The organism is Streptomyces sp. NPDC051018 (genome assembly GCF_044456085.1).
Lineage (GTDB): Bacteria > Actinomycetota > Actinomycetes > Streptomycetales > Streptomycetaceae > Streptomyces.
Genome location: NZ_JBITFN010000009.1, coordinates 57,140 through 287,825 on the forward strand (window position 1 = coordinate 57,140; position 230,686 = coordinate 287,825).

General features: G+C 71.0%; 181 protein-coding genes, 6 tRNA genes, 1 other RNA gene, 4 pseudogenes and 1 riboswitch (1 of these 193 only partly in view). Of the genes and pseudogenes, 69 read left to right on the forward strand and 123 right to left on the reverse strand.

All coding sequences use genetic code 11. From position 1 onward, the window contains the following. Positions 1-65 precede the first annotated feature (65 nt). Together ACIBCM_RS17320 and ACIBCM_RS17325 are read left to right on the forward strand one after the other, a co-directional pair. Entirely contained in the window at positions 66-1,910 is a 1,845-nt protein-coding gene (locus tag ACIBCM_RS17320) for a glycoside hydrolase family 3 protein (protein WP_399243979.1), read from the forward strand. Positions 1,911-2,320: 410 nt separating this feature from the next. Then, positions 2,321-3,001: a hypothetical protein gene (locus ACIBCM_RS17325; protein ID WP_399243981.1), complete on the forward strand. Its 681-nt coding sequence runs from the start codon at positions 2,321-2,323 to the stop codon at positions 2,999-3,001. A gap of 396 nt (positions 3,002-3,397) precedes the next feature. Here the strand turns inward: ACIBCM_RS17325 and ACIBCM_RS17330 are convergent, their stop codons facing one another. The 5 genes from ACIBCM_RS17330 to ACIBCM_RS17350 all read right to left on the reverse strand — a co-directional run bounded on the left by ACIBCM_RS17330 (position 3,398) and on the right by ACIBCM_RS17350 (position 12,175). After that, complete coding sequence (locus ACIBCM_RS17330) at positions 3,398-4,855, reverse strand: S28 family serine protease (RefSeq protein ID WP_399243982.1); 1,458 nt, start codon at positions 4,853-4,855, stop codon at positions 3,398-3,400. 326 nt (positions 4,856-5,181) lie between these two features. After that, a complete protein-coding gene (locus ACIBCM_RS17335) occupies positions 5,182-5,571 on the reverse strand; it encodes a hypothetical protein (protein WP_399243984.1) in 390 nt (129 codons plus the stop codon). A gap of 299 nt (positions 5,572-5,870) precedes the next feature. Further along, entirely contained in the window at positions 5,871-9,776 is a 3,906-nt protein-coding gene (locus tag ACIBCM_RS17340) for an ABC transporter ATP-binding protein (RefSeq protein WP_399243986.1), read from the reverse strand. Between the two features lie 139 nt (positions 9,777-9,915). Beyond that, a complete protein-coding gene (locus tag ACIBCM_RS17345; protein ID WP_399243988.1) occupies positions 9,916-10,902 on the reverse strand; it encodes a serine hydrolase in 987 nt (328 codons plus the stop codon). A 433-nt stretch (positions 10,903-11,335) separates the two neighbouring features. Then, complete coding sequence (locus ACIBCM_RS17350; RefSeq protein WP_399243990.1) at positions 11,336-12,175, reverse strand: serine hydrolase; 840 nt, start codon at positions 12,173-12,175, stop codon at positions 11,336-11,338. Positions 12,176-12,723: 548 nt separating this feature from the next. Here ACIBCM_RS17350 and ACIBCM_RS17355 point away from each other — a divergent pair. After that, the gene (locus ACIBCM_RS17355; protein ID WP_399244401.1) at positions 12,724-14,799 is read left to right on the forward strand and encodes a TerD family protein; all 2,076 of its coding nucleotides are present in this window, start codon (positions 12,724-12,726) and stop codon (positions 14,797-14,799) included. 203 nt (positions 14,800-15,002) lie between these two features. On the opposite strand, the gene ACIBCM_RS17360 is transcribed toward ACIBCM_RS17355, so the two are convergent. Further along, positions 15,003-15,755, reverse strand: coding sequence for an ABC transporter permease (locus ACIBCM_RS17360; protein WP_399243992.1), 753 nt, complete (start codon positions 15,753-15,755; stop codon positions 15,003-15,005). A gap of 2 nt (positions 15,756-15,757) precedes the next feature. Then, the gene (locus ACIBCM_RS17365; RefSeq protein WP_399243994.1) at positions 15,758-16,690 is read right to left on the reverse strand and encodes an ABC transporter ATP-binding protein; all 933 of its coding nucleotides are present in this window, start codon (positions 16,688-16,690) and stop codon (positions 15,758-15,760) included. Positions 16,691-16,918: 228 nt separating this feature from the next. Here ACIBCM_RS17365 and ACIBCM_RS17370 point away from each other — a divergent pair, with 228 nt between their 5' ends. Next, positions 16,919-18,070 (forward strand): sensor histidine kinase, encoded by a 1,152-nt coding sequence (locus ACIBCM_RS17370; protein WP_399244403.1) that lies wholly within the window; start codon positions 16,919-16,921, stop codon positions 18,068-18,070. 204 nt (positions 18,071-18,274) lie between these two features. Further along, on the forward strand, positions 18,275-18,925 hold the full coding sequence (locus ACIBCM_RS17375) for a response regulator (RefSeq protein WP_399243996.1): 651 nt from the start codon (positions 18,275-18,277) through the stop codon (positions 18,923-18,925). Between the two features lie 240 nt (positions 18,926-19,165). Here ACIBCM_RS17375 and ACIBCM_RS17380 read toward each other — a convergent pair whose 3' ends face one another. From ACIBCM_RS17380 to ACIBCM_RS17390, 3 genes are all read right to left on the reverse strand, one after another. Further along, positions 19,166-20,899 (reverse strand): thiamine pyrophosphate-binding protein, encoded by a 1,734-nt coding sequence (locus ACIBCM_RS17380; protein WP_399243998.1) that lies wholly within the window; start codon positions 20,897-20,899, stop codon positions 19,166-19,168. Further along, positions 20,896-21,864 carry an agmatinase gene (gene speB, locus ACIBCM_RS17385; protein WP_399244000.1) on the reverse strand — a complete coding sequence of 323 codons (969 nt, stop codon included), beginning with the start codon at positions 21,862-21,864 and terminating at the stop codon, positions 20,896-20,898. The genes ACIBCM_RS17380 and speB overlap by 4 nt, the downstream gene beginning before the upstream one ends. A 302-nt stretch (positions 21,865-22,166) precedes the next feature. Beyond that, the gene (locus ACIBCM_RS17390; RefSeq protein WP_399244002.1) at positions 22,167-23,636 is read right to left on the reverse strand and encodes a sodium:solute symporter; all 1,470 of its coding nucleotides are present in this window, start codon (positions 23,634-23,636) and stop codon (positions 22,167-22,169) included. Positions 23,637-23,763: 127 nt separating this feature from the next. Between ACIBCM_RS17390 and ACIBCM_RS17395 the strand changes: the two genes are divergently transcribed. The 3 genes from ACIBCM_RS17395 to ACIBCM_RS17405 all read left to right on the forward strand — a co-directional run bounded on the left by ACIBCM_RS17395 (position 23,764) and on the right by ACIBCM_RS17405 (position 27,671). Further along, positions 23,764-25,521 (forward strand): PucR family transcriptional regulator, encoded by a 1,758-nt coding sequence (locus ACIBCM_RS17395; protein ID WP_399244004.1) that lies wholly within the window; start codon positions 23,764-23,766, stop codon positions 25,519-25,521. 90 nt (positions 25,522-25,611) lie between these two features. Further along, positions 25,612-26,769 carry an acyl-CoA dehydrogenase family protein gene (locus ACIBCM_RS17400; protein WP_399244005.1) on the forward strand — a complete coding sequence of 386 codons (1,158 nt, stop codon included), beginning with the start codon at positions 25,612-25,614 and terminating at the stop codon, positions 26,767-26,769. Between the two features lie 29 nt (positions 26,770-26,798). Further along, entirely contained in the window at positions 26,799-27,671 is an 873-nt protein-coding gene (locus tag ACIBCM_RS17405; protein WP_399244007.1) for an acyl-CoA thioesterase, read from the forward strand. Between the two features lie 305 nt (positions 27,672-27,976). Here ACIBCM_RS17405 and ACIBCM_RS17410 read toward each other — a convergent pair whose 3' ends face one another. Both ACIBCM_RS17410 and ACIBCM_RS17415 read right to left on the reverse strand, forming a co-directional pair. After that, complete coding sequence (locus ACIBCM_RS17410; RefSeq protein WP_399244009.1) at positions 27,977-28,756, reverse strand: phosphatase; 780 nt, start codon at positions 28,754-28,756, stop codon at positions 27,977-27,979. Between the two features lie 203 nt (positions 28,757-28,959). Then, complete coding sequence (locus ACIBCM_RS17415; protein ID WP_399244011.1) at positions 28,960-29,553, reverse strand: TetR/AcrR family transcriptional regulator; 594 nt, start codon at positions 29,551-29,553, stop codon at positions 28,960-28,962. A gap of 97 nt (positions 29,554-29,650) precedes the next feature. Between ACIBCM_RS17415 and ACIBCM_RS17420 the strand changes: the two genes are divergently transcribed. The 4 genes from ACIBCM_RS17420 to ACIBCM_RS17435 are packed head-to-tail and all read left to right on the forward strand — an operon-like array spanning position 29,651 to position 35,394. Then, positions 29,651-31,267, forward strand: coding sequence for a carboxyl transferase domain-containing protein (locus ACIBCM_RS17420; protein WP_399244013.1), 1,617 nt, complete (start codon positions 29,651-29,653; stop codon positions 31,265-31,267). 13 nt (positions 31,268-31,280) lie between these two features. Next, the gene (locus ACIBCM_RS17425) at positions 31,281-33,248 is read left to right on the forward strand and encodes a biotin carboxylase N-terminal domain-containing protein (RefSeq protein ID WP_399244015.1); all 1,968 of its coding nucleotides are present in this window, start codon (positions 31,281-31,283) and stop codon (positions 33,246-33,248) included. Then, complete coding sequence (locus ACIBCM_RS17430; RefSeq protein WP_399244017.1) at positions 33,241-34,224, forward strand: hydroxymethylglutaryl-CoA lyase; 984 nt, start codon at positions 33,241-33,243, stop codon at positions 34,222-34,224. Before ACIBCM_RS17425 ends, ACIBCM_RS17430 begins: the two co-directional genes overlap by 8 nt. A gap of 3 nt (positions 34,225-34,227) precedes the next feature. Next, entirely contained in the window at positions 34,228-35,394 is a 1,167-nt protein-coding gene (locus ACIBCM_RS17435) for an acyl-CoA dehydrogenase family protein (protein ID WP_399244019.1), read from the forward strand. Between the two features lie 426 nt (positions 35,395-35,820). On the opposite strand, the gene ACIBCM_RS17440 is transcribed toward ACIBCM_RS17435, so the two are convergent. Then, positions 35,821-37,440, reverse strand: coding sequence for a beta-N-acetylhexosaminidase (locus ACIBCM_RS17440; RefSeq protein ID WP_399244022.1), 1,620 nt, complete (start codon positions 37,438-37,440; stop codon positions 35,821-35,823). A gap of 201 nt (positions 37,441-37,641) precedes the next feature. Here ACIBCM_RS17440 and ACIBCM_RS17445 point away from each other — a divergent pair, with 201 nt between their 5' ends. The 3 genes from ACIBCM_RS17445 (at position 37,642) to glmS (ending at position 40,791) form a co-directional block, all read left to right on the forward strand. Further along, positions 37,642-38,550 (forward strand): DUF4429 domain-containing protein, encoded by a 909-nt coding sequence (locus tag ACIBCM_RS17445; RefSeq protein ID WP_399244024.1) that lies wholly within the window; start codon positions 37,642-37,644, stop codon positions 38,548-38,550. 66 nt (positions 38,551-38,616) lie between these two features. After that, complete coding sequence (locus ACIBCM_RS17450) at positions 38,617-38,919, forward strand: hypothetical protein (protein WP_399244025.1); 303 nt, start codon at positions 38,617-38,619, stop codon at positions 38,917-38,919. A 54-nt stretch (positions 38,920-38,973) separates the two neighbouring features. Continuing rightward, entirely contained in the window at positions 38,974-40,791 is a 1,818-nt protein-coding gene (gene glmS / locus ACIBCM_RS17455; protein WP_399244028.1) for a glutamine--fructose-6-phosphate transaminase (isomerizing), read from the forward strand. Between the two features lie 184 nt (positions 40,792-40,975). On the opposite strand, the gene ACIBCM_RS17460 is transcribed toward glmS, so the two are convergent. Together ACIBCM_RS17460 and ACIBCM_RS17465 are read right to left on the reverse strand one after the other, a co-directional pair. Continuing rightward, positions 40,976-41,545, reverse strand: a complete 570-nt coding sequence (locus ACIBCM_RS17460) for a GPR1/FUN34/YaaH family transporter (protein WP_399244030.1) — start codon at positions 41,543-41,545, stop codon at positions 40,976-40,978. Positions 41,546-42,072: 527 nt separating this feature from the next. Beyond that, positions 42,073-42,597 carry a universal stress protein gene (locus ACIBCM_RS17465; RefSeq protein ID WP_399244032.1) on the reverse strand — a complete coding sequence of 175 codons (525 nt, stop codon included), beginning with the start codon at positions 42,595-42,597 and terminating at the stop codon, positions 42,073-42,075. 1,370 nt (positions 42,598-43,967) lie between these two features. Here ACIBCM_RS17465 and ACIBCM_RS17470 point away from each other — a divergent pair. The 3 genes from ACIBCM_RS17470 (at position 43,968) to ACIBCM_RS17480 (ending at position 46,173) form a co-directional block, all read left to right on the forward strand. Then, on the forward strand, positions 43,968-45,173 hold the full coding sequence (locus tag ACIBCM_RS17470; protein ID WP_399244035.1) for a helix-turn-helix domain-containing protein: 1,206 nt from the start codon (positions 43,968-43,970) through the stop codon (positions 45,171-45,173). A gap of 9 nt (positions 45,174-45,182) precedes the next feature. Further along, positions 45,183-45,785 (forward strand): oligoribonuclease, encoded by a 603-nt coding sequence (gene orn, locus ACIBCM_RS17475; protein ID WP_399244037.1) that lies wholly within the window; start codon positions 45,183-45,185, stop codon positions 45,783-45,785. 315 nt (positions 45,786-46,100) lie between these two features. Next, positions 46,101-46,173: transfer RNA gene (locus ACIBCM_RS17480), tRNA-His, on the forward strand. 482 nt (positions 46,174-46,655) lie between these two features. Here ACIBCM_RS17480 and ACIBCM_RS17485 read toward each other — a convergent pair. The 3 genes from ACIBCM_RS17485 to ACIBCM_RS17495 form a co-directional block, all read right to left on the reverse strand. Then, positions 46,656-48,158, reverse strand: coding sequence for a cellulose binding domain-containing protein (locus ACIBCM_RS17485; RefSeq protein ID WP_399244039.1), 1,503 nt, complete (start codon positions 48,156-48,158; stop codon positions 46,656-46,658). Positions 48,159-48,439: 281 nt separating this feature from the next. Beyond that, on the reverse strand, positions 48,440-49,867 hold the full coding sequence (locus ACIBCM_RS17490; RefSeq protein WP_399244041.1) for a sensor histidine kinase: 1,428 nt from the start codon (positions 49,865-49,867) through the stop codon (positions 48,440-48,442). Beyond that, entirely contained in the window at positions 49,864-50,586 is a 723-nt protein-coding gene (locus ACIBCM_RS17495; RefSeq protein ID WP_399244043.1) for a response regulator transcription factor, read from the reverse strand. The genes ACIBCM_RS17490 and ACIBCM_RS17495 overlap by 4 nt, the downstream gene beginning before the upstream one ends. A gap of 205 nt (positions 50,587-50,791) precedes the next feature. On the opposite strand from ACIBCM_RS17495, the gene ACIBCM_RS17500 reads away from it, so the two are divergent. After that, entirely contained in the window at positions 50,792-51,328 is a 537-nt protein-coding gene (locus ACIBCM_RS17500; protein ID WP_399244046.1) for a hypothetical protein, read from the forward strand. Between the two features lie 221 nt (positions 51,329-51,549). Here ACIBCM_RS17500 and ACIBCM_RS17505 read toward each other — a convergent pair whose 3' ends face one another. Together ACIBCM_RS17505 and ACIBCM_RS17510 are read right to left on the reverse strand one after the other, a co-directional pair. Further along, positions 51,550-52,422, reverse strand: a complete 873-nt coding sequence (locus tag ACIBCM_RS17505) for a spermidine synthase (RefSeq protein ID WP_399244048.1) — start codon at positions 52,420-52,422, stop codon at positions 51,550-51,552. A gap of 215 nt (positions 52,423-52,637) precedes the next feature. After that, on the reverse strand, positions 52,638-52,970 hold the full coding sequence (locus ACIBCM_RS17510) for a hypothetical protein (RefSeq protein WP_399244405.1): 333 nt from the start codon (positions 52,968-52,970) through the stop codon (positions 52,638-52,640). Positions 52,971-53,505: 535 nt separating this feature from the next. Here ACIBCM_RS17510 and ACIBCM_RS17515 point away from each other — a divergent pair. Continuing rightward, on the forward strand, positions 53,506-54,885 hold the full coding sequence (locus tag ACIBCM_RS17515) for a tetratricopeptide repeat protein (protein ID WP_399244050.1): 1,380 nt from the start codon (positions 53,506-53,508) through the stop codon (positions 54,883-54,885). Positions 54,886-55,015: 130 nt separating this feature from the next. Here ACIBCM_RS17515 and ACIBCM_RS17520 read toward each other — a convergent pair whose 3' ends face one another. From ACIBCM_RS17520 to ACIBCM_RS17535, 4 genes and pseudogenes are all read right to left on the reverse strand, one after another. Beyond that, a complete protein-coding gene (locus ACIBCM_RS17520; protein WP_399244051.1) occupies positions 55,016-56,347 on the reverse strand; it encodes an AAA family ATPase in 1,332 nt (443 codons plus the stop codon). Then, positions 56,344-57,930 (reverse strand): hypothetical protein, encoded by a 1,587-nt coding sequence (locus ACIBCM_RS17525; protein ID WP_399244053.1) that lies wholly within the window; start codon positions 57,928-57,930, stop codon positions 56,344-56,346. Before ACIBCM_RS17525 ends, ACIBCM_RS17520 begins: the two co-directional genes overlap by 4 nt. A gap of 320 nt (positions 57,931-58,250) precedes the next feature. Further along, positions 58,251-59,372, reverse strand: a pseudogene (locus tag ACIBCM_RS17530) (hypothetical protein); the annotation flags it as partial. Beyond that, complete coding sequence (locus ACIBCM_RS17535) at positions 59,284-60,309, reverse strand: phosphatase PAP2 family protein (protein WP_399244054.1); 1,026 nt, start codon at positions 60,307-60,309, stop codon at positions 59,284-59,286. The pseudogene ACIBCM_RS17530 and the gene ACIBCM_RS17535, both read right to left, overlap by 89 nt. A gap of 285 nt (positions 60,310-60,594) precedes the next feature. Between ACIBCM_RS17535 and ACIBCM_RS17540 the strand changes: the two genes are divergently transcribed. The 4 genes from ACIBCM_RS17540 (at position 60,595) to ACIBCM_RS17555 (ending at position 63,519) form a co-directional block, all read left to right on the forward strand. Beyond that, positions 60,595-61,200 (forward strand): histidine phosphatase family protein, encoded by a 606-nt coding sequence (locus ACIBCM_RS17540; RefSeq protein ID WP_399244056.1) that lies wholly within the window; start codon positions 60,595-60,597, stop codon positions 61,198-61,200. Between the two features lie 915 nt (positions 61,201-62,115). Beyond that, complete coding sequence (locus ACIBCM_RS17545; protein ID WP_399244058.1) at positions 62,116-62,454, forward strand: hypothetical protein; 339 nt, start codon at positions 62,116-62,118, stop codon at positions 62,452-62,454. Between the two features lie 341 nt (positions 62,455-62,795). After that, the gene (locus ACIBCM_RS17550) at positions 62,796-63,455 is read left to right on the forward strand and encodes a bifunctional DNA primase/polymerase (RefSeq protein WP_399244060.1); all 660 of its coding nucleotides are present in this window, start codon (positions 62,796-62,798) and stop codon (positions 63,453-63,455) included. Continuing rightward, positions 63,446-63,519 (forward strand) — tRNA-Lys (locus ACIBCM_RS17555). Before ACIBCM_RS17550 ends, ACIBCM_RS17555 begins: the two co-directional genes overlap by 10 nt. A gap of 173 nt (positions 63,520-63,692) precedes the next feature. Here the strand turns inward: ACIBCM_RS17555 and ACIBCM_RS17560 are convergent. Further along, positions 63,693-64,895, reverse strand: a complete 1,203-nt coding sequence (locus ACIBCM_RS17560; RefSeq protein WP_399244062.1) for a M6 family metalloprotease domain-containing protein — start codon at positions 64,893-64,895, stop codon at positions 63,693-63,695. A gap of 722 nt (positions 64,896-65,617) precedes the next feature. Between ACIBCM_RS17560 and ACIBCM_RS17565 the strand changes: the two genes are divergently transcribed. After that, the gene (locus tag ACIBCM_RS17565) at positions 65,618-67,429 is read left to right on the forward strand and encodes a putative bifunctional diguanylate cyclase/phosphodiesterase (protein ID WP_399244064.1); all 1,812 of its coding nucleotides are present in this window, start codon (positions 65,618-65,620) and stop codon (positions 67,427-67,429) included. A 262-nt stretch (positions 67,430-67,691) separates the two neighbouring features. Here ACIBCM_RS17565 and ACIBCM_RS17570 read toward each other — a convergent pair whose 3' ends face one another. Together ACIBCM_RS17570 and ACIBCM_RS17575 are read right to left on the reverse strand one after the other, a co-directional pair. Further along, positions 67,692-69,374: a glycosyl hydrolase family 18 protein gene (locus ACIBCM_RS17570; protein WP_399244066.1), complete on the reverse strand. Its 1,683-nt coding sequence runs from the start codon at positions 69,372-69,374 to the stop codon at positions 67,692-67,694. 504 nt (positions 69,375-69,878) lie between these two features. Further along, positions 69,879-70,967, reverse strand: a complete 1,089-nt coding sequence (locus tag ACIBCM_RS17575) for an LLM class flavin-dependent oxidoreductase (RefSeq protein ID WP_399244068.1) — start codon at positions 70,965-70,967, stop codon at positions 69,879-69,881. A gap of 217 nt (positions 70,968-71,184) precedes the next feature. Between ACIBCM_RS17575 and ehuB the strand changes: the two genes are divergently transcribed. The 7 genes from ehuB to ACIBCM_RS17610 all read left to right on the forward strand — a co-directional run bounded on the left by ehuB (position 71,185) and on the right by ACIBCM_RS17610 (position 76,149). Continuing rightward, positions 71,185-72,156: an ectoine/hydroxyectoine ABC transporter substrate-binding protein EhuB gene (gene ehuB, locus ACIBCM_RS17580; protein WP_399244070.1), complete on the forward strand. Its 972-nt coding sequence runs from the start codon at positions 71,185-71,187 to the stop codon at positions 72,154-72,156. Then, positions 72,153-72,908: an ectoine/hydroxyectoine ABC transporter permease subunit EhuC gene (ehuC, locus tag ACIBCM_RS17585; RefSeq protein ID WP_399244072.1), complete on the forward strand. Its 756-nt coding sequence runs from the start codon at positions 72,153-72,155 to the stop codon at positions 72,906-72,908. Before ehuB ends, ehuC begins: the two co-directional genes overlap by 4 nt. Then, on the forward strand, positions 72,908-73,558 hold the full coding sequence (gene ehuD, locus ACIBCM_RS17590; RefSeq protein WP_399244074.1) for an ectoine/hydroxyectoine ABC transporter permease subunit EhuD: 651 nt from the start codon (positions 72,908-72,910) through the stop codon (positions 73,556-73,558). Before ehuC ends, ehuD begins: the two co-directional genes overlap by 1 nt. Beyond that, positions 73,548-74,408, forward strand: coding sequence for an ectoine/hydroxyectoine ABC transporter ATP-binding protein EhuA (gene ehuA, locus ACIBCM_RS17595; protein WP_399244076.1), 861 nt, complete (start codon positions 73,548-73,550; stop codon positions 74,406-74,408). The genes ehuD and ehuA overlap by 11 nt, the downstream gene beginning before the upstream one ends. Positions 74,409-74,624: 216 nt before the next feature. Continuing rightward, positions 74,625-75,383, forward strand: coding sequence for an IclR family transcriptional regulator (locus ACIBCM_RS17600; RefSeq protein WP_399244078.1), 759 nt, complete (start codon positions 74,625-74,627; stop codon positions 75,381-75,383). Positions 75,384-75,517: 134 nt separating this feature from the next. Further along, a tRNA-Lys gene (locus ACIBCM_RS17605) sits at positions 75,518-75,591 on the forward strand. A gap of 123 nt (positions 75,592-75,714) precedes the next feature. Next, entirely contained in the window at positions 75,715-76,149 is a 435-nt protein-coding gene (locus ACIBCM_RS17610) for an ester cyclase (protein WP_399244081.1), read from the forward strand. 99 nt (positions 76,150-76,248) lie between these two features. On the opposite strand, the gene ACIBCM_RS17615 is transcribed toward ACIBCM_RS17610, so the two are convergent. From ACIBCM_RS17615 to ACIBCM_RS17630, 4 genes are all read right to left on the reverse strand, one after another. Continuing rightward, positions 76,249-77,967 (reverse strand): AMP-binding protein, encoded by a 1,719-nt coding sequence (locus ACIBCM_RS17615; protein ID WP_399244083.1) that lies wholly within the window; start codon positions 77,965-77,967, stop codon positions 76,249-76,251. A 26-nt stretch (positions 77,968-77,993) separates the two neighbouring features. Then, the gene (locus ACIBCM_RS17620; RefSeq protein ID WP_399244086.1) at positions 77,994-78,581 is read right to left on the reverse strand and encodes a lytic polysaccharide monooxygenase; all 588 of its coding nucleotides are present in this window, start codon (positions 78,579-78,581) and stop codon (positions 77,994-77,996) included. 384 nt (positions 78,582-78,965) lie between these two features. Beyond that, positions 78,966-80,207 (reverse strand): SPFH domain-containing protein, encoded by a 1,242-nt coding sequence (locus ACIBCM_RS17625; protein ID WP_399244088.1) that lies wholly within the window; start codon positions 80,205-80,207, stop codon positions 78,966-78,968. A gap of 520 nt (positions 80,208-80,727) precedes the next feature. Then, positions 80,728-82,296, reverse strand: coding sequence for a peptidoglycan-binding protein (locus tag ACIBCM_RS17630; protein WP_399244091.1), 1,569 nt, complete (start codon positions 82,294-82,296; stop codon positions 80,728-80,730). A gap of 190 nt (positions 82,297-82,486) precedes the next feature. On the opposite strand from ACIBCM_RS17630, the gene ACIBCM_RS17635 reads away from it, so the two are divergent. Next, positions 82,487-82,560: transfer RNA gene (locus ACIBCM_RS17635), tRNA-Lys, on the forward strand. 167 nt (positions 82,561-82,727) lie between these two features. Here ACIBCM_RS17635 and ACIBCM_RS17640 read toward each other — a convergent pair. From ACIBCM_RS17640 to ACIBCM_RS17660, 5 genes are all read right to left on the reverse strand, one after another. Next, complete coding sequence (locus tag ACIBCM_RS17640) at positions 82,728-83,732, reverse strand: glycoside hydrolase family 6 protein (protein WP_399244093.1); 1,005 nt, start codon at positions 83,730-83,732, stop codon at positions 82,728-82,730. Positions 83,733-84,210: 478 nt separating this feature from the next. Beyond that, the gene (locus ACIBCM_RS17645) at positions 84,211-85,014 is read right to left on the reverse strand and encodes a class F sortase (RefSeq protein ID WP_399244096.1); all 804 of its coding nucleotides are present in this window, start codon (positions 85,012-85,014) and stop codon (positions 84,211-84,213) included. After that, positions 85,001-85,582 carry a hypothetical protein gene (locus ACIBCM_RS17650; RefSeq protein WP_399244098.1) on the reverse strand — a complete coding sequence of 194 codons (582 nt, stop codon included), beginning with the start codon at positions 85,580-85,582 and terminating at the stop codon, positions 85,001-85,003. Before ACIBCM_RS17650 ends, ACIBCM_RS17645 begins: the two co-directional genes overlap by 14 nt. A 278-nt stretch (positions 85,583-85,860) precedes the next feature. Further along, the gene (locus ACIBCM_RS17655; protein ID WP_399244100.1) at positions 85,861-86,640 is read right to left on the reverse strand and encodes an HAD-IIA family hydrolase; all 780 of its coding nucleotides are present in this window, start codon (positions 86,638-86,640) and stop codon (positions 85,861-85,863) included. Between the two features lie 203 nt (positions 86,641-86,843). Then, a complete protein-coding gene (locus tag ACIBCM_RS17660) occupies positions 86,844-87,803 on the reverse strand; it encodes a hypothetical protein (RefSeq protein WP_399244102.1) in 960 nt (319 codons plus the stop codon). 452 nt (positions 87,804-88,255) lie between these two features. Here ACIBCM_RS17660 and ACIBCM_RS17665 point away from each other — a divergent pair, with 452 nt between their 5' ends. Beyond that, positions 88,256-89,341, forward strand: a complete 1,086-nt coding sequence (locus tag ACIBCM_RS17665) for a Gfo/Idh/MocA family oxidoreductase (protein ID WP_399244103.1) — start codon at positions 88,256-88,258, stop codon at positions 89,339-89,341. Positions 89,342-89,452: 111 nt separating this feature from the next. Further along, positions 89,453-89,941, forward strand: coding sequence for a heme-degrading domain-containing protein (locus ACIBCM_RS17670; protein ID WP_399244105.1), 489 nt, complete (start codon positions 89,453-89,455; stop codon positions 89,939-89,941). A gap of 124 nt (positions 89,942-90,065) precedes the next feature. On the opposite strand, the gene ACIBCM_RS17675 is transcribed toward ACIBCM_RS17670, so the two are convergent. The 4 genes from ACIBCM_RS17675 to ACIBCM_RS17690 form a co-directional block, all read right to left on the reverse strand. Then, positions 90,066-90,947, reverse strand: a complete 882-nt coding sequence (locus tag ACIBCM_RS17675; RefSeq protein WP_399244107.1) for a fumarylacetoacetate hydrolase family protein — start codon at positions 90,945-90,947, stop codon at positions 90,066-90,068. A 199-nt stretch (positions 90,948-91,146) separates the two neighbouring features. Beyond that, positions 91,147-91,893 carry a YidC/Oxa1 family membrane protein insertase gene (locus ACIBCM_RS17680; protein WP_399244109.1) on the reverse strand — a complete coding sequence of 249 codons (747 nt, stop codon included), beginning with the start codon at positions 91,891-91,893 and terminating at the stop codon, positions 91,147-91,149. Positions 91,894-91,980: 87 nt separating this feature from the next. Next, a complete protein-coding gene (locus ACIBCM_RS17685) occupies positions 91,981-92,277 on the reverse strand; it encodes a DUF6412 domain-containing protein (RefSeq protein WP_399244407.1) in 297 nt (98 codons plus the stop codon). Positions 92,278-92,493: 216 nt separating this feature from the next. After that, positions 92,494-93,333 (reverse strand): class E sortase, encoded by an 840-nt coding sequence (locus tag ACIBCM_RS17690; protein ID WP_399244111.1) that lies wholly within the window; start codon positions 93,331-93,333, stop codon positions 92,494-92,496. A gap of 105 nt (positions 93,334-93,438) precedes the next feature. On the opposite strand from ACIBCM_RS17690, the gene ACIBCM_RS17695 reads away from it, so the two are divergent. Both ACIBCM_RS17695 and ACIBCM_RS17700 read left to right on the forward strand, forming a co-directional pair. Next, entirely contained in the window at positions 93,439-94,452 is a 1,014-nt protein-coding gene (locus ACIBCM_RS17695; protein ID WP_399244113.1) for an SEC-C metal-binding domain-containing protein, read from the forward strand. 58 nt (positions 94,453-94,510) lie between these two features. Continuing rightward, on the forward strand, positions 94,511-97,660 hold the full coding sequence (locus ACIBCM_RS17700) for a DUF3427 domain-containing protein (protein WP_399244115.1): 3,150 nt from the start codon (positions 94,511-94,513) through the stop codon (positions 97,658-97,660). Between the two features lie 11 nt (positions 97,661-97,671). Here the strand turns inward: ACIBCM_RS17700 and ACIBCM_RS17705 are convergent, their stop codons facing one another. Together ACIBCM_RS17705 and ACIBCM_RS17710 are read right to left on the reverse strand one after the other, a co-directional pair. Beyond that, positions 97,672-98,781 carry an MrcB family domain-containing protein gene (locus tag ACIBCM_RS17705; protein WP_399244117.1) on the reverse strand — a complete coding sequence of 370 codons (1,110 nt, stop codon included), beginning with the start codon at positions 98,779-98,781 and terminating at the stop codon, positions 97,672-97,674. A gap of 93 nt (positions 98,782-98,874) precedes the next feature. After that, positions 98,875-99,498 carry an ATP-binding protein gene (locus tag ACIBCM_RS17710; RefSeq protein ID WP_399244119.1) on the reverse strand — a complete coding sequence of 208 codons (624 nt, stop codon included), beginning with the start codon at positions 99,496-99,498 and terminating at the stop codon, positions 98,875-98,877. A gap of 227 nt (positions 99,499-99,725) precedes the next feature. On the opposite strand from ACIBCM_RS17710, the gene ACIBCM_RS17715 reads away from it, so the two are divergent. Further along, on the forward strand, positions 99,726-100,571 hold the full coding sequence (locus tag ACIBCM_RS17715) for a helix-turn-helix domain-containing protein (RefSeq protein WP_399244121.1): 846 nt from the start codon (positions 99,726-99,728) through the stop codon (positions 100,569-100,571). Next, positions 100,571-100,765: a DUF397 domain-containing protein gene (locus ACIBCM_RS17720; protein WP_399244123.1), complete on the forward strand. Its 195-nt coding sequence runs from the start codon at positions 100,571-100,573 to the stop codon at positions 100,763-100,765. Before ACIBCM_RS17715 ends, ACIBCM_RS17720 begins: the two co-directional genes overlap by 1 nt. A 312-nt stretch (positions 100,766-101,077) precedes the next feature. Here ACIBCM_RS17720 and ACIBCM_RS17725 read toward each other — a convergent pair whose 3' ends face one another. Then, positions 101,078-101,932 (reverse strand): DUF6551 family protein, encoded by an 855-nt coding sequence (locus ACIBCM_RS17725; RefSeq protein ID WP_399244126.1) that lies wholly within the window; start codon positions 101,930-101,932, stop codon positions 101,078-101,080. 141 nt (positions 101,933-102,073) lie between these two features. Here ACIBCM_RS17725 and ACIBCM_RS17730 point away from each other — a divergent pair. From ACIBCM_RS17730 to ACIBCM_RS17755, 6 genes and pseudogenes are all read left to right on the forward strand, one after another. Continuing rightward, positions 102,074-102,214: pseudogene (locus tag ACIBCM_RS17730) on the forward strand (Scr1 family TA system antitoxin-like transcriptional regulator); the annotation flags it as partial. After that, on the forward strand, positions 102,214-102,423 hold the full coding sequence (locus ACIBCM_RS17735) for a DUF397 domain-containing protein (protein ID WP_399244128.1): 210 nt from the start codon (positions 102,214-102,216) through the stop codon (positions 102,421-102,423). The pseudogene ACIBCM_RS17730 and the gene ACIBCM_RS17735, both read left to right, overlap by 1 nt. 73 nt (positions 102,424-102,496) lie before the next feature. Next, positions 102,497-104,035 (forward strand): hypothetical protein, encoded by a 1,539-nt coding sequence (locus ACIBCM_RS17740; RefSeq protein ID WP_399244131.1) that lies wholly within the window; start codon positions 102,497-102,499, stop codon positions 104,033-104,035. Further along, on the forward strand, positions 103,989-104,216 hold the full coding sequence (locus ACIBCM_RS17745) for a hypothetical protein (protein ID WP_399244134.1): 228 nt from the start codon (positions 103,989-103,991) through the stop codon (positions 104,214-104,216). Before ACIBCM_RS17740 ends, ACIBCM_RS17745 begins: the two co-directional genes overlap by 47 nt. After that, on the forward strand, positions 104,213-104,734 hold the full coding sequence (locus tag ACIBCM_RS17750; RefSeq protein WP_399244136.1) for a hypothetical protein: 522 nt from the start codon (positions 104,213-104,215) through the stop codon (positions 104,732-104,734). The genes ACIBCM_RS17745 and ACIBCM_RS17750 overlap by 4 nt, the downstream gene beginning before the upstream one ends. A gap of 15 nt (positions 104,735-104,749) precedes the next feature. Further along, on the forward strand, positions 104,750-105,262 hold the full coding sequence (locus ACIBCM_RS17755) for a nucleoside deaminase (protein WP_399244138.1): 513 nt from the start codon (positions 104,750-104,752) through the stop codon (positions 105,260-105,262). Between the two features lie 269 nt (positions 105,263-105,531). Here ACIBCM_RS17755 and ACIBCM_RS17760 read toward each other — a convergent pair whose 3' ends face one another. After that, positions 105,532-106,047: a hypothetical protein gene (locus tag ACIBCM_RS17760; protein ID WP_399244140.1), complete on the reverse strand. Its 516-nt coding sequence runs from the start codon at positions 106,045-106,047 to the stop codon at positions 105,532-105,534. A gap of 209 nt (positions 106,048-106,256) precedes the next feature. Here ACIBCM_RS17760 and ACIBCM_RS17765 point away from each other — a divergent pair, with 209 nt between their 5' ends. After that, complete coding sequence (locus ACIBCM_RS17765) at positions 106,257-107,243, forward strand: CHRD domain-containing protein (RefSeq protein WP_399244142.1); 987 nt, start codon at positions 106,257-106,259, stop codon at positions 107,241-107,243. Between the two features lie 365 nt (positions 107,244-107,608). Here ACIBCM_RS17765 and ACIBCM_RS17770 read toward each other — a convergent pair whose 3' ends face one another. From ACIBCM_RS17770 to ACIBCM_RS17790, 5 genes are all read right to left on the reverse strand, one after another. Then, a complete protein-coding gene (locus ACIBCM_RS17770) occupies positions 107,609-108,946 on the reverse strand; it encodes a DUF445 domain-containing protein (protein ID WP_399244145.1) in 1,338 nt (445 codons plus the stop codon). Between the two features lie 209 nt (positions 108,947-109,155). After that, entirely contained in the window at positions 109,156-109,845 is a 690-nt protein-coding gene (locus ACIBCM_RS17775; protein ID WP_399244147.1) for a DUF1707 domain-containing protein, read from the reverse strand. A gap of 48 nt (positions 109,846-109,893) precedes the next feature. Then, positions 109,894-110,853 carry an ATP-binding cassette domain-containing protein gene (locus tag ACIBCM_RS17780; RefSeq protein WP_399244149.1) on the reverse strand — a complete coding sequence of 320 codons (960 nt, stop codon included), beginning with the start codon at positions 110,851-110,853 and terminating at the stop codon, positions 109,894-109,896. Between the two features lie 3 nt (positions 110,854-110,856). Beyond that, positions 110,857-111,621, reverse strand: coding sequence for an ABC transporter permease (locus tag ACIBCM_RS17785; RefSeq protein ID WP_399244409.1), 765 nt, complete (start codon positions 111,619-111,621; stop codon positions 110,857-110,859). A gap of 43 nt (positions 111,622-111,664) precedes the next feature. Next, positions 111,665-112,465, reverse strand: coding sequence for an ABC transporter permease (locus ACIBCM_RS17790; protein ID WP_399244151.1), 801 nt, complete (start codon positions 112,463-112,465; stop codon positions 111,665-111,667). 190 nt (positions 112,466-112,655) lie between these two features. Here ACIBCM_RS17790 and ACIBCM_RS17795 point away from each other — a divergent pair, with 190 nt between their 5' ends. Next, entirely contained in the window at positions 112,656-115,061 is a 2,406-nt protein-coding gene (locus ACIBCM_RS17795; protein WP_399244153.1) for a transglycosylase domain-containing protein, read from the forward strand. A gap of 429 nt (positions 115,062-115,490) precedes the next feature. Here the strand turns inward: ACIBCM_RS17795 and ACIBCM_RS17800 are convergent, their stop codons facing one another. After that, positions 115,491-115,847, reverse strand: coding sequence for a GroES family chaperonin (locus ACIBCM_RS17800; protein ID WP_399244155.1), 357 nt, complete (start codon positions 115,845-115,847; stop codon positions 115,491-115,493). A gap of 64 nt (positions 115,848-115,911) precedes the next feature. After that, positions 115,912-116,232 (reverse strand): DUF3618 domain-containing protein, encoded by a 321-nt coding sequence (locus ACIBCM_RS17805; RefSeq protein ID WP_399244157.1) that lies wholly within the window; start codon positions 116,230-116,232, stop codon positions 115,912-115,914. Between the two features lie 127 nt (positions 116,233-116,359). On the opposite strand from ACIBCM_RS17805, the gene bcp reads away from it, so the two are divergent. The 4 genes from bcp (at position 116,360) to ACIBCM_RS17825 (ending at position 118,547) form a co-directional block, all read left to right on the forward strand. Continuing rightward, on the forward strand, positions 116,360-116,827 hold the full coding sequence (gene bcp / locus ACIBCM_RS17810; RefSeq protein ID WP_399244159.1) for a thioredoxin-dependent thiol peroxidase: 468 nt from the start codon (positions 116,360-116,362) through the stop codon (positions 116,825-116,827). Between the two features lie 162 nt (positions 116,828-116,989). Continuing rightward, entirely contained in the window at positions 116,990-117,610 is a 621-nt protein-coding gene (locus tag ACIBCM_RS17815) for an HNH endonuclease (RefSeq protein ID WP_399244161.1), read from the forward strand. Between the two features lie 44 nt (positions 117,611-117,654). Beyond that, positions 117,655-118,464, forward strand: a complete 810-nt coding sequence (locus ACIBCM_RS17820; protein WP_399244163.1) for an HNH endonuclease signature motif containing protein — start codon at positions 117,655-117,657, stop codon at positions 118,462-118,464. Between the two features lie 7 nt (positions 118,465-118,471). Further along, positions 118,472-118,547, forward strand: a tRNA-Leu gene (locus ACIBCM_RS17825). Between the two features lie 66 nt (positions 118,548-118,613). Here the strand turns inward: ACIBCM_RS17825 and rdgB are convergent. The 4 genes from rdgB to ACIBCM_RS17845 form a co-directional block, all read right to left on the reverse strand. Continuing rightward, positions 118,614-119,216, reverse strand: a complete 603-nt coding sequence (gene rdgB / locus ACIBCM_RS17830) for an RdgB/HAM1 family non-canonical purine NTP pyrophosphatase (RefSeq protein ID WP_399244165.1) — start codon at positions 119,214-119,216, stop codon at positions 118,614-118,616. A 254-nt stretch (positions 119,217-119,470) separates the two neighbouring features. After that, positions 119,471-119,854 (reverse strand): hypothetical protein, encoded by a 384-nt coding sequence (locus ACIBCM_RS17835; protein WP_399244167.1) that lies wholly within the window; start codon positions 119,852-119,854, stop codon positions 119,471-119,473. Positions 119,855-120,028: 174 nt separating this feature from the next. Then, on the reverse strand, positions 120,029-120,769 hold the full coding sequence (gene rph, locus ACIBCM_RS17840; RefSeq protein WP_399244169.1) for a ribonuclease PH: 741 nt from the start codon (positions 120,767-120,769) through the stop codon (positions 120,029-120,031). Positions 120,770-120,883: 114 nt separating this feature from the next. After that, positions 120,884-121,117, reverse strand: a complete 234-nt coding sequence (locus ACIBCM_RS17845; RefSeq protein ID WP_399244171.1) for a glucose PTS transporter subunit EIIB — start codon at positions 121,115-121,117, stop codon at positions 120,884-120,886. 250 nt (positions 121,118-121,367) lie between these two features. On the opposite strand from ACIBCM_RS17845, the gene ACIBCM_RS17850 reads away from it, so the two are divergent. Continuing rightward, on the forward strand, positions 121,368-122,663 hold the full coding sequence (locus ACIBCM_RS17850; RefSeq protein WP_399244173.1) for a PTS transporter subunit EIIC: 1,296 nt from the start codon (positions 121,368-121,370) through the stop codon (positions 122,661-122,663). Between the two features lie 655 nt (positions 122,664-123,318). Continuing rightward, positions 123,319-124,584 carry a PTS transporter subunit EIIC gene (locus ACIBCM_RS17855; RefSeq protein WP_399244175.1) on the forward strand — a complete coding sequence of 422 codons (1,266 nt, stop codon included), beginning with the start codon at positions 123,319-123,321 and terminating at the stop codon, positions 124,582-124,584. A gap of 236 nt (positions 124,585-124,820) precedes the next feature. Here ACIBCM_RS17855 and ACIBCM_RS17860 read toward each other — a convergent pair whose 3' ends face one another. From ACIBCM_RS17860 to clpS, 11 genes are all read right to left on the reverse strand, one after another. Then, a complete protein-coding gene (locus tag ACIBCM_RS17860) occupies positions 124,821-125,573 on the reverse strand; it encodes an MBL fold metallo-hydrolase (RefSeq protein ID WP_399244177.1) in 753 nt (250 codons plus the stop codon). Positions 125,574-126,164: 591 nt separating this feature from the next. Then, positions 126,165-127,115 (reverse strand): PLP-dependent cysteine synthase family protein, encoded by a 951-nt coding sequence (locus ACIBCM_RS17865; protein WP_399244179.1) that lies wholly within the window; start codon positions 127,113-127,115, stop codon positions 126,165-126,167. Then, the gene (locus ACIBCM_RS17870) at positions 127,115-127,402 is read right to left on the reverse strand and encodes a MoaD/ThiS family protein (protein ID WP_399244181.1); all 288 of its coding nucleotides are present in this window, start codon (positions 127,400-127,402) and stop codon (positions 127,115-127,117) included. Before ACIBCM_RS17870 ends, ACIBCM_RS17865 begins: the two co-directional genes overlap by 1 nt. An 80-nt stretch (positions 127,403-127,482) precedes the next feature. Beyond that, a complete protein-coding gene (locus ACIBCM_RS17875; RefSeq protein ID WP_399244183.1) occupies positions 127,483-127,587 on the reverse strand; it encodes a putative leader peptide in 105 nt (34 codons plus the stop codon). A 66-nt stretch (positions 127,588-127,653) separates the two neighbouring features. After that, complete coding sequence (locus tag ACIBCM_RS17880) at positions 127,654-128,418, reverse strand: ABC transporter ATP-binding protein (RefSeq protein ID WP_399244411.1); 765 nt, start codon at positions 128,416-128,418, stop codon at positions 127,654-127,656. Positions 128,419-128,588: 170 nt separating this feature from the next. Next, entirely contained in the window at positions 128,589-129,593 is a 1,005-nt protein-coding gene (locus tag ACIBCM_RS17885; protein WP_399244414.1) for a FecCD family ABC transporter permease, read from the reverse strand. A gap of 359 nt (positions 129,594-129,952) precedes the next feature. Next, the gene (locus ACIBCM_RS17890) at positions 129,953-130,939 is read right to left on the reverse strand and encodes an ABC transporter substrate-binding protein (RefSeq protein WP_399244185.1); all 987 of its coding nucleotides are present in this window, start codon (positions 130,937-130,939) and stop codon (positions 129,953-129,955) included. Positions 130,940-130,999: 60 nt separating this feature from the next. Beyond that, a riboswitch (cobalamin riboswitch) is annotated at positions 131,000-131,085 on the reverse strand. A 68-nt stretch (positions 131,086-131,153) separates the two neighbouring features. Continuing rightward, positions 131,154-131,576: a Mov34/MPN/PAD-1 family protein gene (locus tag ACIBCM_RS17895; protein ID WP_399244187.1), complete on the reverse strand. Its 423-nt coding sequence runs from the start codon at positions 131,574-131,576 to the stop codon at positions 131,154-131,156. A gap of 229 nt (positions 131,577-131,805) precedes the next feature. Then, the gene (locus ACIBCM_RS17900) at positions 131,806-133,176 is read right to left on the reverse strand and encodes an amino acid permease (protein ID WP_399244417.1); all 1,371 of its coding nucleotides are present in this window, start codon (positions 133,174-133,176) and stop codon (positions 131,806-131,808) included. 564 nt (positions 133,177-133,740) lie between these two features. Further along, on the reverse strand, positions 133,741-134,340 hold the full coding sequence (locus tag ACIBCM_RS17905) for a DUF2017 domain-containing protein (RefSeq protein ID WP_399244189.1): 600 nt from the start codon (positions 134,338-134,340) through the stop codon (positions 133,741-133,743). Next, on the reverse strand, positions 134,340-134,654 hold the full coding sequence (gene clpS / locus ACIBCM_RS17910; RefSeq protein WP_399244191.1) for an ATP-dependent Clp protease adapter ClpS: 315 nt from the start codon (positions 134,652-134,654) through the stop codon (positions 134,340-134,342). Before clpS ends, ACIBCM_RS17905 begins: the two co-directional genes overlap by 1 nt. A gap of 135 nt (positions 134,655-134,789) precedes the next feature. Between clpS and ACIBCM_RS17915 the strand changes: the two genes are divergently transcribed. Together ACIBCM_RS17915 and ACIBCM_RS17920 are read left to right on the forward strand one after the other, a co-directional pair. Further along, positions 134,790-136,136, forward strand: a complete 1,347-nt coding sequence (locus ACIBCM_RS17915) for a nicotinate phosphoribosyltransferase (protein WP_399244193.1) — start codon at positions 134,790-134,792, stop codon at positions 136,134-136,136. Between the two features lie 826 nt (positions 136,137-136,962). After that, positions 136,963-137,550 carry an isochorismatase family protein gene (locus tag ACIBCM_RS17920; RefSeq protein WP_399244195.1) on the forward strand — a complete coding sequence of 196 codons (588 nt, stop codon included), beginning with the start codon at positions 136,963-136,965 and terminating at the stop codon, positions 137,548-137,550. Positions 137,551-137,666: 116 nt separating this feature from the next. Here ACIBCM_RS17920 and ACIBCM_RS17925 read toward each other — a convergent pair whose 3' ends face one another. Together ACIBCM_RS17925 and ACIBCM_RS17930 are read right to left on the reverse strand one after the other, a co-directional pair. Then, on the reverse strand, positions 137,667-137,975 hold the full coding sequence (locus tag ACIBCM_RS17925; protein ID WP_399244197.1) for a hypothetical protein: 309 nt from the start codon (positions 137,973-137,975) through the stop codon (positions 137,667-137,669). Between the two features lie 146 nt (positions 137,976-138,121). After that, entirely contained in the window at positions 138,122-140,539 is a 2,418-nt protein-coding gene (locus tag ACIBCM_RS17930) for an immune inhibitor A domain-containing protein (RefSeq protein WP_399244200.1), read from the reverse strand. Positions 140,540-140,922: 383 nt separating this feature from the next. Between ACIBCM_RS17930 and ACIBCM_RS17935 the strand changes: the two genes are divergently transcribed. After that, the gene (locus ACIBCM_RS17935) at positions 140,923-141,291 is read left to right on the forward strand and encodes a hypothetical protein (RefSeq protein WP_399244202.1); all 369 of its coding nucleotides are present in this window, start codon (positions 140,923-140,925) and stop codon (positions 141,289-141,291) included. A gap of 34 nt (positions 141,292-141,325) precedes the next feature. Here ACIBCM_RS17935 and ACIBCM_RS17940 read toward each other — a convergent pair whose 3' ends face one another. Continuing rightward, positions 141,326-142,135 carry an RDD family protein gene (locus ACIBCM_RS17940; protein WP_399244204.1) on the reverse strand — a complete coding sequence of 270 codons (810 nt, stop codon included), beginning with the start codon at positions 142,133-142,135 and terminating at the stop codon, positions 141,326-141,328. Between the two features lie 492 nt (positions 142,136-142,627). After that, positions 142,628-144,277 (reverse strand): RDD family protein, encoded by a 1,650-nt coding sequence (locus ACIBCM_RS17945; RefSeq protein ID WP_399244206.1) that lies wholly within the window; start codon positions 144,275-144,277, stop codon positions 142,628-142,630. A 500-nt stretch (positions 144,278-144,777) separates the two neighbouring features. On the opposite strand from ACIBCM_RS17945, the gene ACIBCM_RS17950 reads away from it, so the two are divergent. After that, positions 144,778-145,254, forward strand: coding sequence for an SsgA family sporulation/cell division regulator (locus tag ACIBCM_RS17950; RefSeq protein WP_399244209.1), 477 nt, complete (start codon positions 144,778-144,780; stop codon positions 145,252-145,254). Between the two features lie 214 nt (positions 145,255-145,468). On the opposite strand, the gene ACIBCM_RS17955 is transcribed toward ACIBCM_RS17950, so the two are convergent. Then, on the reverse strand, positions 145,469-146,845 hold the full coding sequence (locus tag ACIBCM_RS17955) for an FAD-binding oxidoreductase (RefSeq protein WP_399244211.1): 1,377 nt from the start codon (positions 146,843-146,845) through the stop codon (positions 145,469-145,471). A 108-nt stretch (positions 146,846-146,953) separates the two neighbouring features. Here ACIBCM_RS17955 and ACIBCM_RS17960 point away from each other — a divergent pair, with 108 nt between their 5' ends. Next, entirely contained in the window at positions 146,954-148,414 is a 1,461-nt protein-coding gene (locus ACIBCM_RS17960) for a tetratricopeptide repeat protein (protein WP_399244213.1), read from the forward strand. A 593-nt stretch (positions 148,415-149,007) separates the two neighbouring features. On the opposite strand, the gene ACIBCM_RS17965 is transcribed toward ACIBCM_RS17960, so the two are convergent. The 4 genes from ACIBCM_RS17965 to ACIBCM_RS17980 form a co-directional block, all read right to left on the reverse strand. Continuing rightward, entirely contained in the window at positions 149,008-149,616 is a 609-nt protein-coding gene (locus ACIBCM_RS17965; protein ID WP_399244215.1) for a class F sortase, read from the reverse strand. 86 nt (positions 149,617-149,702) lie between these two features. After that, entirely contained in the window at positions 149,703-150,146 is a 444-nt protein-coding gene (locus ACIBCM_RS17970; RefSeq protein ID WP_399244217.1) for a sortase-dependent protein, read from the reverse strand. 127 nt (positions 150,147-150,273) lie between these two features. Continuing rightward, positions 150,274-152,355, reverse strand: coding sequence for a sensor histidine kinase (locus tag ACIBCM_RS17975; protein ID WP_399244219.1), 2,082 nt, complete (start codon positions 152,353-152,355; stop codon positions 150,274-150,276). Next, entirely contained in the window at positions 152,342-153,046 is a 705-nt protein-coding gene (locus tag ACIBCM_RS17980) for a response regulator transcription factor (protein ID WP_399244419.1), read from the reverse strand. The genes ACIBCM_RS17975 and ACIBCM_RS17980 overlap by 14 nt, the downstream gene beginning before the upstream one ends. 149 nt (positions 153,047-153,195) lie before the next feature. Here ACIBCM_RS17980 and ACIBCM_RS17985 point away from each other — a divergent pair. After that, positions 153,196-153,298, forward strand: a pseudogene (locus ACIBCM_RS17985) (homoserine kinase); the annotation flags it as partial. 441 nt (positions 153,299-153,739) lie between these two features. Here the strand turns inward: ACIBCM_RS17985 and hppD are convergent. Then, a complete protein-coding gene (gene hppD, locus ACIBCM_RS17990) occupies positions 153,740-154,906 on the reverse strand; it encodes a 4-hydroxyphenylpyruvate dioxygenase (RefSeq protein ID WP_399244220.1) in 1,167 nt (388 codons plus the stop codon). 147 nt (positions 154,907-155,053) lie between these two features. Between hppD and ACIBCM_RS17995 the strand changes: the two genes are divergently transcribed. The 3 genes from ACIBCM_RS17995 to ACIBCM_RS18005 all read left to right on the forward strand — a co-directional run bounded on the left by ACIBCM_RS17995 (position 155,054) and on the right by ACIBCM_RS18005 (position 156,790). Next, a complete protein-coding gene (locus tag ACIBCM_RS17995; RefSeq protein ID WP_399244222.1) occupies positions 155,054-155,551 on the forward strand; it encodes an Lrp/AsnC family transcriptional regulator in 498 nt (165 codons plus the stop codon). 313 nt (positions 155,552-155,864) lie between these two features. Then, entirely contained in the window at positions 155,865-156,575 is a 711-nt protein-coding gene (locus ACIBCM_RS18000; protein ID WP_399244224.1) for a helix-turn-helix domain-containing protein, read from the forward strand. Continuing rightward, positions 156,575-156,790, forward strand: a complete 216-nt coding sequence (locus ACIBCM_RS18005) for a hypothetical protein (RefSeq protein WP_399244226.1) — start codon at positions 156,575-156,577, stop codon at positions 156,788-156,790. The genes ACIBCM_RS18000 and ACIBCM_RS18005 overlap by 1 nt, the downstream gene beginning before the upstream one ends. Positions 156,791-156,935: 145 nt before the next feature. On the opposite strand, the gene ACIBCM_RS18010 is transcribed toward ACIBCM_RS18005, so the two are convergent. The 7 genes from ACIBCM_RS18010 to ACIBCM_RS18040 form a co-directional block, all read right to left on the reverse strand. Continuing rightward, positions 156,936-157,724: a S16 family serine protease gene (locus tag ACIBCM_RS18010; protein WP_399244228.1), complete on the reverse strand. Its 789-nt coding sequence runs from the start codon at positions 157,722-157,724 to the stop codon at positions 156,936-156,938. Positions 157,725-158,422: 698 nt separating this feature from the next. Beyond that, positions 158,423-159,820 carry an aldehyde dehydrogenase family protein gene (locus ACIBCM_RS18015; protein ID WP_399244230.1) on the reverse strand — a complete coding sequence of 466 codons (1,398 nt, stop codon included), beginning with the start codon at positions 159,818-159,820 and terminating at the stop codon, positions 158,423-158,425. Next, positions 159,817-160,560, reverse strand: coding sequence for a gamma-glutamyl-gamma-aminobutyrate hydrolase family protein (locus ACIBCM_RS18020; protein WP_399244232.1), 744 nt, complete (start codon positions 160,558-160,560; stop codon positions 159,817-159,819). Before ACIBCM_RS18020 ends, ACIBCM_RS18015 begins: the two co-directional genes overlap by 4 nt. Next, on the reverse strand, positions 160,557-162,245 hold the full coding sequence (locus ACIBCM_RS18025; protein ID WP_399244234.1) for an APC family permease: 1,689 nt from the start codon (positions 162,243-162,245) through the stop codon (positions 160,557-160,559). The genes ACIBCM_RS18020 and ACIBCM_RS18025 overlap by 4 nt, the downstream gene beginning before the upstream one ends. Positions 162,246-162,345: 100 nt before the next feature. Next, positions 162,346-163,872, reverse strand: a complete 1,527-nt coding sequence (locus ACIBCM_RS18030) for a glutamine synthetase family protein (protein WP_399244236.1) — start codon at positions 163,870-163,872, stop codon at positions 162,346-162,348. After that, entirely contained in the window at positions 163,869-165,236 is a 1,368-nt protein-coding gene (locus ACIBCM_RS18035; protein WP_399244238.1) for an aspartate aminotransferase family protein, read from the reverse strand. The genes ACIBCM_RS18030 and ACIBCM_RS18035 overlap by 4 nt, the downstream gene beginning before the upstream one ends. A 115-nt stretch (positions 165,237-165,351) precedes the next feature. Next, positions 165,352-166,134 (reverse strand): FadR/GntR family transcriptional regulator, encoded by a 783-nt coding sequence (locus ACIBCM_RS18040; protein ID WP_399244240.1) that lies wholly within the window; start codon positions 166,132-166,134, stop codon positions 165,352-165,354. Between the two features lie 96 nt (positions 166,135-166,230). On the opposite strand from ACIBCM_RS18040, the gene ACIBCM_RS18045 reads away from it, so the two are divergent. Beyond that, complete coding sequence (locus tag ACIBCM_RS18045) at positions 166,231-168,285, forward strand: N,N-dimethylformamidase beta subunit family domain-containing protein (protein ID WP_399244242.1); 2,055 nt, start codon at positions 166,231-166,233, stop codon at positions 168,283-168,285. A gap of 638 nt (positions 168,286-168,923) precedes the next feature. On the opposite strand, the gene ACIBCM_RS18050 is transcribed toward ACIBCM_RS18045, so the two are convergent. The 5 genes from ACIBCM_RS18050 to ACIBCM_RS18070 form a co-directional block, all read right to left on the reverse strand. After that, positions 168,924-169,565 carry an IclR family transcriptional regulator gene (locus ACIBCM_RS18050; RefSeq protein ID WP_399244244.1) on the reverse strand — a complete coding sequence of 214 codons (642 nt, stop codon included), beginning with the start codon at positions 169,563-169,565 and terminating at the stop codon, positions 168,924-168,926. A 390-nt stretch (positions 169,566-169,955) separates the two neighbouring features. Further along, a complete protein-coding gene (locus ACIBCM_RS18055; protein WP_399244246.1) occupies positions 169,956-171,749 on the reverse strand; it encodes a DEAD/DEAH box helicase in 1,794 nt (597 codons plus the stop codon). A 170-nt stretch (positions 171,750-171,919) separates the two neighbouring features. Then, entirely contained in the window at positions 171,920-172,288 is a 369-nt protein-coding gene (locus tag ACIBCM_RS18060; protein ID WP_399244249.1) for a type II toxin-antitoxin system death-on-curing family toxin, read from the reverse strand. Beyond that, positions 172,288-172,485 carry an Arc family DNA-binding protein gene (locus ACIBCM_RS18065; protein WP_399244251.1) on the reverse strand — a complete coding sequence of 66 codons (198 nt, stop codon included), beginning with the start codon at positions 172,483-172,485 and terminating at the stop codon, positions 172,288-172,290. The genes ACIBCM_RS18060 and ACIBCM_RS18065 overlap by 1 nt, the downstream gene beginning before the upstream one ends. 32 nt (positions 172,486-172,517) lie before the next feature. Next, a complete protein-coding gene (locus ACIBCM_RS18070; protein ID WP_399244253.1) occupies positions 172,518-174,023 on the reverse strand; it encodes an MFS transporter in 1,506 nt (501 codons plus the stop codon). Positions 174,024-174,205: 182 nt separating this feature from the next. Between ACIBCM_RS18070 and ACIBCM_RS18075 the strand changes: the two genes are divergently transcribed. Next, a tRNA-Cys gene (locus ACIBCM_RS18075) sits at positions 174,206-174,280 on the forward strand. Between the two features lie 190 nt (positions 174,281-174,470). On the opposite strand, the gene ACIBCM_RS18080 is transcribed toward ACIBCM_RS18075, so the two are convergent. The 15 genes and pseudogenes from ACIBCM_RS18080 to ACIBCM_RS18150 form a co-directional block, all read right to left on the reverse strand. After that, a complete protein-coding gene (locus ACIBCM_RS18080; protein WP_399244255.1) occupies positions 174,471-174,701 on the reverse strand; it encodes a hypothetical protein in 231 nt (76 codons plus the stop codon). A gap of 29 nt (positions 174,702-174,730) precedes the next feature. After that, positions 174,731-175,090, reverse strand: coding sequence for a hypothetical protein (locus ACIBCM_RS18085; protein WP_399244257.1), 360 nt, complete (start codon positions 175,088-175,090; stop codon positions 174,731-174,733). Positions 175,091-175,264: 174 nt separating this feature from the next. Continuing rightward, positions 175,265-175,450, reverse strand: a pseudogene (locus ACIBCM_RS18090) (hypothetical protein); the annotation flags it as partial. Between the two features lie 107 nt (positions 175,451-175,557). Beyond that, positions 175,558-176,013 carry a protein kilB gene (locus ACIBCM_RS18095; protein WP_399244260.1) on the reverse strand — a complete coding sequence of 152 codons (456 nt, stop codon included), beginning with the start codon at positions 176,011-176,013 and terminating at the stop codon, positions 175,558-175,560. Positions 176,014-176,125: 112 nt separating this feature from the next. Further along, the gene (locus tag ACIBCM_RS18100; protein ID WP_399244262.1) at positions 176,126-176,704 is read right to left on the reverse strand and encodes an AAA family ATPase; all 579 of its coding nucleotides are present in this window, start codon (positions 176,702-176,704) and stop codon (positions 176,126-176,128) included. 172 nt (positions 176,705-176,876) lie between these two features. Next, complete coding sequence (locus ACIBCM_RS18105) at positions 176,877-179,192, reverse strand: xanthine dehydrogenase family protein molybdopterin-binding subunit (RefSeq protein ID WP_399244264.1); 2,316 nt, start codon at positions 179,190-179,192, stop codon at positions 176,877-176,879. Continuing rightward, positions 179,189-181,477 carry a 2Fe-2S iron-sulfur cluster-binding protein gene (locus tag ACIBCM_RS18110; RefSeq protein WP_399244267.1) on the reverse strand — a complete coding sequence of 763 codons (2,289 nt, stop codon included), beginning with the start codon at positions 181,475-181,477 and terminating at the stop codon, positions 179,189-179,191. The genes ACIBCM_RS18105 and ACIBCM_RS18110 overlap by 4 nt, the downstream gene beginning before the upstream one ends. Beyond that, positions 181,474-182,370 (reverse strand): FAD binding domain-containing protein, encoded by an 897-nt coding sequence (locus ACIBCM_RS18115; RefSeq protein ID WP_399244269.1) that lies wholly within the window; start codon positions 182,368-182,370, stop codon positions 181,474-181,476. The genes ACIBCM_RS18110 and ACIBCM_RS18115 overlap by 4 nt, the downstream gene beginning before the upstream one ends. 290 nt (positions 182,371-182,660) lie before the next feature. Continuing rightward, entirely contained in the window at positions 182,661-184,340 is a 1,680-nt protein-coding gene (locus tag ACIBCM_RS18120; protein ID WP_399244271.1) for a beta-N-acetylhexosaminidase, read from the reverse strand. A 148-nt stretch (positions 184,341-184,488) separates the two neighbouring features. Further along, positions 184,489-185,340 carry a carbohydrate ABC transporter permease gene (locus tag ACIBCM_RS18125; RefSeq protein ID WP_399244274.1) on the reverse strand — a complete coding sequence of 284 codons (852 nt, stop codon included), beginning with the start codon at positions 185,338-185,340 and terminating at the stop codon, positions 184,489-184,491. After that, on the reverse strand, positions 185,337-186,314 hold the full coding sequence (locus ACIBCM_RS18130; RefSeq protein ID WP_399244276.1) for a carbohydrate ABC transporter permease: 978 nt from the start codon (positions 186,312-186,314) through the stop codon (positions 185,337-185,339). Before ACIBCM_RS18130 ends, ACIBCM_RS18125 begins: the two co-directional genes overlap by 4 nt. A 15-nt stretch (positions 186,315-186,329) precedes the next feature. Then, positions 186,330-187,634, reverse strand: coding sequence for an extracellular solute-binding protein (locus ACIBCM_RS18135; protein ID WP_399244278.1), 1,305 nt, complete (start codon positions 187,632-187,634; stop codon positions 186,330-186,332). A 263-nt stretch (positions 187,635-187,897) separates the two neighbouring features. Next, the gene (locus tag ACIBCM_RS18140; protein ID WP_389269474.1) at positions 187,898-188,179 is read right to left on the reverse strand and encodes a DUF3039 domain-containing protein; all 282 of its coding nucleotides are present in this window, start codon (positions 188,177-188,179) and stop codon (positions 187,898-187,900) included. A 63-nt stretch (positions 188,180-188,242) separates the two neighbouring features. Next, the gene (locus ACIBCM_RS18145) at positions 188,243-189,067 is read right to left on the reverse strand and encodes an ABC transporter permease (protein WP_399244281.1); all 825 of its coding nucleotides are present in this window, start codon (positions 189,065-189,067) and stop codon (positions 188,243-188,245) included. Next, positions 189,064-189,948, reverse strand: coding sequence for an ABC transporter ATP-binding protein (locus tag ACIBCM_RS18150; RefSeq protein ID WP_399244283.1), 885 nt, complete (start codon positions 189,946-189,948; stop codon positions 189,064-189,066). Before ACIBCM_RS18150 ends, ACIBCM_RS18145 begins: the two co-directional genes overlap by 4 nt. Before the next feature lie 113 nt (positions 189,949-190,061). On the opposite strand from ACIBCM_RS18150, the gene ACIBCM_RS18155 reads away from it, so the two are divergent. Together ACIBCM_RS18155 and ACIBCM_RS18160 are read left to right on the forward strand one after the other, a co-directional pair. Further along, positions 190,062-191,231: a sensor histidine kinase gene (locus ACIBCM_RS18155; RefSeq protein ID WP_399244285.1), complete on the forward strand. Its 1,170-nt coding sequence runs from the start codon at positions 190,062-190,064 to the stop codon at positions 191,229-191,231. Then, complete coding sequence (locus tag ACIBCM_RS18160; protein WP_399244287.1) at positions 191,228-191,932, forward strand: response regulator; 705 nt, start codon at positions 191,228-191,230, stop codon at positions 191,930-191,932. Before ACIBCM_RS18155 ends, ACIBCM_RS18160 begins: the two co-directional genes overlap by 4 nt. On the opposite strand, the gene ACIBCM_RS18165 is transcribed toward ACIBCM_RS18160, so the two are convergent. Further along, entirely contained in the window at positions 191,905-192,465 is a 561-nt protein-coding gene (locus tag ACIBCM_RS18165) for a YqgE/AlgH family protein (protein ID WP_399244290.1), read from the reverse strand. The two genes, ACIBCM_RS18160 and ACIBCM_RS18165, sit on opposite strands and share 28 nt — an antisense overlap. Before the next feature lie 243 nt (positions 192,466-192,708). Between ACIBCM_RS18165 and murA the strand changes: the two genes are divergently transcribed. Further along, positions 192,709-194,049, forward strand: coding sequence for a UDP-N-acetylglucosamine 1-carboxyvinyltransferase (murA, locus tag ACIBCM_RS18170; RefSeq protein WP_399244292.1), 1,341 nt, complete (start codon positions 192,709-192,711; stop codon positions 194,047-194,049). Between the two features lie 241 nt (positions 194,050-194,290). Here the strand turns inward: murA and ACIBCM_RS18175 are convergent, their stop codons facing one another. The 12 genes from ACIBCM_RS18175 to ftsE form a co-directional block, all read right to left on the reverse strand. Next, positions 194,291-194,572, reverse strand: a complete 282-nt coding sequence (locus tag ACIBCM_RS18175; protein ID WP_004571953.1) for an HU family DNA-binding protein — start codon at positions 194,570-194,572, stop codon at positions 194,291-194,293. Between the two features lie 332 nt (positions 194,573-194,904). Further along, positions 194,905-196,341: an NAD-dependent malic enzyme gene (locus ACIBCM_RS18180; protein WP_399244296.1), complete on the reverse strand. Its 1,437-nt coding sequence runs from the start codon at positions 196,339-196,341 to the stop codon at positions 194,905-194,907. Positions 196,342-196,790: 449 nt separating this feature from the next. Beyond that, positions 196,791-199,343: a HelD family protein gene (locus ACIBCM_RS18185; protein WP_399244422.1), complete on the reverse strand. Its 2,553-nt coding sequence runs from the start codon at positions 199,341-199,343 to the stop codon at positions 196,791-196,793. Positions 199,344-199,492: 149 nt separating this feature from the next. Further along, entirely contained in the window at positions 199,493-200,326 is an 834-nt protein-coding gene (locus ACIBCM_RS18190) for a zf-HC2 domain-containing protein (protein ID WP_399244299.1), read from the reverse strand. Continuing rightward, on the reverse strand, positions 200,323-200,970 hold the full coding sequence (locus tag ACIBCM_RS18195; protein WP_399244301.1) for a sigma-70 family RNA polymerase sigma factor: 648 nt from the start codon (positions 200,968-200,970) through the stop codon (positions 200,323-200,325). Before ACIBCM_RS18195 ends, ACIBCM_RS18190 begins: the two co-directional genes overlap by 4 nt. A gap of 123 nt (positions 200,971-201,093) precedes the next feature. Further along, positions 201,094-201,714 (reverse strand): CGNR zinc finger domain-containing protein, encoded by a 621-nt coding sequence (locus ACIBCM_RS18200; protein ID WP_399244303.1) that lies wholly within the window; start codon positions 201,712-201,714, stop codon positions 201,094-201,096. Between the two features lie 147 nt (positions 201,715-201,861). Further along, entirely contained in the window at positions 201,862-203,100 is a 1,239-nt protein-coding gene (locus tag ACIBCM_RS18205) for a serine hydrolase domain-containing protein (protein ID WP_399244306.1), read from the reverse strand. 387 nt (positions 203,101-203,487) lie between these two features. Next, positions 203,488-203,882: a transfer-messenger RNA gene (gene ssrA / locus ACIBCM_RS18210) on the reverse strand. A gap of 260 nt (positions 203,883-204,142) precedes the next feature. After that, positions 204,143-204,622 (reverse strand): SsrA-binding protein SmpB, encoded by a 480-nt coding sequence (gene smpB / locus ACIBCM_RS18215; protein ID WP_399244309.1) that lies wholly within the window; start codon positions 204,620-204,622, stop codon positions 204,143-204,145. An 18-nt stretch (positions 204,623-204,640) separates the two neighbouring features. After that, entirely contained in the window at positions 204,641-205,801 is a 1,161-nt protein-coding gene (locus tag ACIBCM_RS18220; protein ID WP_399244311.1) for a S41 family peptidase, read from the reverse strand. Positions 205,802-205,868: 67 nt separating this feature from the next. Further along, entirely contained in the window at positions 205,869-206,786 is a 918-nt protein-coding gene (gene ftsX / locus ACIBCM_RS18225) for a permease-like cell division protein FtsX (RefSeq protein WP_399244313.1), read from the reverse strand. A 38-nt stretch (positions 206,787-206,824) separates the two neighbouring features. Beyond that, positions 206,825-207,514 carry a cell division ATP-binding protein FtsE gene (gene ftsE / locus ACIBCM_RS18230; RefSeq protein ID WP_389269500.1) on the reverse strand — a complete coding sequence of 230 codons (690 nt, stop codon included), beginning with the start codon at positions 207,512-207,514 and terminating at the stop codon, positions 206,825-206,827. Between the two features lie 264 nt (positions 207,515-207,778). Here ftsE and ACIBCM_RS18235 point away from each other — a divergent pair, with 264 nt between their 5' ends. Next, positions 207,779-207,973, forward strand: a complete 195-nt coding sequence (locus tag ACIBCM_RS18235; RefSeq protein WP_399244315.1) for a hypothetical protein — start codon at positions 207,779-207,781, stop codon at positions 207,971-207,973. A gap of 74 nt (positions 207,974-208,047) precedes the next feature. Further along, on the forward strand, positions 208,048-209,163 hold the full coding sequence (locus ACIBCM_RS18240) for a hypothetical protein (protein ID WP_399244317.1): 1,116 nt from the start codon (positions 208,048-208,050) through the stop codon (positions 209,161-209,163). 314 nt (positions 209,164-209,477) lie between these two features. On the opposite strand, the gene ACIBCM_RS18245 is transcribed toward ACIBCM_RS18240, so the two are convergent. The 7 genes from ACIBCM_RS18245 to ACIBCM_RS18275 form a co-directional block, all read right to left on the reverse strand. Continuing rightward, entirely contained in the window at positions 209,478-209,984 is a 507-nt protein-coding gene (locus ACIBCM_RS18245) for a hypothetical protein (protein ID WP_399244319.1), read from the reverse strand. Positions 209,985-210,012: 28 nt separating this feature from the next. Continuing rightward, complete coding sequence (locus tag ACIBCM_RS18250; protein ID WP_399244321.1) at positions 210,013-216,294, reverse strand: RHS repeat-associated core domain-containing protein; 6,282 nt, start codon at positions 216,292-216,294, stop codon at positions 210,013-210,015. A gap of 547 nt (positions 216,295-216,841) precedes the next feature. Next, entirely contained in the window at positions 216,842-217,318 is a 477-nt protein-coding gene (locus ACIBCM_RS18255) for a hypothetical protein (RefSeq protein WP_399244323.1), read from the reverse strand. Continuing rightward, positions 217,315-224,298, reverse strand: coding sequence for a polymorphic toxin-type HINT domain-containing protein (locus ACIBCM_RS18260; protein WP_399244325.1), 6,984 nt, complete (start codon positions 224,296-224,298; stop codon positions 217,315-217,317). Before ACIBCM_RS18260 ends, ACIBCM_RS18255 begins: the two co-directional genes overlap by 4 nt. 169 nt (positions 224,299-224,467) lie before the next feature. Further along, positions 224,468-228,151: a LamG domain-containing protein gene (locus ACIBCM_RS18265; RefSeq protein WP_399244424.1), complete on the reverse strand. Its 3,684-nt coding sequence runs from the start codon at positions 228,149-228,151 to the stop codon at positions 224,468-224,470. 347 nt (positions 228,152-228,498) lie between these two features. Further along, on the reverse strand, positions 228,499-229,605 hold the full coding sequence (gene prfB, locus ACIBCM_RS18270; protein ID WP_399244326.1) for a peptide chain release factor 2: 1,107 nt from the start codon (positions 229,603-229,605) through the stop codon (positions 228,499-228,501). Between the two features lie 101 nt (positions 229,606-229,706). After that, on the reverse strand, positions 229,707-230,686 hold the 3' portion of the coding sequence (locus tag ACIBCM_RS18275) for a serine/threonine-protein kinase (protein WP_399244328.1). The gene runs 274 nt beyond the window's last position; the window shows 980 of its 1,254 coding nt (coding positions 275-1,254); its start codon lies beyond the right edge, outside the window — the gene reads right to left on this strand; the stop codon is at positions 229,707-229,709.

Here is a 230,686-nt window from a genome sequence, read left to right on the forward strand (position 1 = left end):
TGTCCACGGGTCATCGGACTTTCCTTCAACTCCCTTGTCAGCAAGGCCGGAAGGAGCACTCCCCCATGAACGACCAGCACCTTTCCAGACGCACTCTTCTGACAGCGACCGCGACCGCGGCGGCTACGGCCGCCGTCACCGCGAGCGCCGCCCCCGCATTCGCGCGCACCCCCCAGCAACGCGCGATCAGCGATCGTCCGCTGCGGCGGATCATCGACCGCATGACCCTTGAGGAGAAGGTCGGCCAGCTCTTCTCCACGTATGTCTTCGGATCCTCCGCCACCGACCCGGCCGAGCGGGATGTCAACGACAATCTGAGCCTCCTGGGCGTCCGCAACGCGGCGGAGCTGGTCACCAAGTACCACCTGGGCGGCATCATCTACTTCGGCTGGTCGCGGAACATCGTCAACCCGCGCCAGCTCGGCGAGATGTCCAACGCCATCCAGACCGTCGCCACCGCCCAGCACTCACCCGTGCCGGTGCTGCTCTCCATCGACCAGGAGCAGGGCAGCATCGTCCAGCGGCTGGGCCCGCCCGCGACACAGTTCCCCGGCGCGATGGCCATGGGGGCGAGCGGCTCCCGCCGTGACGCCAGGACGGCCGGCCGTATCTCCGGCCTCGAACTGGCCGCCACAGGCGTATACCAGAACTACGCGCCGGTGGCGGATGTCAATATCAACCCGGCCAACCCGGTCATCGGCATCCGTTCCTTCGGCTCCGACCCGAACACCGCCGCCGGGCTGGTCGCGGCCCAGCTCACGGGCTATCAGAGCGCCGGTGTCTCCTCCTGCGTCAAACACTTCCCCGGCCACGGTGACACCGGCACCGACAGCCACACCGACCTCCCGCTCATCACGCACACACGTGAGGAGTGGAACCGGCTCGACGCACCGCCGTTCCGGGCGGCCATCGCCGCCGGAGTCGACTCGATCATGACCGCGCACATCCAGATCCCCGCACTGGACCCGAGCAACGACCCGGCCACGCTCTCCCGGCCGATCATCACCGGCATCCTGCGGGAGGAACTGGGCTTCGACGGACTGATCGTGACCGACGCCCTCAATATGCGGGGCGTCCGGGTCAAGTACGGCGACGAGCGCATCCCCGTGCTCGCGCTGAAGGCGGGTGTGGACCAGCTTCTGTTCCCGCAGAACCTGGCCGTCGCCTGGAACGCCGTCAGAGACGCCGTCCGCAACGGCGAGCTGACCGAGTCCCGCCTCGACGAATCGATCCTGCGCCTTCTGCGGATCAAGCAGAAGGTGGGGCTGCTGAAGGACCCGCTGATCGATGTCGACAGGATCGACCGGGTGATCGGCAACCGCAGGCACCTCGCCATCGCAGAGGAGATCACCGAGAAGACCACGACGCTCCTCGTCAACAAGGGCGACACCCTGCCGCTGCACCGGCGCAGGCAGAAGAACGTCCTGGTCGTCGGCGCCAACCCGTCACGCCCCAACGACACCGAGTCCTGGACCACCCAGGTCATCGCCTCGACCCTCGACGGGCTGGGCTTCACCGCGACCGAACTGCCCACGCCCCCGGGCGCGGCTCCGACCCCGGCGCTGATCGACCGGGCCGTGGCTGCGGCGAGCGGCAAGGACGCCATCGTGGTGGCCACCCACAACGTCTCGGCCACCAGCACCCAGCGCACGCTGGTCTCCCGGCTGGTCGCCACCGGTGTCCCGGTCATCGCGCTGCACGTCGGCAACCCGTACGACATCGCCCAGCTCGACGGTGTCGCCGCCGCGCTCGCGTCGTACGGCTGGACGGGCAACGAGGTCCGGACCGCCGCCCGGGTGATCGCGGGCCGCGTCGAGCCCGAGGGACGGCTGCCCGTGCCCGTCCAGCGCGCGGACGACCCGTCGAGGGTGCTGTTCCCGGTCGGCCACGGCCTGGAGTTCGACGACTGACGCACGGGACGGTCTCGTACGAACGGGAGGTTCTCGCCAGCACGGGACTGTCCCGTACACACGGGAGTTCTTGTCCCTACCATGGGAGTTCTCGTATGTACGGGACGGGCCCGTACGCGCGGAAGTCCTCGCGCATACGGGACTGTTCCGTGTATACGGGATATACGGGGGATCTCGTACGCCCGGCCTCGCAGAGGGCCTTCCATCCGCCCGCGCGGACGAGGTGTCGTACGGCTGGCGTAGGCAAACCGGTCAATCGTCACCCTGGCACTCCGTCATCCGGCCCCCGGCCACCGGTGCGGCTGGCGTGGTCCGCTCCGGCGGGCCACCCTGGTCCCACCGGCCGGGCGGCCGGGTGCACGACGGGGGTCCGTATGGCACGGCGGCGGTCCGCAGGAGTCACTGGCGCGATGGGAGCATCACGGGCAACAGGGGTACTGGTACTGGGCCCCCTGCTGATCCTGGTGCTGGTCGCCGCCGGCTGCCGGAGCATCGATGAACCGGCCTTCCCGAAGACCTCCGGTCCCGTCTCCCCGAGCACCGGACACGGGCCGGTCTTCCTCGGCACCGGCGACTGCGGCTCACGCGGCAAGGACTTCCGCGAGGTGCCGTGCACCAGCGAGAAGGCTCTCGCCCGGGTCCTCGCCCGGCACGGCGGACGGCCCGCGGACGGGCCCGCCTGCCCGGTGAACACGGACTTCGTGCTCCATATCTCCGAGAGCCGGGTGACCACCGACGAGGACGGCGACGGCATCGTCGGTCAGGGATACGCCTGTATGCGAAATCTGGAGCCGCCGCATCCGGGCGATCCGGGCGGGGGCGGGGGGCCGCACACCGTCATCGGTGACTGCGTCTACGAAGCGGGCGCCGGACGGGTGAAGGAGACGGCCTGCGACGGCTCGGGCAAACGGCCCCCGGAGTTCCGGATCCGGTCGGCGGTGGCGAAGAAGGCGCAGTGCCCGCCGTCGACGGATCTGTATGTGCGGCTGCGCGCCGAGAAGCCGGTGGGCTGCGCCCACCGTGTCCCGCCCGTGCACTCGGAACCGGATCCGGCCGGAGTCATCCGTAACCGGTCGGAGCGGGCCGGGTAACCCGCCGGGCCGGATGAGGGCCCCGAGCCGGCGGCCCGCGGCGCCGGATCGGACGGGCGCACCCACGACGTCACCGGGGCCGGCCCCCTCCCCCGGACCTCCGGGAAGCGGTACGGCCCCGGGCCGGGTGGGACGCCCGTGCGGCTCCGGAGCCGACCGGACGAACCCGACAGCCGCGCCCCGGCCCGCCGACCGCCTTCCCGCCCGCACCCCCCTCCGCCCACCCGGCGAGCGAGCGGACAGACGGACGCGCGGACGGCGGGAAGGACGAACAGCCGGACAGACATGCCGACGGACAGCTGGCAGGCCGTACTACGGATCCACGGGTGTACCGGCTTTTCGGATCCACGGGTCTGCGGTCCGGGACGACGGGCGTCACTCCGGACCGGACCGTACCTACGGTCGCAGTGTCGGACCCCTTTCGGTGTCCTTCTGGTCGAGGCTCGCGTCGAACCCCGTCAGCGGCCTGGCCTGTGCCTCGTCCTGCTGGACGGCGGCCGGGGCGACACCCGCCCAGGTCAGGATCGCCGCCGTCGCCGCGTCCCGCTCATCGGGGACCAGGTCCGCCACATCGGCTCCGTGGTTGGCACCGGGCGCGGTGTAGACATGGCTGTCCCGGCTGCCTCTGCCGAGCCGGAACGGCTCCGCCCCCCAGGGGTCGTTCTCGCCGTAGACGAACAGCATCCGGGTGGCGTTGTGCCGCACCCACCGGTCGATGTCCCTCATCGCCTGCTTCCTGAAGCGCATCGGGATCTCGCGCGGCACATAGGTCCGCGGCGGCTGGTACCCGTACCGGCTCAGGCCCTTGAGGTGGGGCTGCTCGATATCCGGGGAGCCCAGTTCCGTACCGGCCTGGTAGTAGTACGGCGTATACGGTTCGAGGCCCTGGTCCGTGTAGTACGAGAAGCCGGAGATCGTCTCGACGGTGTCCCACAGTTCCTGGTCGGTGGCGGTGGCCGCGGCCGGGATCGTGGCGCAGTCGGCGGCCGGGCTGTACTGCCAGAACGCCCAGGTGTAGTCCAGGACGACGGACTCGAACGCCCGGTCCATGGAACCGACCGTGTTGAAGGTGTAGTTCTTCTCCGCCGCGTACCGCGCGTACAGCTTCTTCATCGGCTCACGGCGGATCAGGGCCTCACGCTGTACGGCGTTCAGCCGGTCGCGGCACTCCTTCGTACCGACCCGGGACAGGAAGCGGTCGTACGCCGAGTCCTCGCCGTCGTTCACGTCGTTGGGGGCCACGTAGGCGATGACCCCGTCCATGTCACGCGGGTAGAAGCGCTCGTAGTAGGTGGCGGTCATACCGCCTTTGGAGCCGCCGGTGGCGAGCCACTTCCTGTCGTAGATCCCTTTGAGCGCGGTGTGGACGCGGTGCTGGTCGGCGGCGGCCTGTCGGATGTCGAGGGCGGACCAGTCGGCCGGGTCGGGCCGGGAGGGGGTGAAGAACCGGTACTCCAGGGAGACCTGGTTGCCGTCGACGATGGCCGTCGGCTCACTGCGGCGCGGTTTGACGTTCAGTCCGTAGCCGGAGGTGAAGAAGACGGTCGGGCGGCTGGTGTCCTTGTGCAGCAGGGTGAGCCGCTGCTGGAAGGTCCCCTTCCGGGGGTTCCGGTGATCGACCGGCTGGGTGTATTCGAGGATGAAGAACCGGTATCCCGGAGTCTGCTGTTCCTCCACCAGGCTCATGCCCTCGATGGCGAGGAGCCGGTCCTTGATGTCCACCGCCGCCCCTGCGACGGTGGTACCGCCGGGCGCCGGCCCCGCGGCGGTAGCCGCTCCGGCCGTGGCTCCGGTCGCGCTCGCGGTGCCGATGAGCAACGCGAGCGACAGCACTCCTCTGAGCGCCTTGCGCATGAACCCTCCCCTGAGTTCCTTCTTCGGGTCGCCGCGAACCTAGCGTCGCGGAACCGCGCCAGCCAGACCCGTTCGGGCCGCCCGTACACAGAAGCGAACACCCGCCGCGGACAAGAACGGCCTATCCGGAGGAACCCTCTCCGCCCGCGCGGGCCCCGGGGATCCCGGACCCGCCCGGACGACCTCTCAGCCGATCGCGCCCGCCGGGACCCCCACCGCCCGGAAACGCCACCGCCCGGAAACGCCACCGCCGGGAAACGTCTCGGCCCCGAAGCGCCACCGCCCGGACACCGGCAGCCCGGGACCACGCGCTCCCGGACGACCCGTCAGCAGGAGATCCAGCCGGTCGAGCGGCCGACCCCGGCGACCGAACCGGAGGCGCGGACACAGCGGTTGAGGGCGAAGACGGAGACCGGGCCCGCCTGGCGGCGGAAGGGTCCCTTCTCCACGACCGGCCGGCCGCCGCGCGCCTGGATGGAGACCGCCATCGCCCGCCGGGCCCCGGGCCTCTTGGCGATCGTGACGGCACAGGCGGACTGCCGGTTCCGGTAGACCCGTACCTCACCGGTGGCGAATCGGACGGTCTTCAGATGCCGTCCCGAGCAGAGCGCGAAGGCACCGACGGAGCCCGGCCCGGCCTCGGGCGGGACACGGGCGACGAGAGCCGCGTGGGCGACGGGCCCCGTGCCGGGCCCCGCCAGAAGGAACCCGGCCACGGCCAGAACGAGGGCCGAAAGCCGGACCGGTGTCCCCCGGACCCGCCCCGCCCACGACCGAACGCCGTCCTCCGCCCGCCCCGTCCCCCGCCGGGCGCCGTCCTCCGCCCGCCCCGTCCCCCGCCGGGCGCCGTCCTCCGCCCGCCCGGCGCTCCCGCCGCCCCGCGCGCGCCGCTTCCCCAGGGCACCCGTATCGCTCAACACGCTTGCTCCCCCTCGCGTTCGGCCTGTACCGGGCTACGACGCGAGGGGGGCGCGAAGGGTTCACACACGACGGAGGAAACGGCCGGAACGACCGGTCACAACACCACGGGCTGGGCCTCCGGCTCCCCCTCACCCTCGCCTTCGCCCTCACCGGTGAAGGTGCGCCACAGGGTCGCGTAACGGCCGTCCCGGGCGAGGAGTTCATGATGGGTGCCGTCCTCCGCGACCCGGCCGTCTGCCATCACGATCACGCGGTCGGCGCGGGCGGCCGTGGTCAGCCGGTGGGCGACGACCAGCGTGGTGCGGCGCCCGGTCAGCCGGTCCGTCGCCTGGTTGACCTGGGCCTCGGTGGCCAGATCCAGGGCCGCGGTCGCCTCGTCGAGCAGCAGGATGTCCGGATTGACCAGTTCGGCGCGGGCGAGCGCGATCAGCTGCCGCTGGCCCGCGGAGAGATTGCGCCCCCGCTCCGAGACCTCGTGGAGATAGCCCCCGTCCAGCGTCGCGATCATCTCGTGGGCGCCCACCGCGCGGGCGGCGGCCTCCACCTCGGCGTCGCTCGCGCCCGGACGGCCGTACGCGATCGCGTCCCGTACGGTCCCCTCGAAGAGATACGCCTCCTGCGGTACGACTCCGAGCCGGTGCCGGTAGGCGGTCAGGTCCAGCTCCCGCAGGTCGACGCCGTCCGCCGTCACCCGGCCGCGGGTCGGGTCGTAGAACCGCGCGACCAGCTTGACCAGCGTCGACTTGCCCGCGCCGGTCTCCCCGACGAACGCGACGGTCTGACCGGCGGGTATCCGCAGATCGACGCCCGACAGAGCCGCTTCCCCACATCCGCTGCCGGAGGCTTCCTCGCCGTACGACGGGTCGTTCGAGGCACCTTCCGGGGAGCCGTGCAGGGAACCCGGCGCGGAGCCCTGCGAGGAACCGTACGAGAAGTCGACGTCCTCGAAGGCGATCTCGCCGCTCAGCGAGCGCACCTCGACGGGCCGCGCGGGCGGAGTCGTCGAGGGCTTCTCCTCCAGGAGTTCCTGGATCCGCTTCAGCGACACGGCGGCCTGCTGATATCCGTCGAAGACCTGCGAGAGCTGCTGGACGGGGGCGAAGAACAGGTCGATGTAGAGGAGATAGGCGACCAGCGCACCCGTGGTCAGGGTGCCCGCCTCGATCCGGCTCGCGCCGACGATCAGCACGGCGGCCGCGGCCACCGACGCCAGCAGCTGGACGAAGGGGAAGTAGACCGAGATCAGCCACTGGCCCCGGACCCGGGCCTGCCGGTAGCTGTCGCTGCCCGTCACATAGCGGTGGTTGCCCTGCTCCTCTCGGCGGAACGCCTGCACGATCCGCAGCCCGGAGACGGACTCCTGGAGGTCGGCGTTGACGACGCTGATGCGCTCACGGGCCAGTTCGTACGCCTTCACGCTCTGCTTGCGGAAGAAGTACGTACCGATGATCAGAACCGGCAGGGTCGCGAAGACGACCAGCGCGAGCTGGACGTCGATGACGACCAGGACGACCATGATCCCGAAGAAGGTGACGACGGAGACAAAGGCCGTGACCAGACCCGTCTGGAGGAACGTCGACAGCGCGTCGACGTCGGTCGTCATCCGGGTCATGATCCGGCCGGTCAGCTCGCGCTCGTAGTAGTCGAGCCCGAGCCGCTGGAGCTGGGCGAAGATCCGCAGGCGTACGGAGTACAGGACCCGCTCGCCGGTACGGCCGGTCATCCTCGTCTCGCCGATCTGCGCCGCCCACTGGGCGAGCACGGCGATCAGCGCCAGACCGGAGGCCGCCCACACCGCGCCGAGCGCGGCCTGCTCCACACCCTGGTCGATTCCGTGCCGGATCAGCACCGGAAGCAGCAGGCCCATCCCCGCGTCGATCGCCACCAGCAGCAGGCTGACCAGCAGGGGCGCCCCGAAGCCGCGGAGCAGCAGACGCAGGCCCTGCCCCTCGCCGTGGGTCCGCTCGGCGCGGGTCGCGCGCTCCTCGTCGATGTCCGGGGTGTCGTCGGCCGGGGGCAGGGCCTCGACCTGGGCGAGCAGTTCGGGGGTGGCGTCCGGGGTCTTGGGCTCCGCGGCGCTCTCGTCGCGGACCCAGAGCCGGGGGGTGATCCCGCGTTCGGCGTCGAACGCGGCCTCCATCTCCTCCCGTACGGCCAGCTCCTCCCGTACGGTCCGGTCGTCGCACGGCTCCGCCTCCAGCGGCGGGGCGTGGCCCGGGGAGACACCGCCCAGTTCGTCCGGGTCGGTCAGCAGCCGGCGGTAGAGGGCCGAGCGTGCGGTGAGTTCCTCGTGGGTGCCGATGTCGGCGAGCCGGCCGCCGTCCAGCACGGCGATACGGTCGGCGAGATTGAGGGTCGAGCGGCGGTGGGCGATCAGCAGGGTGGTCCGGCCGGTCATCACCGAGCGGAGCGCCTCGTGGATCTCGTGCTCGACCCGGGCGTCCACGGCCGACGTGGCGTCGTCGAGGAGGAGCAGCCGGGGGTCGGTGAGGATCGCGCGGGCGAGGGCGATCCGCTGGCGCTGGCCGCCGGAGAGGGTGAGTCCCTGCTCGCCGACCCTGGTGTCGTAGCCCTCGGGCAGTTCTGCGATGAAACGGTCCGCCTGGGCCGCGCGCACGGCGGCCTCGATCTCCTCCTGACTCGCTCCGGGCTTTCCGTACGCGATGTTCGCGCGCACGGTGTCCGAGAAGAGGAAGCTGTCCTCCGGTACGAGCCCGATGGCGGCGCGCAGGGAGTCGAGGGTCAGTTCGCGCACATCGTGGCCGCCGACGAGGACCGCGCCGCCCGTCACGTCGTAGAAGCGGGGCAGCAGCAGCGACACGGTGGACTTGCCGCTGCCGGAGGAGCCGACGACGGCGACGGTCTCGCCCTCGCCGATCTCCAGGGAGAAGCCGTCGAGGACCGGCCGCTCGGGGTCGTATCCGAAGGTGACCGCGTCGAACTCGACGGTCGCCGGGGCGTCCGCGGGCAGTTCCTTGGTGCCGCTGTCCAGCGTGGGTTCGGTGTCGATCAGCTCCAGTACGCGGTCGACGCCCGCGCGGGCCTGCTGACCCACGGTGAGGACGACGGCGAGCATCCGGACGGGTCCGACGAGCTGGGCGAGATAGGTGGAGAAGGCGACGAAGGTACCGAGGGTGATCTGGCCGCGGGTGGCGAGCCAGCCGCCGACGGCGAGCATCGCGACCTGGCCGAGGGCGGGGATGGACTGGAGCGCCGGGGTGTAGCGGGAGTTCAGCTTGACGGTACGCAGCCGTCCGGCGAAGAGCCTGCGGCCGGCCTCGCGCAGTTTGCCGGTCTCCTGCTCCTCCTGGCCGAAGCCCTTGACCACCCGTACGCCCGAGATGGCGCCGTCCACGACGCCCGCGACATGGGCGGCCTGGCTCTGGGCGTACCAGGTGGCGGGGTGGAGGCGGACCCGGCTGCGCTTGGCGATCCACCACAGGGCGGGGCCGACGGCGAGGGCGATCAGGGTGAGCGGCAGCGACAGCCAGGCCATGATCGCGAGGGAGATGAAGAAGAGCAGAACGTTCCCGATGGTCATCGGGAGCATGAAGAGCAGACCCTGGATGAGCTGGAGGTCACTGGTCGCGCGGCCGACGACCTGTCCGGTGGACAGCTCGTCCTGGCGGCGCCCGTCGAGGCGGGTGATCGTCGCATACATCTCGGTCCGCAGATCGTGCTGGACGTCGAGCGCGAGCCGGCCGCCGTAGTAGCGGCGTACATAGGTGAGGACGTAGACGACGAGGGCGGCGGCTATGAGGAGGCCGGTCCATACGGCGAGCGACCGGCTGCCGTCCCCGATGACGTCGTCGATGACGACCTTCGTGATGAGGGGGACGAGGGCCATGACGGCCATGCCGGCGAGGGAGGAGCCGAGGGCGAGGAGGACATTGCGCCGGTAGCGCCAGGCGTATCCGGACAGTCGCCGTGCCCAGCCCTTGGGCCCTTCAGCCGCCGTCGCCGCCGCCACGTGGTGCCTCCCGTTGGTTGTCTGCTCCACCGGAAGGCACCAACACGGCGCGGTGCGGATTTCATCCCGCCGCAACAATCGGCTACGGAGTGTCAGGGTTGGGGCGCCGATGCCGACTCCCTACCCGGACCGCTCCGGGGTCGCCGGTTCCTCACCCGGAACCGGATTCCTACCCGGACTGCTCCGGGGTGGCGGGTACCGGTTCCTTCCCCGACTGCTCCGGGGTGGCCGGTACCGCCTCGTGCGGAACCGCGGTCGGGGCGAAGCCACCGCGCGCGGTGGCAGCCGGGCCGAGGGCCTTGTGGATCGCGCGGGCCACGGCCTGGATGGTGTTCACACCGTCGTTCATGGTGCGGTTACCCTGAGTGAGGACCGTCATCGTGTAGTCGTGTTTGGCCCCCGTGAACGCACCGATGCTGTGGACCCGCCAGCCGTAGGTGGCCCGGGGCACCCAGCCGTTCTTGACCTGGATGGTCGCGGTGGCGGGGGCGCCGGCCGGGGTGCCCCAGCGCTGGGAGGGAACGACCTCGCGCATCAGCTTGAGGACGTACGCCCGCGAGGCGTCGGTGAGGACCGTGCCCTTGGTGGTGAGCAGATGGAGCAGCCGCTGCTGGTCGCGGGCGGTGATCTGAGTCAGCCCCCAGTAGCCGCCCGAGCCCGGGACGGTCTGCGTCATCGTGGCCGCCGTCAGGAAGCGCTTGATCTTGGTGACCCCCAGCTGTTTCCACAGGGTGCTGGTGGCCGCGTTGTCCGACTTGGTGATCATGGCCTTGGCGAGGCTCTGTTCCCGGGAGGTGAGGCTCCGGTTCTGCTTCTGCGCGTCCAACAGCAGGGCGCCGAGGACGGTCACCTTCACGACGCTGGCCGAGTCGAACCGCTGCGCGGCCCGCAGATGGCAGCTGGTGCCGGTGGCCCGGTCGGTGAAGTAGATCGCGGTGGTCGACTTACGGCCCTTGAGCGCCGCGTTGATGCCCTTGGTCAGCGCGCTCGCGAGACCCGCCTTCTTGGAGGTGCAGACGACCGTCGGTGTCGCGGCGGCGGCGGGCGCCGAGGACACGGTCATGGTCACGGCGACCGGTGCGAGCACTAAAACGGCGAGCGCGGCGGCGACGGAACGAACGCGGCGCGTCGGACCGGATGTGCGGTGGTGAGTCATCGAGATGTTCCTGTCCCCCTGTTTCGGGCCTGTGGGGTGCGACCGTCCGTACGGCCCCCGGCCTGCGGTGCACCCGTCTGGGTGACCGCCGATAGAGTGAAAGGTTGCATGACTTTCGTACAACTCTTCGAAAAGTTATGGAGAGGTGACAGAAACCGTGTCTCACGGTGACAAACGGCCTCCAGGGGTCTTCGGCCCGGCCGTGTACTCCATGGATCGGTGAATCCGACGGATCCGTGGATCGGACGGATCGGTGAATCCACCGGATCGATCAGCCCAACGGATCGGCGGATCCGGCGCTCGGTGGATCCGGCGCATCCAGCGGATGGGTGAGCCGGCGAGCCGGTGGAGATCGGATGGACCCGGGGTCGGCCGGCCCCTGGATCGTCGGACCCCGGATCAGATCGTCGGACCGCGGATCAGTCGGACCGCGTCACAGATTCCGGTGCAGGGCCCGGGAGATCGCTTCGACGGTGTCCACGCCGGAGGCCATGGTCGCGTTGTCCTCCGTGAGCACCGCGATCGTACGGTCGTGGCCGGCCTCGGTGAACACACCGACGCTGTGGACGCGCCAGCCCCGGGCGGCCCGGGGCAGCCACCCGTTCTTGACCTGAGCGGTCGCGGTGGCGGGGGCGCCGGCCGGGGTGCCCCAGCGCTGGGAGGGAACGACCTCGCGCATCAGCTTGAGGACGTACGCCCGCGAGGCGTCGGTGAGCACGGCGTTCGGCGTGGTCAGCAGCCGCAGCAGACGGGACTGGTCGCGCGCGGTGATCTGGGTGAGCCCCCAGTGGCCGCCCCGGCCGGGGTCGGTGTCCTTCATTCCGGCCGCGTTCAGGAACTCGTCGATCCGGTCGGTGCCGAGCTGCTGCCACAGGGCGTCGGTCGAGGCGTTGTCGGACCGGGTGATCATGGCCCGGGCGAGCCCGCTCTCGCGTGCCGTCAACGTCCGCCCCCGCTCTTTCGCCTCCATGAGCAGCGCGCCCAGCACGGTCACCTTGACCACACTCGCCGAGTCGAACCTCCGGTCCGCCCGGACCTCGCAACTGGTGTCCCTGAGCCGGTCGTCGAAGTGGAGCGCGACGGCCGGACGGCGGCCGTCGAGTGCCCCCGCTATACCCACCAGCAGTCTGAAGGCGAGTCGGATATCGCGCGAAGTGCAGGAGATGGCCGGCGTCGTGGCCGCCTCGGCGGGCGTCACGGCCACGACGGCGGGGGCGAGGACGACGGCCGCGACGAAGGCGGCGCGGATACGGCGTATTCCGCGAAGGGCCATGACGGAATTGACTCACGCCTTCCTGTGACCATTCCTGTGAGTCCCCCGTGACCACGGATCCCGGCGGGGCGCCTGTGCCCCTCTGCGACGCCCCGCGGCGGGGGCGGTGGTCTGCGGCGGGCATCCTCTTCGGGAGACGCCCGCCGCCGGGGAACACGCCCGGGGCGGACGCCCACACCCCCGGCCACCCCCATCGCCGGACCGCCCCGCACCTCGGACCGCTCGAACCCGCGGGCCCCGCTCCGGTTCCGTTCCGGGTCGGCATGTGCACGAGGCGGGGCCGGTCAGCGGCGGACGGCGCGGGTTCACGGTGAGTCGGTGGAATCGGCTGATCCGGGCGACGTTCCGGCGGTGCCGGGGAAGGCCGGCTCGGCATGTGAGTACGTACAAGGCCCGGCAGGGCTCATATCTTCACACCATGTCCTCATATGCCGCTGTTGGCGCTACGGTTCTCCGTAGCAGTGAGTGCGGCCTACGTCACAGTCGACCCGTCGCGGCCGCGTGAGCCTGCCCGAAGAAGCGCGCGTCTGGGGGACGGTATGCGGGAAATGGCCAAGGGCTCCAATGTCGGGCTGGAGGAACTCAGTGACGACACCGGTTCGGTGATCGTGAGTCTGAGCTGGACGAGCACCAGCGGCGAGGGCGACGCGGACGTCTCCGTCCTGCTGCTCAACGAGAGTGGGAAGGTGGGCGGGGACGCCGACTTCTTCTTCTACAACAACCCCACGGCCGCCGACGGCAGTGTGCAACTGCTGGGCAAGGCGCCCACCGCCAGCGGCAGCGAGGACCGTATCGGTCTCGATCTGACCGCCGTGCGCCCGGATGTCGTACGTATCGTCGTGGCGGCGAGCCAGTACGGCGACTCCCGCTTCGGTGAGCTCGACGATCTGCGGGTGACGCTCGCCGATCGCAGTGGCGAGACCCTTCTCGGATTCACCATCACGGACGCAGGGCCCGAGAGCGCCTTTCTCTTCGGTGAGCTGTACCGGCGCGGTTCCGCGTGGAAGTTCCGCGCGATCGGGCAAGGATACGAGTCGGGACTGGCGGGACTCGCCACCGACTTCGGTATCGAGGTCGACGAGGGCGACGCCGACGACGCAAGCGATTCCGAGGGCCTGACCAGCGCAGACTCCATGAAGGAGGCCCCGGCGGATCCCGTACCGCCGACGGCGGTGCTTCCGGCACCGACAGCCGACCCCCTGCCCGCCCGGCCTGCCCCTTCCCCCTCACCGGGAACGGCGCCCGAGGCCTCACCGGCCACCGCCGTACCGGCGCCCAGGCGCAGCCGTGGCCCCCGTACGGCCAAGAAGAAGATCACCCTGCCCAAGGTGGCCAGGAAGTCCCTCGCGGAGAACGACTCCTGGCAACCCGCGCGGCTCTTCCCCGTGCCCTCTCTCCGGAGTGACAGGGAGCGTGAGCTGCGGGCCACTTCCGTCCTGCTCTCGGTGATGGGCCAGGTACCGGAGTTCGGCCGCCGGCTCACCGCGGGCTTCGGTGCGCCGGCCGGGCGCATGCAGTCGTTCACCGAGGTCACACTGCCGTTCGGGGACACCCCGAGGCGCCCGGACGGGGTGATCAGGGTGGAGCGGGCGGGCAAGCTCTGGACCGCGCTGGTCGAGACGAAGACCAATGGGAACCCGCTCAGACCGGAGCAGGTACAGGACTACATGGACATCGCCGCCCGTCGCGGTTACGAGGCGGTGATCACGCTCTCCAACGAGGTCGCTCTGGAGGGCAGGCCGCCGGTCAACGCCAGGACCGACGGACGGCGCAAGCACAAGGTCGCCCTGTGGCACCTCTCCTGGGCCGAAGTCGCCCACCAGGCACAGATGCTGATCCGGCACGAGGGCGTCGGCGATGCCGCCCACGCATGGCTCCTCGAAGAGCTTCTGCTGTATCTCCAGCACGACAACTCCGGCTGCCACGGCTTTCAGAACATGGGCCCCGCTTGGGTACCGGTACGCAACGGCGTCGAGACGGAGACGCTCTGCCAGGGGGACCGGCGTGCCGTCGAGGTCGTCGAGAGCTGGGAACAGCTGATCCGCCAGGTCTGTCTGCGCCTGGGCGGTGAGATCGGCGAGAAGGTCCTGCCGGTGCAGCGCGCCAAGCGCGGCACCGACGCGGCGTCCCGGCGGACCGCCCTCGCCGACCGGCTGTGCGAGGACGGACGGCTGACGGCCGAACTGCGGATGGACGGCACGCCCGGCATCCTCGCGATCGTCGCCGACCTGCGGACCGGGAAGCTGCGGACCTCCATCGAGGTGCAGGTCCCCGAGGGTGCCTATCCCCTCACCTCGGCCAAGCGGCTCATCCGCATGCTGGTCGACGCTCCGGCGGACCTGCATGTCGAAACCCTCGTCGAAGGCGGCCCCGGCCCACGCGGCACCCTGGAGCGGCTGCGTCCCGAGCCGGGCGACCTGCTGCCTCGCGACAACGCCCGTATGACCGGATTCCGGCTGTCCTTGTTCAAGGGCATGGGCGCGACGCGCGGCAGCACGGAGACGGGGTTCATCCGCAGTGTCGACAACGCGATCGACCGGTTCAACGCGCAGGTCGTCGCTCAGCTGGGTCCGTTCGAACGGCGTCCGGCGAGCCGCGCGGGGGCCTCGGCGGCCGTCGGCTGAACCAGCGGTGAGGGGCCGGAGGAGACATCGTGCACGGTCCGCGGGACGCCACTGTCCGTGTAGGCACCGCGGCGGGGGCGGACGTCCGGTCACCGGAACGGGCCACGCCCCCGGCCACCCCCTTCGCAGGACCGGGCCACGCCCCCGGCCACTCGCCCCCTCAGCGGTCCCGGCCGCCCGTGTCCTCGCCGGGCGCGTTGCGTTCAGGCGTCCCGGCGGTGCAGGGCCGACCAGCCCGCCCAGACGGCGGCTCCGGTCCACAGGGCCAGCACTCCGACTCCGGTCCAGGGGCCCAGGGTGCCCTCGGAGTTCTGGAGGAGGATCTGCTGGCCGGCCCGGTCGGGGAAGAAGTCGGTGAAGACGTTGCCCTCGTCGGTGATGTCACCGGCCACGAAGGAGAGCATCACCATGAAGGGGATGAGCAGGCCGATCACCATGGGGGCGCTGCGGCTCGCCGTCGTCAGACCCGTCGCCATGACGGCGATCAGCGTCAGATACAGCGCGCAGCCCACGACGGCCCGCACGGTGCCGGGGTCGCCGAGGCCGAGGGAGACGCCCTGGCCGGACAGGAGGGCCTGGCCCGCGAGGAAGCAGATCAGGCTGGTGACGAGGCCCACGGCGAAGGTCAGGACGGCGACGACCGCGAGCTTCGCCGCGTAGAAGACGCCCCGGCGGGGCACCGCCGCCAGGGAGGACCGGATGCCGCCGGTCTTGTACTCGCCCGCCACCGCGAGTGCGCCGAAGCAGAGCGCTCCGATCGCGCCGAAGTTGAGGCCGTAGAAGGCCGCGCGCAGCGGGTCGAAGCCGGGCTCCGCGACCTGCTCGGCATTGAAGGAGCCGCTCATCAGCAGGGAGAAGCCGGCCGTCGCCAGAAAGGCGGCGAGCAGGGAGAGGGGCAGGGAGCGGACGGTACGGATCTTCAGCCACTCGGAGTGGACGACAGGAACGAACGACATGGTCATGCCTCCGGGGCGGTGGTCGCGGTGGTGGCGCTGTACTCGGTCTCGCCCGCGGTCAGAGCGAGGTAGGCCTTCTCCAGGGAGGCTTTCTCCCCGGAGAGTTCGAGGACCGGGATGCCCTCGCGTGCGGCGAGCCGCCCGATGTCGTCCACCCGGGCTCCCTCGACGCTCCAGCGGCCGTCGTCGTCCCGCACGGGCGTGTATCCCTTGGCCTTCAGGGCGGCCCGCAGCCGTTCCCCCTCCGTCGTCCGCAGCCGTACGCGGGAGGTGGTCCAGGCGCCGATGAAGTCCCGGGTCCCGGTGTCGGCGAGCAGCCTGCCCCGGCCGAGCACCACGAGGTGATCGGCGAAGGACTCGGTCTCGCCCATCAGATGGCTGGAGACCAGGACGGTCCGGCCCTCGGCGGCGAGCCCCTTCATCAGCTCACGGATCCAGATGATGCCTTCCGGGTCGAGCCCGTTGGACGGCTCGTCCAGCATCAGCACCGGAGGGTCGCCGAGGAGGGCGGCGGCGATCCCGAGGCGCTGGCGCATCCCGAGGGAGAAGGTCCGGACCCGGCGTCGGGCGACCTCCGCGATCCCCGTCCGTTCCAGGACCTCGTCCACCCGGCGCACCGGGATCCGCCCGGCCGCCGCCAGGACCCGCAGATGGTCCCGGGCGGTACGGGAGCCCAGCGCCGCCCCGGCGTCGAGGAGGGCGCCGACCTCGCTCAGCGGCGCGGCGATCTCCCCGTAAACCCGGCCGCCGATCATGGCGGTGCCGGACGTGGGCCGGTCCAGGCCGAGGACCAGACGCATGGTGGTGGACTTGCCCGCGCCGTTGGGGCCGAGGAAGCCGGTGACCCGGCCGGGCAGCACGCTGAACGTCAGCTCGTCCACGGCACGGGTCGAACCGTACTCCTTGGTCAGGTTCACTACATCGATGCTGGTCATGGTCTTAGCCTCCTGCCGCGAACGGGGTCCGTGCCTCCCCGGTGCGGGGGCGGCGCCTCCCCCGTGCGGGGGAGCCGCGGGGATCCGGCCGACTGGCACGATGGCCGGATGCAGCCTCTGTCCGCAGTGCGCCGTCCATCGGTCCGAAGGGTCAGGGCGGCCAGGGCGGCCAGGGTGCTTCGCCCGCTGGCCCGCTCGGTCACCTACACCCGCTGGCTGCACCTGTCCATGAGCGTGATCGTCATCGGCATGTGGATGCTCGTGGAGGAAGGGAAGATCTACATCCCCGTCCTGCTGCTGGGGCTCAGCGGTCTGGTGCCCGCCATGCGGCTCTCCGAGGGCCTCCAGGCACGGCTGCTGCTGACCGGGCAGGGGTACAAGGACTCCTCGTCCGGCATCTCCGCGCGGCCCTCGGCCGACTGGGGCGATCGCTGGCGTACGGTCCTGTGGCTGGAGATCAGGCTCGCCCTGGGCACGCTCACCGGGTATCTCACCCTCCATCTGCCGGGCCTTGCCGTCAATCTGGCGCTCGCCGCGACCGGCGGCAGCGAACAGGTCGCCTTCGTCACCGTGCCCGGCGGCCACTGGTGGTACTGGCTCCTCGTCCCCCTGCCGGTCATCGCGCTGCTGGCGTTCGTCGTCGGGGCCGGCGAGCTGATCACCGTCATCGCCCGCGCGCTGCTCGGCCCCTCCTCCCAGGAACGGCTCGCCGCGCTGGAGGAACGCACCGAACAGCTCCTGGAGCGCAACCGGATCGCCCGTGAGCTGCACGACTCCATCGGGCACGCGCTGACGATCGCGGTGGTGCAGGCGGGTGCCGCGAAGGCGGCGGGGAGCCCGGAGTTCACCGACCGGGCCCTCATGGCCATCGAGGAGACCGGGCGGGCCGCGCTGGAGGACCTGGAGCGGGTACTCCTCGTGCTGAGGGAGTCGGAGCAGCCCGTGAGCGGCAGACCGACGCTCGTCGACACGGACCGGCTGCTGGAGTCCGCGCGGGCGTCCGGCGCCCGGGTCGACGCGGAGGTGACGGGTCCGGTGCGGCTCGTTCCGGGGCCGGTGTCCCGCGAGGGGTACCGGATTCTCCAGGAGGCGCTGACCAATGTGCTGCGGCACATGGGTCCGGTGCCGACCCGGGTCCGTATCGCCGTCGACGATGACCGGCTTGAACTGGAGGTGTTCAATCCCCTGGACCGCCCCGTCCCGCCGAACGGCCGGGGCAGCGGACTGCGCGGTATCCGGGAGCGGGCGGCGCTGCTCGGCGGCGAGGCCGCGACCGGCCCGTACGAGGGTGAATGGCGGGTCCGCGTCGGACTGCCCCTGAAGGGGCCCGCGCTCCCGGGCAACGGAGCCCGCCCGGCCCCCGGCAGAGGTTCGGTGTGAACCGGGGCGGGCAAGCCCGTACGTTCCCGGGCGAGGGAGCCCGTACGTTCCCGGGCCGGCGGGCCCGCGCGATCCCCGGCAGAGGTTTCACGTGAACCCTGGGCCCGCGCGAGCCCGGCGAAAGGGTTCCGCGCGGTGCCCGGCCACCGCGGCATGCTCCGGACCGGCGGCGCCCCATCCGCGCCCACCGCCTAATCTGGCCTGGTGGCGATCACCGTTCTCCTCGTCGACGACGAACCCCTCGTACGTGCCGGTCTGCGCGCCGTCCTGGAGGCGCAGCCCGACATCGAGGTCGTCGGTGAGGCCGCCGACGGGGCCGCCGTGATCCCGCTGGTGCGGCGGCTGCGGCCCGATGTGGTGGCGATGGACGTACGGATGCCGCTCCTCGACGGCATCGAGGCGACCCGCGCGGTCCTCAGAACCGTCGACGATCCGCCGAAGATCCTCGTCATCACGACCTTCGAGAACGACGAGTACGTGTACGAGGCGCTGCGCGCGGGCGCCGACGGCTTTCTGCTCAAGCGGGCCCGGCCCGCGGAGATCGTGCATGCCGTACGGCTGGTCGCGGAGGGCGAGTCGCTGCTCTTCCCCGCCGCGGTGCGGTCGCTGGCCACCGAGTACGGAAGCAGCGCCGCGCGGGCCGCGATGGAGCGCGCCGCGCTGACCGAGCGGGAGGCGGCGGTGCTGCGGCTGATGGCGCGCGGGCTGTCCAACGCGGAGATCGCCGGGCAGCTCCACGTCGGCACGGAGACCGTGAAGACCCATGTGAGCGCGGTACTCGCCAAGCTGGGCGCGCGGGACCGTACGCAGGCGGTGATCGCCGCGTACGAGTCGGGGTTCGTCGCGCCCGCCTGAGCCCTGGTGCGAGCGGGGCGGATTCCGGGGACCTGCGCAAACCGGGCCCGGGGGCCGGGACGGGACGGGACGGGGGCCGGGACGGGCCCGTGACCGCCGACCGCACAGACCCGGGCCCGGCCCCCGGGCCCGGGCTGCACCCGGGGCGACCCCGTTTCGCGAACCCCGTCCAGAGGCGCACTCAGAGACGCGGCCAGAGAGCCCCAGAGAGCCGGAGACGTGGCCGGAGAGTCCGAGAGATCAGAGATGCGTCGGCGCGAACATCCTCAGCAGCGCGGGCAGCACGACCACCGAGGGCCCCGGTTCCGCGAGAGCCTTCGCCAGGTCGTCCGCGAGAGCCTCAGGGCTCGTACGGACCGCCGGCACGCCGAAGGACTCCGCGAGTGCGGCGAAGTCCGGGCGGGACAGCTCCGTCCCCGCGGTCTCGCCGAAGGTGTCGGTCATGTACTCGCGCAGGATGCCGTAGCCCCCGTCGTCGACGATGAGCCAGGTGACGGGGAGCCCGTACTGCCGGGCGGTGGCGAGTTCTGCGATCGAGTACATCGCGCCGCCGTCGCCGGAGACGGCGAGGACCGGACGTGTGGGGTCCGCCGCGGCGGCGCCCAGCGCGGCGGGGAAGCCGTAGCCGAGGCCGCCCGCGCCCTGCGCGGAGTGCATGGTGTTGGGCAGGCGGGCGTCGAACGCGGACCAGGCCCAGTAGGCGAGGATCGTCATGTCCCAGAAGGACGGCGAGGTGTCCGGCAGGGCCTCGCGGACCGCGGCCAGGATCCGCCGCTCCAGCGTCCGGTCCTGGGAGTCGATCCGTTCCCGTACACGGGCCAGCACGGAGCGGACCCGTTCGGCTGCCCCGGCGTCCGGGCGTTCCGTCACGGTCTCCAGCAGCGCGCAGAGCGCGAGCCGGGCGTCCGCGTGGATACCGAGGGCGGGGTGGTTGGACTCCAGCTTCCCGGCGTCCGCCTCGATCTGGATCACCCGGCCGCGCGGGGCGAAGGTGTGGTAGTTCGAGGAGAGTTCGCCGAGGCCGGAGCCGACGACCAGCAGGACGTCGGCGTCCTCGAGGAAGTCGGTGGTGTGGCGGTCCTCCAGCCAGGACTGGAGCGAGAGCGGATGCTCCCACGGGAACGCCCCCTTGCCGCCGAAGGTCGTGACGACCGGCGCGCTGATCCGCTCGGCGAGCGCGCGCAGTTTGCCGGACGCGTCGGAGCGTACGACTCCGCCTCCCGCGACGATCACCGGGCGTTCGGCGGTGGACAGCAGACGGGCGGCCACGGCGGTCAGTTCGGGGCGCGGAACGACCTCGCGGGGGGTCGCGTCGATCGCCGTGACGACCGGCAGGGAGGTCTCCGCGAGGAGGACGTCCTGCGGTATCTCCACCCAGACCGGGCCGTGGGGAGCACTCAGCGCGGACTGCCAGGCCGCCGCGACCGCCGAGGGGATCTGGGAGGCGGTGCGCGCGATATGCACGGACTTCACGATGTCGCGGAACGACGCCTGCTGGTCGCGGAGTTCGTGCAGATAGCCGTGGCGGCCCCCGCCGAGCCCGGCGGACGGCACCTGGCTGCCGATGGCGAGTACGGGCGCGGAGGCGGCGGCCGACTCCTGGAGCGCGGCCAGGGACATCAGCGCGCCGGGCCCGGTGGAGAGCAGCAGCGGGGCGGCCTCGCCGGTGATCCGGCCGTACCCGTCGGCCGCGAAGCCCGCGTTGTTCTCGACGCGCAGCCCCACGTACGACAGGGAGGAGCGGCGCAGGGCGTCGAACATGCCCAGCGCGTGCTGGCCGGGCAGACCGAAGACGGTGGTGGCGCCGAGGCCCTGGAGGGTCTCGATGACGAGATCGCCGCCGGTGCGGCCCGTGGGCACGCGGCCCGAGGGGCACACTTGAGGGGCGGTGGCCGGGCGACGGGCGGGAGGGTTGAGCGCGGCCTCGGTCTGCGCGGGGGTGGGCCGTGGCACCCCGTCGTGGTCGTGCGTCACTTGGCCCTGCCCTCCGCGATCTGGCGGGTCATGATCGTGGTCAGCTCGTACGCGGTGTGGGAGGCCGCCACCGAGGTGATCTCGGCGTGGTCGTACGCGGGCGCGACCTCGACGACGTCCGCGGAGACGAGGTGGCAGGACGCGAGCCCCCGCAGGATCTCCAGCAGTTCGCGGGAGGTCATGCCGCCGGCCTCGGGCGTACCGGTGCCGGGCGCGTGTGCCGGGTCCAGGCAGTCGATGTCGATGGAGATGTACAGCGGGCGGTCCCCGACGCGCCGGCGCAGCTGGTCGGCGATCTCGTCGGCGCCCCGCCGGTAGACATCGGCGGAGGTGACGATGCCGAAGCCCAGCTTCTCGTCGTCGGTGAGGTCCTGCCTGCCGTACAGCGGGCCGCGCGTGCCCACGTGCGAGAGGGCGGAGGTGTCGAGGATGCCCTCCTCGACGGCCCGGCGGAACGGGGTTCCGTGGGTGTACTCCGCGCCGAAGTACGTGTCCCAGGTGTCGAGGTGGGCGTCGAAGTGGAGCAGTGCGACCGGGCCGTGCTTCCTCGCCACCGCCCGCAGCAGCGGCAGGGCGATGGTGTGGTCGCCGCCGAGCGTCATCAGACGCGCGCCCGTGCCCAGCAGATCATCCGCCGCGGCCTCGATGGTCTCGACGGCCTCATGGATGTTGAACGGGTTCGCCGCGATGTCCCCCGCGTCCGCGACCTGCGCGAGCGCGAAGGGCGAGGCGTCCTGGGCCGGGTTGTAGGGGCGCAGGAGGCGGGATGCCTCACGGATGGCGTTGCCGCCGAAGCGGGCGCCGGGCCGGTAGGAGACCCCGGCGTCGAACGGCACTCCCACGACGGCGACATCGGCGGCGCCGACCTCGTCGAGCCGGGGCAGCCGGGCGAACGTGGCGGGACCGGCGTACCGGGGGACGCGGGACGAGTCGATCGGGCCGCGCGGCTGCTCGTTGCTGCTCATGTGAAATGCCTTCTTTCCTACCGCTTCATTGTGGTTTCGACCGTATCCAGGGGTCCGGATGACGGGCTGTCCGGGGTCGCGGGCTCCGGGCGGGACGGGACGGGCAGTGGAGGTGGGGCGGGCTCGGGGCGGAGGGGTCCTTACGACCGGGCCCGCGCCCCGGGCTGGTGCGGCGGGCTCCTCACCGGCGCGCTCCTCACCGGTGTGCTCCTCACCGGCGGGCCCGGACCCCCGGGCTCAAGCCCCGGGGTCCGGCCCCCGGGCCCGGTCCCCGGAACCAGCCCCGGGGTTCAGCCCCGGAATCAGACCGCCGCGGGTTCGTTCCGTCCCGCCGGCTCGTCCTCGCCGCCGCCCCGGCCCGCGAGCCGCTCCCGCCAGTTCGCCAGTACGGCCGCGTCGGTGGGCCTGGTGAACAGGCTGACGGCCACATAGACCGCGAGCGAGGAGAGCAGACCGTAGAAGACGGGCTCGTCGGCGAGGATCCCGTACCCGGCCATCAGCGCGATGACGGCCACTCCGCCGACGACCATCGAGGCCAGCGCGCCCTGTACCGTGCCGCGCTTCCACAGCAGCCCGCCGAGGATCGGCACCAGCAGACCGCCGACCAGCAGGTTGTACGCGACGGTCAGCGCCTCGACGACATCGTTGAGCGCGATGGCGATCGCGATCACACAGACGCCCATGGCCAGGATGAAGGCGCGGTTTCCCCTGACCTCGTCGTGCGCCTCTCCGGCGCGGGAGCCGAGCCCCCGCAGCCGCGACCAGATGTCGTTGTTGGCGACGGTCGCGCAGGCGATCAGCGCGCCGGAGGAGGTCGACATCACGGCGGCGAGGGCGGCGGCCAGCACCAGGCCCCGTACGCCCATGGGGAGTTCGTCCTTGACGATCGTCGCGAACGCGTCGTCGGCGCTGGGCAGGTTCGGGTAGAGGACCTTGGCCGCCGTGCCGATGACCGCTCCGGCGACGGCGTACACCAGACAGTACGTACCGGCCGCGGTGCCGCCCCAGCGCGCGACCTTGTCACCGCGCGCCGTGAACACCCGCTGCCAGATGTCCTGCCCGATGAGCATGCCGAAGGTGTAGATCAGCACATAGGTGAAGATCGTCTCACCGCCGATGCCGAGCGGCGCGAAGTACTCGCCCGGCAGTTCCGCCCGCATCTCGCTCCAGCCGCCCGCCTTGACGACGGCTATGGGCAGGAGCAGCAGCAGGACGCCGACCGTCTTGACCACGAACTGCACCATGTCGGTGAGGGTGATCGACCACATGCCGCCGAGGGTGGAGTACGCGACGACGATCGCGCCGCCGAGGATGATCGAGACGGTCCGGTCGATGTCGAAGAGGACGTCGAAGATGGTGGCGTACGCGATGGTCGAGGTGACCGCGAGCATCAGGGTGTACGCCCACATCACCACGCCGGAGATGACGCCCGCCCGGCCGCCGTACCGCAGATCGAGCATCTCGGAGACGGTGTAGACCTTCAGCCGGGCGATCCGGGCGGAGAAGAAGACGGAGAGCGCGAGGAGTCCGAGGCCGATGGTGACGACCATCCAGGCGCCGGAGAGTCCGTACTTGTAGCCGAGGCCGACACCGCCGATGGTCGACGCGCCGCCCAGGACGATGGCGGCCATCGTGCCGGAGTACATCCAGGGGCCCAGGCGCCGCCCCGCGACCAGGAACTCGCTCTTGGACTTGGCGCGGCGCATGCCCCACCACCCCATGGCGAGCATGCCCGCCAGATAGACGACGATCACCGCGTAGTCGACTGCCATCGGCTGTCCTTCCGTCCCGTCCCCCGGGTCCTCAGGTCTTCACTGCCCCATGACGGTAGGTGGCCGGAATCCAGCGCTGAAGTGTACGTTTCATCCATTGTTCATTTCTTCTATGGATGGATCATCCATGCCGGAGTCCACCGGTTCCCCCTCCGCACCAGCGACCCCTCCCACCCCGCCGGTACCGCTGTCCGAGTTGCTCGCCCGGGACGACCTGGGCCTGCGTCTGCTCGCCGGTCCCGCCCCGGAGCGTGTGCTGGTCCACTGGGTGCACACCTCGGAGATGGCCGACCCCTATCCGTATCTGCTCGGGGGCGAACTGCTGCTGAGCGCGGGCGTGCTGCTGAAGGACCCGGACACCTACGCGTCCCGGATCGTGGAGGCCGGGGCGGCGGCGCTGGGCTTCGGGGTGGCGCCGGTGCACGACACGGTCCCGTCCGCCCTGGTCGAGGCGTGTGTACGGCACGGGCTGCCGCTGGTCGAGGTCCCCCCGCCGACGACGTTCACGGCGGTGGCGCGGGCCGTCTGGCGGCTGATGGCCGAGGCCCGCCACCGCGAACTGGGCCGGGTGACCCGGGCGCAGCAGGGCCTGGCGACGGCGGCGGCCCGCCCCGACCCGGTTCCGGCGGTCCTCGGCCAGCTGGCGGCGCGCCTGGGCGGACGGGCGGTGCTGCTGGGAAGGGACGGCACCGAACTCTCGGCGGCCGGGCGCGAGCCCTCCCCCGGGGCGCGGGGGGCCCTGGCCCGGCTGGCCCGGGTGGTGACCCCGGGCGGCCCGGGGCACCCCGGTGACGGTACGGGTTCCGGTACGACCTCCGGGACCTCGGGCCGTTCCGGGGCAGGTTCCGGGGCCGCGGGCCGTTCCGGTGCCGGTCATGGCGCTACGCGTACCGGCTCTCCCGGCACCACGGTCCCGGCCCGGCGGGCCGGAACCGACCGGCCGTCCGGCGCCACACATGCGGGCGCCACACGTGTGCCCGAAAGCGCCGCCAGGCAGGCCGCCTCCGCCAGTGACACCGCCGACGGTTTCCATCTGTCCGCGTACGCGCTCGGCGGCGGCCAGGGTCTGGTTCTGGGGCTGGCGACCGGGTCGCGGGAGCCCGGCGACCACACCGTGGCGGGAGTCGCCGTCGTCCTGCTGTCCCTCCTCACGGCGGACCATCACGGCCTCGACGGCGCGGGCCGCGACGCCGCCCTGGTCCGGCTGCTCCTCGGCGCGGCCCCGGCGGATGCGGCGGAGCTGCTCGGCGGCGGCCGGTGGACCGTGGTCCACGCGCGCGGCGAACGCGGCACCACACGCTTCACCGCCAGCGCGCTGGGCGCGGCCCTCGGCAGCGCGCTGGTCGATCCGGGGTCCGACGGGACCGTGCGCGTACTGCTGCCCGCGGCGAGGGCCCCGAGGCCCCAGCCGGGCTGGACCCTCGGGGTCAGCCCTCCCGTACGCCCCGAGGATCTGCCCGCCGCCGACACCCGGGCGGCCCGCGCCCTGGAACGTGCCGTCGCCGCCCGCCGCGCTCTCGTCGAGGACCGGTCCGGTTCGCTGGACGCGTTGCTTCCGCCCGCCGACGCGGCGGCGCACGCCCGGCTGCGGCTGGCCCCGCTCGACGGCTCCCCCGCCCTGGTGCGGACGCTGCGGAACTGGCTCTCCCTGCACGGCAGCTGGGACCGTACGGCCGCCGCGATGGAGATCCACCGCAATACGGTCCGCCAGCGGATCGCCCGGTGCGCGGCGCTGCTGGACGAGGACCTGGACGACGCGGATGTACGGATGGAGCTGTGGTTCGCGCTGCGTCACCTTCCCGGGACCGAAACCGGTCCCGGTGCCGGTCGCGGTCCCGGTGCCGGTGCCGGTATTGGCGGGGTGAACCCTGGACAGCCCCTGTGACCAGCGGGTAACTTGATGCTGAGCAAGCGCTTGGCCATCCCTGATGGCCCGGCACCGGACCCGGCCCCACGGCATACAGAGGAGGCGTTCGTGCGCCGCAGCGTTTACCACGAGGACCACGAGGCGTTCCGGGAGACCATCCGCGCCTTCATCGAGGCCGAGGTCGTCCCCGTCTACGACGAGTGGTACGCGGCCGGCCAGGCGCCCCGCGACTTCTACTACAAGCTCGGTGAGCTGGGCGTCTTCGGCATAGAGGTGCCGGAGGAGTACGGCGGCGCCGGGGAGTCCTCCTTCAAGTTCCAGGCGGTCATCACCGAGGAGAGCGCCCGCGCGGGTGTCTCCTTCGGCGGTTCCGGGGTGCATGTCGCGCTCTGTCTGCCGTACCTCCTGGAGTACGGCACCGAGGAGCAGAAGAAGCGCTGGCTCCCCGACTTCGTCTCGGGCGCGGCCATGTACGCGATCGCGATGACCGAGCCCGGGACCGGCTCCGACCTCGCGGGCATGAAGACGACCGCCAGGCTCTCCGACGACGGCACGCACTACGTCCTCAACGGCGCCAAGACCTTCATCACCGGCGGTGTCCACGCCGACCGTGTCATCGTCTGCGCCCGCACGGACGCCCCGCGCGCGGATGACCGCCGCCACGGCATCTCGCTCTTCGTCGTGGACACCAAGCTGGAGGGGTACGCGGTCGGGCGCAAGCTCGACAAGCTGGGCCTGAAGACCTCCGACACCGCCGAGCTGTCGTTCACGGATGTGCGGGTCCCCGCCGAGGACCTGCTCGGCGAGGAGCACAAGGGCTTCTCCTACCTGGGCCGGAACCTCCCCCAGGAGCGTCTGGCCATCGCCGTCGGCGCCTACGCCCAGGCCGCCGCCGCGATCCGCTTCACCCAGCGGTACGTCGAGGAGCGCACGGTCTTCGGCAAGACCGTGGCGTCCTTCCAGAACACCAAGTTCGAACTCGCCGCCTGCAAGGCCGAGACGGACGCCGCCGAGGCGGTGGTGGACCGCGCGCTGGAGGCGCACGACGCGGGCGAGCTGACGGCGGCCGAGGCGGCGTCGGCCAAACTGTTCTGCACCGAGGTGGCGCACCGCGTCATCGACAAGTGCCTCCAGCTGCACGGCGGTTACGGCTATATGAACGAGTACCCGATCGCGCGCCTGTACGCGGACAACCGGGTCAACCGCATCTACGGCGGGACCAGCGAGGTCATGAAGTCGATCATCGCCAAGTCCATGGGTCTGTAGCGCCCCGGCGTCCGGTTACCGTCAATCACATGAGTTCCGCACTTCACGACCTCCTCGATCTGCTCGACCTGGAGCAGATCGAGGAGGACATCTTCCGGGGACGGTCCCGCTCCGCCGTCATCCCCCGGGTCTTCGGCGGCCAGGTGGCCGCCCAGGCCCTGGTGGCGGCGGGCCGCACGGTCCCAGGCGACCGCTCGGCACACTCCCTGCACGCGTACTTCCTGCGCATCGGCGACCCCGGCGCGCCGATCGTCTACACGGTCGACCGCATCCGCGACGGCCGCTCCTTCACCACACGTCGGGTGGTCGCCGTCCAGCACGGCCAGCCGATCTTCCATCTCTCGGCGTCGTTCCAGATCCACGAGGAGGGCCTGGAGCACCAGGCCCCGATGCCGTACGCCCCCGACCCGGAAACCCTGCCGACCGCAGCCGAGAGCCTGCCCGCGTACGCGGAGCACTTCATCGACTCCGGTATCGCCGACCGCCTCCTGGAGGCGCGTGCCGCCGTCGATCTGCGCTATGTGGGCGCACCGCCGTACGGGGCCGTCGGCGAACCGCGTGAACCGCGCTCCCAGGTCTGGTTCCGCGCCAACGGCAAACTCGCGGACGATCCCCTGCTCCACGTCTGCCTCGCCACCTACGTCTCCGACATGACCCTCCTGGACTCGGTCCTCCTGGCCCACGGCCGGGGCGGCTGGGCCGTCGGTGACGTGGTCGGGGCGTCCCTGGACCACGCGATGTGGTTCCACCGGCCGTTCCGCGCGGACGAATGGCTCCTGTACGACCAGGAGTCGCCCTCCTCCTCGGGCGGACGCGGGCTCGGCCAGGCGCGGATCTACACCCAGGACGGCCGATTGGCGATCACGGTGATCCAGGAAGGCGTCATACGCGTGCCGCGGTAAATTTTTGTGGCTCGGTTCTCCCCCAGACTCCGTCCGGGGGGACCCCCACCCGGGGGCCTCAAGTGTGCGTCGACGGTCGATCGTGCTCGACCGGTAGGCCGGGCAGGGGGTCTCCGGACGGTGACCGACGCGCGGTATTTCTTTTGTGGCTCGGTTCTCCCCCAGACTCCGTCCGGGGGGACCCCCACCCGGGGGCCTCAAGTGTGCGTCGACGGTCGATCGTGCTCGACCACTCGTTCCTCGCGGCCTCCGCGCGTTCTCCCTTTCGACACCCACGATCCCCGGAGGTGAACCGAGCCACACAATCAGGTGAGGCCGGCCGCGTCGAGCAGGTAGGCCGTCATCGGGTCGTAGAAGCGCGGGTCGGTGACGTGGTCGTCGAGGGGGACCGTCACCTCGATGGTGCCTTCCGCCTCGCCGATGAACAGGGCCGGGTCGTTGCAGTCGGCGTAGCCCACCGCGTCCAGGCCGCGCTGGCCCGCGCAGCCGGCCCAGCCGTGGTCGGCGACCACCAGATCGGGCCGGGGTCTGCCCTCGCGCTCCAGGCCGTCGAGGACGGCGGCCATCGGTGCCGGGGAGTGGGTGTGCCAGAGGGTCGCGCCGCGCTCCAGCATCGCGACGTCGGCGAACTGGAAGACCATGCCCTCGTCGGCCATCAGCCCGCCCGGGATCCGGACGATCTCACAGCCGGCGGCGCGCAGGGCCTCGGCGGTACGGCGGTGCACGTCGAGGAGGCCGCCCGGGTGACCGGTCGCGAAGAGGACCCGTTCCTTGCCGGCGGCGGCCTTCCGCAGGCGGGCGGCGAGGCGGTCCAGGCCGGCGACGGTCAGTTCGGGGTCGATGGTGTCCTGGCCGGTGCGGTGCGCGGGGTCGTCGCTGACACCGCAGCGCTCGGCCATCACGGCCAGGACGTCCTGCTCGTCCGTCCAGCGGTCGCCCAGCTCCAGGCCCAGCCAGAAGTGCCGGTCGCCGTTGGCCAGTTTGCGGTAGTGGGAGAGGTTGTTGTCGCGCGGGGTGGCGACGGCTCCAGCGATACGGGTGCGGACGAGGTGTTCGACGAGGGCGGCACGGCTGGGTATCGGCATGCCCACCATTGTGCCGCCCTGTCCCCGTGATGAAACGGTACGTCCCGAACGGTGGACGCCTCCGGATGGCGGAACGGCGGCACGGGCGGCCCCCGGAACGCCCTGCCGAGGGGCCCACGCGCCCGTCCGCCGCACCCGGCACGCCCCGTCGGCGTGCCCGGTCGCAGGAGGCCGGGGCGGCCCGGACCGTACCCGTCCCCCGCCTACGGCGTGAGCGACGCGAACGCCCCGTGCGCCAGCCGGCGCAGCAACGTTTCCGTCGCGGCGCGCGCGGGGAGCCCGCCGCCGTGCGAGCCCAGGTGGGGTGTCGAGTTCAGCAGCCCGAAGACGGCGTGGACGGCCGCGCGCGCCTCCGACTCGGGCACCTCGGGGTGGATGTCGCGGACCGCGGTGACCCAGAGTTCGACGTACTGCCGCTGGAGCTGGCGCACGAGCTTGCGGTCGCGCTCGCGCAGCCGGTCCAGCTCGCGGTCGTGGAGGGTGATCAGGGGACGGTCGTCAAGGGCGAAGTCGATATGGCCGTCGATGAGGGAGGCGAGCAGCGCCTCGGGATCGGAGGCGGCCTCCGCCACCCGTAGCCGGCCGCCGCTGAGCAGCCGCTCGCTGATGCCGACCAGCAGCTCGGCGAGCATCGCGTCCTTGCCCGCGAAATGGCGGTACAGACCCGGGCCGCTGATCCCCACGGCGGCCCCTATCTCGTCGACCCCCACGCCGTGGAATCCGCGCTCAGCGAAGAGCCGGGCCGCCTCTTTGAGGATCTGCTCGCGGCGGGTCGGCGCGTCCGTCCTGGTGCTCATGGGACCCGATTCTAGACAACACTGTTAGCGGTCGTTAACCTATGGAGGGAGTTAACGTTCATTAACTGACGTTGTACGGGCAAGGGGGTTCGACTCGATGCAGCAGGCACCCGTGCTGACCAGTGCGGCAGACCCGGCGTCGGCGGCCTGGCAGGCCAATGAGGCCGCCCACCGGGAGCTGGCCGACGTGCTGCGCGCCAAGCTCGCCGCGGCCCGTCTCGGCGGGGGCGAGCGGGCCCGCGACCGGCACACCGCGCGGGGGAAGCTGCTGCCGCGCGAGAGGGTGGACACCCTGCTCGACCCCGGCTCGCCGTTCCTGGAGCTGGCTCCCCTCGCGGCCCACGGGATGTACGGCGACCAGGCCCCGGCGGCGGGTGTCATCGCGGGCATCGGCCGGGTCAGCGGGCGCGAGACCCTGATCGTCGCCAATGACGCGACTGTCAAGGGCGGCACGTACTACCCGATGACGGTCAAGAAGCATCTGCGCGCCCAGGAGATCGCCCTGGAGAACCGGCTGCCGTGCGTCTATCTGGTGGACTCGGGCGGCGCGTTCCTGCCGATGCAGGACGAGGTGTTCCCCGACCGCGAGCACTTCGGCCGGATCTTCTACAACCAGGCCCGGATGTCGGGCGCGGGCATCCCCCAGATCGCGGCCGTCCTCGGCTCCTGCACGGCGGGCGGCGCCTATGTGCCCGCGATGAGCGACGAGGCCGTGATCGTACGGAACCAGGGGACGATCTTCCTGGGCGGCCCGCCCCTGGTGAAGGCGGCGACCGGCGAGGTGGTCACCGCGGAGGAGCTGGGCGGCGGCGAGGTCCACTCCCGGATCTCGGGTGTCACCGACCATCTCGCCGAGGACGACGCCCACGCCCTGCGGATCGTGCGGAACATCGTGGCGACCCTGCCCCCGCGCGGACCGCTGCCCTGGTCGGTGGAGCCCTCCGAGGAGCCCAAGGCCGATCCCGCCGGGCTGTACGGGGTGGTGCCGGTCGACTCCCGTACGCCGTACGACGTGCGGGAGGTCATCGCCCGGATCGCGGACGCCTCGCGGTTCGCCGAGTTCAAGGCCGAGTTCGGGCAGACGCTGGTCACCGGCTTCGCCCGGATCCACGGCCACCCCGTCGGGATCGTCGCCAACAACGGCATCCTGTTCGCGGAGTCGGCCCAGAAGGGCGCCCACTTCATCGAGCTGTGCGACCAGCGCGGCATCCCGCTGCTGTTCCTCCAGAACATCTCCGGCTTCATGGTCGGCAAGGACTACGAGGCGGGCGGCATCGCCAAGCACGGGGCGAAGATGGTCACCGCGGTGGCCTGCACCCGTGTGCCCAAGCTGACGGTCGTCATCGGCGGTTCCTACGGCGCCGGGAACTACTCGATGTGCGGCCGCGCCTACTCCCCCCGCTTCCTGTGGATGTGGCCGAACGCCAAGATCTCGGTGATGGGCGGCGAGCAGGCCGCTTCCGTCCTGGCCACGGTCAAGCGCGACCAGCTGGAGGCCCGGGGAGAGAGCTGGTCCGCCGAGGACGAGGAGGCGTTCAAGGCCCCGATCCGCGGCCAGTACGAGCAGCAGGGCAGTGCGTACTACGCCACCGCCCGCCTCTGGGACGACGGAGTGATCGATCCGCTGGAGACCCGCCAGGTGCTGGGTCTGGCCCTGACCGCCTGTGCGGGCGCCCCCCTGGGCGACCCCGGCTTCGGCGTCTTCCGGATGTAAGGGACTTCACACCATGCCGATGTTCGACACAGTCCTGGTGGCCAACCGGGGTGAGATCGCGGTCCGGGTCATCCGTACGCTGCGGACGATGGGCATCCGCTCGGTCGCGGTCTTCAGCGACGCGGACGCCGACGCCCGGCATGTGCGGGAGGCGGACACCGCGGTCCGGATCGGTCCCCCGCCCGCCGCCGAGAGCTATCTGTCCGTGAAGAGCCTGCTGGACGCGGCCGTACGCACGGGCGCGCAGGCGATCCACCCCGGCTACGGCTTCCTCGCGGAGAACGCGGCGTTCGCGCTGGCGTGCGCCGACGCGGGCCTGACCTTCATCGGGCCGCCGGCCGGGGCGATCTCGCTGATGGGCGACAAGATCCGTGCCAAGGAGACGGTGAAGACGGCCGGCGTCCCGGTGGTGCCGGGCTCCTCCGGCTCCGGTCTGACGGACGGCCAGCTGGCGGACGCGGCCCGGGAGATCGGGATGCCGGTCCTGCTGAAGCCGTCGGCGGGCGGCGGCGGCAAGGGCATGCGCCTGACCCGGGTGGAGTCGGCCCTGCTGGAGGAGATCGCGGCGGCCCGCCGGGAGGCCCGTGCCTCCTTCGGCGACGACACCCTGCTGGTGGAGCGGTGGATCGACCGGCCCCGGCACATCGAGATCCAGGTGCTGGCCGACGCCCATGGCCGGGTGGTCCACCTCGGCGAGCGCGAGTGCTCGCTCCAGCGCCGCCACCAGAAGATCATCGAGGAGGCCCCGTCCGTCCTCCTCGACGATCAGACCCGCGCGGCGATGGGCGAGGCTGCCGTGCAGGCGGCCCGCTCCTGCGGCTATGTGGGCGCGGGGACGGTCGAGTTCATCGTCCCCGGCACCGACCCGTCCTCTTACTACTTCATGGAGATGAACACCCGCCTCCAGGTGGAGCACCCCGTCACCGAGCTGATCACGGGACTCGATCTGGTGGAGTGGCAGCTGCGGGTCGCCGCGGGCGAGCCCCTGCCGTACGAGCAGCGGGACATCACCCTCACCGGCCACGCGATAGAGGCACGGATCTGCGCCGAGGACCCCTCGCGCGGCTTTCTGCCCTCCGGCGGCACGGTCCTGTCCCTGTCCGAGCCCCAGGGCGACGGCGTGCGCACCGACTCGGGCCTGAGCGAGGGCACCGAGGTCTCCAGCCTCTACGACCCGATGCTGTCGAAGGTCATCGCGTACGGCCCCGACCGCCCCACCGCGCTGCGCAGACTGCGCGCGGCCCTCGCGGAGACGGTCACGCTGGGAGTCCCGACCAACGCGGGCTTCCTGCGCCGGCTGCTGGCCCATCCCGCGGTGGTCGAGGGCGCCCTGGACACCGGTCTGGTGGAGCGGGAGGCCGGCGGCCTGGTGCCGGACGGCGTCCCGGACGAGGTGTACGCGGCGGCGGCGGCCGTACGGAAGGCGCGGCTCGCGCCCCGGCCGGACGCGAACGGCTGGACGGACCCGTTCTCGGCGCCCAGCGGCTGGCGGCTCGGCGGCGATCCCCCGCCGCTGGTCTTCCCCCTGCGCGTCCCCGGCTTCGAGCCCGCGACGGCCCGGGTGCCGGAGTCCTCCCGGGTCACCGGGGACACGGTCACCGTCACGGCGGAGGGGATCACCCACACCTTCCGCCGCGCGGCCGACTGGCTGGCCCGTGACGGCGACTCCTGGCACGTACGGGACCACGACCCGGTCGCCGCTTCCCTCAGCGGCGCCGCCCACGCGGGCGCGGACACCCTCGCCGCGCCGATGCCCGGGACGGTCACGGTCGTCAAGGTGGCCGTCGGGGACGAGGTGGACGCGGGCCAGAGCCTGCTCGTCGTCGAGGCGATGAAGATGGAGCATGTGATCTCCGCGCCGCACGCCGGGACGGTCACCGAGCTGGATGTCGTCCCGGGCACCACGGTCGCCATGGACCAGCTGCTGGCCGTGGTCGCCCCGCACGGCACGGCGGAGGAAGCGGAGGCGGGCGATGAGTGACGCGGTGCGGGCCGGCGCGGCTGCGGGCGGCGGACCGGTCCCCGGCGGGCTGCCCATGGAGGTCCCGGCGCAGGATCTGCCGCCCCGGGTGCGCATCCACGAAGTGGGCCCGCGCGACGGTCTCCAGAACGAGAAGACGGTCGTCCCGACGGAGGTGAAGGCGGAGTTCGTGCGCCGTCTCGCCGGGGCGGGGCTGAGGACCGTCGAGGCGACGAGCTTCGTCCACCCCTCCTGGGTGCCGCAGCTCGCCGACGCCGGGGAACTGTTCCCGCAGCTCGTCGGCTTGGAGGGTGTGTCCCTCCCCGTCCTCGTACCGAACGAGCGGGGGCTGGACCGCGCGATGGCGCTCGGTGCCCGGTCGATCGCGGTGTTCGGCTCGGCCACCGAGACCTTCGCGCGCAAGAACCTCAACCGCACGGTCGAGGAGTCGCTCGCCATGTTCGAGCCGGTCGTCGCCCGTGCCAAGGACGACAAGATCCATGTGCGCGGCTATCTGTCGATGTGCTTCGGCGACCCCTGGGAGGGCCCGGTCCCGGTCCACCAGGTGGTCCGGGTCGCCCGCCGGCTGCGGGAGATGGGCTGTGACGAGCTGTCCCTCGGCGACACCATCGGCGTCGCCACCCCGGGCCATGTCCTCTCCCTGCTCGCCGAGCTGAACGAGGAGGGGGTGCCGACCTCGGCGCTGGCCGTGCACTTCCACGACACCTACGGCCAGGCCCTCGCCAACACCTTCGCCGCGCTGGAGCACGGCGTCACCACCGTGGACGCCTCCGCGGGCGGGCTCGGCGGCTGTCCGTACGCCAGGAGCGCCACCGGAAACCTCGCCACCGAAGACCTCGTGTGGATGCTTCACGGCCTCGGGATCGACACCGGGGTCGACCTCGGCCGGCTCACCGCCACCAGTGTGTGGATGGCCGGGCAGCTGGGCCGCCCCAGCCCCTCCCGCACCGTTCGCGCCCTCTCCCACAAGGAGTGACCCATGTCCCTGGACCACCGGCTCACACCCGAGCACGAGGAACTCCGCCGTACGGTCGAGCAGTTCGCGCACGAGGTGATCGCCCCGAAGATCGGTGATCTCTACGAGCGCCATGAGTTCCCGTACGAGATCGTCCGCGAGATGGGCCGTATGGGCCTGTTCGGGCTGCCGTTCCCCGAGGAGTACGGGGGCATGGGCGGCGACTATCTCGCCCTCGGCATCGCCCTGGAGGAGCTGGCGCGCGTCGACTCCTCCGTGGCGATCACCCTGGAGGCCGGGGTGTCGCTGGGCGCGATGCCCCTCTACCGCTTCGGGACCGAGGAGCAGAAGCGGGAGTGGCTGCCGAGGCTCTGCTCGGGCGAGCTGCTGGGCGCGTTCGGGCTGACCGAGCCGGACGGCGGCTCCGACGCGGGCGGCACGAAGACCACCGCGGTCCGGGACGAGGCCGCGGGCGAGTGGGTGATCAACGGCTCCAAGTGCTTCATCACCAACGCCGGCACGGACATCACGGGACTGGTGACGGTCACCGCCGTCACCGGCCGTACGGACGCGGGCAAGCCGCTGATCTCCTCGATCATCGTCCCCTCCGGCACCCCCGGGTTCACCGTCGCCCCCGCCTACTCCAAGGTCGGGTGGAACGCGTCGGACACCCGTGAGCTGGCCTTCGATGAGGTGCGTGTGCCGCTGGCGAACCTCCTGGGCGAGGAGGGCCGGGGGTACGCGCAGTTCCTCCGCATCCTCGACGAGGGCAGGATCGCCATCTCCGCGCTCGCCACGGGACTCGCGCAGGGCTGTGTGGACGAGTCGGTGAAGTACGCCAGGGAGCGGCATGCGTTCGGCCGCCCGATCGGTGACAACCAGGCGATCCAGTTCAAGATCGCGGACATGGAGATGCGGGCGCACATGGCCCGGGTCGGCTGGCGGGACGCGGCCTCCCGGCTGGTCCAGGGGGAGCCGTTCAAGAAGGAGGCGGCGCTGGCGAAGCTGTACTCGTCGACGGTCGCGGTGGACAACGCCCGCGAGGCCACCCAGATCCACGGCGGCTACGGCTTTATGAACGAGTACCCGGTGGCCCGGATGTGGCGCGATTCGAAGATCCTGGAGATCGGCGAGGGCACGAGCGAGGTGCAGCGCATGCTGATCGCCCGTGAGCTGGGGCTCACCGGCTGATCTCACCCTCCCCTTTCGGGGCCGCCGCCCGGTGCGGGGGGCGGCCCCGAGCGCTGTACGGGGTGCGCTCCGCCGCCTTGGGCGGCAGGGGCACTCGGGCAGGGCCGCCGCGCGGTGAGTACGGCGCCCGGGGCCGGGCCACGCGGCTCTTGGGGGCGTACGGGCCGGGCCGCCCGGGCGCCGGGCGCCTGACGCCCGTGCCCTGTAGCTCCGGCTCCGGCAAACGGCGGACCCCTTCCGGAATCACCGCCGTTGCCAGGCGTTCTCGGCACCGGGCGCCCCTCGGGCCACCCGTCTCCCGGCCCGGCCCGGCACGGCACGGCACGGCGCCGGGCCGGGCGGCGGCACTGGGCCGGGCAGCGAGGCCGGGCCGGGCGCCGGGCACACGAGCAGGGGCCGCCGGCGCACCCGCCCCGGGCCACCGCGCTACTCGGGCCAGTCGACCTTCGGGGAACGGTGGTAAACCACCCCCCGTGCCTCCAGCCTCGGCCCCTGCTCCGCGAGCCTCACCCGGTACTCCTCCCAGGAGCGGGCCCCCGACCACCCCTTCTCCGCCACTCCCAGCAGCCGCGGAAACGCCATCCACTCCAGCTGCGCGCTCGTCGTCAGGGTCTCCGACCACAGCGGAGCCTCGACGCCGAGGACCGCGTCCGCAGGGACACCCGCGTCCGCGAGGTACTCCGAGGGATCCCAGTCGTAGGACCGGTCGACCCCGACGAGGCCCGCCCACTTGAGCCCCAGCTGTGTCCCGGAGTCGTACTTCATATCGAGATAGGCGCGGTCCGCCGGGGAGAGGATCAGCCGCGCGCCCTTCTTCACCGCCGCCGCCACCTCCTCCCGCTCCCCCGGCTCCGTTCCGTCCGTACCCCAGTACTGGGCCACCGAGCCCTCGGCCATCTCCGAGCCCGCGATCTGGTGCCAGCCGACGACGGTCTTGCCGTGCCGGGCGACGGCGGCCTGCGCCTTCGCCATGAAGGCCGCGTAGTCCTCGGGGCTGGTGCTGTCCGCCTCGTCACCGCCGATATGCAGATACCGGCCGGGGGTGATCGCGGCGATCTCGCGGATCACATCGTCCACGAAGTCGTACGTCACGGGCTTGTCCACGCACAGGGAGCTGAAGCCGACGTCGACGCCGGTGTAGAGCGGCCGCGCCTCGCCGTCGCAGTTCAGCTCGGCGTAGGAGGCGAGCACGGCGGCCGTGTGGCCGGGCAGGTCGATCTCGGGGACCACCTCCATGTACCGGGAGGCCGCGTGGTCGACGATCTCCCGGTACTGGGCCTTGGTGTAGTGCCCGCCGGGACCGCCGCCGACCGAGGTGGAGCCGCCGACGGTCACGAGCGCGGGCCAGGAGTCCACGGCGATGCGCCAGCCCTGGTCGTCGGTGAGATGCAGATGGAACGTGTTGATCTTGTACACCGCGAGCTGGTCGATATAGCGCTTGACCTGGTCGACGGTGAAGAAGTGGCGGGCCACGTCGAGCATCGCGCCCCGGTAGGCGTACCGCGGGGTGTCGGTGATCGTACCGCCGGGGACGGTCCACGGCCCGGTCTGCAACGTGCGCCGCTCCACGGCGGCGGGCAGCAGCTGGCGCAGTGTCTGCACACCGTGGAAGAGACCGGCGGGTTCGCGCGCGGTGACCGCGAGGGTGCCCGCGGAGGACTCCAGCCGGTAGCCCTCCTCGCCGAGCGCTCTCTCGGAGGGCCGCAGCCGCAGCTGGACGCCGTCGGTGCCGGGCCCCGGTGTCACGGGCAGGGCGTAGCCGGTGGAGGGCCGCAGGATCCCCGCGAGGTACTCGCCGATCCGGCGCACCTCGGGCGAGTCGTCGACGCGGATCGCCGCCTTCGCACCGAGGGTGTACAGGGTGCCGCCGGGCTTCACGGACGCGGGCGCGGGCACGACGCGCCCCAGCGCGGGCACGGCGCCCGGTGCGGGGCCTCCGGAGCCCTGGCGGGAGCCGCCGCCGTCACCGGCGAAACAGCCCGCGCCAGCCCCGGCGACGAGGAGCAGGGCACCGAACAGTCGGGGGAACGTTCCCGGTGGTCTCACAGGCTGAGTCCCTTCGCAGCGCTTCACGGCCGCGGTACGCGGCGGTGGTGCCCACCCTGGGTATCGTGCCCGGCCCCCGCGTCAAGGTCTAGACCTTTGCGCGCTCCGGCCCGCCACGCGCCCGGAGCCCGCGTCCCCACCCCGGCGGCCTCCGGCCCCGGTTCTGCGGTTCCGCACACCCCTGAGTGAAACAATCGCCGCATGGCGGAAATCATCCAGAAGGACGGCACCTGGACCTTCGACGGCGACACCGTGCGGGTCGTCCCGGGCTCCGACAAGCATGTGAGCCTGCTGCGCAAGTCCCTCGGTGAACTGGCCGTCCCCCTGGAAGCCGTCGCCGGTGTCTCCTTCGAGCCGGGCAGAAAGTCCGGACGCCTCCGGCTGCGGCTGCGCAACGGCGCCGACCCCCTGCTCCAGATCACCGGCGGCAGGCTGCGGGACAGCTCCGACCCGTATCAGCTGACCGTGGAGAACGACCGCACCGGAGTCGCCGAGTACTTCGTCGACGAGGTCCGCAACGCCCTGCTGATCGAGCAGATCGCCGCCGACCCGGTCGGCCGCTATCTGCTGCCCGGCCCCACCCTGCCGATCAGCGCCACCGCGGGCGACGGGACCGTCGACTTCGACGGGGAGCAGATCCGGCTGTCGTGGAACTGGAAGACGGAGGAGTCCAAGTCGTCCGGCGGCACCCGCACGATCGACCTGGGGGACGTGGAGGCGGTCGAGTGGCAGCCGTCGGCCTCGCTGGAGAACGGGTATCTGCGGTTCATCGTCGCCAAGGGCCGGACCTCCGCCCCGCCCAAGTACGATCCGCACGCCATCGATCTCTGGGGCTTCCGCAAGGACCCCCTGATGGCCCTGGTCGCGGCGGCCGTCGTGGCCCGTATGCCGCACCCGTACGCCCCCGAGGACGAGCGGCCCGCCCTGTCGGCACCGGCGGCGCCCGCCGGGGAGACCCCGGAGCCCGCACCTCCGGCCGCCCCCGCCGACGGCAGCGATCATGACGCGATGCTGCGGCGGCTGCGCGAACTGGGCGAGCTGCACCGGGCGGGAATACTGACGGACGAGGAGTTCACCACCGCCAAGCAGGCGATTCTCAAGCGCTTGTGATGCGGACCTGCCCGGAATCGGGCAGGATTCTTGCATTCGGGGCGATCGGACCCCCAGTATCTACGGGTGCTCGAACATCGCCGGCCCGGTCGTCCGCCATCCTCAGCAGCACCGCACGACGACCTCGTCGACCACCTGGTCCGCAGTACCGCGCTCGCGCGCGGTGAGGCGGCCCGGGTCGTCCTCGACGTGCTGGCGTACTTCGACGAGAAGACGGAGGACTACGTCCGCCGCCGCCACCGCGAGCTGCGGTCCGGCGGTCTGGCGAACACCGAGATCTTCGAGCGGATCGCGGCCGAGCTGCCGCGCCGGGCGGTCGCACCGCCGGAGCTGTCGCTCCGCCAGCTGCGCCGCATCGTCTACGGCTGACAGGGCCGGCCGTGGCGCGGGCACCGTTCTCACCTATGGAGGGGTAACAACCTTATGTGCGGAATTGTCGGATACATCGGCAAGCGTGATGTGGCACCACTGCTGCTGGAGGGACTCCAGCGGCTGGAGTACCGGGGGTACGACTCCGCGGGCATCGTGATCACCAGCCCCAAGGCCGCGGGGCTGAAGATGGTCAAGGCCAAGGGCCGCGTCCGCGACCTGGAGGCCCGGGTCCCCAAGCGCTTCGCCGGCACCACCGGCATCGCCCACACCCGCTGGGCCACCCATGGCGCGCCCAGCGACGAGAACGCCCATCCCCACCTCTCCCCGGACAACCTGGTCGCGGTCGTCCACAACGGCATCATCGACAACGCCTCCGAGCTGCGTGCCCGGCTGGAGTCCGAGGGCGTCGTCTTCGCCTCCGAGACCGACACCGAGGTCCTCACCCATCTCATCGCCCGCTCCGCCGCCGAGTCGCTGGAGGAGAAGGTCCGCCACGCGCTGAAGGTCGTCGAGGGCACCTACGGCATCGCCGTGATGCACGCCGACTTCAGCGACCGCATCGTCGTCGCCCGCAACGGCTCGCCCGTCGTCCTCGGCATCGGCGAGAAGGAGATGTTCGTCGCCTCCGACGTCGCCGCGCTGGTCGCGCACACCCGCCAGATCGTCACCCTCGACGACGGCGAGATGGCCACCCTCAAGGCCGACGACTTCCGTACGTACACCACCGAGGGGTCCACGACGACCGCCACGCCCACCACCGTGGAGTGGGAGGCCGAGTCGTACGACATGGGCGGCCACGACACATATATGCACAAGGAGATCTCCGAGCAGGCCGAGGCGGTCGACCGGGTGCTGCGCGGCCGGATCGACGACCGCTTCTCCACGGTGCACCTCGGCGGGCTCAATCTGGACGCCCGCGAGGCCCGGGGCATCCGCCGGGTCAAGATCCTCGGCTGCGGCACCTCGTACCACGCCGGGCTCATCGGCGCGGGCCTGATCGAGTCGCTGGCCCGTATCCCCGCGGACGCCGAGCCCGCCTCCGAGTTCCGCTACCGCAACCCGGTCGTCGACCCCGACACCCTCTACGTCGCCGTGTCCCAGTCGGGTGAGACCTACGACGTCCTCGCCGCCGTCCAGGAGCTCAAGCGCAAGGGCGCCCGCGTCCTCGGCGTGGTCAACGTGGTCGGCTCCGCGATCGCCCGCGAGGCCGACGGCGGTACGTATGTCCACGCGGGCCCCGAGGTCTGCGTCGTCTCCACCAAGTGCTTCACCAACACGGTCGTCGCCTTCGCCCTGCTCGCGCTGCACCTGGGCCGGATCCGCGATCTGTCCGTCTCCGAGGGCAGGCGGATCATCGACGGTCTGCGCAGGCTGCCGGAGCAGATCACCGAGATCCTGGAGTCCGAGGACGAGATCAAGAAGCTGGCCGAGGAGTACGCGGGCGCGCAGTCGATGATGTTCATCGGCCGGGTCCGGGGCTACCCGGTGGCGCTGGAGGCCTCCCTCAAGCTCAAGGAGATCTCCTACATCCACGCCGAGGCGTACCCGGCGTCCGAGCTGAAGCACGGCCCGCTCGCCCTGATCGAGCCCGCCCTGCCGACGGTCGCGATCGTCCCCGACGACGACCTCCTGGAGAAGAACCGCGCCGCCCTGGAGGAGATCAAGGCCCGCAGCGGGCGCATCCTGGCGGTGGCCCACCGCGAACAGGAGAAGGCCGACCACACGATCGTCGTCCCGAAGAACGAGAACGAGCTGGACCCGATCCTGATGGGCATCCCGCTCCAGCTCTTCGCCTACCACACGGCCCTGGCCATGGGCCGGGACATCGACAAGCCCCGCAACCTCGCCAAGTCCGTCACGGTGGAGTAGCCGCACCTCGTACGCGGGCGCCCACAGGCCGGCGCCCGCGAGCGCACGGTCCCCGGGGGCGGAGTCACCCGGGCGGATTCACCGGAGACGGCGTCAAGCGTTCCCTCGCGCATCGCCAACCCGCGCGAGGGAACGCCCCTTTCGCCGACGCCTGCCTCAACCGTCCGCGCCGGCCTCGCACCGCTCAGCCCGTGGCCGTCACTCCCCGGCCGGCAGCGCGTCCCGAGAAGGTCGGCCACTTGGCGAGCGCGGCCGTCGCGCCGTACCACGCGGCCAGCCCCGCCACCGCCGCGACCCAGCCGCCCGCCTTCGCCAGCCCGCTGTTCTCCGCGAGCGAGGCGATGCCGACCAGGACGAGCGCGACCGTGAGCAGCCCGTACACCCCCTGGGTGAACAGACCGGCTCCCGAGGACGCGGCCGTGAGGGTCAGGGCGAGCAGCGCCCACACCAGCATGAAGAGCCCCGCGGCCTCCGCGGAGGCCCCGTCGCCGACACCGGTCCCCCAGGTGAACCAGAAGGCGCCGAGTCCGGCGAACGCCGTGCCCGAACCGGCGTCGCCCGCGCGGTACTCGAGCAGTCCGACGATGAACAGTGCGACACCGCCCACCCAGGTGGCGAGCGCTGCCGCGTCCGCCGCCGTGACGTTGTCGACGACACCGGTGGTACCGACGCCGAACGCCAGCAGCGTCAGACCGAGGGCGAGGTGACCGAGAGTTGAAGTAGTAGCGCTTCCCGCAGAGACGTCCTTGTCCACGGCGGGCTCCCTTCGTGTCCTGTGCAGTTGTCCGTGCAGTTGTGTACGCGCCTGTAATCGCGCCGCTGTGTACGCGCGGGCGCGCTGTGACCCAGCGAGCTTTATGTACCCTTCACAAGCACACAATTCACCTCTACGCCACGGTAGCTTTCCGTGCACACGACAGAAATTGACCCCGCGTCACCTGGGACGACCCGAGAGGGCGGCAGGGCGGTGCGCCCCGGGCGGGACCGTACACAGCCCCGGCGGTCCGCGCCTCCGAAGAGCGCCGTGGTGCACGCGCGATGAGCGGCGCCGACGCCGGGAGACGGAGCCCGCACGAGTCGCAGCAGGCGGAAGAGTCAGAGAAGGCGGTGAAGGCGGGGGAGGCACCCGCACCGGCCGGAGAGCCGGCGGGCGCCGGGGAGAGCCGGTACCGGAGGGCCCGCGCCGGAAGGATGGAGAGCCGGTCGGTGCCGACGGTGGCCGCTGCCGGGGAGAGAACCGATGGGGCCGGGAGAGATCCGGCACCGGGGAGAGAACCGGTGCTAGGGGATGACCACGACGGGCCGCTGTGCCCGGCGCGCCAGCCGACCCGCGACCGAGCCGAAGATACGGCCGACGATCCCGTGCGTGGAGCCGACGACGATCGCGTCGGCGGAGTACTCCCGCCCGACCTCCTCCAGCTCATGGCAGATGTCGCCGCCGCGCTCCACCAGGATCCAGGGCACCTCGGTCAGATAGTCCGCGCAGGCCAGCTCCAGCCCGAGGACCTCGGTGCGGTGGTCGGGCACATCGACGAAGACCGGCGGCTCGCACCCCGCCCAGACGGTGGTGGGCAGCCGGTTGGCGACATGGACGATGATCAGACCGGATCGGGAGCGCCGGGCCATGCCGATGGCATAGGCGAGCGCCCGTTCGCTGGAGGTCGATCCGTCGAAACCGACGACGACTCCGTGGCGGAACGCAGGGTCGCAGGAGTGGCGTGCTTCTTCCGCCGCTTGCAGATCCGACGACGTGGGGTCGGCTACCTGCTTGCGGTCCGCGGGTTCGGGGATTTCGTGACCGGCCATCGGTGTCTCGGCGAAGGAAGTCCTCAGTGGAGGGGAGAACAGGTGGACAGAACACATCGGAGCTATGTCCGGGAATCATCTTCCCTGGCCCATACCCGTAAGGGTACGGCGACACTCCTCCTCCTGCCCAGGGCCTGCCGCCCCATTCGGGCGTTCAAGGGAGCATGCCTGAGCCCGTCCCGTATGGCAATGCCACGTGGCGGCTACAGCCGCCCCAAGGGGGCCGTACGGCCGCTCACGGGCCGGGGACCTGCGCCGGGGCCGGGGACCGGTGGACGGTCCGGGGCCGTGAGGCGCGCGGAGAAGCCCGCGCGGTCCCCCGGGCCCGAGTCCTCCCGCCCGTCCGGCGGGAGCCGATGACGGGGGCCATGGCGTACGGAGCGGGCCCGGCGGCGACCGTATCGGCCACGCCCATGACCGTGGCACCGAGTGCCGCAGTGACCGGAAGACTGCGCTCCTCGCCGGCACCGCGATCATCCCGATCCGGCCCCGCCGCCCCCGGGGAAACCTCCGTCCCCCGCACCCGTCCACCCCGCCCGGTACCGCCGGCACCACCCCTCCCGGGCTTCCCGGGCCACCGGTCACGGAGCCGCCGCCCGTCCCCTCCTCCCCGCCCTCTCGTCCGGGCGGCGACCCCGGCCCACTCCACGGAGCGCCGTCGCCCGCCGGGCCGGGTTCGGCTGCCCGCGCCGCCCGGCCGGCCGCCGTCAGGGCCGAGCGCCCGGAACGCGTACGGCCGGCCCGCGCGACCGGGGCGGCATACGGACACGGCCCCGGCGAGCGCCCCTCCGGCAACGGACGTGGCGGACGGGACCCGAGGGCCGGACGGGGTGGGTGGTGCCGCCGCCGGGAAGGGACGGGGAAGTCGGCGTACGCGGGACTGCCGGAGAGGGCGGCCCCGCCCGGCGCGAACGCCGCGCACGGGCGGCTCAGGGGGCGCATGGAGGCGGTCGTCACAGCGAGGTTCGTGCTTCCGGAGACTGACCCGTTCGAGCGCTCGCACCCGTATAATTTCAGCCAACTTCGCGCTACCGCCCCTCCCTTGGGGAAATGGCGCGGCAACACCCTTGTCACCAGGCAGGAAAGGGTCTCCCCGCTCTGACGCACCCTACGGGGACGGGCCATGCGCGCATTGCGCACTTCCCTGCGGGGCTTGCAGATGGAACGCTTCGTGATCGAATGCTTCGCGCCAAGTTCCCATGCAGACATAGCGGGGCATGCCGAACTTGTCACGTCGGCGCCACGGGACACAGTAGATTCGATCTTGAGTATCGACGGCTCGGGACTCGTGCAACACCGAGGGGAAAAGTGCAGGAGCGAAAGGCCCGAAACGAACGGGGAGACGCGAACACCGAGGGGGGCTTAGCGTCATGAGTCAGGACTCCGCCGCACCGGAGGTAGCACGAAAGCTCTCCGGGCGCCGGCGCCGGGAAGTCGTCGCGGTACTGCTGTTCAGCGGCGGCCCCATCTTTGAGAGTTCCATACCGCTTTCGGTGTTCGGAATCGACCGCCAGGACGCCGGAGTCCCCCGCTACCGATTGCTCGTCTGCGCAGGCGAGGACGGACCGCTGAGGACCACCGGCGGGCTCGAACTCACCGCGCCGTACGGACTGGAGGCCATCGGCCGGGCGGGCACGGTCGTCGTGCCGGCATGGCGGTCGATCACCTCACCGCCGCCGCCCGAGGCCCTTGAGGCCCTGCGCCGCGCGCATGAGGAAGGCGCCCGGATAGTGGGACTGTGCACGGGAGCGTTCGTACTCGCCGCGGCCGGTCTGCTGGACGGCCGCCCCGCGACGACGCACTGGATGTACGCGCCGACGCTGGCCAAGCGGTACCCGTCCGTCCATGTCGATCCGCGCGAGCTGTTCGTCGACGACGGCGATGTGCTCACGTCCGCGGGTACGGCGGCCGGAATCGACCTCTGTTTGCATATCGTGCGCACCGACCACGGCACCGAGGCCGCCGGAGCGCTCGCCCGCAGACTGGTCGTACCGCCCCGGCGCAGTGGCGGCCAGGAGCGCTATCTGGACAGGTCTTTACCTGAGGAAATCGGGTCGGACCCGCTGGCCGAGGTCGTCTCGTGGGCGCTGGAGCATCTCCATGAGCAGTTCGATGTGGAGACCCTGGCGGCACGGGCGTACATGAGCCGGCGCACGTTCGACCGGCGATTCCGTTCTCTGACCGGCAGCGCGCCGCTCCAGTGGCTGATCACCCAGCGGGTGCTCCAGGCACAGCGGCTGCTCGAAACCTCCGACTACTCGGTCGACGAGGTCGCGGGCCGCTGCGGATTCCGCTCCCCGGTGGCCCTGCGCGGTCACTTCCGGCGGCAGCTGGGTTCGTCCCCGGCGGCCTACCGGGCCGCCTACCGGGTACGGCGTCCGCAGGGCGACACCTCGCCGCCGTCGGTGGTGGAGTCGGTCGTACCGGCTCAGGCCAGACGCACGGCCGCCACGGCCGGGGCACACGGTCACCACAGCGGTCCGGGTGCTCCCCCGGAGCTGGGAAAGCCCCCGCCGGGGGCCTACGCGGCAGGTCACGGGCGTCCCAGCCTGCCCGGGCAGCGGAGTGCACCATAAAGTAGTCGCATGAACGATCGTATGGTGTGGATCGACTGCGAGATGACCGGGCTCTCGCTGACGGAGGACGCACTCATCGAGGTGGCCGCCCTGGTCACCGACTCGGAACTGAATGTGCTCGGCGACGGGGTGGACATCGTGATCCGTCCCCCCGCCGCCGCGCTGGAAACGATGCCCGAGGTGGTGCGGGAGATGCACACCGCCTCGGGCCTTCTCGACGAGCTGGCGGGCGGCGCCACGCTGGCCGAGGCCGAGGAGCAGGTCCTCGCCTATGTCCGCGAGCATGTGAAAGAGCCCCGCAAGGCCCCGCTGTGCGGGAACTCCGTCGGCACCGACCGCGGCTTCCTGGCGCGTGACATGGCCGCCCTGGAGCAGTACCTCCACTACCGGATCGTCGATGTGTCCTCGGTCAAGGAACTGGCCCGCCGCTGGTACCCGAGGGCGTACTTCAACAGTCCGGAGAAGAGCGGGAACCACCGGGCGCTGGCGGACATCAGGGAGTCCATCGCGGAGCTGCGCTACTACCGCGAGGCGGTCTTCGTACCGCAGCCCGGCCCCGACTCGGACACGGCGAAGGCGATCGCGGCGAAGCACGTCGTGCCCGCGAGCTGAGCCCGGGCGCCGACCGGATCCGCGCCCACCCGTGTTGGCCCCCGCCCGCGCCCACGTGTTCCGCCCCGCCCGTGCCTGCCGGGCCCGCGCCGTGCGTACGGGCTCCGGTCCGGCCGTCTCCCCCGGTGGCCCGGGAAGGCGCTCCCGGCCGCGGAGAGAGTCCCCCGGCGGCCTACGGAGGCGGTCCGGTCCCCCGGGGCAACGGACCGCGCGGGCGCCCGGAACGGGGTGCCTCACCGGGGCGATAACCCTGGCGCGAGCACCCGCCCGAACCCTGTACACTTTTTCTCGGCCGGTCGGAAGCGACCGGTCATGGTGGGTGTAGCTCAGCTGGTAGAGCACCTGGTTGTGGTCCAGGATGCCGCGGGTTCGAGTCCCGTCACTCACCCTGATGGACCAAGGGCCCCGGTCGGAAGACCGGGGTCCTTGGCGCTTCCCCGGCGAGGGCCGGCCGCGCCGGACAGACCCGTGTCCGCCACCACCCCGTCCACGTCTCCGCACACTCCCCGCCCTCAGGGGAAGCCGGGGGACCGGGAACACGAACCGTAACCGCGTACTGACCGGCGGACCGGATGGCGGCCGGGCGGTGCGGTGACGCCGGCCGTGGCAGGGCATGGGAGGGCGTGCCGGCCGGGCGACGGGCAGCGGAGGCAGAGAGGACAGCCACAACGGCCGACGGACGGCACAGGAGCACGGGCACCCGGCGGCGGCTGGGGGCGGCGGCACGGATGTCCGCCGGGCACAGGGGCGCGCGCCCCGGCCGGTCGTGGGGGGGGTGTACCGGCCGGAGCGCGCGGGTGGGGGGTGGGAGAGATGGTTTCGGGGAATCCGTCCGCGAGTGCGGGCCGGGCGGATCCAGGGGCGGTGCGGCTAGTGGTAGGCGGCGAGCGCCCTGGTGAAGGCCAGTGGCTCCTGGAAGATCGAACTGCAGGTCGCGTCGGCGGACCGCCGCTCCCCGCCGGGGCACTGCCGGTCCCGCGCCAGGGACCACATGGACAGCCAGGCGAGGTTCTTCGCCCGTGCGAAGGCCGCCAGTTCCTTGGCGTCCTCGACGGTGAAGATCTCGGTCACGACGTCGTTGATGCCGATCATGGGGGTGACGGCGATCTTGCTCCACGTCTTCTCGTCGGAGAGCCCGAGCAGTTCCTTCAGCTGTGCGTGGGTCGTGGTCGCCGCCTTGATCGCGTACTGGCCCATGTCACCGCCGTGGTGGGAGCCGTAGTCCATCGCCATGATGTTGATCGCGGAGATGTCGACCCCCGTCTTCCGAGCGTCGGCCACCAGGTCCATGGCGGGCCGGTTCAGGCCCTCCGGGTTGACGGGCACGGTGAAGGAGATCTCCAGGCCGGGGTGGGACTTCTGGAGCCGGGCCAGCGCCCGCGAGCGGCGGTTGTTGGCGGCGTCCTTCGACAGGGACTTGCCCTCGACGTCGAAGTCGATCCTGGTGAGCTTGTAGGCGTCGATGACCTTGCCGTAGGCCCGCACCAGCTCGTCGACCGAGAAGCAGGTCACGGCCAGCTCCTTGCCCGCCGCGCCGCCGAAGGAGACGCGGACGTCCCCGCCCCTGGCGCGCAGGGCGCCGATCTGGCGGGCGACCCGGTTGTCGGCGAGTCCGACCCGGCCGCCCCACAGGGGGTTGCAGCCGCCGTCGGACCTGATGAAGGCGAGGTTGAAGTCCTTGACGCCCGTCCTGTCCGCCGTGTCGAGCAGGTCCTGCGAGGGGAGGAGGGAGGCGTCGACGAACGGCGAGAAGCGGCCGGTGCCGGACTCGGGGGCGGCGCCGGGGTTCCGGGCCGGCGGGGTGGTACCGCTCCCGGTGGGGGTGGAGGTCCGGGGGGCCGCCGGTGTGGAGGGGGCGGCCGGGGCCGGGTCCTTGGCCGCCGGCTGCTCGGCGGGGCCGGCGGGGGGCTGCGCGGTGGGTGTCCGGTCCATCGTGCAGCGCGTCTCGTTGATCACACAGGAGGTGGGGTCGGCGGGCGTGGCGGTACCGCCCGCCGTGGCAACGAAGCCGACGGTGACCGACGCCCCGGGGGCGAGCGGCCGGTCGGTGTCCGCGGGCTTCACGGTGACGCGCCGGCCCTCGACGGTGTGCTCGCCGTTCCAGAGCGTGCCGATGGTGGTGCCCTCGGGAAGGTCGAACTCCAGCGTCCAGTCCGTCCGGGTGGCGACGGTGGCGTTGGTGACGACGTACTGGCCGGTGTAGCCGTCGGCCCAGGCGCTGGTCCTGGTGTAGGTGGCGGCGAGGGACGAGGCCTGCGCGGTGTCCGTGAGGGCGAGGGCGGCACCGGCGACGACCGCGGCCGCGGCCGCGGCGATCGAACTGATCACCATGGCCCTGCCGCTCGCCCTGCGCTGGTGCGCGGTGCTGCCCATCGCCTGCCTGCCTCTGTCGTACGGGGGTGTGGGTCGTACGGGTCGTGACTCGGGTCGTACGGGTCGTGCGTGGGGTCGTACGGGACGTGCGGGTCGTGCGTGGGGGGTGCGGGTCGTGCGTAGGTCGTACGGATCCTGCGTGGGGGTGCGGACAGCACGCTAGCGAGCCCGGCGCGGACAAATGCCGTCTCCGGGAAAGTGGTTGAGCCTTTTAGGACGCTCTTAAGGACCGCATCGGGGCCGATTAATCCAGCGGGGGAACGGACCGGGCGGATTCCGCGTCAGGAGACGGGGTCGTCCAGCCGGCCGCGGCGCCCGGCGGGGATCAGCGTACGGCGCCGGTCCGAGCCCCGGTGGCCCCGGCGCCGTTCATCGCGTCCGCCGCCGCGCGGATCGAGCCCGAGCCAGATCCGTACCTCGGTGCCGCCCAGTACCGAGCTTCCGATGCGTACGTCACCACCGGTCGACTCGGCGACCCGGCGCACGATGTCCAGGCCGAGCCCGGTGGAGCCGTCACGGCCGCCGCTGTTGCCGCGGGCCATCGCGGCGGCCGGGTCGGCGATGCCGGGACCCGCGTCGGAGACGAGCACGATGACCGCGTCGTCGCCGTTGTGGACGTCGACCGAGAAGGCCGTGCCCTCGGGGGTGTGGCGGAAGACATTGCCCAGCAGCGCGTCGAGGGCGGCCGCCAGATCGGGCCGGGCGACCGGGATGCGTACGGGACGGTCCACTCCCGCGATCCGGACCGTGCGGCCCTCGTCCTCCGCGAGCGCCGACCAGAACCCCATGCGCTCGCGGATCACCTCGGAGGCGTCGCAGCCCGAGCCGGAGCCGACCGCCGTGGTCTGCGGCTTGGCCTCGCGCGCGGTGCGGATGATGGTGTCGACCTCGCGTTCCAGCTGCTCGACGGCGGCCCGGGTCTGGTCGGCGGCGAGCCCCTCCCCGAGGGAGGCCGCGTTGAGCCGGAGCACGGTGAGCGGGGTGCGCAGCCGGTGGGAGAGGTCGGCGGCGAGTTCCCGCTCATTGGCGAGGAGCTGGACGACCTGGTCGGCCATGGCGTTGAAGGCGATGGCCGCGGACCGCAGTTCGGTGGGCCCCTCCTCGGGGACGCGTACCCCGAGCCTGCCCTCGCCCAGTTCCTGGGCCGCGCCCGCGAGCCGCTGGGCGGGCCTGACCATACGGACACCGAGCCGGTCGGCGACGGCGACGGAGCCCACGATCAGGGCGATACCGACGCCGGCGAGCATCAGCCAGGCGGTGGTGACACCCCTGCTGAGGTCCTCGTCGGGGACGAACACCTCGACCACCGCGATGTCGTCCGCGTTGATCGCGATGGGCTGGAGCAGCGCGGACCCGCCGGCGACCTTGGTGGTGGAGGCGCGCGGGACCTGCTCGACGAGGTCGAGGTCGGCGCGTGAGACCCTGCGGGTCCCGATCTCCACGGGCCGGCCGCCCTGCTCCTTGGAGGCGGGGATGTGCACGGCCATCCGGTTGGCCGCTCCGGCCAGGGTGGACTGCATGGCGTGCTCCAGCGACGCCCGTTCGACGCTGATGGAGAGGGTGGGGCCGATCGCGGCGGCCTGGCGCTCGGCGTTGGAGAGGGCTCTGTCGCGGGCCATCTCCTTGATGACGAGCCCCAGTGGTACGGCGAAGGCCAGTACGACCATCACCGTGACCGCCAGCGAGACCTTGACCAGCGCCCATCTCATGGTTGATGTCCTCGTAGGTGTTCAGGTTGACCTGTGGGGGGTTCGAGCTTCACTCCGACGCCTCGGAGGGTGTGCAGATAGCGCGGCCGGGCCGCCGTCTCCCCGAGCTTGCGCCGGAGCCAGCTCAGATGGACGTCGATGGTCTGGTCGTCACCGTAACTCTGCTGCCACACCTCGGCGAGCAGCTCCTTGCGGGGTACGACGACGCCGGGCCGGCCGGCGAGGAAGGCGAGCAGATCGAACTCACGGCGTGTCAGATCGAGTGGGGAGCCGTCGAGTTCGGCCTGTCGGCGCAGCGGGTCGATGGAGAGCCCGCCCACCTGGATCACACGTGACGGCGGGGCCTCCCCGGCCGAGGCGCGCGACCGGCGCAGTACGGCCGCCATCCTCGCGGACAGATGCTCCACGGAGAAGGGTTTGGTCAGATAGTCGTCCGCGCCGTCGTTGAGGAGGCGGACGATCTCCGTCTCGTCGTCCCGCGCGGTCGCGATGATCACCGGTACATCGGTGATGCCCCGCAGCATCTTCAGCGCCTCGGCCCCGTCCAGATCGGGCAGCCCGAGATCGAGAATGACCACGTCGAACCTGAAATGAGCCACTTCGCGCAGCGCTTCCAGCGCCGTGCCGACACTCCGTACCGTGTGGGACGCCTCGGTCAGGTGCCGGATGAGCGCGGAACGCACGAACTGGTCGTCCTCGACCACGAGCACACTTGCCATGGGCGGCACCGTACGCCATACGGAGTACAAAGGGCGCCACTCGCAGTGCTTCATCGGTCACCGTCTCACCATGCCTCTCATGGTCCGGATCGGCCCTGGCCGCACGGAAGTCGCGGACGATCCGGAGCAGGTCGGTCCCCCTTGGGACAGGCGCGGGTCGGGTGGTGCAGTATGGCCACTGATGCGTAGAGGACTTGTACATGCCATGGCGTGGTCGCTGTCCACCGGAGCGGCTGTCACGCTGTCATGGTGGGGCGTGCACACCGTGATGTCCGGCACCGCCTATGACCGGCCGCGTGCGGTCCCGATCAATCCGAACACCCCGACCAAGCAGGCCAAACCGCAGGTCTCCGAGACCCATCGGCCGCCCGCCAAGTCGGCGCAATCCAGCCCCTCGAACACCTCCGGCGCCACCAGGACCGACCGGCCGCGGGCGTCCGCGTCGAGTGAGCCGCCCAGCAGGAAGCCCAAGCCGCCCGCCGCCCCGCCCGCCACCCCCGCGCCCGCGAAGCCCGTGGGGACGATGAAGGGATACACGGTGGACGGCGGCCGGGCCGTGTTCAACGTGGGGCGGACGTCGGCGACCCTGGCCTCGGCGACGCCCAACGCGGGCTGGGAGGTGGCGGTGTGGGAGGAGCCCCAGTGGATCCGGGTGACGTTCACCAAGGACGGCCGTGAGGACTCGGTGTTCTACACCTGGAACGGGACCCCGCCGAGGGTGCAGTTCCACAAGTCCCCCTGACGGCCCCGGACCCGGTCGGTGACCTGATCTAGTGCTGTGACCGGAGAGGTTCACCGGCCCGAGACGCCCTGCACGGCTCCCCCTGGGCCCGGCGGCCCGGAGGTACCCCCAGCCGCGTTGCCGGACCGCGCGAGTACGGCGAGTACGAGCTGCGGACCTCCGCCCTGCGCTGCACCGCACCGGACGCCGCGGGCCCACGGCAAACCCTTCCGGCCACAGCACTAGCGGAAGGCCGCCGGAGGGGGTGCCGGGGAGGGACGGGCGCTCGCGTCGGTGACGGGCGCCGCGCCGCCGGTGAAGTCGATGAGGGCCCTGCCGTGCTCGACCCGGCCGGGGTGGGGGTCGCCCGCGACCCTGCGGGTCAGCTCGGCGACCGGCAGCGGGACATCCGAGGCGAGCAGTACGGCGTTCCCGAAGCGCCGCCCGCGCAGGACTGCCGGGTCGGCCGCCAGCGCCAGTTCCGGGAAGACGGTGGCGGCGGTGGCGACCTGGGCGCGCAGATGCGCCAGCGGCGGGCCGTCGGCGACGTTCGCGGCGTAGTACCCGCCCGGCCGCAGCACCCTGCGGACCTCGGCGAGGAATTCCGTACTGGTCAGATGCGCGGGGGTACGGGCTCCGCCGAACACATCCGCGATCACCAGATCCGCCCAGACGTCCGGCACCTTGGCGAGCGCCGCCCGCGCATCGATGGACCGTACGCGGATCCGCGCGTTCGGGTCCAGGGGGAGGTGTGTCCGCACCAGTTGGACGAGGGCGGCGTCGATCTCGGCGATCTGCTGGGTGGAGCGGGGGCGGGTCGCGGCGATGTAGCGGGCGAGCGTGAACGCGCCGCCGCCGAGGTGCAGGGCGTGCAGCGGGCGGCCGGGCGGCGCGGCGAGATCGGCGGCATGGCCGAGGCGGCGCTGGTACTCGAAGGACAGATACGCCGGGTCGTCGAGGTCCACATGGGACTGCGGGGCGCCGTCGAGGAGCAGCGTCCAGGCACGGGGGCGCTCGGGGTCCGGATTCAGCTCGGCGGTCCCGCCGTCGACCTGTGCGACGACGGGTCCGGGGCTCTGGGCGCCGCCACCGCGCCGCCGCCTGCTCTTCGCCACCAGGCCATTATCGGCGTACGCGGAACGTTTCGCCCCGCGGGGGCTTCCGTGACTCCGTGGCTTGCGTGACCTCCGCGCGGTTGCTTCCTTGCGATCGCCTCCGTACGGCCGGGCCTCGGCGGCTCCCCCGGGGGCGGGGAGGTGCCCGCACGGGGCCGGGGGCGGCGGGGTGCGGTTGGCCGGGGCCGGTCGGGGTCCTGCGCCGGTGGCGGCGGTCAGCTGCAGCCGTCCGCGGCCTCGATCAGCCGGGCCGCCTCGTCGAGAGCCTCGCGCAGGACCTCCGGGTCGGTGACGCGGTCCCCGTCGTCCGGCGGCAGCAGCCAGCCGCTGCCGCGCACGGGGGGCTCGGCCGGGATGCGCAGCCCCCGGCCCGAGGTCTGCGTACAGGCGCTGCCCGGCATGTCCCAGCCGTCGGCCGTGCCGGGCGGGACGAGGAAGCCGAGGGTGTCGCAGGAGCCGTCGTGGAGGACCGGCCCGACGGCCGGGGCTGCGGTACGGCGCAGGATGTCGACCGCTTCGAGGCCCTGGCGGGTGGGCACGGTCACCAGATCGCAGGGGCCGGGCGCGGGGGCCGTTCCCCGGTCCGGGGCCGGTACGGATGTGGTGGCGGGTGCGGATGTGGTGGCGGGTGCGGCGGGGTTACGGTCCGCGCCGGGTGCGGGTGCGGGGCCACGGTCCGGGGCGGGCGCCGGGACCGCGGGGGCCGCCGGGAGGGCGGAGGGCCCGGTGGCCACCGCCGGGGCCGCGAACGCGGAGGCGGCGGCCGCGGTGGGCGCCGTCGGCGTCAAGGCGGTCTCAGATGTCGCAGGCGTCCGGGCGCCGCCGTTGGCGCTGGTCTCCATGCCGACCTCCAACAAGGGGATCCCCTCCTTGCTCAGGATGAGACGACGGATCGCGCCTCCAAGGAGTTCAACGCCCGCCCCCGTCAAGGGCAACGGCGCCACACCGCCGCAAAGGATGGCAGTTCATGGCAGATCAGGGGCGAGATGCCCCTTTCATCGCCAAAGGTCGGGTGAACGGCCCCTCGCAGCCGGTACGTTCGTGCCTCGCCGAGAACACGGCAGCACCAGAGAGGGCTCGGCCATGGCGTCGTCGTCACAGGCATCACGGGCAGTTCCCAACCTCGCCTTCCGGCGGCTGCGCGGTCAGCGCTCCCCCGGAGAGTTCGCCGCGGCCGTACGCAAGGCGGCCCGGGAGATCGGCGAGCAGGTCTCGTGCGACGCCCGCTATGTGGGGCGGGTGGAGGCCGGTGAGATCCGCTGCCCCAACTACGCCTACGAGCGGGTCTTCCTGCATATGTTCCCCGGTCTGACTCTGGCGGACCTCGGGTTCGCCGCGCGGGAGCAGGTACGGAGCCGGGGGCGGGCCCGGCGGGCCGTACCGCGTCCCGTCCCGGAGGCGCTCGGCATCCCTGACAGCGACGGCGACGAGGAGAACGACGTGCTGCGTCGCGCATTCATGACGGGCGGTTCCGCCACGGTGGCGACCGCGTCCCTGGGGTTCGGGTTCGGGTCCGTACTGGACACCCCGTCCGGTTCCGTGCCCTCCCGGCGCCGTGTCGGCGAGACGGAGGTGGCGGCCGTCGAGGAGGCGGTACGGCGGATCCGGCTGCTGGACGACCGGCACGGGGCCGACGGGCTCTACCACCGGGCCGCGCAGCCGCTGCGGGCCGCGTACGCGCTGCTCGACTCCGGAGTCACGGCCCGTGCCTCGACCGGGGACCGGTTGCAGTCGGGCGCGGGCGAACTCGCCATCTCCGTCGGCTGGCTGGCGCACGACTCCGGCCGGCTGGACGACGCGAGGTCGCACTACGCGGAGGCGCTGGCGACGGCGCGGGTGTCCGGCGACCCCGCGCTGGAGGCCCACGCCTTCTCCAATACGTCCTTTCTGGCCCGGGACTCCGGGCGGCACCGCGAGGCCGTCCGCGCGGCGCAGGCGGGCCGGCGCGCGGCACGGGATCTCGGGTCCCCCCGGCTGCTGGCGCTGCTGACGCTCCGGGAGGCCGGGGGGTGGGCGGGGCTCGGGGACCGTACGGGGTGCGAGCAGTCGCTGGGGCAGGCGCACGGGTACTTCGGGCGGGGGTCGGCGGGGGCGGATCCGGAGTGGATGTCGTTCTTCGGCGAGCCCGAGCTGGAGTTCCTCCAGGCCCAGTGCTGGGCGAAGCTCGGCGAGTGGCCCCGTGCGGCCCGCCACGCCCGGCGCGCGGCCACGCTCCAGGACCGCCGCTTCACCCGCAACCTCGCCCTCTACCGGGCGGAACTCACCACAGCCCTCGCCCACGGCGGCGCTCCGGACGAGGCCGCGTCCGCCGGCCACGAGGTCCTGGACCTCCTCGGCGGGGTCCAGTCCTCCCGTATCCACGCGATGCTGACCTCCGCGGCGGATGTGCTGGAGAGCCACCGGGGCGTTTCGGGCGTCACGGGCTTCCTCACCAGGTGGGAGGACGTGTCGGCCGAGGCGTAGGGAGCGTCCGCCGCGACTCGCCAAGAGGGCATACGGGTCGGGGCCCGCGAGGGGAGCCTGCGATTGGGCCACGGCGTCGTGGCCCACGCCACTGCGCGGTCTTGTTCTCGCAGGCGTCCGATCCCGTGGTTCACGGGCGCCAGTTCACGCGGTGCTCCGCCAGCCGGGCCAGCACGGCATGATTCGCCTCCCAGCCGTCCGGGAACTTGACCGTGACCCCGAGGCTCACCGGCTCCGTCGAAGGGTGCTCGTCGAGGAGTTCCGTGACGCCCGCCCGGCAGATGACGATGCACGCGTGGCGATGACGGGACGCCAGCACACACAGCCGCCCGGTCTCCAGATGGAATGCCGTGGCGTCGGGCCGCCCCGAGAGGGGGTGGAGTACGACGGTGAGATCGAACTCGCGGCCCTGGAGGCGGTTCGCCGTGTCCACGGTGACGTCGGTGACTCCCAGCTCCGCGAGCGCCGCCCGGACCGCCGCCGCCTGGTCGCGGTGTGCCGTGCCCACGGCGACGCGGTCCGCGGTGACGGGTGCCTGCTCCCCGTCGGCGGTGCTCGTGGCGGCGCCGCCGCGGTCGAGGACACGCCGGACGACCCGTGCCACCGCCCGTACGGCCTCGGGATCGGTCCGGGGCGTACGGCGCGCGGGGAGTTCCAGCAGGCCCCAGCCCGAGTCCGCCGCCTCGTCGATGACCCGGTCGTGCGCCGAACCGTCGGACGCCACACCGAAGGTGAGCCGCCGGTCACCGGGTCCCGTACCGCTGCGGAAGGGCGTGTACGGGTAGAACGCGTCCGAGACGAGCGGCGCGGCCGACGCCGGCAGCCGCCATGACACCGGCAGCCGGTGCTGCGGCAGATCCGGGTTGTGCGCGAGCAGTGTCGAGACCGCGCTCGCGGACGGGTCGTACGACAGCCCGGCCCACTGGTCCGCGCCGACGATCGAGAACGGGTCCAACTGCCCCGGATCACCCACGAACAGGGCTCGTTCGAAGAGGCCCGCGACCGCGAGGAGCGCGTCGGAGCGCATCTGGTACGCCTCGTCGACAATGGCGTGGCCCCAGGGCTCGACGCCTTTCACATGCGCCCATTTCGCGGCCGTGGAGATCACGATGTCGAGCCCGGCGAGATCCCCGGCCCTGGCGGACGTCCGTACGCCCGGCAGTTCGTCGAGCGCCTTGTCGTAGGGGTCGGGGTCATTGCTGTGCAGCCGGCCGACGGGCAGCTCGGGGTCCTTCTCGGCGAGACGCGTCACCAGATCGTCGACCTGGGCGTTCGTCTGGGCGATGACCATCAGGGGGCGTCCGGCCGCGGCCAGTTCACGTGCCGCCCGGACGACGAGCGTGGACTTCCCGGCTCCCGGCGGGGAGTCCACGACGACTCCCCTGGACGTCCCGTGCAGGGTGTCGGCCAGGATCGCGCCGGTGGCGCGGGCGGCCTCCGCCGCGGGGTCGAAACCGGTCACAGAACGTCCTCCGGGGTCACGGGGTCCGGGTCCTCCGCGGCCGTGCCGGGCGGCCCGCCGTGGGTCCACGGCGTGTCCTCCGGGTCGGGCAGCTTCGGCCCGCCGCGCTGGTCGTGCTCGAACAGGGTCCAGGCGATCCGGTCGCCCTCGGCCGGTACGGAGCCCTCCGCCGGGTCCTTGCCGCGGCCCATGCGGTCGGTGAGCCGCAGGACCAGGACTCCGTCGGCCTCGTACCGTACGAACGCGGCGGACTGCGGTTTGCCATCCAGCGAGCGGTAGACCTTCGCCCCCTCCTCCAGGTGCGGGCGATCGTCGGTGCGGACGGTGAGCAGCGGCCGGGGCGAGGGCCGCTTGGACTCGGACCAGGCCATGACGACCTCGGTCACCTCGCTCCGGAACGCCTCGCCCGCGAGCCTGCGCCCCGCCAGCACCAGGGGGTCGTCCAGCGCCTCCTGTGCCTCCAGCTGGGCCTGGGCGGTCTCACGCGCGGCGAGCTTCCGCGCGGCCGTCACGGCGTCGTCGCGGCGCGGCTGCGGGGGTTCACCGGCCCGGACGCGGTCGCGGTGCGCGGTGAAGGACCAGCGGTCGCGGGTCCAGCGGTCGGCGACCCGGGAGCCCGCGGGCAGTTGTCCCAGCAGCTCGACCGCCCGCCACACGGCGTGCCAGGTCGGCTCCAGCTGGGTCAGCAGCAGGCGCCGTATCCCGCGCTCGGCGACGGTCAGTGCACCGAGGGCCGCGTCCGCGTCGGCACCGTCCTCGGCCGCGCCCAGCCGTGCGCGGGCCCGGTCGTACTCCTCCACCGCGGGGGCCAGCAGGCGGTTGTCGAACGCGGGATCCGTGGCCGGTCCGGCCGGGGGACAGAGCAACTGCCCCTGCGCGTCACGGCCCAGCTCCGCCCGGAGCGCCGCCGCCGCGCCGGACTCGCCGGGCCGGGCCTCGACCCAGGCCAGCAGCGCGCCCAGATGCTGGTCCTCCAGCGAGGACTGGCCGGTCGCCCAGTGCCGGTTGAGCAGATCGGTCGCCGCGAGCAGCAGGGACGAGCCGGGGACCCGCGCCCGCTCTCCGTAGTGGGTGAGCCAGCGGCCGAGGAGCGGGACTCGCGGCGGCGCGGGATAGGCGGCGTCGGGGTCCTGCTCGGCGGTACGGCGGAAGCGCATCGACCGGCCGAGAAGACGTACGAACTCGATGCCGGCCCGGCCCGGGACGATCAACTGCGGGGCGTCCGCGCACAGTTCGGCCTCGACCTTGACGCGCTTGCCCGTCTCGGGGTCGTCCTCGTTCCGCTCGATGAGCTCGATGTCGTCGGCGTAGGTGTCGAGATACGGCAGTACGGCGTCGGCGAGCTGCGCGAGGAAGGCGAACCGCAGCTCGCGGTCGCGCGGCTGCGCCACGGTCAGCAGCCGGGGTGCGTCACGGTCGGTCCCGACGAGCGCGCCGAGCGGTGCGCCGGCCTCACCGGCGGTCGTCAGCGGTACGAGTACGAGGGGGCGTTCGGCGAGATGGCGGTGGCGGACGGTCGCCAGGGGCTGGGCGCGGCCGGACTCGACGGCTTCCAGCCGGGCGAGGGTGGAGATCAGCGACATGGCGCCGCCGTGTCGGTGGGGAGTGCGGTGAGCGGGTGCGCGGGGTTCGCGGCCTGCGGGGCGTGGGCCGGACGGGGTCCCGGGCCCTGCTCCTCCGGAGGCGGCGGGGCCTCCGTGTCGCCGGGGGCTTTCCTCCCGGGCGGCGGAGGGGCTCCGCTGCCCGGGGTCCGGTCGCCCTGGTTGAGGGGGTGGGTGCCGGCCGTCCCGGAGGACGGGGAGCCCGCCGTCCCGGGTTCCCTCTGGCCGATCAGGGAAAGGCCCTCACCGGACGAGGAGGAAGAGGAGCAGGGCGAGGATCCGGGCTCCCGGTGGGGGTGGGCGGCCAGGGCCTCGGTGCGCAGAGCGGCGGCCCTGCGGAGGGCCGTGACCGTGGGGTCGGTGGGGTCACCGGAGGCACCTCGCGCGGCGGCGAGCACATCGGCGACGGTCGTCAGCCCGCCCAGCTCACCGCGTACCGAGCGGCCGAGGGCTTCGACGGCGCCCTCGGCCCGGGCGCGGGCACGGCAGTGGAAGGCCAGCTCGCAGGCGGAGAGGCACTCGGGGGCGTAGGCCGCCGAGACCGATTCCACCGCCGCCGTCAGGTCCTCGGGTGAACGGTCCAGCTCGAAGGTGGCACCCGCCGGCAGCCCGGCGGCGATGTCCTCGATACGGGTCAGCCGGGCCAGCTGGCGCCGGGTGACCGACAACTGCTTGCGTACGTCGACGACGGACGCGGTCGGAAGGTTGGAGAAGTCCTTGGGGCAGACCAGCAGCACGCTGTGGTCGACCCGCGCGTCCTTGGTGCGCGCGGCCGTGTGCTCCAGCGCCAGGACGTAGACCGCGGCCTGGCGCGCGGCGGCGCCCACTTTCGCCGCGTCGGCGGAGGTGTCGATCATCGGGAAGGACTTGATCTCCACGACCGTCCAGCGGCCGTCGGGGTGGACGACCACCGCGTCCGGCTCCAGATACGCGGGGGAACCCGCGACCTCCAGCGCGAGCAGCGGATGGTCGAGCAGGGTCCAGTCCCCCGCCGCCGTCGCCTCCCGCAGCGCCAGCGCCGTACGCGCCGCGCGGCCCTCGGGACCGGCCGCGGCGAGATCGGGGACGCGGAAGCCCGCGCCGCCGTCCACACCGAGGAGCCGCATCAGCTCCGCGCCGCCGTCGGACTTCACCCGCGCCTCGAAGGCATGGCCCCGCATAAAGGCGAACTGCGACTGGCCGAAGGCCCCGGGCGAGCCCAGGGCCGCCGCGAGCGCCGCCTTGTCCACCCCGGCGCCGTCCAGCAGCGCGCGCCTTTTGCACCCCGGGTTGGCCGCGAGTGCGGCCAGCGCCCGCGCGTCCAGCGGCCGGGGGCGCACGGCGGGGCCGCGCAACTCAGCGAGCCGCTGCCGCAGTGCTGTCGTCTGCGCCTGCGGACGGAGTGGGGTCTGCGGAGGTGGTCCGCTGTCCAGGGATTCGCTCACCCGTCGAAGTCTGGCATCCGGCACCGACAATCGGGGACTTGGTGCCGGAGACGGCCTCTCCGGTCTCCCTCGTTCCGCCGGGGAGGCCCCGGTTGACACCCCCGCCGACGGTCCCGGCGGCGGTTGCGGTGGCCGGTCCGGCGGCGGTCCCGGCGGCCGGTTCGGCGGTGCGGCCGGAGAACCGGGCTCCGGCCCTGGCGCGTACCCGGTCGGCGAGCCGCAGCGCGGGACGCGTCAGCAGCGCGCCCGCGCCCATCACGGCGACCCCGGCCACCGCGTCGAGGAAGTAGTGGTTCGCGGTCCCCATCACCACCAGGGTGGTGATGAGCGGATAGGCCACGGCGAGCGTACGCAGCAGCGGAGTGCGCCCGTGCCGCCACAGCATCACTCCGCACCACAGCGCCCAGCCCACATGCAGGCTCGGCATGGCCGCGTACTGGTTGGTCAGCCCGCCCATGCCCCGGGGCGCGCTCGCCTCACCGCCCCACCAGCCGTACGAGCTGTACTGGGCCATCGTGTCGACGAAGCCGTGCGTGGCGTCCAGGAGCCGCGGCGGGCAGGTCGGGACCAGGGTGAAGCCGACGAGTCCGAGGAGGGTGGACAGCATCAGCCAGGTGCGGGCGGCGCGGTAGCGCAGGGGGCGGCGGCGGAAGAGCCAGATGAGGATGGCCGGGGTGACCAGATAGTGCAGTGACGCGTAGACGAAGTCGGCGGGGACACCGAGGGCCGGGATCTCGGTGAAGAGCCGGTTCAGGGGTGTTTCGGCGTCCAGGAAGAGTGCCTTCTCGGCCCGGAGGATCGCGAGGCCGTTGTCCACCGCGGTCGACACATCGCCGCGGGCGAGGAGCCTGCCGGCCGAGTACGCGAGGTAGACCACCGCGATCAGCAGCAGCTCGGCCCACCAGCGTGGGCGACGGACTGTGGTGGAGTACGGCATCCGAACGGTCCCCCTCGTGCTCCGGCGGTCGGCGGCCACCGGTCAACCGTACGGTGTAAGGGGCGGCGCTCGGGCAGCGGGTACCCGACCTAGGGATGGACGCGGCGATCGCCGGGAAGGTTGCCTGGGGCGCGGGTGGCCGACGGGGCGGGTGGGGTGGCCGGAAAGCTCCGTGGAGCGGTGAACGATGATGAAGAGGCACCGACCCGGTGATTGCGTGACTCAAGCGACCCCGGTGACCGATGGATACCGATCGGCCCGGCGAACCCCAGGGAGATCCCGTACATGGCACCGCGCATCGTCCTCGTCCGGCACGGCCAGACCGAATGGTCCCTGCTCGGGAAGCACACCGGGCGGACGGACATCCCGCTCCTGGAGGAGGGCCGGCGCGGCGCGAAGCTCCTGGGCGAACGGCTGCAGAGGGGCCCCTGGTCGGGGCTGCCGGACATGGAAGTGCGGACCAGCCCGCTGAGCCGGGCGTCCGAGACCTGCGAGCTGGCGGGATTCGGGGCGCGGGCGACACCGTGGGACGCGCTGATGGAGTGGGACTACGGGACGTACGAGGGCCTGACGACGCCGGAGATCCGGGCGGCCAGCCGGCCCGACTGGGTGATCTGGCGGGACGGGGTACGGGACGGTGAGGCGCTGTCCCAGGTCGGGGCGCGGGCGGACGAGGTCATCCAGTGGGCGCGGTCGGCGGACCGGGACGTCCTGGTCTTCGCGCACGGGCATGTGCTGAGGGTGCTGGCGGCGAGGTGGCTGTCCTTCGAGCCCTCGTTCGCGGCGAGGATCCAGCTGGATCCGGCGTCGCTGTCGGTCCTGGGCTGGGCGTACGGGGAGCCCGCGGTGGAGCGGTGGAACGATACGGCGCACCTGGAGGCGGGGGCCTGACGGTCCGCCGCCGCGGTCGTCCCGGGGGCCGCGCCTCAATCGCCGGCGGGGCTGATGGTGAGGCCCCGCCCTCCGCGGGTTCCCCGGGGCGGGGCGACCGGGGCCCGCGCAACCTGACCAGCCCGGCCGCGCCCGGCCCCCTCGGCCGCAGCAACACGACTCAGGCCCTTGCGGGGCTCCGCCCCGAACCCCGCGCCTCAAACGCCGGCGAGGCTGAAAATCACGCCCCCGCCCACCACGGGGCCCCGGGGCAGGGCACCCCAGACCCCGCACACCCTGACCAACCCGGCCAAGCACAGCCCCCTCGGCTCCAGCAACACAACCCGGGCCCCTGCGGGGCTCCGCCCCGAACCCCGCGCCTCAAACGCCGGCGAGGCTGAAAATCAGGCCCCCGCCCACCACGGGACCCTGTGCTTTCCAGCCCACCCGGCGATCGAATTCAAACCCGCCCCGGGGAGAGCCACCCCCACCAGCAACGGGCACACCCAGGCCGTCCGGCGATTGAGGACGAACCTCCACCCCGGGCCAGGGCAACCCAGCAAAACCCTCACCCCCACAACCGCACCCCCACCAGCAACAGGCACACCCAGCCCGTCCGGCGATTGAGGACGGACCTCCACCCCGGGCCAGGGCAACCCGGCAGAACCCTCGCGGCGGTGGCCGCTCCCCCACGCGCGGAGGGCACACTCAAGCCCGTCCGGCGATTGAGGACGGACCCCCGCCCCGGGCAAGGGGCACACCGGCAGAACCGTGCAGGCGATGACCGGGAATTCCCAGCCCGTCCGGCGTTTGAGGACAGCCCCGTACCCCCACCGCCCACCACACCAGACGCCCTCTTGCGCGCAGCGCGACAATGGACGCGCAGTCCGGTGATGTGGGCCGGGGCGTGTGGAGAGAGTGCGGGAGGAAAGACAGATGGCGGAACCCGAGCCGCGCGTGCGGAAGCCGCGGCCCGCGGCGTTGCTGTTCGAGCCGTCGGAGGCCGCCGCGGATCCCGAGCATTTCTTCGGGCTGGACGGAATCGAGGACCCGAGGGAACTGCTCCACCGCGCGACCGAGCTGACGCTCGCGTTCCGCGCGGCCACGGACCGGTCCGTGGAGTTCCAGGCGCTCGCCGCGGCACAGCTCGCCGATCCCCGGCGGTTCGACCGGCTGACGCCGGCGGACATCGCCGAGCGCGCGGGATGGACCGCGGACTACGCGAAGAAGATGATCGAGTTCGGCCGGGGGCTGCTCCGCGACGCCACCCCGTAGGCACACCGGGGTACCCGCCGCCGTTTCCGGGGTACCGGGGAACCCCCGCACCGCCCCGGAACCTCCCGCCACGCCGCAGGCACCCGAGGGGCACTCACCGAAACCCGTAACGCCAACCCCGCCCCGCGACACTCCTCCGCACCGCTCGCCACCCGCGGAGCCGACCCCGCGGTGCGACCCGGGCCGGAACCCCCTCACCCGGGGAACGTATGCACGAATCTGCCAGGCAACATCACATCTGGCATATGCCGGTGCGCAAGATACCCCCTCCCACCCCACCCTGTCCCGATTTTGCCGAACACTCTGGAACGATCACGTTACGCCCGGTAGATGTAGATCCCATGAGTGCATGGCTGAGGAACGACCACCTGCTGACCGCCGGCGACGAAGACCGCCGTACCGACCTCTTCACCCTCCTGAAGGAGGAGAGTGAGCACCGCGTCTCGCAGGTCACCGCCCCCGGCGCCGACTGGCTCGCCTCGGCAGGAACGTATCCGCGCTCGACGCTGTCGCTCTGGGAGACCCGCCCGACCGCCCCGGCCGTACTCCCCTGCGGCACGGTCTTCGACATCGTGAACGTGCCCTCGGTCTTCGGCCGCCAGATGCTCGACCGGCTCTGGGAGGAGGGTCCGGGGTCCGGGCCCGTCGCCATGCACCGCGGGCGGATGCTGATCTTCGCCGTACCGGGAACGGCCTCCCGGCTGCCCGCCCTGCTGGAGTGGGAGGAGTGGAGCGACTCCGTACCCCCGCTGCTCTGCCACGGCAACGGGGACGCCGTGACGATTCCGCCGCTGACCGAGGACACCACCGGGGAACAGTCCGCCGGCCCCCGCTGGCTGGTCGCCCCGGACACCCGGCACCCCTGGCTCCCGGGGCCCGAGGTACTGCTCTGGGCGTGTGTGCGCGCGGCCCGATCGGCCTCCACCGCGAGTGTCCGGGTATCGATTTTTCCTCCCGCCGAGCAGGATGCTAAGGTCTACGACGTCAGCAGGCGCCGCTAGCTCAGTTGGTTAGAGCAGCTGACTCTTAATCAGCGGGTCCGGGGTTCGAGTCCCTGGCGGCGCACAGACGAAAGAAGCCCCTCGCGTGAGCGAGGGGCTTTCTTGCCTGTCCGGACCGCCCGGACAATCCGGGCCGGAACCATCTGACCGCCTCCGGCCCGGCGCGAGCGGAGGCCGTACGCCACGACCGCCGGCGAAGCCCCCGGCACCGGGCGTATCAGGTGGACCGGGTGGAGACTAGGCCGTCGTGATCTTGACCGTCCAGGCGCCCGTCCTGGTCCGGTCCGCCACCTCGATCCGCGTACGCTCCCCGGACGCCCCCGCCAGCGTGAAGGTCTCGCCGACACCCAGCGGCGCGTCCGCCAGCTGCGGATACACCGACCGGTCCCAGCACGCCCCCGTCCTCGGGTGGGTGTCCACGACCTCGACGGGACCGCCGCCGGAGGCCGCGTCCGCCCGGACCCGGTAGAGGAGTACCCCCTCGGTGCAGGTCGTGCCGTCGTTGCCGGTCGCGGAGCGGGCCTCGATCGCGAGCGCGGTGTCCGCCCCGGTGCGTACGACCGCGAGGCGGGTGCCGAGGCTCCCGCCGGGCATCGGGGCCGCGCCCACGGGCTCCAGGGTGAGCAGTTCGGGGCGGGTGACACAGCGCACGGCCCGGCTGTCCAGCCAGCCCAGCTTCCACTTGTGCCAGGCGAAGAGGTCCGGGGCCATGCCGAACTGGCTGCCCATGACGTCCCAGTCCCCGACATAGGTGTCCCAGTCGCCCTTGCCGTCCGTCGGGCGGTGGTAGAGGTCCGGCAGGTCGAAGACGTGCCCGGTCTCGTGGGCCAGCACATTGCGGTCCGGCGGGTGCTGTTCGAAGACCGTGACGACCCGGCGGACCTCGGTGTCGTCGTAGGTCATCGGACGTTCGAAGTTGACGACCTTCGTGGCGTCGGAGTCCACGCCGGGCGCGTCCGGATCGGCGACCAGATAGACGATGTCGTACCGCGAGAAGTCGACCTTCCGGTCGGCGGCCGAGAGCGCGTCGCGCAGATAGGCGCTCCGGTGGGAGGGCTTCCAGTCCCGGCTTATCCCGTACGCGGTCGACGGCTTCGGCATCCTCACCCAGTCGCGCCGGGGATGCGGCCGGAGGGTGAACTTCCCGTACGAGGCGCGCTCGAAGAACTCGCTGGTGGCGGGGAAGTGGTCGGCGGCGAGCCGGGCCGGGGAGCTGCGCGGGACGGCGTCGGGGAACGACAGGAAGACCATGACCGCGTCGAGGCCGTCGTCGGGTTTCGGATACGAGGTGTTCCAGGTGTCGAGGCCCAGGGAGTGGTGTGCGGGCGAGCGCGGGAGCGCGCAGGAGGACGACGAGGTCCTGGCCTCCGCGGGGCCGGCGACGAGGGACGTGGTGGCGAGCGCCATCAGGGAGGTCAGGGCCGCTGCGGTGCTCCGCACCCGGCCGCGCTCCCCGCCCGTGGCACGCGGGCGCCCCCGGCCGTCTCCCCGCCCCCCGGCGCCCCGGGCACCCCCGTGACCGCCGGAACCGGAACCGGAACCGTACAGACGCCCGTGTGCCACTCCCCCGGGTGTTCCCGCGGGTGACTGCTGACGCTCCACGTAGACCTCCGGCTGCGGAATGGGAGACACCTCCACCACCTTGTGATGATTTAGAGGCGTACGTCCTGTTCCGCTGCACCAGTCGGGTGACCGGGCCGACATCGGCCCGACACCGAGCCGAGATCCATGGGCGGCCGGCGGGCGTTCCGGGGACTCACAGAACGCCACAATCGATCAGGACGGAACGAGACCGGCCCAGACCCGCGAAGCCCCTCGCACAGACCCGCGCAGAAACGATCGCTCAAAGTGCGCCGGTGAGATGCGCCAAGGTGGCGAAGGTGGAACGGCCGAGGGGGCAGCCTCTATGATCGGCACACTTTCCCCGGTCCGTTTCCTCGACTTTCCCCAGATTTACTCAGCTTCTCTCAGTCTTCTTCGACAGTTTCTTGCTTTCCTGGACTTTCTCGGGCTTCTCAGGCTTCCTGGACCCTCTCCGGCTTTCCGGGCCTTCTCGGTTTTGCACCTCGACATCCGGAATGGTCACGGTGCCCGATCTTTTCCGACCACATCTGTACGGCTGTACGCCCCTGTACGACACAACTGCACTGCGGGAGTGAGCGGTGAGCGGAACCCCCGACGGAACTGGGCCCGCGCGAGCGGCGGTCCCCGGCAGGACCCGGCCGAGGATCACGGAGCGTCAGGGCTGTTCGCCCGCCGAACTGCGCGACCACCGGGCCGCGTTCAACGCGGCACACCTCCCGATGGCGGTGGTCGACCACAACGGCCTGGTCGTCAGCGCCAATACGGCCTTCACCACCCTGTGCGGCACCGACCCGTCCGGGCTGCCCGCCGCCGAACTCACCGGGCTGGCGTCCGACCGCCGCACCTGGCAGGCGTACCGCGACGCGCTGTCCGGACGGCGCTCCCGCTTCCGCTGCACCCGGCGGCTGAAGCACTCCGACGGACGTACGCTCTGGGCCGAGATCACGATCACTCCACTGCCCGACGACCGGGCCTCGGGCCGCCGGGTGCTGCTCTCCGTGGTGGACGTCAGCGACCGCCGTGAGCTGCGCGCCCGGCTGCGCCATCTGGAGATGCACGACGCGGTGACCCGGCTGCCGAACCGCGCCCTCTTCTTCGAACGGCTCACCGCGGCCCTGGACTCCTCCGCGTACGGGCAGGGCTCCACCGGCCGGATCGGGCTGTGCTACCTCGACCTCGACGGCTTCAAGGCGGTCAACGACACCCTCGGGCACCGGATCGGCGACCGGCTGCTCGCCGCGGTCGCCGGACGGCTCACCGAGTGCGCGGACAGCGGCGGTCTCAGCCATGGCGGGGGACATCTGGTGGCGCGGCTCGGGGGCGACGAGTTCGCCGTCCTCGTCGAGGACTCCACCGGTACGGAACAACTGGCCGATCTCGCCCGCACCCTGCTGGCGGCGCTCCAGCAGCCGTTCGACCTGGACGGACAGCGGCTGTCGGTGTCGGCGTCCATCGGGGTGGTGGAGCGCACGGTCGCCGGGACGACCGCGACCCGGCTGATGCAGGCCGCCGACACCACGCTGTACTGGGCGAAGGAGGACGGCAAGGCGCGCTGGACGCTGTTCGACCCCGAGCGCAACGCCCACCGGATGACCCGCCAGGCGCTCTCCTCCACGCTGCGGCCGGCCGTGGAGCGGGGGGAGTTCGCCGTCGAGTACCAGCCGCTCGTGGGGCTCGCGGACGGGGTCACCCGGGGGGTGGAGGCGCTGGTGCGCTGGCACCACCCGCAATTCGGGACGCTTACGCCGAATCGGTTCATCTCGATTGCCGAGGAGGACGGCTCCATCGTCCAGCTGGGCCGCTGGGTGCTGCGGACCGCGTGCCGTCAGGCCGCGCAGTGGCTGCGGGACCACCCCGGCAGCAGGCCGGTGTTCGTGAGCGTCAATGTCGCCGTACGCCAGGTCTGGGACTCGGACCTGGTGACGGATGTGGCCGAGATCCTGGCGGAGACGGGCCTTCCGCCGCGGCTGCTGCAACTGGAACTGACCGAGTCCGCGGTGATGGGCTCGGCGGGCCGCCCCCTCCAGGCGCTCCAGGCTCTGAGCGACATGGGCGTGCGGATCGCGATCGACGACTTCGGCACCGGATACTCGAACCTGGCGTATCTGAGCCGGCTGCCGGTGTCCGCGCTGAAGCTGGACGGGGCGTTCGTACGGGGTTTCCAGGACGAGGCGCATGCGAACCCGGCCGACGAGACCATCGTCGAGGCCCTGGTGCAGCTCGCGCACCGGCTGGGGCTCACGGTCACGGCGGAGTGCGTGGAGACCTCGGGGCAGGCGGCCCGGCTGCGGCGGATCGGCTGTGACACCGGGCAGGGCTGGCTGTACTCCCGGGCGGTGCCGCCCGACCGTATCGCGGAGCTGATCGGCCTCACCGCGCTGCCCGCCTGAGCCGGGAGCCGCCGGGGCCGCCTCGGGGGCCGGGCACAAGGCCGGGCACAAGGCCGGGCACGAGGTCAGGCACGAGGTCAGGCACGGCCCCCCGGAGCCCGTACGCCCCCGGGACCTGCCCGGCTGGACCCGTCCGACCGGGCACGCTGGATCCAATGGAACCGCCCCCGCCTGGAGAAACTCCGGGCGGAGGCGGTGTTGTGGGGGGATCGCAGTGGTTCTCGGGTGGTGCGGGACTCAGCCGTCCCTCATCCGGGCCGGTTCAGCAGGCGCCCTGGTCGCGCCAGACTCCCCATTCGCCCGTGGTTCCGGGCTCCTCGCCCTGCGTCCACCACTGGGCCTTCCAGAGGCGGCCCTTGTGGGAGACGACCGAGCCGGAGTTGTAGGTGTCGGAGGCCTTCCACGGACCCGTGGTGCAGCCGGGCTGCGGGTCGGTCGGGGACGGCTTCGGGTCGGTCGGCGACGGAGTGGGGTCCGTCGGGTTGGGGCTGGGCTTGGGGGTGGCCCCGACCGCGGCGACGATCTCGTTCAGCAGCGTGGTCTTCTCGTCCAGACCGAGCAGGGAGTACATCATCGCTCCGCCGAGGCCGCGGCTCTTGGCGTAGTCGGCGCGGGCGGTGATGGCACGCTTGTCGAGGCCGGTGAAGAACTCGCCGTCCTTGTAGAAGTACGCGGACTTGGCCTCGTCGTCCCAGAAGGTCGTCGCCGGGTTGTCGACGATACCGCCCAGTTCCTTGTAGTTGGCGATACCGGCCGCCTGGCTCAGCGGACGCGGGGCGCTGCCGCCGGTCGCGGTGCCGCCGAGGCCGTTCTTCGTCCCGGCCGGGACGCCCTTCCAGCCGCGGTAGTAGAACTCGTACCCGAGGGTGAGCTTGCCCGCCGGGAAGCCGCCCGCGATGCCGTAGACGGGGTCACCGTCGATCCAGGCGTCGACCGCGTTGTCGATCGAGTACTTCTCGGTGCCCGGCGCGATCGGGTCGGTCGGGTCGGACGGGGGCGAGTTGAGCGGCGACTGGTGGTACGTCGGGCCGTCGCCGTCCCAGGCACCGTGCATGTCGTACGTCATGATGTTCGCGTAGTCGAGGTACGCGCCCACCTTGTCCGTCTCGATGTACTTGATCTTGTCCTGGCCCGCCGGCATGGCCGCGGTCAGCAGGTACTTCTTGCCGCCGTTGGCCGCGCCCTTCGCGTCGAGCTGCTTGCGGAACTCGGCGAGCAGCAGGGTGAAGTTGGCCTTGTCCTCGGGGCCGTAGTGGTTGCCGAGGTGGCCGCCGTTCGAGCCGGGGTACTCCCAGTCGATGTCGATGCCGTCGATGATCCCGGCCGCCGTGCCGGGCCCGCCGAAGCCGTCGGCCTTGGGCAGGTCGCCGTCGATCCACTGCTTGATGCAGGACGAGACCAGCTTCTGACGGCTGGCGTCGGTCTTGGCCGCGTCGTGGAAGTACTTGGAGTAGGTCCAGCCGCCCAGCGAGATGTTGATCTTCAGATGGGGGTGCTTCGCCTTCAGCTTCTTGAACTGGTTGAGGACGCCCACGATCGGCTGGTCCCACTTGTCCGCGACGCCGTCGACGCTGTCGGCCGCCGAGAACGACTTCTGGTAGTCGGCGTAGGAGTCGCCCGCGCCGTCACCGGCGTTGGGGTTGTTGTCGTCGCCCGCCGCCTTGTTCGCCTGGAAACAGGTGAGGTCGGTGGGGTGGATGTTGCCGAACGAGTAGTTGATGATGTCCAGCTTCTCCGCGATGCCGCGGGTGTCCAGATGCTTGGGGTAGAAGGCGTTGCCGTACACGCTCCACTGGTCGTAGTACGCGATCTTCACCCCCGAGGCAGCCGGCGCGGCGGCCTTGCCCGGTGTGCCGGCGTTTCCGGTGGCGGCGAATCCGGCGATGACGCCCGCGGCGAGTGCCACGGTCGACACTGCCGCGATCAAGGGTTTACGGGAGCGCACGAACTGCCTCCGGGAGTGGGGGGACTGGGTCCGGCCCATGAGAAACGTGGGCCGGAGGAAAGGAATAGCGATCCGGCCACCACCGCGTCAATGGTCTCGACCAAACGTGGACTAGACCAATTCAAGGAGGAAACAGCTCGTCAGAGAGTTTCGATGAGAAAGATGAAACGCCCCTCACCGTAAATGACGAGGGCTTTAAGCAGCGTTTAAGGGGGCTTTAAGGCCGGAACGAACCAGCCATGCGCAGGTGCCGGTGGTGAACCACCTGCGAGAACTCCGTCGGGGCTCCGGGCCGGGCCACCCACCGCCCGGGGCCGGGGCGCCCGCCGCCCGGAACCGGGGAGCCCGTCCCGGAGCGGCGGACGGGACTCATCCGCACGCCGGTCCGGGCCTGCCCACGAGTCCGTTCGGGCTCACCCGCGCATCGGTTCCGGACTTGCTCACGGGTCGGGTCGGGTCAGGTCAGGTCAGGTCGGGTCGGACTCACCGCGCGCCGACTCGGAACTACTCGCGAGTCAGCTCGTAGGCGTCGGCGATGAGTTCATAGCTCCGCAGCCGTACCTCACCGCTGTGCGCCTGAGCCGTAATCATCAACTCGTCTGCCCCGGTGCGCTTCTGGAGCCCGTCGAGCCCCTCCCGTACGGCATCCGGCAACCCGTGGACGATATTGACCAGCCAGCCCTCCACGAACTCCCGCTCCAGCTCGCTGAATCGGTACGCCTCCGCCTCCTCGGGGGAGGGGATCAGCCCCGGGCGCCCGGTCCGCAGCCGCAGCATCGAGAGAGCGCCCGTCATCACCTGGCGCCGCGCCTCGCGCTCGTCGTCCGCCGCTAGCGCCGCCACCCCGATCAGTGCGTAGGGAGCGTCCAGCAGGGCCGAGGGGCGGAACGAGTTCCGGTACAGCTCCAGCGCGGGCTCGGTGTTCTGCGCCGAGAAGTGGTGGGCGAAGGCGAACGGCAGCCCGAGCGCCCCCGCGAGCCGCGCGCTGAACCCGGAGGAGCCGAGCAGCCAGACCGGCGGACGGCCGGCCGGTCCCTGCACCGGCCCCGGCACGGCATGGATCCGGGCGTAGGGGTGCCCGTCGGGGAAGTCGTCGTCCAGGAACCGGGTCAGCTCGGCGACCTGCTGCGGAAAGTCCTCCGCGCCCTCCCCCGCCCGCTGGGTCCGCCGCAGCGCGGCGGCCGTGGCCCCGTCCGTCCCCGGCGCGCGCCCGAGCCCGAGGTCGATACGCCCCGGGGCGAGCGCCTCCAGGGTGCCGAACTGCTCGGCGATCACCAAAGGCGCGTGATTGGGCAGCATCACCCCGCCCGAGCCGAGCCGGATATCGGTGGTGTGCGCGGCGAGATGGGCGAGGATCACGGCGGGCGACGACGAGGCGACCCCGGGCATGGAGTGGTGCTCGGCGACCCAGTGGCGGTGGTAGCCCCGGCTCTCGGCGAGGCGCGAGATCGCCACACTGGTCCTCAGCGCACCGGCGGCGGTGTTTCCCTCACCGACGGTGACCAGGTCCAGCACGGAGAGAGGCACGGGGGCGGAGCCCCGTACCGTGCCTCGGACGGGGTCGCTGGGGGCGCCCTTACTCGTGTCGTCCACCGGTTCAGCCCTTCGTGCGCAGGGAAGCAAACTACAGCAGAGAATAAACGGGAGGTAACCTCCGCTTATTCCCCGTTCTTTGCCCCCTCGTTCCCGGGCCATTGCCCCCGCCTGCCACGCCCTTTGCCCGGGGAGCCCGGGCTCCGGGTCCGGGGTTCCCCGAGGCCGTCTCGTTTCCGTCCGCATACACGCATACGTTCCGGGTAGCCGCGCGACCATGGCCCGACCACAGGAGAGCAGACAGGACAGCACCGACCGAGACCGTACGGAGAGGGACGACACGGACCGGGGCGGCGCGACCGCGCGGCCCCGGCGGCTCAGACGCCGCTCGCTGCTCGCCGGAGCAGCGGCCCTCGGTGCCATGGGCGCCGTGGGCACGACCAGCGCGTGCAGCAGGGTCGCCACCGCGGACGCCGGCGACGGCGGACAGCTGCTGGAGCAGCTGCGCGCGAAGGGGACCGTACGGCTGGGCCTCGCGGGTGAGCAGCCGTTCGGCTATATCGGCAAGGACGGCGAGATGACCGGGTCCGCCCCCGTGATCGCCCGCAGGATCTTCAGGGAACTGGGCGTCGACGACGTACAGCCCTTCCCCACCGAGTTCGGCTCACTGATCACCGGCCTGAACTCGCTCCAGTTCGATGTCGTCGGCGCCGGGATGTACATCAACCCGGCCCGCTGCGAGCAGGTGATCTTCTCGGATCCCGAGTTCCAGATGCTCAGCGCGTTCATCGTGCGCAAGGGCAATCCGAAGAAGGTGCGGACGTACAAGGACGTGGCGGAGTCCGGGGCCAGGATGGCGACCGGGGTCGGGTACGCGGAGATCGAGTACGCGAAGGAGGCCGGGGTCGGAAGTGTGACGACCCTGCCCGACCAGCTCGCGGGGCTGCTCGCGGTGGAACAGGGCCGGGTCGATGTGTTCGCGGGCACGGCCGTGTCCGTGCGCAATGTCGTCGAGGGCAGCGACCGGGCCGAGGCGACGCCCGAGGTCACCCCCTTCCTGAAGGGCGAACCGGTCGTCGACGTCGGCGGCTTCGCCTTCCGCTCCCCCGAGACGACCCTGCGCGACGCCTTCAACCGCGAACTGCACAAGCTGAAGCGCAGCGGTGAGCTGCTGGAGCTGATGCGGCCCTTCGGCTTCGGTGAGGCGCAGATGACGACCATCACCGCCGAGGAGAAGTGCGCGCCATGAGCGAGATCACCCCGGGGCTGTGGGAGCTCCTTCTCAAGGGCGTGTGGATCACCGTCCAGCTGACCGTCCTCAGTGCCGCGTTCGCCGCCGCCGCCTCCCTGGTCATCGGGCTGGCACGGGCGCACCGGCTGTGGATCGTACGGTTCCTCGCGGGAGCCTACTTCGAGATCTTCCGGGGCACCTCCGCGCTGATCCTGATGTTCTGGATCTTCTTCGTGCTGCCGCTGGCCTTCGGCTGGCAGCTCGTACCGCTGTGGGCCGCCGTCCTCACCCTGGGCCTGACCTACGGCGCGTTCGGCTCCGAGGTCGTGCGGGGCGCGGTCGCCGCGGTGTCGCAGGGGCAGCGCGAGGCGGGCATCGCGCTGAACTTCACCCCCTGGCAGCAGCTGCGCAGGGTCGTGCTGCCACAGGCGTGGCCGGAGATGATCCCGCCGTTCAACAATCTGCTGATCGAGCTGCTGAAGGCGACGGCCCTGGTCTCCGTCATGGGCGTGTCGGACCTCGCGTTCGGGGCGTCGCTGGTGCGCAACGCGACCGGTGAAAGCGCTCCCGTGTACACGGTGATCCTCGTCATGTACTTCGTGCTCGCCTTCGTACTCACCCGGGGGATGCGCGCGCTGGAGCGGCAGGCGAAGGCCGGGCTCGGCCAGGAGCGGCCGGCCGGGCCGCTGTCCGGCCGGCTGCCGGGGCGTCCGTCCGGCCGCCGCGGGGCCCCTGCCGGAGCCGTGGAATCCGTGGGAGGTGAGCGCTGATGCAGTGGAACTGGTCCGCGGTCGAGGACTTCATGCCGCGCTTCTGGGACGGGCTGGCGGTCACCCTCCAGGCCCTGGTGCTGGGGGCGCTGCTCGCCTTCGCGCTCGGGCTCGTGTGGGCGCTGGCACAGCGCTCGCGGTTCGCCGTGGTGCGCTGGCCGGTGACGGCCGTCACCGAGTTCGTACGCAACACCCCGCTGCTGGTGCAGCTGTTCTTCCTGTACTACGTGCTGCCGGAGTGGGGTCTCACGCTCTCGGCGATGGTGACCGGGGTCGTCGGCCTCGGGCTGCACTACTCGACGTACACCGCCGAGGTCTATCGCGCGGGTATCGACGGGGTGCCGCGCGGACAGTGGGAGGCGGCGACCGCGCTGAGTCTGCCGCGCACCCGGGTGTGGGGCGCGGTGATCCTGCCGCAGGCGGTCCGCCGGGTGGCGCCCGCGCTCGGCAACTACGTCATCGCGATGCTGAAGGACACTCCGATGATCTTCGTCATCGGAGTGATGGACATGCTGGGCGAGGCCCGGCAGTTCGCGTCCCAGACCTTCCTGACGATCGAGGCGTTCACGGTCGTCGGCATCGCCTTCATCGCCCTGTCCTATCCGGCATCCCTTCTGATGCGAGCCCTGGAGCGTCGTCTTGTCCGCTGACAGCACCCTTCCCGAAGATCTCCAAGCCACCCCGGGCCCCGGGCCCCGGGCGGACTCCGCCGCCGGGCCGGCTGCCGCGGCCGGCCCGGTCGACCTGGTCCGTTTCGACGGCGTCACCAAGCGCTTCGGATCCCATACGGTCCTCGACTCACTGGACCTGTCCGTCCACCCCGGCAAGCACGTCACCCTCATCGGGCCGTCGGGGTCGGGCAAGACCACGATCCTGCGGCTGCTGATGACCCTGCTGAAGCCCGACGAGGGCACGATCAGGGTCGACGGCCGGTATCTGAACCTCGAGGAGAAGAACGGCACCCTCGTACCGGCGGGCGAACGGCATGTCCGGGAGGTGCGCAAGAACATCGGGATGGTGTTCCAGCAGTTCAACCTCTTCCCCCATATGAAGGTGCTGCGCAATGTCACCGAGGCGCCCGTGCAGGTGCTCGGGCTCTCCCGGGACGAGGCCGAGGAGCGGGGCCGGGAGCTGCTGGAGCTGGTCGGGCTCGGCGATCAGTGCGACGCGTATCCGACCAGGCTCTCGGGCGGCCAGCAGCAGCGCGTGGCCATCGCACGGGCGCTGGCGATGCGGCCGAAGGTCCTGCTCCTGGACGAGGTGACCTCGTCGCTGGACCCCGAACTGGTGGCCGGAGTGCTCGATCTGCTCCGGGACATCGCGCGCTCCACGGACATCACGATGCTCTGTGTGACCCATGAGATGAGCTTCGCCCGGGACATCTCCGACTGCGTGATGATGTTCGACCAGGGCAAGGTGATCGAATCCGGCCACCCCGACAGGATCTTCACCGAGCCCGAGCAGGAGCGGACCCGGGAGTTCCTGAGCGCGGTGTTGTAGGAGAGGCGGGGCACATCGGACCGGAGCCGGGATCACGTGCAATGACGCGTGAAATTGCAGCGCGGCCGATCTTGCCTCTGGCATATGCCAGAGAAATGATCCCAGCGTGCGGGCCTGATCTGCCCCGCCTTTCTCGCCAACCGCCGTACTTCCGACGGCTCTTGACCGCTATCGTGGTAAGGGAAGCTTGCGGTGACGACCTGCTAGGGGGAGACCGTGGCGCTGAGGCCCGAGCCGACCGTGCCGTTCCAGTCGGTGCAGTACGTTCTGCGCGTTCTGGAAACGATCTCCAGGCACTCCGGCGGCGTCACCGACGCCCAGATCGCCCGCGAGACCGGTCTGCCGGCCGGTCATCTGGCACCGCTGCTGACGATGCTGCGCCGCGAGGGCTACGCCGAGCAGCTCGCCGACGGCGCGTATGTGGTCGGTGACTCGCTGGTCCTCCTGGGCTCCGGGACCACCCGTCAGCGGACCATGGAGGACAAGATCCAGGAGGCCCTGGCGGAGCTGCGGGACTCGGTGGGCGCGGCGGTCTACGTCAGCCGGTACATCGACGGCGAGATCCGGGTCACGCAGTACGCGGACAGCCCGCGCACCCCCAAGGTCTACGAGTACGTGGACTTCCGCACCGCGGCCCACGCCAGCGCGATCGGCAAGTGTCTGCTGACCCAGCTCGACCGCAACGGCCGCCGCGACCATCTCTCCCGTCACAAGATCACCCGCTTCACCTCGCGGACGATCACCAGCGAGAAGCTGCTCTTCTCCAAGCTGGACAGCCAGCCGCCGACGGTCCCCGTCCTCGATCTCCAGGAGTACGCGGTCGGCACGGTCTGCGCGGCGGTCCCGCTGACCGCGGGCTCCTCGGTGGGCTGCCTCGCGCTCTCGATGCCCGTCGAGCACGCCCACCGGCTGCGCTCGGCCGCCGACGTCCTGAACCGCAAGGCCGCGCCCATGGTGCTGTCGCTGACCCTCTAGAGCACTAGCGCGGGTGAACGTTTCCGGTCCACCGCCCCGCCGACGCGCGGGTCGCCCAGCACCGGCCACTCGCGCGGAGACCGGGTGTCCGGCCCGGAGCACCCGCCGGGACCAGGTACTCTTTAGGTCACCAGGCGCCGCTAGCTCAGTTGGTTAGAGCAGCTGACTCTTAATCAGCGGGTCCGGGGTTCGAGTCCCTGGCGGCGCACAGCTGATCATCCGAGGCGTTCCGGTCATCCGGGACGCCTCGGATGCGTTTGCGGGGCGGTCGGCCCGGGGGTTTTCTGGAGGGGTGACCCGAGTGTCCGGCCGGACTCTCTCAGGAGGCGGGATGAGCGCCGAAGAGAACATGCAGCTGATGCAGACCCTCGACGATGCCTGGAACGCACAGGACTGGGACACCTTCGACGCCCGCCACACCCCGGACACCGTCGTGTACTGGCCGGGCCAGGCCGAGCCGACCCGCGGACGGCACGACCACCGGGCCGAGGCGGTGGAGTTCTTCCGGACCTTCCCGGACAACCGGGTGGCGAACAGGCCGTACAAGGTGCTCCTGGCCCAGGGCGAGTGGACCTGCTCCATAGCGCGCTTCACCGGGACCATGACCGGACCGATGCGGGGCCCCGGCGGTGAGATCCCGCCGACGGGCCGGGCCTTCGCGGTGGACTTCTGCACGGTGGCGCACTGGGTGGACGGGCGGATCGCCGAGGAGAACCTCTTCTACGACCTCATCGGGCTGATGCAGCAGATCGGCCTGAACGACTGAGGGTCCCCGCGCGCTGTACGAGGGCTTCCGGACCGGGGGCGCGGGCCGGTCTCCGGGCCAGGGGCTGAGGACCGCACACATACAGGACCGGCCCGGACCTCAGCGGTTCAGCAGGTCCTCGCGGCCGTGGTCCGCGTACTCCGCCTCCAGCGCGCTCACGTCCCCGGCGGTCAGCGGCCGGTAGGCGCTCTCCCCCGCCGGACGCCACCAGACCGGGTCCTCGCAGCGGAAGCCCTCCCGCCGCAGCCCGACGCGGTGGATCTTGTTGGTGGCGGTGACCGGGAGTTCCCGTACGACCCTGATGAAGCGCGGGGCCATCTTCGTCCCCAGGTCCGGCTGGGACGCCAGGAACGCGGCGAACGCGGCGGGGTCGAAGCCGTCCGGCCCGGCGGCGCCGCCGGGACCGCCGGACCGGAGGGCGAGCGCGGCCATCACCTGGTCCCCGGCGACCGGGTCGGGAACCGCGTAGACGGCCACGGCCGCCGCCTCGCCCCAGCGGGAGAGGATGCTCTCGACGACGGCGGCGGCGAGGTTCTCACTGTCCACGCGCAGCCGGTCGTCGGTACGGCCCGCGAAGTAGAGGAAGCCCTGGGTGTCCCGGAAGAAGAGGTCGCCGGTCCAGTACCAGCCACCGCGTCTGCGGGCCTCCTCGGCCTCGGGATGGCGCCAGTACCCCTCGAAGGGGTTCGGCCCCCGGTTGACCAGCTCCCCTATCGCCTCGGCTCCGTTCAGCAGCCGTCCGCCCCCGGAGAGCACCGCCGTCGCGCGCTCCTCGCCCGTGTCGGGGTCGACGACCGCGAGGTCGTCGCCCGGGGCCGCCCTGCCGATCGCCCCGGCCGGGGTGTCGGCCGTGTGCTGGATCGCCGCGCCGCCCTCCGAGGAGCCGTAGCCCTCGACCAGCCGGGCGCCGAAGCGGGCCTCGAAGCGGGCGGCGTCCACGGCCCCCGCCTCCGTGCCGAAGCCGAGCCGCAGCGGATGGTCCCGGTCGTCCGGCCGCTCGGGCGTGGCCAGCAGATACTGCACCGCCCGGCCCACATAGGTGAAGTACGTCGCCCCGAACTCCCGTACGTCGTCGAGGAACCCGGACGCGGAGAAGCGGGCGCGCAGGGCCACCCCCGCACCGGCCGCGACCGCCGGGGCCCAGTCCGCGATGACGGCGTTGCCGTGGAACATCGGCATACAGATGTAGTGGACGTCGTCCCGGCGCACCCCGAAGTGCCCCGCCAGGGACGCGCCCGCCGCGGCGAGCCGCCCCTGGGTGCAGATCGCCGCCTTGGGCGCGCCGGTCGACCCGGAGGTGAAGTAGAGCAGCATCCGGTTGCCCGGCCCGACCGGCCCGAGCACGGCCTCGCCGGGCACGGCGTCCGCGTAGGGGGCGAGGAGTTCGCCGTACGCCTCGGTGTCGGTCACCAGCACCCGTACGCCCGGCAGGTCGAGCCCGTCGAGCAGGGGAAGGCGGGCGCGTTCGGTGACCAGCACCCGGCATTCGGTGTGCAGGATGTCGCGTGCGAGTTCCGCCCCGCGCCGGGTGGGGTTGATGCCGGCGACGGCGGCCCCGGCCAGGGCCGCCGCGCTGAGCCACAGGGGGAACTCCGGGGTGTTGTCGAGCAGCACCCCGAGATGCGGCTCCGCCCCGCGTGGCACCAGGTCCACGAGGAGCGCGGCCCGTGCGGCCGCGCCGGAGGCGACCTGGTGGTGGCTGAGGACCCGGCTCCGGTCCCTCAGCCCCACCCGGTGGTCACCCCACTGGCGCTGTACGAGCTCCGCGACCGTTGCCGTACCGGTGGTCCGTGTACCTGCCGTACCCAGGTGTCCCATGGAGCCGCACGGTAACTGACATTACGTCAGAACTGAACGTCCGAGCAGGCGTAGAACGCGTTCGGGGTGTCGTGAACGGTCCACACCGCCAGGATGACGTGCTTGCCCGAGCGGGCGGGGAGTTTGCCGGAGTGCGAGAGCGTCTCCGGCGGCTGGACACCGCCGTAGGGGACGGTCAGGAACGGCTGGGACTCCAGCGCGGCCCTGGTGAGCTTCTGGCTGGGGTTCCAGCCGGGCTTGGTGATGAAGTACTTGAAGTCCGTGGCGCGATGCCGTGCCGTGAAGCGCCAGGTGAACGTGTAGTTCTGGCCGGAGTTGACCTGGGTCGCGGGCCAGTTTCCGCCGCGCGGGTCGTCGAGCTGCGAGAAGCGGCCGTTGCCGCCCGCGCAGATCGCTCCGTCGGCGGGACCCGCGGCCGGGAAGCCCTTCAGACCCTCGACGCTCTGGGCCTCCCACTGGATGTCGCCGCAGTTCGGCACCGTCCGGTTGGCACAGAGCTTCTGGCGGCTGATCGGTGAATCGGTGTATCCGTGGCTGCTCGCGCTGCCCGTGGCGATGACGGTGGTGCCGGCCACGACGAGGCCGACAGCGGCAGCGGTGATCTTTTTGCGCATGCTTCGCTCCAGGGAACGTGGGGGAGTTCAATGAGCCTTACTGCACGCGTGCGTGTCGTTCGGTGCATCTGCGCGTGATGCCGTGGGGGTGGTCCCGGGCGCTCCTTCTGCGCCATTTTCAGGTCTAGACCAACTCCCAATGTATTGACCAAAGTTCACCATGTCCAGACCAAAGGCCGAAGCTTCCCTTGACAGGGCGGCCGAACTCCCCAGCCCTCCGGAATTACCCATTCCGTTCCATGGTGGCGACACCCCGGACAGCCCTCGGCACGCTGCTCCCCGCCGGTCCCGCCGACGCCGGTCCACCGCCGGTCCCCCGCCGGTCGCGGGACCGGCCGGAGGATCGGTCAGGGATGGGTCAGGGGATCCGTCCCGGGACGGCCCTCAGCCGTCCGTCCCGCCCGAACGGCCCGTGTAGAAGGCCACCGTGAGGTCCTTCACCAGGGCCTTGCGCTCGTAGTCGTCGAGTTCGACCAGCCCGCGCGAGGTCAGCCGGGTGACCGTGTCGTCCACCGCGTCCACCACCGAGGTCAGAACGCTGTCCCGGTGCTTGGCGTCGATCGCCGCCACCCGGCGGCGCAGCATCGCGGCGGCGACCTCCGGCGCGTACTCGATCGCCGTCGGCTGCGCCGAGAAGATCTCGATCCCCACCGGCGCGCACTCGGCCGACAGCATCCGGGTGAGCGCGTCCCCCACCGCCTCGGCGTCCCGCAGCGTCGGAGCGTCCTCGGGAGCGGAGGTGAGGCCGGACGGGGACGGGGCCTCGGCGGGCAGCTGCGAGAGGACCCTCGCCATCGCCGACTCCACCTGCTCGGTCAGATACACCTCGTGGTCCTTGACCCCGAGCACCGCCTTCGCGGTGTCCTTCACCCGCCACACCACCAGGACGACCACGCGCAGCGCCGTACCGTCCGCGTCCACGGCGGGCATCGGCCGGCTGCGCCAGTGCCGCAGCCGCACATCCACCCGGCGGCGGAGCAGCAGCGGGCTGATCCACATCAGTCCCGTACGCCGTACCGTCCCCCGGTACTCCCCGAAGAGCGTGACCACCCAGGCGTGTCCGACCTGCCCGCGCCCGATACCGCCGAGGGTGAAGACCGCGAGGACCACACAGAAGGCGATCAGGGACCACAGCCCGATACCGAGACCGTCGTACGGGGACGGGGTGAACCCCAGCGTCCGGGTGACCACGGCGGGCAGCACCCCCGCGCCCCACAGCACGGCGCCGATCCCGGTGATCGCGCACGCCCCGGCGATGACCCCGGTCCAGCCGGGCAGCGCCGGGCCGGGCCGCTCCGCGATCCCGGGGTCGGCGGGCGGCGCGGACCTGGGCGGGGCGGGGGGCAGTGGTCGTGCCTTCGCCGCCGGACGCGGGCCGGCGGCGGACGCCTTGGACCCGGCGGCCGGCGGGCGCGGCCCGACGCGCGGCTGCTCGCCCGTGCCCAGCCGCCGCGACACCACCGCCGGGCGCAGCGGGATCGGCTGGGACGGGCCGCCCGGGAAGTCGTCGCGGAAGAGGAGGTGCACCGGGATTTCGGTGGTGGCCTCCGGAGCGATGACCGGGGTGTGCCGGGGTACGTCGGAGGGCGAGCTGCCGCCCTCCGGCTCCGAGGTGGTGGTGTTCATGGCTTCTCCCGCCTCCGCTGTTGGTTCGAAGCTGCCCGTGAGGGGCGAAGCTGCCGTGGATCACTGCGCATGGGCCGCCGTCCGTTGAACCGCCGTCCGTTGGGCCGCGGCCCTGGAGCCGCGGTCCGGGATTCGCCGCCGGGAGCATCCGTCCGGGAGCGGCCGGCCCGAAAGCCGCCGCCCCGGATCTGCTGCCCGGGAGCCGCCGTTCCGGACCGGCCCCGCGCCCGTGCGCCGCTGACCGTGAGCCGCTACCGGGCGGTCACGGCCCATGGGTCGAAGCTGCCGTGGTGCTGGGCCGTACGCCGGAGGGCGCGCCCGGTCGTACGGCCGGGCCCGGGACCTGTCACCCGACCGGTCGGCAGCCGGTCACGGGCCCTCACCCCGCCGGTGAGCGGCCGGGGCGTCCGGCGGGTGACCGGCCGGGTCGTCCGGCCGAGGCTGTACCGGGCCTCCCGGCCGGTGCCGTATCCCTCGTCCGGCCGGTGGCCCGGCCCGGCTTCCGGCCGGTGAGAACCGGTCACTTGGCGAAGAGCCGCTTCCAGGTCTCCGGCCCCGGATAGCCGTCGGCCTCCGCTCCCCGCCAGCCCTGGGCCCGCTGGAACGCCTCGACATTGCGCCGGTCCGCCTCGCCCCAGCGCGGGCTGGGACCGGTGCTGTAGTACTTGCCGAAGCCCCGCTTCACCAACTGCTGCCCGAGCTGGGTGACATACGCGCTGGACCGCCCGGGCCGGAAGTGGGAGGCCCCCGGGAACGGCGGCGCGACCACACCCGACTCGGCGCCGGGCTTGGCGACGGGCTTCGGCTTCGGCTTGGGCTTCGGGGCGGGCTTGGCCGGCTGCGCGGCGGGGATGTTCTTGCCCTTCCCGGTGACCAGCAGTTTCCAGGTGTGCGGCCCCGGATAGCCGTCGGCCTCGGCGCCCTTCCAGCCCTGGGCCTTCTGGAACGCCTGGGTGGCCTTGCGGTCGGCCTCGCCCCAGCGCGGCCCCGGCCCCTGGGAGTAGAAGCGCTTGCCACCGCGCTTCACCAGCATCTGGCCGAGCCTGGTCACATGTTTGTTGTTCGCGCCCGGCCGGAAGGAGGACGCGCCCGGATAGGAGTCGGGGTTGGTCGGCCCCGGAGTGGTCGCGGTGGTGACGCCCTTGTAGCGGTACGCCACGTACTTGCTGGAGTTGACCCAGTACGCGATGGGCGTGGCCTGCTTGCGGGTGGCGGGCTTGGTCTGCTCGTACGCCACGTAGTAGGTGCGGGTGTAGTCGGTCCAGCCGCCGAAGATCGTGGCGTGGGAGCCCTTGGTGGGGCTGGCCGGGTTGTGGAAGAGCAGGATGTCACCGGGCTGGAGCTGGTCACGGCTGATCCGGGTGGCGAACCGCGCCAGGCTGCCCGTCCACTCGTTGGTCTTCAGGCCCCACGCCATCGAGATATAGCCCGAGCAGTCCTGGCGGTACCCGTCCGACCAGTACTTCGACATGCTGTACGGGACCTTGGCGTTGACCCACTTCTTGGCGCGGTTGATGATCTCCGCCCGGGTCGTCTTCGGCGTGCTGACGGCCGCCGGGGCGGCGGAGGGACCGGCCAGCGGGCGGCCGTGGAGCGCGCCTCTGCCGCCCTGTTCGTTGTCGGGGTCGGTGGTACCGGCCGGGGTGGCCCGGATCCCGGGGCCCGTACCGTAGGCGCCTGCCCCACTGCCGCCGGTGCCGGCAGCGCCGCTGCGGGCATCCCCGCCGGACGCGGAACCCGGCCCCGGATCCCGGCCCGAGCCCGCGCCCTGGTCCGAGCCCGCGCCCGAACTCCGATTGGGGCCCGTGCCGGTGCCCGTGCCCCGGTCGGAGCCCGGAATCGCGCCCGGCCCCGGACCGGGCCGGTCCACCAGGCCCACCGGACCGGTGCCGTGTTCCACCGCCCCCGCCACTCCGGTCGCCCCGCCCCCGCCGAGTACCACGCCCGCCGCCGTGAACAGCACGAGCGCGCGCCGGCAGCCGTGGGCCGCCGGGTGCCCCCCGGCCGCGAGCGCCCGTCGCCGCTGGACACACCCCGTGCAGTCACAGTCCCCGGCGGGCTCGTACTCCTCGAATACCGGCACCGTCATTCCAGGCCCCTCCGCCCATCTGAAGATCGTCCGGGGTTCCAGCACGGACACCCGCACCCACCCCATTTGCCCTAACTCGATGCAGTTTGACCTATAAAAGGTACAAAACGACCATCCGACAGGCCGGGAGCGGTCACATAAATGGTCGGGAGCACGCTCGCCGGTCCGGTAGAGTTCTCCAGGTCAGCACGCGCCGCTAGCTCAGTTGGTTAGAGCAGCTGACTCTTAATCAGCGGGTCCGGGGTTCGAGTCCCTGGCGGCGCACGTGCGATCGAGGCCCCTCGTCACCGGTTCACCGGCGAGGGGCCTCGATCTGTCGAGACCCTGCGAGACCCCGCCGGGGCTCCGTCGGAGAGAGCGGCCCGGGTGGGCGCGGGGACCCTGCCCGGCCCGGGACGCAGGGCTTCTGCCCGGCCCGGGACGCGGGGCTCCTACCCGGCCTCGCGGGCAAGACCGAGGGCGTACTCGGGCCACCACTCCCCCGCCCCGGGCCCGCCCCGGCACTCGCCGTCCGACTCCCCCGGGGGCTTGATCCACAGATAGGCGTCGACCAGCGGATCGCCCGTCTTCACGGTCGGCGGCTCACCGAGCGCACGGCCGGGCGGATTGCACCAGCTCTCACGGGGGTCGCCCGCGGTCGGCGCGCCGTTGCCGTTGCGCCCGGTGTCGACGACGAAGTGCTTGCCCCCGACCAGGGCGGAAAGCCGATGGCCGAAATCCACCACGGCTCCGGTCGGATGGAAGTTGGACACATTCGCGGAGAAGCCATCGGCCCTGCCGATACCGGCCCGCAGAAGCGGTTCGCGGAGCCGGTCGGGCGTGATCCAGCCCGGGTGGCCCGCGTCCAGATACACCGTGGTCCCCGGCTGCCGCTTCAGCCGCTCGACCGCTCCCCTGAGCAGCTCGTACCGCTCTTGGCGCAGTTCCCGGGGGAGACAGCCGTCCACCAGATGCGGTACGGCGTCGGGCTCCAGGATCACCGTGACCCGTCTGCCGCCGATGGCCCGGGCCACGCCGTCGACCCAGGCCCGGTACGCGGCTGCGTCGGGTGCCCCGCCCGCCGAGTACTGCCCGCAGTCCCGGTGGGGGATGTAGTACAGGACCAGCAGCCCGTCCCGGCCCGCCCGCGCGGCCTGATCCGTATACGCCCTGACGTCCGCCGCCGAATCGTCCGAGCCCGCCCACCGTGCCACCGGCCGGCTCGCGATCCGCCGGATCAGCCGGGCCTTCGCGTCGTCCCCCTCGGCGATATGGTCACGGACCTGCTGCCAGGCCCTGGCACCCGGGTCGGACCAGTAGGGGACGGTCTCCACGGGCGGCCGCCCGGGGCCCGCCGTGGTGCCGCCGCCCTCGCCCGGGGCGCACGCGGAGAGCGCCAGCAGGGCGCCGAGCACCCCGGCCCGCGCCCCCGTCCGCCGGGACCGACTCCCGTACATCCAGCTCCCCCTCGGCCGCCCGGACCGCCGCTCATCCTGGCACAGCGGGCGGGGAGCGTGGCCGGGGCGAAGGCGGATGGCCACTTCTCGCCGTACCGCGAAAACACCGCTGGGCGGGGCCCGTTCACCGTTCTAGAGTGGCGGGGTCGGCCACCGGCCCCGGCTCGGACACGACACCGGTCCCCGGCGTGGAGGCACCTCCGGTTCCCGGCGTGGACCCGATACGACCACCACCGGACCTCCCGTACCGGCGCGGGCTTCTCCCGCGGCCCGCGCCTCTGGCGGTTGAGGACCGGCCCGGCCGGCGGCTCCCGGGGGAGCGGGTCGTCGGCCGGGCCCGGTCGCGGAAGGACCCGTCTCTCCGGCCGGTGGGATCCTCCGATCCGGCCCTGCGCGTGGCCCTCCGTACGGCGACCGCGCCCCTGGCCGTGCGGCTGCGGTTCGGCTCCGTACGGCCCGGCTGCGTACTGCGCGGCTCCTACACCTTCGAGGCCCGGGCCGGTTCCGTCACCTTTCCGGACCCGGCCGGCTCCGTCACCTTCCGGGCCCCGGCCTCGCCCTTGGCCCTGTGGGACTCCCCGTCCCCCTCCGCCCTCCGGGACCCGGCCTCGGCTGGCCCGCTCACCCCCGTCAGATAGGCGGAGACGACCACATTGGCCGTGTACGCGCCGATCCGCCGGTCGAAGGTCCCCCCGCAGGTGATCAGCCGCAGCTCGGCCCGCCCGTGCCGGTGCGGCCCGTATACCTTGCGGGCGTCGAAGCGCTTCCGGTCGAAGACCTGGACATCGTCGATCGTGAACTCGGCGACCGAGCCGTCGCGCCTGGTCACGCGCACCTTCTCACCGGTACGGGCGGAGCTGAGCCCATAGAAGACGGCAGGCCCGGTCCTGGTGTCCACATGGCCCACGAGCAGGGACGCCCCGGGTGCGCCCGGATGCGTACCCCCGCCGAACCAGCCGACCTTCCGGGGAGTCGCGTACGCCGGCGGATCGACCGCGCCCGTGCCGTCCAGGCCCCGCCGGACCACGGCAGCGGCGATCCCCAGCGACGGTACGTCCACACGCCGGGGCTCGGCGGGCCCCACCGGTGTGTGCGCGGGCGGCAGCGGCACCCCGGGCGGGCGGCCGACCGCCGCGACATCCCCGATGGTGGGCGCGGAGTCGCTCCCCGGTCCGCCGGCGATGTCCGGACCCCAGTGCGAGAGGCCGAGCAGGAGTATCGCCGACGCGACCCCGGTGGCCAGCCTGCCGACGTTCGGGGAGCCGCCGTCAGTGGTGGACATGCCCGTCGGCGTCCGGACGCCGTCGGCGGCGCGTGCTGCGCACGGCGACGGTGACCGCTGCGGCACCCGCGAGCACCAGCCCGACCACGGCGTGCCGGGTGCCGGGACCCGTACCCTCGCCGACCTCGTGCCCGGTGGCGAGCGCGGCCGTGCCACCGCCTCCCGCGCGGACCGGGGCGTAGGGCGTCGGCCCGCCGTCACGGGCCGAACGGCCTCCCACGACCCTGATCGATGTCTTGGTGATGTGGCCGTGCCCGTCGCAGATCACCTTGACGATCTGGGGTCCTGACACGGCGTCGTCACTGACCCGGCCGCGCGCGACCAGGGATCCCCCGCCGCCGCTCCGGTTCGCACCGTCGTCCGGGAAGAGTTCGGCGCCCGCCGCGAACGCCTTGGTCTTGGCGGCACCGGTGGTGTCCTTGCACCCCCGCACCCGGATCACCACCTCCTCGCCGGCGGAGGCTTCGGCGGGTTCGACGGTGGCGGAGACGGAATCATGGGCGTATGCGGCGGTGACGGCCGGTGCCACGACCAGGGCCGCGGGTCCGAGGGCAAGACCGACAGCCACCCCGACTGCACGGAAAGTAAGGAATGGTGAACGCATAGTGAACCTCCTGATACCGAAAGATTCACGCGCGCGTACCGGTTCCGCATCCGCAGTGCGGCCAAACGCCTCGTATCGTGCGCCGGTTGCGCGCGATACGAGGCGTAGGGGTGAGGCGGGGGGCGCGATCCGGTGACCGGATCCCTTCGACCCGTCAGATCCCTTCGACTGATCGGATCCACCCCACCGGTCGGATCCGCCCGGCCGGTGAGAGGTGCCGGCCGGTGAGCGGTGCCGACCGGTCAGATCCGCTCGACGAGATCGGCGATGGAGTCGACGATCGTGGACGGGCGGAACGGATAGCGGTCGATGTCCGCCTGTCCGGTCACCCCGGTCAGAACGAGGAAGGTCTCCATGCCCGCCTCCAGCCCGGCGAGCACGTCCGTGTCCATCCGGTCGCCGATCATCGCGCTCGTCTCGGAGTGCGCGCCGATGGCGTTCAGCCCGGTCCGCATCATCAGCGGATTGGGCTTGCCCGCGAAGTACGGGTCCTTGCCGGTCGCCTTGGTGATCAGCGCGGCGACCGACCCGGCGGCGGGCAGCGGCCCCTCCGTCGAGGGGCCGGTCTCGTCCGGGTTGGTGCAGATGAACCGGGCGCCGGAGTCGATCAGGCGGATCGCCTTGGTGAGGGCCTCGAAGCTGTACGTACGGGTCTCGCCGAGCACCACGTAGTCGGGGTCGTGATCGGTGAGGACATAGCCGATGTCGTGCATCGCGGTCGTCAGACCGGCCTCGCCGATGACATACGCCGTACCGCCGGGACGCTGGTCGTCCAGGAACTGCGCGGTGGCCAGCGCGGAGGTCCAGATGTTCTGCACGGGCACGTCCAGACCCATGCGGGCGAGCCGTGCGTGCAGATCGCGGGCGGTGTAGATGGAGTTGTTGGTCAGGACGAGGAAGGGCTTGCCGGTGTCCCGGAGCTTCCTGATGAAGGCGTCGGCGCCCGGGATCGGCACACCCTCGTGGATCAGGACACCGTCCATGTCGGTGAGCCAGGATTCGATCGGTTTGCGCTCTGCCATCAGTCGGGACTCCTGCCGTGCGCGGCGTACGGAACGGATGCGTACGCGGTGTGCTGGGACGCCGGAGGCACGGCCCTGTGGCCCCGACACCAACAGCCTAGTCAGGAAGGTGAGCGCGGGGACCGGGCGGGGCGGGACGGGCTGCTGGCGGCAGTGGGTCAGGGCGTTGCCCCCGCCTGGCGGGAGGTCCGCGCCGGGGTCCCTCAGCCGCGGGCCGCGCGGAGCCGCCGGGAGAGCACGACGAGCCCGGCACCCCCCGCCAGGACCATGCCGAGGGCGGCTCCGAGGCGGAGAAGGGAGCCGGGGCCGGTGGTGGCGAGTTCGTCGTGGGTGACGGTCGCGCCGGCGCCGTAGTCCTTGAGGACGGCGAAGCGGTAGTCGCGGGACTCCCCCACCCAGTCGCCGTCGTCGCCGTGGCGCTGGACGACGGCCGCGTTCACGGTGACCTGGTTGGGCGGGGTGTCGGCGGTGAGCGCGAGGCGGACCCTGACGCTGACGGTGGAGCGGCCCTCGACGGTGAACCCGCTGCCTCCCGTACGGTCCCGGGCCTGCCCGTCGGACCGGTCGTCGCGCTGGGGTCCGCCCTGCCGCCCGGGCCGGGTCCCGGCCGCCGGGGTGCCTCCGGCCGCCGGTCCGCTCCGGGTGCCCAGGATGGCGACGACCTCGTCCTCGGAGGTGCTCTCCAGTTCGGCGGGCCGCCAGCGGGCCACACCCTCGTCGTAGTACTCCAGCATGATCCTGGCCACCGTGAGCCCCCGGTCCCGGCCCGCGAACACGATGACCGGATGGATCTCCCCGCAGGTCCGGTCGGTGGTGTTGGTCAGATCCACGGACCAGTGCTCGAAGCCGCCGCCGGGATAGTGCACGGACGGGCCCCCGTGGATCCGGGTGTCGATCGGGAAGTCCCGGCCGGCCGCGCTGCCGCAACCGGCCTCCTCGGGGGCGGCCGTGCGAGTGGCCGTACCGGTGACGGTACCGGCGGGGGCGGCCCCGCCGGCCGAGGGCGCGCTCACCGGAGAACCGTGGGCGGTGCCCGGGCCGGGGAAGCCCGACCCGGTCGTGGTGGGCCTGTGGGCGCCCGGCACGGCGGACGCGGCGGCGGACGCCCCGGCCAGAACGGTGGCCGCGGTGACGCCGACGACGAGGGCATGACGCAGTCGCATGGTTGATCGATGACCTTTGCTGCTCGGCTGCTGCGGGAGGCGGGGGGCGTCGGGCGAGACGCTGCCACGCGCGGACGCGGACGGGCGGGCGCCACGTCCGTCGGGCGGCAGAACAACCGGGCAAGTGCGCTCCTTCAGCGTATTGTCCGATGAGCATTCCGGTTCTGGGGCCCTGGCGCGGCCCGCCGCGGAGCACTGGGCCGGGCCGCGGATGCGGACGCGGTCACCACCGCGAGGGCTGTCCTCAAACACCGGACGGGCTGGAATTGCCCGCCCACCACCGCAAGGCGAACGGTCACCACCGCGAGGGCAGTCCTCAAACAGCGGACAGGGTGGAAAGACCAACCCCGCGCCGCCGTCCTCAGAAGTCGGGCTGCTGGAGCTGCCCGCGCCGGCGTGCGCCTCCGCGCGTCAGCCTGCGCCTGGGACAACACCGTTGCTTTAGTGGGGTCATGACTGGCACCGGCACCCCCTTGCGCGTCGGACTCATCGGCTACGGCCTCGCGGGCTCCGTCTTCCACGCCCCGCTGATCGCCGCCACCGAGGGACTGGTCCTCGACACGGTCGTCACCTCGAATCCCGAGCGGCGGGAGCGGGCCCTCACCGAGCACCCGGGCGTACGTCTGGCCGACGGGCCCGGGGAGCTGTGGGCCCGGGCGGAGAAGCTGGACCTCGTGGTCGTCGCCTCCCCCAACAAGACGCATGTCCCGCTCGCCGACGCCGCACTGGACGCGGGCCTCGCGGTCGTCGTGGACAAGCCGCTCGCCGCCACCGCCGCCGAGGCGCGCGCCCTCGCCGCACGGGCCGCCGAGCGGGGCCTGCTGCTCTCCGTCTTCCAGAACCGCCGCTGGGACAACGACTTCCTCACCCTCGCCCGTGTCCTTGAGGACGGCGAGCTGGGTGACGTACACCGTTTTGAATCCCGCTTCGAACGCTGGCGGCCCCGGCCCAAGGGCGGCTGGCGTGAATCCGGCGATCCCGGGGAGATCGGCGGTCTGCTGTACGACCTCGGGAGCCATCTCGTCGACCAGGCCCTGACCCTGTTCGGCCCGGCGGCACGGGTGTACGCGGAGTCGGACATACGCCGTCCGGGCGCCGGGGCCGACGACGACACGTTCATCGCGCTCACCCACGCGAACGGCGTCCGCTCCCATCTCTACATGAGCGCCGTCGCGGCCCAGCTCGGCCCGCGGTTGCGGGTACTGGGCTCGCTCGCCGGCTTTGTGAAGTACGGGCTCGATCCCCAGGAGGCCGCCCTCCGCGAAGGGAAACGTCCGTCGCCCGGTACGGCGTGGGGCGTGGAGGACGAGTCACTGCGGGGCAGGATCGGTGCCGGAGAGTCCCCGGCGACCGGCGGTGGCCTCGCGGTCGCGACCGTGCCGGGCGACTATCCGGCGTACTACCGGGCCGTCGTCCGTGCGCTGCGCGACGGGACGCCCCCTCCGGTCACCGCCGGCGAGGCCGCCGCCGCGCTGGACGTCCTGGAGGCGGCACGGCGCTCGGCCCGGGAAGGCGTCACGGTGGAGGTGTCCGTATGACGGGGCAGGAGATGACCGGGCAGGAGATGACCGGCCGAGAGATGACCAGGCACGCGCTGACCGAGCAAGGATGACCGGGCAACAAGAGATGACCAGGCAAGAGGTGTCGCCATGACCACGCAACCGTCCGTCGGGGAACTCGTCGACCAGGAGAGCCGCCTCACCCTCCGCCGCTTCACCCACGCGGACGCATGGGCGCTCGGCAGCATGCTGGTCGAGATGGCGAATCTGCGCGAGGCGCCCGTCGCCATCGACATCCGCCGGAACGGGCAGCAGCTCTTCCATGCCGCGCTGCCGGGTTCGAGCCCGGACAACGACGCGTGGATCGACCGCAAGCGCCGGGTCGTCGAGCGGTACGGCGAGAGTTCCCTGCTCGTCGCGGCCCGCCATCACGCGAAGGGCACCACCTTCGAGGAGACGGCCCGCCTCTCCCCCATGGCCTACGCGGCCCACGGCGGTTCCTTCCCCCTCGCGGTGGAGGGCGCCGGTGTGATCGGCTCGGTCACCGTCGCCGGTCTCCCCTCGCTGGAGGACCACGCGATGGTGGTCGAAGCCCTCACCCGCTTCCAGACCTCGGCCGCCGCCCCCTCGGGCGTCTAGGGCAAGACCCCCACCACGGCCCGGCGCCGGGTCCGTCCGCGTCCGAGGACGGGCCCGGGGCCCACGGCGGCTCCCGGCACACGCGAGGGCGCCCGGCGACGGGGGCCGGGCCCGCCCCGCCCGGCTACCCCACGAAGGAAGGCGCCTTCGCGTCCGCGAGGACCTGGCGCTGTCTCCCCAGGCCCTCCACCTCCAGCTCCACCACGTCCCCCGCCCGCAGAAACTCCCGCGGCTCCGGCCGCCCCAGGGCCACCCCCGCCGGTGTCCCCGTATTGATGACGTCGCCCGGGTACAGGGTCATGAACCGGCTGACGTACCTCACCAGCTCCCGTACGGGGAAGATCTGCCCGGCGGTCGTGCCGTCCTGCTTCAATTCTCCGTTGACCCACAGCCTCAGGCTCAGCGCCTGGGGGTCCGGCACCTCGTCCGCGGTCACCAGCCAGGGCCCCAGGGGGTTGAAGGTCTCGCAGTTCTTGCCCTTGTCCCAGGTGCCGCCGCGCTCCAGCTGGAACTCCCGCTCGGAGACGTCGTGCCCGATCGTGTACCCGGCGACATACGACAGCGGGTCCTCGGCGTCGGACAGAAAGCGGGCGGTGCGCCCGATGACGACGGCCAGCTCGACCTCCCAGTCGGTCTTGGTGCTGCCGTGCGGCACGAGCACGGTGTCGTACGGCCCGACGACGGTGTCCGCCGCCTTGAGGAACACGATGGGCTCGGGCGGCGGCTCGGCGCCCACCTCGGCCGCGTGGTCGTGGTAGTTCAGCCCGATGCACACGACCTTGCCGATACGGGCGACCGGCGGCCCCACCCGTATCCCCTCCGCGTCCAGCACGGGCAGCACCCCGGCGCCCGCGGCGGCCCGTATCCGGTCGAGCGTGAAGGCGTCGGCGAGGAGGTCCCCGTCGATGTCCGTGACCAGGCCCGTCAGGTCACGCAGGGTCGTACCGTCCTGGTCGAGCAGGGCCGGACGTTCCGCGCCCGCCACCCCGACACGCAGCAGCTTCATCTCCCTCTCCCCTTCCGTCTCCCCTGCTTCAGCCTGATGCAGTACGCGCCCGCGCGGTGGCCGGTGGCGATCACCGGCCAGAATTCGGTTGATCCTCCAAGAGGGCGGATCGACCTCACAAGGTGCTGTCCACCACATGGACCGGCTGGGAAGCACCCTCGGCATACCGGTATGCCGTGGGCCTCACCGGCGGGAACCGCTAGAGCGGATTCGCCAGGGCACCGGCCGCCGGCATGTCCCGGTAGAGCCAGGCGCGCTCGAATGCCGCCCAGGTCGTACTGGTGACGATGTAGAGCGCGGCCGCGAGCGGCACCACGGCGACCGTGATCAGGGTGGCGAACGACATCAGCGGCAGCACCTTGGTCATCGCGGCCATCGCGCCCATGCCCGGAACACCGGGTTCCGGCGCCGGAGCGGCGGCCATCTGCCGCTTCGTACGCCGGTAATTGAAGGCCGCGACCGCGGAGACCAGCGCGAACATCCCGAGGTAGACGAGACCCGCGCCGCCGAGGACCCCGCCGTTCGAGAGCGCGTCCCCCCAGTGGTCGCCGAGCGGGGCGGCGAAGAGCGTATGGGTGAGCAGCCCATTGGGCTCACCACCGATGCTGCTGTTGGAGAACAGGTGGTACAGCAGGAAGAACGCGGGCAGCTGGAGCAGGCTCGGCAGACACCCGGACAGCGGCGACGCCTTCTCCTTCGCGTACAGCTCGACCAGCGCCTGCTTCATCCGCTCCGGGTTCTTCCCGTGCCTCTTGCGCAGCTCGGCCACGCGGGGCGCCAGCCGTGCGTTGGCCTTCTGCCCGCGGGCGGCGGCGCGGGACAGGGGATGGACCGCGAGGCGTACGAGCGCGGTGAAAACGATGATCGCGGCGGCCGTGGCCGACGCCTGGAACAGGGGCTGGAGCAGGTCGGCGAGCTGCTCGACCAATTGCGCGAATACGGACATGGGGGAGCCCTCCACGGGTCTCGTCGTGCCGGGAAACGGAGGCATGACGGCCCGCGGAGGGGACACGGGTGTGGAAGAGGTGAGCCCCTACGCGGCCGTCGGGAGGGCGCGGCCGGGTGCTCGGGGCCGGGTGCGGCCCCGGGCGTCGGGATCGCACTGGGGCAGGAAGGCGGTCCGTTTCTCACGGTCGCGGAGGGCCGTGCGGACGCGCGTACGCGGCACGACGGGCGCACAGCGTGCGCTGATGACCGCGCAGAGGACCAGCGCGGAGCCCGCGGCGGCCGTGGCGGTCGCCGCGAGAGCGAGGGCGGCCAGCGGGCCGCCGCCGTCGAGGATCAGAAAGGCGGAGAGGAGGGCGAAGGCCAGGGCGAGTGCTTGCGGCATCCGTGCCGAGCTGCGGCGCTCCATGTGCTCCTCTCTGTCCTCTCTGCCGTTCCCGGCGGTCTTCCTGATGTCCGGCGGGTTCCTCCCGGCGGACCACTGCTTCTCCCCTTGCCGTACGGCCGGGGCGTCCGGAACCGGGCCGACTGCTCTGCGCGGGTCGCTGCCGGCGCTGCCGCTCTGTGCCGGACGTCCTTCGGAGAATCCCGAGGCACCAGCCTACCGGGCTTCCATGGACTTCAGCTTTCCCCAGACGATCAGACGGTACCTGGAGCTGTACTCGGGCGTACAGGTGGTGAGGGTGAGGTAGTAGCCCGGCTCACCGTAACCGGCGGAGGGAGTGACGAGGCTGCGCGGTACGGGCTTGATCACTCCCGTATCACGTGGGGAAGTCCGGCCCAGTGCCTTGTCCACTTCATACAGATAGATCGCGTCCCGGGTCTCGACATGTATGTCGTCACCGGCCCTCAGGCGGTTGATGTAGCGGAAGGGCTCACCGTGGGTGTTGCGGTGTCCGGCGAGGGCGACGTTCCCGGCCCGGCCCGGCTGGGCGGTCCCCGGGTAGTGGCCGACGTACCCCTTGTCGAGCACCCCCTTCTTGCCGACCCCCTCGGCGACGGGTGCGACGACACCGAGCCGGGGGATGCGGAGGATGGCGTACGCCTGGTCCCAGCGCGGCGGGCGGGGGGCGCGGCGCGCGGTGTTCCCGCCGCCCGGGGCGTCCCCGGCCCGCTGTCCCGCCCCGGCCTCCCCTCGGCCGCCGTCTCCCCGGGCGCTCTCCTCCCCGGTGCCGCCGTCCTCCGGTGCGGCCGGGATCTCCCGAAGAGGCGTCTCGCCCTCGGGGGCCTGCTCACCCCACTCCCGTTCCAGGGCCCGTACCTGTTCCCCGGCGCCCTCGCGGGCCTCGCGGTTGGTCCACCAGAGCTGGTGCACCACCAGGAGGAGGACCACGATCCCGAGTGTGACGGTGATCTCCGCGGCGGCCCACAGCCCGCGGGCCAGCCGCTCCCGCCGCCGGGGTCCCCGCCCCTGAACCACCACCGGTATCCGCTCCCGCACGGGCGCACGATAGGTCCTCGCCCCTCAACCCACCAGAGCCGTGCGGCCACCGGCGGCACCGGACGCCATCCCTGCCGGCCCCCGTACGGCAGTACGGTGTCACCCATGCGCCCCGACACGCCTGCTGACCACATCGCCGAAGCCGAGCGCCTGCTGCGTACCGCGACGCAGTACCCCGAGGACAACGAACCCCTGCTCCTCCAAGCCGCGGCCCACCTCGAACTGGCCGGCGACCGCGAACGCGCCTCCTCCCTCTACGACCGCCTCCTCGCCTCCGGTGCCGACAACCCCCTCCTGGTGAAGGCCCTCCAGGCGGCGAACCTGTGGGAGTACGGCCATGAGGCCGAGGCCCGCGCGCTGATCACGGGCATCCGCACGGCGGCCCCCACGGATCCCGGGCCCTGGGAGATCATCGCCGAGACGCTGGAGTCCCACGACGAACTAGAGGCGTCCCACGACTCCTTCACCACCGCGATCACCCTGCTCCTCACCCCCGGTGACGACGACGTCCCCTATGACACCCAGTCCCTCCTCACGGGCCGCCACCGCGTCCGCCGCATGCTGGGCCGCCCGCACGACGAGTGGGACGCCCTCGCCGACAAGGTCCACACGGCGCACGCCTCCATCTCCCTGGACGAGCTCCACGACCCGAACCGGCTATGGGCCCTCGGCTCCGACAACCCCGCCGAACTCCGCGCGGAGATCGCCCGCCTCCGCTCCGAACTGGGCTCCTACCGGTCCGCCCTCTCGCGCCCCTTCCCGGTGGCGGTCCTCCACTGGCCGGAGCCCGAACTCACCGAACTCCTCGCCGCGTACCCCGGGCTGACCTCCGAGTACCCGACCCACGCGGCCCACCTCGCGGACATCGAGACCTCCCTGCGCGAGCTCGCCTCCACCGGCACCGCGAACCTCGGCATCGTGACCTCGACGGTCCCCTCCTACGAGGCCTTCGCCGCCTCCGAACAGTCCTCCCCCGCGAACGCCGACCTCCTCCCCCAATACGCCACCACCCTCGCGGCCCGCGGCCGCGCCCTGCCCTGGCCCCCCGCCAAGACCGCCCCCTGCTGGTGCGGGTCGGGGACGGCGTACCGGGACTGTCACGGAGTGAGCCGTATCTGATCCCTCTGTCAGCGGTGCCTGGTATCACTGGCGGTAGCCAACGGGGGACGGTGCCGCGATGACAGGTCATATCGATGGTCGACAGCCGGTCGCCGGACTGTACGAACAACTGATCACCTTGCGCTTGGAGAATCAGCTGAGGGAACTCAGCGCACGTGGTGACTGGCGTGCCATCGATGGCGAAGTGGGACCGGAGTCGTCCCCTCATGTCATCGCGAGACATGTGGCTCAGACGATGAAGCGCGTGTTGGAAGGGCTGCCCGCGGCAGAGCGGGTGCATGCGGCGAACCACATCCTTGAGTCGATGAACACCATCGAGGGCGCGCGGGAGTGGGTGGATCTCGTTGCCGAAGGCCCTCGCCAGCTTCTGGCCATCGCAGAGCGGGAGGCCAAGGGCGTCTACGCCATCCGGCCCGTGACGCCTCTGTCCGAGACCGCTCTGATCACCAATGCTCCCGACGACCCCAGCCTCGGTTTTGAGCTGCGTGCCGAGCTCGTCACCGCGGACCGTGTGGACCTGTTGTGCGCCTTCGTCAAATGGCATGGACTGCGGGTCATCGAGCAGTCGTTGGAGGCCGCTCGTGACCGAGACGTTCCGATCCGCGTCATCACGACCACCTATATCGGCGCCACCGAGCGACGGGCGCTGGACAAGCTCGTCGAGAAGTTCAACGCGAAGGTGAAAGTCAACTACGAGCTCCGCTCAACGCGCCTCCACGCCAAGGCATGGCTCTTCCGCCGCGACAGCGGCTATGACACCGCGTATGTCGGGAGTTCCAATCTCTCGAAGGCGGCGCTGCTCGACGGGCTCGAATGGAATGTCCGCCTGTCGTCGATCGCCACCCCTGATGTACTGCGCAAGTTCGAGGCGACCTTCGATTCCTACTGGAACGACTCCGCCTTTGAGTTGTACGACCCCGATCGGGACGCCACCCGCCTCGTTGAGGCACTCCACCTGGCAGGTCGCGGCACCGGCGGCGCACCCGGGTCCGATGGCTTCCCTATCTCACTCTCCGGCCTTGAGGTACGCCCCTACCCTCACCAGCGGGACATGCTGGAGAGGCTTGAGGTTGAACGCACGGTCCACGAACGGCATCGCAACCTCCTGGTCGCGGCAACGGGCACGGGCAAGACCGTGATGGCTGCGCTGGACTACAAACGGCTACGGCAGCGGCACGGTCGGGATCTACGGCTGCTGTTCGTCGCTCACCGCCAAGAGATCCTGCGCCAGTCCCTGCGGACTTATCAGGATGTGCTCGTCGAGGCCAACTTCGGAGAGGAACTGCACAGCGGCATCCTCCCCACGGAATGGACTCATGTCTTTTCCAGCGTTCAGTCCTTGAATCCTCGGACCTTGGAGTCACTGCCACCCGACCACTTCGACGTCATCGTCATCGACGAGTTCCACCATGGAGTCTCACCCACCTATCGAAGAATCATTGAACATTTCACCCCCGTTGAGCTACTCGGCCTGACGGCCACACCGGAGCGGATGGACGGGCGCAACGTTCACGATGAGTTCTTCGATGGCCGCATCGCAGCCGAGTTGCGTCTATGGGAGGCATTGGAGAATGATCTCCTCAGCCCCTTTCATTACTTCGGGGTGACCGACAACACCGATATGGGCACTATCGCTTGGAAGCGTGGAGCCTACGACCTCTCAGAGCTCAGCAACCTCTTCACCGGAAATGATGCCCGAGCCCGTCTTATCGTGCAGGCCATCATGGACAAGGTGGCCGACCCTCAGTCCATGCGCGCGCTGGGGTTCTGCGTCTCAGTCCCGCATGCGCACTTCATGGCAGATTTCTTCTGCCGGGCCGGTTTCAAGGCTGTAGTGCTATCGGGTGGGACACCGCGAGATCAGCGAAGAGATGCTCTCGCCAAGCTTAAATCCGGCGAACTCCAAGTTATCTTCTCGGTCGACCTCTTCAACGAAGGGCTAGATATCCCGGACGTTGACACGCTGCTGCTCCTGCGGCCAACATCCAGCGCCACAGTGTTCCTTCAGCAACTGGGGCGGGGACTCCGCAGAAGCGAAGGCAAGGCTGTGCTCACGGTCCTCGACTTCATCGGCCAGCACCGCAGAGAGTTTCGCTTTGAGGAGCAGTTCCGGGCACTGACCAATCTCACTCGAAACCGCCTTCTCCATAGTGTGGAAAACGACTTTCCGCTGCTACCTTCGGGCTGCCAGATCATCCTTGAGTCCAAGGCCAAGGAACTGATCATCGAGAACATCCGAAGCCAACTGAGTGTCAATGTGACTCAGCTTGCCCGTGAGGTCAGTCGATACGGTGAGCCCCGACTTTCGGCCTACCTCCGGGAGAGTGGGCGCGAGCTCAAGGAAATCTACCGAGGCAGCGGAAACTCCTGGACAGGGCTACTGAGACGGGCCGGCTTGCTGGCCGCGCCTGCGCCGGAGGGTGAGGCAGCGCTCTTGAAGCGAGTTCCCGCATTCCTCCATGTTGATGATCCTGCGCGTGTAGCGGCGTACACCAAGTTCCTGGAGGACGACAGCCCCGCATACGACGAACTCGACGGGCGCGAGCAAGCGTATGCTCGCATGTTCCTGTTCTCGCTCTGGCCACTCGGGGGTTTCAGCACCTATCAGTACGCCTTTGACTCACTCCGACCGCACCAAGCCTTCCGCACGGAACTCCGCCAGGTCCTGGCCCACGTCCTCGATCGCACGGAGCATATGCCCATCCCCCTCTTGGGCGACCTCTCCGGTCTCCCTCTCACGGTGCACGCCTCTTACAGCCGCGAGGAGATCCTCGCCGCTCTCGGACAATCGTTCATCGGCGGCTTGATGCCAGGTCATTTCCGTGAGGGGGTGAAGTGGTGCGAGAGCATCCAGACGGATGCGCTGATGATCACCCTGGAAAAAGATGAGAAGGACTTCTCCCCTCAGACCCGCTATCGGGATTACGCCCTGAGCGAGTCACTGTTCCACTGGGAGTCCCAGCTCCAAACCTCGGAAACATCACCCACAGGGGTCCGCTATCAGCGCCACCAGAAGGAGGGCACCCATGTCCTTCTGTTCGTTCGCCGCTACAAGAGGACGGACATCGGAGGACCGCAACCGTGGATGCTCCTCGGCCCCGCCGAATACATGGAGCATAAGGGCAGCAAGCCCATGGGAATCATCTGGAAGCTGCGGCACGACATCCCAGCGGACGTCTGGACCTACTCGGCGATCGCCGCAGGTTAGCGAAGACGTAATCAGCCAACCATGTTCCACTCAATGGCTCGTGTTGATCCTTGCCATTCGTCGCCGCTCTGCCAAATGGACGCAATCCCTGCATCTTCAAGGTAGCGGGAGTAGACACCGACATCCTCGGTGAACAGAGCCAAGAGGTGCGGCAATGCCAGCCCGCGCTCCCGATAGAGGAAGAAGCTGTACTCCTTGAGCTGCCCTACAGCCTCACGTACAGCGGTGGTTGAGTTGCCAGCCCTTACGACCTTTGCTTCAACCAACCACTGGGGACCTTCGTCAGGGGAATTTCCGGCTAGACGCAATACAAGATCCTTTGGGTGAGCCCGCTCCGTGGTAGGGATATAGCCACGCGAGAGGATGTACGGGCCGAATCCCTTGATCAGGCGCTCGTGATCCCGGCTCTTGATCTGCTGCTTCGCTGCAATCTTGGCAATGTACGAGCGGCTGTCCTTCGGATGGAACCCACTCAATGGGTCACTCATCCCATGACTACCGCCCTCATATCCAGCACTGAGCAAACTCTTCCCTTCTTCCACCAACAACAACTTCTCGGCGGCTGCCGCCTGCTGAAGCAGTTCCATCGCCTGACTTAGATCATCCTGCAGCTCATCCTCGGGAGGTAGATCCGGGATGTCATAGCGACGTGCACAGACGCTGCTCGCTTCATAGGCCCGCGGCTTGACACCGGAGTCTCCAAAGCTCGGCGAGTGAAGCCACCTCTGCATCTTTTTCTGAGGAAGCCGCCTACGCAACTCCGACGACCTGCGGGTGAGATGCTCACGGAGCGCGTCTCCCTTACCCAGCCTGTCTTCAAGCCGGGTGACTCCCTGCTGTAGAGTGAGAGTAACGCTCGCCAGGTCAGCGCCGAAGATGTACGCCAGGTACAGGCCTCTCTTCGGGTCGTTCGTGACCAATGGGTCGAGCACACCGATCCACGGAGTTGCGGCCGGCGTCCCTTGGCCGCCTCTCCCTATGGCGCGGTAACCCTGCGGAAGGATCAGGTCTTTGCGCCGCCCCACACTCCGCAACAGCTTCTGGCCGGGGACATGTTGTTTCGTCCCCGCGGTTCGGTCGTACTGCGCGGCCACCTGCAAGAGAAGATCTCTCATGTCCATAGCGAGACGCTAGGACAGACTCTTGAGTCGTTCAAGAACGAACAAGTAGATTCATCGATGGGTGTTAGTGGCGCGGGCGGTAGCCGGACGTTCTCAGCCCAGTTCCGCCTCGCACCGCATCCACGCCCGGTCCATGGCCGCTTCCGCGTCGCACCCATGAGCGCGCAGCCATTGCAGAAAGTCCGCGATCACCGTGACGGCTGACTCCTCCGCAACGGTGAGGTCCAAGCGGTCCACATCGGCCCCCGACCAGCGAACTGTTCCGTAGAGGTTCAAGAGAGCCTCGGCCCGGGCGATCCCCGGTTTGCTGACGTGCCCGTTGGATGCGGTCAGGCCGGTCTCAAGCTCGCACCAAGTGATCTTGGAGTCGCCCCGCAGGATGACACCCCAACACACAGCCGTGGCATTCACCAGAACCATCCCACGCCCCGATTCGTCATCAGCCTGAGCCAAGACCAACGTGGGCAAGACCCCGATGTCCGGGTCCTGCACTTCGATGCGCAGTCGCGTCTCGTTCATCGAGACCCTCAGCGTGGTGGGCGTCTCGTGGCCGACGTGCCGGATCACGTTTCCCACCAACTCGCTGACGCAGAGTTGGGCCGCGTCGATCAGCCCCGGAAGCCGCCACTGTTTCAAGTGAAGACGCATCACACGTCGTAGCGCCGCCAGTTCCCGCGCCTCCGCCAGGAACGGCAGCTCAAATCCCTTCCTCGACACCTCACATCGACATAGGTCCATGCCCGCGCCCCCTCAGTGGACGATGCGATCATCGCCTTGCGCTCCGACCGTGCACCACAGCGTGACATTGGAACTCTCAGAATGGAACTCTCATCTCATGCTTCCGGGAGCAGAGGCAAGCATGCGCGCCCCCGGCGCACGCTGCCTTGTCCCCACGAGGGGTTGCCGGGCACGCTCAGGAACATCACACCCGAAGGGCCTTGACTATGGCAGTTGGACCGACCACCCGCAGGCGTCAGCTGGGCGCCGACCTGCGACGGCTCCGAGAGGACAAGGGGCTCACCCTCGAAGAAGCAGGAGCACACGTCGGCGTCTCAAAGGCGACTCTCAGTCGGTACGAGACCAAGGAGGGTGCCGTTAAGTGGCCCGTAGTAGACGCGCTGTGCCAGGAGTACGGCGCGACGGACCACGAGCGGCAGACCCTCGTAGAGCTCGCCAAGGGGGCAAAGATCCAAGGGTGGTGGCGCTCCCTGGCCGATCCGATCCCCGAATCGATGAACCTCATGCTGACGCTGGAGGACGAGGTGGTACGCGAGGATCACTACGCCTGCATGTACGTCCCCGGCCTTATGCAGACCCGCGCCTACGCCGAAGCCGTACACCGTGCCTCTGAGATGCGGTGTAGCGAAACAGAGATCGCGCACATGGTCGACATCCGCATGAAGCGCCAGGAACTGCTGGCGCGTGAGGACCCGCCCCATATCTGGGCCGTGGTCGACGAGGCCGTCATCCGACGCGTCGTAGGAGGCCGCCGCGTCATGCGTGAGCAACTGACCCACTTGATCACGCTGACCAGCCTGCCCCATATCACCGTTCAGGTGCTGCCCTTCGCAGGTGGCGCGCACGCCGCCGCCGTCGGCAGCTTCGTCACCCTCGGTGGGCCCACCCCGGAGCTGGACGTGGTGTATGTGGACATCATCGGCGGGGGTCTCTTCATGGAGAAACCCGAGGAGCTTGAACGCTATAAGTTGGCGTTCGAATACTTGCGCGCCCAGGCGTTGGATATCTCTTCGTCAGTCGCGCTCCTCGATCGAGCCAGCCGGGAGCTGTGATGGATCACGATGACGATCTGTGGATCAAGTCCTCCTACAGCGGAGGAAGCGGCACCGAGTGTGTCGAAGCCGCCCGCCTGCCAAGCGGAACGGCCGTGCGGGACAGCAAGGCTCCGCTCGGCCCTCGGCTTCTGTTCCCCGGGGCGGTGTGGGCTGGCTTCGTCAGCGCGATCAGTGCGAGGGAACTGCACTAGCGATACCGGCTGGTGCCGGGCTCGGAGCCGGACCGTTGGGTGGGTCCGCTGCGGTCGGGCCGACGGCCGGCCGTCGCGGGAGCGGCGGGCTGGGCAATGGAATGCCCGGGACCAAACGGTGGAGCAACGGCAACCGCGACGGCCGGCCACATCAATCCGGCCACCTCGGTCTCTTTTTGGACAGTGAGTTGACCAGGCAAAGCGAAAGAGCGGCGCCCCGGTGGAATACCGCCCTCTCAGTCGACGGATACGAGGGAGGAACACATGGCGCCCCTCACCGCAGATGTAGGCGGGGTACCACGTCGCCTGGAGTTACTCAAAGATGTTAGGGAGGGGGATGCGGTTGACACTGCGGTGAGCGTTCCAAGCGGAGGCAACGGCCAAGTGGGCTGCCTTGAGGCGGCCCTTGGTGCCATCAGCGCGAGTATTGTTGTTGGTGGCGATGGTCTGAATCTTGGCCTTGAAGGCAGTGGGGTCACCCTGACGCTTGAGCTTGTCAGCCAACTCCGTGGTCTTCAACTCAGGGTGCTTAGACATTACCGTGGCGATGCCTCCGATGGTGACGGCGTGCCAGGTGTCGGTGGTGCGGCCCCAGGCGTCCTCGGCGATGGTGAGCGACAGATCCAACATCTCTGGGCCATGCTCCATGACGATGCTGAGGATCCCCTTGATGCCACGCACGCCGTTGGCGCTGCTGCTACCGACCTTGAGCTGATGCTTCTCCAGGACGGTATTGGTGTCCTGGAAGAGCGGGTGCCCGGCCAGAACGCCGATCCTGAACTCGTCAGTCGGTCCGACCTTCGAGGACTCCTTGTTCTTGATGATGAACAGCGACGCCTCGTTGGCCATCGAGAGGTCAAAATGAATCTCGCAAGCGATGTTCTGGACAGCCTCGCGCACCTTCTCCGAAACAGAGACCTTGCCGGTCAGAATGAGCTGGCAGGCATAGACGCGGTGCATGCCGTCCACCGCATACTGGCCATCCGCACGCTGCGAGAGGATCGGCGTCCCGAGAGCGGTGGGGACCAACTTCTCAGCGATGGCCTGCGCACGGGCCTTGTTGAGGTTGCGCTGTGCGCGAGGATCGAACTTGATATTCCTCGGGTCCACCTTGATGTACTCAATCCGGTGGTCCGGGATGTCATAGCTGTAGTCCTTGCCGGACAAGACTTCCCCCTATTGTGTCAGCCCCCCAGCGGAGGTGACGGCGACACAAGTCAGCTCCCGAATGCGGGAGACAACGACTGATCAATAGTCAGGATATCGCAAAATTAGCATTTGAGAGGGCGGGTTCAGCCATGTCAAGGGGACATCCACGCCGGCTCCCTCTTCATGGAGAAGACTGAGGAGCTTGACCGATACCGGCTTGCGTTCGACTACCTCCGCGCACAAGCGTTGGACATGGCAGCCTCGTCAGCCTTGATCGAGCGCATCCGTGAGGAGCTGTGATGCCGAACCGCACCCCTGCCATACCCGAAGACGCCTGGTTCACCTCTTCGTTCAGCGGAGCAGGCGCCACCGAGTGCGTCGAAGCCGCCCGCCTGACTGAAGGTGCCGCCGTGCGGGACAGTAAGGATCCGTGTGGGGCGCGGATCGGCTTCTCCCGTTCCGCGTGGAGCGACTTCATCGGTGCGCTCCGGGGTGACCGCCTGTCCTGACCCCGCCTTGGCAACACCCCGGCCTCCTGGCACAGTTGATCGACAAGAGGCGAGACGCACGGAGTGGCGGGGCATGGGGCACGGGCGGCGGCGGGTTGTGCTGGTCGTCTGTGCGCTGGCGCTGGCCGGCTTCGCCTGGAGGTTCCCCGCCGGCAAGGACGAGGTCGTCGGCGCGACCCAGTTCACCGTTGCCTTCTTCGCGACCCTCCTCACCGGCGAGGCCGTGATCTTCGCCATCACGTTCTCCGCGGCCAGTTCCTGGCCGTCGCTCCGTGCCATCGACAGCCATATCGCCTTCCGCGAGTGGGTTTTCGTCGGCTGGGTCGCCGCGATGTTCACCGCGTGCGGTCTGCTCGTGCACAGCGAGGTGAGCGCGACCTATGGGGCGCTGCTGTTCCTGCTCGCCAATGTCTTCGGCGTCTTCTCCTTCATACGGCTCTTCGGCCTGGCGAGCGTCGGCGGACGCAACCGGCTGCTCCGGGGCACCCTCGCCCGTGGTCTGGCCGACCTGCGTGACCAGGAGCTGCGGTTCGATCAGGAGCTCAGTGACGATCCGGTCGTGGCCGCGTATCTGGGCACGCTCGACCAGGCCATCAGCGGCAATGACCCCACCGGGATCAGAAATCTGGTGGGGCAGCTGATCGACGTCCGCGTGCCCCCGTCGGCCCAGGAGAACCTCGCGGGGCTGCACTTGGAGGTGCTGCACCGTCTCGCACGCGCGGCGCTGGTCCGCGGGGCGGATCCCGTCGTCGTCACCGATTGCGCCGACTCGCTGATCGACTCGGCCATCGGTCACTCGCGCAGCCACCCCGACCCGGCCGCACTGCTGGGCGCCGCAAGCCGCTACCTCGCCTGGCTCGGGAGTACCTCGATGCTCATGTCCGTACGGGGCATCGCGTCCAGCCGCGCCGCCCGGGAGCTGGTGGCCATGTCCGTCGACTGCCGGCAGCGCATCCTGCTCCGCGTCGATCCCGACCCCAAGACCGTCACCGCGCCGGAGGAGGCGGCCTCACTCATCGAGGACCCGGTCGGTCTCCTGCTGTGGGTCCGGGACTACACCGAGTTCCACGGCGCTCACCAGGCCAGCGCCTTCTACGGAGTCCACCAGTTCCTGACCGGCCGCAAGTTCATGGGCAACTACTGGGACGGCGCTTCGGTGCTCCAGCAGATGAGAGAGGCGCTGTACGGCGAGACCGACCCGGCCACGGGTGCGGCACCGGACGCCGCCAGGCGGGCGTTCGGTTCCGTCGGCGGATACGACCGGTTCTGGTGCCTGGTCTCCGTCGGGGCGATCGCCACGCTGCGCGACCGCCGTCTGGAGCATCCGCCCGAACTCATCCGGCCCGAGTTCACCCCCGATCCCCAGCTCCTCGGCGCGTATCTGCGGACCTTCGCCAGCCACCGCTGGGTTCGCAACCGCTCAGGAGGCCCGGGAGGTGCTGCTGGCGCTGATGGGCAGTACCGATCCGCCGGGGTCACCGTGGAACGAACTGCGGGTCCGGACGAGCACAAGCATGCTGCCCAGCCCGGCGCCCCGGGCGGAGCCGGAGAAGCGCCCGGCCGCGATGATCCTCAGCGTGGCCTGCCGGCTGGCGCCGCTCGCACCGGATGAGCCGGACAGCGAGCTGAGAGCCCTTCTGGGCGGCCTGCCCGCCGCGGCCCTCGACGCCACGGCGGCACTCGCGGCGCGGATACTGCCCCAGGACGCCGGGACGACCGATCCCCGCGAGATCATCGTCACCGGCCTGCGCGTCCTCCAGTTGGTCGGCGCCCACACCCAGGCGGGCCCATGACCCCCCATCCCTGGCTCGAACGCCTCGGACGCCTGCACCACCCCGGTGTCCAGGCCGCCCTGATCGTCCAGTGCAGTCCCGACTGGCTGCGCCCCGAACGCCTGAAGCTCCGCAACGACATCGACGAGACACTGATGTCCGCCCAGCTCATGCGCGGCGGCTCACTGACGATCACCAGAGTCGTCCTGCACAATCTTCCGGTCTCCGTCGCGTCCGCCTGGGACGCACACGCCGTACAGCAGACCTTCGACGAATGGAATCACCGGCTGGCGGGAGCATGCGCCCTGCTGGCGGGTCCCGCTCCGCGTATCCACCGCGTGATCATTCACGGAGACCAAGCCGGACCACCCGTACCGGATATGGTCGAACTCCAGGAGAACGGACACTGGTCCGGCCGGGAGAACGCCGACCTGGTGTTGCAGATGCTCGCCACTGTGGGTGCCACGACGCCCATGACCGGCTACGACGTGGACCTGGACGGCCCGTTCAGCGACGGTGACCCCTCGGTCCACATGTGAGAGAGGGAGATCCGGTTGCCGTACGCCAAGGAAGACCCCCAGGACCGTGAGTTTCTGGAGGAGGCGATTTCCATCTCGCGACAGGCACTGGAGGACGGCGGCAAGACGCCGTTCGGTGCCCTGGTCGTCGTCGGAGGGGAAGTCGTCGGCACCGGTACCAGCTCCGTCGTGGAGCTTCGGGATCCGACCGCGCACGCGGAGGTGATGGCGCTCCGGTCGGCGGGGCAGGCGCTCGGCAGGCACCTGATGGAGGACGGTGTCATGTACTCCAGCAGCGAGCCCTGCCCGATGTGTCTGGTCGCCTGCTACTGGGCGCGCGTTCCCCGGCTCGTCTACGCGGCCACCAGCCATGACGCGGGCGTAAACGGCTTCGAGGATCTTCAGTTCTACCGGGAGCTGGCCCTTCCCAACAAGGAGCGCACGCTCCTCGCCGAGGTCTCCGTGACAGGTGATCTCCGGGACCGGGCCGCGGGTGCGCTCGCGGAGTGGGCGGGGCAGCTGCCGTTCCCCGTGGTGCCCAAGCTCTGAACCACAGGCACCCATGCCGTAGGACCGTACGGCCGGTCCGCGCCGGGGGTACCGGCGCGGAATGGGAGGCGCGGCCGTCGCATTCCCCGCTGCCTTCCGGCCCGTCGTCGCCGTCGGATTCCGGCCGTCCGGAAAAGACCGACCGCGACGACTGGGAACAGTTCCGGCAGCCGCGGTGCGGGAAAATGAGACGCGGATGAGAAAAATGAAAGAACCGGGAATTCGGTGAATTCATCCGGGATTTGTCACGGGGCCGTGACAGCCGTGTATCAGGCCGGCTTCCGGATGAGTTTGCCGTCCGCGGCGATCACGAACCACTCGCCGTCCAGGCCCTGGCCGTTGACGTCCCCGGGGGTCACGTCGCCGACGTAGTAGTAGAGCGGCCAGTCCCCGTACGTGGTCTGCTCCGCGCCCTCGCCGAGCTTGGTCTCCTTGACGAGGGCGGCGTCGGTGCCGGGGCCGGCGGAGATGTTCCGGGCGGAGGTGAGGGCCGGCCAGACGGCGATGCAGTCGGCGTCGCAGGCGGTGGCGCCGGGCTTGTCCTTGGTGAATCCGTAGAGCGTACGGCCGGTTTCGTCGACGAGGATCCGGCCGAGCGGCGAGTCGGCGATCTTGATGGAGGAGACAGCCGCGGGCGCCGGGGACGCGGTGGCGCCCTTGCCGGATTCCTGGGTTCCGGTGGAGTTCCCGGAATCGTCGGAGCCGCTGCCGCAGGCGGTCAGGGTCAGGAGTGCGAGCGTGGCCGCGGTGACGGCGGAGAGCATGACTGATCGGTTGGCGCGCATGGTGGTCCCCCGGTGTGAGGTGGTCGATGGGTCTGCCAGGTTGTACGGGGGCAACTGACCCGCGGTTCAATCGAATAAAAGAAATTTCCCGTTGAACACGCTGAGCACGGGCCGCGTACTCCACGGCGACCGACCAAGACCGGTCGGCCTTCCAGGGGAGGATCAGAACAATGCGGAAGCGATTCATTTCTGTGGCGGCAAGTGCAATTGTGCTCGGTGTTACCGGTGTTGCTCCGGCCGCCGCACACGGGGACGGGCACAGCGGACACAGCGGCAGCGGACACTCCGCCGATGGGCAGAACACCACCGGCCGGAGCAGCGGCGAGCACGGCGGGGGCGCCCACACGGGGCAGAGCTCCGGTGTCGCCGAGGCGGCCGCGTTCGGCAAGGCGTCCGGCGGGCGGGCGGTCAGCTTCATCGCCCGGCTCTCGGGCGAGAACGAGGTGCCCGTCGCGGGCGGACCGGCCGTCAACGACCCCGACGGCGAGGCCGTCGCCCTGGTGAAGGTGAAGGGCGACCGGGTCACCTTCGCCCTCCAGTGGCAGGGCTTCGTGCCCAGCCTCGGACACATCCACCAGGGGCGCGCCGGGCAGAACGGCGCCGTGAAGGTGGGGCTGTTCGGGACCGCGATGCCCGACTCCGCACACTCCGCCGCCGGTCAGGTGGCGCTCACCGACGCCGAGCTGGCCCAGGAGATCCGCAGTAACCCGGCCGGGTTCTATGTGAACCTGCACAGCGCCGAGTTCCCGGGCGGTGCCGTACGCGGGCAGCTCAAGCCGCTGAAGAAGAACATCAACCCGCTGAGCATCATCAAGGGCGGCAAGCTGCGGGCGCTCTCCAACGGCGAGCAGGAGGTCCCGAAGAACGAGACCTCCCGGGTCGGCGACCCCGACGGGCGCGCCGTGACCTTCCTCAGCCCCAGGGGCACCCGCGTCGACTACTCGCTGGCGTGGATCAACATCAAGAGCCCCAGCCTGGGGCACATCCACAAGGGCAGGTTCGGGCAGAACGGCGAGGTCGTCTTCAACTTCTTCAACCGGCCCGTGCCGGACGGTGTCTTCGCCGTCGCCGGCCGGCTGAACGGGCAGGACGCCCAGGCCGTCCAGCGGGTGCGCGCCAACCCGCTCAACTACTACTCCAACATCCACACCTCGGAGTTCCCCGACGGAGCCGTCCGCGGACAGCTCTTCGGCTGAGCGCGGGAGTAAGGGCCCGAGAGCCACGGGGCTATGGGAGGTACGGGGGTACGGGGGTACGGGGTACGGGGGTACGGAGGTACGGGGGTACGGGGGTACGAATCGCCGTACGGGAGCCTCGGAAGGGGAGCCGTGGGCCGAGGTGCCGGACCCAGGGGGCGGGGGTGGTGCGGAGCCGTACCGCGCACGTCGCGGCGGTGCGCCGAGGGGCGGTGAACGCGGCCGACCCGGCGTACGTACCACTCCACGCCTCCCCCAGGTGACTGGGCGCGTGACCGCATCACCCGATGCCGTCACGCGCCCGGCGCGCGTGCACCCGGGTCGCCGGGCCGCACCGGCAGCCGCCCGGCGCGTGCCCGGCTCGGTCAGCCGCCCAGCGCGTGCGCCACCGTGTAGATGAGGAGTCCGGCCAGCGCGCCGACCACCGTGCCGTTGATCCGGATGAACTGGAGATCCCGGCCGATATGGGCCTCGATCTTCCGCGAGGTGTGCTCCGCGTCCCAGCTCGCCACCGTCTCCGAGATCAGCGAGGTGATCTCGGCACGGTAGGTGGTGACCACATACACCGCCGCGTCCTCGACCCAGCCGTCCAGCTTGGACTGGAGCCGCTCATCGGTGGCCAGACGCGCGCCGAGCGAGAGCAGGGAAGCGCGGGCGCGCAGCCTCAGCTCGCTGCGGTCGTCCTCCGCCGCGGAGATGATCATCGCGCGTACGGAGGCCCAGGCCGACGCGATCACGTCCTGCACCTCCGTACGGGAGAGCAGATCCGACTTCAGCCGCTCCACCCGGGCGCGGGTCTCCGTGTCCGACTGGAGATCGGAGGCGAAGTCCGACAGGAAGCGGTCGATCGCCCCGCGTGCCGGATGGCCCGGCATGTCCCGCATCTCGGTCACAAAGCGCAGCAGCTCGCGGTAGACCCGCTCACCGACCTTGCGGTCCACGAACCTCGGGGTCCAGCCGGGCGCCCCGCCCTCCACCGCGTCCATGACCGAGTCGGAGTGCAGCACCAGCCAGTCGTGGGCCCGGGCGCAGATCAGGTCGACGGCACGGTGGTGGGCGCCGTCGGCGACGACCTTCTCCAGGGTCTTGCCGATGCCCGGCGCGATCTCCGCGGCGTTCGCGCGCCGGGTGATGGCCTCGCCGACGACCGCCTGGACGTCCGAGTCCCGCAGGACGGTGAGCGCGCCGCGCAGCGCCGTGGACAGCTCGGAGGTCACCCGGTCCGCATGGGCGGGCTCGGCGAGCCAGGAGCCGAGCCGGCCACCGATCCCGAGGGCGCGCAGCCGGCCGCGTACAACGTCCTCCGAGAGGAAGTTCTCACCGACGAAGGAGCCGAGCGAGGCTCCGAGCTGGTCCTTCTTGTTCGGGATGATCGCCGTGTGGGGGATGGGGATGCCGAGGGGGTGGCGGAAGAGCGCGGTGACGGCGAACCAGTCGGCGAGCGCGCCGACCATGCCCGCCTCGGCGGCGGCGGCGACATAGCCCGCCCAGGGCCCCGCGCCGGAGTTCTTCGCCCAGGTGGCGAGGACGAAGACGAGGGCGACGAAGAGGAGCAGTCCGGTGGCGGTCAGTTTCATACGCCGTACGCCACGCTGCTTCTCGGCGTCGGCCTCGGTGTAGGTGAAGGAGGGCAGCCCGGACCGTGGAGCACGGCCCTCGACGGGCACGGCCCCCTCCAGTTCTTCCCTATCTGTACGATTCATCCCGCTCCACCCGTCGACGCACACCGCGTACGCATTGTCCCTACCTCAGGGACTCCCGGCGAACACCATGAGTTCCCGTGGAGCGCAGGGGAGCGGTCGGCAGAGCGCCCGGGAGTGAGCGGAGGGACCCCATCGGGCACGGGAAACCCCATCACCACTGAATGGAACGCTCACTACAAACGCACACACCCACCTCCCGCCCGGCCGCCTCAGTCCAGCTCCCCCCGGCCCTTCCGGTCGTCGCCCCGCTCCAGCCGCTCCCGCTCCCGCTCCGCCTTCAGCCGCGCCTTCTCCGCCTTCGTACGCTTGCGCCTGACCCCCACACCGCCCATCAGCGCAAAACCGGTGACCCGTACCACCGGTGCGGTCGGATCGGGCTCGACCTCCGCGTCGGAGCCCTCCTCACCGAAGCCGCCCATCAGGCCGAAGCCGTTGACCTGCAGATTCACCTCGGGAGGCACGACCACATCGATCCCTCCCATGATGGTGAAGCAGCGGATCACGACCTCTCGGTCCTCGAACCGGGCCTCGCGCAGATCCACGGCCCCGCCCGCCATCATCGCGAAGGCGGTGAACTGCCGGGGCGCGGTCCACCGGCCCTTGCGCTCGAAGCCGCCCCAGAAGGCGAACGCCATCGTGGAGGTCGCGGGCCCGCCGATCCGCTCGGCCCAGCGGATGCGGCCGGTGGCCGGCACCGGGGCCGTGGGCGCGGCGCCCGGCGCCGGGAGATCGCTGATCAGGGGGGTGAGCTCGCCATGGGTGCGGGCCTTGTAGGCGGCGTCCAGGCGCTCGTCGAACTCCTCCATGGTGAGCCGCCCCTCCGCCACGGCCTCCCGCAGCGCCTCGGCGATCCGCTCCCGCTCGGTGTCCGACGCCCGCATCTCTGGAAGTTCGCTCATAGCAGCAGAATAGTCAGCGCCCCGGTGCTTCTCAGCGGCCGCGTCGGCTCACATCCCCGGCCGCTGCGCGTACATCTTCGCGATCACGGCCTCGATGTCCGGCTCCCGTACCGACAGATCCACCACCGGGTACTTGTCCGCGAGCGCCGCCACCAGCGGGGCCGCCGACTGGTCCGCCGGAAACGCCAGCCACTGCCGGGGGCCCTCCACCCTCACCGTACGGGCCAGATCCAGCACCACCGGCGGCAGCTCGCGCTCCAGATCCACCACCAGGGTGCGTTCGCTCTCCCCGACCTGGTGCAGACCCGTCAGCGGGCCGTCGTACATCAGACGCCCGTGGTCGATCACCATCACCCGGCGGCAGAGCTGCTCGATATCGGTCAGATCGTGGGTGGTGAGCAGCACCGTCGTGCCCTGCTCGGCGTTGAGATCGCGCAGAAAGTCCCGGACCTTCGCCTTGGAGACCACGTCGAGCCCGATCGTCGGCTCGTCGAGATACAGCACCTCGGGGTCGTGCAGCAGCGCGGCCGCGATGTCGCCGCGCATCCGCTGGCCGAGGGAGAGCTGGCGTACGGGCACCTCCAGCAGTTCCCCGAGGTCGAGAAGTTCCACACAGCGGTCCAGGTTCTCCCGGAAGCGCCGGTCCGGGATGCGGTACATCCGGTGGACCAGCCGGTACGAGTCCCTCAGCGGCAGATCCCACCACAGGGTCGTACGCTGGCCGAACACGACCCCGATCCGGCGGGCCAGACGGGTGCGCTCACGGGACGGGTCGATGCCCGCGACCCGCAGCCGGCCACCGCTCGGGGTGAGGATCCCGGTGAGCATCTTGATGGTGGTGGACTTGCCGGCGCCGTTCGGGCCGATATAGCCGACCATCTCGCCCTGCGGCACACGGAAGCTGATCCCGTCCACCGCGCGCACCCGGTGCTTCTCACGGCGCAGCAGCCCCGCCCTGCGCCGTACGTCGAAGACCTTCTCCACGTTCTCCAGCTCGATGTGATCCATCGGTCAGCTCCCTGTACTCCGGTACGAACGAAGGCCGGCCCGCCAGACCAGCGCCGCCGCCCAGCAGCACCCGGCGGCGACCACGGGCGGCAGGAACGCCAGCCACTGCGGCACATCGAGCGGATAGGGCCGGTCCAGCACATACAGCGCGGGCAGCCAGTTGACGAAGGCCAGCGGCACGATGAAGGTCACCCCGCGCACCAGATCCCGGGAGAAGACCGTCGGCGGATACTGGAGCAGCGTGCTCCCGCCGTAGGTGAACGAACTCTGTACCTCCGCGGCGTCCTGCGCCCAGAACTGGAACGCGGCCCCGGCGACGAACACCGCCCCGAAGATCGCCGCGCCGCTCAGCAGCATCATCGGCACCATCAGGACCTTCAGAGGGGTCCAGTCGGCGTCCACCGCCGTCAGTCCGTAGCCGAGGACGATCAGGCCCTGGGTGATCCGGCCCAGCCGGCGCAGCGCGAAGCGGTCGGCGGCGACCTGGGCGAGCACGGGGGCCGGGCGCAGGAGAAGGGTGTCGAGGGTGCCGTCGCGCACCCGGCGCCCGATCCGCTCCATCGAACCCAGCAGCAGGTCGGAGAGGCCGAAGGCGGTTCCGGCCGCCCCGTACAGAAACGCGATCTCGCCGAGCGAGTAGCCGCCGAGGGCGTCGACGTGCGAGAACATCAGCAGGATGGCGATGAAGTCGAAGGCGGTCGCCGCGAAGTTCCCGAAGGCCGTCATCGCGAAGGACGCGCGGTAGGTCATGGTGGAGCGCATCCACATCACGGCGATCAGTCCGTAGGCGCGCAGGCCGGCCGTCAGCGTCTCAGCCACCCTGGACCACCACCCTGCGGGTGGCGAGTGACTGCAGCGCGCGCCCGGCGGTGAGCAGCACGGCGGCCCAGCCCGCCTGGAAGGCGTACGCCTCGGCGAGGCCCCGGCCCGTGTGCCTGCCGAGCAGGACATCGGCGGGGACCTGGAGGAGGGCCGACCAGGGCAGCGCGCGTGCCACCTCGCCGAGAGCCCCGGGGAAGACGGTGAGCGGCAGCAGCATCCCGGAGAAGAACAGACCCGCCAGCATGGCGATCTGGGCCACCCCGGCGCCGTCGAGCAGCCAGAACGCGGAGACCGCCACCAGGAAGCGGAGGGCGAAGCTCACCACCACGCCGAGGAACACCGCGCCCAGGAAGGCGAGCCAGGTCACCGGGGAGGCGGGCAGGGCGAGATCGAAGGCGAGTGCGCCGAGCCCGAGCGGCACGATGCCGCGGCCGAGGAGATGGAAGGCGGCCCGGCCCAGATCGCCCGCGAGCCACCAGAGCTGGAGGTCCGCGGGACGGTAGAGGTCGACGGCGACGTCTCCGGTACGGATACGCTCGACCAGTTCGTCCTCGAAGCCGCCGCCCATCATGGCGCAGGCCATCAGCAGCGCCTGCCCGAGCCAGACATAGGTGAGCGCCTGCGAGACGTCGTAGCCGCCGAGCCGGGGGCGCTCGTCCCACAGGGCGATATAGGTGTACGCCAGGATGAAACCGAAAACCGTGTTGGTGAAGACCCCCGCCGCCGTCGCCATCCGGTAGGTCGCGTAACGCCGGAACGAGCCGACGGCGACGACACCGTACAACCGCACGTTCCCCTCCCCCTTCCCCTCCAGGACCGGAAACCGGAAACCCGACCCATCGGAGCCCGGAATCCGGACACCGGAGCCTGAAACCCGAAGGCGCCAAAGCGCGCGAGCCTAGTACGGGCGGGCAGACCTCCGCGAGGCATTTTCAGGGGAGATCCAGGGCATATCTCGCCGAAAAGTGCACTATGTGCATATGAGCCAGGAGCCACCGCACGGCTGGAACCCCCGGGACGAGACCGCCGCCGGTCCCGCGCCCGCGCCCGGCGGACCGTCCGGCCGGGCCGGGCGCCCGCCCCGGAAGCCGCGCCGCCGGCGCACCGGCCCACGCCGGCTCCTGCCCACCTGGCGCATGGTCCTCGGCACGGTCCTGGGCGCCGCGCTCCTGCTGATCGGCGGATTCGCGGCCGGCTACACCCTCGTCCACATCCCGCCCGCGAACGCCACGGCCACCGCCCAGTCCAATGTCTATCTGTACGAGGACGGCACCCAGCTCGCCCGCGACGGCGAGGTCAACCGCGAGAACGTGCCGCTCGCGCAGATCCCGCTGGCGGTGCAGCACGCCGTACTGGCCGCGGAGGACCGGGACTTCTACGCGGAACGGGCGGTCGACCCCAAGGCGATGGTCCGCGCGGCCTGGAACACGCTCACCGGCAAGGGCAGGCAGTCCGGCTCCACGATCACCCAGCAGTACGTCAAGAACTACTACCTCGGCCAGGAGCAGACGCTCTCCCGGAAGTGGAAGGAGTTCTTCATCGCGATCAAGCTGAGCCGTGAACAGAGCAAGAGCGAGATCCTCCAGGGCTATCTCAACACCAGCTACTTCGGGCGCAACGCCTACGGCGTCCAGGCGGCGGCCCAGGCGTACTACGGCAAGGACATCAGCCGGATCAACACCGCCGAGGGCGCGTATCTCGCCTCGCTGCTGAACGCGCCGAGCGCGTACGACGTCGTCACCCACCCCGAGAACACGCCCGCCGCGCTCGGACGCTGGAACTACACCCTCGACGGCATGGTCCAGCAGGGCTGGCTGAGCCCGGCCGAACGGGCGGCGATGGCCTTCCCCCGGCCCGAGCGCGCCAAGCCCGCGAACGGGCTCTCGGGACAGCGCGGCTATGTCGTCCAGGCCGTCGAGGAGTATCTGACCGCCAACGACATCATCGACGAGAAAACCCTGGCCACCGGGGGCTACCGCATCACCACCACGCTGCAGCGCGCCAAGCAGGAGGCGCTCGCCCAGGCCGTGGACGACGAGGTGATGTCCCGGCTGGACCCGGACCGCACGGCCGACCGCGTCGTACGCGTCGGCGGGGCGTCGATCGACCCGGCCACCGGGCATGTGGTGGCGATGTACGGCGGGGTCGACTACACCAGGCAGTACGTCAACAACGCCACCCGCCGCGACTACCAGGTCGGCTCCACGTTCAAGCCGTTCGTGTTCACCGCGGCCGTCGAGAACGGCTCCCGCACCCAGGACGGGCGCCGGATCACCCCCGGTACCGTCTACGACGGCACGGACCGGCGCCCGGTCCAGGGCTGGAGCGGCAACGCGTACGCCCCCGAGAACGAGGACGGGTACTCCTACGGCCCCACCACCGTGCGCGCCGCCACCGACAAGTCCGTTAACTCGGTGTACGCGCAGATGGCCGTGGACGTGGGCCCGGCCCGGGTCGAGCAGACCGCGATGAACCTCGGCATCCCGGCGGACACTCCCGATCTCACCCCCTCCCCCTCCATCGCGCTCGGGCCGGCGACCGCGAGCGTCCTGGACATGACGGAGGCGTACGCGACGCTGGCGAACCACGGGAGGCACGGCACGTACACCCTCGTCTCCAAGGTCACCAAGGACGGTGTGGAGGTGAGGCTGCCGCGGAAGGCGCCCGAGCAGGTCGTCAGCCGGGAAGCCGCCGACACGACGACCTCGGTGCTCCAGGGCGTCGTCGAGGGCGGCACCGGTACGGCCGCCCGGTCCGCGGGCCGGCCCGCCGCAGGCAAGACCGGCACGGCGGAGGAGGACAAGGCGGCCTGGTTCGCGGGGTACACACCGGAGCTGGCGACGGTCGTCGCGGTGATGGGCCAGGACCCGGACACGGGGGTGCAGAAACCGCTGTACGGGGCCCTGGGGCTGCCGAGGATCAACGGCGGCGGGGCGCCCGCGAGGATCTGGGGGCAGTACACGGGCGAGGCGCTGGCGGGCGTGGAGATCGTGGAGTTCGATCTGCGGCTGGGGGCGGGCGCGGCCGAGGAGCAGTCCACGCCGCCGTCCACCGCCAGCCCGGGACAGGAGACCCCGGGCGGGGCTTCGTCCTCGCCCGGCCTCTCCGGCACACCGGGCGCGAGCGGCTCCGCGCGCCCTGAGCAGCCCGGGGCGACCCGGGTGCCACCGCCCCCGCCGGGTCTCACACCCGGTGGGGCGCCGCCGGAGGGGGGCCCGGCCGACGACGCGGCGGCCCCGGGGTTCGCCGGCCGGGAAAGACCGGGCGCCCCGGGCTCGGGTGGCGCGGACGACGGGGCCGGCAGCGGCAGCGTCCCGGCGGCGGTGGGCGGGAGCACGAGCAGGGGCCCGGCGGGGCTTCCGACGGGCCCGACCGGGGGCCGGTGACCTGCCGTCGGGCCCGTTGGCCCCCGGGGCCGGTGATCCGTGCTGGCGTGGGCAACCACTCCAAGCCCGTCCGGCGTGGGCGGTTTCTTCCAGCCTGTCCGGCGTTTGAGGACGGACGGTGGGCCGGGGGCCGTCCACGGTCCGGGTGGCGGTAACTACCAGGCGGGTCCGGTGTGGGCGGTCATTTCCAGCCTGTCCGGCGTTTGAGGACGGACGGTGGGCGGGGCCGTGGAGCCGCGATCGCTCAGGCAGTGGCCACGGGAGGGGAGACCGGCGGCTCCGCCCCCGGTACGGACCGGGGAGCTGCGATCGCCCCGACGGCCTTCCACGGGAATCGTCACGAGGGAGCCGCGATCGCCCCGGCCGGGCCCGCAGTCGTCCGGCCGCCTCGCGGGCCCGCGCGTCGAGCCGATGGCCCCCGCCGGCGGCCTACAGATACAGACCCGTGGAGCCCTCGGAGCCCTGGAAGCGGTCGGCGGCCACCGCGTGGAGATCCCGCTCCCGCATCAGTACGTACGCCACCCCGCGCACCTCGACCTCGGCACGGTCCTCGGGGTCGTACAGGACCCGGTCGCCGGGCTCGACGGTCCGTACGTTCTGGCCCACGGCCACCACCTCGGCCCAGGCGAGACGGCGGCCCACCGCCGCCGTGGCCGGGATCACGATGCCGCCGGTGGAACGCCGCTCACCCTCCGGGATGTCGGTCCTGACCAGGACACGGTCGTGCAGCATCCGGATGGGGAGCTTGTCGTGCTGGGTGCTCTGTTCATGGCTGTTGGCGCTCACGCGTCGAACCTACCTGCCCCGGAGGGTTCCGCACGCCTCCGGGTCCTGCGGCTTCGGCGGCTCGTCAGCCCTTGCGACGGCGCGCGGAGACGGCGAGCAGCCCGGCGAGGCCCACGACGACCGCGGCCACCGGAAGCAGCCGCTCCAGCCGGGGCGCGCCGTCCTCCTTGACGAACTTCGCCCGGACGTCCAGGACCGTACGGTGTACGGCGTCCATCGCGCGGCCCGTCGTCTGATCCACGGTCGCGACGACCTTGGCCCTGGCATCACCGATGATCGTCTTGGGGTGCACCCGCACCCCGATCTCGTCCAGCGTCTCGGCAAGCTGGTCGCGCCTGCGGACGATGTCCGCCTCGATCTGCGCAGGGGTCCTCGCGTCCGACACCGCGCCGCCTCCGTGGTCGTATGGAATGGTTCCTCCCCGACAGTCTGTCAGCTCGGACGCCGCCGCACCCGGCGGCACCCCTATTACGCTCGACGGCGTACAGCACGCACGCCTTCCGAGGAGACCCATGAGCGAGCGACTCCAGCCCGGCGACACCGCCCCCGACTTCACCCTGCCCGACGCCGACGGCAACGAGGTCTCCCTCGCGTCGCACAAGGGCCGGAAGGTCATCGTGTACTTCTACCCCGCGGCTCTGACCCCCGGCTGCACCAAGCAGGCCTGCGACTTCACGGACAACCTGGAGCTGCTGGCGGACGCGGGTTACGACGTGATCGGCGTCTCTCCCGACAAGCCCGAGAAGCTCGCGAAGTTCCGTGAGAAGGAGAACCTCAAGGTCACCCTGGTCGGTGACCCGGACAAGTCGGTCCTGACGGCGTACGGCGCCTTCGGTGAGAAGAAGCTGTACGGAAAGGTCGTGACCGGTGTCATCCGCTCCACGGTGGTCGTGGACGAGGAGGGCAAGGTCGAGCGTGCGCTGTACAACGTGAAGGCGACAGGGCACGTGGCGAAGATCATCAAGGACCTGGGGATCTGATCTCCCCCGCCGCCTCCCGGCAGCACCGGATGGCCTGCGTCCCCTTTCCCGGAACCCCCAGGAAAGTGACGCAGGCCATTCCGCATTCCGGACGTGACTACCCGGGGACCGGTTCGTTAACCAGTTCGGGCCGCGTACGGGCGGCCGGGACGGGGAAACAGCATGAGGTTGAGGTACACAGCCGAGCGATTGAGGGAAGCGGCACACCAGACGGACACGCTCGACGAAGCGGTGCGGTGGTGCGGCGGCACTCCGACTCCGGGCAGCCGCCGCTATCTGCGCGAGAAGATGATCGAGGCGGGGATCGACATCTCGCACTTCGCCACCTCCGGTGTGCGTCACACCGACGGAAGACTGCGCGATGTGGTGGCGTCGTCCTGCAGTGTGGCCGAAGTCGTCCGGCACCTCGGGATCAGCCCTGTCGGCGGCAACCACTCACACATCGCGCGCCGTATTGCCAGGCTCGGCGTCGATACCTCCCACTTCACTGCGGCGAGCGGGCCCAAGAGGAAGCGGGGCCCTCTTCTCGTGCTCAGGACCCCGGAGAGCGGCCGGGTCCCAGGGAAACGTCTGCGGCGCGAGCTTGTGCGCACCGGGGTTCCTGAGCGGTGCGCCATGTGCCACATCGGGACGGAGTGGAACGGCCTACCCCTCCGGCTCGAAGTCGACCACATCAACGGCGACTGGTGGGACAACCGGCGGGACAACCTCAGGCTCCTCTGCCCCAACTGCCATGCCGTGACGGACACATACCGGGGACGCAAGCGGAGGCAGTCGACATGAGCACGGCGAAGTACCCACGGCATCTGCTCGAGCGTACGGCCCCCATGGCCACCAGCCTGGTCGATCTGATGCGCAGGGTCGGCGCACCGCTCGGCAGTGGGCCTCGCAGATATCTGCGGGACAGGTTGGCTCACTACGGCATCGACACATCGCACTTCGCCAACGAGCCTCTACCCGAACGGCCGCCACGAGCGTACCCCCGAGAGCTTCTGGAGGAAGCCGCCGCAGCCTCTTCCAGCATCCGGGACATGCTGATCTACATGGGCGTCTCTCCGGACGATGGACCCTACAGCCACATCAGGAAGAGGCTCGACCAGTTCGGCATCGACACATCCCACTTCACCAGCGGGCGACGGTACGCCCCAGGCATCCCGCCCCGCGACGAGCTGGTCTCGGCTGTCACGGCGTCCGTGAGCCTGGCCGGTGTTCTCCGGACCCTCGGCATCGTCGACACCGGATCCGGCCGTGCACTGGTCCAGCGGGGTCTGGAGGCTCATGGAATATCCACGGACCACTTCAGAGGTCAAAGCCATCTCCGGGGAACCCGCTCTCCGTACCGCAGACCCTCGGCCGACATCCTGCGGAAGCTCCCTCCCGGCTCCTCCCGAACGAAGACGTTCCTCCTGAGGCGCGCGCTCGACGATCTCGACGCGCCTCACCACTGCTCGGCGTGCGGAATCGGAGACATCTGGCAGGGCAAGCGACTCGTCCTGGAGATCGACCACATCAACGGGGACCGACGGGACAACCGCATCGAGAACCTACGGTACTTGTGTCCGTCGTGCCACAGTCAGACAAGGTCGTTCTCGAAACCGTCCCATCGCACGGTGACCTCCCGCCGAGCAGTAAAGTAGGCGCCACGGGTCCGTACCCCAGCTGGCCAAGAGGGCGCCGGTTTAGGTCCGGTGTGTCGTGGGTTCGAGTCCCACCGGGCCCACGAGAAGGGCGCGGTTCCTGTGGAATCGCGCCCCTCTTGCCTTGACCTCCCTGCGGGCCTGTGCGCTCAGCCCACCAGCTCCCGGACCACCGGGACCAGGGCGCGGAAGGCCTTGCCGCGGTGGCTGATGGCGTTCTTCTCCTGCGGGGACAGTTCGGCGCAGGTGCGGGTCTCGCCGTCGGGCTGGAGGATCGGGTCGTAGCCGAAGCCGTTGGTGCCGGCGGGGGTGTGGCGGAGGGTGCCGGTGAGGCGGCCTTCGACCACGCGTTCCGTACCGTCGGGGAGGGCGAGGGCCGCCGCACAGGCGAAGTACGCGCCCCGGTGGGGGGCTTCGATGTCGGAGAGCTGGGCGAGGAGCAGATTGAGGTTGGCGGTGTCGTCGCCATGGGTGCCGGCCCAGCGTGCGGAGAAGATACCGGGGGCGCCGCCGAGGACGTCGACGCAGAGGCCGGAGTCGTCGGCGACGGCAGGCAGGCCGGTGGCACTGGCCAGGGCGTGGGCCTTGAGCAGGGCGTTCTCCGCGAAGGTGACGCCGGTTTCCTTGACGTCGGGGAGATGGGGGTAGGCATCCGCGCCGACGAGGTCGTGCGGCAGACCCGCGTCGGCGAGGATGGCCCTGAGTTCGGTGATCTTCCCGGCGTTGCGGGTGGCGAGGACGATACGGGTCATGCCCCGATTATCCGGCGCCCGGGGGCCGGCCTTCGCCGGGGCTCCCTCCCGCCGCCGGATCCGGGCCGGGCGGGGGTCCGCGTACGGGTTCCGGCGGATTCGGCTCGCGCTCGTCGGCCGTGCGCCGGCACGACCGTCCGCCGGCACGACTTGTCTGTCGGCACGACCGTTCGCCGCCAGGGCTCCACGACGGCACGGCTCTCCGCCGGCAGGGCCCTGAAGGGGCACGTGGGCTGCCCCCTCGCTCCGCACCCTCAGGGGCTGCAGACCTTGCCGATCTCCGTGGCCGCGTCCGTCACCGGCTTGAGGTCGGGGGTCGCGTCGCCGCTCTCGATCGACTTGCGCACATTGTCGACGCCGGTGTTGAGGTCGTCGACGGCCTTGCTCAGGTCCGCGTTGTCCGTCTTGTCGCTGAGGTTGTCCAGCTCCTTGTCGATGGAGTCGAGGGCCTCACGTGCCTTGGTCGGGTCGTCGGCCGCGCTGGAGACGGCCTCCTGGAGTTTGTCGACACTGGTGGCGATGGCGTCGGCGGTCTCGACGCAGTCGAGGACCTTGTCGACGGCGCTGCAGCCGACGGTGACCGGCACGAAGAGTGCGACGGTGGCGAGCGTGAGTGCGATGCGGCGGCGCGCAGGCATGGAAACGGTCCCTCCCCGGATGTGGACGGGCGCACGGTTCGGCCCGTGCGCCCGTGACGAGTACGACGCCCACGAGGGCGCTCTTGGTTGCTTCTTTACCCGGGAGCCCGGCAGCGCGAAGCCCTTGGAGCGGGTCGGCGGGCGCCTGCGGCCCGGGCGGACCGTGGGGCGCGGTCAGCCCGGGGAATCGGTGCGTTCGAGCGCCGCGCGCTGGAGCGCCGCGAGGTCCGTGCAGCCCGCGGTCGCGAGGTCCAGTAGCGCGTTGAGCTCCTTGCGGTCGAAGGGCTCCGCCTCCGCGGTGCCCTGGACCTCGACGAACCGGCCGTCGCCGGTGCAGACGACGTTCATATCGGTGTCGGCGCGCACATCCTCCTCGTAGCGGAGGTCGAGCAGCGGCGTACCGCCCACGATGCCCACGGAGACCGCGCTGACGGTGCCGGTGAGGGGCTGGCGGCCGGCCCGTACGAGCTTCTTGTTCTGGGCCCAGGCGACGGCGTCGGCGAGGGCGACATAGGCGCCGGTGATCGCGGCGGTGCGGGTGCCGCCGTCGGCCTGGAGGACATCGCAGTCGAGGACGATGGTGTTCTCGCCGAGGGCCTTGTAGTCGATGACCGCGCGCAGGGAGCGCCCGATGAGCCGGCTGATCTCGTGCGTACGGCCGCCGATCTTGCCGCGTACGGACTCACGGTCGCCGCGGGTGTTGGTGGAGCGCGGCAGCATCGAGTACTCGGCGGTGACCCAGCCCTCGCCGCTGCCCTTGCGCCAGCGCGGCACGCCCTCGGTGACGGAGGCGGTGCAGAAGACCTTGGTGTCGCCGAAGGAGATGAGGACGGAGCCCTCGGCGTGCTTGCTCCATCCGCGTTCGATGGTGACCGGGCGGAGCTGTTCGGGGGTGCGGCCGTCGATTCGAGACATGGTCATGAGCCTATCCGCCCCTCACCGGGCTCCCGCCCGTGCCCGGATCCCTCCCCCGAGGGGCCGGAACCGGGCCGGGAAGCCGGGCCAGGTGCCCGGCCGGGAAGCGGACGGCTACATCATGTCCTCGATGTCCGCCGCGATCGGGTCCGCGTCCGTGCCGATCACGACCTGGATCGCCGTCCCCATCTTGACGACACCATGCGCCCCCGCGGCCTTCAGCGCGGCTTCGTCGACGAGCTCCGGGTTGGCGACTTCGGTACGGAGGCGGGTGATGCAGCCCTCGATCTCCTCGATGTTGTCGATTCCACCGAGCCCGGCGACGATCTTCTCAGCCTTGCTGGCCATGTCTTCTCCCTGATCTTCAAGGGCGCCCGGAAGGCGCTCAGCACTGCCTCGGCCCACCATCGGTCCGCTTTGTCACGGTAACGCACGGTTGGCCCATCTTCACGGGCGAGTAACCACCCTGTCCCGAATGATGACGTTCACCGGTGCCCCGGCCACGGCCCCGCGAGGCCGGACCCCGGGGCCGTACCGCAACTGGTCTACACCAGTGTGCAACACCCGCCGAACCAGGCACAGTCCCGGGAGGATGCCGATGGCCTCTGAGAGCACCGCCGCACAGCAGCCGTCAGCGTGGAGCAAGCTGTTCCAAGGGCTTCAGAAGATGGGCCGCAGCCTTCAGCTGCCCATCGCCGTACTGCCGGCGGCCGGCATTCTCAACCGGCTCGGCCAGCCCGATGTCTTCGGCCAGGACGGCCTCGGCTGGAACGACGTCGCCAAGGTGATGGCCGGCGCCGGCGGTGCGCTGCTCGACGCCAACATCGGTCTGCCGATGCTGTTCTGCGTAGGTGTGGCGATCGGGATGGCGAAGAGGTCGGACGGCTCGACGGCGCTCGCCGCGGTCGTGGGCTTCCTCGTCTACTACAACGTGCTGCGGCAGTTCCCCAAGTCCTGTGAGGTCGGCAGCCAGGTCGTGGTCACCGGGTGCCAGGGGGTCGACAAAACGGTCACCCCGTTCACATATCAGAACCCCGGGGTCTTCGGCGGTATCGTCATCGGCCTGCTGGCCGCCTACTTCTGGCAGCGCTACCACCGCACCAAGCTGGTCGACTGGCTGGGCTTCTTCAACGGCCGCCGGCTCGTCCCGATCATCATGTCGTTCGTCGCGATCGCCTTCGCCGCGCTCTGCCTGTGGATCTGGCCGCCGATCGGCGACGCGCTGGAGAGCTTCAGCGACTGGCTGGTGAGCCTCGGGGCGTGGGGCTCGGGCATCTTCGGTGTGACCAACCGGGCGCTGCTGGTCATCGGTCTGCACCAGTTCCTGAACGTCCCCATCTGGTTCCAGCTGGGCAGCTACACCAAGCCGGACGGCACGGTCGTGCACGGTGACATCACGATGTTCCTGGCGGGTGACCCGAACGCGGGCCAGTTCACCACGGGCTTCTTCCCGATCATGATGTTCGCCCTGCCCGCCGCGGCGCTGGCCATCACCCACTCCGCGAGACCGCACCGCCGCAAGGAGATCGGCGGGCTGATGCTGTCGGTCGGTCTGACGTCCCTCGTGACCGGGATCACCGAGCCGATCGAGTACTCGTTCCTCTTCGTCGCCCCGGTGCTGTACGCGATCCACGCGGTGCTCACGGGTGTGTCGATGGCGCTGACCTGGGCGCTGGGCGTGAAGGACGGATTCAGTTTCTCGGCCGGTCTGATCGACTACGTCATCAACTGGAGCCTGGCGACGAAACCCTGGCTGATCATTCCGATCGGGCTCGGTTTCGCGGTGGTCTACTACGCGATCTTCCGGTTCGCGATCACCAGGTTCAATCTGCCGACGCCGGGGCGCGAGCCGGAAGAGGTGGGCGAGGAGATGGAGCGCGACAACATCAAATAGGCGCCGAAAGGCGGTCGCGGCCGTCGCAGGGCACCGGCAATCGGTCCGGGGCCGGGATCCGAGGTCGGGGTCCGTAGTCCGAGGTCGGGGCCCGGGGTCCGTGGCCCGGGCATCGGGGTCCGGGTTTCCGGGTCCGGGCCGATGTACGGATCACTTCGGCCGGCTTTCATCGGCCTGCGCCGCCTTCCGCCGGCCCCAGCACCTTCCGTATGCTCCCGGCGCCTTTCCGTCACCTTCGATCACCTTGCGCCGACTTCGATGACCTTCCGTCGGCTTCCGTTACCTTCCGTCGCCTTCCGTCGCCTTCCGTCGCCTTTTATGGAATTCCCCCGTGTTCCGCCCCTTCGGCACGGATGCCGGTAGCACGGATCGGGCCGACCCATTTTCCGGGCCATGCGAGGCGGCAAGGGCGGAGACCGCCCCGGGATTGCCCTCGCAGCTCACGGGGCCGCCCCCGGGGTTTGTGTCACGAAAAGCACTCGATACCGGATGGCATGAATTCGAAGGTTCCTTATCTATCCCTCACGTGCTACAACAGGTCTACACCACTCAATGGTTTAGACCACGCGGTGTCCAGCGCCGCGTTCCCCCACCTGAGACGTCGCCTCCCCCTGTTCCGTCCCTGGGCGACGCCTTGTTCTCCAGGAGGATGTTGATGTCCACGGCTGGCGCAGCCCCCACGGCTGACAAGAAGAAGGGCGCGGGCGCGATGGCTGTCATGCAGCGCATCGGCCGCAGCCTCATGCTGCCGGTCGCGGTGCTGCCCGCGGCCGCGCTTCTGGTCCGGCTCGGCAATGCCGACATGCTCGGCCGGGAGTCGTTCCCGACCTTCATCACCGAGATCGCCGGATATATGGCGGCCGGCGGCAATGCGATCCTCGACAACATGGCGCTGCTGTTCGCCGTCGGTATCGCGATCGGTTACGCCAAGAAGTCGGACGGTTCCACAGCACTCGCTGCGGTCGTCGGCTATCTGGTGTTCAAGAACGTGCTGGCCACTTTCACGGACAGTAATCTGCCGAAGGTCGCCAAGGTCATCGACGGCAAGATAGTCATGACCGACGCGCCCGTGGACGCCAAGGTCCTCGGCGGTGTGGTGATGGGCCTGGTCGTCGCCCTGATCTATCAGCGGTTCTACCGCACCCGGCTGCCCGACTGGGCGGGCTTCTTCGGCGGCCGTCGGCTGGTCCCGATTCTGTCCGCATTCGCCGGACTGATCATCGGCATCGTCTTCGGATTCATCTGGCCGGTCCTCGGCACGGGTCTGCACGACTTCGGCGAGTGGCTGGTCGGCTCCGGAGCGGCGGGCGCGGGCATCTTCGGTGTGGTCAACCGTGCGCTGATCCCCGTCGGCATGCACCATCTGCTGAACTCGTTCCCCTGGTTCCAGGCCGGTGAGTACGAGGGCAAGAGCGGTGACATCGCCCGCTTCCTGGCGGGTGACCCGAGCGCCGGGCAGTTCATGACGGGCTTCTTCCCGATCATGATGTTCGCCCTGCCCGCCGCGTGTCTCGCGATCGTGCACTGTGCGCGGCCGGAGCGGCGCAAGGTCGTCGGCGGCATGATGTTCTCGCTGGCGCTCACCTCGTTCGTCACCGGTGTGACGGAGCCCATCGAGTTCACGTTTATGTTCATCGCGCCGGTGCTGTACGCGATCCACGCGCTGCTGACCGGTGTCTCCATGGCGCTGACCTGGGCACTCGGCATGAAGGACGGCTTCGGCTTCTCGGCGGGCGCGGTGGACTTCCTGCTCAATCTGGGGATCGCGTCCAACCCGTGGGGGCTGGCTCTGGTGGGCCTCGGCTTCGCGGCGGTCTACTACGTCGTGTTCCGGTTCGCGATCACCAGGTTCAATCTGCCGACACCGGGACGCGAGTCGGACGAGGAACTGGCGGAACTCCAGAAGGCCGAAGCGAAATAGACCACTGCCGGCCGCTCGGGCCGGGCCCCGGTTCCGTCGTCTGTACGGGTCCGGGGCCCCGGTCGTCGATGTGCCCCCGCTGCCGGAACGGGACGGCGGATGGTGCGGTTGGGGCGGTATCTCACCGTCTGCACGTCTGTACCGTCTGTGCCGGGGTTCCGTCACCTCGTGCGTCCGGTGTCGTACGGGCGGCTGTGCGTGGGTCCCGGCGTCCGTGGGGGTGCCGGTCGGCGAAATCAGACCTCGTACACCGCGCCGGCCGCCGCGATCTCGGCCGGGCCGGGGTAGACCGCGCGGGCGTCCGCGAGGTTCCGGGCGCCGTCCGTCCACGGCGGGATATGGGTCAGGACCAGCCGCCCCACCCGTGAGCGCCGTGCCTCGGCACCGGCCTCGCGGCCGTTGAGGTGGAGATCCGGGATGTCCTCCTTGCCATGGGTGAAGGACGCCTCGCACAGGAACAGATCGGCTCCGTCCGCGAGTTCGTGCAGGGCGTCGCAGACACCCGTGTCACCGGAGTACGTCAGTGTCCGGCCGCCGTGCTCCAGCCGGATTCCATACGCCTCGACGGGGTGGGAGACCCGTTCCGTACGGACGGTGAAGGGGCCGATGTCGAAGCTGCCGGGCTTCAGTGTGTGGAAGTCGAAGACCTCGCTCATGGAGGCGGTGGACGGGGTGTCGCCGTACGCGGTGGTCAGGCGCTGTTCGGTGCCTTCGGGGCCGTAGACGGGGATGGCGTCGCACCGGCCGCCCTCGTGGCGGTAGTAGCGGGCGACGAAGTACCCGCACATGTCGATGCAGTGATCCGCGTGCAGATGGCTGAGGAAAATGGCATCGAGGTCATAGAGACCGACATGGCGCTGCAGCTCGCCGAGGGCACCGTTGCCCATGTCGAGGAGCAGCCGGAAGCCGTCGGCCTCTACGAGGTAGCTCGAACAGGCCGATTCCGCGGACGGGAACGACCCCGAGCAGCCGACGACGGTGAGCTTCATGGAGCTTTAACCTCCGTTGACGGGGAGGGCTGGGGGTGGATCGTGCGGTTCGTCGAGCGTAAAGCGCAAAAGGAGTGGCCGCTCCTCCGGAGCGGGGGGGTGTGGGGGAACTCACCTGCGCTGTCACTGAATCGGAGGGCGCGCGGGTGGGTGTGTGCGGGGCGCGCAGGTCGTGCGGGGTGCGGTGGGGCGGAGGCACGGTGGACCCGGTGCGGGGTTCGTCCGCAAACGCCGGACGGGCTCGATCTCCGGCGCGCCCCCGCCCGGACCCGCACCGGGGACCCGGTGCGGGTCCGTCCACAAACGCCGGACGGGCTGGAAAAGCAGCAACCCCGCCGGACAGGCCGGAACAGGGCACACCCACCCCCAAACCGGCACCGCGGACCCGATACGAGTCCGTCCACAAACGCCGGACGGGCTGGAAAAGCAGCAACCCCGCCGGACAGGCCGGAACAGCACGCACCGCACCGGACAGGCTGAAAAATCGGCCCCCCGGATGGGCTGAAAATGCTCGCGCCCCGCCGGGCAGGCGCGGAAATGCCCGTACCCCGGCGGGCGGGGTACGGGCAGGGGCGCGGCGCGCCTGGGGGGTCAGGCCCAGAGTTGGCCGTGGAGGGTTTCGATGGCCGCTTCCGTCGTCGGGGCGGTGTAGACGCCCGTCGAGAGGTACTTCCAGCCGCCGTCGGCCACGACGAAGACGATGTCGGCCGGCTCGCCCGCCTTGAGGGCCTTGCGGCCGACGCCGATCGCGGCATGGAGCGCCGCGCCGGTGGAGACGCCCGCGAAGATGCCCTCCTGCTGGAGGAGTTCACGGGTGCGGGTGACGGCGTCCGCGGAGCCGACGGAGAAGCGGGTGGTGAGCACGGAGGCGTCGTACAACTCGGGGACGAACCCCTCGTCGAGGTTGCGGAGCCCGTAGACGAGGTCGTCGTAGCGGGGCTCGGCCGCGACGATATGGACGCCGGGGACGTGCTCGCGGAGGTAGCGGCCCACGCCCATGAGCGTGCCGGTGGTGCCGAGGCCCGCCACGAAGTGGGTGACGGAGGGGAGGTCCGCGAGGATCTCGGGGCCGGTGGTGGCGTAGTGGGCACCCGCGTTCGCGGCGTTGCCGTACTGGTAGAGCATCACCCAGGACGGGTTCTCCGCGGCCAGCTCCTTCGCGACCCGGACGGCGGTGTTGGAGCCCCCCGCCGCCGGGGACGAGATGATCTCCGCGCCCCACATCGCGAGGAGCTGGCGGCGCTCCTCGCTGGTGTTCTCCGGCATGACGCACACGATGCGGTAGCCCTTGAGCTTCGCGGCCATGGCGAGCGAGATGCCGGTGTTGCCGGAGGTCGGCTCCAGGATCGTGCAGCCGGGGGTGAGGCGGCCGTCCTTCTCCGCCTGCTCGATCATATGGAGCGCGGGGCGGTCCTTGATCGAGCCGGTCGGATTGCGGTCCTCCAGCTTGGCCCAGATACGGACGTCGTCCGAGGGCGACAGCCGCGGGAGGCGAACCAGCGGGGTGTTGCCGACCGCGGCGAGCGGGGAGTCGTAGCGCATCAGCGCATTCCGCCGGCGACCGCGGGAAGGATCGTGACGTTGTCGCCGTCGGAGAGCTTGGTGGAGATGCCGTCGAGGAAGCGGACGTCCTCGTCGTTCAGATACACATTGACGAAGCGGCGGAGCTGGTCGCCGTTGGCGTTGTCCACGATGCGCTCCCGGATGCCCGCGTGCCGGGTCTCCAGGTCGGCGAACAGCTCGGCAAGGGTGTCGCCGCTGCCCTCGACGGCCTTGGCGCCGTCGGTGTAGGTGCGGAGGATGGTCGGGATGCGGACCTCGATGGCCATGGCGTGGACTCCAGTCGAAGGGCGGTGGGCGCGCGGCTCGGCCCCCGCGCGAGGGGGTGGGGATCGGATGAGCTGACTGCTCAGGTACACATCGCGCTGGCGAGGCGGCACAGATCGACATGCAGCCGCGCCACGAGCAGCGGTGACCCGCCCGGCGTCTTGTCTCGCATGTCTGGATGAACCATGCGGTCATCGTATCGATTCCCGGTCCGGGATCCGGAATGTGATCTCGAATGACGGACGCGGCGCGCTCACCATTCGGAAGGCAGATAGGTGATGGAGGGTGCTCCGGTGGCCGGGTGCACGGTGACGTCGGCCCTGACCCGGTAGACCTCGGCGAGAAGTTCGGAGGTGAGGACGTCCCCGGGGGCGCCGGAGGCGACGACCGTTCCGGCGTTGAGGACATGGACGCGGTCGCAGAAGTACGCGGCGAGATTGAGGTCGTGCAGGGCGAGGAGGCTGGTGGTGCCCAGGGCCCGTATCAGTCCGAGGATCTCCAGCTGGTACCGGATGTCGAGATGGTTGGTGGGCTCGTCGAGTACGAGGAGGGCGGGCCGCTGGACGAGGGCACGGGCGACGAGGGCGCGCTGGCGCTCACCGCCGGACAGGGACGGGAAGGCCCGGTCGCCGAGGCCGGCGATGCCGAGCCGGGCGAGGGCCTCGTCGGTGAGCGCGGTGTCCTCGGCGGTGTCCGCCTCCCAGAACCGTTTGTACGGGGCGCGGCCCATCCGGACGGTCTCGCGCACGGTCAGCTCGAACTCCGCGGGGCTCTCCTGCGGCACGGTCGCCACCCGCCGGGCGCGCGCCTTGGGGCCGAGGGTGACGAGGTCGTCGCCGTCGAGGAGGATCCGTCCGGCCGTGGGGCGCAGAGTGCCGTAGACGCAGCGCAGCAGGGTCGTCTTGCCGCTGCCGTTGGGGCCGACGAGGCCGACGGTCTCACCGGGGTGCGCGTCGAGGTCGATGCCGGTGAGCAGGGCGTGGCCGTCGGTCTCGTACCGCACCCCGGTCACCGCCAGGGCGCCGGTACGCGCCGGAGCGCCGGCCCCGGTCCCGGCCCCGGCGCCGGTGTCGATCTCGGTACCGGACCCGGCCCCGATCCCGGCCTCGATATCGGTACTGCTCCCGCCCGGGGAATCGCCGGAGGACCGGCTTCCGGAATCGCTGACAGCCCGCCTTCGGGATTCGCTCACCGCACCGCTCCTTCCACGGACCGGGAGCGCATCAGCCATAGGAACAGCGGGCCTCCGATGAGCGCGGTGAGCACGCCGACGGGGATGTCCTGCGGGGAGGCGACCGTACGGGCCGCGAGATCGGCGACGACGAGGGCGAGGGCGCCGCCGAGCGCGGCGACGGGCAGCAGGACCCGGTGGGTCGCGCCGACGAGCAGCCGGGCGGCGTGCGGGACCATCAGCCCGATGAAGCCGACCGCGCCGCTCACGGACACCAGCACGGCGGTGACGAGCGAGGCGAGCACGAAGACGGCCGCGCGGAAGCGGGACACGTCGAGGCCGAGCACGGTCGCGCCCTCCTCCCCCGCCAGGAGCAGATCGAGGGGCCGGGCGAGCGTGAGCAGCAGCGGCAGCCCGAGGCCGAGGACCGCGCCGGGCAGCCACAGGGTGTCCCAGCGGGCGCTGCCGAGGCCGCCGAGGGTCCAGTGCAGGGCCTCCCGGAAGTGCTCGGGCCGGGCGGACGCGACGAGGACGAGGGTGGTGATGGCGGTGAAGATGTACGACACGGTCACGCCCGCCAGGACCAGCCGGGTGCCGGTCATCGAGCCGCCGCGCCGGGCCAGCCAGTAGACGAGCGTCATCGCGGCGAGCGCGCCGGCGAACGCCCCCGCGGGCATGGCGACGGCGGTGGTGACGCCGACTCCAAGGGTAAGCACGAGGACCGCGCCGGTGGAGGCGCCGGAGGAGATGCCGAGCAGGAAGGGGTCGGCCAGCCGGTTGCGTACGAGGGCCTGGAGCACCACACCGACGACACCGAGCCCGGCGCCGACGACCGCGCCGAGGAGGACCCGGGGCAGCCGGACGTCCATGATGATCGTCCGCTGGGGGCTGGGGGCCGCGCCCGGCAGCAGGGCCCGGAGGACCTCGCCGGGCGGGATGTGGACGGACCCGAGGGCGAGTCCGGCGACGACCGCCGCCGCGAGGGCGAGCAGCAGACCGGTGGCGACGGCCCCGTACCGCAGCCGGGACGCACGGGCGGACGGGTGGGAGGAGGCGGAGACGGAGACGGAGACGGCAGAGGCTGCGGGGACCGCGGAGACCGCGCACCTCGGCGAGGCGGAGGAAGGCGAAGGGGAACGGGAAAGGGCAGCGGCGGAGGCCACCCCGGACGGCCCGGCCCCCGGGGTGGCCGCCGGGGACCCGGGGGACGGGACGCCCGCCCGCGACGGCTTCGCGGACGGGGACGTCTCCGTCAGGGCCGCCTCTGTCGGGGACGTCTCCGTCGGGGACGTCTCCGTCGGGACCTCCTCGGACGGGATCTCCTCGGACGGGATCTCCTCGGACGGGGCCCTCTCGGTCGGGGCCCTCTCGGTCGGGGAGGTCACCGCGCGAGCTGCGAGGCCAGCTTGGCGATCGCGTCGGGCGCGCGCACTCCGAGAACCGCGTCCGAGAGCGGGAGCACGGCGAACTTCTTGTTCCGGATCGCCGGTACGTCCTTCAGCGCGGGATCGTCGAGCAGCCGCCGCTTCTTCTGCTCCAGAGGGGTGGAGCCGTAGTCGTAGATGACGATGACCTCCGGCTTGCGGGCCACGACCTCCTCCCAGGAGGCGTCGCCGAAGCTCTTGTCGAGGTCGGCGAAGACATTGCGGCCGCCCGCGCGGGTGATCAGCTCATTGCCCATGCCCCTGCCGCCCGCCGTGAACGCGGTCTTGTCGCCGCTGTCGTACACGAAGACGGGTATGGGCGGCCGCCCCTGCCCGGTGGCCGTGGTCCGTGCGACGGAGGCGCGGGCCGCGGCGATCCACTTCCGGGCGCGGTCCTGGACCCCGAAGGTGCGGCCGATCTCGTCGACTTCGCGGTAGACGTCGTCGAGGGTCGTCCGGCCCTTGGCGCAGTTCTCCAGGTTGAGCCGGGTGTTGATGCCGGACTTCGCCAGTTCGGCGCGGGTGCGGCCGTCCTTGGCCTCGAAGGCGCTGCCGTAACCGCCGTAGACGAAGTCGGGGGAGACGGAGAGGAGCTTCTCCTTGGAGGGGTACTCCTTGGCGATGACCGGGATGGAACGGTACGCCTTCTCATGGCGCGGAAGGATCTTGTCGTCCAGGTAGGCGGTGCCGACGAGGGACTTCTCCAGCCCGAGTGCCAGCATGATCTCGGTGACGTGCTGGTTCATGGTGACCGCGCGCTCCGGGGGCGCCTGGTAGGTGGTGCGGGTGCCGCAGTTGTCCACGGTGTACGGGAATCCGGGGGCGGGCGCCCCGGCCCGGGGCTTGCCGGAATCGGTCGCTCCCGTACCGCAGGCGGTGAGCGGGAGCAGAAGGGCCGAGGCGATGAGAGCGGCTCGGCGGGCGGCGGAACGGCGCCTGGACATGCGGATGTGCCTCCTCCGGGGATCTCCACGTCCCCTGGGTGCGGGAGAAGGGCGGCCGGTCAGTTCCTGGCTGGCGGGCATGGCCGCGTGGTCGCGGACGCCCGGTCACAGTGGCGGGACCGCGCCGGATTCGCACCGGCTTCCTGGGTCCTGCCGCCCGGATATGGAGTTGGGTGGCCGGAGGGGCGGAACGCCGTGCTCCGGGCCGTAGCGGTCAGTATGCCTCGACGACCTCGACGTCCTCCTCGGTGACCTCGCCGTCGACGATCCGGAAGGAGCGGAACTGGAACGGGCCGGAGTCGTCGGTGTCGGCCGTGGAGACCAGGACGTAGTGCGCGCCGGGCTCGTTGGCGTAGGTGATGTCCGTACGGGAGGGGTAGGCCTCGGTCGCCGTGTGCGAGTGGTAGATGATCACCGGCTCCTCGTCCTTGTCGTCCATCTCGCGGTAGAGCTTCAGCAGGTCCGCGGAGTCGAACTCGTAGAACGTGGGCGAGCGGGCCGCGTTGAGCATGGGGATGAAGCGTTCGGGACGACCGCTGCCCTCGGGGCCGGCGACGACTCCGCATGCCTCGTCGGGGTGGTCGGCGCGGGCGTGCGCGACGATCTGGTCGAACAGGGCCTGGGTGAGCGTCAGCATGCCGATCAGCATAAGCAGAGGGCGGGCGGGCCATAAGCGGAGGGCGGGCCTGCCCTCCGCGGAGGGCGGGCGGGCACCTGCGGCCCGGTACCCGCCCGCCCCTGGACGGGGGCAGCCGTCCCTTCCCGCTCGGGGACGGGCGGCGAGCCGTCCGCACCCGCCTTCCGGAGCAGTGGCAGCCGTCCACACCCGCCCCCGGACGTCGGTCAGCCGTCCACACGGACGTCGGTCAGCCGTCCACACCCGCCTTCCGCGCGGACGGCTCGTCCGTCCGGCCGCCGCGGGCGAAGGCCGCGCCCCGGGGGTTCCTCGCCCTGAGCACCAGATAGGTCACGCCCATGACGAGCGCCCACAGCGGGGCCACGTACAGGGAGATCCGGGCGTCCTCGTCGATGCCCATCAGCACGATCACCATCAGGATGAACAGCAGCGCGAACCAACTGGTCCAGGGGGCGCCGGGGGCCCTGAAGGAGGACCGCGGCAGCAGGCCGCGGTCCGCCTTCGCCCGGTAGCGGATCTGGCAGACGAGGATCATGATCCAGGCCCACATGCCGGAGATGGTGGCGAAGGACACGATCTTGTGGAACGCCTCGCCGGGCCACTGGTAGTTGATCCAGACGCCGATCAGCATCAGTGCGGCGGAGAAGGTCGTGCCGATGAGCGGGGTGCCGCTCCGGGTCAGCCGGGTGAAGATCCGCGGTCCCTGGCTGTTGAGCGCGAGGTCGCGCAGCATACGGCCGGTGGAGTACATGCCCGAGTTGCAGGAGGAGAGGGCGGCGGTGAGGACGACGAAGTTGACGATGCCCGCGCCCGCCTGGAGGCCCATCGTGTCGAAGGCCGCGACGAAGGGCGAGACGCCTGGCCGGAAGGTGGTCCAGGAGACCACCGACAGGATCATGACCAGCGCGCCGACGTAGAAGACGGCGATCCGCCACGGCACGGTGTTGATGGCCTTGGGGAGGGTCTTCTCGGGGTCCTTGGACTCGCCCGCGGTGACGCCGACGAGTTCGACGGCGAGGAAGGCGAACATCACGATCTGGAGGGTCATCAGCGTGCCGCCGATGCCCTGGGGGAAGAAGCCGCCGTCGTCCCACAGGAGCGAAACGGAGGCGGTGTCCCCGGCGTCGGAGAAGCCGAGGGTGAGGATTCCGGCGCAGATGAGGATCATGCCGACGATGGCGGTGACCTTCACCATGGAGAACCAGAACTCCAGCTCGCCGAAGAGCTTCACGGAGATCAGGTTGGCGCCGTAGAGGACGACCGTGAAGGCGAGTGCGGAGATCCACTGCGGGATGTCGAACCAGTACGTCATATAGCCGGCGGCGGCCGTCACCTCGGTCATCCCGGTGACGACCCAGAACAGCCAGTACGTCCAGCCGGTGACGAAGCCCGCGAAGGGGCCGACGAATTCGCGGGCGTAGTCGGAGAACGAGCCCGAGACCGGGCGGTACATCAGCAGTTCACCCAGCGCCCGCATGATGAAGAAGATGACCACGCCCGCGACGGCGTAGGCCAGGATGAGGCTGGGGCCCGCCTTGGAGATGCCCTTGCCCGCGCCGAGGAAGAGGCCGGTGCCGATGGCGCCGCCGATGGCGATCATCTGGATCTGGCGGGCGCCGAGCCCGCGGTGGTAGCCCTGGTCGTCGCCGGAGGGTCCCGGCGGGCCGCCGCCGGTGTCGCGGTGGGGTCCGCGCTCACGGTCGCTGTGGCCCCCGCGGCCGGTGTCGCCGGGGCCCTCGCGTCCGTCGCGCCGGTCGGGTCCGTCGTGTCCGTCGTGCTCGCCGACGTGCACCGAGGTCATGGTGATGCGCCCTTTCTCCATGCCGATCCGTCTCCGCACGGCTGAGGGCGCGCGGGCACGGATCAGGTCCTGATCCCCCCGGATATGGATGGAGTGCCACCGGCGATCCGCCGGCCCAAGCGCCGCCGGGGGCAGTGGTGGCGCTCCCGGCGGTCGTGCAGATTTATCACGGTTGCGCGGGAAAACGACGGCGGTGGCTGTGGCGCGCGCCATGGGAAGAACCGGACAAAAGGACACCCCGGCGAGCAGAGCCCACCGGGGTGGTGACGGGATCGTTATCCGGATTTGAGTGTCCGTTGAGCGAACAGAGGTACGGGTCGGGGCACCCGCCCCCGCGATCCCAGGGGCGCCCGGGACGGCCCGTCAGGGCATCAGCGTCTCGATGAGCGTCTCCTGGAGCACACCGAGCCAGAGGTACGCCATCACCATCGGCTTGCGCGGATCCGAGTCCGGCAGCCGGTAGAGCCCGGAGCCCTCGTCGTCCTCGTCGTCGCTGACCTCCAGCCGGGTGCCGATGGTCAGACGCAGATCGTTGAGCGCGCCGAGCCAGCGCCGGCAGTCGTCGGCGGTGAGCTTGAGTACGGCCTCGCCCTCGCCGTTCACGGTGAGGGCGTCCAGATCGCGGATGACCGAGAGCGCGTCCTCCCGCTTGCGGGTGCGCAGATCATTCTCGGTGAAGCGGCGGAACTCGGCGGAGGCGGCCTTCAGCTCCTCGTCCGCCGCGTCGGACTCGGGGCCCGTATAGCCGTCGGGGAAGAGCCGGGCGAGCGCCGGGTCGGCGGGCGGTTTGCTCGGGCCCTCGGCGAACAGCGCCGCCAGCGGGTCCTCGCCCTCGACGGGCTCGTCACCCGGTCCGATCAGTTCCACCATCTGGACGGCCAGCGAGCGCAGAATGGCGATCTCGACCTCGTCCAGGGCGACGGCCGCGCCACCGCCGGGGACCGCCTCGAAGTGTCCCGGCATCAGTTGCGGTCCTGGGTGAGGGTCGCCCACAGTCCGTATCCGTGCATCGCCTGCACATCCCGTTCCATCTCCTCGCGGCTGCCGCTGGAGACGACGGCGCGTCCCTTGTGATGGACGTCGAGCATCAGTTTGCGCGCCTTGTCCTTGGAATATCCGAAGTACGCCTGGAAGACATAGGTGACGTAACTCATCAGATTGACGGGATCGTTGTGGACGAGTGTCACCCACGGCACGTCGGGCTCGGGGACGGCGGCAGTCTTCTCCGCCGACTCGGGGCGTTCGATCTCAGTCGGAGCAACACTCACCCGGTCCATGCTGCCACTCCGGGAGGGGTATCGCACAAACGGCACCACATTTCGTCAGACTGACGAGATGTGCGGTAACATCAGGCCATGGCCGGATCGCCCGGGTTCCCGGGCGGCTGAGACGAAAGCGTGAGGCGAAGTGGCGTGAACACTGCGGAACTGGGGCTGCCGGTGGATGTTCCCTCGACAGCGCTCTTCACCGACCAGTACGAGTTCACGATGGTCCAGGCGGCGCTACGGGCCGGTACGGCCCACCGGCGATCCGTCTTCGAGGTCTTCACCCGCCGGCTGCCCGAGGGGCGCCGCTACGGCGTCGTGGGCGGCACGGGGCGGCTGCTGGACGCGGTGGCGAACTTCCGTTTCGACCCGGACGTCATCGACTTTCTGCGCGAGAGGGCGGTCGCGGACGAGCCGACGCTGGAATGGCTCGCGTCCTACCGGTTCAGCGGCGACATCTGGGGCTATCCGGAGGGCGAGGTGTACTTCCCGGGCTCGCCGATCCTGCGGGTCGAGGGCACCTTCGCGGAGTGCGTACTGCTGGAGACCGTGGTCCTGTCGATCCTGAACCACGATTCCGCCATCGCGGCGGCGGCCTCCCGGATGTCCGTCGCGGCGCGCGGGCGCCGGCTGATCGAGATGGGCGCACGGCGCACCCATGAGCTGGCGGCGGTGGCCGCGTCCCGCGCCGCGTACGTCGGCGGTTTCGACTCGACCTCGGACCTGGCGGCCGGGTTCCGCTACGGGATCCCGACCGGCGGCACCAGCGCCCACGCCTTCACCCTTCTGCACGACAGCGAGCGCGACGCCTTCCGGGCCCAGGTGGATTCACTGGGGCCGGGCACCACGCTGCTCGTCGACACCTACGACGTGGCGGAGGCGGTCCGCACCGCCGTCGAACTGGCGGGTCCGGGCCTCGGCGCGGTACGGATCGACTCCGGGGACCTGCTGCTGGTGGCGCACCGGGTCCGGCAGCAGCTGGACGAGCTGGGAGCGCGCGACACGAAGATCACGGTCACCTCCGACCTGGACGAGTACGCGATCGCCTCACTGGCCGCGGCTCCGGTCGACGCGTACGGGGTGGGGACCCAGCTGGTGACCGGCAGCGGCCACCCCACGTGCTCCATGGTGTACAAACTCGTCGCCCGCGCCCGGTCGGCCGACCCCGCCGCCCCGCTGGAGCCGGTGGCCAAGAAGTCCATGGGCTCGAAGACCTCCGTCGGCGGCCGCAAGTGGGCGGCACGCCGGGTGGACGCCGACGGTGTCGCGGAGGCGGAGGTACTGGGCACCGGTCCCGTACCGCGGCCCCTGGCCGACCACCAGCTGCTGGTGGACCTGGTCAAGGGCGGCGAGGTCGTCGCCCGGGAGCCCCTGGACGCGGCCCGTGAGCGCCATGTGGCCGCGCGCGGACGGCTGCCGATGTCGGCGACCCAGCTGTCGAGGGGGGAGCCGGTGCTGCCGACGGAATACACCCCAAGCCTGACCAGGGCCTGAGCCCGGTGAGCCGAGCCCGATCCCCTCACCGGCCGGGCGAGCGAACCGGGCACACGAAGCCCCTCGCCGGTCGGGCGAGTGAGCCGAACGGCCCGCGCGAGGCCCCGCACAACCGAAGACCCTGCACCCGCTGGGCGAGTGAACCGAAGGGCCGCGCGGGTGTCGAAAGGGAGAGCGCGCGGAGGTCCCGAGGAACGAGGGATCGAGCACGGTCGACCGTCGACAGACGCTCAAGCGGCCCGGAGGTGAACCGAGCCACAAAAATAAAAGCCGCGCGTCGGCCACCATACGGAGACCCTCCGCCCGGCCCCCCAACCAAGCACGGCCGACCGTCGACACACGCCAAAGCAGCCCGGCGGGGGCCTCGGACGGAGTCCGAGAGAGTGAACCGAGCCACAGAAAAGAAGACCGCGCGTCGGCCACCGCCCGGAGACCCTCCACCCAACCCCCCGACCGAACACGGTCAACCGTCGACACACGCCAAAGCAGCCCGGCGGGGGCCTCGGACGGAGTCCGAGGGGGGAGAACCGAGCCACAAAAGGCGCGGCGGACGCGTGAATCCCGGCGCGGTACGTGTGGGACCCGGATCCGGGGGGACGCTCCCGAACAGAGGGGCGCTCGCGGTGCGCGCCGGTGTCCAGCCCGTACGCCTCTCCCCTGCGGTCATCCGAGGCCCTAGGCTCCGGCGGTAACCGCGCACCACCCGTTCCCCTCGGGTACCACGCGTTACACGGCATCACCGATAGCACCCATAGATCCAATATCACCGGAATCGCCGGAATCACCGATATTCCTTGCATCCCGACAGCCGCGAAGGACAGCCGCCATGCACCGCGCCTTGATCGTCGTCGACGTTCAGAACGACTTCTGCGAGGGCGGAAGCCTCGCGGTGGCGGGGGGCGCCGAGGTCGCCGCCGCCATCACCGAACTGATCGGTCAGACAGCGCCCGCGGGCTACCGCCATGTCGTCGCCACCCGTGACCACCACATCGACCCGGGTGACCACTTCTCCGAGACGCCGGACTATGTGAACTCCTGGCCGCGTCACTGTGTGGCCGGTACGGAGGGGGTCGGCTTCCACCCGAACTTCGCGCCCGCGGTGGCGTCCGGGGCGATCCACGCGGTGTTCGACAAGGGCGCTTACGCGGCGGCGTACAGCGGCTTCGAGGGCGCGGACGAGAACGGGACGACGCTGGCCGAGTGGCTGCGGGAGCACGGGGTCACCGAGGTCGACGTGGTCGGCATCGCCACGGACCACTGCGTCCGGGCGACGGCCGTGGACGCGGCCCGCGAGGGCTTCACCACCCAGGTCCTGCTGGACCTCACAGCGGGGGTCGCCGAGGACTCCACCGCGCGGGCCCTCGAAACCCTCCGCACGGCCGGCGTCACGCTCACGGGCACGCCCGTGGTCTGACCCCTCACGGGCCGGGCGCACCCGCCGGTGCTGCGGCCGGAAGGGTCCGGGACCGGGCGGCGGACCCCATGGGCCGGCACGGCCCCGCACGCCCCCGTACGCCCCCGGCGTCCGCGCTACACCCGGCGGCCCCACCCCAGCGGGTGCCACAGCTCCGCCACCGCTCCCGGGACCGGCTGGGTGCGCCAGAGCAGCCCGTCCGGGTGGTGCAGTACCGCCGTGATCTCGTCCGGCGTCGGCGGCTCGGTGTTCCCGCGCAGATAGACCGCCCGCAGCCCCAGATTCCGTAGCCGCGTCAGCGCCCGCGCGCGATTCGCCGCATGGACGAGAAACCGGGCCGTCCCGCCGTCACCCGTCGGACTGGGCAGACTGAGCGCGACGACGACACTGCCGTTCGGCAGCTTGCTGAAACCTCCACCGGGCATACGTAGAACCACTCCCCCGTGAGCTGGCCGGTCGGTGCCTGTTCGTTGTGTGTCAATAAGGGACTCGCACCACGCACCTAAACACGATCGGCCGCCGCCCGCCAGAGGGCAACGGCCGATCATGGCCTGACCTGCACAAACAGTGACTATCTAGTCGAAGGACCAACCTTCACGGTGATCGTTTCACCATTCAGCCGCTCACCCACGATGGAGATCTTCGTGTTGGTGTCAGTTACCTTGACACCGGCCGTCGGGTTCTCGGCGTACCAGTAGACACCCTTGCGGTCGTCGAAGACCGGGTTGCCCCGCTGTGGTGCGATCCGGGTCGGGACACCGGCCCGGTGCAGGGTGAAGCCGTCGGTCGGCCGCCTGCTGAAGGTGGAGTCGAACGACTGGATCCGGTTCCGCATCAGCGTGCCGTCCGCCCACCTCATGGGCTCGGCGTGCGCGTCGACCGGCAGCACGAGCCCCTGGCCCGGGTGGACGCTGGTGTTGTTGTCCTTCTGGGAGGTGTCCCAGAGCCAGATCAGCAGACCGTTCTGGTACGGGTAGTGCTCGACCCAGCTGTCCCTGGGCGCCGGGAAGCCGAAGTTGTACGGGCCGGCCCTGAGCGTCCGGTCGTACGACACGTACTGGCGGTTCTCGGCGATGTAGTACTGCTCGTAGTCCTTGGTGAAGGACTCGCCGATCCGCGAGAAGCCCTTGGCCGTCCAGCCGGCGTCGTCACCCTCGGCGTTGTCGGTGAACAGCGCGGTGCCGTCCGCCGTGACCGAGATCGCGTCGGCCGCGAAGCCCTTGCCGCCCGCGCCCCCGTCGGTCTGGTAGCGGAAGCGGACGTCGATCTTCTGGCCCGCGTAGGCGTCCAGCGGGTAGAGGAGGCTGCGGTACGCGCCCGAGGTGCCGGTCAGCGCCGGCTTGTCGGCGGCGTCACGCCCGATCGCCCTGCCGTCGGCCGTGCCGTCGAGGGGCGTCCAGTTCGAGCCGCCGTCCGTGGAGACCTCGGTGTAGAGGTAGTCGTAACCGGTCTCGATGTCCCACCAGCCGGACAGCGCCAGCGACGCCGTTGTCCTGCCGGTGAGGTCGACCGGGCGGGACAGCGTGTTGCGGAGGTCGTCGCCCATGTCGCTCCACCACTGCCCCGAGCCCTCGGCGGGCTTGACGACGGTCGTGGTGACGGGCTTCTCCGGCAGTTCCACGACCAGTGCCTGGGAGCGCCTGGTGTTGTACTCGGCCACCCCCAGCTTGTGCACGGACGGCGTCGCCGCCCTGGCCTTGGTGTAGTCGAGCCAGCCGAGCTGGAGCTTGTCCCAGGCGGTCATGTCACCGGGCAGATCGCCGATGGAGTCCCTGCCGGTGCCGAGCCAGGAGCCCGACGACATCAGGGTCCAGAAACCGGTGGAGTTCTCGCCGCGGCCCGAGGTGTCGTAGTGGTCGGGCAGCCCCAGGTCATGACCGTACTCATGGGCGAAGACACCGAGGCCGCCGTTCTCGGGCTGCATCGTGTAGTCGCCGACCCAGATGCCGGTGCCGCCGATCTGGGTGCCGCCGGCCTTGTTGTACGCCGGGCCGGTGCTGCCGGCGTCCGTGCCGTACGCGTACCAGCGGTGCGCCCACAGGGCGTCGCCGCCCTGGGCTCCGCCGCCCGCCGACTCGTCCTCGCCGGCGTGGACGATCTGGAAGTGGTCGATATAGCCGTCGGCCTCGTTGAAGTTGCCGTCGTTGTCGAAGTCGTAGCGGTCCCACTGGTCGTATCCGGCCAGATCCGCCGCGATCTGCGCATCGTCACGGCCCTGCGCCTTCTGGTCGGCGACCCATGCGGTGACGCCGTCCCGGACGGTGTCCCAGACATTGGCGCAATTGGAGTCGCCGCAGTAGTTGGAACCGTAACGGGCCTCGTTGTACTCGACCTTCACCCAGTCGGAGACCGCACCCTCGACCGAGTACCGGCCGGACGACGTCTTCTCGTAGTAGGTCTTCAGGGACTCCTTGGGCTTTCCGGATGCGTCCCTGCCGGTGCCGAAGTAGAGGTCCTGGAAGTGCCGGCGGTTGTAGTCCGCCTGCCAGGCCGTGGAATTGTCGTTCTTCCGGTCCGGCCGGGCGATCGTGTTGTGGAGCGGGCCCGGGGTTCCGCCGTACTTCTTGACGGGCGGCTCGGGGCCTTCGGGGCCGTCCGGGTCGTAGAGAGTGGTGTCGTCGACCTTGTCGCCGAACTCGACCAGGATGGTGAAGATCCTGTCGGTCTTCTCCCGGCCCAGTTCGACGTACTTCCTGTCGCCGAGCTTCACGACCTTGGACGCGCCGCGCTGCTGCACGGTCGCGTCCCCGGATATGACCTGTTCCAGCGCGGCCTCGCGCTGCTGCTCCTGCTGCTTGCTGAAGGGGCCGTCGAGATCGTGCCCGGCCTGCTCCTTCTGCGGCGCCGGGTCCCTGCGTTCGACGGCCGCCGAGGCCGGGGACCCCTGTGCCCCCGCCTGGGCGGTGCCGAACGCCGAGACCGCCACGGTGGTCGCGGCCAGCGCGACGAGCACCGCGGACGCTCTGATCGTCCGTCTCTTATTGGTCACTTGATGAAAATCCTCCTCCGCGCTCCTGCGCCACGGACCAGAATGTGGGGTTGTCCGGGCGGGATATCGCGTCTCAAGTGACGGCATTCGACCGCAGTCCCGGGAGAAAAGACAGCCCTTGACTTGAACACACCAACTGCATTATGCGGAAGTCGAGTTCCGATATCCGGACAGTGGATGGCCGGTGGCAGGCGCATCGAATGGGTCATCTTCTGGGACGTATGAATCCGTGCGCCCCCAATGCACCGGCGGCGTGCAGAAGGTCACGCTTACCTCCGGTTCCGGCCGGGCATCCAGCACCGTAGAGTCACTTGACAGTGCGACCGCGTTGAGCGACATCCCCGCCCGAAGCCCCCCAGCCTGTCTTGAGGACGGATACCGTCATGCCGCGTCCGACTGCCGCACAGCTCGCCTCCGGTTCGGCCACCGTCGTTTTCTCGGCGCTGGCTCTGCTGCTGTTCACCGGCACCACCCACGCTCTCGGGGTCGCGGCCATCGGGGTCGCCTCGATGGCCCTCGGCCTGCTGGTCGCCACGGTGCTGCCGATGAGCCGGGCGGTCCGGGCCTCGCGTCCGCTCCCGCCGAACCGGGTCCCCGCCCCGCCCGCGGCGTCGGCCGACGGACTCGCCACCCGGGTCCCCGCCCCGCCCGCGGCGTCGGCCGACGGACTCGCCACCCGGGTGCCCGGCCCCCGCGCGCACGCGGCGGCGGGAGCCGAGGCCAGGTTCGGCGAGCACTCGCTGGGCCGTTAGAGCGAGTACGCGGCCTGAGCCGGTACACGGGGGCTCAGGTCCTCTCCGGCTCGCCGGGCACGGTCACCACCACCGTCTTGGCCGCCTTGTCGTGCAGCCCCTGTTTGTACGGCTTGTCGGTCAGGATCGTGATGATGAGGACGATCCACCACAGACAGAAGCAGCAGACCAGCGCCGGCACCCAGAGCACGGCCGCGCGCACCAGGGACGCTCCCGTGTCCGGGGTGCTGCCGTCGTTCAGCATCGCGACCCGGATCCGCAGCAGGCGTTTGCCGACGGTCTGTCCGTTCCTCTTCACCATGAGCGTGTCGTAACCGACGTAAGCGACCAGAGCGATCAGCGACCACAGCCACTGGCGGCCGGAGTTCACCTGATCGGCGAAGTCGTTCCACTCGTCACCGCTGTTCGCACCGCTGTTCCAGCCTCCCGCGATCAGGGAGATCACGAACAGCGGGACGAAGATGATCAGGGCGTCGATGACCCGGGCCGTGAACCGCTTGCCGAAGTCCGCGAGCGGGGGCATTCCGGCGAGGGGGTCGGGGGTGCCCCCGTACGGTCCGCCGCCATAGGGGTCGTACGGGGGAGGCGTACCGCCCGCCCCGCTGCCGTACGGGCCGCCCTGCCCGCCGTACGGGCCGCCCTGCCCGCCGTACGGTCCGCCCTGGCCACCGCCGTAAGGAGAGCCCGGCGGCGGACCCTGGGGTGGCTGGTCCGCTCCCCCGCCCTGCCCACCGCCTTCTCCGCCCTGTCCTCCGGGCGGCGGCTTCTTGAAGGGGTCGTTCCCGGGGGGCCCGCCGGATTCCGGGTTCCCCCATCCGGGGGGCGGTGGCTGGTCGTTGCTCATGAGGGCAGTGCACCCCGTGCCCGGACCCCCCGCAAAAGCTCGCACGCCGTTCGGGGGAACACCCCCTGATACCGGGGTCAGCGATACCCACCGACAGAGGCCCGCCCCCGGAACGTCCTCGCCCTGTCAGCCCAGCCGTGCAACCCGCACGGATTCAGCCCCGCCGGCGACTGAGGCGCAAGGCCCCGGGGCCCTGGAACGGCCCGCCCTATCAGCCCCACCGGCCAACCCGCACAAAACCAGCCCCGCCGACCACTGAGGCGCAAGCCCTCGGGGCCAACACCCCGACAAGCAACCCGCACAAAATCAGCCCCGCCGGCGATTGAGGCGCAGGGGCTCGGGGCCAACACCCCGACAAGCAACCCGCACCGCGGACCAACAGAGCGCACAGGCCCCCGCCGGAGCAACCTCACCCCCGCCAGCCCCGGAGGGCAACCCGCACAAGCCCGCCGACGCCCCGGGGGCACCGCCCCCGCCGGAGCAACCTCACCCCTACCCGCCCCGCGGCAACCCGTCGGCGGGCCGCCGGGTGACAAACGTATGCGCGGCCTTGTCGTGCCAGCACTGGCGCCACGGCCTGTCGACCAGCGCCCACAGAACATTGACCACACCGACGACGATCAGCCCGAGCACCGAGTAGACCAGCCAGCGCCGCAGGGCCGTCCCGAACGACGGTGGCTCGTGCGACTCGATGTCCACCACCGTGAGCCCGCACAGCTTCTTGCCGAGCGTACGGCCCCACTTCGCGGTCGGCAGCGCCTCGTACAGCGCCCCCAGCACCAGCAGCGCGCCGAGGACGATCGCGAGATGCACCCCGGTGGTGCCGTCCACGAGCCAGACGGTGACCGTCTCGCCGGACTGCTTGGCCGCCTCGATCTTCTCGTCGATGTGCGTGACCGTCCGGGAGAGCACGGGCACGGCGACGGCCCCCACGAGGGCGCCGAGCACCACGCTGTCGATCAGCCGGGCGGCCAGCCGTCTGCCGAGCGGCGCGGGCCGGGCGGCGGCCTGCGCCTGGGCGGCCCGCAGGAAGGGGTCGTCGGCCGGGGGCTTCCACGGCGCGACGGGCTGCTCGCCCTCCGGCCGGGCGAGCTGGTGCACCTGCTGGGCCCAGGAGGCCGAACCTCCGCCGGACCCGGGGGTGACGGGGTCGGGCTGCGCCGTCCCCGGCCGCTCGGGTGCCTGGGGCCGGGCGGGTGCCGGGGCAGGCGCGGGAGCCGTGGGGAGGGGTGCCGCCGGTGCGGCGCCGGGGGTCATGGACCGTACGCTCAGCGCCTGTTCGGGCTGCTGTCCCGCGGCGGACCGGGATCCCTGGGCGCGGATGGTGACGGTGTGCTCGGGTGCCGCACTGTCACCGGCCGTCCGGGGCGGCTGTGCGAGGGCGGCGGCCTCCCGCTGTGCCCCGGGCGCCGTCGACCGTACGCCGGGGAGCGCGCCCCCGGACGGATCACCGGCCGGTGCCCCGGCGGACGGGGACGCGCCCTGGGCCGGTACGCGCGGATCGGCGGAAGGCGCGGAGGGCGTGGCGGGCTCGGGGCCGCCCCACGCGACCCGGTTGTCCCGCTCGCCGCCGAAGCCGGTCTGGCGCGAGGTGGTGGCCTGCCAGGCGGTGGCGGGCTCCGGACGGGACGGCTGGTCGGAGGGCTCCTCGTCGAGGAAGACCGGACCGGTCTCCTCCAGCTGCGCGGGAGCGGACGCCGCGGCGGCACCGGGTCCGGGAGCGGGCGGGGACGCGGGCGCCGACGGCGCGGCGGACACGGGCGCGGGCGTCCGGGCGGACGCGGAGAGCTCCAGGGTGCCCGCGCCGGGCGGGGGCGGGTTAGTTCCCCGCCCCGGGGTCCGGCCGGTGTCCCGGGCCGGCGCGGTGTCCCGTACGGAAGCGCTGTCCCGGGCCGCGCTGTCCCGGGCGGGCGCGACGGCAGGGGCCGGGGACTGGACCGGGGACTGCGCCGGGGTCCGGTCGGCGGCAGGCCGGGCGGGGTCCGGGGACGCCGCGGCGTCGTCGTCCTTGGGCGCGGGACGGCTGGTGCCAGGCACCCACGCGGCGCCGTTCCAGTACCGGACATATCCCGGGATGGATGGATCCGGATAGTAGCCGGGCGTCGGACTGCCGTCGCCGCCGTGCGGGGTTGGGGCGCTCATCACCGGTCCCGTATCTCCTCGCGAGCCTTGTTCAAGGCTCCACATCTATCAGACCCTCACACAACCCCGGGCCGGTCCCGGAGTAACGGCCACTTTCCGGTATGTTCCCTCACCCCCTTCCGGTGGCTTCGCCACACCTCTCCCTTCTGTCTCCCCTCCGCCTCCCTGTGTCTCGTACGGTTCCGGCCACCCCGTCCGCCGTCTCCCGGTGGCCGACGTCCCACGCGGACCGCACCCCGCCCGTCCGGCTCCGTTCGCACCCCGCACGCCTCCACGCCGTCCCTCCGGGCACGGGCGGCGGGCCGCGGTTCCGTCACCTCGCCTCCCGGGGCGGAACGTTGGCCGGATCATTGGCCCGAGCGTTACGGAAAGTAGTCCGAAAAAAGTCTCCCGAAGTCGCGTAATGACCCGGCGGGGACCCGCTCTCTCCTGGCAGGACCCGAGCCGGGTCCGCAGGGACGCCTCCGTATGGGCACATGGACAAGGGGAGAGAAGCTGTCATGCACTCCGTGGTGGAACGCGAACTGGAACTGAAGCTGGTGCTGTCGCCGGAGCGGAGCATCCCGGTGCCCGCGCGGCTGGCCTACCGTACGGACGACCCGTACGCCGTGCACATCATCTTCCACATCGGCTCCGACAACCCCGTCAAGTGGACCTTCGCGCGTGAACTGCTGGTGGAAGGGGTGTTCCGGCCTTGCGGTCACGGCGATGTGCGGATCTGGCCGACCAAGGCGGAGGGCCGGAGCGTGATCCTGATGGCGCTCAGCTCGCCGGACGGCGACGCGCTCCTCGAAGCGCCGTCCGCCGTGGTGTCGGCGTGGCTGGAGCGGACCCTGCGGGTGATCCCGCCGGGTTCGGAGACCGCCGCGCTCGACATCGACGACGGGATCGCGGGGCTGCTCGCGCACCACCCCGCCGACGGACACGGGGTATGGGGGCCGATGACCTGGGACGAGTTCCCGGACGGCGATGTCTGAGCGCCCGGCCGGGCCCTCCCCCCGCCCCTCCCGGCGCGGACCCGGCCGTCGCGCCCGCCGCGCCGCCCGGCCCGTAACGGCACGGCTTCCGGGCCGATGGCGTCCCGTACCGGAGGCGTATGTACCGGGGCGTCCCGTACCGGAAGCGTACGTACCGGACTCGGGTCGTACCGGCACTGCCGTCCGGCCCCGGACGGCGGGCCCGGACGGCCGGTCAGAACAGCTTGCCCGGGTTGAGGATGCCCAGCGGGTCGAACGTGTGCTTGATGCCCCGCTGCAACTCCACGCCCACCGGGCCGAGTTCGCGCGCCAGCCACTCCTTCTTGAGTACGCCGACACCGTGCTCGCCCGTGATCGTGCCGCCGAGTTCCAGACCGAGGGCCATGATCTCGTCGAAGGACTCCCGGGCGCGCCGGGACTCGTCCGGATCGGCGGGGTCGAAGCAGACGACGGGGTGGGTGTTGCCGTCGCCCGCGTGCGCGCAGACCCCGATGGTGAGGCCGTATGCGTCCGCGATGGCGGCCGTACCGTCGATCATCGCGCCGAGCCGGGAGCGCGGTACGCACACATCGTCGATCATCGTCGCCCGCTTCACCGTCTCCAGGGCGGTGAGCGAGAGCCTGCGCGCCTGGAGGAGGAGTTCGGACTCCGCGGCATTCTCGGCGGGCACGACCTCGGTGGCGCCCGCGGCCGCGCAGAGCTTCCCGACGGCTGCCAGGTCGGCCGCCGGGTCGGGGGTGTCGAACGCGGCCAGCAGCAGGGCCTCGGTGGAGCCGGGCAGCCCCATGTTCGCCAGGGCGTTGACCGCGTGGATCGTCGTACGGTCCATCAGCTCCAGCAGCGCCGGGGTGTGGCCGCGCTCCATGATCGCGCAGACGGCGTCACAGGCCGCGGCGGCGCTCGGGAACTCGGCCGCCAGGACGAGCTGCTGCGGCGGCCGGGGCCGGAGCGCCAGCACCGCCTTGACGACGATGCCGAGGCTGCCCTCGGAGCCGACGAACAGCCGGGTGAGGTCGTATCCGGCGACGCCCTTCGCGGTGCGGCGGCCGGTGGACAGCAGCCGGCCGTCGGCGAGGACGACGTCGAGACCGAGCACGTACTCGGCCGTCACCCCGTACTTCACACAGCACAGACCGCCCGACGCGGTGCCGATGTTCCCGCCGATCGTGCAGGTCTCCCAGCTGGAGGGGTCGGGCGGGTAGTACAGGCCGTGCTCGTGAACCGCGCGGGAGAGCACGGCGTTGACCACGCCCGGTTCCACGACGGCGATCCGGTCGACCGGGCTGATCTCCAGGATCCGGTCCATCTTCGTGAGCGAGAGGACGATGCAGCCGTCCGAGGCGTTGGCAGCGCCCGACAGGCCCGTACGGGCGCCCTGCGGGACGACCGGGACGCGCAGCTCCGTCGCCGTGCGCATCACCTGCTGGACCTGCTCGACCGTGCGCGGCAGGACGACGACGGCCGGGGTGCCCGCGTCGCAGAAGCTCGCCATGTCCCGTCCGTAGGAGGTCATGACGTCCGGGTCGGTGATCAGGGTCTCGGCGGGGAGCCCGGCGCGCAGCCGTACGAGGAGTTCCGGGTGATCGTCCATGAGCCCAGCGTCGCACCCGGGGCCATCGGTGTGAACCCGCCCCCCTTCGGCCGCACGGGGCGGGGAGCATTCTTCGTACCGACGTCAACCTGACGCACAGTGATCGTCATGAAAGGCGAAGTGTGGAAGAACGCGGCCGTCGGCACGCTCGTCGCCGCGGCCCTGGCCACGGGGATCGTCGCGCTCGTCCCCGGGGACGAGCCGGCCCCGCCGCCCGTGCCGGGACCGGCCGCGCGGGCCAGGGCGGCGGCGGGCGCGGGCGCTCCCGCGTCGCTCGCGGATCTCGGCGCGCTGATCGCCGACCGGGAGCGGTGGCTGGTGAAGCACCCCCGGGACGAGGAGTCCTGGGCGGTGCTGGGTGCCGCGTACACCGAGCGGGGGGTGCGGCTCGCGGAGTGGTCGGCGTATCCGAAGGCGGAGAAGGCGCTGCGGCGCTCGCTGGAGGTCCTGCCCGGCGAGCAGGGCAATACCGAGGCGCTGCTGGGGCTCGCGGCACTCGCCAACGCCCGCCAGGACTTCCTCGCGGCCCGCGACTTCGCCCGGCTGGCGCAGAAGCAGCGGCCCCGGCGGTGGACGGTGTACCCCGTGCTGATCGAGGCGTACGGCGGACTCGGCGACTACAAGTCCGTGGGCCGGTCGCTGGACAGCCTCCAGAAGCTGTACGCCGGTTCACGGGTACGGGCCGTGTCCGCGCAGGTCTACCGCGACCGGGGCTGGCGCGAGGACGCGGCGGCGCACGCGTACGACGCGGTGGGCGCCGCGCAGGGCCCCGCCGAGAAGGCGTCCGCGCTGTGGCGGCTCGGGGAGCTGGCGTGGGAGCGGGGCGAGCCGGCGGAGGCGGTGGAGAGCTACGGTCAGGCGCTGCGGCTGGCGCCGGACCACCATGCGGTGCTGGCGTCCCGGGGCCGGGCGCTGGGGGCGCTCGGCCGCTCCGACGAGGCGTTCCGCGACTACCAGGCGGCCATGGAGAAGATGCCGCTGCCGGAGTACGCGCTGGAGGCGGGTGACCTGTACGCGTCGCTGGGTCTCGAAGGGGATGCCGTCAGCCGGTACGAGACGGTACGCACGGCCGCCCGGGACGCGGCGGCGCACGGGGTGAACGTGGAGCTGGTGCTCGGCCGGTACGAGACGGACCACGGGGATCCGGACGAGGCGGTGGACCGGCTGCGGGCGGAGTGGGACCGGGGGCGGCACAGTGTGCAGATGGCGGACGCGCTGGGGTGGGCGCTGTTCAGGGCGGGGCGGGCGAAGGAGGCGCTGCCGTTCGCGAAGCGGGCGACGAAGGAGGGGCCGCGGCGCCCCGTCTTCGCGTACCACCTCGGGGAGATCGAACGGGCCCTCGGGCTGTACGGCCCCGCCCGGCGCCATGTCGCGGAGGCGCTCCGCACCAACCCCGTCTTCTCCCCGCTGCTGGCCCCCGCGGCCCGGACGGCGCTGGCGGCGCTGGGTGAGCCGCCGGACGGGGGCCCGCGGAAGCTGACGGGGAGGGAAGGGGAGGAAGAGGGGGGCGGGGGGATGCGAGGGGGTCCGGGCGCGGGTGCGGGTGCTCCGGGTGCGGGGGTCGGCTGACGCCCTTGTCGGGGCTCCGCCCCGAACCCTGCGCCTCAAACGCCGGCGAGGCTGAAATGGGCAACCCGGCCCCTACCGCCGGGCCGGATGGGTCACCCCGGCCCCGACGGCCAGACCGGGTCGGACCCCGGCACGGTGACCCGGCAGCCGGACGGACCGGTGCAACCCCCTGTCGGGGCTCCGCCCCGAACCCCGCGCCTCAAACGCCGGCGAGGCTGGAAATGCCACCCCGGCCCCCGAAGCCGGAGGCCCGACAGCTGGAACGGGTCGGCCCCCTCTCAGCCCGGTCGGCGACGTGAGGACCACACGCCCAAGAACGGCCACGAACCAAGGAATCTGCGACCACATGAAGCCCGGCTGGCGATTGAGGCCCCCGAACGCGCCCAAGAACAGCAACGGAACAAGGACCGGTCACCACATAGAGCCCGGCCGGCGATTGAGGCCCCCGGACGCGGCCAGGTGCGGCCGCGGACCGAGGAAACGGTCACCCACGCCCGGGAACCCCCAACCGCGGCAACGGGCCAGAGAAACGGTCACCCCCGAACGCGCCCAAGAAACGGCGACGGAACAGGAAACGCCCACCCACCCGGAAATCACTTGGCCGTGGCGTAGACGATGAGGTTGTCCACCGGGTGGCCCTGCGGGTCGAAGGGGCCGTCGCAGGTGACCAGGCGCAGGACGCGGTCGTCGACCCGGCCGTAGACCCGCTGGGTGGGGAACGCGGTCTTCTGGACGACCTCCTTGCCGGTCACGGTGAAGCGCGCCGTGACACCGGCGGCGTTGATGACGGAGATCTCCGCGCCCTTGGTGAGTTTACGGAGGTCGTGGAAGACCGCCCGGCCGTACTTCGTGTCGTTGTGGCCGATGATGACCGCCGCTCCGGGCTCGCCGGGGACGGCCGCGCCGGTGTACCAGCCCGCGCTCATGCCCTGCTCGGCGGGCGGGACCTCGACGGTGCCGTCCCCGTTGAGTCCGAGGCGCATCAGGGAGCTGTCGACGCCGATGGCGGGGATGGTGACCCGTACGGGAGCGGCGGTGGCGGGCCCGGACGGGCGACCGGGGGCGGCGTCGGGCGCGGTGGGGACGGAGGCGGCGGAGGCCCCGTCCCGGGACGGCCGCTCCGGCGCGGTGGACGAGGAGCAGCCCGCGGCGGTGAGGGCTAGGAGGAGGGCGAGGGCGGTACGCAGGGGTGCGCGGATCATCGTGGGGCTCCAGGGCGGGGGCGGCAGCGGCGGCACACGGCGGACACCGCCGCGGTGGTCGGTCCCACCACGGCGGTGAGCCGGCGTCAGCCCTCGCGGCGCGCGGCCCTGCGGCGGCCGGTCACGGCGTATCCGCCGGCCGCGAGCAGCAGCACGACGGCGGATCCGGTCACGGCGGCGGTGTACCCGCCGCCCGTCTGCGCGGACGTGCCCGCGGGCCGCTCACCCGCCGCCACTCCGCCGCGCGGCAACACGGTCTTGCCACACGCTGCCCGGCCGAGTCCGATGGCCTCGGGGTCGAGCTTGGGGTCGGGCTTGGCATCAGGCTTGGCGTCGGTCTTGGACTCTCGCAGGAAGATCCGGCATTCCTCGGCCGCCGTCCCCTTGTCTTCCGAGGGCTTGGGTGCGGGCACGGAGGTGGAAGTGGGGGTGGGCGACGCCGCCGCGAAGGCGATGGTGCCGGGAGCGATCACCGCGCCGACGGCGACCGCCGCGACGGCGAGGGAACGCAGGGTGAGACGGGGGGACATGGGGATGGCTCCATTCCAGGTCGGTCCGGGTGACACCCGGACGGCCCGAGGTGAGGGGCCGTCCGGGCATGCCGGCCAGGCTGGACCGAAGGTGTGAAGAACCTGTCAGATCGTTGTGAGGCGGCGATCAGGGCGAGGAGGGCGGCGGGCGGTCCGCCGGACCTACCCGTCCCTCGGGTGCGCCGCCCGCCGGACCCACCGGTCCCTCGGGCGGGCGGTCCCCCGGACCCACCGGCCCCTCGACGGGCAGCCGCAGGGTGAAGACCGACCCCTCCCCCACCGTGCTCCGCGCCTGGGCCGAACCGCCGTGCGCCTCCGCCAGCTTCCGTACGATCGCGAGACCGAGCCCGCTGCCGCCCGTGCGCCGGCTGCGGGACTTCTCGGCCCGCCAGAAGCGGTCGAAGACATGCGGAAGGTCGCCGGGCGGAATTCCGGCGCCGGTGTCGGCGACCTCCAGGACGACGTGCCGCCCGGTGTCCTCGCCGTCGCCGGAGCCGTACGCCCGCAGGGTGACGGTGCCGCCGGGCGGCGTGTGGCGTACGGCGTTGGAGACCAGGTTGCCGACGGCCTGCCGCAGCCGTACCGGATCGGCCGTCAGCGAGGGTGCCCCGGCCGGGACCGACACCGTCAGCGTGACGCCGGACGAGTCCGCGCTGACCTGGTGCGCCGCCGCGACCTGGCCGAGCAGCTCACCCGGGCGCACCGGCTCCGGCCGCAGCCGCAGCGCGTCCGCGTCTGCCTGGGCCAGGTCCTGGAGGTCGTCGATGATGTGCTGGAGCTGGACCGCCTCCTCCAGCAGCGAGGAGACGAAGGCCGGGTCCGGCTCGGCGACACCGTCCTGGGCGCCTTCGAGCCAGCCCCGGATATTGCTCAGGGGCGTACGCAGCTCATGGGCGACGTCGCCGACCATCTCCCGGCGCTGGGCCTCCAGCCGGGCGCGGTGGGCGGCCATGTCGTTGAACGCGGCGGCCAGCCGCCCGATCTCGTTGTCCGGGCCGACCGGTACGGGCTCCGCGCTCCCTCCGTCCTTCAGCCGCTGGGCCGCGCCGGTCAGCGCGCGCAGCGGCCGTACGAGCCGGGTGGCGGCGAGCACGGACGCGCCGACGGTCAGGGCGAGGACGAGGGCGGCGGCTCCGGCGATACGCGCGGTGTTGCGCGGTGAGAGTTCGAAGCCGGGGACGGTGGGAGTACTGGAGTCGCCGATGAACAGCAGCGCGGCCGGGGAGACATAGGGGGCGAGCTGCTCCCTGCGGGCACTGTCCACACAGGTCGCGACGGCCCGGTCCGCACCCGCCTTCTCCCGGGCCGGAGCCGGAGTCGGCACCGTCTCCACCAGAAACGGCCCGGGGGCGGACCCGACCGCTGTGGGCCCGACGTACAGCCCGCCGATGGTGATGGGCGAGCCGTCGGCCCGGACGATCCTGATCTCCCGCTCCGAGACGAGGTCCAGTGCCAGCCGTACGGCTTGGCCGTCCTGGCGTTTCAGACAGTCGTCGGTGAGCCGGTTGAGCGCGCCGAGGGCCGTGCGTTCGGTCCTGGTGGGCCCGCTGAGCCCGTCGGACCGGCACGGGGAGCGCTGAACGCTGTCGGACTCGCCGCCGACGACACGCACATAGGGGCGTCCGCTCGGGGTGGGGACGACGTCCGCGTCGATGTTCCAGCGACGCAGACAGGTCTGGACCCTGTCCGCGGTACCTCGCAGTTCGTCGCGTTCGGCCGGGGTCAGCCGGAAGGGGCCGACGGCGCGGGGGTCGATACGGTCGGCGGTGTCACCGCCGTACCCCGCGGACGTGGGGTCGAGGAGGGTTTCCGTGGCGAGCGGGTCGACGACGGCCGAGCGCTTCGCGGGGAGCGCGGGCGGCTTCGGCCCGGTGGCCGAGTCGGCGATCGGCACCCGGTCCGGGGTGGTGAGGGCGATCCGGCGGTCGTACTTACGGGCGAGGTCCCGCACGGTCTTCTGGACACCGCCCCACTGGGGGCGGGTGGCGGCGTGGCCGAGAAGGGTGTCGTAGATCCGGGCGTCGTCGGTGAAGTTCTGTCCCTGCTGCTGTTTGATCGCGCCGGATGTCGTCTGTACGGCGATCCAGGCCGTGGCCGCGACCGAGCAGGCCGCGACGAGGGCGGAGACGGCGAGCAGCCGTCCCAGCAGGCTCTTGCGCAGCGGCATCCGCCGGGGCACGGGCCCGGGGCCCTTCCTACGGCCGCGCATGGCCGGACCGTTTCGCCGGACCGGCCAGTTTGTAGCCGACGCCGAAGACCGTGAGGAGAAGGACGGGCCGGCGGGGCGAGGGCTCGATCTTCTTGCGCAGATTCATGATGTGGACGTCGACGGTCCGGTCGCCGATATAGCGGGCGTAGCCGTGGAGTTCCCGCAGGAGCCGCTCGCGGGTGAAGACCCGGCCGGGTTCGGCGGCCATGGCGGCGAGGATGCGGAACTCGCCGGGGGTGCACTCGATCCACTCGCCGTCGACGGTGACCTCGTGCCGGTCGGGGTCGATGACGAGCGGGCCCGCGGTCAGCGGCTGCCGCCCTCCGGCCGCCGGAGGTCTGCGGGTGCGGCGCAGCAGCGTACGGACGCGGGCCATCAGCTCGCGCGGGCTGTAGGGCTTGGTCATGTAGTCGTCGGCGCCGAGATCGAGGCCGAGCAGCAGATCGTCCTCGGTGGAGCGGGCGGTGAGCATCAGCACCGGGAGGTCGTACTTCTCGGCCCGCAGGATGCGCAGCACGTCCAGGCCGTCGGTTCTCGGCATCATCACATCGAGGACGAGCAGATCGGGGGCGCGGTGGCGGACGGACTCGACGGCGGCGCGGCCGTCGTGCACGAGAACCGCGGTGTGGCCGTCCCGTTCGAGGTAGCGGCGGAGGAGTTCGGCCTGCTTTTCGTCGTCCTCGGCGATCATCACATGTGCGCACACAGGCTCGATCGTAAGCAGCCCCGGCGCGACGGCGCCCCGGTGGCCCTGCCCCAAGTGCCCGCAGCAGCAGGGCACTCGGCGAACCGCACGACCGGCCACCACGGGGAACGGCCCCGGAGCGAGCCAGGGCACCCGACGACACCGCCCTGCTGGCGCTGGCCACCGAGATCGAGGGCCACCCCGACAACGTCGCCGCCTGTCTGCTCGGCGGCTTCACCCTCGCCTGGACCGACGGTACGGCTCACGACGGCAACGGCCCCGGGCCCGGCGGGCCGACCGTGGACCGGGCCGGGCCGGGCCGCCCCGAGCCCGGTCCACGTGGTCGGGGCCGAGGACGCGGAGAAGGCCGTCGCGGCCTTCCTCGCGGCCGGGACCGTCGACGTACGGACCGGGCCGGGCCGCCCGAGCCCGCTGACCGGCCGGTACGGGCGGGTCCGGCCCACGTACCCGCAGTCCTCAGGGGCTCGGCCAACCGCGTAACCGCCCACCGGGCCCCGGGGACACCAGGGTCATCGAGCGGAGTGGCCGCCCCGGGCAACCCGGCCCGCCCACCGGCCGGAAGCGCCCGGGCCCACCTCACGTACCCGCGTCCTCGGGGCACTTGGGCGGCCCGTACGCCAACGGTCCGCAGCGCGCCGGACCGCCGTGCACCGCCCCCGCACGTCACGGGGCGGGCACTCAGAGGTTGCCGCGCCTCTCCTGCTCGCGCTCGATCGCCTCGAACAGGGCCTTGAAGTTGCCCTTGCCGAAGCCCATCGAGCCGTGGCGCTCGATCATCTCGAAGAAGACCGTGGGACGGTCCTGCACCGGCTTGGTGAAGATCTGGAGCAGATAGCCGTCCTCGTCGCGGTCGACGAGGATCTTCAGCTCCCGCAGGGTCTCGACGGGCACCCGGGTCTCCCCGGCCCACTCGCCCAGGGTGTCGTAGTACGAGTCGGGGGTGTCCAGGAACTGGACCCCGGCCGCACGCATCGTCCGTACGGTCGCGACGATGTCGTTGGTCGCGAGCGCGATGTGCTGGACGCCGGCACCGCCGTAGAACTCCAGATACTCGTCGATCTGCGACTTCTTCTTCGCGATGGCGGGCTCGTTGATGGGGAACTTCACCTTCAGCGTGCCGTCGGCGACGACCTTCGACATCAGGGCGGAGTACTCGGTGGCGATGTCGTCGCCGACGAACTCCTTCATATTGGTGAAGCCCATGACCTTGTTGTAGAAGGCGACCCACTCGTTCATCCGGCCGAGTTCGACATTGCCCACGCAGTGGTCGATGGCCTGGAAGGTCCGCCACCCGGGCTTCTTGCCGGAGAGCCGCGGGGGCTCGACGATCGGGTCGGCGGCGGTGAATCCGGGCAGATAGGGGCCGTCGTAGCGGGAGCGCTGGACCAGGGTGTGCCGGGTCTGGCCGTAGGTGGCGATCACGGCGAGGACGACGGTGCCGTGCTCGTCCTTCAGTTCGTACGGCTCGGTGAGGCCGCGGGCGCCGTGCTCGGTGGCGTAGGCGTACGCGGCACGGGCGTCCGGGACCTCGATGGCGAGGTCGACGACACCGTCGCCGTGCGCGGCGACATGGTCGGCGAGGAAGCGCCCCCAGTCCGTGGACTGCTTGACGACGGAGGTGAGGACGAACCGGGCGGCACCGTTCTCCAGGACGTAACTGGCCGTCTCACGGCTGCCGTTCTCCGGTCCGGAGTAGGCGACGAGCTTCATGCCGAACGCGGTGGAGTAGTAGTGCGCGGCCTGCTTGGCGTTACCGACGGCGAAGACGACCGCGTCCATGCCCTTGACCGGGAAGGGATCGGCCTCGCGCGCGGTGTCCGGGTGGTGATCGATGGTCTCAGTCATAGGGGCAGGCTCCTCCCGTTCCACAAGGTGCGCAATAGTTCGTCATTCCTCTGGGCATTCTGCCTAGCCCGGATGCACGATGAGAGGGCTTTCTGTACAGGATGACCATCAGGACCACCGTACGGCCCACTCCCGGGGAGATGACCTGTGGCGATCGATCAACTGGACGGCCGGCTCATCGTGCTGCTGGCCCGTGAGCCCCGTATCGGCGTACTGGAGGCGTCACGCCGGCTGGGGGTGGCGCGCGGGACCGTACAGGCGCGGATGGACCGGCTCCAGTCGAACGGAGTCATCCGCGGATTCGGCCCGGACGTCGACCCGGCGGCCCTCGGCTACCCGGTCACGGCCTTCGCGACGCTGGAGATCAAGCAGGGCCAGGGCGCGGACGTACGGGCCCACTTGGGCGGGGTGCCGGAGGTGCTGGAACTGCATACGACCACCGGGCACGGGGACATGCTCTGCCGTCTGGTGGCGCGTTCGAACGCCGATCTCCAACGGGTGATCGACCGGGTCGTCGGCTTCGACGGTATCGTCCGGGCCTCCACGGCGATCGTCATGGAGAACCCGGTGCCGATGCGGATCATCCCGCTGGTCGAGCAGGCGGCGCGCGCCGAGGAGGACGACCGGCCTGACGGGACCGCCTGACGGGACCGCCTGCCGGGGCCGCCCGCCGGGGCCGGGGAACGCGGACCCGCCGGGCGTACGACCAGGACCGGGACGGAACGCGGAGGGCGGGCGGACACCCGCCGGGAGCGGCACAGGAACCGGACGCCGGGAGTCGACACGGAGGACGGGACCCGCGCCCGACAGCCGAGGACCGGCTGATCGCGAGACGATCCCCACCCCGCACGCAGGCGCACGGCCCGAGCCGCCAAAGGCCCGCCCCATCCGGTCATCACCAGGACCTGGTTGCAAAGAAACTGTTGCAGCGACTTCGATGCAAAGATACCTTTGCGACATGGCGGAGCATGAGACGGAACCCCGGACCGGACCCGCGTCCACGACCGGGTCCCGCCCGGAGCGCGAGGACCATGACGGGTCCGAGCCCGGGCGGTCGTCCGGTACCGGTGGGCCCGGGGGTCCGTCGGAGGGTGGGACGTACCGCTCCCTCGATCCGCGATCCCTCCGGGGCCTCGCCCACCCCCTGCGCATCCGGTTGCTGAGGAGTCTGCGCCACGACGGCCCGGCCACCGCGTCGCAGCTCGCCGAGAAGCTGGGTGAGTCCAGCGGGGCCACCAGCTATCACCTGCGCCAGCTCGCCGCGCACAGCTTCGTCGAGGACGACTCCTCCCGGGGCAAGGGCCGGGAGCGCTGGTGGAAGGCGTCGCAGGAGGGCACCAGCGTCGACCACAGTCTCTGGCTCGACCCCGATCCCGCCGTACGCGGCGCGGCGGACCTCTTCGTCCACGAGGTGGCGACGATGCACACGGAGGAGGTCGGCACCTGGCTCGGCACGGCACACGAATGGCCCGACGCCTGGCGGCTCAGCTCCGACCTCAGTGACTTCACGCTGCGGCTGACCCCCGCCCAGGCCCTGGAACTGAACAACCGGGTCCATGAACTGATCGGCAGCTACCGCGCGGGCGAGCCCCCGTCGCCGGACGCCGCCATGGTCCGGATCCATCTGCACTCCTTCCCGCGCAGGACCTCCCGAGAGGACGACGAGTGATGACGGACGACAACCCCGCGATCCGTCTGCGCCTGTACGCCGAGCGGGCCGCCCGTCTGCGGGCGGCGGCCGAGGCGTACCGTCTCGCGCGCCTGGCCCGCACCGCCCGTCCGCCCCGGCCCCTGCTGCGGATACGCGTGGGCTGGACACTGATCGAGATCGGCCTGCGGCTCGTCCAGCGCACGCCGTCCCCGCTGCGGTCCAGCCCGGCCTGAGCGAACGGCCGCGGCCGGCCGGGGTCCGCCGGGTCCCGCCGGGTCCCGGTGCGGTCGCTCCACGGGGAGCCGTACCTCACCGCGTCGACCCCGGAGGTACGGCGCGTCAGCGCGCCTCACCCCGCCTCACCAGGACGGAACGCCCTCAGCAGGACGGAACGCCGCTGCCCCGCTCCAGCGCGCGCAGGGACTCCACCGCGCCCTTCAGGGTGGTGACGGGGATCAGCCGCAGGCCCTCGGGCAGCTCGGCGCGGGCGTCCGAGCACTCGCCCTTCGGGACGAGGAAGACGCTCGCCCCGTCCCGCCTGGCGGCCTGCGTCTTCAGGGACACCCCGCCGACCTCGCCGACCTCGCCGCCGGGGGTGATCGTCCCCGTACCGGCGATGTTCCGGCCGCCGGTCAGATCGCCCCCGGCTCCGTCGCCGTCGAGCTTGTCGATGATCCCGAGGGAGAAGAGCAGTCCGGCGCTGGGCCCGCCGACGTCGGCGAGGCTGAGGTCGACCTTGACCTTGGCCGGGTCCTCCCCCAGATACGCGAGCGCCGCGCGGGTGGCGTCGTGCTGCGACTCCTCCATCGCCCGCAGGTTGACCTTCTCGACCTCCTGGTCGGACTTGCCCGACGGGTAGACGGATTCCCGTGGCAGGACCGCTCGGTCCTCCCGGAACCAGCCGTCCACCACGTCCCCCGCGTCCACGTCGGTGGACGGCCCGGTCGCGAGGATGGTCGTCATCCGCAGGGCGCCCGCCGTCTTGCGTACCGGTGCGCCCGTGATCGAGATCACCGGGGTCCCGTCGCTCTCCCCGAGCACGTTCGCGGTGGTGCCGGGCTGCGCGATGACGAAAGGCAGCGGCGCGAACGCGGCGACGGCGAGCAGCGCGACGACGGGCACGGAGCTCAGGAGGACGGCATAGGTACGTGTGAGGCTGGAAAGCACGGGTGCCAATCTATCCGGGCCCGCCCGGCGGCCGGGACGCCCGGGCCCCGCCCGGGAGCCGGGCCACGCGGCGGGCGGGGCAGGCCCGACCCGAAGCGGCGGCCAGGAGCCCCGTGGTCGCGCCCGGAGCCCGGACCCGCGGTGGCCGTCGGGGGCCGGGCCCGGTCGTACCGGGAGCCGAGACGCGCGGGGCCACCCCGAAGCCGGGACCTGGCAGGGGCCGCCGGGAGCCCGGACCCCGGTGGACGCGGCCCCGTGGGTCTCGCCCGGCCCACGGTGGCGGCCGGGGCGAGGCCCACGGGGCCACCGAGGCCGGGACCCCGGACCGGACTCGGAAGCCCGGGCCCACGGTGGCGGCCGGGGGCACCCCCGGGACCGGAACCCACGGTCGCCCGGAGTCCAAGCCCGTAGCGACCGCCCGGAGAGCCGGAAGCCGCGGCGGACGGCCGCGCCTGACCCACGGTCGCGCCCGGGCCCCCGGTGGCCGCCGGGAGCGCCCCCCCTTCGCGCCCGGGGGCCGAACCGCCCCTCGGGACCCGCCCGGGCCCCCGGACCCCGGGACCGCCCGCGCCCCGCCCCCGTGCAGCCGCCGCCCGTACTGCCGCCGCCCCTCGCGCCGGGACCGCGCCCGGTGCCACGGGGCTCCCGCCGTGGATCCCGCCATCGCCGGGCCGGGGGCGCCACCTCCCCCGTACCCCCTACAGATCGCTGATGAAGACGTTCTTCACCTCGGTGAACGCGGACAGCGCGTCCGGGCCGAGCTCTCGGCCGAGCCCCGACTGCTTGAAGCCTCCGAAGGGGGTCGAGTAGCGCACGGAGGAGTGCGAGTTCACGGACAGGTTCCCGGACTCGACCCCGCGCGCGACCCGCAGGGCCCTGCCGATGTCACGGGTCCAGATCGAGCCGGAGAGGCCGTACTCGGTGTCGTTGGCGAGCCGTACGGCGTCCGCCTCGTCGTCGAAGGGCAGCACGGCGGCGACCGGCCCGAAGACCTCGTCCGTGACGGCGCGGTGCCGGGGCGAGACCGGGGCGAGCACGGTCGGCGGGAACCAGAATCCCGGGCCCCCGGGGGCGTCCCCGGCGAAGGCGACCGGCGCGCCGTCCACGTAGGACGCCACCCGGTCGCGGTGCGCGGCCGAGATCAGCGGACCCATCTCCGTGTCCTCCTCGCCCGGCGGCCCCACCCGCACGCCCTTCACGGCGGGCTCCAGCAGCTCCAGGAACCGGTCGTACACCGAGCGCTGCACCAGGATGCGGGAGCGGGCGCAGCAGTCCTGGCCCGCGTTGTCGAACACCGCGTACGGTGCCGTCGCCGCCGCCCGCTCCAGATCGGCGTCGGCGAAGACGACGTTGGCGTTGTTGCCGCCGAGTTCGAGGGTGAGGCGTTTGACCTGGGCGGCGCAGCCGGCCATGATCCGCCGGCCCACCGCGGCCGAGCCGGTGAACACCACCTTGCGCACCGCCGGATGACTCACGAACCGCTCCCCCACGACCGGCCCCGCACCGGGCAGCACCTGGAGGACATCCCTCGGAATGCCCGCCTCGTACGCCAGCTCGGCAAGCCGCAGCGCCGTCAGCGGGGTCAGCTCGGCGGGCTTGAGGACGACGGTGTTGCCGGCCGCCAGGGCCGGGGCGAAACCCCAGGCCGCGATCGGCATGGGGAAGTTCCACGGCACGATCACCCCGACCACGCCGAGCGGTTCGGCGAAGGTGACGTTCACCCCGCCCCGCACCGGGATCTGGCGTCCGGACAGCCGTTCGGGGGCCGCCGCGTAGTACATCAGCACATCGCGGACGTTGCCCGCCTCCCAGCGGGCGTTGGAGACGGTGTGCCCGGCGTTGGCGACCTCCAGCGCGGCGAGGTGCTCGATGTCGGCGTCGACGGCGTCGGCGAACCGGCGCAGCAGCCGGGCCCGGTCGTCGGGGGCGACCGCGCGCCAGGCGGGCAGGGCGGCGTCCGCGCGGGCGATCGCGGCGTCGGTGTCCTCGACCGAGGCCATCGCCACCGGCCGGATCACCTTCCCGTCGGCGGGATCGATCACATCGAACACCTCGCCCGTACCGGAGGGGGCACGCGCGTCGGAAGATTCGGTCATACCGGGAGGGCGCTGCATGGCTGCTCCTTGCGGTGGCGCTCGGTCTCACGTACGAGCACGGTGAACAGGCGTAGATCGTCGGGCTGCTCCTCGGGGTGCCACTGCACACCGACGACGAAGGGGTCCCCGGGCCGTTCGACCGCTTCCACGGTGCCGTCCGGGGCCCGGCCGACGACCACCAGGCCGTCTCCGGGGCGGTCCACCGCCTGATGGTGGTGACAGCGGCAGAACGTTTCGGCACCGAGGATCGCCGCCACCCGGCTGCCCGGGGTGAGCAGGGCCCGGCCGGGGCCGAAGGAGGCGGGCGCGGGCCGGTGGACGGTCGTGCCGACGGTGTCGGGCAGATGCTGGACCAGGGTGCCGCCGAGGGCCACATTGAGCAGCTGCATGCCCCGGCAGACACCCAGGACGGGGATACGGGCGGCGAGCGCGAGCTCCAGCAGGGCGAACTCGAAGTCGTCCCGTTCGGGCTGCGGGCGCACCGAGGGGTGCGGGGCGGCACCGTAGCGGGCCGGGTCGACATCCGCGCCCCCGGTCAGGACCAGCGCGTCGACGGCGGACAGCAGTTCGCGGTGTCCCTCGGCCACGGGCGCGAGGAGGACGGGGACCCCGCCGGCCCGTACGACCGCGTCGGGATACGTCCGGGGCAGCACGGACGACTCGGTGTGCCAGACCCCGAACCGGGCGCTCTCCGCAGAGGTCGTCAGCCCGATCAGCGGCCGGGTGTACGGGTGTCTCATGGCCGCTCCCCCGGCTCGGAGGACCGGGCGGGAGCGGACGCGGGGGCGCCCCCGGCGTCGGTACCGGTGCCGCTGCCGGTGTCTGTGCCGCCATCCGTACCGGTGCCGGTGTCCGTACCGACCTCCGTACCGGTGCCGGTGTCCGTACCGGCGTCCGGCGGCGCGAGGGTCAGCATGTGCGTGGCGGCGCGCGGCCGCAGATAGAAGGCGTAGTAGAGCAGGGCCCCGCCGACGATGGCGGTGGCGATGAAGAGGTCCCGCCCGGTCTGCTCGCTCAGCACGAGCAGCGAGATCGCGAGTCCCACCAGCGGCGGAAGGGGCCACCACGGCATCCGGTAGGGCCGTTCGAGATCGCGCCTGCGGATTCTGCTGACCACCGCGGCCGTGGCGACGAGCGAGTACTCGATGGCGACGGTGGCGCCCACCCAGGTGGTGAGGGTGACCACGTCGGCGACGAGGATCAGGGCGGTGCCGGCCGCGCCGATGATGAGCGTGGCGATCCAGGGGGTCTGGTACCGGGGGTGCACGGTGGCGAGGGCGCGGCTGACGGGCGCGGGCCACACCATGTCCCGGCCGGAGCTGTAGAGGATGCGGGCGAAGTAGGGCATCAGGGCGATGACCCCGTTCAGGATCGCGATGGCGATGCCGAGGCTGATGACCGTATTGAACGTCTCACCGCCGATGCTGGTCAGGAAGTACTGCCAGGGGCTGTCGCTGGTGGTCAGCTCGGCCACCGACGGGGAGCCGAGCAGCGCCGCCGCGACCGGCAGCAGTTCGGCGAGCACGGCGACGACGAGGGCGCCGAAGACGGCTCTGGCGATATTGCGCGCCGGGCCCTGGGTCTCCTCGGAGAAGAGGATCGCGCCCTGGAAACCGTTGTACGCGAAGCTGGCGACGGCGACACCGGCGATCAGCGCACCGGCGGTCAGGGAGGTCGCGGTCCCGTCGGCGTCGAAGAGCTGGGGGTTGAAGAGTTCGGTGATCGGGCGCTCGGCGTTGACGAAGCCCAGTACGGTCACCAGGGCGACGGCGGCCAGCTCCAGCAAGAGCAGGACGCCGGTGGCCAGCGCGCTGAACTTGATGCCGAAGACGGCGATGACGGTGGACACCGCGATGACGACGGCACCGATGACATTGGCGTCCGCCGAGAACACGGTCTCCAGGTACTCGGCCATCCCGAGCGCGATGACGGCGGGGATGAGGATCGCCTGCACCGGGCCGGTGAGCACCAGGGAGACGAAGCCGGACGCCCGGCCGAGGGTCCGGGCGATGAACGAGTAGTCGCCGCCCGCGAGCGGGTAGGCGGCGCCGAGTTCGGCCCAGCAGAAGGCCATCGCGATGCCGAGGACGGCGGCCACGGCGAAGGCGAGGGCGGCGCCGCTGCCGCTGATCGCGAAGACGACGGCGGCGATGACGAACGCGGAAGAGGCGGGGGTGATGGCGGCGACGACGATCGCCATGTTCCCGACCACCTTCAGGCTGCGGGACAGCTCCTGCTCGTACTTCTCGGGCGGCGGGTCCTGGGACGAGCGGTTCCCGGACGGCCGGTCACCGGAGGGCCGGCTCCGGGACGGCCGGTCACCGGACGGCTTCCCGGCGGACACCTGCCGCGGTGCCGGGCCCGCGCCGCCGGTGACGGGCGGTCTGCTCGCGGGGACTTCGGGCTGGGGTTCGTTGGGTCTCACCACGGCTGCTCCTTGCCTGAACGGGGGTCTTACGTCGTGGGGGCGCGGGCGCGTGGGCCGCGGCGGGGCGGCGCGCCCGGGCCGACCGGAGTGCGGAAGGTCAGAGGCGTTCGAAGCCCCGGGTCAGTTCCCAGTCGGTGACGGCGGCGGAGAAGGCTTCGAGTTCCACCTCTCCGGCACGTGCGTAGTGGTCGACGGTGTCCTGGCCGAACGCCTTCCGCGCGGCCGTACTGTCCCGGAAGGACGTGATCGCCTCGGCGAGGGTCGGCGGCAGGGGCCGTCGTCCCGAGGTGTACGCGTTGCCCGTCAGGGCCTCCTCCAGCTCCAGCCCGTCCTCGACGCCCTGGAGACCGGCCGCGATGATCGCCGCGACGGCGAGATGGGCGTTGACATCGCCGCCCGGGACCCGGTGTTCGAAGCGCAGTGACGGTCCGGCGCCGAGGACCCGCAGCGCGCAGGTGCGGTTGTCGAAGCCCCAGGCGACCGTGGTCGGCGCGTAGCTCGCGGCGGCGAACCGCTTGTAGGAGTTGATGTTCGGCGCGAACAGGAGGGTGAACTCCCGCAGATGGGTGAGTTGTCCGGCGAGGAAGCGCGCCATCAGCGGGGAGAAGCCGTGCGGCCCGCCGCCCGCGAACGCCGGTTCCCCGTCGTGGGTGCGCAGACTGAAGTGGAGGTGGCAGGAGTTGCCGTCACCCGGGCCGGGCTTGGGCATGAAGGTGGCACTGAGCCCGTGGTCGGCCGCGAGCTGTTTGACCGCGAATCTGCCGACCGCCTGGTTGTCGCAGGCCCGCAGGGCATCGGTGTAGCGGAGCACCAGTTCGTACTGGCCCGCGTTGGCCTCGCCGACGAGCCCTTCCAGCGGCACACCGGCCCGGTCCAGCTCGGGCATCAGCCCCTGAAGAAACGTTCCACCAAAGCCGGTCTCCAGCAGATTGAGGTCATTGCCGAAGTGGGTGACCGGTTCGAGCGCGCGGTAGCCGTTCGCCCAGGCCTGACGGTACGAGGTGGCGTACAGCAGGAACTCCAGCTCGGCGCCGACCAGCGCGCTCAGCCCGAGGGCGTCGAGCCGGTCGAGCTGGGCCCGCAGGATCTGCCGGGGCGATACGGAGACGGGCGCGCCGTCGCGGGTGGCGAGGTCGCACAGCACGATCGCGGTGCGGTCCCGCCAGGGCGCGTACCGGAGGGTGGCCGGGTCGGGGCGCAGGACGATGTTCCCGTAACCGGTCTCCCAGGAGGCGATCGCGTAACCGTCGGGGGTGCTCATCCCGGCGTCCGTCGCCAGCAGATAGCCCTGGCACTCCAGTCCGCTTTCCGCCACCTCGTCCAGGAAGTGCCGGGCGGGCAGCCGTCTGCCGGGCAGGCGGCCCTGCATATCGACGGCGGCGACCTCGACGGTGTCGACGGCGCCCGCCGCCACGAGTTCCCGCAGCCCGTCGAGGCCGCCGGGACCACCGGGCAGACCGGCCGGACCACCGGGACCGCCCGGACCACCGGACAGACCGCCCGGACCACCGGGACCGGCCGGGCGCCCCGGACCGAACCCCCCGGCGGCTTCCCTCGCCTCGGCCGGGGTCCGGCGCGGGGGTACGCCCTCCCGCCCGGACTGCTGCGCACGGGGCCCGGTCATGACCTGCGGCCCGCGATCTCCTTCTTCACCGCCGCCTCCACCGCGCGCACGGTGGCCGCCACCCGCTCGACGATCTCGTCGAGTTCGCCGTCCGTGGCGACGAACGCGGGCGCGAGCAGGGTCTGGTCACCGGCGAAGCCGTCGGCGGTGGGCTGGGTGGAGTAGATGACGAGCTGCCGGTCCCTGGCCTCCTGGTCGATACGGCCCGCGACCCCGAGCGCCGGGTCGAGGAAGGACTCGCCGTCGTCCGGATCGACGTAACTGACGCCGAGCAGAAAGCCGCGCCCCCGGACCTCGCGGACCATGTCGCAGCCCGCGAGCGCGTCTTCCAGGGCCTGCCGCAGTCCGGGACCGCGCTCGCGGACCGACTCCACCAGCTTCTCGCTGCGCAGCCGGTCGATGACGGCGAGGCCGACGGCGCAGGACACGGGGGCGCCGTCCCAGGTGTGGCCGGGCTCGAAGGCGCGGGATCCGGCGGCCACGGCCTGGTAGACGTGGTCCCGCACCAGCATGCCGCCGATGGGGATGAAGCCGGCGCCGAGGCCCTTGGCGGTGGTGATGATGTCCGGGACGACCGGCATCTGATCGGCGGCGAACCAGGTTCCGGTGCGGCCGAGCCCGGTGACGACCTCGTCGAACCAGATGAGGAAACCGTGCTCGCGGCGGCGCTGCTCCAGACCGCGCCAGAACGCCTCCGGCGGGCTGTAGCCGGGCAGGGAGGCGGCGCTGACGGGCTCCAGCAGGAACGCGGCCACGTTCTCCGGCCCCGCTTCGGCGATCACCCGGTCCAGTTCGGCGAGCGCTGCCTCGCCGGTGGGGTCGGTGCGCCAGGTCGAGGGCGCGATGTGCGGCTGCTGCTGGATATAGGGCTGGTACGGGCTCTGGAGGCCCGCGCGGCCCGTGAGGCCGAAGGTCGCGATGCTGGCGCCGTGGTAGGACTGCGCCGGAGAGATGATCAGATGGCGGGACGGCTCACCGCGTTCGACGTGGTACGAGCGCGCCATCCGCAGGCCCAGCTCGTTGGCCTCCGTACCGCCGGAGGTGAAGTGCACCCGGGTGAAGCCCTCGGGCGCGAGCTTCACCAGTTCCGCGGCCAGCTCCTCCTGGGCGGGGCTGGTGACATGGACGTTGTAGACGAACGAGAGCCGCCGCGCCTGCGCGGCCGCCGCGTCGATGATCCCGGGAACGTCGCCGTGGCCGAGGCTGGTCACCATCGCCCCGCCGCTGACGGCGTCGAGATAGGCGTTGCCCGCCGTGTCGTGGAGCCAGACGCCGTCGCCGCGCTCGATGAGCGGATACGCCCGGTCGAGTTCGCGGACGAAGACGCTGGTCCGGTCGGCCCGGATGAAGGAACGGTCACTCATGAAGAGCCCCCATTGGCTTATTGGACCACAAGTGGGTCCTTTATAAGGCGCGTGTCACCCCCTGTCAACGGCCGGACCCCGAGGGGGCGAACGTGTTACCGGGGGACGAAAGGGACTACAGATTGCGCGGATTGCCCAGCGAGGGCTTCTTGGCGAGGGAGGTGAGCAGCGTGCGCATACTGCGGGCGGTCCGGTCGACATGCTCCCGCATCAGAGCCTCGGCGGCGTCCGCGTCCCCGCCCCCGAGGGCCGCGAGAATGCCGTCGTGCTCATCGATCGAGACGTCGTGCCACGCCGGACTCTCGGGCAGCAGCGCGAGCACCGAGTTGAGGCGCAGCCGGGTCCGCTCGATCGCCTCCACCACGAACCGATTGCCGCTCGCCCGCGCGATCGCCAGATGGAACGCGGTGTCCTCACGCATGAACTCCGCGTCCGTGGCCGCCGCGCTCATCCGGTCGGCCGCCGCCCCGATCCCGGCGAGTTGCTCCTCCGTACGCGCCAGGGCGGCCGCCTTCGCCGCCGCCGGCTCGACCACCAGCCGGTAGTCGATCGCCTCCCGTATCACATCGGCCGACTGCGCCACTTCGAGCACCCGGAAGTCGAGGGTCCCGGGACGATCCGCGGGCGCCAGGACGAAGGAGCCGCCGGCCCGGCCGCGCCGGGTCTCGATCAGACGCTCGGCCTCCAGCGCGCCGATGGCCAGCTGGATCGTCGCCCGGCCGACCCCGAACAGCCGCACCAGCTCACGCTCGGGCGGAAGGGCCTCGCCGGGCGCGAGGATGCCGAGACCGATGTGTCTGCGGATCTGCTCGGCCACATACTCATGGGCCCGCTGCTGCTCGATCACATCAAAGAGCGGACGCTCGTCGTCGCCCGACTTCCCAGTCACGGTGGTCATGATGCCACGCCGCCTTCTCCCCCTTGACCCGCTGGACGCCCGATGTTTGCATAAGGACCCCAAACGGGTCCTTTATTCCGGGAACGAGGATACGCGATGTCATCTGACCGGCTGATCGGCGACGACGGCAGTGAACTGATCGGCTACACCGACCGCTGGTCGGCCGCACCCGGCGACCGGGTCCGGCTGATGGTCTCCGCGACGGCCGCGTCGGTGGACATCTCCCTGGTACGGCTGCGCCACGGCGACCCCAGCCCGAACGGTCCCGGTCCCCGCGCCGAACCGGTCCCCTCCCCCGTCGACGGGGTCCGTCCCGGCGGCCTCCAGCGGATCCGGGCGGGCTCGTACGGCGTACTCGACGACCCCGGCCCCGCCGACCGGCTCTCGGTGTGGCTGTGGACGGCCCGCCCGGCGCGGGGCAGCCGCCAGGTGGTGCTCGCCCGGGGCGATCTGGAGCTGTTCCTCGACGGAGACGGGACGCCCGCCGTACGTATCGGCGAGACCCTGCTGACCTCCGGCGGCCCGCTGGCCGCCGAGCACTGGACCAGGCTCGGTGTCACCCTCGGCCCCGGGTTCCTGCGGCTGGAGGCGGGCGACGACATCCGGTCCACCCCGTGCGCGGCGGCTGCCCCCGGCGGGCCCGTCACGGTGGCGGCGACCGGCGCCGGGCACGAGCACTTCACCGGCAAGGCCGAGGAGCTGAGGATCGGCACCCGCGTCCACGACGTCCGCGAGCTGCGGCTCGTCAACGGCCCCACGCTGGCGGTGACCGGCCGGCACTGGCAGGACGACACCACCGACTTCCGCTCCGCGCCCGCCCAGTACGCGGCCGTGCACTTCCACGAGGACGACGTCGAGGACGCGGGCTTCACCCCCACCGCCGAACTCACCGTCCCGGACGGCCTGGCGAGCGGGGTCTACGCGTTCCGGGTGTCCGACGGCGAAGGGCTCGTGGACCATGTGCCGTTCACGGTCACCCCGCCCCGGGGCACGGCCACCGCGCGCATCGGCTTCCTCCTGCCGACCCTGACCTATCTGGCGTACGCCAATGAACGCCTGGTCGCCGCGGGTGACGGCGGTATGGTGCCCGCCGGCGCGAGCATCGAGCCGGCCCCCGCCGACCGCTGGCTCGCCGCGCACCCGGAAGCCGGGCTCTCGGTCTACGACAAGCACACCGACGGCTCCGGCTGCTCACTGGTCTCGATGCTCCGCCCGATCCCCAATCTGCGCCCGGACTTCGTCTGGTGGAACACCGGCGCCCCGGAGCGCTTCGGCGCGGACCTGTACATCGCGGACTTCCTCGACCACCGGGGCGAGCCGTGGGACGCGTTCACCGACCACGATCTCCATGAGCAGGGCGCCGAACTGCTCGCCCGCTACCCGGTGATCGTCACCGGCACCCATCCCGAGTACTGCACCCGGGAGATGCTCGTCGCCCTGGAGTCCTATCTGGACGGCGGCGGCCGGCTGATGTACCTGGGCGGCAACGGTTTCTACTGGGTGACCAGCATCGACCCCGACCGTCCGCACCTCGCCGAGGTCCGGCGCGGGATCAACGGCACCCGCGCCTGGAACTCCCGGCCCGGGGAGACCCGCCACCAGACCACCGGCGAGCCCGGCGGGCTCTGGCGCTACCGCGACCGCCCGCCGCACCGGCTGACCGGCGTCGGCTTCACCGCCCAGTCCGACGGCCGCGACCGGGCCCCCGGCTACCGGCGGACCCCCGCCGCGAAGGACCCGGCCCACGCCTGGATCTTCGACGGCGTCTCGGACGCGGACGTCATCGGCGACTACGGGCTGAGCCTGGGCGGAGCCGCGGGCTATGAGATCGACCGCTACGACCCCCGCGCGGGCTCCCCCGCCCACGGCGTCGTCCTCATGACCTCCCAGGGCCTGCACCCCGACTCCTATCTCCTCGCCGTCGAAGACCTCGACGTCACCGTCGCCGAGGTCACGGGCAGCACCAGCGACCGGGTCCGCTCCGACGTGGTCCACCTGGAACACCCGGGCGGCGGCGCCGTCTTCAGCGTCGGCTCGTGCTCCTGGGCGGGCAGCCTCTCGCACAACGGCTACGACAACGACATCGCCCGCATCACGGACAACGTCCTGACCGGCTTCCTCACGGGGAACGAACGCCGCCCCATCCCCTGATACAACCTGCTCTTCCGGCTCCCGGCTCGCTTCCGAGGCGCCCAGCCGCCCACCGCCTGTCGCTCCACCCGCCTGCCGAGGCCACGGCCCATAGGGAAGAGGGAAGAACGTACGAAGGCCACTCCCGCACCCGCTAACGCGACCCCCGAGCCTCCCGCGAGTGAACCGAAGAGACACCCGAACCCCAAGAGCAAGAGCGCGAAGGCCGCTCCCGCCCCCACAAGTGCGGCGCCCGAGCCTTCCGCAAGTAGACCGAAGAGGCACTGAGCAAGATCGCGCGGGGGCGGGTGCCACACCCGCGGGGTTGGGTCACCGGGCTTTCCGCGAGTGAACCAAAGAGGCACCCGAGCACCGAAAGGAAGAACGCACGGAGGCGGGTGGCCGCACCCGCGGGGGCGGGTCACCGAGCTTTCCGCGAGTGAGCCGAAGAGGCGCGCGGGTACCGAAAGGGAGAACGCGCGGAGGCCGCGAGGAACGAGTGGTCGAGCACGATCGACCGTCGGGACACGCTAGAGCGCCTCGGAGGCGAACCGAGCGCCAAAAGAAGCAGGCACGATCGACCGTCGGTGCACGCTAAAGCGCCTCGGAGGCGAACCGAGCGCTCAAAAAAGGGGGGGTCGAACCGAGCGCCAAAAAAACTACCGCAGCGCGTCAGCAACCTCGCGGGCCGCGTCCACCACCCGGGGTCCCACCCGTTCCGGGACCGAGTCCGCGAGCATGACGACGCCCACGCTGCCCTCTATGCCGGTCACTCCGACGAGCGGTGCGGCGGCGCCGCTGGCGCCCGCCTCCAGCTCACCGTGGGTGAGGGTGTATCCGGGGTCGGTCGCCTGGCTCTGACGGGCCGCCAGTATCGCTTTGCCGGCGGCGCCCCGGTCGAGGGGGTGGCGGAAGCCCGCGCGGTAGGCCACGTGGTAGTCGGTCCAGGTCGGTTCGACGACGGCGACGGCAAGCGCCTCCGCGCCGTCGACGAGGGTGAGGTGCGCGGTCGCGCCTATGTCCTCCGCGAGGGACCGCAGCGCGGGCATCGCGGCCTCCCGGACCAGGGGGTGCACCTGGCGGCCAAGCCGCAGTACGCCGAGTCCGACGCGGGCCCGGCCGCCGAGGTCACGGCGGACGAGGGCGTGCTGCTCCAGCGTGGCGAGCAGCCGGTAGACGACGGTCCGGTTGACACCGAGTTTGCCGGACAGTTCGGTGACGGTCAGCCCGTGGTCCGTGTCGGCGAGCAGCTTGAGGACACGCAGTCCCCGGTCGAGGGTCTGGGAGGTCTCCGCGGTCACGACGCCCTCTCCTTCGGAGTGTGTGACGGCGGACGCTCCCGGTGCCGTGACAACAGGTTCCGCCGGCGAGCGTCCAGGGGCCGCCGGCAGGCCAAAAGGGACCGGCTGCGCTCCGCGGCTGTGCTGCCCCGGGGCGTTTGGTTGTCCGGACAGTAGCGATCAGGTCCGCTGAGCGGAAGACCTCGTCCAGAATCCGGGCGTACCGCAGTGATATCGGACCGTTTCCTCCTGATTCACCCATTAACTGCACGAGGTGATACAAGAGTCGGCGGCTGTGTCCCGCGCGCGAGGGATAATCGCATGACCCGCGTACGCACGGCATGTCCGAAGGGCGCTTCTGGAGCCCGGGTCAGGACAGGGTCGCACACACCCGGCGGCGCGGCGGCGAAGTCAGCGCATCCGGGTCGCCCATTCCTGCACCTTCTTGATCCGCTCCCGGATCTGTCCGGCCGTGGCCTCGGCGCTGGGCGGCCCGCCGCAGACCCGGCGCAGTTCGGTGTGGATGACGCCGTGGGGCTTTCCGCTCTGGTGGACGTACGCGCCGACCATCGTGTTGAGCTGCTTGCGCAGTTCCAGCAGCTCCTTGTGGGAGACGACCGGGCGCCGCTCGGCGGGCAGTTCCAGCAGATCGGCCTCGGCGTCGGGCTTCTTGCGGCTGTGCGCGATCTGCCGGGCCTGGCGCTTCTGGAGCAGCAGCTGGACCTGGTCGGGTTCGAGGAGTCCGGGGATGCCCAGATAGTCCTGCTCCTCCTCGCTGCCGGGGTGCGCCTGCATACCGAACTCGGCGCCGTTGTACATCACCCGGTCGAAGACGGCGTCGGACTCCAGCGCCTCGAAGGGCAGCATGTCGCCGGTGGCTGCGTCCTCTTCGTTCTCCAGCCGGTTGGCCTCGTCCATCTCCTTCTCGGACTCGGCGTACGGGTCCTCCTCGCCGTCCTTCTTCGGCCGGTCGAGGACGTGGTCGCGCTCGACCTCCATCTCATTGGCGAAGCCGAGGAGCATGGGGATGGTCGGCAGGAAGACGGAGGCCGTCTCGCCGCGCCGCCGGGACCGTACGAAACGGCCGACGGCCTGGGCGAAGAACAGGGGCGTGGAGATGGTGGTGGCGTACACCCCGACGGCGAGGCGCGGTACGTCGACGCCTTCCGACACCATCCGGACGGCGACCATCCACCGGTCCTGGCCCTCGCTGAAGTCGTCGATCCGCTTGGAGGCGCCCGAGTCGTCGGAGAGGACGACGGTGGCGGAGGTCCCGGTGATCTCGCGGAGCAGCTTGGCGTACGCGCGGGCCGAGTCCTGGTCGGTGGCGATGACGAGGCCGCCCGCGTCGGGGATCGACTTGCGGACCTCGCTCAGCCGCTGGTCGGCGGCGCGCAGCACATTGGGCATCCACTCGCCGCGCGGGTCGAGGGCGGTGCGCCATGCCTGCGAGATCGCGTCCTTGGTCATGGGCTCGCCGAGGCGGGCCGCGACCTCGTCGCCCGCCTTGGTGCGCCAGCGCATATTGCCGCTGTAGGAGAGGAAGATGACGGGCCGCACCACGCCGTCGCCGAGGGCGTTGCCGTAACCGTAGGTGTAGTCGGCGGCGGATCTGCGGATGCCGTCGTCGCCCTCCTCGTACGCGACGAAGGGGATCGGGTTGGTGTCCGAGCGGAAGGGCGTACCGGTCAGCGCGAGCCGCCGGGTGGCCGGGTCGAAGGCTTCGAGGCACGCCTCACCCCAGGACTTGGAGTCACCGGCGTGGTGGATCTCGTCGAGGATGACGAGCGTCTTGCGCTGCTCGCAGCGATTGCGGTGCAGCATGGGCCGTACGCCGACACCGGCGTAGGTCACCGCGACCCCGTGGTACTCCTTGCCGAGCGGTCCCGCGCTGTAGTCGGGGTCCAGCCTGATCCCTATCCGCGCCGCCGCCTCTGCCCACTGCTTCTTCAGATGCTCGGTCGGCGCGACGACGGTCACCTGCTGTACGACGTGGTGGTGCAGCAGCCAGGACGCGAGGGTGAGCGCGAAGGTGGTCTTGCCCGCGCCGGGGGTGGCGACGGCGAGGAAGTCGCGCGGCTGCTCCTGGAGGTATCTCTCCATGGCCGCCTGCTGCCAGGCGCGCAGCTTGCCGGCCGTGCCCCAGGGGGCGCGGCCGGGGAAGGCGGGTGACAGGTGGTGGGAGTGGGAGGCGGTAGTAGTCACGGTCTCCGGTTCGGCGGTCGTCCGGGCGGGGCTGAGTGGTCGCCATGGTGACGGGTCACGGGTATGACAACCGGGCCACCCTACCGGTGTGACCGCACGGGACCGGTCCGGACATGGCCGCGGCAACCGGATGTGGGAGGGACCTCACACGGACCCCTCGTCTCTCGGTGTCACCGCGCGAACAGGGGGAGCCGTGCCGCGATCCCGGCCACATCGCGCCGGCCCTGGCAGACCTCCAGAACGAACTCTTCGGCCATGTCCACGTCAAATGTCGCGTCCAGCGGATGGCCGTTCATATGAAGGAAGACCCAGGTCGCGTACCAGGCGAGGCGCTTGTTCCCATCGACGAGCGCGTGATTGCGGGCGACAGACTCCATCAACGCCGCGGCCTTGTGCCAGACGTCGGGGTACGCGTCCTGACCGAAGACACTCGACTGAGGCCGCGCGAGTGCCGAGTCGAGAAGGCCGTAGTCCCGGACGTCGGGAGTACCGAGCCGCTCCGCGAGGTTCAGCAGTTCGGGCAGCGTCAGGTACTGCATCAGGCGAGCCTCCGGTTGAGCTCCTCGCTCACGTTCAGCACATGGTCGGCTGCTTCGTTGAACAGCCGCGCATGTTCGCTGATGGCTTGGATGACGGCGTCGTGCGCGAAGGACTGCATACTGCGGCCCTCCGCCTCGGCACGTTCCCGCAGGGCCTGGAGCTCTTCTTCGGTGAACCTGACATTCAGACCAGCCATGCGTCAACGGTACCGCGCGGTACCAGCCGGTGTCACCGCGCTTCAGGAACGCGTACCCTCGTCGCCACCCAGGCCCCCACCAGCGCCACCGCCGCCATCGGCAGGAACACCGCCGCGAAGGCCGCCGGGTGGGAGCCCGTCGCCGAGGCGGTCGCGTGGCCCGCGACCGAGCCGCCGCCGAGTGCGGCGAAGGCGGCCCCGCCCGCCGCCAGGAGGATGACGTTGGACAGGCCGTCGGAGATCTGGAGGGACGCGGAGTTCGCCCCCGCCTCCTCCGGCGCGGAGAGCTTCAGCAGCAGGAAGCTCGTGGACGCGATCACCATGCCCATGCCGAGGCAGCCGATGCCCCAGGCGACGGCCACGATCCAGGCGGGCACCGCGTCGATCAGTACGGTCGGCGCGGCCAGGATCGACAGGGTGACCAGGATCATGCCCGCGACGGTGAGCCGCTCCCGGTGGGGTTCCAGGCGCGGCCGGGACTGGAGGAACGAGCCCAGCGCCCAGGTGGCGCCGCCGACCGCCAGGGAGAGCCCGGCAGCCGTCGGGGACAGCCCGCGCTGGGTGACCAGCATCAGCGGTACGAAGGACTCCGCGGCGATGAAGGAGCCGGCCGCCACTCCCCGCAGCAGCACCACGGACGGCAGCCCCCGGGCGGCCCGGTAGGTGCCCCGGGGCAGCAGCCCGAGCACCGCGGGGACCAGCAGCGCGCCGCCCGCCGCCAGCGGGATGAGGGAGAGCCACGCCAGGTCCTGGGCCGCGTACTGGAGCAGCCCGGCACCCAGAGAGATGCCGAGCGCCAGCCGGATCCGCCGCGCGTCGAACGGCGCCCTCGGGGCGTCGGGGTCCGCGGGCCCGGACGCCATCCGCCGGATCGCGGGCAGCGCGAGCGCCAGCGGGAAGACGACGAGTACGGGGATCCCGACGAACACCCACCGCCAGCCCAGGTGCTCGGTCACGGTCCCGGACGCCAGCGGCCCGACGACCGAGGGGATGATCCAGCTCGCGGAGAACGCGGCGAGGATGGAGGGCCGCAGCCGTTCCTCGTAGGCACGCCCGATGACCACGTACAGCGCGACGATCACCAGCCCGCCGCCGAGGCCCTGCACCGCGCGGCCGAGGATGAACATCCACATGGTGTCCGCGGTGCCGGACAGCAGCAGTCCGGCCCCGAACGCGGTGATCCCGGTCGCCAGCGGCCTCAGCGGCCCGTCCCGGTCGGCCCACTGCCCCGAGAGGACCATCGCGAACAGGCTGGTGGTGAAGTACGAGGAGAAGGCGAAGGCGTACACGCCGATGCCGTTCAGCTCCCGCGCCGCGACGGGCATCGCGGTCCCGACGGCGGTGGCCTCGAAGGCGATCAGCAGGACGACGGCGATGATCCCGACACTGAGCGCCCGGTGGGTCCGCCCGAGGATCCCTTCCCTCTCCCCGCCAGCGCCTCCGGGACGACGGGAAGAGCCGGCCCCGCCGGTCGGGGCGGGGCCGTCTGCGGGTGGGGCGACGCCGACGTCGGCGTCCCGGGGTTCGAGGGCGGTCATGGACCAAGGGTAAGGGGCGTCGATCCACTTGAACCCTGTCGCTGGACGGGGAAGGGACTGGTCCCTTGGTCGTACGACCATGAACGCCGTGTGGCAGTCGTGTTGCGGCACCCGCCGATCCCTTGGCTCCCGGGCCTCGATTGCCTACGGTCGAACCAGTTCGGAAAAGTGAGAAAACGCACGGCCGTGTGCCCGAGTGGCTGAGGGACTCGTCTGCAAAGCGAGGTACGCCGGTTCGATTCCGGTCACGGCCTCCACCGGTCCGACCAGGAGGACGGGAGGGCGGCACCCCCGAGGGGTGCCGCCCTCCCGTTCGCCCGTCTCGGTCTCCGTCTCGACACCGCGAGGATTCAGCCGCCGGACGCCGACGATCACACCGGGCCCGACAGCGCGATCCAACGCCCGCACGGCGTGATGCCCCCGTCCTTCACGCGATGCCCCGGTCGTTCATGCGGCCGAAGCGCGCCTCCGCAGCGAGTCTGCGCCGTCTCCGGAGTAGATCTCGTACTGGTCCAGTTCCGGACCGCCGAGCCGCGCAAGCAACTCGCGCGGAACATCAACCTCGTGCACGACTTGCCCTTCGGAAGGTTCGATCCACCACTCCTTCGGGGCGTCGCCCTTCGCCTCCGAGAACTCTGCCGACAAAGCTGCCTGGATGTTGCCTTGCGAGTCGGCCACGACAAAACACCTGACGTTGGCACTTGCGCTCACTGCAATGCACCACCCTTCAGCAGAAACGATGCGTTCTGCCACCCGTCGTTGGTGACGACCACCTCGTACCTGACCCCGGCGGGGACTCCGTCGGATCCGTTTCTGACGAGCATTCCGTGACCGTCCACCGACATCCGGTTGAACTTGTCGTGTTCCGCACCAGAAGGGGCGTAGCTCGGTTTCGCAATCGCGAACTGAGGACCTACGTCCTCGTAGTTGAACTGCCATGCGATGCGGATCGATGCCCCCCGAAGCAATACACCCTTTCCGAGTTGCCACGCCATGGCTACCTCCATGCGGCGGGCTGCTTTACGCGGAATCCGCGACAGTGCCGTATCCGAGGCACTTGTATCCATGAAGCATCCACTCACCTGGCCACGCATCCCGAAGGCCGCGCCCCGCAGCGCAGCCCACCGAGCGTCTTCCAGTCCGGTGGACAGTCCACTGTGCCGCCCGACTGCGACGCCCTGAAAGACCTGTTCACCGGATTCCCGGCACCGGTCGGGCGGATACTGGAGCGGGCATCTTCGCTACTCACGTGGAACCCGATCCCTCGGCGACAGACACCGGCCGAAAAGCGCTGGTCCGGTCTCCGCCCACTTCCGGGCAAGCCCGTCGACCCGCCTCGCGATGTCCGTTCGCACGGCATCCACCATGTGCCGACGGCGGGCTGCCATGGCCGTGGTCGACCAACCCATGAGGCCCATGACGGCTCGCCCGGGACACCGAGGGTGAACTCGCCGTGGCGTCCCGGCAGAATGCGAACGGCCCACAACGGCACCCCGGAGTTACGGCTCCGGGCGCGCACCGTCCATGGGTCGGGTCAGGACAGCAGGACGGCGGCTTCGTGGACGAGGTCGTCCGCCGCGTTCATCGCCGCGGTGCGCAGGGTTGTGAGGGTCTGGTGGTCGGGTGCGTTCCGCAGCGCGTAGGCGGCCTGGGCCGCCCGGGTGGCCGTCGGGGCGAGTGCGGGGGCGAGAACGGCGAGAGTCGTCAGGGGTGCGGTCAGCGCCGACCGGGCGGTATGGGTCTCGGCACGGGCCTCCTCGTGGCCGCCGGGTGCGTCGGACAGGCGCAGGTCCTCACGGGCCCACATCGCCCGGCGGTAGTCGGCCAGCGCCACCGTGAGAGCGGTGACCGCCGCCAGCTGGTCCCGCCACTTCTCGTACTTCCGAGTCTCGGCCCGGTCCGTACGTAAGGCTCGCTGTTGCAGCAGAAAAGCGGTGGTCGAACCCAGCAGGGTCCCCACCACCGCGATCACGGACACCCACACGATCATCACTCCTCGGCCTGTTCCATCGGTGTGCCGTTCAGGGGCGAGAGCCCGGGGGTTTCCCTCGCGCGGTGTCGCCGAAAGCAACCGGAGCCTCGCGCGTGGCCGGTCACGCCCGTCAGCCGCCCCGGGGCCCTCCCTCCGGGATACGCGCGGTGTCCAGATCCGCGAGGATCGCGTCCACCGTCTCGTCGGGGGTCATCTCGCTGGTGTCCAGCCACAGACCGACCTCCGGGGTCTCCTCGCGCAGCACCGCGTCCAGCCGGGCGACCGTCCAGCCCTCGCCGTAGCCGGTCTTCGGGCGGGCGGCCTCACGGGAGGCGACGGCCTCAGGGCTCGGGGCGAGGACGACCGCGTACAGGGGACGGGTGCGGACCAGGGAGAGATACGCGGGCAGTTCGGGGCCGATGACGACGTCCTGGACCACCGCCGTCCAGCCGGCCTCCGCGTAGATGCCCGCGGCCGTGGCGGACAGGCGGTAGCGCAGCCGGAGTTGCTCCAGGGAGTCCTCCCCCGCGTCGGAGGTCATCTCCGCGCGGCCGGAGACCATCATCCGGCGGAAGGCGTCCCCGCGGATGTGCGCGGCCCGGGGGAGGCGTTCGGCGAGGCGCTGGGCGACCGTGGACTTTCCGGCGGCCATGACACCGGTGACGAGGACGACGGCGGAGCGCAGGGGGTCGGGCAGGGGGTCGGTCATGGCAGGACGTTACGGAGGAAGCGACGGGCGCTCAACCGGATTGCGGGCGGCCCTCCGGCGGGGCCGCCCCCGGAGCCCCGCCGCACGCACCCCGGGAGCCCTGCCGTACGCCCGACGCCCCGAACCGACCCGACGGCACCCATGTCCCGCCCCGGGCCGGCCGCCCCGGGCCTCAGGTGTTCGAAGGCGCCACCGCGGCCTGCGGGCGGATCGGGAGGCGGTTGATCGGGCGGCCCGTCGCCGCGCGGACCGCGGCCGCGACCGCCGCCGGGGAGGTGACGACCGGGACCGCGCTCGCGGCCTTCGCGCCGAAGGGGGCGACGACGTCCCGTTCCTCGACGAGCTTCACGATCCGGATGTCCGGGGCGTCGAGCGCGGTCGGCAGCGCGTAACCAGTCAGATCGGGGCGGCGGATGACCCCCCGGGCCGTGCGCAGGTTCTCCGTGAGGGCCGTGCCGACACCGAGCGTGACCCCCGCCTCGATCCGCGTCGCGAGCTGGGCCGGGTTCAGCACCCGGCCCACGTCCTGCGCGACCGCCATCTCGACCACCCGGACCGAGCCCAGCTCGATGTCCACGTCCACCACCGCGCGTACGGCGCAGAACGCCATGCCCACGAAGGCGTCGCCCTGCCCCGACTCGTCCAGCGGCTCGGTCGGGTGCGGGCGGCACTGGGCGGTGGCCCACAGTTCCTTGCCGTCCAGCGCCTCCGTGACCGTCACGGACAGCACACCGTCGTACGAGGTGATCTTGCCGTCGGCGATCTGGAGCAGCTCCGTCGACATCCCGAACTGGTGCGCCAGGGGCTGGAGCAGCTGCGTACGGACCATCTTCGCGGCCCGTTCGACCGCGCCGCCCGAGACCCAGGTGTGGCGGCCGTGGGCGGCCGGACCGGCCGGGGGCTGGTCGGTGTCGACGGAGGCGACCTGGACCTCGTCGATACCGAGGGTCTCCTGGACGATCTGGCGGGCGAGGGTGGAGAAGCCGGAACCGGTCTCCACGGCGGCGCAGATGACCGTGGCGACGCCGTCGTGCACCTTGACCGTGGCGGTGGAGACCTCGTCGGCGCCCTCCGCGCCGAGCATATGGACCATACCCAGGGCGTAGCCGACCCCGCGGCGGACCGCGCCCGGCTCCCCCGCGCCCTCCGGGCCGCCGGGCAGCAGCCAGTCGTCCTCGGGCGAGTCCTTGGGCAGCGGCGGCAGCGGGAAGTCCCGTACGGCCTCCAGGAGTTCGGCGACGGGCGCCGGGCAGGTGACCGTCTGGCCGGTGGGCAGGAGATCCCCGGTCGCCAGCACATTGCGCAGCCGGATGTCGGTGGGGTCGAGGCCGAGCTTGACGGCGAGCTTGTCCATCTGGGCCTCGTACGCGGCGCACACCTGCATCGCGCCCTCGCCCCGCACATGGCCGGACGGCGGGTTGTTCGTCCGCACGGCCCAGCCCTCGATGAACGCGTGCGGGACCACGTACGGCCCGCAGGCGAAGGCGACGGCGGCGGCCAGGGACTCGGAGGAGGCGTCCGCGTACGCGCCCGCGTCGAGCAGCAGCTGGGCCTCCACCTTGACCAGCCGGCCCTCGGCGTCGGCGTGGTGGCGGTAGCGCAGCAGGGTGGGATGGCGGTGGGCGTGGCCGAGGAAGGATTCCTCACGGGTGGCGGTCAGTTTGACCGGGCAGCCCGTGCGCAGCGCCAGCAGCCCCAGCGGCAGCTGGAACCCCGGGTCCTCGCGGTCGCCGGTCGCGCCGGGCACGCCCGTGACGACGACCTTGACCCGGTCGGGCTCCAGCCCGAAGCAGGCGGCGGCCAGATCGCGGTCGGTGTGCGGGTCGGTGGAGGCGACGTACAGCTCCACCCCGCCGTCCGGGCGCGGTACGGCGAGTCCGGCCTCCGCGCCGATGGGAGCCGGGTCCTGGCGTCCGATGCGGTAGAGGCCCTCGACGACGACCTCGCCCATGGCGTCGGGGTCGCCGTAGCGCAGCGGGATATGGCGGATCACATTGCCGTCGGGGTGGAGGGGTTCGGCCTCGAACGTCTTCTCGGGGTCGGTGACCGGTTCGAGCACCTCGTACTCGACGGTGATGGCCGCGGCGGCGAGACGGGCGGTGTCGGGGTGGTCCGCGGCGACGGCGGCGATGGCCTCGCCGTGGTGGCGGACGAGGTCGGAGGCGAAGACGGGACGGTCGGCGATCCGGCGGCCGTAGGCCCGGTCACCGGGAATGTCCTCGTGGGTGACGACCGCCCGTACGCCGGACATCTCCCGCGCGCCGGAGGTGTCGACGGAGACGATCCGGGCGTGGGGGTGCGGGGAGCGCAGAATGGCGGCCCACAGCAGTCCCTCGGCCCACAGGTCGGAGGCGTAGGGGAACGTGCCCTCGGTCTTGGCCCGCGCATCGGCGGGGGGGAGGGAGGTTCCGAGGCCGTGCGCGGGCTGCTCGGGCCCGGGGGCGTCGGACGTCCGGGGCGTCGCGGTGGTGGCCGCGTCGTTGCTCACGCCATGCCTCCGTCATGCGGGTGGGGCTGCACACTACCTGCGCCGGGGGGCGCCTGGTGGGGGATCCGGGCTTCCTGGCGGCCGGACTCGCCGGAGTCGGCTGCCGCCGCGGCGCTCGCCTCGCGCTCGGCGACCACGTCCCGTACGGCGTCCAGCACGCCGCGATAGCCGGAGCAGCGGCAGAGATTGCCGCACAGGGCCTGGCGGGTCTCCAGCTCGGTGGGGCTGTGGTTGCCCTCCAGCAGATCGTGGACGGTCATCGCCATGCCGGGGATGCAGAAGCCGCACTGGACGGCTCCGCAGGCCGCCAGGGCCCGCTGGACGTCGGAGGGTTCGCCGTCGGCGGCGAGCCCCTCGACCGTACGCACCTCGGAGCCGGCGGCCGTGGCGGCGGGCACCAGACAGGAGGCGACGAGCCGGCCGTCGACCTGGACGTTGCACGCCCCGCACTCGCCCTGGGAGCAGCCGTCCTTGGCCCCGGCGAGGCCGAGGCGCTCACGCAGGACGTACAGCAGGGACTCGCCGATCCAGGCGTCGGTGACGGGCCGGTCGGTGCCGTTGACACGCAGGACGTACGAGGTGGGCGGGTGCTCCTCGATGACCGGGACGGGCGTGGGGTCGGGCTCCTCGGGGTGGGCGTCGGCCGTCTCACCGGCCGGGGCGTCGGTCACGGCCTGAGCGTCGGTGCTGCCGGTGCCGTCGCTGCCGTCCGTGACATCTGCGGCGTGGGGCTCGGTGCCGTCGGCCGGGGCGGGGGCCCCGGGGGCGTCTTCCCCGGCCTCGGACGCGGATTCGGTCCCGGCGGATGCGGACTCGGTCCCGGCGGGTGCGGGCGTCCCGGCCGGGGCGTCGGTCAGGGCCGGGGCCGCGGGTTCCTCCGGTACGGCGTGAGGCGCGGGCACCCCGTCCGCGTCCGGGACCCGGGCCGGGGCCTGTTCGCCGACGGACTCGGGCGCGGAGGCGGACGCGGCCTCGCCGTCGGGCTCGGACACCGGTACGGGCTCCGGCGCGGGCGCCTGTTCACCGGCGGGCGCGACGGCCTCCGGCTCCCCCGCCGGGGTGGGTACCGCGGCTACGGCCGCCTCCCCGGCGACGGGCACAGCGGGCTCAGCGGGGTCAGTGGGGTCGGCCGGGTCGGAGGGCACCACCACGGCGTCCGGCTGCTCCCCGGCCGCGGCCTCCGGGAGCGCCCCCGGCTGCCCGGCATGACTGGGAAGTTCCCCGTGCCCGGCGTACTCGGCCTGCCCGGGGTGCTCCCCCTGCTCGGGGTGGCCCGGATGGACGGCGTACTCCGGAAGGCCGGTGTGCCCGGCGTGCTCGGCGTGCTCCGGATGCGGCCCGGCGGCCTCCGGCGGCCCCGTGTGACCGGTGTGACCGGTGTACCCGGACTCTTCCGTATGTTCTGTGTGTTCTGTGTGTTCTGTGTGCTCTGCGCGTTCTGTCCGGTCTCCGTGGTCCGTCCGCTCCGCACGGTCCGCATGCCCGGTCTGCTCCGTGTGGTCCGGCTGGTCCGCGTACGCGGACGGCCGTACCGGCTCGGTGTGCTCCGCCGGAGCGTCCGCGGCCTGCTCCTGGGCCCCGGTCCCGGCCTCCGGCTGCTGTGCCCCGGGCGGCGCCTCCTGTACCCAGGGCGCGGGCGCGCCCCCGGGCAGGGTCGCCGGGGGCTCGGTGGCCCAGGGCGCGGTCGCTCCGCCCGGCAGGGTCGCGGGCGCGGAGTTCCACTGGCTCTGGAGCATGGAGGCGGTGAACTCCCCCGTCTCCTCCGGCAGGTCCCCCCGCGCGACCGGGATCGTCCACTGTCCGGTGACGTCCATCGGGGGCGGTGGCGGCTGCTGCTGTTCGGCCTCCGCGAACACCCACTGGCCCGTGGCGTGCGGGTCGTGGTCGGCGGCGCCCGGCGCAGGATGCCCGGCGGGGTCGGGGTGCCCCGGGGGGCCGGGGTGCCCGGACCAGCCGCCGCCCGTGATCCGGGGCTCGGCCGCGGGCGTCAGCGGCAGGATCATCGGCGGGACATAGCCGTGACCGGGCGCCTCCAGCGGCGCGGCGTGCCGTGCCTCCTCGGCGGGCAGCTCCACGAAGGCCGTGGCCTCGGCGTCGTACTCCCCCTGGGGCGTCGGCTGCCAGCCGCCGTGTCCGGGCGGGAACCCGTGCTGCTGCCCGGGCACGAAGCCGTGCGGGGCGTGCGGGTCCTGCGGGAACTCCTGCGGGTCGGGCGGGAATTCCTGCTGCTGCGGGTGCCCCTGCTGGTCGGCCGGGTGCCCGTGCGGGTTCTCCTCGTTGCTCACGACAGTGCCCTCCCCAGTGCACGCCGGGCCAGCGCGGCGACGGTGCGCCGCAGATGCAGTACGGCGGGCGGCAGCACCTGCTGCTCCTCGCCCTGCGGGGCCGGGTCCGGGTCGGGGATGCACGCGGCGGCGACGTACTCGCCGAAGGCCGCCAGCGCCTCTCCCGCGAGCCCGCGCTCGCCGTCCCAGTCGATCAGCGAGGCGATCCAGCGCTCGGCCTCCAGCGGGCGCAGCGGCATCGGCGCGATGGCGCCGACCGCGCAGCGCACCCCGCGCCGCTGCGGGTCCAGGACGACCGCGACGGACGCGGTGGCGCGGCCCGGGCCGGTCCGCCCGGTCGCCTTCACGAAGACCTGCGGGGCGTGCAGCAGGGGCACCCGTACGTAGCCGATGAGTTCGGCCGGTGCGAGCATCTCGCGTCCCGCCAGCAGGTGCGAGACCGGGATCTCGCGCCGGGCGCCGCCGGGGCCCGCGATGATCAGGTCCGCCTCCAGGGCGGCCAGGACGGGCAGGGTGTCGCCCGTCGGCGCCGCGGTGGCGATATTGCCGCCGAGGGTGCCCGCGTTGCGGATCTGGGGCGGTCCGGCCGCGCGCGCGGACGCGGCCAGCGCGGGGATGAGGGCCGCGAAGTCGGGCCGCCCCATCCGGGCGTGGGTGAGTCCGGCGCCGAGGAGGGCGTGCCCGTCCTGGTAGCGCCAGCCGCGGATCTCGTTGATACGGCCCAGACCGACGAGTCCGGCGGGCCTGAGCTGGCCCTTGTTGACGGCGGCCATGAGGTCGGTACCCCCGGCGACCGGCACGGCGGCGGGCATGGCGCCCAGCGCCGCCACGGCTTCGTCGAGCGAAGCCGGCAGCGTCACCGACTGCGATGTCTGCGGTGCGTGCGTGGTCACCCCAGCTGCCCCTTCCCGGTGTCCGGCGTCCCGCCTGTGCTGGCCGTACCGTACGTGCTCACAGCCCGGACGTGGCAACTCTGGCACATCTTCCGAGCCGACCGACGAGAGGGTCCACGAAGGGCACATCCATCACGGATGTGCCCTTGCTATGGCGATGCCCCGGTTTGGTGTGCCATCGGCAGCACAGGCGGATTGCCACTCTTCGACGGTGCTTGTACGGGATGTTCCTCATGGCGGTTTCCACGGTCCCAGAGTCCGGGACGGCGGGCACCGGGCTTGCGCCGGACTCACACGTTCGGGGGCGCGCCCTCCCGGGGGAAGCCCTTCACACCCGGGCGCTTCTGCCACGGCAGCGGGCCGCCGGGCGGCCGGTAGGCCACACCGAGGGCGTCAAGGCGGCGGTAGTGGCCGGCCATCCGCGCCTCGAAGCCGGCGAAGTCGCGCTCGGCGGGCGCGGGCAGCGCCGACCAGGCGACCTCGGCGAAGGCGGCCAGCCGGGGGAAGACCTGGTAGTCGACGCGGGAGCGGTCCTGCATCACCTCGGTCCACACATTGGCCTGGGTGCCGATGACGTGGGCGGCCGCCTCGGGCGAGAGCGTGGGCGGTACGGGCTCGAACCGGTAGACGTCCTCCAGCGTGCGTACGTACCCGATCGGCATCGGCTCGTCGGGGCCGCCGTGCTGACGGTGGTCCAGATACACATGCTGTTCGGGGCACATGACGACGTCGTGACCGGCCTCGGCGGCGGTGACGCCTCCGCCGTAACCGCGCCAGGACGAGACGGTGGCGCCCGGCGCGAGTCCGCCCTCCAGGATCTCGTCCCAGCCGATCAGCCGCCGGCCGCGCGCGGTGAGCCAGGTGTCGAAGTGGCGGATCATCCAGGACTGGAGCCCGTCCTCGCCGTCGAGTCCGAGTTCCGCGATCCGGGCCTGGGCGACCGGGGACCGCTTCCACTGGTCCTTGGGGCACTCGTCGCCGCCCAGATGGATGTACGGCGACGTCTCGGCCGGGAACAGTTCCAGGACTTCCTCCAGCACTTCTTCGTAGAAGCGCAGGGTGGCGTCGGTGGGGGCGAGGACGTTCGGGCTGACACCCCAGTCGTCCCAGGGGGAAAGGGCATCGGTGTCGATGACATCGGTGTTGCCCAGTTCCGGATAGGCGGCGATCGCGGCCTGCGAGTGACCCGGTACACCGATCTCGGGAACGACGGTGATATGCCGCTCGGCCGCGTAGGCGACGATTTCGCGGATGTCGTCCTGGGTGTAGTAGCCACCGTGCGGCTTCTCGTCCCACAGATCGGAACCCCGGTGGCCCCATTTGCTGCGTGCGCGCCAGGCGCCGACTTCGGTGAGCCGCGGGTGGCGCTTGATCTCGATGCGCCAGCCCTGGTCGTCCACGAGATGGAAGTGGAAGACGTTCAGCTTGTGGGCCGCGAGAAGGTCGAGGAAACGCAGGACGTCGGTCTTCTGGGTGAAGTGGCGGGCGACGTCCAGCATGGTGCCGCGCCAGGAGAAGCGGGGCGCGTCCTCGATCGTGACAGCGGGCAGCGTCCGGGGGCCCTCCCCGCCCGCGGGGGCCGCGCGGAAGGCGCCCGAGCCCAGCAGCTGGCGCAGGGTCTGCGCGCCCCAGAAGACGCCCACGGCGCTGCCGCCGCGGATCTCGACGCCCGTACCGGAGCCGGTCCGCAGCCGGTAGCCCTCCGGTTCGAGGGTGTCGTCGACCAGGAGGGTGATCCCGCCGGGCGCGGCCCGGTCCCCCGGCGGGAAGGGAAGGCCGGTGGCCGCGCCGACGGTGGAGCGGAGCCAGCGTTCGGTGGTGCCGGTGCCCGGGCCCGCGTACAGGGTGGTGGCGGCGTCCAGGACGAAGCCGTCGCCGCCGGCGGGCCCGGCGGAGTTCGGTGCCGGAACGAGCCCTGCGGAAGCGGTCTCTGCGGAAGTGCTCTGTGCGGAAGACGTCTCTGCGGTCATGGCGTTCGGGGTCCTTGTCCCTTGATCCCTTGGTTCGTCGGTCCGTTGGTTCGTTCTTCGTTCGTTCGCCGGTTCTCCAGACCGGTTCTCCAGACCGGTTCTCCAGACCGGTTCTTCAGACCGGTTCTTCAGACCGGTTCTCGGGCGTTCAGTCCTTCACGGCGCCACCGAGTCCGGAGACCAGGCGCCGCTGCACGAGTACGAAGAAGATCAGCACGGGCACGGTCATCACCGTGGAGCCGGCCATGATTCCGCCCCAGTCGTTCTCGTCGGGCTTGAAGAAGACGAGAAGGGCCATCGGCAGGGTCGACTGGGAGGTGTCGCTGATGATGAACGACTTCGCGAACAGGAAGTCGTTCCAGGTCGAGATGAAGGAGAAGACACTCGTCGCCACGAGCCCGGGGAAGACCAGCGGGAAGAGGATCTGCCACAGAAAGCGGGTGCGGCTCGCGCCGTCGATGTACGCGGCCTCCTCCAGGGCCTCCGGAACCGCCTTCACAAAGCCGCGCAGCATCCAGATCGCGAACGGCAGGGAGAATGCGATGTGCGGCAGGATCAGCGACCAGAGCGTATTGAGCTGGCCCATGTCCCGCATCAGGAAGAACAGCGGGATCGTCAGTGCCTCGATCGGCACCATCTGCGCCACGAGGAACATGATGAGCAGAGTGGTGCGGAACTTGAACTTGAACCGCGTCACCGCCGTGGCCGCCAGGAAGGCGATCAGCGCGGAGGCCAGGACGACCGCGCTCGCGACGAACAGACTGTTGAGGAAATAGCGTCCGAATTCCTGCTGTTCGAACACACGGCGGAATGAGTCGAGCGATGGGTTCAGTGTCCAGGGACGTGCCTCGGTCGACTGGATCTCGCCCGCCGGTTTGAAGGCGGAGAGCACCATCCAGTACAGCGGGAACGCCACGACGGCCGCGATGACGAGCGCGGATGCCTCGGCGGCGAGCCGCCAGGGGCGGCGGATGCGCAACTGGCTCACACGGCTGCTCACAGTTCTTCTCCCTGGCGTCGCATAAGGCGCAGATAGACGAGCGTGACGGCCAGCAGAATCAGCAGCATGACGATGCCGATCGCGGACCCCAGGCTGTACTGCGAGGACGCGAACGCCTTCTGGTACGCGTACACGTTGAGGACGAGGTTCTGTCCCGCGATTCCGCCCCCGGACGTCATCACGTAAATCTGGGTGAAGACCTTGAAGTCCCAGATGATCGACTGGATGGTCACGACGATCAGAATGGGCCGGAGCATCGGCGCGATGATGGAGCGCCAGATCCGCCACTGGGACGCGCCGTCCAGCGAGGCCGCCTCCAGCACCTCGGAGGGGATCGCCTTGATGCCCGCGTACACGGTCACCATGACGAACGGGAACGAGCACCACACGACCTCGAAGAGGACGAGCGCGAAGGCGCTGTAGCGCTCGTACGTCCAGGAGAAGTCGCCGAGGCCGAGCAGCCGGTTGACCGGGCCGTGGTCGGGGTCGAAGAGGAAGACCCAGACGGTGGAGCCGGTGATGGCGGGTGTGGCCCAGGCCCCGAGCGCGGCCAGCATCAGGGCGAGCCTGGGCAGCGCCCGGATCCGGGTCAGCAGTACGGCGAGCGCGCAGCCGACGGCGAGGGTGGAGACGACACAGGCGGCGGCGAAGACGACGGTCGCGAGCAGGACCTGCCAGAACTGGCTGTCCGCGAACAGTTCCCGGTAGTTGCCGAAGCCCTTGAAGGTGGTGGGCGCGCCACCGCTGACCTGTGCCTGGGTGTATTCGAGGAAGGAGATCAGGCCGAGCTGGTAGATCGGGTAGACGAGCAGTCCGGCGAGGACGACGAGCGCGGGCGCGAGATAGAGCCAGGGCGTCCAGCGGCTGCCCTGCCTGCCCGCGCCGCGTCCGCCGCCGCGCCTCGGGGGTCCTGCCGGGGACGGCGCGGTCTTCCGTACGACCGCGTCCGTCCCGGCTGTCACTTGGTGCGTCATGTCGTACGGCCCCGGTCAGCCCGCGCTGGAGAAGGCGGCGTCCATCTTCTTCGCCGCGTCGTCCGAGGCCGCGGCCACGTTCTTCTTGCCACTGACGATCTCCTGGAACATCGTCGGCAGAACGGTGGAGGCGTCGATCTGGCCCCAGCCGGCGGAGGCGGGCACGAACTTGGTGCCGGCTCCGAGGGTCTTGACGAACGGCTCGACGAACGGGTCCTTCTTCGCGACCTCGGCCCGCACATCGGTGTAGGTCGGCAGGAAGCCCATCGCGTCGAACAGCCGGCGCTGGGTGTCCTTGCCCGCGAACTTCTTCGTCAGCTCGACCGCGAGCGTGCGGTGCGAGGTGCTCTTGAGCACGCCGATGTTGTTGCCGCCCGCGAAGGCCGGCGCGATCTCGCCCGCCTTGGTGCCCGGCAGCGGTACGACGGCGTACTTGCCCTTGACCTTGCCCGCCTCGACGGCCTGGTGGCTGAAGTCGCCGCCGATGGCCATGGCCGCGGTGCCGGAGGCGAAGGCGGTGACGGTCGCGTTGCCGCCCATGGAGGCGCACTTGGCGGCCGGACAGTTGTCGTCGCCGAAGAGGGAGGTGTAGGCGGTGATGCCCTTGCGGGAGGCCTCGCTGTTGATGGCCGACTTGTAGCCGGTGCCGGACTCGTCGGCCAGTTCGCCGCCGTTGGCCCAGATGAACGGCATCGCGCCGTAGGTGTAGGCGCCGCCGACGGCGATGCCGTACAGCTCGGGCTTGGCCTTGCGGATCTGCTTGGCTGTGGAGATCAGCTCGTCCTGGGTCGCCGGGGGCTTCAGACCCAGCTCCTTGAAGACATCGGTGCGGTAGTACAGGGCGCGGACGCCGACGAAGAAGGGCGCGCCGTAGACCTTGCCGCCGACGGTGACGGACTGGGTGGCGGTCGGGTCGGTGTCCTTGGACTCGGCCCAGGCCCCGAACTCCTTGCTGATGTCGGCGAGACCGCCGTCCTTGACGTAGCCGGCGGTGTCGGTGTTGCCGTACTCGATCACGTCCGGGGCGCTCTTGGGGTCGTTGAAGGCGGCCTTGATCCGCTGGGCCCGGGTCTCCACCGGGATGTACTCGACCTCGACCTTCGCGTCCTTGTTCTCCTCGGTGAACGCGGCGATGGCCTCGTCGACGACCTTCTTCTTCGGGTCGTTGTTGACCTCCTGGAACAGCCAGACCCGCAGCGTGCCGGATTTCTCGTCCTTCGAGGAGCTGGTGTCGGAGGTCCCCGGCGCGCAGGCGGTGGCGGTGAGCCCGGCCAGGACAAGTGCGGTGACGGGGGCGGCTATTCGGGAGCGGAGCTTCATGGGCGATCCCTGTGAGTAGCGAATGGGCATGTTGCAAAATGCGCAACGTGCGTTTCGTGATGCACAACAGGGAGGAGGCTAGAACGGCTCAAACACTGAGACAAGTGGTCTCTACCACTCTGTGACCGGCGGGAGCATCCTGTGCAACGCCCGACGAGACCGCCGAAAGCACGCAAAACGGCCTTCGGGGCACGCTGTGCCGCGTGCCCCGAAGGCCGTTCACCACCCCCGGAAGACCGGTACCACCGGCCTCCCGGGGAGTGTTACTTCTTGTCCTTGCCGCCCTTGTCCCCGCCGGGGCCCATGGACTCGTAGATCTCCTTGCACATCGGGCAGACCGGATACTTCTTGGGATCGCGCCCCGGTACCCAGACCTTCCCGCACAGCGCCACCACGGGAGTGCCGTCGAGGGCACTCGCCATGATCTTGTCCTTCTGGACGTAGTGGGCGAAGCGCTCGTGATCGCCGTCGCCGTGCGACACCTGCGGCGTCGGCTCTACGAGGGTTCCCGTCCCTGTCCCGCGCTCGGGCTCAAGAGTGCTCATGAACTCCAAGGGTACCTGTGCCACGGGCGCCCGCTTCCCGGGCACCCGGTGCCCTGCCGTGCCTCACGCGTCCCGCCGCCTCAGCGCGGCCAGTCCGCACGCGAGCGCCACGCAGGTCCACGCCAGGATCACCAGGAGCCCCGGCCCCGGCCCGTACCCGATTCTCGAATCCGGGACGGTCGACATCAGCCGGCTGCCCGCGATGTTCGGCAGAAACCTGGCGACCTGCCCGACGCCCGGCAGGCTGGCCAGCAGGTCCCCCACGATGAAGAACAGCGGTACGAGGACGCCGAGCGTGATGACGGTGCCGCGCAGGACCGCCGCCACCCCCGCCGACACCAGGCACAGCAGGGTCAGATGGAGCGCGAGACCGAAGGTGGCCCGCAGCGCGCCCGGATCGCCCAGCCCGGCGTTCAGCTCCGAGCCCATCGACGTCTGCGCCGCGAAGAAGGTCGCGAACGCGGTCGGCAGCGACACCGCGAGAGCCACCGCTCCCACCACCGCCGCCTTGGCGGCCCAGAAGACGGTACGGTCCGGCACGGCGGTCAGGGAGGCCCGGATCGTCCCGGTCGTGTACTCGCCGCTGACCGCCATCACCCCGAAGCAGACGATCGCCATCTGGCTCATCGAGACCCCGGCGAAGCCCATGAGCACCGGGTCGAACACGTCCTTGCGGTAGTCCTCCGGATGGTTCCCGATCGTCGTCCCGTAGAGAAGGCCCACGGCGACCGTGAGGACGAAGGTCGCCGCCAGCGTCCACCAGGTCGAGCGCAGACTGCGCAGCTTGAGCCATTCGGCCGCCGCCGCGTCACGGAACCCGGCCGTGAACCGGCCCGGACCGCCGGACCGCCCGGGCACCGTCGCCGCCCCCGCCGCCCCGGCGCTCATCGGACACCCCCCGCCGGGCCGGCCGGACCGCCGGAGTGCGGGGCCCCGGGTCCGGGGCCGACCGATCCCGGCCCGCCGAACGGCCCGAAAGGTCCGGACGGCCCCGGCGGCCCCGGCGGCGGCCCGGCCGTACCCGCCGCACTCGCCCCGGCCACCCCACCCGCCCCACCCGTCGTCAGCCGGATGAACGCCTCCTCCAGCGAGCCCCCCGGCGGGGCATACGCGTCCGTGATCTCCCGGACACCGCCCTCGGCCAGCAGCCGCCCGCCCCCGATGACCACCACATGGTCCACGGTGAGCGCCGCCTCCCCCATCAGATGCGAGGAGACGAAGACCGTACGCCCCTGCCGCGCCCACTCCCGCATCAGCGTACGGATCCACACGATGCCCTCCGGGTCGAGCCCGTTCACCGGCTCGTCCAGCAGCAGCACCCCGGGGTCGCCGAGCAGCGCGGCCGCGATGCCCAGCCGCTGGCCCATGCCCAGCGAGTACGTCCCCGCCCGGCGGCCCGCGTAGTCGGTGAGACCCGTCAGTTCGATCACCTCCTCGACACGTGCGCCGGGGATCCGGTGGGTACGGGCGAGCGCCCGCAGATGGGCCCGGCCGGAGCGTCCCGGGTGCACGGACTTCGCCTCCAGCAGCGCCCCGGCCGTCCGCAGCGGATGGCGCAGCTCCCCGTACGGCACCCCGTCGAAGAGCACCGAGCCCCGCGTGGGCCGGTCCAGACCGAGCATCATCCGCATCGTGGAGGACTTGCCCGCGCCGTTGGGTCCGAGGAAGCCGGTCACCCGGCCGGGCCGGACCGTGAAGGTCAGGCTGTCCACGGCGGTGGTCCGCCCGTGGTGTTTGGTCAGATCGGAAACATCGAGCACGCCTGTCATGGGCAGCACCGTCCCGTGCCCTCCCGGGCCCGCGCATCGGGCCCGGGAGGGAGCGGCCCGTCTCCGTCCCGGGACGGAGGCGCGCGGTGCCGTCCGGGCTCTACGGTCGGGGGATGACCGTCGACCGACAGCCCGGCAAACGGCTGATGGCCCGGGACGCGATCGCGGTGGCCGCGTATCTGGCCGTGATCGCGTCCACCGGGTCCGCGGACAGCGTCCGCGACCCGGCCGCTCCCCCGTGGCTGCTCATGGTGATGGTGGCCGCAACGGTCCTGCCGACCGCGGTACGCCGGCTCTGGCCGCTGCCCGTCTTCGGCTGGGTGCTCGCCGCGACCTGCGCGGCCGTCCTGCTCGACGCGGTGCACGATCCGTTCGTCCCGGCCGCCTTCGCGCTCTACACCGTCGCCGTCGAGAGCGGCACGGACCGCTGGTGGCGGCGGTGGCTGCCGGGGCTCGCGATCCTGGCGCTCGGACTGTGCGCGATGCTCGCGGTCGGGCCCGTCCGGGAGGGGAACTTCTGGTGGACCGGCGGCCCCGGGCTGATCCTCCTCGGCTTCGGCGCGCTGCTCGGCGCCTGGGAGCTGGGCAGAGCGGCCCGGGAGCGGCGCGCCTTCGCCGTACGCACCGCGGAGCAGCTCGCCCAGCGAGCCGTCACCGAGGAACGGCTGCGGATCGCCCGGGAACTGCACGATGTGATCACCCACTCGATGGGGCTCATCGTGGTGAAGGCCGGGGTCGCCAACCACGTCGTACGGTCCCGGCCCGGCGACCTCGATGTGGCCCATGACGCGCTGCGGGTCATCGAGGCGACCGGCCGGGGCGCGCTCACCGAGCTGCGCCAGATGCTGGGCGTCCTGCGCTCGCAGTCCGGGGAGCGGCTGCCCGCCGCCCTCGGTCCCGCCCCCGGGGTGGAGGACCTGCCGGAACTCGCCCGGCGCGCCGGGGCCGAGCTGCGGACGGGGAAACTGGACGGGCTGCCGGAGGGCGTCGGACTGACGGTGTACCGGATCGTTCAGGAGGCGCTGACCAACGTCCTGCGGCACGCCGGGCCCGGCGCGGCGAGCCGGGTGTCGGTGCAGGACGCGGACGGAGAGGTGTGGATCACCGTGAGCGACGACGGACCGCCGGCGACGGCCGCTCCGGTGGAGGGCCACGGCATCGCCGGGATGCGGGAGCGGGTGGCGCTGTACGGCGGAAGGTTCACGGCCGGTCCGCGCGGCGGGCGGGGCTTCGAGGTCCGCGCCACCCTGCCGTACGTCCCCGGCGGGGTGACGGCCCGGTGATCCGTGTCCTGGTCGCCGATGATCAGGCCCTGCTCCGCGGCTCGCTGCGGCTCCTGGTGGAGGCCGAGCCCGGGCTCGCCCCCGCCGGGGAGGCGGCCGACGGCGACGAGGCCGTACGGCTGGCGCTCGACACGCGCCCCGATGTGGTGCTGATGGACGTACGGATGCCCGGCACCGACGGAATCGAGGCGACCCGGCGGATCTGCTCCGCGCCCGGGACGGCGGCCACCCGGGTGCTGATGCTCACCATGTTCGACCTGGACGAGTATGTGTACGGCGCGCTCCGCGCGGGTGCCAGCGGCTTTCTCCTCAAGGACACCCCGCCCGCGGAACTGCTCTCGGCCGTACGGGTGGTGGCCGCGGGCGACGCCCTGATCGCCCCCGCCGTGACCCGCCGGCTGATCGCCGAGTTCGCCGCCCGCCCGGGACCGGCGCGGCCCGGCGCCACCGGGCTCGGCTCGGTCACCGGCCGCGAGCGCGAGGTGCTGGAACTGGTGGCCCGGGGGCTGAGCAACGGGGAGATCGCCCGCCGGCTCTTCGTCGGGCTCTCCACGGTGAAGACCCATGTCAGCCATCTGCTGGGCAAGTTCGGCGCACGCGACCGGGCACAGCTGGTGATCGTGGCGTACGAGAGCGGTCTGGTCGTGCCCGGCGGCGGGCCCGATCCCGGGGCTCAGTTCAGCAGGGGATCGTCCGGGTAGGTCGCGAACATGGCCAGTTCACTGCGCTGGCGGCGCAGGACCGCCCGCCACAGTTGCTCCGGCCGGGGCGAGGACACATCGCCCGGTTCGGACTCGACCACATACCAGGCGCCCTCGTTGAGCTCGCTCTCCAGCTGGCCCGGGCCCCAGCCCGCGTACCCCGCGAAGATACGCAGCGAGCCGAGGGCCGCGCCGACGATCTCGGGCGGTGCCTCCAGATCGACCAGGCCGATCGCGCCGTACACCCGCCGCCAGCCGAGCGGGCCCTCGTCGCCGGGGATGACGGCGACGCCGAGCGCGGAGTCCAGGGAGACCGGACCGCCCTGGAAGACGACGCCGGGCTCACCGGCGAGCGTGGCCCAGGACTCCAGGATGTCCCGGACGTCCACGGGCGTGGGCCGGTTGAGGACCACGCCGAGCGTGCCCTCGTCGTCGTGGTCGAGCAGCAGAACCACCGCCCGGTCGAAGTTCGGGTCCGCGAGGGCGGGTGTGGCGACGAGAAGCCGCCCTGTGAGCGAGGACACCTCGGTCATGCGACACATGATCCCGCATCTTCCCGCTCCGCGGGGGCGGAGCGGCACAGTGGGGTCCCCGCGCAGCTCAGAGCGCCGCTCCCCGCCCCGGCGGAGGGGGGAAGCCGTGTGGAATCGGCCGGACCGAGCGGTCTTGTACCAGAATCATTACGCTCCTGCACCACCCTCGCCCTTACAAGAGGGCCCCCTGCGCCCCGTACCCTTTTCCCTGACCCTCTGCCCCCACTCCGGAACGCGAGATTCATGACCGGCACAGACGATGTACTGCTTGTCCACGGCGGAACCCCGCTGGAGGGCGAGATCCGCGTCCGAGGCGCCAAGAACCTGGTGCCGAAGGCGATGGTCGCCGCTCTGCTGGGGAGCGAACCGAGCAGAATGCGCAATGTGCCCGACATCCGCGATGTCCGGGTGGTGCGGGGGCTGCTCCAGCTGCACGGGGTGACGGTCCGTCCGGGTGACGAACCCGGCGAGCTGGTGCTGGACCCGACGCACGTCGAGAGCGCCAATGTCGCCGACATCGACGCGCACGCGGGTTCCTCGCGCATCCCGATCCTCTTCTGCGGCCCGCTGCTGCACCGGCTGGGCCACGCCTTCATCCCCGGGCTCGGCGGCTGTGACATCGGCGGCCGGCCCATCGACTTCCACTTCGACGTACTGCGCCAGTTCGGCGCGAAGATCGAGAAGCGGGCGGACGGCCAGTATCTGGAGGCCCCGCAGCGGCTGCGCGGCACCAAGATCCGGCTGCCGTACCCCTCGGTGGGCTCCACCGAGCAGGTGCTGCTGACCGCGGTGCTCGCGGACGGCGTCACCGAACTGTCCAACGCGGCGGTCGAGCCGGAGATCGAGGACCTCATCTGCGTACTGCAGAAGATGGGCGCGATCATCTCCATGGACACCGACCGGACGATCCGCATCACCGGCGTCGACCGCCTCGGCGGCTATACGCACCGGGCGCTCCCGGACCGCCTGGAGGCGGCCTCCTGGGCATCCGCGGCGCTCGCGACCGAGGGCAACATCTATGTGCGGGGCGCCCAGCAGCGCTCGATGATGACCTTCCTGAACACCTATCGCAAGGTCGGCGGCGCGTTCGAGATCGACGACGAGGGCATCCGGTTCTGGCACCCCGGGGGCTCGCTGAACGCGATCGCGCTGGAGACGGACGTCCACCCCGGCTTCCAGACCGACTGGCAGCAGCCGCTGGTGGTGGCGCTGACCCAGGCGGCGGGTCTGTCCATCGTGCACGAGACGGTGTACGAGTCCCGGCTCGGCTTCACCTCCGCCCTCAATCAGATGGGCGCGCACATCCAGCTGTACCGGGAGTGCCTGGGCGGCTCCGACTGCCGCTTCGGCCAGCGCAACTTCCTGCACTCGGCGGTGGTGTCCGGCCCCACGAAGCTCCAGGGCGCGGATCTGGTGATTCCGGACCTGCGGGGCGGGTTCTCGTATCTGATCGCGGCCCTGGCGGCGCAGGGGACCTCCCGGGTGCACGGGATCGACCTGATCAACCGGGGTTACGAGAACTTCATGGAGAAGCTCGTGGAACTGGGGGCGAAGGTGGAGCTGCCCACCGCCAGACTCATCTGATCCCGCGCTCCCCGGACGGACCGTACGCCGTCCCCGCCGCCGGAACCGGGTCCGGCCCTGGGCCAGGGCCAGGGCCCGGTGGTTCGGGACGACGGCAGCACACAGGGGCGGCCACCCGATGACACTCGGGTGGCCGCCCCTGTCGTTGTTCCTGAGTTCCTGAGTTTCTGGGTTCCTGATTTTCTGAGTTCCCAGGTTCCCGGGTTCCCGGGCAACTAGGTACGGCTGAAGCCCAAGAGGATTACTTCCCCTTCGCCGCTTCCTTCAGCTTCGAGCCCGCCGAGACCTTCACGCTGTACCCGGCCGGGATCTGGATCGGGTCGCCGGTCTGGGGGTTGCGCGCGGTACGAGCCGCACGGTGGGTGCGCTCGAAGGTCAGGAAGCCGGGGATGGTGACCTTCTCGTCGCCCTTGGCGACAACCTCTCCGACGGTCTCGGCGAGGGCGGCCAGCACGGCGTCGGCGTCCTTGCGGGTCACCTCGGCGCGGTCGGCCAGGGCGGCCACCAGCTCACTGCGGTTCATGTTCTTACTCCCGTGTTTCTTCTTGCCTGTGAGGCGTGAGATCGAAGCCGATGCTGCCAGGGCCCTCTGACAGTCCCCCGAACCGGGGTCCGCCAACGGAACCTCCCTGTCCGGTGGAATCTCCCCAGGGACGCAGGTCCTCGGGGAAGCATCCTGCCCCCACCAACGGCGGGAACGCCAATCCGGCACCCTCCCGAGTCACACGAAAAGCGCCACTGCCTCGTCGTGGTGACGTTCCGTCCACTCGGCTGGGACTGCCTGGAGTCGTCCGGGCCATGGTCCGCCACCCTAGATCGGCGCCGGGGGCCCCGCGACCCGCGACGCGCCGTAGGTCACGGGGACGTGGGACCCGTCACAGCCGGGCCGCCCGCCTTCGCGGCGTTGCGGACCGCTCCCGCGACCGCCCCGGCGACCTTGTCGTTGAAGACCGAGGGAATGATGTAGTTCGGGTTCAGCTCGTCCTCGGTGACGGTCTCGGCGAGCGCGGAGGCCGCCGCGAGCATCATCTCCGTGTTGACGGTCCGGGACTGCGCGTCCAGGAGGCCGCGGAAGACACCGGGGAAGACCAGCACGTTGTTGATCTGGTTGGGGAAGTCCGAGCGGCCCGTGGCGACGACCGAGGCCGTCCGGCGGGCGACCGCGGGATCCACCTCGGGGTCGGGATTCGCGAGTGCGAAGACGATCGCGCCCTCCGCCATGGCGGAGACGTCCTCCTCCACCAGGAGATTGGGCGCCGAGACCCCGATGAAGACGTCGGCGCCGACGACGGCCTGCCTGAGCGTGCCGGTGACACCCTCGGGATTGGTGTTGTCGGCGATCCACCGCAGCGCGGGCCCCGCGGTGGCGGGGTCGGCGAGGTCCTCCCGGCCCGCGTGGACGACACCGTGGATATCGGCGACGACGGCATGCTTCACACCGGCCGCGATCAGCAGTTTCAGGATCGCGGTGCCGGCCGCGCCCGCACCGGACATCACGACCCGTACATCCGAGACGGCCTTGCCGACGACCCGCAGCGCGTTCGTCAGGGCGGCCAGGACGACGATCGCGGTGCCGTGCTGGTCGTCGTGGAAGACGGGGATGTCCAGGGCCTCGCGCAGCCGTGCCTCGATCTCGAAGCAGCGGGGCGCGGAGATGTCCTCCAGGTTGATCCCGGCGAAACCGGGCGCGATCGCCTTGACGATCGCGACGATCTCATCGGTGTCCTGGGTGTCCAGGCACAGCGGCCAGGCGTCGATGCCCGCAAAGCGCTTGAACAGGGCCGCCTTGCCCTCCATGACGGGCAGGGCGGCCTTGGGGCCGATATTGCCGAGGCCGAGGACGGCGGAGCCGTCGGTGACCACGGCGACGGAGTTGCGCTTGATGGTCAGCCGGCGGGCGTCGTCGGGGTTCTCCGCGATGGCCATGCAGACCCGCGCCACCCCGGGGGTGTAGACCATCGAGAGGTCGTCGCGGTTGCGGATCGGGTGCTTGGACTGCATCTCAATCTTGCCGCCGAGGTGCATCAGAAACGTACGGTCGGAGACCTTGCCGAGGACGACGCCCTCGATCCGGGCCAGTTCCTCGACGATCTCCTCGGCGTGGGCGGTGGAGGTCGCCGCGATGGTGACGTCGATCCGCAGCTTCTCGTGGCCGGACGCGGTGACATCCAGACCGGTCACGGATCCGCCGGAGGATTCCACGGCCGTGGTGAGCTGGGAGACCGCGGTTCCGCTCGCGGGCACCTCCAGCCTGACCGTCATCGAGTACGAGACGCTTGGCGCCGTTGCCATGGCCGGATTCCTCTGCTTTCCCTAGCTTCATCGCTCTGCGGGCCGGGGCCCTGGAAGTCCAGAGGCCCCGGCGGCGCCTACCGATGGTCGCACCTACCTGCCGGTAGCAGGTAATAATGGTCGTATTGTTTCCGGAAACTCCTTTCCACCATACGAGATGCTATGAACGCGGTGGAGACGGGGTCCCGGAACGAGAACAGGCCCGTGTCACCCCAGGGGTGACGCGGACCTGCGTCGGGTACTGCAAGTGGCACCGACCCGCCATGCTCGCCTCGCGGCAAGTGGTCGCTCGAAGCGACGAAGGTTGGGCCCGGGGGCTTGGATCGAGCCGGTGCCACACCCAGGCTAACAAACCACCCCGGCAAGTGATTCCCGCATCACCGGTTGACTCCTCGTCAGGCCCGCGCCCCACCGCGGGAGCTGCCGCCGGGCACCGAGCGAGGGGCCGCTCAGCCCCGCAGCAGCTCCGGCACCCCGTCCCCGTCCGGTGCGTCACGCCGGTCCGAGACGACCGTCAGCTCCCGGGTCGCCCGGGTCAGCGCCACGTACAGCACCCGCAGCCCGACCGCCGTACCGCCGGCGATCTCCGCGGGGGACACGACGACGGTCGCGTCGTACTCCAGGCCCTTCGCCTCCAGCGAACCCAGCGCCACCACCCGGTCGCCGAGCCCGTCGAGCCACCGCGCGGCCTCCGCGCGCCGGTCCATCGCCACCACCACACCGACCGTGCCGTCCACCCGGGCCAGCAGCCGTTCGGCCTCGGCCCGTACCGTCCGGCCGAGACCCGTGTCCGGGCCCGCGTCCCGGCCCTTGTCCCGGCCCGCGTCCCGTACGGCGGTGAAGCGCGGTACGACTCCCGTGGAGCGGACCGCGGACGGGGACTCCATACCGGGCATCGCCAGCGCCAGGACTCTGGCGGCCAGCTCGGCGATCTCGGCGGGATTGCGGTAGTTCACCGTCAGCTCGAAGCGGCGGCGCGGCCGGGTGCCGAGAGCTTCGTCACGTGCCTCGGCGGCCTCGGCGGGCTCCGGCCACGAGGACTGCGCAGGGTCGCCCACCACCGTCCAGGTGGCATGACGGCCCCGGCGGCCGACCATCCGCCACTGCATGGGGGTGAGGTCCTGGGCCTCGTCGACGATGACATGGGCGTACTCGGTGCGCTCGGCGGCCAGCCGTTCGGCGCGCTCGCGCTGGGTCTCCTGGCGCTGGGGCATCAGCTCCTCCAGGCCGGTGAGCTGGTCCAGCGGGTCGAACTCACGCTTCTTCCGGGGGCGGGCCGGGGTGCCGAGCAGCGTCTCCAGCTCGTCCAGGAGGGCCACATCGTGCACGGACAGCGACGGACGGTGCTCTCCCGGGCCCCTGCCCTCCCCCGTTCCGCCCGCCGGGCCGGTGCCGCTCGCCACGGGTCCCCCGCCCGCCGGGCCCGCGCCCGCCCCGACGAGCCTCCGCAGCGAGCGGGCCAGCGCCCGGGCCTCGCCCGGGGTGAGCACCCGCCGGGCCCAGCGCCCGAGCCGCCGCTCGTCCGCCATCGCCGTGAGCACCCCGAGCGGAGTCAGCTCGGGCCACCAGGCGTCCAGGAAGTCGATGAAGCCGTCCTCGGCCGTGACGTCCTCGTCGAAGGAGGACCGCAGCTCGGCGGCCAGCTCGGGGTCGGCATGCCGGTTCACGGCCCCGGACTTGGCCCACAGGGCGTCCAGCAGCAGTCTGCGGGCCCGGGGCCGCAGCAGATTGACCGGCGCGGTGCCGCCGAGGACGCTCTGCCGGATCCGGTCCAGCTCCCCGGCCTCCAGCTCCAGCCGTCGGCCGAAGGCGACCACCCTCAGCAGATCCGTACGCACCCCCGCGGCCGGCTCCGGGGGCTCCTCGTCGAAGGCGAGCTGCCCCGGCCGCCCGGAACCCGCCGGTGCGAGGGACGAGGAGGATGAACGGGATGAAGGGGACGAAGGGGGCGCCGCCCGGCCGCCCGGCCGCTCCAGCGCGCCCCTCGCCGCCTTCCGCAGCACCTTCACCATCCGCGAGGAGCCCTTGATCCGCGCCACGGCGGGGTCGTCGTACACGGTGGCCTCCGCGCCGTCGACGAGATGGCCCACCGCGCGGATCGCGACCTGCCCCTCCTCGCCCAGCGACGGCAGCACACCCTCGGTGTACGCGACGAGCAGCGGGGTCGGCGAGACGATCAGGATGCCGCCCGCGTACCGCCTGCGGTCCTGGTACAGCAGATACGCGGCCCGGTGCAGCGCCACCGCGGTCTTGCCGGTGCCGGGCCCGCCCTCCACATAGGTCACCGAGGCGGCGGGCGCGCGGATCACCAGGTCCTGCTCCGCCTGGATGGAGGCGACGATGTCCCGCATGCTGTGGCTGCGGGCCTGCCCGAGCGCGGCCATCAGCGCGCCGTCGCCGATCACCGGGAGAGGGGCGCCCCCGAGACGGACGCTCAGCTCGGGGCGCATCAGATCGTCCTCCACGCCGAGGACCCGGCGCCCCTTGGAGCGGATGACCCTCCGTCGTACCACCCGGCCGGGCGCCACCGGGGTCGAGCGGTAGAAGGGCGCGGCGGCGGGCGCGCGCCAGTCGATCACCAGCGGGGCGTACTCCTCGTCGAGCACCCCCATCCGGCCGATGTGCAGGGTTTCCCCGATGTCGGCGGTGCTGTCGGGGCGTACGGCGTCGTCGGCGGGCTCCACCGAGGTGTACGCGCCGTCCGGGCCCCGCTTGCCGTCCTTGCCGGGCAGCAGGTCGATCCGGCCGAAGAGGAAGTCCTCGTACTCGCTGTGGAGCCGGTTGAGGTGGACACCCGCGCGGAAGACCTGGGCGTCGCGCTCGGCCAGCGCGCCGGGCGTGCCGACCTGGCCGAGTTTCGCCGCGTCGTGCATGAGGAACTCGGCCTCGTGGATCTTCTCCTCCAGACGGAGGTACACCCGGTCGAGGTGTTCCTGTTCGAGCGCGATCTCACGGTCGCGGACACCGTCCCCGGTGCCTTCCGGGACCGGGTCCTTCGTGATCGCGTCCACAGCGGCTTCCTGCGCGGCCACCGAGGCCCCCTTCTGACGTGCACTGGGCAGCCGTCAACCGTACGCGAAGGGGGCGGTTCTGTCAGGCGGGGGCTCGCGGGTGATCGGGTGGTGATGGGGCGGCCGGGACCGGCGCCGGATCAGGCGTCGATCTCGACGAGCTTCTGGTTGTCGAAGGTACGGACCTCGAACCGGTCGATGTCCTCGCGGTCCATGGCCGCGCCGCCGTGGACGTACAGCGGGTTCTTGGACGCCTTGGTCGGGCCGTTCTCGATGCCGTAGCCCCACTTCGGAACCGCCCAGGAGGTGACTATCTCCTCCTCGCCGCTCTTGGAGACGGCGATGAGGTTGCACTTGAGCGGGCCCTTGACGTTCTTCAGCTCCAGGACGGTGTGGGTGCCCCAGCCCTTCTTCTCCATGCCGACGGCCGCGCTGACCCGGGTCGTCGCGTCCGTGGCCTCGATCTTCTCGTCCATGTGGTTGAAGAACGCATCCTCGGCCGGGGAGGTGGGGTGGGCGCCCGCCTGATTGCCGCCGGTGTCGCCGTCGGTGAGCACCACGGCGGCGACGGGGCCGCCGATGATCAGCGCGGCGGCCGCGGCGACCAGGAACATCCCGCGCCTGCGCTTGGCCGCCCGCTTGGCGGCGACCTCGTCGAGGAGCCCGCCGAGCACCTGGGGGCTCGGGGGCGCGGGCACCACCGGAACGGGCCGGGGCGCCGGCGCGCCCGCCCATCCGGCCGGCCGCATGCCCGGCAGATCGACCACGGTCGGGTCGGGGGCCGGGGCCGCGGCGGGGGCCTCGGCCAGCATGGCCAGCATCGGCTCCATTCCGGAGAATTCCTCGAGGTGGGCGGCGCAGATGTCACAGCCCGCGAGATGCATCTCGAACGCGGACGCGTCGGCGTCGTCGAGTACGCCGAGCACATAGGCGCCGACGGCATCGTGGATGGATTCCTGCTCACGCATGGTCATGCGGTGACCCCCCTCTCCTCCAGAGCGAGCTTCATGGAACGGAGTGCGTAGAACACCCGCGACCGCACCGTCCCACTGGGTATGCCGAGCGTCTCGGCCGCCTCATTGACCGTACGCCCCTTGAAATACGTCTCGAGTAGTACTTCCCGATGAGCGGGTGTCAAATCGTCGAGCGCATCTGAGAGCGTCATCAGCCACAACGCCTTGTCGATCTCGTCCTCCGCGGGCATGACCTCCAGCGGCGACGGGTCGACCTCCTGCGGCCGGGCCTGCCGGCTGCGGTGACCGTCGATGACGATGCGCCGTGCGACCGTCACCAGCCAGGGTCGGACAGAGCCGGTTGCACGGTTGAGCTGACCGGCGTTCTTCCAGGCACGGATGAGCGTCTCCTGCACCACGTCCTCGGCACGCTGGCGGTCACCAGCGACGAGTCGCAGTACATAGGCGAGCAGAGGTCCCGCGTGTTCGCGATAGAGCGCGCGCATGAGTTCCTCATCAGGTACTGAGGAGTCGGTGCGTGGCTTGTCGCTGCGATGGCGTGCCCTCTGCGGACGGTCATCGGCCACGGCGGCATCCTTGCGCACCTGAACCTCCCGGTCGAGACCCTGATTTCGGTGTACTCGGCTGACATGCTTGTCCCCCATCACTACGGGGGTGCCGGGCACATCACTCAATGAGGTGCCGAAAAATCCTCAAGATCTTTTCGGAAGTCCGGTTCCCTGCTCGTTTGCCCCAATTGGACCTGCCCTCAAGGGAATACGGGTGATTCAGGCCCGTGCCATGGCCGCCACCCGGCGCCGGTGACGGGCCACACGCTCGCGGTTTCCGCAGACTTCGCTGGAGCACCAGCGCCTGCGACGGCCGCGCGAGGTGTCCACGTACACACGGCGGCAGCTCTCCCCCTCGCACTGCCGCAGCCGGGCGCGCGCGAGGGGATCGGTCAGCAGCTCCACGGCGTCGCGGGCGACGGCGGCGAGGAGTTGACCGCATTCGGGCGCGGTCGCGAGGGTCCACACCAGGGTGCCGTTGTCGCTGTCCCGCACCGCCCGGACGGCGGGCGGCGCCCCCGCGGCCAGGGCGTTCACACGCTCCAGCGCGGATTCGGCGATCCGTCCCTCGATCTCGGCGCGCACCAACTGGCTGAGCCGCCCGCGCAGTTCGACGAAGCGCTCCACCCAGTGGCCATCCACGGCGGCCAGCGGGGTGCCCGCCGGGACGAGCCGGGCGCCCACCAGCCAGCTGCCGAGCCCGCCCTCGCCCGCCAGCGGCTCCTGCCGGCCCGTGCCCGTGCTCCAGGGGACGTCCGCGGTCGCCACCAGGTCCAGGCAGAGGCGGCCGGAGTCGAACCGCCAGTCGTACGGAGCCGTACGGGTCGCATCTGCCGTCATGCGCCTGTCACCGCCTCAAGGTCACTGCCTCAGGGTCACCACCGGGGTTCCCCTCCAGAGTGCCTGCCCGAACGTGCGGCCGGAACCCCCCGTTCTGTCCGGCTCCGGCCGTACGTCCGCCGGCGGGCCGCCGGTACGGGTGGTGTGTCAGTCGCGGGCGATGCCCGGTGCGATGTCCTCGTAGCGCTCCACGGGCGCGGAGGACCGCGCGGAGGCGGCGGGGGCGGGCTTGCCGCAGAAGGCGGCCTCCAGTGCCCGGGGCAGGGTGTTGAGCACGGTGCCGTTGTTGGAGGTGTTGGCGACCGCGGTGATGCTGCGGCGGCCGTCCTGGGAGGTGAACGAGGTGGTGTAGTACCCCTGGACGGTGCCGGTGTGCCCGTACACGGACACCCCGCACGACAGATCACGGCGGCGCAGCCCGAGGCCGTACCCCTGGGTGGCGTTGACCGGGGTCCACTGGCGCATCTGCTCCAGCTGCGCGGCGGAGGTCAGCCTGCCGCGCAGCAGCGCGGAGAAGAACGTGTTCAGATCGCGGGTGCTGGAGATCACCGCGCCCGCGCTCTGGGCCCAGGAGACGGTCTGCCGGGTCGAGTCCACCAGCGGCGCGCCCGCCTCGTCGGGCCTGAGATAGCCCTTGGCGTGGCGGGCGGGCATGGCGGTGGCCGGGTGGACGTAGAACGTGTCGCGGAGCCCGAGGCGGTTGATGATCCGCTCGCGGTACTCGGTGTGCACCGTGTTGCCGGTGAGCTTCTCGATGAGCATGCCCGCCACCACGAAGTTGGTGTTGGAGTACGAGTACGCCGACCCCGGCGTGACCGTCAGCGGCTTCGCCAGGGAGAGGTCCACCAGCTCCTGGTGGCTGAACACCCGGTTCCGTACGGCCTCGAAGCCGGGGACCGTCCGGGCGAACATGTCGTTCGTGTAGTCGTACAGCCCGCTGCGGTGGCTGAGCAGATGGCGGACCGTGATCCGCTGGTCGAGCAGTCCGGGCAGATAGGTGTTGACCGGGGCGTCGAGGTCCAGCTCGCCCTCGTCCACCAGCTGGAGCAGCACGACCGCCGAGAAGGACTTGGTGACGCTTCCGACCCGGAAGCGGTCGTCGGCGGTGATCGCGCGGCCGGTGGCCCGGTCGCCGACGCCCTCGGCGAGCCGGTGGACCGTGCCGTGGTCGTCGACCCTGGCCATCGCGCCCGGAGCGCCGTTCGCGAGGGCGGAGGTGAGGGTCGCGCGTACTTGGTCCAGGTCGGGCGCGGGCGTCCGGGGCGCGTGGGAGGCGGTGGTGCCACCGGGGACGGGTGCCGCGCCGGCGGACTGCGCGGGGACCGTCAGGAGCGACAGCACAACCGCGCCGAGCGCCGTGCCTTTGCCCACCTTGCCTGAGAGCATCTGGTTGTTCTCCCGATTCCGATTCTGTGGGGGACCGTGCCGCGAACGCGGACGACGGCACCACCTGTACGCACGGGAACCGGTCCCGGGTTGCATCCGTGAGGGTGAACTCATGGAGTTCTCGGGGATGTTCCGGACTGTTCCGGGAGGTTTCGGGAAGCTCTGGGATGCTCCGGCGAGGGCCTTCCCTTTTCCGCGCCCCGGCGCCACCGGAACCTCGGCGGGTCCGGCGGTGATCATGCGGTGATCACGGCGTGAGGGCCGGACGGCTGCCCGGCGCGGGCAAACGACGACGGCGCCTCCCGGGGGGAGGCGCCGTCGTCGTTATGGGATGACCGTACGGGCCCACCGGACGCCCCCTGGCGGGGGTGGCCGGACGAGCCGCACTGGTGGAGATGGCGGGAATCGAACCCGCGTCCAACGGTGCGGAACCAGGACTTCTCCGAGCGCAGTCCGCTGTGATTTTCTCGGCCCCGGAGATCACGCGGACAAGTCTCCGACGGGCTCAGTCACTGTTTGATTTCCCTCTGGACCCCGTGACCGGGTTCAGAGGTTTAGTCCCCTAGCTGACGCCAGGAACCGGGTCGGGAACAGTCCCCGGGCTGACGCTCCATGAGTGAAGGTTCGCTCTACTGCTTATTAGGCAGCGAGGGCGAAGGCTTCGGAGTTATCGCGCTGAGAATTGGCGATTATTGTTTGCGACATATGGTTAACGAGATCATTGCCGCTTCCTCGGCTCGCTTCCCCTGCTTCGACATCCGCTGTCGAAACCGATCATCCCCATATTGATTTAACAATTTGCGTTGACGCACCCCTCCGATGAGGAGCACGACCATCGTACGTGACAAACGGCCCCGGGTGCCAGCGTATTCCTCCCGGCGGGGCCGACGCCCTCCACACGGCCTCCGGATGGCCTCCGGGCAGCCGCCGGGCGCCCTCCGGACAGGGGTCGGGGTCCGGGGAAGGTCCCTGGAATCCGCCGTTTACCGCGGAGTGCCCAAGGGCTTGCAGGGAATCACGGGTGTTGCTTCCCCGCGGGCCCTCAGGCCCGCTGGCGGCGGCGGGCCGCCGACATCGCGCGGTCCGTCTCACGGCGGTCCTGACGCTCGCGCAGCGTCTGCCGCTTGTCGTACTCCTTCTTGCCCTTCGCGAGCGCGATCTCGACCTTCGCCCGGCCGTCCTTGAAGTACAGGGCCAGGGGCACGATCGTGTGACCCGTCTCCTGGGACTTGGACTCCAGCTTGTCGATCTCCGCGCGGTGCATCAGCAGCTTCCGCTTGCGCCGCGCGCTGTGGTTGGTCCAGGTGCCCTGGGTGTACTCCGGCACATGGACGTTGTGCAGCCACGCCTCGTGCTGGTCGATCTGGACGAATCCGTCGGCCAGCGAGGCCCGTCCCTGACGCAGCGACTTCACCTCGGTGCCGGTCAGGACGAGACCGCACTCATAGGTGTCGAGGATGTGGTAGTCGTGCCGCGCCTTCTTGTTCTGCGCGATCATTTTGCGCCCTTGTTCCTTAGCCATAGTGCGGTCATTTTCGCACTACGACCCCGCCCCGAGGCCACTCAATACCAGCTCGGCCCGTTTCTGGGCTTCCTCGCCCGCCGTCGAGAGGTCCGGGGTGATGCCCCGGCCGTCGACGCTCTGGCCCGAGGGCGTGCGGTAGTGCCCGACCGTGAGCTCGGCGACGGAGCCGTCGGCCAGCCTGCTCGGCATCTGCACGGAGCCCTTGCCGAAGGTGCGGGAGCCGACGGTGACCGCCCGGCCCCGGTCCTGGAGGGCCCCGGTCACCAACTCGGCCGCGCTCATCGTGCCGCCGTCCACCAGCGCGACCAGGGGTCTGTCGGTGTCCCCGCCCGGGTCGGCGTACAGGGCGAGCTGCTCGCCCTCCATGTCGTACGTGGCGACCAGACCGCCGTCCAGGAAGGCGGACGCGGCCGTGACGGCCTCGGCGACCAGTCCCCCGCTGTTGCCCCGCAGGTCGAGCAGGACACCCGCGCCCGCGGGTGCGCCCTCGACGGCCCTGCGCACCCGGTCGCCGGAGCCCCTGGTGAAGGAGCCGACCCTGATCATCACGGCCCCGCCGTCGAGACTCTCGACGGTGACGGACTCGGTGGGCACCGTCGTACGGACCAGGGTCTCGGTCCAGATGCGGCCCCGGCGCTCCAGGCCCAGGACCACACTCGTACGCTCGCCGCCCCGCAGCAGCGCCACGACATCGGTGACGGGCCGCCGGTCCACGGCCCGGCCGTCGACCGTGCGCAGCCGGTCGCCGGCCTCGATGCCCGCGCGCTCGGCCGGGCCGCCGGGCTGGACCCGCGCGACCTCGACCAGGCCGTCCCGGGAGCGTCGGGCCCACAGTCCGACACCGGTGTACTCACCGTCGAGGGACCGCTGGAACTCCTTGTACTCGTTCCTGTCGTAGACCGCGCCCCACCGGTCGCCGCTGCGGCTGACGGCCGCCTCGGCCGCCTCCGTACCGGATTTGCCCTCCGCCACGGCCCGGGCGGCGGCCCGGGTCACGTCGTCGCGGTCGACGGTCGCGCCGACGGGCCGGGCATCGAGCGGGCGGGGCCCCGCGTCGGGCTGGTGGGGCAGCGCGTCGGTGGCGGCCCCGGTGGCGAGCACGCTCAGAAAGACCAATGTCAGGGCCGCCCCGCGGCGGATGCGGCGGGGCCGAGGACAGAACTCCGGGCCCGGCATGGCGTTGAGTCTAGGACAAGCGAAAGGCGCCGTACGTCTGTTGCCCGTACGACGCCAGGGGCGGATGTCACACCTTGAGGTACTTGCGCAGGGCGATGAAAGCGGCAAGGGCGGGCATCAGGAGACCGATCGCGAGCACCAGCGGGAGCTTGGTGACGACCGCGTCCCAGCCGATGAAGTTGACCAGTTGCATCTTCTCGGCGAGCGCCAGACCGTTGTCGATCAGGAAGTACCGGCCGACGAGCAGCATGCCGGCCGCGACCAGACCGCCGAGCAGTCCGGCGAAGGCGGCCTCCATGATGAACGGCATCTGGATGTAGAAGCTCGACGCGCCCACCAGCCGCATGATCCCCGTTTCACGCCTGCGGCTGAACGCGGAGACTCTCACCGTGTTGACGATCAGCATCAGAGCGATGACGAGCATCAGCGCCATGACGAAGATGGCCGCGATGTTCATGCCGTTCATCAGGTCGAACAGATTCTGCAGGATGTTCCGCTGGTCCTGGACGGACTGCACGCCCGCCCGGCCGGCGAAGGCGGTTGCGACCACCTTGTACTTCTCCGGGTCGTCGAGCTTGACCCGGAAGGACTCCTGCATCTGGTCCGGTGTGATGGTGGCGGCGATCGGGGTGTCGCCGTACTGGTCCTTGTAGTGCTTGTACGCCTCTTCGGCCGACTCGTGATGGACCTTGTCCACCACGGCCATCTTCTCGAGGTCGGTCTCGATCTGCTTCTTCTGCTCGCTGGTGACCGCGCCCTTGGAGCACTGCGGCGAGGTCGTCGCGTCGTTCTTGTTGCAGAGGAAGATCGAGACGTTGACCTTGTCGTACCAGAAGTCCTTCATCGTGCTGACCTGCTCACGCATGAGCAGCGCACCGCCGAAGAGGGCGAGCGACAGGGCAACGGAGACGATGACGGCGAAGGTCATCGTGAGATTGCGGCGGAGACCGACGCCGATCTCCGACAGTACGAACTGGGCGCGCATCGCGTGCGTTCAGCCTTTCTTCCTGGAGTCCGGGTGGCTCAGTGCTGGTAGCCGTAGACGCCGCGGGCCTGGTCTCGCACGAGTCGGCCCTTCTCCAGCTCGATGACACGCTTGCGCATCTGGTCGACGATGTTCTGGTCGTGGGTCGCCATGATCACGGTCGTGCCCGTCCGGTTGATCCGGTCGAGCAGCTTCATGATGCCGACGGAGGTCTGCGGGTCGAGGTTGCCGGTCGGCTCGTCGGCGATCAGCAGCATCGGCCGGTTGACGAAGGCCCGGGCGATCGCGACGCGCTGCTGCTCACCGCCGGACAGCTCCCCCGGCATACGGCTCTCCTTGCCGCCGAGGCCCACGAGGTCCAGCACCTGGGGTACGGCCTTGCGGATCTCGCCCCGGGGTTTGCCGATGACCTCCTGGGCGAAGGCCACGTTCTCCGCGACGGTCTTGTTGGGCAGCAGCCGGAAGTCCTGGAAGACCGTCCCCAGCTGGCGGCGCATGTGCGGCACCTTCCAGTTCGAGAGCCGGGCCAGATCCTTGCCGAGCACATGCACCAGGCCGTGGCTGGCGCGCTCCTCGCGCAGGACCAGCCGCAGAAAGGTGGACTTGCCGGAGCCTGACGATCCCACCAGGAAGACGAACTCGCCCTTCTCGATCTCCAGGGAGACATCGCGCAGGGCGGGGCGGTTCTGCTTGGGATAGGTCTTGGAAACGTTGTCGAATCGGATCACGGGTGCACCACGGGTCAGCCGGGAGTAGAGGTGTGCGTGACACTACGCGAACGCGGCTGTGCGGTGGAGTCACCGGTCGGGGATGCGCCGTTTGTCACCTCATTTGTGACCCCCCTGAACGGGCGCCGTCCGGCGGGGCGCGCCGAAAGGCGCGGGAGCTGGCACAGTGGTAGGGGAACAGGCGCGTTTCTCCGGGCGTTGTCCGGAGAGAACAGTGCTGACGGTCCGCGCCCGCGGCTCCGGCGCGCGGGAGGAGGAGAGCGCATGACCTACGACCGATTGGTGTGCGCCAACTGCGCGGCCCCGGTCACCGAGGGCCGCTGCCCGGTGTGCCGCGCCAACCGGGAGCGGCTCCAGCAGGAAGGCCCGTTCGGGGGCCTCAGCCCGGTTGCGCTGTTGACGCTGCTGGTGCTGATGATAGGGGCGGTGGCGGTGCTGGCGACGCTGCGCCCCGCGTAGCCCGCTCCATGGGCGGGTACACGGACACCGTGGAGAAAGACCCGTAGACAGCGGACAAGGGAGAAGGGCCCGGGGTGCTGTGCCGCACCCCGGGCCCTTCTCCGTTTCGTTCCGCCGACTCCGCGCGTCGGCCTTTCCGCGCCGATTCCGGTGACCGGCCGCTACGGCCGGTCACCGAACGTCACTCAGACGGCGGTACGGTTGCCGCCCACGAGACGCGGGAGCATCCGGAAGCCGATACCACCGGCGATCATGGTCGCGGCGCCGATCACGAGGAACGTGGTCTCCATGGCGCCGGTCTCGGCCAGCTCCTCGGTGGCCTTGCCCTGCTCGACGGGCTGCGAGCCGGCGTTGTTGGTGTCGGTGTTGTCGCCGCCACCGCCGCCGCTGCCGCTGGTGCCGGCGTTGCCCCCGGCATTGCCACCGGCGTCATTGCCACCGCTGTCGCTGCCGCCGTCCTCGTTGCCGCCCTGCTGGCCGCCCTGCTGCTGGCCTTCCTGCTGTCCGGCCTGCTGACCCTGCTGCTGGCCTTCCTGCTGACCCGCTTGCTGACCCTGCTGCTGGCCTTCCTGCTGCCCGGCCTGCTGACCCTGCTGCTGGCCTTCCTGCTGACCCGCTTGCTGACCCTGCTGCTGGCCTTCCTGCTGACCCGCTTGCTGACCCTGCTGCTGGCCTTCCTGCTGACCGGCCTGCTGACCTTCCTGCTGGCCCTCTTGCTGACCGGCCTGCTGACCCTGCTGCTGGCCTTCCTGCTGACCGGCTTGCTGACCCTGCTGCTGGCCCTCTTGCTGGCCTTCCTGCTGACCCTGCTGTCCGGCCTGCTGGCCCTCGTCGACACCGCCGCCCGGACCACCGGGGGGCGGCTGCTCGCCATTCACGACAACATCACTGTCAACCGTCAGGGGACCCACGTTGATAGCCGAGGCCGCACCCGCAGCGGTCAGCGACGCACCGGCGGCTATCACCACACCGGCGGCGACTCGCGCCACTCGGATCCGCGTCTTTTTGGTCATCTAACTGCTACCCCCAGTAGCCTTTTGTCGAATGAGCCGGGTCCAGAGGCGGTGGCCGCAGGGGAGTTGAACTCCTCCCCCGGTTCACATACGCCCCACAGACACGCATGCCGCACGCAACCCTTCCCAGATTCCGAAGATGCGTCAAGCGCGTTGCGCGTGCGATGTCCGGTATAGGGCAGGTTGCCTGACCTGCGGGAATACAACTGTGACATCGCGGGGACCAGCAGCCTCGGAACTTCGGGCACCTTGTCGACAAAGCGAGCCGACTTCCCGTCATTCCAGGGTCGTCACCGATCAGTTCCGGGGATGGCCGACGGGGAGCACACAGGAGGAGCACCCGGAGTGCGGAGACACCAGGCTCCGAATACCCGTCCGGATCACGGTGGTTCGCCGGTGATCACAGATGGGTGACCGACTCATTGCCCCGGCGCGGCACAAAGGTGCCGGGCCCGTGAAGGACCCGGCACCTTCCCGCTGTCCGTGGAGGCTCAGTCGCACTCCGGCGGAATGTCATTCAGGAAGTCGTCGCGGTCGACCGCCTTGTTCTTCTCACCGCCCGCGGAGATCAGGACCTTTCCGGGCTTCAGCTCCTCCACATCGGCAAGGGTGAAGGGCACCCGGCCGTCGAGGCCCTTGGCACCCGTGGCACCTTCGACGTCGGCGACATAGGGGACTCCGTCGGACAGCGCGGTGAGGGCGGACGCGGAGACCTTCCAGCCCTCGGGGACCTCGAAGATCCGCACGCCGGCGGGAGTGGCCCGGTAGTCGGGGTTGCGCACGGACCAGTTCTGGAGTTCCCCCTCCTCCACATCGGCGAACACACCGAAGGACTCGGCCCTGTACCCCGGGCACTTCGCGAGCAGAAGACGCACGCTCCCGCCCTCACCGCTCTCGACGGCGATGATCGGCTCCGGGCCCGGAGTGCATCCCGAACCCAGAACCGCCACCGCCGTCACCGAGGCGGCACCCGACATCAGACGGATGGCTCGCCGCATCGTGGCCGTCTCCTTTGTCCCGGGTGTTTCAATCTACGGGGGTGAACTCGGGAATGCCCCAGTTCAGATATCCGCCCCACCAGAGATTCGCCTCGTCCTCGAACTTGTTCGCTGCGGCGGGATCACCCGACTGCGCTTTGGATCTGATCGACTCGGCCGTGTATTCGGCGATGTACTGTCCGGCATTCGAGTATCTCGCCCACTGCTTGCTGTGCACCGCTTCGTGTCTCAGCAGATCCGGCCCGTACTTCTTGGCCGCCTTGGGTCCCGCCGCATTCTCGATCTCAAGGCGCCTTTCCGCCTCGTCCTCGAGCTTACTGGCCAACTGCTGCTTGCTGTAGGGGAGGAAGAGCACATCCCCCACCGTGATCGGCTGATCCACCGCGGGTGAGCCGCCGTAGCAGATGTACTGCTTGGCCCCGCGCTCACAACCGTCGGAAAGGGTCCCCGCATACGAGGCGGCCATCAGGTTCGAACCGTTGAGGAGATTCTTCCAGTTGTAGGGAACCATGACGATCGCTCCCGGGTGGACGAAGGGGCCACGGAAACCGCTGGGATTTCCCAGGATCCAGCCGCCGGGAGGTACGGGCGGGGCGTTCGGGGACGGAGAGGGCCGCGGGTACTTCTTCGACGGCTTGGGCTTCGGCTTGGGCTTGGGCTTGGGAGGTTTGGGGCACGCCTCCTGGTCGGGTCCGGGACCGCAGCCGAGGCGCGTACCGGTGGGGTCGCTGAAGGACGCCGGGTTGTTCGCCGCGTACGAGTATCCGTTCATCGTCTGCGGCTTCGACGCCTCCAGGACGGGGTCGACGCTGATGAACTGGCCGATTCCCGGGTCGTACTCACGGGCGCCGATATGGGTCAGGCCGGTCGCCGTGTCCTCCGGTTTGCCGAGGAACCGCTTGTCGTCGGGCCAGGCGCCTCCGACCGCTCCCCCGCGTGCGGCGCCGAAGGGGGTGGTGAAGCGCTTGGTGACCGCCTGGGTGGTGCCGTCCAGGGCGAGGCTTCCGGTGCCGTGGTGGTCACCCGCCAGGAAGAGGACCTTCGGGGTGCCCGACTCGTTCGTACGGACGGCGATCTGCGAGGCGCCCGCGCTGTAGGTCCGGGTCGCCCAGGTCTTCTTCGCCGTGCCCGTGGTCTTGTGGTGCAGTTCCGTCGCACCCAGGTGGAGGACGCTCTCCCCGTCACCGGCCGCCGCACGGCGGATCAGCAGGGTCCCGTCCGCGTCGTACAGATACTGGGTCTTCTTCGTGCCGGCGGTGAGCGCCGCCAGCTTCCCCTCGGGGTCCCAGGTCAGGGTCTGGGTGCCCGTGCCGGGGGCGGGCCGGCCGGTCGTGTTGCCCGTCTTGTCGTAGGTGTACGCGGCCGGTGCGGTCCCGCAGTTCCCGTCCGTCGTCGTGGCGGTCAGGGTGTGGCGCTGGGCGGGCGTCCGGTAGCAGTAGGAGGTGGTCGTCGCCGCGCCCGCCGGCGTCGTCCTGGTCTCACTGGTCCGCTGCCCGGCGGCGTTGTACGTGTACTGCGACCGGTAGGGGGCCGCGCCGCCGAGGGTCCTGCTCCCACAGTCGTCGGCCGAGGGGGTCCATGCCTCGGTCAGCCGGCGCTGGCCGTCGTAGGCGAAGCACTGGACGTCGGAGGCGAGCGCGGGGGCGGTGCTGGGCTTGTCGGCGATCCTGGTGACGTTCCCGGCGTCGTCGTAGGTGTAGTTGAGGTCCTGGGGTTTGTACGGGGCGGTCTGGGGCGTGGTCACGAAGGACCTGGTCAGCCGGTCCGTACCGGGCTCGAAGTAGTTGTCGATGTACGCCCTCTTCGCCTCCGCCGCGTCCGAGACACCGAGCGTGAGCTGCTGCGGCTGCCCCTGCGGGCTGTAGCTCGCGTCCAGGAGATAGCCGGACGTCCCGGAGACCGAGGTCGGCTGTCCCGTGGAGGTGTACTGGTTCTGTACGGTCTCGGCGGGCAGGCCCCCGGCGGCCGGGTCGGTGGAGGACTGGAGGGTGCCGTCGAGGTTGAAGGCACTGGTGAAGGTGTAGCTCGTCTGCGCCGCGCCCGCCGTGACCAGCGGTTCCTGTGCGTCGAGTTGTATCTCGGACCTGGTGGCCCGGTAGAGGCTGTCGTAGGCGAGGGTCTTCTTGGTGTACGCCCTGCCCGCGACGCCTCCCTCGTAGCGGGTCGCGCTGTCCTGCTGTCCCTTGGAGAGGGTGTCGTAGCTCCAGGCGGCCAGCTTGCCGGCGTCCGTCCGGGAGCCCGACCACAGGCCGGTCTTGCGGCCCAGGTTGTCGTAGCCGTACAGCAGATGGTTGCCCTTGGCGTCCTTCGTCCAGTCCGTCTTGTCGAGGGCCGTGTATCCGGTGGTGGACGTGCCCTTGTCGGGGTCGGTACCGCTGACCCGGCGGCCGAAGAGGTCGTAGGCGTAGGTCCACTTCGCCTGGTCGGGACCGGTGATCACGGCCTCTTTGTCGTCCAGGGTGTAGCCGTACGCCGTGGCGGAGTACAGGGTTCCGGTTCCGCCGCCGTATTCGGCGTCGGCCGGCTCGGGACCCGCGTACTCACGGCGTTCGACCGTACGGCCGAGCGCGTCCGTGATCTCCCGGGTCGCCCGGCCTCCCGTGACCGCGCTGGTGGCCGTGGAGTCACCGGTGTAGGTCGTCCTCGTGGTCCACTTCCTGGTGCCGTAGACAAGGAGGGTCTCGCTCGCGGTGCGCCCGGCGCCGTCGAGGACCTTGACGTTCTGTTTGGGCGCGCCTCCGTACTCGGCGCGGGTGTAGGTGCCGTTCGGCGCCTTGGCGGAGTCGAAGATGTCGGCGTACGTCTCGTACGCCTGTCCGCGCGAGTCGTAGCGGGTGTCGGTGAGCAGACGCCCGCCGACCGGGGTCGGTGTCTGCTTCTGGAGCGGGCGCAGCAGCGAGTCGAAGATCTCGTACACGGTCGTCGCCGTCGTCGACGACTGGATCTTCGAGGTGGCGACGGACGGCGCCGCGCCGCGTTCGAGGACGTAGGCGAAGGTCAGACTGGCGGTCTGCCCCGCGCCCTTGCTGCGGTTGGGCCGCCAGACCCCGGTGAGCCGGCCCAGTCCGTCGTAGGTCTGCTCGGTGGTCTTCCCGTTGGGGTCCTGCGTCCGCACGGGCAGACCCCGGAGGCCGTCGAGGACCGTCGTGACACTGTGGGCCTTCGCGTTGGTGACCGTGGTCTTGGTGGGCGCCCCGGCGCCGGCCGGTGTGTAGGTGGTCGTCTCCGTGGACCCCGCCGCGTCCGTCACGGCGAGAGGGCGGCCGAGGGCGTCGTAGGTGGTCTTCTTGGTGGTCCCCCAGGAGGAGGGGTGGCGTTCGCCGCCGGTCGCGGCGGCCGGGTAGGCGGAGGCCCGTCCGGTCCAGGTCGCGTCCCCCTTGGTGGGGCTCTGGTCGGCGGTCCAGCCGGTCACACCGGCCTTGTCGTAGACCGTCGCCGTGTCCGCCAGGACGTCACCGCGGGTGCCCGTGGAGGCGGGCAGGCTCAGCTGCGTCTCGCCCGTCGCGCAGACGCTGCCGACGGTACGGGTGCGGGAGACCAGGTTGTTGATGCCCTCACCGTCGTTACGGGCGTACCAGGTACGGGTGCAGGTCTCGTCCCCCGTGACCGCGGTGTCACCCGCGTCCTCCACCTCCTTCTCCATGCCGTAGGAGTCGTACTCGGTGGCCGTCCTCGTCGTCCGCCAGGACTTCTTGACCGGAAGATACGTGTGCGTGAAGGTCTTGCCGGTGCGGACGTAGAACGCCTCGACGTCGGCGTACGACTTCTGCTGGTTGGCGGTTCTGCGGGACCAGGGGTCGTTGACCGTCACGCTGACGGGCGTGTTCCCGTCGTAGGTGATCTGCTGGCGCTCGAAGCCCGCATACTGATCGGCGTCGACCGCGTCCGGCACAACCAGACCGCTGACGTCGATACCGGGCACATTGACCGTACGGGTACCGCCCGCCTTGCGTCGGTCGCCGTGCATGCCCTGGAGATAGCTGGTGACGGTACGGGAGCGGGTACCCGTGGTGGCGCCGCTCTGCACCATGACCTTCTGGTAGCCGCGCCAGATCGACCAGGTGCGCTCGTCGTTGGGGACGAACGGGCTGTCGTTGTAGTGCCAGGCGGGCTTCTCGTAGGTGTACGCGTACTCCAGCGGCTCGCCATGGCCCGTGGGGTCGGCGGTGTTCACAGCGGTGACCCGGTACTTGTGGAACCAGTCGACGCTCGCGTCCGTCGCGCCGTTGATGTGCCAGTACTGGGGGTAGCAGGTCTCGCTGTTGCTGTCCTCGGCGGCCGGCATCCTAGAACCGCGTACGCACTCGGGGTCGCTGTAGGTGACGGTGGTGATCGCACCGGTTTCCGTCGTGACGGTGTTCAGCCGGGGACGGGTCAGCGGCAGGATGTTGCCGCCGCCGGGCTGGGTGCCGCCCGCCACCCGGTTGGGCCGCTTGTGGTACGTGAACGACACCGGGTCGAGTGTGATGTCCGCTCCGGTGTGCCCCTTGCGCCGGACGCTCTCCAGCGTCAGGGTCTGGTCGGACGGATCGGCGAGATCCCCGTTGGCGAAGAAGTCCTGCGTGAACGCCCAGGAGTCGACCGCGCTGTAGACGGTACCGGCGAGCACCGAGGTCTCGATCCCGGTGAGGCGCTTGCGGGAGAAGAAGCCCGGGCTCACGGCGACACAGTCGGGGTCCTTCTCGCCGGACGAGCACAGGGCGTCGAACGGGACGTCCGGCCAGTGCTTCGCGGTGTCCTTGCCGAGCGGTGAGCAGCCGGTCGCGAGGCAGCGCGCCGCATGCGTGAAGGTGACCTTGGCGGGGGCGTCGGCCGTGAACAGGGTCGAGGTGCGCTGGCCGTAGAGGATCTTGTTGAGATAACCGCCGGGGTTGTACTGGACGTTGGCCGTCTCCGCCTTGTTCTTGCGGTAGTGGTTGGTCTCGGCCGTGTACCAGTACGTCATGGCGTTGCCGCGCGGGTCCTCGACGTAGTCCAGGTTCCACCGCCACGCCTGGTTGAGCCAGCGGTCCGCGTGTGCGCCGCCCTTGGTGTAGCCCGGTTCGCCCGCGTCGTCGCCGAAGACCGGGACGGTCCAGACCGAGTTGGTCCGCTCGGCCGTGGCGCCGGGAAGCCTGTCGAGGCCGAAGTGGTACCTCGTCCCGTCACCGGTCGTGACGGTCCACTTCTCGCCGTTGTCGTCGCCGTTGTCCGCCCCGGTTCCGTACGCGACGGTCGAGGCGTCGTCGTTCTTCAGCCGCCATCTGCCGGTGGTGTCGTCCTTGACCAGCTCGGTCGCCTTGCCGTTGAGGACGAGGGAGGCGTTCTCGTACTTCCAGCACAGGTCGTACTTCTTGTCCTGGCCGTCCTTGTGGCAGGAGCCGTACCGCCGCTCGATATAGGAGACGGCCTCCAGGTCGAAGCCCTCACCGACCTCGGTGCCCTGGTTGTTCGTCGACGCCGTACGGCCGTCGACGGAGCCGGAGTCGTACGTCAGGTCCAGTGACGGCTTGGGGCCCGCCGCCGGCTGAGGGGCCTCCATCGGGTACGACCAGTCGAACGACCCCGACGAGCCGCCGGACTCCCAGGTCGAGGAGGAGGCCAGGGGCGTTGCGGTGTAGTCGCCCGTGCCCGAGGGCGACTGGCCAGGGGTGTCGGCGGCGACGGCGAACACGGCCGGACCGGTGAGGTCCACGGCGGCCGTCAGCTTCCGCGCCCGGATGTCGTTGGCCGAGTCCAGCGGGGTGCGGGTGCGGCACTCGGCGAGCTTGGGTGTGGTCAGGGCACACGCGGGCAGCCGCCACAGCCGCAGCCGCGCGGACCAGCCACCGCCGATGACGGAGGCGAAGGAGGAGTAGTCGACCGAGAGTTCGGCGACACCGGGACGGTCGACACGGGCGGAGACGATCACGCCCTCCACACCGGCCACTTCGGTGGTCCTGCGGTCGAGAACGCTGATCCGCGTCCGGCCGCCGGCGGTTGCGCCGGCCCTGTCGCCGGTCCTGGGTGTGCTTCCGACGGCCACGGGGAGCCCGCCCGCGTTCGCCCTGCTGCCGGTGGCGGTGAGCGGGACGGTCACCGTGCCCGGCGCGGGCCAGCGGGCCGCGCCCTGCTGCCGGGCCGCGCGGGCTGCGTCGGCCGCGTTGGCCGCCTTGTCCTTCGCGACCCGCTCCCGCGCCTTCTTCGCCCCGGCGGCGTTCATCGCCGTGACCTTGGCGGCGCGGGGCTTCGGCACATCGGGCCGCCCCGGCCCGCCGTCCGCCGCCCACGCCGACTGCACGGGGACCAGCCCTGCCGGTACGGCCAGCAGGGCGGCGAGGGCCGGGATCACCCAGGCCCGTATCCGTCCTCCCGGAGACCCGGGTCTTTCGCGTTCGCTGGATCTGTGCGGTGCTGTCGAACCTCTGCCCATGACCAACCCAACCCCCACGGTGTCGCGTACACGGAATGCGTACGCACGCGCCGGAACCGTCCGAAGATGTGCCGTGTGGAACGTGGTAGTTCAGTGATCCGCCCGAACCTGGAACGGGCGTCGCCGTCTGCGGCCGATGGCGGATTGATCGCGCCGGTGCTGAATCGCCTCACGGCGTGAAGGTGAAATGACCCCGGCATCGCAGGGCCGTCGCGCATACATCCATGATTCACGCCGCCCCGAGATCCCAGGGGATACCCGAGTAACGGGCATTTTCTTCCCGGCATCGGGGGTACGTCAATAATTACGTGCCGATAAGCCCCCACAGCCCGGGGTGATATACCGACTACCCCAGGATTCCCTACAGCAGGCTCGCGGAATATCACCGGAATGCGGACAGAAAACGGGCGGTCCGCCGGAAGAACTGCCCCGACGGGCCAACCCGTCCGTCAACCCGAGCTTGCCGTCAACTGAGCCCAGAGATCATGATCGACCACAGATCACCGGGCTCAAGAGGCTCCCCCGGAGCGGTTTCATCGACGACGTAAAGATTCACATGGGATCCAACCACACGATAGCGCCGATACCCATGCTGCCTTTGAAGCTCCTCCAGCAAGCGGACGCCGCCCTTCTTGATCTCCTCACGAAGACCGCTGATGGGAACTCCTCCCGAGAATCCCTGGAAGTGGGCGCTCACGACAGGGGGAACAAGGCCGTCAGTCCCGCTCGCCAGCCGATGGACTTGTACGCCGACAGCCTCGCAGGACCCTGCGTAGAGGTTGAACTCAAAAAGCCCGTAGTCCAGACGCAGGGACTTCTTCCTCCGGTCCGCGACGTACTGGTCTCCCAGCGTGTCGCGGATCTGTCCCATCGACGACCCCAGCCCCAGACCGGCGACCGTTCCCGTGACTGCCACGCTCGCGAGGAAAGTGATGACGCTCACTCGATCCTCCTCAGCGCTTTTATCAGGAAGTTCATTTCCGCTGCCCGATTGACCGAGTTCCCCCAGTTGTGGGCGTTCATGTCCGCCATGGCAGATCGTGCCTTACCGATAAGGTCGGCCCTCAGCCTGGGGTCTCCCATGATCGCTTTTTGTGCGGCTGCCACATCCCGCTTACTAGCCATTCCGTTACTCATGCGAAGCCCCTTGAATCCGACCCCGCCTGCACCATTCGGGAAAATACGGACCTCGGAACTTCCGACATGCATGTGCGCACCCTTCGTTGCCCAGTCGGAGCCGGCCGGAGAGATCCTCACCGTGGGCGCTGAGCAATTGTGAACGAGGACCGGTGTTTCCCCCGCCAGCACATAGTACGTATGCAGGTCGTCCACCGTGAGGTTGTACGTGCGCGTGTGCAAGGTGTACGCGCGGTTGTGCGTCACGGTGACCTTTGATCCGGCGTCCGTGAGCAGGGTCGTCCCGCGGGTGAGGTCGCGGGCCTCGATCCAGCGCTTCTCGGACGGGGACCAGAAGGGATGCTCGTGGGTGGCCGTCAGTTTCTCCGGGCCGTCGGCCGTTGTGATGGTCAGTTCGTTGAAGTGCTTGTCGTCGTCGGTGACGATGAGGTGGGTCACCTCGCGTGCGCCCGACTCACCGGTTTCGGGATCCTTGGCCCGGACCCGGTCTCCGATCTCGATGTCCTCGATGTCCTTGGTCGTACCGTCGGCCATGAGGACGTCGGTCCCGGCCAGGAAGCACTGGCAGTTGTTCCGCGGACCCCTCTTGAACAGATTCGGGCTCCCGGCCCCCCGCAGCCCGAGGGATCCTGTCTGCGTGACCGCGGTGTGGAACCCCGCCCCGAGTGCCGCCGCGAAGCTGCTCACCATCTTGGGGCAGCCGCCCATCTGGCCACAGACGTGGAACTTCAGCATGGCGACGGAGGAGATGCCGGCCTGGAACTGATCGGAGTCCTCGGGGTTGGTGATCATGTCGGCGTAGCACGTCGGCCCGTAGTCCCCGCAGTTCTTCTTCTCCATTTCCTGGAGCCGGTCGGCGAATTCGAGGGCCCTGTCCCACGTGGCCGGAACCACGACGGCGGGGTGCACGGGGATGACCGGGATGACCTTGCCCTTGTAGACGATCTGGGTCGGGCCGCCATACCTGTGGTTGCCGCCGCCCGAGCCTCCCTTACCCTTGCCGCCTCCGCCCTTGCCCTTGCCCGGGGCACGGATCTTGGCGGGCTGGCCGCTGCCGCCGCCGGGGCACGCGTCCTGGTCCGGGCCGGAACCGCAGCCCAGCCCCAGGCCCGTCGGATCCGCGAAGGTCACCGGGTTCTGCGCGCCGTAGCTGTAGCCGTTCAGGGTCTGGTGCTTGTCGAGTTCGATCAGCGGGTCGAGGCTGATGAACTGGCCGATCTCCGGGTCGTACTGACGGGCCCCGATCTGGGTCAGACCCGTCGAGGTGTCCACCGGCTTCCCCAGGAAGCGCTTGTCGTCGGGCCAGGCGCCGCCGACCGCCGATCCGCGCGGGGCTCCGAAGGGGGTGGTGAACCGCTTGGTGACCGCCTGGGTCGTACCGTCCAGGGCGAGGCTTCCGGTGCCGTGGTGGTCACCCGCCAGGAAGGAGACCTTCTCGGTACCCGACTCGTTCGTACGGACCGCGATCGCCGCCGAGCCCGCCGCGTAGGAGCGGGTCGCCCAGGTCTTCTTCGCCGTACCGGTGACCTTGTGGTGGACCTCGGTCGTGCCCAGGTAGAGCACGCTCTCGCCGTCACCGGCCGCCGCACGGCGGATCAGCAGGTTCCCGTCCGCGTCGTAGAGGTAGCCCGTCTTCTTCGACCCCTCGGTGAGAGTGGACAGCTCGCCCTCGGCGTTCCAGGCAAGAGTCTGCGCGGTGGCACCGGAGCCCGGACGCCGGACGGTGTTGCCGGTCTTGTCGTAGTCGTACTCGGCCGGGGCGGCGTCACAGCTCGCCGCGTCCGTCGTGGCGGTCAGCGCGTGCGGCTGGCCCTCCTTCCGGTAGCAGTAGGTCGTCTTCGAGGCCGCGCCGTTCGCCTCGGTCTCGGTCTCCGTCAGCCGCTGGCCCGACGCGTTGTACGTGTACTCGGTGCGGTAGGGGGCCGCACCGCCCAGAGCTGTGCTCCCGCAGTCGTCCGCCGACGGCGTCCACGCCTGCGTCAGACGGCGGTGGCCGTCGTAGGCGAAGCACTGGACGTCCGGCTTGAGTGTGGCGGAGGCGTTCGGCTTGTCGGCGATCCGGGTGACGTTCCCGGCATCGTCGTAGGTGTAGGTCAGATCCTGGGGCTTGTACGGAGCCGTCTGCGGCGTGGTCACGAAGGACCGGGTGAGCCGGTCCGTACCCGGCTCGAAGTAGTTGTCGAGATAGGTCCTCTTGGCCTCCGCCGCGTCCGAGACGCCCATGGTGTACTGCTGCGGCTGCCCCAGCACGCTGTAGCTCGCGTCCAGGAGGTAGCCGGAGGCGCCGGAGACGGACGTCGGTTGGCCCATGCTGGTGTAGCCGTACCGGACGGTCTCCGCGGGCAGCCCGCCCGCAGCCGGCTCCGAGGTGTACTGAAGCGTGTCGTCGAGGTTGAACGCGCTCGCGAAGGTGTAGTTCGGCTCTGCCGCGCCCGAGGTGACCAGTGGGTCGGTCGCGGCGAGTGACAGCTGGGTTCTGGTGGCCCGGTAGAGACTGTCGTAGGCGAGGACCTCCCGGGTGTACGCCTTGCCCGCGACGCCTCCGTCGTAGCGGGTGGAGCTGTCCAATTGCCCCTTGGCGAGGGTGTCGTAGCTCCAGGCGGCGAGCTTGGTCGCGTCGGTCCTCGCCGTGCCCGACCACATGCCGGTCTTGCGCCCGATCTCGTCGTACCCGTACAGCACGCGCGCTCCGGACGCGTTCTGGTCCCAGTCGGTCTGGTCGAGGGCCGTGAACCCGGAGGTCGTGGTGCCCTTGTCCGGGTCCGTCATGCTCACCTGGCGGCCGAACAGGTCATAGATGTAGGACCACTTGGTGCCGTCCGGGGCCGTGACCCGCGTCTTCTTGCCGTCGCGGGTGTAGTCGTAGGTCACCGAGCTGTACGTGGCCCCCAGCCCGCCGCCGTAATCCTTGTCGGCGGGGCTGGTCCCCGCGTACTCACGGCGTTCGACGGTACGGCCCAGCGCGTCGCTGACGACCCGTGTGGCGGCGCCCCCGTCCACCGCGCTGGTCGCCGTCGAGTCACCGGTGTGGGTCGTGGAGGTCTCCCACTTCTTGGCACCGAAGACACGGAACTCGCTCCCGACGGTACGGCCCGCGCCGTCGAACACCGTGTTGACCTGCTTGGGCGCGCCTCCGTACTCGGCGCGGGTGTAGGTGCCGTTCGGCGCCTTGGCGGAGTCGAAGATGTCGGCGTACGTCTCGTACGCCTGTCCGCGCGAGTCGTAGCGGGTGTCGGTGAGCAGACGCCCGCCGACCGGGGTCGGCAGCTGGGTCTGGAGCTGACGCAGCAGCGAGTCGTAGATCGTGTACGAGGTCTGGACCGTGGTGGACGACTTGAGCACCGAGGTGGCGACGGAGGGCACGACACCGCGCTTGACCGTGTAGGCGAAGGAGGTGCTGGGTGTCTGACCGGCGCTCCTGCTGCGGTTGGGCAGCCAGACCCCGGTGAGCCGGCCCAGCCCGTCGTAAGTCTGCTCGGTGGTCTTGGCGTTGGGGTCCTGCGTCCGCACGGGCAGACCCCTGAGGCCGTCGAGGACCGTGGTGGTGGTGTGGGTCTTCGCGTTGGTGACCGTGGTCCTCGTGGGGACACCCGCGTCGGCGGGGGTGTAGACGGTGCTGGTCGTCCGGCCCGCCGCGTCCGTCGCCGTGCGTGCGCGGCCGAGGGCGTCGTACGTGGCCCGGGTGAGCGTCTGCCAGCCGGTGGGGTGGCGTTCGCCGCCGGTCGCCGCGGCCGGGTAAGCGGAGGCCCGCCCGGTCCAGGTCGCCTCACCGTTCGTGGGTACCTGGTCGGCCGTCCAGCCCGTGGCCCCGACCTTGTCGTAGACCGTCGCCGTGTCCGCCAGGACGTCACCCCGGGTGGCCGTGGAGGCGGGCAGGTTCAGCTGCGTCTCGGCGGTGGCGCAGGCGCTGCCGACGGTCCGGGTACGCGAGACGAGGTTGTTGATGCCGTTGCCGTCGTTACGGGCGTACCAGGTACGGGTGCAGGTCTCGTCACCGGATGCCGCGGTGTCGCCCGCGCTGTCCACTTTCTCGACCATGCCGTAGGAGTCGTACTCGGTGGCCGTCCTCGTCGTCCGCCAGGTCTTCTTGACCGGGAGATACGTGTGGGCGTACGTCTTGCCGGTGCGGACGTAGTACGCCTCGATATCGGCGTACGACTTCTGCTGGTTGGCGGTCCGCCGGGACCAGGGGTCGTTGACCGTGACGCTGACGGGCGTGTTCCCGTCGTAGGTGATCTCCTGGCGCTCGAAGCCCGCGTACTGGTCGGCGTCGATCGCGTCGGGTACGTCCAGGCCGCTGACGTCGATACCGGGCACATTGACCGAACGGGTACCGCCTGATTTTAGGCGGTCGCCGTGCATGCCCTGGAGATAGCTGGTGACGGTACGGGAGCGGGTGCCCGTGGACGCGCCCTGGTGGACGGTTACCTTCTGATAGCCGCGCCAGATCGACCAGGTGCGCTCGTCGTTGGGGACAAACGGGCTGTCGTTGTAGTGCCAGCCGGGCTTCTCGTAGGTGTACGCGTACTCCAGCGGCTCGCCATGGCCCGTGGGGTCGGCGGTGTTCACGGCCGTGACCCGGTACTTGTGGAACCAGTCGACGCTCGCGTCCGTCGCGCCGTTGATGTGCCAGTACTGGGGGTAGCAGGTCTCGCTGTTGCTGTCCTCGGCGGCCGGCATCCTCGAACCGCGTACGCACTCGGGGTCGCTGTAGGTGACGGTGGTGATCGCACCGGTTTCCGTCGTGACGGTGTTCAGCCGGGGACGGGTCAGCGGCAGGATGTTGCCGCCGCCGGGCTGGGTGCCGCCCGCCACCCGGTTGGGCCGCTTGTGATACGTGAACGACACCGGGTCCAGCGTGATGTCCGCGCCCGTGTGACCGGTACGCCGCACGCTCTCCAGCGTCAGCGTCTGGTCGGAGGGATCCGCCAGGTCACCGTTGGCGATGAAGCGGTTGGACAGGGTCCATGAATCGACGGCGCTGTAGGCGGTGCCGGCGAGCACCGACGTCTCGATCTTGGTGAGCCGCTTGCGGGAGAAGAACCCCGGGCTCTCCGCGATGCAGTCCGTGTCGTTCTCGCCCGAGGTGCAGATGGCGTCGAAGGGGACATCGGGCCAGTGCTTGGCGTTGTCCTTGTTGAGCGGGGCGCAGCCGGAGGCCGTGCAGCGGTCGGCGTGGACGAAGGCCACCCTGCCGGGTGCCTCGTCCGTGAAGAGGGTCGAGGCGCGCTGTCCGTAGAGGATCTTGCTGAGGTAACCGCCGGGGTTGTACTCGGCGTTGGCGGTGGACGCCTCGTTCCTGCGGTAGTGGTTGGTCTCGGCGGTGTACCAGTACGTCATGGCGTTGCCGTTCGGATCCTCGACGTAGTCGAGATTCCAGCGCCACGCCTGGTTGAGCCAGCGTTCGCCGAAGGTGCCGCCCTTGGTGTAGCCCGGCTCACCCGCGTCGTCACCGAAGACCGGGACGGTCCAGACCGAGTTGGTCCGCTGGGTCGTGGCGCCGGGGAGCTTGTCCATGCCGAAGTGGTACTTCGTACCGTCGCCGGTGATGATGATCCACCGCTCGCCGTTGTCATCGGCGTTCACGCCACCGGTCTGGTGGATGACGGTCGAGGCGTCGTCGTTCTTGAGGCGCCACTTGCCGGTGGTGTCGTCCTTGACCAGCTCGGTCGCCTTGCCGTTGAGGACGAGGGAGGCGTTCTCGTACTTCCAGCACTGGTCGTTCTTCTTGTCGTGACCGTCCTTGTCGCAGGTGCCGTACCGGCGCTCCACATAGGAGACGGCCTCCAGGTCGAAGCCCTCACCGACCTCGGTGCCCTGGTTGTTCGTCGACGCCGTACGGCCGTCGACGGAGCCGGAGTCGTAGGACAGGTCCAGTGACGGCTCCGGGCCCGGCAGTTTGGGAGCACTGAGAGGATAGGACCAGGTGAAGGAGCCCGAAGGGTCGCCGGCCTCCCACTTCGAGGAGGAGGAGAGCGGGGTGGCCGTGTAGTCGCCGGAGCCCGAGGGGGACTGGCCCGGGGTGCCGGCGGCGACGGCGAGAACGGCCGGGGCGGTGAGGTCCACCTCGGTGGTCAGGCTCCGGTCCCTGATGTCGTTCCGGGAGTCGAGGGGGGTGAGCTTGCGGCACCCGGCGAGCTTCGGTGTGGTCAGGGCGCACGCGGGCAGCCGCCACAGCCGCAGCCGGGCCGACCAGTCGCCACCGATGACCGAGGCGAAGGAGGAGTAGTCGACCGAGAGTTCGGCGGCACCGGGACGGTCGGCACGGGCGGAGAGCAGGACCCCGTCCAGGCCGAGTGAGTCGGTGGCCCTCCGATCGGCGACGGTGATCTCCGCCCGGCCGGAGGACTTCCTTCTGCTCTCGACCGTCACGGGGAGCCCGCCGGCGATGGCGCTGCCGCCGGTGGTGGTCAGGGGGACGGTCGCGGTGCCGGACCGGGGCCAGCGCGCGCCTCTGCTCTGCGCGGTGGCGCGGGCGGCCTCCGCCGTGTCGGTCGCCTGGTCGCGCAGGGCCCGCTCGCGGGCCTTCTTCGCCCCGGCGGCGTTCATCGCCGTGACCTTGCTGGAGCGGGGCTTGGGGACATCGGGGCGGCCCGCCGTGCCGTCGGCCGCCTGCGCGGGCTGGGCGACGGGGGTCAGCCCCGCGGGCACCGCCAGGACCACGGCGAGCAGGATGATCACCCAGGGCCGTGCCCGGCCGGACCGGAGGAGCCCGCCGAGATGGCGGAACAGGCCGAGGCGACGGAACCGGCCGCCGTCGCGCGTGGATGTCGAGCCTCTGACCATGTCTGTCGAACCCCCTGATGTCAGGTGCGCGAAGGCTGGGAAACCTGCCGGAGCCGGCGGGAGGAGTCGCTGTCGTGCGCCGCGCGGGCGCGCGGATCCTGGCAGGGGCCGCCGCGTGCTGCGATGCGGCGGCCCCGCCTGCCGGGTGAGTAAGGACCGGGCGGGCCGGTCAGCCGCCGATGACGGCTTCGATCTGCTCCGTACTCGTCATGGCGCCCGCCCACAGCCGGACCTCGCGGACCTGGCCGGGAAGGTGGTGCGACCAGTTCGTGGCGCTGAAGCCCTTGCCGACGGCGAAGTCACCGGAGCCGACGAGCGCCTTGTACGTCCGGTCCATGTCGTTCTGCGGCAGGCCGACATGGAGCCGGATCACCGGCCCGTCGTCGGAGACGGGGTCGAAGACACCGGTCAGCCGGACGGGAGTGCCGAGGTCGGCCACCTCGTCGGAGCTGACCCAGTCCTTGGTGCCGTCCTTGTTGACCCGGCCGAACCGCCAGAGTCCGAGGGGCGCTTCGTAGGGGTTGCCCTCGTCGTCGTACCGGGTCTCCTTGCCGGTCAGCTCGAACCAGAGTCCCCAGGAGGATCCGTCGCCGGTGCGCTGGCCGGTGACCTGGCCGACGTACCCGGCCGGTTTGGTGAGCAGTTTCACCCGGTCTAGTTCGACGGCGGTGGTGACGGTGAAGCCCCCGGTCTCGTCGATCACCGGACCGGCCGTGGTGGCGGCGTCGTCCGTGCCGTCCAGCACGATCGCCTCACCGTTCAGGGCCGCCCCGCCGGAAAGGGCCAGACCTCGCCCGTATCCGGAGGTCGTGTCCGTGAGGGTGGTGCCGCTCGCGCCCTCCGCCCGCCAGTCGGCGACCAGCTCGACGTCCCGGAACCCGGTCACGGCCGAGAGACTGCGGGCCTCCTTGGCGATCTCGTCCGGCTGGAGTTCCCGCTGCCAGACGGCGGCCTCGTCGATGGAGCCGTTGAAGGCGTAGTGGTGGCCGCCGCCGAACTTGGCTCGGCCGAACTGGAGCGGGCCCGTCGCCGACCAGGAGGAGGTGACGCTCACGGTGCCCTGGAGCACCCCGTTGACGTACAGCTTGAGGAGCTTGTCGACCGGATCGTAGGTCCCGGCCACATGGGTCCACACACCCACCCGTGCCGGGGCATTGCCCTTCTTGCCCCCGTGGGTGGTGCCGTCCGCCGCGTCCGTGCCCCTGACGCCGAAGTACCAGGTGTCGGCGGTCTTGTCGTAGGACAGGATGAACGGGCTCTGCGTGGTGCCGTCCTGGGAGAGCAGCATCATGTGGTCGTTCTTGCCGTCGAGCCTGGCCCAGGCCGCCACTGTGTACGCCGAGCGGGTCTCGAGCACCGGGCCCGCGGTCGCCGCGTAGCCCGTCGTGGTGCCGTTGAGCTTCAGTCCCCGGTCGTTCCTGGGCTGGGGCAGCGGCTGGCCCTGGGCGTCGTGCCGTATCTCACCGCGCCGGCCGCGGTCGTCGCGTACGGCGCCGGAGCCCAGCGTCGCGTTGTCCTGGCCGGCCGGGACGGTGGTGGACGAGTCGACGGCCGTACCGCTCGTCTCGTCGAAGCGCCAGCGGCCGACGGGGCCGTCTCCCTCCTTGACCAGGAAGCTGACGATCTGGGACGCCCCGGGACGGCCGGCCGAGTCCCATGCCCGGACCTCCAGCTGATAGGTGCCCGAGTCCGGCGGGACGATGGTCTGCCGTACGGTCGCCCCCGGGATCTGGGAGGACCACTGGCTGTCCGAGGACCGCCTGTACTGGTACGAGACGATGGTGCCCGTGTCCGCGGGGTTACGCGCGAAGGTGAAGGTGTCCTTGATGCCCGGACCGCCCTTCGGCTCACAGGCGGTGGCGGTGCACAGGGTGTACACGGTCCCCGGGGTCACGACGGGCGGCTTGGGGGCGGTCGTGTCGACCTTGAAGTAGCAGTATCCGGGGGATCCGGACGTCAGCCAGTTCTTGGCGCTGTTGTAGTACGACCTCGTCGATGAGGTGATCCGGTAGAGGGGACCTTCCTGAAGGATCTGTGGCACCGTCGGTTTGACCGCCACCCCGGTGCCCACGAACCCGGAGGTCGGGGACACGAAGTCCGGGAGCGGTGTCCAGCTCCCGCCGTCCTTCCTCTCCACCTTGAACAGGCCGCGCAGCTGGGCCCCGGGGGATCCTCCGACCTGGGTCCGTACCGTGGCCGCCACCTGGGGGGTGGGGTCGCTGATCGTCGAGGGTGCGTCGGCCGCCTTAGAGCAGGAGATTCCGCTGCCCGTCAGAAATCCGAAGGACGCGGGGTAGTTGGGCCGTCCGACATAGTCCACCACCAGCGTCGCGTCGTTCTTGAACCGCTTCCAGGCGCTGGTGTCGCCCTCGTCGGTGGCCTTGATCATCAGGGTCAGGCGGTCGAACGTGCCCGCCGCGAAGCTCCGTACCGTCGCCGTCAGGTTCTCGTTCGTCTCGGCCGGGTTGTCATTGAACTCGATCGGGGCGTCAGGGGAGTCCGGGTCGCAGAGCGAGCCCCTGCCCGCGGAGACCTGACGGTCGACCATCAGATCCAGAATCTTGGGACGGCTGGACCAGGACGTGGCCGTGGAGATGTCGCTGGTGCGCACCAGGTCCACCCAGCGGGGGTCGCACTGGAACGCCCAGGGCTCGGTGATCCGGAAACTCGCGTCGAGGATGTGCTTGCCCACGAGCGGGCTCGGCGAGAACTCGAAGTACAGGCGCTGCACATAGCCCGGACCGCAGTAGTAGCCGTTCCAGGAACCGCACTTGCCCGCGCCCTTGCCCTTGTTGTCGGACATGTTGTCCCAGCCCCAGTCCTTGTAGCCGTCGGAACGGAGCAGAGTCCGCTCGGCCTCGCCCCAGGTGACCGGGGGGTCGATGTACAGGGGGAAGACCTCAGGGTCGGTCTGGCGCAGCATCGCGCTGTCCGGGACCAGGCTGATGGTGTCCCTGGCGACCTGGATCGGCAGGTTGGCGATGTCGTCCCCGGCGCGGGGGCCGCCGGCGTTCTCCCCGGCCGCCGCGGAGACGGCCGGCGGGCGGGAGACGTTCCTTCCCGTGGTGTTCGGGCGGCTCGTGGCGTTCGGGCCCGTGGAGGTGCCCGGCGACGCGGAGCCCCTGGCCGGGGAGGCGGGGGGAGCGGGGGGCGGGGTGTTCTTGTTCGCTGAGGAGTCCCACATCATCGCCGGGGGCACGGTGAAGACCTCGTTCGCGTTCGCGTCCACCGCCGCCATACCGCCGCTCTCGGTCGGCGAGACCTTCAGCCGGTCGGCCTTCATCGAGAACGTGATCTTCTTCAGCTCCGGGTTCGCCGCAGCCGCGGGGGTCTTCACGACCAGGACCTCACGGAAGCCCTCCGTGGTCGCGGTCATCCGCAGATCCACATCGGGCAGGACGTTCGCGTACACCGCGCTCGCGCCGTCGAGCACCGGTACGGGCAGCCGTCCCGGCCAGCCGAGGGCGAGGCTGCGGCCCTCGCGGTCGATCTTCACCAGCCCGGCGCCGTCGCCGCCGCCCGAGAACGAGATGCCGACCGCCGCCGCCTTCGGACCGACGGTGCCGTCCGACCGCCGTTCCAGCGTCGGATCGGGCGCCGCCCAGTCACCGGCGCGGTTCCTCACCCGGACCGGGACGACCGACTGCTCCAGCCGGAACGAGACCCCGTCCGGATTCGCGTACGTCGTCTCGAACTCCGTCCGGGCGCCGACGACCTCGACCCGCTCACCGGTCTCCGCGGCCTGCTGGAGCGCCCGCCGCTCCTCCCCGGCCGGCTTCGGAGCGGCCTGGAGGGGCGCGGCCGAGGCCGGGGCGGCCGACACCGCCGGCATGCCCACCCCCAGCAGGGCCACGGTCAAGACCGCCGTGATGGTTCTTCTGCGCCATGGATCCGCGACACGTACCGACACCGCCACCCCCACAAGGAAGAGAGCACACGCTCCGAGTGAGGGAATGGTCATGTCCACCGCACAGCAACGTCAAAGGAAGTTTCGGACGGGCCCGGAATTAGTCCCGTCATAGCTGTTCCGGCCCTTGGGCGGACGGCGGCGAGGAAGCGGCACCCACCGGTGATAGTGGTGGTGGTACTGGGATACGAGGCTCCCTCTGCCCCCGGGGGCAGAGGGAGAACGGTGCTCTCGGGGCACGACAATGGGGCCGGACCCCAAGCGGTCCGGCCCCATATCCAGGGAGACGGTGGCTACTTCTCCTGACGCTTCCGCCAGCGGATACCCGCCTCCAGGAAGCCGTCGATCTCGCCGTCGAGCACCGACTGCGGGTTGCCGACCTCGAATTCGGTCCGCAGGTCCTTGACCATCTGATACGGGTGCAGGACATAGGAACGCATCTGGTTGCCCCAGGAGTTGCCGCCGTCGCCCTTGAGGGCGTCCATCTTGGCCTGCTCCTCCTGGCGGCGGCGCTCCAGCAGCTTCGCCTGGAGGACGTTCATCGCGCTCGCCTTGTTCTGGATCTGGGAGCGCTCGTTCTGGCAGGAGACGACGATTCCGGTGGGGATATGGGTGATGCGGACCGCGGAGTCCGTAGTGTTGACACCCTGGCCGCCGGGACCGGAGGCGCGGTAGACGTCGACGCGCAGCTCGGCCTCGTCAATCACGACGTGATCGCTCTGCTCGACGACCGGAAGCACCTCGACACCCGCGAAGGAGGTCTGGCGACGGCCCTGGTTGTCGAAGGGCGAGATACGCACCAGGCGGTGGGTACCCTGCTCGACGGAGAGGGTGCCGTAGGCGTACGGGGCCTTGACGACGAAGGTGGTCGACTTGATGCCCGCCTCCTCCGCGAACGACGTCTCGTAGACCTCGGAGGCATAGCCGTGGCGCTCCGCCCATCGCAGATACATGCGCTGGAGGCGCTCGGCGAAGTCGGAGGCGTCGACGCCGCCCGCCTCGGCCCGGATGTTGACCAGCGCCTCGCGCTCGTCGTACTCACCGGAGAGCAGCGTGCGCACTTCCATCTCGTCGACGGCCTTGCGGACGTCCGTGAGCTCCGACTCGGCCTCGGCGAGGGTGTCGGCGTCGTCCTCGGACTCGGCCAGCTCGAAGAGCACTCCGAGGTCGTCGATACGGGACCGCAGCGCCTCGGCCTTGCGAAGCTCGGCCTGGAGGTGGGACAGCTTGCTGGTGATCTTCTGCGCCGCCTCCGGGTCGTCCCAGAGGGAGGGCGCCGCGGCCTGCTCCTCGAGCACGGCGATGTCGGCCCGCATCCCGTCGAGGTCCAGGACGGCCTCGATCGACTCCATGGTCGAGGCGAGGGACTTCAGCTCATCGGATACATCGTCGAATGCCACGGGTCCAGCGTAACGGCTGGACGCGGCAGTGCGGCCCGCCAGGGTCCGGGGGCCGCGCCACCGGGCCCCCGGGCCTGGAACACAGGGTTCCGGCGGTGTGGCTACGGCTCCACGGTGGACGAGCCGCCGGGGTCGTCCTGCGGGGAGGAGCGATCGCCGTCGGACACGGCCAGCCAGCCGCCGGCACCGATGATCACGGCGGCGACGAGGGCGGCGATGATCCTGCGGAGCCGTACGGACGGCCGTACGGGCCCGGTGGACCTCGCCGGCTTGTTGCGGGCCGAGCCCGGACGGCGCTGGCCGGGGGTCCGGGGCGCGCGGGCCGTGCCGTGGGCGCCGCCGGCGAGTTCGTCGGGGGCCGGGACGCGCATCGAGGTATGGGTGTCGCGGTTGGAGTCGGCGGGGGCCGCGCCGGGGACGAGCGGGACCGCGCCCCGGCGGCGGACCTCGCCGGCGGGTACGGGCTCGGGCTCCTCGTACGGCTCCGGGACCGGCTCGGTGTCCGGTTCGTCGACCTCCAGCGGGGGCATGCCCGCCAGCAGCGGCAGCAGCTCGCGAAGCCTCGCGGCCAGCTCGGACGCGCGCAGCCGGGAGGCGGGGGCCTTCGCGAGACACTGGACGAGCAGCTGCCACAGCTCCTCGGGGATGCCGGGGAGCGGGACGACGGTCTCGGTCACATGGCGGCGCAGTACGGCGCCGGGGTGGCCGCCGCCGAAGGGGGTGAATCCGGCGAGGAGCTCGTAGAGGACGGTGGCGAGGGCGTAGATGTCGACGGCCGCCCGGGGCGGCAGACCCTCGACGATCTCGGGGGCCAGATAGTCCGGCGTACCGATGATCTTCGTGGACCTGGTGCGGCGGGGGGTGTCGATGAGCTTGGCGACACCGAAGTCGGTCAGCAGCGCCGGGTGGGAGCCCGCGGGGCCGAGCGGGCCCTCCATGTCGAGCAGGATGTTCTCCGGCTTGACGTCGCGGTGGACGACCCCGGCGGCGTGGGCCGCCGCGAGGGCGTCGGCGACATCGGCGGTGATCGCGACCGCGGCCTCGGGGGCGAGCCTGCGCTCGCGGTCGAGACGGGTGCGCA

Excerpts from the sequence above, each read along its gene's own strand:
- ACIBCM_RS17320 (WP_399243979.1), top strand. The coding sequence starts at position 66 with ATGAACGACCAGCACCTTTCCAGACGCACTCTTCTGACAGCGACCGCG.
- ACIBCM_RS17325 (WP_399243981.1), top strand. The coding sequence starts at position 2,321 with ATGGGAGCATCACGGGCAACAGGGGTACTGGTACTGGGCCCCCTGCTG.
- ACIBCM_RS17330 (WP_399243982.1), bottom strand. The coding sequence starts at position 4,855 with ATGCGCAAGGCGCTCAGAGGAGTGCTGTCGCTCGCGTTGCTCATCGGC.
- ACIBCM_RS17345 (WP_399243988.1), bottom strand. The coding sequence starts at position 10,902 with ATGACTCACCACCGCACATCCGGTCCGACGCGCCGCGTTCGTTCCGTC.
- ACIBCM_RS17350 (WP_399243990.1), bottom strand. The coding sequence starts at position 12,175 with ATGGCCCTTCGCGGAATACGCCGTATCCGCGCCGCCTTCGTCGCGGCC.
- ACIBCM_RS17355 (WP_399244401.1), top strand. The coding sequence starts at position 12,724 with ATGGCCAAGGGCTCCAATGTCGGGCTGGAGGAACTCAGTGACGACACC.
- ACIBCM_RS17360 (WP_399243992.1), bottom strand. The coding sequence starts at position 15,755 with ATGTCGTTCGTTCCTGTCGTCCACTCCGAGTGGCTGAAGATCCGTACC.
- ACIBCM_RS17365 (WP_399243994.1), bottom strand. The coding sequence starts at position 16,690 with ATGACCAGCATCGATGTAGTGAACCTGACCAAGGAGTACGGTTCGACC.
- ACIBCM_RS17370 (WP_399244403.1), top strand. The coding sequence starts at position 16,919 with ATGAGCGTGATCGTCATCGGCATGTGGATGCTCGTGGAGGAAGGGAAG.
- speB (WP_399244000.1), bottom strand. The coding sequence starts at position 21,864 with ATGAGCAGCAACGAGCAGCCGCGCGGCCCGATCGACTCGTCCCGCGTC.
- ACIBCM_RS17390 (WP_399244002.1), bottom strand. The coding sequence starts at position 23,636 with ATGGCAGTCGACTACGCGGTGATCGTCGTCTATCTGGCGGGCATGCTC.
- ACIBCM_RS17395 (WP_399244004.1), top strand. The coding sequence starts at position 23,764 with ATGCCGGAGTCCACCGGTTCCCCCTCCGCACCAGCGACCCCTCCCACC.
- ACIBCM_RS17405 (WP_399244007.1), top strand. The coding sequence starts at position 26,799 with ATGAGTTCCGCACTTCACGACCTCCTCGATCTGCTCGACCTGGAGCAG.
- ACIBCM_RS17410 (WP_399244009.1), bottom strand. The coding sequence starts at position 28,756 with ATGCCGATACCCAGCCGTGCCGCCCTCGTCGAACACCTCGTCCGCACC.
- ACIBCM_RS17415 (WP_399244011.1), bottom strand. The coding sequence starts at position 29,553 with ATGAGCACCAGGACGGACGCGCCGACCCGCCGCGAGCAGATCCTCAAA.
- ACIBCM_RS17420 (WP_399244013.1), top strand. The coding sequence starts at position 29,651 with ATGCAGCAGGCACCCGTGCTGACCAGTGCGGCAGACCCGGCGTCGGCG.
- ACIBCM_RS17425 (WP_399244015.1), top strand. The coding sequence starts at position 31,281 with ATGCCGATGTTCGACACAGTCCTGGTGGCCAACCGGGGTGAGATCGCG.
- ACIBCM_RS17430 (WP_399244017.1), top strand. The coding sequence starts at position 33,241 with ATGAGTGACGCGGTGCGGGCCGGCGCGGCTGCGGGCGGCGGACCGGTC.
- ACIBCM_RS17435 (WP_399244019.1), top strand. The coding sequence starts at position 34,228 with ATGTCCCTGGACCACCGGCTCACACCCGAGCACGAGGAACTCCGCCGT.
- ACIBCM_RS17445 (WP_399244024.1), top strand. The coding sequence starts at position 37,642 with ATGGCGGAAATCATCCAGAAGGACGGCACCTGGACCTTCGACGGCGAC.
- glmS (WP_399244028.1), top strand. The coding sequence starts at position 38,974 with ATGTGCGGAATTGTCGGATACATCGGCAAGCGTGATGTGGCACCACTG.
- ACIBCM_RS17465 (WP_399244032.1), bottom strand. The coding sequence starts at position 42,597 with ATGGCCGGTCACGAAATCCCCGAACCCGCGGACCGCAAGCAGGTAGCC.
- ACIBCM_RS17470 (WP_399244035.1), top strand. The coding sequence starts at position 43,968 with ATGAGTCAGGACTCCGCCGCACCGGAGGTAGCACGAAAGCTCTCCGGG.
- orn (WP_399244037.1), top strand. The coding sequence starts at position 45,183 with ATGAACGATCGTATGGTGTGGATCGACTGCGAGATGACCGGGCTCTCG.
- ACIBCM_RS17485 (WP_399244039.1), bottom strand. The coding sequence starts at position 48,158 with ATGGGCAGCACCGCGCACCAGCGCAGGGCGAGCGGCAGGGCCATGGTG.
- ACIBCM_RS17490 (WP_399244041.1), bottom strand. The coding sequence starts at position 49,867 with ATGAGATGGGCGCTGGTCAAGGTCTCGCTGGCGGTCACGGTGATGGTC.
- ACIBCM_RS17495 (WP_399244043.1), bottom strand. The coding sequence starts at position 50,586 with ATGGCAAGTGTGCTCGTGGTCGAGGACGACCAGTTCGTGCGTTCCGCG.
- ACIBCM_RS17500 (WP_399244046.1), top strand. The coding sequence starts at position 50,792 with ATGGCGTGGTCGCTGTCCACCGGAGCGGCTGTCACGCTGTCATGGTGG.
- ACIBCM_RS17515 (WP_399244050.1), top strand. The coding sequence starts at position 53,506 with ATGGCGTCGTCGTCACAGGCATCACGGGCAGTTCCCAACCTCGCCTTC.
- ACIBCM_RS17525 (WP_399244053.1), bottom strand. The coding sequence starts at position 57,930 with ATGTCGCTGATCTCCACCCTCGCCCGGCTGGAAGCCGTCGAGTCCGGC.
- ACIBCM_RS17535 (WP_399244054.1), bottom strand. The coding sequence starts at position 60,309 with ATGCCGTACTCCACCACAGTCCGTCGCCCACGCTGGTGGGCCGAGCTG.
- ACIBCM_RS17540 (WP_399244056.1), top strand. The coding sequence starts at position 60,595 with ATGGCACCGCGCATCGTCCTCGTCCGGCACGGCCAGACCGAATGGTCC.
- ACIBCM_RS17545 (WP_399244058.1), top strand. The coding sequence starts at position 62,116 with ATGGCGGAACCCGAGCCGCGCGTGCGGAAGCCGCGGCCCGCGGCGTTG.
- ACIBCM_RS17550 (WP_399244060.1), top strand. The coding sequence starts at position 62,796 with ATGAGTGCATGGCTGAGGAACGACCACCTGCTGACCGCCGGCGACGAA.
- ehuB (WP_399244070.1), top strand. The coding sequence starts at position 71,185 with ATGGCCCGACCACAGGAGAGCAGACAGGACAGCACCGACCGAGACCGT.
- ehuC (WP_399244072.1), top strand. The coding sequence starts at position 72,153 with ATGAGCGAGATCACCCCGGGGCTGTGGGAGCTCCTTCTCAAGGGCGTG.
- ehuD (WP_399244074.1), top strand. The coding sequence starts at position 72,908 with ATGCAGTGGAACTGGTCCGCGGTCGAGGACTTCATGCCGCGCTTCTGG.
- ACIBCM_RS17610 (WP_399244081.1), top strand. The coding sequence starts at position 75,715 with ATGAGCGCCGAAGAGAACATGCAGCTGATGCAGACCCTCGACGATGCC.
- ACIBCM_RS17615 (WP_399244083.1), bottom strand. The coding sequence starts at position 77,967 with ATGGGACACCTGGGTACGGCAGGTACACGGACCACCGGTACGGCAACG.
- ACIBCM_RS17620 (WP_399244086.1), bottom strand. The coding sequence starts at position 78,581 with ATGCGCAAAAAGATCACCGCTGCCGCTGTCGGCCTCGTCGTGGCCGGC.
- ACIBCM_RS17625 (WP_399244088.1), bottom strand. The coding sequence starts at position 80,207 with ATGAACACCACCACCTCGGAGCCGGAGGGCGGCAGCTCGCCCTCCGAC.
- ACIBCM_RS17630 (WP_399244091.1), bottom strand. The coding sequence starts at position 82,296 with ATGACGGTGCCGGTATTCGAGGAGTACGAGCCCGCCGGGGACTGTGAC.
- ACIBCM_RS17640 (WP_399244093.1), bottom strand. The coding sequence starts at position 83,732 with ATGTACGGGAGTCGGTCCCGGCGGACGGGGGCGCGGGCCGGGGTGCTC.
- ACIBCM_RS17645 (WP_399244096.1), bottom strand. The coding sequence starts at position 85,014 with ATGTCCACCACTGACGGCGGCTCCCCGAACGTCGGCAGGCTGGCCACC.
- ACIBCM_RS17655 (WP_399244100.1), bottom strand. The coding sequence starts at position 86,640 with ATGGCAGAGCGCAAACCGATCGAATCCTGGCTCACCGACATGGACGGT.
- ACIBCM_RS17660 (WP_399244102.1), bottom strand. The coding sequence starts at position 87,803 with ATGCGACTGCGTCATGCCCTCGTCGTCGGCGTCACCGCGGCCACCGTT.
- ACIBCM_RS17665 (WP_399244103.1), top strand. The coding sequence starts at position 88,256 with ATGACTGGCACCGGCACCCCCTTGCGCGTCGGACTCATCGGCTACGGC.
- ACIBCM_RS17670 (WP_399244105.1), top strand. The coding sequence starts at position 89,453 with ATGACCACGCAACCGTCCGTCGGGGAACTCGTCGACCAGGAGAGCCGC.
- ACIBCM_RS17675 (WP_399244107.1), bottom strand. The coding sequence starts at position 90,947 with ATGAAGCTGCTGCGTGTCGGGGTGGCGGGCGCGGAACGTCCGGCCCTG.
- ACIBCM_RS17680 (WP_399244109.1), bottom strand. The coding sequence starts at position 91,893 with ATGTCCGTATTCGCGCAATTGGTCGAGCAGCTCGCCGACCTGCTCCAG.
- ACIBCM_RS17685 (WP_399244407.1), bottom strand. The coding sequence starts at position 92,277 with ATGCCGCAAGCACTCGCCCTGGCCTTCGCCCTCCTCTCCGCCTTTCTG.
- ACIBCM_RS17695 (WP_399244113.1), top strand. The coding sequence starts at position 93,439 with ATGCGCCCCGACACGCCTGCTGACCACATCGCCGAAGCCGAGCGCCTG.
- ACIBCM_RS17700 (WP_399244115.1), top strand. The coding sequence starts at position 94,511 with ATGACAGGTCATATCGATGGTCGACAGCCGGTCGCCGGACTGTACGAA.
- ACIBCM_RS17705 (WP_399244117.1), bottom strand. The coding sequence starts at position 98,781 with ATGGACATGAGAGATCTTCTCTTGCAGGTGGCCGCGCAGTACGACCGA.
- ACIBCM_RS17715 (WP_399244121.1), top strand. The coding sequence starts at position 99,726 with ATGGCAGTTGGACCGACCACCCGCAGGCGTCAGCTGGGCGCCGACCTG.
- ACIBCM_RS17720 (WP_399244123.1), top strand. The coding sequence starts at position 100,571 with ATGGATCACGATGACGATCTGTGGATCAAGTCCTCCTACAGCGGAGGA.
- ACIBCM_RS17735 (WP_399244128.1), top strand. The coding sequence starts at position 102,214 with ATGCCGAACCGCACCCCTGCCATACCCGAAGACGCCTGGTTCACCTCT.
- ACIBCM_RS17740 (WP_399244131.1), top strand. The coding sequence starts at position 102,497 with ATGGGGCACGGGCGGCGGCGGGTTGTGCTGGTCGTCTGTGCGCTGGCG.
- ACIBCM_RS17745 (WP_399244134.1), top strand. The coding sequence starts at position 103,989 with ATGATCCTCAGCGTGGCCTGCCGGCTGGCGCCGCTCGCACCGGATGAG.
- ACIBCM_RS17750 (WP_399244136.1), top strand. The coding sequence starts at position 104,213 with ATGACCCCCCATCCCTGGCTCGAACGCCTCGGACGCCTGCACCACCCC.
- ACIBCM_RS17760 (WP_399244140.1), bottom strand. The coding sequence starts at position 106,047 with ATGCGCGCCAACCGATCAGTCATGCTCTCCGCCGTCACCGCGGCCACG.
- ACIBCM_RS17770 (WP_399244145.1), bottom strand. The coding sequence starts at position 108,946 with ATGAATCGTACAGATAGGGAAGAACTGGAGGGGGCCGTGCCCGTCGAG.
- ACIBCM_RS17775 (WP_399244147.1), bottom strand. The coding sequence starts at position 109,845 with ATGAGCGAACTTCCAGAGATGCGGGCGTCGGACACCGAGCGGGAGCGG.
- ACIBCM_RS17780 (WP_399244149.1), bottom strand. The coding sequence starts at position 110,853 with ATGGATCACATCGAGCTGGAGAACGTGGAGAAGGTCTTCGACGTACGG.
- ACIBCM_RS17785 (WP_399244409.1), bottom strand. The coding sequence starts at position 111,621 with ATGTGGATGCGCTCCACCATGACCTACCGCGCGTCCTTCGCGATGACG.
- ACIBCM_RS17795 (WP_399244153.1), top strand. The coding sequence starts at position 112,656 with ATGAGCCAGGAGCCACCGCACGGCTGGAACCCCCGGGACGAGACCGCC.
- bcp (WP_399244159.1), top strand. The coding sequence starts at position 116,360 with ATGAGCGAGCGACTCCAGCCCGGCGACACCGCCCCCGACTTCACCCTG.
- ACIBCM_RS17815 (WP_399244161.1), top strand. The coding sequence starts at position 116,990 with ATGAGGTTGAGGTACACAGCCGAGCGATTGAGGGAAGCGGCACACCAG.
- ACIBCM_RS17820 (WP_399244163.1), top strand. The coding sequence starts at position 117,655 with ATGGCCACCAGCCTGGTCGATCTGATGCGCAGGGTCGGCGCACCGCTC.
- rdgB (WP_399244165.1), bottom strand. The coding sequence starts at position 119,216 with ATGACCCGTATCGTCCTCGCCACCCGCAACGCCGGGAAGATCACCGAA.
- ACIBCM_RS17835 (WP_399244167.1), bottom strand. The coding sequence starts at position 119,854 with ATGCCTGCGCGCCGCCGCATCGCACTCACGCTCGCCACCGTCGCACTC.
- rph (WP_399244169.1), bottom strand. The coding sequence starts at position 120,769 with ATGTCTCGAATCGACGGCCGCACCCCCGAACAGCTCCGCCCGGTCACC.
- ACIBCM_RS17845 (WP_399244171.1), bottom strand. The coding sequence starts at position 121,117 with ATGGCCAGCAAGGCTGAGAAGATCGTCGCCGGGCTCGGTGGAATCGAC.
- ACIBCM_RS17850 (WP_399244173.1), top strand. The coding sequence starts at position 121,368 with ATGGCCTCTGAGAGCACCGCCGCACAGCAGCCGTCAGCGTGGAGCAAG.
- ACIBCM_RS17855 (WP_399244175.1), top strand. The coding sequence starts at position 123,319 with ATGTCCACGGCTGGCGCAGCCCCCACGGCTGACAAGAAGAAGGGCGCG.
- ACIBCM_RS17860 (WP_399244177.1), bottom strand. The coding sequence starts at position 125,573 with ATGAAGCTCACCGTCGTCGGCTGCTCGGGGTCGTTCCCGTCCGCGGAA.
- ACIBCM_RS17865 (WP_399244179.1), bottom strand. The coding sequence starts at position 127,115 with ATGCGCTACGACTCCCCGCTCGCCGCGGTCGGCAACACCCCGCTGGTT.
- ACIBCM_RS17870 (WP_399244181.1), bottom strand. The coding sequence starts at position 127,402 with ATGGCCATCGAGGTCCGCATCCCGACCATCCTCCGCACCTACACCGAC.
- ACIBCM_RS17875 (WP_399244183.1), bottom strand. The coding sequence starts at position 127,587 with ATGGTTCATCCAGACATGCGAGACAAGACGCCGGGCGGGTCACCGCTG.
- ACIBCM_RS17890 (WP_399244185.1), bottom strand. The coding sequence starts at position 130,939 with ATGTCCAGGCGCCGTTCCGCCGCCCGCCGAGCCGCTCTCATCGCCTCG.
- ACIBCM_RS17895 (WP_399244187.1), bottom strand. The coding sequence starts at position 131,576 with ATGCTGACGCTCACCCAGGCCCTGTTCGACCAGATCGTCGCGCACGCC.
- ACIBCM_RS17900 (WP_399244417.1), bottom strand. The coding sequence starts at position 133,176 with ATGATCGCCATCGGCGGCGCCATCGGCACCGGCCTCTTCCTCGGCGCG.
- ACIBCM_RS17905 (WP_399244189.1), bottom strand. The coding sequence starts at position 134,340 with ATGCCGGGACACTTCGAGGCGGTCCCCGGCGGTGGCGCGGCCGTCGCC.
- clpS (WP_399244191.1), bottom strand. The coding sequence starts at position 134,654 with ATGGACCGGGTGAGTGTTGCTCCGACTGAGATCGAACGCCCCGAGTCG.
- ACIBCM_RS17920 (WP_399244195.1), top strand. The coding sequence starts at position 136,963 with ATGCACCGCGCCTTGATCGTCGTCGACGTTCAGAACGACTTCTGCGAG.
- ACIBCM_RS17925 (WP_399244197.1), bottom strand. The coding sequence starts at position 137,975 with ATGCCCGGTGGAGGTTTCAGCAAGCTGCCGAACGGCAGTGTCGTCGTC.
- ACIBCM_RS17935 (WP_399244202.1), top strand. The coding sequence starts at position 140,923 with ATGCCGCGTCCGACTGCCGCACAGCTCGCCTCCGGTTCGGCCACCGTC.
- ACIBCM_RS17940 (WP_399244204.1), bottom strand. The coding sequence starts at position 142,135 with ATGAGCAACGACCAGCCACCGCCCCCCGGATGGGGGAACCCGGAATCC.
- ACIBCM_RS17945 (WP_399244206.1), bottom strand. The coding sequence starts at position 144,277 with ATGAGCGCCCCAACCCCGCACGGCGGCGACGGCAGTCCGACGCCCGGC.
- ACIBCM_RS17950 (WP_399244209.1), top strand. The coding sequence starts at position 144,778 with ATGCACTCCGTGGTGGAACGCGAACTGGAACTGAAGCTGGTGCTGTCG.
- ACIBCM_RS17955 (WP_399244211.1), bottom strand. The coding sequence starts at position 146,845 with ATGGACGATCACCCGGAACTCCTCGTACGGCTGCGCGCCGGGCTCCCC.
- ACIBCM_RS17960 (WP_399244213.1), top strand. The coding sequence starts at position 146,954 with ATGAAAGGCGAAGTGTGGAAGAACGCGGCCGTCGGCACGCTCGTCGCC.
- ACIBCM_RS17965 (WP_399244215.1), bottom strand. The coding sequence starts at position 149,616 with ATGATCCGCGCACCCCTGCGTACCGCCCTCGCCCTCCTCCTAGCCCTC.
- ACIBCM_RS17970 (WP_399244217.1), bottom strand. The coding sequence starts at position 150,146 with ATGTCCCCCCGTCTCACCCTGCGTTCCCTCGCCGTCGCGGCGGTCGCC.
- ACIBCM_RS17975 (WP_399244219.1), bottom strand. The coding sequence starts at position 152,355 with ATGCGCGGCCGTAGGAAGGGCCCCGGGCCCGTGCCCCGGCGGATGCCG.
- ACIBCM_RS17980 (WP_399244419.1), bottom strand. The coding sequence starts at position 153,046 with ATGATCGCCGAGGACGACGAAAAGCAGGCCGAACTCCTCCGCCGCTAC.
- hppD (WP_399244220.1), bottom strand. The coding sequence starts at position 154,906 with ATGACTGAGACCATCGATCACCACCCGGACACCGCGCGCGAGGCCGAT.
- ACIBCM_RS18000 (WP_399244224.1), top strand. The coding sequence starts at position 155,865 with ATGGCGGAGCATGAGACGGAACCCCGGACCGGACCCGCGTCCACGACC.
- ACIBCM_RS18005 (WP_399244226.1), top strand. The coding sequence starts at position 156,575 with ATGACGGACGACAACCCCGCGATCCGTCTGCGCCTGTACGCCGAGCGG.
- ACIBCM_RS18015 (WP_399244230.1), bottom strand. The coding sequence starts at position 159,820 with ATGACCGAATCTTCCGACGCGCGTGCCCCCTCCGGTACGGGCGAGGTG.
- ACIBCM_RS18020 (WP_399244232.1), bottom strand. The coding sequence starts at position 160,560 with ATGAGACACCCGTACACCCGGCCGCTGATCGGGCTGACGACCTCTGCG.
- ACIBCM_RS18030 (WP_399244236.1), bottom strand. The coding sequence starts at position 163,872 with ATGACCGGGCCCCGTGCGCAGCAGTCCGGGCGGGAGGGCGTACCCCCG.
- ACIBCM_RS18035 (WP_399244238.1), bottom strand. The coding sequence starts at position 165,236 with ATGAGTGACCGTTCCTTCATCCGGGCCGACCGGACCAGCGTCTTCGTC.
- ACIBCM_RS18040 (WP_399244240.1), bottom strand. The coding sequence starts at position 166,134 with ATGACCACCGTGACTGGGAAGTCGGGCGACGACGAGCGTCCGCTCTTT.
- ACIBCM_RS18045 (WP_399244242.1), top strand. The coding sequence starts at position 166,231 with ATGTCATCTGACCGGCTGATCGGCGACGACGGCAGTGAACTGATCGGC.
- ACIBCM_RS18060 (WP_399244249.1), bottom strand. The coding sequence starts at position 172,288 with ATGCAGTACCTGACGCTGCCCGAACTGCTGAACCTCGCGGAGCGGCTC.
- ACIBCM_RS18065 (WP_399244251.1), bottom strand. The coding sequence starts at position 172,485 with ATGGCTGGTCTGAATGTCAGGTTCACCGAAGAAGAGCTCCAGGCCCTG.
- ACIBCM_RS18070 (WP_399244253.1), bottom strand. The coding sequence starts at position 174,023 with ATGACCGCCCTCGAACCCCGGGACGCCGACGTCGGCGTCGCCCCACCC.
- ACIBCM_RS18085 (WP_399244257.1), bottom strand. The coding sequence starts at position 175,090 with ATGGATACAAGTGCCTCGGATACGGCACTGTCGCGGATTCCGCGTAAA.
- ACIBCM_RS18095 (WP_399244260.1), bottom strand. The coding sequence starts at position 176,013 with ATGATCGTGTGGGTGTCCGTGATCGCGGTGGTGGGGACCCTGCTGGGT.
- ACIBCM_RS18100 (WP_399244262.1), bottom strand. The coding sequence starts at position 176,704 with ATGACCGACCCCCTGCCCGACCCCCTGCGCTCCGCCGTCGTCCTCGTC.
- ACIBCM_RS18120 (WP_399244271.1), bottom strand. The coding sequence starts at position 184,340 with ATGACCGCAGAGACGTCTTCCGCACAGAGCACTTCCGCAGAGACCGCT.
- ACIBCM_RS18130 (WP_399244276.1), bottom strand. The coding sequence starts at position 186,314 with ATGACGCACCAAGTGACAGCCGGGACGGACGCGGTCGTACGGAAGACC.
- ACIBCM_RS18135 (WP_399244278.1), bottom strand. The coding sequence starts at position 187,634 with ATGAAGCTCCGCTCCCGAATAGCCGCCCCCGTCACCGCACTTGTCCTG.
- ACIBCM_RS18140 (WP_389269474.1), bottom strand. The coding sequence starts at position 188,179 with ATGAGCACTCTTGAGCCCGAGCGCGGGACAGGGACGGGAACCCTCGTA.
- ACIBCM_RS18145 (WP_399244281.1), bottom strand. The coding sequence starts at position 189,067 with ATGAGCGCCGGGGCGGCGGGGGCGGCGACGGTGCCCGGGCGGTCCGGC.
- ACIBCM_RS18150 (WP_399244283.1), bottom strand. The coding sequence starts at position 189,948 with ATGACAGGCGTGCTCGATGTTTCCGATCTGACCAAACACCACGGGCGG.
- ACIBCM_RS18155 (WP_399244285.1), top strand. The coding sequence starts at position 190,062 with ATGACCGTCGACCGACAGCCCGGCAAACGGCTGATGGCCCGGGACGCG.
- ACIBCM_RS18165 (WP_399244290.1), bottom strand. The coding sequence starts at position 192,465 with ATGACCGAGGTGTCCTCGCTCACAGGGCGGCTTCTCGTCGCCACACCC.
- murA (WP_399244292.1), top strand. The coding sequence starts at position 192,709 with ATGACCGGCACAGACGATGTACTGCTTGTCCACGGCGGAACCCCGCTG.
- ACIBCM_RS18175 (WP_004571953.1), bottom strand. The coding sequence starts at position 194,572 with ATGAACCGCAGTGAGCTGGTGGCCGCCCTGGCCGACCGCGCCGAGGTG.
- ACIBCM_RS18180 (WP_399244296.1), bottom strand. The coding sequence starts at position 196,341 with ATGGCAACGGCGCCAAGCGTCTCGTACTCGATGACGGTCAGGCTGGAG.
- ACIBCM_RS18190 (WP_399244299.1), bottom strand. The coding sequence starts at position 200,326 with ATGACCATGCGTGAGCAGGAATCCATCCACGATGCCGTCGGCGCCTAT.
- ACIBCM_RS18195 (WP_399244301.1), bottom strand. The coding sequence starts at position 200,970 with ATGGGGGACAAGCATGTCAGCCGAGTACACCGAAATCAGGGTCTCGAC.
- ACIBCM_RS18200 (WP_399244303.1), bottom strand. The coding sequence starts at position 201,714 with ATGACGGCAGATGCGACCCGTACGGCTCCGTACGACTGGCGGTTCGAC.
- ACIBCM_RS18205 (WP_399244306.1), bottom strand. The coding sequence starts at position 203,100 with ATGCTCTCAGGCAAGGTGGGCAAAGGCACGGCGCTCGGCGCGGTTGTG.
- smpB (WP_399244309.1), bottom strand. The coding sequence starts at position 204,622 with ATGGCTAAGGAACAAGGGCGCAAAATGATCGCGCAGAACAAGAAGGCG.
- ACIBCM_RS18220 (WP_399244311.1), bottom strand. The coding sequence starts at position 205,801 with ATGCCGGGCCCGGAGTTCTGTCCTCGGCCCCGCCGCATCCGCCGCGGG.
- ftsX (WP_399244313.1), bottom strand. The coding sequence starts at position 206,786 with ATGCGCGCCCAGTTCGTACTGTCGGAGATCGGCGTCGGTCTCCGCCGC.
- ACIBCM_RS18235 (WP_399244315.1), top strand. The coding sequence starts at position 207,779 with ATGACCTACGACCGATTGGTGTGCGCCAACTGCGCGGCCCCGGTCACC.
- ACIBCM_RS18245 (WP_399244319.1), bottom strand. The coding sequence starts at position 209,984 with ATGCGGCGAGCCATCCGTCTGATGTCGGGTGCCGCCTCGGTGACGGCG.
- ACIBCM_RS18260 (WP_399244325.1), bottom strand. The coding sequence starts at position 224,298 with ATGGTCAGAGGCTCGACATCCACGCGCGACGGCGGCCGGTTCCGTCGC.